Consider the following 161,498-nt stretch of genomic DNA (forward strand, 5'->3'; position numbering starts at 1 on the left):
GCATTTATTCTGGGGCTTTATATGAATCTGTATGAACACCAGAGTACACTGAACCCGAATATGCCGCTTCGTGATCTTTTTTATATTGCAAAACAGATGGAAAAACTGGTCGTTGACGACACGTTATACTCTTCGAGAATAGTCAAAATACCGACACCGAAGTTTATCGTATTCTATAATGGTGTGGATGCGTGTGAGGAACGCCGGATATTAAAGTTATCGGATGCGTTTCAAAAGAAAGAAGAGGAAGTGGATCTGGAATTAAAGGTACTGGTATTAAACATCAATGCCGGCATGAACAGACAGATCATGGAAAGCTGCCGGACATTGAAAGAGTATAGCATTTATGTAGAACGTGTCAGAAAATATCGTGCAGTCATGCCGATCGAGCAGGCGGTAGAAAAAGCAGTCACAGAATGTATTCGTGAAAATATATTAGCAGACTTTCTAAAAAAGCAAAGAGCAGAGGTGATAGCAATGTCTATACTGGAATATAATGAAGAAGAAGAGATCAAAAAGATCCGGGCAAGCGAGAGGCGCGGAGGCTATGATGATGGCTGGAATGCAGGAAGGATCGAAGGAGAAGCAGCAGGAAAGATAGCAGGCAAAAAAGAAATATTACTGGAGATTTTAGAAGAAAAAGGAGAGATAACAGGATTGTTGAAAAAGAAGATTCACGATCAAAATGATATGACAACTCTAAAAAGTTGGATTCAAAAGGCATGTATGACTGATTCGATTGAAGAATTTGAAAATGATATCGGAAGCATGTGATAGTGAAAAATACTATCACATGATTGTTGTTTTGTGTATTTATTAAGAACGCATTTATAAAAAAATATAATGTTTTTATAAGTTTTTGGGAGGTCATATTCTTATGGAAATGACCTCCTGCTTTTTGTGTAATAAAAAAAGCATAGTGTATCAAGGTGCTGTATAAAGTTCCATCTGGGTATATACTTACTTGCAGGGAAAAATGGATATTTACTCTATATTGTCAATTGGATAGGATGTATGGTGATTATATGCAACATATAACAGAGCGTTTTATGCAAAAATTTATATCTTTTCTTTTTTTGAGACCAATGCAAATGGACGTCGGACAAACAGATTGTTTCTATATATTAAAATGAATTTATAAAATTATAATCATAAGTAAATATTGTTTTGCTATAGAATGCTTCATAGATTAAATATCATATTTGCTTTGAACTTTATTAAGATATGAATAAATATAAATAGAAACAGTGCTAAGAAAACGTTTCGTTCTAATGATATTTAAAAATTTTATTTTATATGAAAACAGAGATATGCAATGTATTTTATTTTGATGCAAGAGTGCACTCAAAAAAATAAAATGAATAAATATTATTTTGTGATGAATAAAAATAAAAGTTGCCTTGACAATCCAAACGAATGGAATATAATAATGTTGGGGTCAAAAGGCGTTTGTTTTTTGCGGATGCCGTGACTTGTGTTATATAATAGATTTAACATGTTTTTTGATAGAAAAATAGACTGTTAAAATACTTTCAAAAATCATTTCGGACGAACTTTTGAAAGATAAGCAATCGATAAAAAGAAAGGCAGGAACAGTTATGACGAAAGAACAATTTGACGGATATACTTATATAGAAGGCGGTGTTTGTGCAGCAAAAGGATTTCTGGCAAATGGATTGAACTGTGGTATCAACCCTGATAAAAAGAAAAATGATCTTGGTATGATCTATAGTGAAAAGGAATGCACCGCAGCGGCAGTTTATACGCAAAATAAAGTTAAGGGTGCACCGATTCTTGTGACAAAGGAAAATTTAATCAAAAGCGGACAGAAAGCGAAAGCTGTGGTCGTTAATTCAAAGAATGCGAATACATGCAATGCCAATGGTGTGGAAGTGGCAACAAAAGTCTGTGAGTTGACAGCAAAAGAACTTGGTATTAAGACGGAAGAAGTGATTGTTGCATCTACCGGCGTGATCGGTCAGCCGATGTCTGTTGAACCATTTGCAAAAGGAATTCCGGAGATTGTAAAAGGGCTTTCGGCAGAGGGACATGAAGAAGCCGCTAAGGCGATTATGACAACGGATACTGTAAAAAAAGAAGTTGCTGTATCCTTTGAAATTCAGGGAAAGACCTGCCATCTTGGCGGTATGGCGAAAGGTAGTGGAATGATTCATCCGAATATGGCTACTACATTAAACTTTGTAACAACAGATGTTGCGATTTCCGGTGCATTGGTACAGAAAGCTTTGAGTGAGATCGTTAAAGTAACATACAATTGTCTGTCTGTTGATGGTGACACATCGACAAATGATATGGTCAGCGTGATGGCAAATGGTATGGCTGGAAATGAAATGATCGAAACAGAAAATGCAGAGTATGAGATCTTTAAAAAAGCACTTTATATTGTGATGTCAAATATGACAAAAATGCTTGCAGCAGACGGAGAGGGTGCATCCAAACTTTTGGAATGTACCTGTAGCGGAGCAAAAGATCTACAGACAGCGATTACTGTTGCAAAGAATGTCATTGGATCAAGTTTATTAAAATGTGCCATGTTTGGTGAAGATGCAAACTGGGGACGTGTTCTTTGTGCTATCGGTTATGCGGATGCGGAATTTGATATTATGAAAGTAAATGTTGATCTTGTATCAAGTGCCGGAACAATTGCCGTTTGCCGCAATGGTGCAGGTGTGGAATTTTCAGAAGAATTTGCAAGCAAAGTTCTTGCACAAGATGAGATCCATATCCATGTCGATTTACAGGATGGACAAGTAAGCGCCAAAGCATGGGGATGTGATCTGACATACGATTATGTAAAGATCAATGGCGATTATCGTTCATAATTTCATTCTCATACAATTCACATCATAAAATAAACAGACATTTGCAAACTCTTTGTACATTTTCTGATTCTATTCAGTGTTCAAACAGATGCCTGTACAGCGTCATGTTATAAAGTTTGTATCATGTTTCTATTTGTTTTATCTTTGGAGGTACTTTTTTGCCTTATAAGGATATCTAAGATTTTTTACTTTTTTGCGTTTGATTATGGGTGCTCTCATCTGATATAGGGGCAAGACCTGTCTGATGTACATTGCTGTTTGGGAATCTCAAAGACCGTCGCCACTTGCGTTGCAAAAAGAGTGATACGATTTTTGCAACGCTATGTGTGTGCTACGTGGCTTTGCGAAGCGGGAGCGTGTCACAAACAACAATGCTACTCAGGCTGAGTCGCCCCTATAGTTATGACCCGCGCCCAATCAGCAAAAAAGTCTAAAAAATCAGATATCCTTATAAGCCAGCGTGTCTACTCCAAAGATAAAACAAAATAGAAAACATGAATTCAAATATTCTGATATGACGCTGTACATGCATTCTGTTTGCAATATTGTGGTACAATAAGGAAAATGTAAGACAGCTTTTGCAAATGTCTGTTTTTATGAAATGGAAAAAGATTTGTGCAGTGGTAGATATCAGCTGGAGTTGTAATATGCCGGTGTTGTGCTTTTATGAAAGGGAAAGGTGAGGATGGTTATGAGAGCATATGAACGTTTGCTTCAATATGTGGTGATCGATACGCAAAGTGATGAGTATAGTGAGACTGTGCCAACGACAAAGAAGCAATTTGATCTTGCAAATAGGCTTGTGGAAGAAATGAAAGATCTTGGTATAGAAGATGCCTGCGTAGACAGTAGGTGCTACGTATACGGAAGTCTTCCGGCAACAAAGGGCATGGAACATTGTCCTAAAATGGGATGGATCGCTCATATGGATACCGCACCGGACTTCAATGGGCATGGGGTGAAACCATGTGTGATCAAAGAATATGATGGTACGGATGTGAAACTCGGACATAGTGGAAGAGTGCTTTGTACAAAAGAATTTTCTCATTTGAAAAAGTTAAAAGGGCGCACCCTGATCACAACCGATGGAACAACGCTTCTTGGCTCTGATGACAAATCAGGCATTGCGGAAATTCTTACAGCAGTAGAACGTATACAAAAAGAACAGATTCCTCATGGGAAGATAGGTATTGCATTTACTCCTGACGAAGAAGTAGGCGCCGGTGCTGATTATTTTGATGTGAAGAAATTCGATTGTGATTTTGCCTATACATTAGATGGCGGTGAAGAGGGTGAGATAGTGTATGAAAATTTTAATGCGGACTCTGCCGTTTTTGAGGTCAATGGTTTAAATGTACATCCCGGCAGTGCAAAGGATATTATGGTCAATGCACAGCTTGTTGCCATGGAGATCAATGCGATGCTTCCAAAAATGGAAACGCCAAGAAACACACAGGGATATGAAGGCTTTTATCATTTGTGTTCAATGGAAGGGGATGTTGAAAAGGCAACATTGCACTATATTGTCAGGGATCATTCAAGAGAAAAACAGGAACAGAGAAAAGAAGTATTGCGTCAAATAGAACAAAAACTCAATGAAAAGTATGGTGCAGGTACCGTGATTCTGACTTTGCAGGAACAATATCGGAATATGCGTGAAAAGATCGAACCTTGTATGGAAATCGTAGAATGGGCAAGAGAGGCGATACAGGATGCCGGAGTACAGTTTTTGGAATTTCCGGAAAGAGGAGGAACGGATGGAGCAAGATTGAGCTTCATGGGGCTGCCATGCCCTAATCTTGGGACAGGTGGCTATGCTTTTCATGGACCTTACGAGCATGTGACAGCAGAAGGAATGGATTTATGTGTTACCATTTTAATCTGTCTTGTGAAGAAGGTTTCAGAACAGAGAAAAAAGGATCTGTCATGGTAATAGTGGTCAGAAAAATATACAGAATAATGAATACAGCAAATTGTCTTTATCATAATTTAACCATTCTATATAAGCGCAATGCAAAGAACAGTCAGTGCAACATATTATCGGTATTACCTTAGGTTCTGTATAAACGTTATACAATCAAAAAAAGAATTTTATCAAAAAAGCAATTCAAAACAAAAAAGCAATTCAAAACAAAAAAAGCAATTCAAAATAAAAAAGTAATTCAAAACAAAAAAGTAATTCAAAACAAAATAATAATTTAAAAAAGAAGTTATATTCTCAAATATGCTACATGTATTTACATCCTGCAGATTGTTATTAACACACGTCTGCATGGTGCATGCTAAATCATTTTGGAATATAACTTCTTTTTATTATTTCGTAGTTATTAGTGCATAAAGACTGCCATTCTGTATTTTGCTAATTCATAAATCTGTGCTGCATCTCCCGGTGAAAGGTTGATACAGCCATGAGAACCTCTTGTTTTATAAAGAGATGGGTTCCAGCTTGACCATGGCTGCCATGTTGCAGGATGGAATCCGGTGCCGGTCCAGGTGATTCGAACCCAGTTCTTAACAGGAGTTGCATAATCTGCACCGGTTAAAGTATAAGCTCTTTTGTGCTCTTTGATAAAGAACACACCTGTCGGAGTTGCTCTGCCCGGTACAGGGCGGCCGGTAATACAACGGAAAGTAGCTTTTACTTTACCTTTTTTAAGAAAATAAACTTTCTGATCGGCAATCGAGATTTCAATATAATTATCAGGATCCCAGTCTTCGTTAAAGTTTACATAGTCTTTTTTGAAACCGGTATTTGCATAGATGACTTTCTTTTTCAAAGTAATCGCACTCTTGTTGTTCTCACTCTGATCGGCTATGTATGCGTCTGTTGCATCTTGTGAAATCTTCTTTTTCAATGCCTTTTTTGTCTGTGCTAAAGTTTTTTCATAATCAAGCTGCCAGCCGTAATCGCCACCGCCTAATTTGGCTTTTTTGCCATTATGGTCGATAAAGGTTCTTGTCTTTCCGACTGTCTTATATTTCAAACAGAAGGCTTCTACCCAGTCAGCAATCTTCGTATTGTTATATTTGATCTTGCCATCTTTGCAAGTGATCCATTTAGAAATGTCTTCCGGTGTGATCTGTTCTATCGCACCTTCGCCCATATTCCATGTGATATAACGAAGAGCGGCGTTATTGCAAAGAGTTAATTCCTGATTGAGTATATCATCTTTGGATGTATATTTTGGAGCTTTATAGACATCCGGATATTTCTTGCTGTCAGCAATGTTGATCTTTGTATTTGCTTTTTTGCACGCTTCATCAATTGCCTTGATCAGATTAGCTTTAATGATGGTGTTTCCAAGAACTTCTTCTTTACATTCATATCGCGATTTGTCTTTATTATAGACAACTGTTGCAGAAACCGGTTTTTGAACCTTGTATGTTGCACTGCCTTTTACAATTTCTGCTTTTTTAACAATTTTCTTTAATGCAGCATCATCGTAAGAAATATTGTAATCGGTTGTATAAGCATTTTTTTTGGCAAAAAGCTGTATGGCTTCGTGCTGCTTATCAAAAATTTTATCAAAACTGCTTCCGATCTTGAAATGATATCCGATGTCATTTCCATCAATTTGCATTTGTCCTTTGTCGCGTCCGGAAATAGTAAGTGTATAATCCGCATACTTTTTTTCCAGATTCTTCTTAGAGCTTTCTAAAGTTTGCCCTGATACATCAACACCATTGATCGTTGTGTTTTTGTACCAGCGGTCTGCATAATATACCTTGTGATAGATCAATACAATTGCAATGATCAGAATGGCAGCTATTGCTGTAACACTAAGTAATAGAATTGCTCTTTTTTTTGAAAATACAATAGAAGAATTGGTTGTTTCTTGTGTTTTCTTTTCTTCACTCATTTTTCTTATACCTTTCTTTATTATTTAGAAATCATAGATAAAAAGTTAAAAAACCGGATCAAAGGTTTCGGAATACTTTTATTTATGAAAACGATTCAAACCACATAATTTCAATCTTACATATTATAGTATATAATAGCAATAGAAGTGTATCAATTTTTTTAAAAATACAGTATAAATATTAAAAAAATGTATCAAAAGCATTAAATTTATCATAAAACCGGCATTAAATTTATCATAACACCACAGCGTTTTGACAGGATGTATACAGAGTATCAAATAATGTGGACAGAACCGGGACGATTTTTAAAAAATGTGCATATAATATACTTTTTGAGAGCAAAGTTTACGAAAAACAGATGTAAAAAATATGAAATTGTGTTATGATATAGTTAGAAGAAATTAGTGGATATGATTTAAAATATTTATTCTATGGGGAGGTGTCGGTTATGCAGGTAAACAGAATACAGACAAATGCATATCATCGTCTTTCAATGGAAGAGAATCAGAAGAAAGCATCTCAGATAGCGATCATCCAGCAGCAAAAAGGCCAGATCTCAGGATATGGAGCAGGTGCAAGAAATGCACAGGATGGAAAATCTGTATTGAATACAGCAGATGCGGCAATGGGATCAATCAATGATTATCTTTTGGGAATTCGTGATCTTTCTGTTAGGGCATCCAATTCAGCATTGTTGTCGGATGATGAGAAGAAAGCAATACAGCAACAGATTGATCAGTATAAGCAGGGAATTGCAGATATTGCGAACAACACAGAATTTAATACAAAGAAGCTTTTAGATGGAAACAATGATGCTATGCACATTGCAGCCGGTGCAGATGGAAGCGGTATGGATATTAATACCGGCAATGCAACATTAGAAGCACTGGGAATCAAAGACTTTGATACTACCGGAAGATTTTCAATTAAGACAATTGATGATGCATTAAAGAAAATTTCTGAGGATAGAAGTAATATCGGAGCACAGAGCGATGCATTGGATTATACGATCGGATATAACACACAAACGTCCTATAACCTGACAGCAGCTATGTCACGTAAAGAAGATACAGATGTTGAGAAGGTGGTTTCTGACAGAGACAAGCAAAAGATTCTTCAGACATACCGGATTTTTGCACAGCGAAGACAGCAGGAACAGGAACGGCAGAAAGTTGTAATGTTTACACAGTAGTATTTCATGATGAGGCAGAAATACAAAATGTTTTGACAATGCAGCAGTATATGGCATGTGTCAGGACAGGTATGATGTGTCGGAAAGGTGTGGTGAATTATGAACAAAGTAATAACAATAGGAAGACAGTATGGCAGCGGGGGACGTGAGATTGGTCAGAAACTTGCAAAATATTATGATATTCCGTTTTATGATAATGAATTGATTACCCGTGCAGCAAAAGAGAGCGGATTTGCAGAAGAGACATTTGAAAAAGCGGAAGATAAGGCAACGAACAGTTTACTGTATTCTCTTGCTATGGGAATCAATGTATATGGCAATCAGGATTTTGGTTTTTCGGGTCTTTCTTTAGATGACAGGATTTTTCTTGCACAGTCGGATGTGATTCGTAAAGTGGCGGACGAAGGTCCTTGTGTTATTGTAGGCAGATGTGCAGATTATGTGTTAAAAGAACGTGAAAATGTAGTGAATCTTTTTGTTCGCGCATCCATGAGTTATCGTTTACAGCGTGCAATCGTAAATTATCAGGTCGATGAGAAAAAAGCGGCTGACATCATTATGAAAAATGATAAGAGAAGACGAAATTATTATAATTATCATGTAGGTGAGAAGTGGGCTGACCTGAATAATTATGATCTGGTGATTCGTAGTGATATGTGTGGAATCGACAATGCTGTAAAGTGTATTATAACGTATATTGGTGAGTAAACAGAATTCAGTCGTTTTGCATCTGAGGCAGCAGATGCTGACATGGGGTATCTGATCGAAGAATAAAAAGCATATATTTTTTTGGGGGGGAGTAGCAATGGATAAAATAGCAGATAAAATTAAGGAATTGATCTTAAGCAGTGATAATGTTGTACTGGTTAGCGGCAGTGAAGTGATGCGTGAAACCGGATTGAATGGTATTCGTGCCGAGCACATGGTCTATGAGATAGAGGATCAATACGGATATAGCGGCGAAGAAATTATAACCTCCCCGTTTTTTTCACGTCAGGTTGATACATTTTATGACTATTATAAAAATGTAATCCTGAATAAAACGAATGTAGAGCCGACAGCGGTATATAAAGCAGCAGCTAAACTTGAGAAAGCAGGCTGTATCAGCCATATCGTAACTCGCATGATTTATGGCTTGTATCAGAAAGCAGGCTGTAAAAATGTGGTAGAATTGTATGGTTCGGCAGAAGAAAATCGCTGTCCGGTTTGCGGAAAGATATTTGGTTCAGACTACATTAAGAAGGCACAAGGAACACCAAAGTGCGATAAATGCAACATAGTCCTTCGTCCCGGTTTTTCATTTTTTGGAGAAATGATTGATAACGGAAGATTAACAAAAGCTTGTAATGCAGTTGAAAATGCTGATGTTTTGCTGGTTGCCGGTATGGCACTTTCCTCGCATACATGGGCATCAACACTTCGTTATTATGAAGGGGATAAGCTGGTTTTGATCAATAACGAGGAACATCCCGGAGATGAAAAAGCAAATTACCGGATGTATGGTAATTTGTCGGAGATCTTTACATATCTTGCAGATCTGTAAAGGATAAAGATTCTTTATAGGGAGTACAGCTAAAAATTGAAGTAATAAAATGTCGGAAAGAGAATTGTTCGAAATCATTTCCGGCATTTTTTGTGTAAATCATCTTTTTTGATGAAATCAAATTTCAAGGAGGGTGCAAACAGTCTAAAAATGATGAAACAATAGAAACTGTACAAGCTTCTTTCCGATAGGGAGAGAGTGTACAAGCTTCTTTTCGGTAGGGAGAGAGTTGCAAAATAGGGAAAAAAAGTATACAATATATAGCGATTTTTCTAATATACCGGAATGGTAGGAACAAGATAAAACCGGGAGTTGGGAATGCGATACTGCTTGCGAAGCATTGGCATATGCAAGGACCGGATACAGCAACATAAATAAATTTACAGAAATGGAGATTGTGATGAGTAAGATTAGAACCAGATTTGCACCAAGTCCAACAGGTAGAATGCATGTAGGAAATTTAAGAACGGCATTATATGAATATTTGATCGCAAAACATGAGAACGGTACATTTATATTGCGAATTGAGGATACTGACCAGGAACGTTATGTACCGGAGGCACTGGATATTATTTATAACACGATGAAACTTACCGGCTTGAATCATGATGAAGGTCCGGATAAAGATGGCGGTTACGGTCCTTATGTACAGAGTGAACGTATGAAAAGCGGTGTGTATTTAGAATATGCAAAGCAGCTTATTGAAAAAGGAGAAGCATATTATTGTTTCTGTACAAAGGAAAGATTAGAGTCATTACGTGCATCTTCCACTACAGAAAGCGGAAAAGAGATTGCAAAATATGACAAACATTGCTTACATCTTTCGAAAGAAGAGATTGAGAAAAATCTCGCAGACGGAGTGCCATATGTTATCCGTCAGAACAATCCGACAGAAGGTACAACTACATTCCATGATGCGATCTATGGTGACATTACTGTAGATAACGAAGAATTGGATGATATGATCCTGATCAAAGCAGACGGATACCCAACCTATAATTTTGCAAATGTAATCGATGATCATATGATGAAGATCACACATGTTGTTCGCGGTAATGAATATTTATCTTCTGCACCAAAATATAATCGTTTGTATGAAGCATTTGGATGGGACATCCCGGAATATGTACATTGTCCGATCATTACAGACGAGAATCACAAGAAGCTTGCAAAAAGAAGTGGTCATGCATCTGTAGAAGATCTGCTAGAGCAGGGATTTTTGCCGGAAGCGATCGTAAACTTTGTTGCACTCTTAGGATGGAGTCCTACAGATGATCGTGAGATCTTTAGTTTAAAAGAGTTAGAGGAAGTTTTTGATTATCATCATATCAGTAAATCACCGGCTGTTTTTGACATCACAAAAGCAAAATGGATGAATGGCGAATATATCAAAGCAATGGATATGGATCGTTATTTAGAATATGCATTACCGGTGATCAAAGAAGTGATCACAAAAGATTATGATCTGACAAAGATTGCCGAACTGGTTAAGACAAGAATTGAGTTATTCCCCGAGATCAAGGAAAAGATTGATTTCTTTGAAGAACTTCCTGAATATGATACAGCAATGTATACCCATAAGAAGATGAAGACAAACAGTGAGAACTCTTTGGAAGTGTTAAAAGAAATGCTGCCTTTGTTTGAAGCACAGGAAGATTATTCGATTCCGGCTATTGAAGCACTTTGTAAAGATTATATTGCAAAAAAGGAACTCAAAAACGGTCGTGTATTATGGCCGCTTCGTACAGCGGTATCCGGTAAGCAGATGACACCGGGCGGTGCTTATGAAATCATGGAGATTCTCGGAAAAGAAGAATCCATTGCACGTATTAAGAAAGGTATTGAGATGTTAGAGGCCGAAGTGAACGAAGAAGGAAAGTAGAGCCTATGCAAAAGTTAAATGCCGCACAGCAGGAAGCGGTAACACATTTTAATGGTCCGATGCTGGTTCTTGCCGGACCGGGTTCCGGTAAGACCAGAGTGATCACAGAGCGGGTTCGTTATCTCGTAGAAGAGAAAAAAGTGATGCCGGCAGGAATATTGGTAATCACTTTTACGAAAGCGGCAGCGATCGAAATGAAGCAGCGTTATCAAAGACTTTCGAAATCAAGAACAGGTGGTGTGCATTTCGGAACCTTTCATGCGATCTTTTTTATGATCCTCAAACATGCATATCACTATACTGCCGAAAATATCGTGCGGGATGATTTCAGAAGAGATCTTTTACGAAAGCTGGTGCGTGATACCAATCTAGAGATTCAGGACGAAAATGAATTTTTAAATGATCTCGAATCGGAGATCAGTCGTGTCAAAGGAGAAAGAATAGAATTGAAAAACTATTTTTCTCCTTTGTGTTCTAATGAAGTATTTGCAGAGATTTTCACACGTTATCAGAAAGCGTTGGGACAAAAAAGACTGATTGATTTTGATGATATGCTGGTATATTGTTATGAACTTTTAGAACAAAGACCGGATATATGCAAAATGTGGCAGCAGCAGTTTCCGTATATCTTGATCGATGAGTTTCAGGATATTAACCGGGTGCAATATGATGTAATGCGTCTGCTTGCTGCTCCTGTAAATAATCTCTTTGTTGTAGGAGATGATGACCAGTCAATCTATGGATTTCGTGGGTCAAAACCGGACATTATGCAGCAGTTTTTAAAGGATTATCCGGATGCCGGACAATGTCTTTTGAATGTAAACTATCGGAGCAATGCTGCAATTGTAGAGGCTGCCGGAAAAGTGATCGTACATAACAGTAATCGTCTGCCAAAGGAAATACAGGCTGTCGATAAGGAGCCGGCAAAAGATGCTATTGAGTTAAAAGAGTTTGCAAAAATGTCAGATGAAAATGAAACGATTCGGGATAAGATCCTTGCTTATCGAAATGCAGGCATTCCTTACCGTGAAATGGCAGTCCTTTTTCGGACAAATACGCAGGCACGTTCATTAAGTTCCAAATTAATGGAATACAATATCCCATTTACGATGAAAGAACGGCTTCCGAACTTATACGATCACTGGATCGTGCAGGATGTATTAACCTATGTCCGTGTTGCACAGGGAAATAGAGAAAGAGGGCAGGTGCTACGGATCATAAACCGCCCGAAGCGTTATGTTCATCGCAATGCATTTACAGAACCTTATGTGGATTTTGAAGAGTTAAAGCTTTTTTATGAAGATAAAGACTGGATGGTAGACCGGTTAGAGCAGCTTTCTTACGATCTGTCTATGCTAGCGCAGATGCGTCCTTATGCCGCAGTCAACTTTATCCGGAAAGGGATTGGCTATGACGAATATATCAGAGAATATGCCGATTACAGAGGAATCCGTGCAGATGATATGCTAGAGATCCTTGACGAGCTGCAAGAGGAAGCACGCTCGCAGGAATCATTTGAAGACTGGTATACCTATATGCAGGATTATAAAGAAGAATTAAAAGAGCAGACGCAAAAGAGTCTTGAAATGCAACGTGGAAAAGAACAGGAAGATTCCGTGATGCTTATGACAATGCATGGGGCAAAAGGCCTGGAGTTTACCTGCGTCTTTATTCCGGATGCCAATGAAGGTGTTACGCCACACAGCAAATCGGTACTAAATGCCGATATGGAAGAAGAACGCCGGATGTTTTATGTCGCTATGACAAGAGCCAAAAAGCATCTGCACATCTACTACCTCAAAGAACGTTTCCACAAAGAAGTAGACATCTCACGCTTTGTCACCGAGATCGAAACTTCCGAAGACCAAAACGAAACATCACCTTCCCATCCGTCCACAACTTGATAAACGGGGGGATTTAAGCGTGCTTTATTATAAAATTGACTTTTGCATTTCTATTTATTATTGCCTTTTGGGAAGACACGCCGGCTGATTAGGATATCTGATTTTTATGTTTTTTTGCTAATTGGGCGCGGGTTATAACTATAGGGGCGACTCAGTCTGGATAACATTGCTTAGGGGGCACGCTTTCGCTACGCCAAGCCACGTAACGCACACATAACCTATCAAAAAGGGAGCAACGTTTTCGTTGTTCCCTTTTTTGACAGGTAAGTGGCGACGGGCTTGGAAGTACCCCTACAGCAATGTATCTCAGGACTGGCCTTGCCCCTATATCAAATAAGAGCGCCCAAAATCAAAGCAAAAAAACAAAAAATCTTAGATATCCTTATCAGGTGAGACAGTGCCCCAAAAGGCAAAATAAATAGAAATGCGAATTGTAAACTTTGGATAAAGCACGTTAAAAATCCCCTCTATGATGTCACAGAGGGGATGGGAAGTGGTGTTTCGTTTATTTCTTTTGGTGGATCTTTCGAAATTCGGCCGGGCTTTGGTTGACGTATTTTTTGAATTTGGTATGGAAATAGTCCACATTTCGGTAGCCGACTTTTTCGGAAATCTCATATACTTTTAAGTCGGTGTCGGTCAGAAGTTCTTTTGAGCGGCTGATACGAACCTGATCAACAAACATATTAAATCCCATGCCGACTTTCTTATTAAAGATCTTACCAAGGTAGGAACTGTTGTAGCCAAAAAGCGGAGCAATCGTTTCTAACTTGATGTTATCCATATAATTATGCTCAATATAATGGATGATATCGTCCATTACACCATCACTGGATGGATTACCGATCGCACGCATGATCATTTCAAACTGTTCCGTGAAGAAAAGAATGATCTCATAGAGGTAATATTTTTCGCCGATCAGATTAATGATCTCTGCATTTCCCGGAAACGGAATATTTGCATTATGATACAGATGAGAAATCTTTTCTTTGATCGACAAATATAGATCCGTTAAAAAGAGCTTTATGCGTTCGATCGTATTACTGGAATAATATAATTTATGCTCTAATTCATTTAAGGTTTCAGCAACCTGATTTCTTTTCGCAGCCTGAATATAGCCGATCAGCTGCTCACAATAATCCTGTAAAATGTCGTTGTTTAAAGAATACATATCCGACTGCGTCAGATCCGGCAGTTCACTGTAGCCGATCGTATGCTGTTTGTGTTCGCAAAAAAAGCGGCGCTGCAAGAGGCGGAGCGCTTCCTGGTAGGAAATGTGAATATCTTCAATATCCGATACAATACGTCCATATGTAATAAAAAGAGAATCGAGCGGAGAATTGGTTTGTGGTTTCTGCTCACGGTCATAATGCTCTAAAAACTCTTCAAATTTCTTGATCGTAAATGGTCCCTTTAGAATCAGGATCTCATTGTCATCTAAAGTAATATTTTCGTAGGAACTGTTATCAGTGTTGGTAACTTTTAACAGGTCAGAGAAACGATATGTCATTTTTGAAGCATGGTGGCTGTATTTCTCATAGATTACAACCTGGTAGACATCTGCCTGTAAGTTCAGATTTTGAAAATCAACAGTAGATGGGATGTTGTTATTTAAAATGTCCTGCAGGATCATGTTTCGGGCCTTGGAACGATATTCTTCCATCTCTTCTTTCTTCTGGGCTTCGTCTAGAAGCAGTTTTTTGATCTCTTTGACCGTATTAAAAAGTTCGTCTTCATCAATAGGTTTTGTCAGATAATATTCGACACCATAGCGGATCGCAGACTGTGCATATTTAAAATCCGTAAATCCGCTTAAAATAATGACTTTTCCTTTATATCCCTGTTCTCTTGCCTGCTTGACAACATCAAGCCCGGTAAGCTTTGGCATACGGATATCCAGCATAACCATATCAGGGTTATACTTTGTGATAAATTGTAATGCATCCTCACCATTTGCTGCTTCACCGATCACTTCAAATCCTAAAGCACTCCAGTCTATTATACATTTTAATCCCTGACGAATGATCAATTCATCATCGGCAATAAATACGGTGTTCATATAAATCCTCATTTCTTCACACGTTTTTCAGTTCTAAAGCTTAAAATTTATCATAATCTGATTATAACGAAAAATGTCTTGATTCGCAATAAAAGAGATAGAATTTGCTTATGTATGGGAAGACAACGTGTAGGGGGCTTTCATATGGAGATATTAACTTTTATATCAAATCTGATGATTCCTTTAGTGATCATGTACATTGTAGCATATGGTCTTTTGGCTAAAACAGACATTTTCGATGCATTCTTAAAAGGTGCGACCGATGGTCTGAAAATCGTTTTCAGGATTTTACCTACGCTAGTGGGGTTAATGGTTGCAATATGCATTCTTAGTGAGTCCGGCTTTTTTAATGTACTTTCTGTTATTTTAAAGCCGCTTGCCGATCTGACCGGTTTTCCTGTTGCCGTATTGCCGTTATCAATTATTAAAATGATTTCGTCATCGGCTGCTACAGGGCTGGCATTAGATATTTTTAAAAAGTTCGGAGTCGATTCCAGAGAGGGGTATCTGGCAGCATTGCTAATGTGCTGTTCCGAGACGATATTTTATACGATTTCCGTGTATTTCCAGGCAACAAAGGATGAAAATGGAAAGGGTGTTACAAATGGAAGATGGCTGCTGTTTGGTGCTTTGCTCAGTACCTTTGCAGGCATGGCAGCAAGTCTGATCCTTACGAATCTGACACATTAGGCAGACAGTTAGCTGATAATCTGCTATAATAGGAACAAAGAGAGGAGGAAAAATCATGGCAGAATGTGATACCTGTGCGAATTTGGTATATGATGAAGAGTATGAAGAATATGTTTGCGATGTCAATATGGATGAAGATGATCTTGCACGTTTTTTATCGGACAAGCGTGAACATTGTCCATATTATTATAACGGTGATGAGTACCGTGTGGTTCGAAAACAGATGTAGTGTCCTTTTAGAAATAAAAAAGGCAATTTTGCCCTTTGACGACAAAATTCGTCACAAAAACGCATCTTTTTAATTTGGAAGGGATTGAAAATTGTGTCAAAAAGGAATAAGATATTAAAATAAATAGTTAAAAAATGACGAGAAATATGGAGGAGATACCATGAGAAAAAGAATAGGAGCAAAAATATTGAGCGTATTTATGCTTATTTTGGTGATCTGTCTTGCCGGAATCGGAATAGTGTCAGTGCAGGTTAAAAATATGGATAAGATCAATCAGAATATCGGTAATGAATACCTCGACAGCATTCAGGAAGTAAATACGCTTTCCGTTAATGAAGCATATCTGGAAAATGATCTGAAAGATTATATGTTAAAAGAAGATAAAGATTCGATACGGTCAGATATTACAAGTGCACAGGGAAATGTGTTATCTTCTTTGCAAGCATTGGAAGATAATGCAATCAGTGAAAGACAAAAAGAAACGATACAGCGTTTGAAAAAAGCATATGATGCCTATATAAAACAATATAGTGCTGTGTTAGAGCAGATTGCAAGTGGAAAAATCTATGATTTGGATACTGCCGAAGAACAGGTGGCAGATCAGACCTCGGATCTGAAAGTGTATATTCAGTCGGTTACTGTTTTGAACAAGACGAATATGATCCGGGCACAGAAAGAACTATCTATGGCAACGACATTGTGTTACAGGGTTCTTATATTTGCCGGAGTATTTTTGTTGCTTGCGTTTGTGGGCGGAATGCTGGTTACATATTTGACAGTCATAGTTCCTACCAAGAAAGCAACCGCAGAACTGCAAGAGATTGTAGAAGACATGGAACATAAGAACGGAGATCTTACAAAGCGCGTGAAGGAACGGACAAAGGATGAGGTAGGACAGCTTGTAAGAGGCATTAACAAGTTTATTGAAACATTACAATTAACAATTTCTGATATCAAAAGCGAGTCAGGAATTATGATGAGAAATGTAGAAAGTGTCACAGGACAGATTACAAAAGCCGATGAAAATATTACGGATGTATCTGCAACTATGGAAGAATTGGCAGTCAGCATGACGGAAATTTCCGGTGTGGCAGATAATATTAATAATAGTTCAGAAGAAGTTGCCAAAGCAGTTGTTGACATCGCGACACAGGCGACCGAAGGAACTGCCATGGCAAAATCAATAAGAAATACGGCACAGGAGCTCAGTAAAAAAGGTGTTGAGAGCAAAGAAAACACCGGAGCAATGGCAGGTGAAATGCGTCAGATCATGGAAAGTGCTGTGGAAAGAAGCCGAAATGTAGAACAGATCAATCTTTTGACGGCAGATATTCTTGAGATTTCGAGTCAGACAAATCTTTTAGCATTAAATGCTTCGATTGAAGCAGCAAGAGCCGGAGAAGCAGGAAAGGGCTTTGCGGTAGTTGCGGATGAGATCAGAAAGCTTGCTGATTCAAGTCGTGAGACGGCAAATAATATTCAGGATATCAGTGCAGATGTTACGGATTCCGTTAATGCACTGGCTGATAATGCCAATAAGATGATATCATTTATTATGAATGTGGTTATGCCGGATTATGATATACTGGTAGAAACCGGAAAGCAGTATAATGAAGATGCAAATAATTTTGAGTCCATTCTTGCAAAATTCGAAAGTAATGCAAATAAGCTTCATGATACGATGCAAAATGTTAAAGAAATGATTCAAAATATATCAGGAACGATCAATGAATGTTCTGATGGTATTAATGTTGTGGCAGAGAATGCGAGTGATCTGACAAGCGGAATGGCAGAAATTCAGCATGAAGTGACCGATACGGATGCATCAGCGAAAAAGTTAGTGAACAATATTGATAAGTTTAAACGTGTATAAGCAGGAGGAGTATTATGAAGAAGAAAATAGTGCTTGCCGGATGTATAATGGCAATGGCGATGGTATTTACCGGTTGTGGCAAGAAAACAGAATCAACCACATTTATCATGTCTGATGTACAGGAAGGAGATCATCCGACTGCAAAAGCCTGTGATGAATTTGCAAAAAGAGTGTACCGGGAAACAGACGGAAGAGTGAATATTGAAGTATATCATGGTGACACACTTGGTGCAGAGGCAGACCAGATGGAGCAGGTACGCGTGGATGGTATTGATTTTGCAAGATTATCCGGACCTCTTTCAAACTACGTAGAAGATATGAAAGCATTTCAATCGCTCTATTTGTATAACTCCGAGGATGATATGTGGAAAGTGTTGGATGGTTCGGTTGGAAATGACCTATTAAATGCAAAGGGACTGACAGATAATGACATGGTTGGTTTATGCTGGTTTAGCGGTGGCAGCCGAAACTTCTATAATAACAAGAAAGAAGTGAAATCACCAAGCGATCTGGATGGATTGACATTACGTGTAAATACAGATCCGATGATCAAGCTGGTGTCGATGAACGGAGGAACACCGGTAAATATCGCTTATAATGATATTTATAATGCAATTAAAAAAGGCACGATCGACGGTGCAGAGAATAACTGGCCATCTTATATATCAACAGAGCATTATAAGGTTGCAAAATATATCACGGTTGATCAACATACCTGCATCCCGGAAATGATTGTTGCATCTCAGAAGGCATTGGAAAAGATGTCATCACAGGATCAGGAAACAGTAAAGAATGTTGCAAAAGAAATTTCCAAAGAACAAAGACAGGCATTCAAAGATTTTGACAAAAAGGCGATCAAGCAGGCCGAGAAAGCAGGATGTAAGGTGACAGAACTTACGGAATCCGAGTCGGCAGAGTTTAAAAAGCAGGGACAGGAAGTCAACAAAGAAGTGAATGGTCAGTATCAGGATGTGATCGATCGGATCACACAGTAAAAATCAGTTGATCGGGGGGATGCTATTGTAAAAAATAGTATTTCCCTTTTATGGTTTTATAGAAGAGTAAAATGGAATCTTGCAAGTAGGAACTGAAAAAGTGGAAGAAAAAAGCTGCAAAAAATAAAGATTTTTAAAAAAAGGGTTGACAGATAAACTATCGAGTGGTATTATTTATATCGTTCGTTGCATTTATGTAAATGAAATGCGGAAGTGCTGGAATTGGCAGACAGGCTAGACTAAGGATCTAGTGTTGGCAACGACGTGTGGGTTCAAGTCCCATCTTCCGCATTGAGAAAAAGAAAGACTCAAACGAGAAAACGTTTGAGTCTTTTCTTTTTCCGAAGCCGAAGCGTCCCTTGAACCCAGGTTCAAGGTCTCCGCTTCGCTTCGGTCGGTGCAGAGCCGAGATCCTCCGGATCTCGTGCACCCCATCTTCCGCACGTCGGAAGGGAGAATGGAGTGTCTGATTAGAAAGAACTGTTTTCGATATAAAGATGAAAGAATTTTATGAATTCATGGGTTCAAGGTCTGCGCTTCGCTTCGGTCGGTGCAGAGCCGAGATCCCCCGGATCTCGTGCACCCCATCTTCCGCACGTCGGAAGGGAGAATGGAGTGTCTGATTAGAAAGAATTGTTTTCGATATAAAGATGAAAGAATTTTATGAATTCATGGGTTCAAGGTCTGCGCTTCGCTTTGGTCGGTGCAGATCCGGAAAGGAGGGGAATGTCATGGAGAATGAAATGACATCAAAATACAAAATTTTAAATCGAGATGTGATCAAGTATCTTGCCATGTTGACCATGTTACTCAATCACATTTCTACTATTTTTATGCAGCCAGGCGATTTGTTAGCAGAAATCTTTTTGGATCTGGGCTATTTTACGGCAATTACGATGTGCTATTTTCTTGTGGAAGGGTTTGAATATACGCATTCAAAAGAAAAATATGCCATGAGATTGTTCGTTTTTGCTTTGCTTTCCCAAATACCATATTCATTGGCATTTACGCAAAACGGAATTTTAAAATTTGAAAATCTGAATATGCTTTTTACACTTCTGGTATGCTTTGGAATTCTGCTCGTAGTCGAAAGAGTAACGAATAAAGCCTTAAAGATCGTATATGTTCTGGCTTTGGTATTTTTCTCTGTCGTTTGCGACTGGGCGATCTTAGCACCGTTTTTTACATTGCTCTTTATATGGAGTCATCGGGCAAAAAGTCGGGAAAAGTATGCATTTCTTTTTTCTATGCTTTTGTTTGGAGCTTTTAATTTTGTCGGTGGTCTTGGCAGGTTCCCGGTGCAGACCAATATAATATACGCGTTGGGAAGTATGGCAGGCATTGCACTTGCCGGAATCGTTCTTATGTTCTTTTATAATGGAAAACGTATGGAGAGAGCAAAAATATTTTCAAAATGGTTTTTCTATCTGTTCTATCCGGTGCATCTTTTAATACTGGGATTGATCAGGGTTTAATATACTCTTGGGATTTTTTGTTTAGAAGATTCCAAGAGCACATTTTACAGCTAAGGATGACAAAGCTTGCAACGCAGTTGATATGTCTGAAGTTTGCAGTAAATGTTTTTTTGCAAAATGTCTATTTCCATGGTAAAATGTATGTTTCTGTGCAATTATAACAAAAAATAATTTAAAATGCAGAATTTATAGTTGAAAATTACGATACGATGTGCTATAGTATCTTTTGTGATTGAAAGAATCATGGGGATGGTTCTAATATGCTTTTTATCAGAACTGCGATAAAGAAAAAGCACTGTTTTATGGTTAATACCGTGGGATAAGAAAGTTTTCTTTGCGGAGAAGGTAGTGATGATAAAGGTACTCTAAGTACACGAAATGACCGGATCATTGGGTAAGTGAGTGATCTGGTCTTTTTGTTTTTTAAGACGTACTTCACTTTTATGCAGAAATGAATTTTAAAGAGGATGTTTTATTTTCTGACGCAAAATGGATTTTTAAGATATCCTTTTTTTCGTGTAGAAGATGTCCGAAAGATAACGTAAAATTTCAGTTGCGTATCAGGTGCATTATCTCGTATAATAAACATGTATGTGCATTTATCACATTGGCGTTTATTGTTTTCTTATACACTTTGTATGATCAAGGGGAAAACAACAGAGGAATAGAAAATGTGAAGACAGAATGTACAAGCGTGCGTGAAAGAAAAAAGATAGGAGGATTACAATGAGTAATTTAAAATTAAAGACTCTTCATATGGGACCGGCACAGTGTGCTGTAGATTTAGGAGATGGTAGTGAACGTGGCGAATATGTCAATCAGGATTATATTCTTCAGAAATTAGGCAGACCGCATAGAGCGATCAACCTGATGTATTGCTATTATCCAAATGATGATAAATGGCCGGGACGTGCCAGTGTAGTACATGCTGATCCGTCTGTACAGTTTGCATGGGATTTCCCATATGACGATTATTTTACATATAAGGGTGGCTTAAATGGTACATTGGATGATGAACCATTTACATATATGCGTGATGTCCGCAGACATGGTCAGGATGTTCTTCTTACCATGACGATCGATCCAAAGCTTACAGATGATCATATTATTGCGATCGCAAAGGATCTGCGTACTTTTGGTCGTGTACAGCTTCGTATCAATCATGAGGCAACCGGTGACTGGTTCTCATTCAACAAGCGTGCATCGTATGAAGAAGTGGCTGCTTTCTTTACACATTGCTGTGAGATCATTCATAGAGAAGCTCCAAATGTTAAGACGATCATCTGTCTGGATGGCTGCAAGGAGCTTGAAGATGAAAAAATGGAAATGGAAGACATTTTTGCGGAAGCATCCCGTGCGGCGGATATCGTTTCTGTTGACCGTTACATGGCTCTTCATTGGGGATGGCCATATGATGTGGCAGAGGAAGGTGGAGACACTTTTGCACGTCATACGGTAGAAAAGATTTATAAACTTGCTAAGAACAGCTATGAGCGTTATACGGTTGTAAATAATGGCGTGAAAAAGCCTATGGTTCTTTCTGAGTTCAATGCAGACGGTGATGTTACCGGTGCATATGATCAGGCACAGATGTTAAAAGATTTCTGTGAGATGTTAAAAGCAGATAAGGAAAAATGGTTATCCGGATTTACTTTATATCAGATGCGTGACCGTGGACGCCTTGGATTAGAGATTGAAGATCCAAACAATGCAGATGTCGGTATTGAACAGCCAATCTTAGAGACATACCGTGAGATCATTCATGAAGATTTCTTCAGCCCTTCTATGGATGAGGGGGATGAGATTACACTTCCTGCAAAATTACGCTGGGGCGGATCAGAAGATGCAGACGGTGTTGCACTTCCGATTCATTTTGATTCGAATCCGGTATTCTGTGAAGTATACTTTGATGAAGACAATATTGATATGAATTTAATGATGGAGCTGAACGGACATTGGTTCTATAAAGCACCGGGTGTAAAATGTATTGATATGATGAGTGCTTTCTTTAAGAAACCTTTGGATGGTGAAGCTGATATGACTTTGAAGATCTTTGCACCACCGGCTTCCGGCGAAAATGATGCAACTCAGGGTGATGACTGGATGACAAATTACTATACAGAGTTAAAGTCTCTTCCAAAAGTACGTGTTCGTTTTGCACCGATTGTAAAATAATCGTTTTAAAACAAAAGATTTTAGAAATGTTATGACACAGCCACCGGGACATTTTTGTTCCGGTGGCTGTTTTATGAAGATTTCCGATAAAAAAGGAATAGTTGCAACAGGTAAACCTGCTGAATGTTACAGATTTATTTTATAGAATAGCCGTGCCCATTCGGGAATCTTTTCAATAAAAAGGAACAGTTATAGCAAGTAAACTTACTAAACGTGTTCCCTTTTATTGAAAAGGATGCTTCGCATCTGCCCGGCTATTATATAAACTTCGACTGTTAAGAGTCTGCGATTTCCTATGGGCGAATCCTATAAGCTTAGTATAACGTTACAATTTTGGGAGGCGTTATACCGAATTTAGGTGGCATATTGCCGAATTTTGCTTTTTTTATCGACAAATTGACAAAATTGAGTTATTATAAAGTAACTAAAACTTTATCAAATTTCATGGTGTATTAGTAACGACTGATCAAAACCACAAAAAGAGCCGGAAAGGAGTCCGGTATGTGGCAGCATATCCAGGGAAAGGAGTGGTCAGAATGGATACAAGTGTATACAATCATTTATTAGGTACGTTTAATCCGAAATACACAACCAAATATGTCAATGATCCAAAGCAGCTTCGTTCTGTTGTCAAGAAGATCCGCCAGATTACACAGACTTCTCCTGTATATCTGCTCGACTTTTCGAATGACAAACAGTCGTTTGTGCTTGGAATGAAAGAATACTCCATGAAGATCAATGAGTCCTTAATGACCATGGCAGATGATTCGCCGGATTCTGTTTTTGAAAAGAAGAAAGCAAGTTCATCTGATACAAAGCAGGTAAAAGCAACACTTATCAATGACAATGAAGAACAGCTTCCGAGTCCGTTTACGATTCAGGTAAAAAATCTTGCAAATTCACAGATCAATATTGGAAAAGAGTTTTATGAAACCGGAAAAGGCTTAGCAGCTGGCACGTATCAGTTTAAAGTAACTGTCAATGATGCAGGATATGATTTTCAATATAATATCAAAGATGATGCGAATCATCGTGATGTGATCGGTGGTTTATGTAAGTTTATTACAAAAGCAAAGATCGGTATTGATGCACAGCCGGTATCAAGAGAAGCCGGCAAGATTGCGATGCGTCTGGAGTCGACTTCGGTCGGTACACCGGATGGCAATGTGACATTTCGTTTTGAAGATACAGGCACGAACAAGCAATCACATGGCATTGTTGATTATTATGCGATGAATCAGGTGTCTGTTATGCCCAAAAGTGCAGAGTTTACATTAAATGGTGCTAAGAAAACATCCATGTCAAACACATTTACATTAGGAAGAGCGGTAGAAGTGTCCTTGCTCAACCCATCCGATCAGGAAGCAAGAGTGGATTACCATCCGGACAGCGATTTGATCATTGAACGCGTTCAGGATTTTGTGGATGACTATAATACAATCGTAAAGAATAATGTTTCGTTTGAAAAAAAGACAGATACACCGGCAAAACTTTTGCGGGAATTAAAAGGAATCATTGGAAGTTCTAAGAACGAATTAGAAGCAGCCGGTCTGAACTTTAATCAGGATGGTGCAATAGAACTGGATACATCTCTTGCAATGCAGGCGATTGAAGATGGTGATATGCAAAAACTGTTTTCGAAAGAGTCGCCTTTTGTCAATCGACTTTTTACAAAGATGGACAGCGTAAAACTGAATCCGGTTGAATACATTGATAAAAAGATCGTCAGTTATCCGGATTACAGTAAACCGGCAAAAGGATATTCCTATATTACTTCATTATATAGTGGTTTGATCTTTAATTCATATTGCTAGTACAGCAATGATTAATAATTGTTATAATGCCCGTTTTGCATTACCGATCAGTTGGCTACACCATCGAGCTCGCTATGGTCGGACGGATCAGAAGAACTGATACTTACTATCACTTTATGAGGAAGGCAGACAAGTGTCTCGCCTTCTTTTTTTATAGATTTTTGTTTGACACATAGATTGTCGGGACAGTTTGCTTCACGAATCAATGCACTTCCGTTTTTGATCACCAGCAGATTTGTACCATGATTGGCTCCTTTGATCGTATACGTGGTATCTTCCGAAAGCGGAAAAGAAGCCTTTTGCATACCATCTACGGTCACAATGACATAGCTTCCGTCTTTATGATAGATCACACGATATCCGATGAAAAAAAGGAGTGCGGCAACAAGAACACTTCCTATTAAAATAAGATCATTTTTTTTCATCACAGCCTCCATTTTCTAAATGTCGTTCATGAATTCTGCTGGGGAAAGCAAGCTCTCCTGTGTTGCGAATTCAAGATATAATAACTCTAAAATCCAAGCGTTGCACGCTTGCCGCACTTTTGTGCTTGAAGATTCCGGGAATATATAAAGCAGTATTGTTTTTGTGTTTTATCTTATCATATATTGCAAAAAAGAGTAAGATGGTAAAAGTCCTGATTTGGAAAGCAACCTTTAAAACGGAAAATTTCAGCACAAAATCTTTCGGAATTTATCGACTTTTTCTTGACGTGGCAAAGAGTACGTGATATAGTAAATGGGCGATGTAACAGTCTTTTTTTTATGCCCAAAATTCTTTTTGGCGTGAAAAGCTAGATTTTATGCGGTCTGGCACGTTGAGCCGTGAGGCATGTGAAAGCAGAATATTAAATATGGAGGTACGAAGTCGTGAGAGTAAAAATTACTTTAGCTTGTACAGAGTGCAAACAGCGTAACTATGATACGACAAAGGAAAAGAGAGAACATCCTGACAGAATGGAAACAAAGAAGTATTGCAGATTCTGTAGAAGACACACATTACACAAGGAGACAAAATAGTTTCCTGTACTCGGAAAGGAATGTGAATTATGGGAGATTCTGATATCAAGAAAGAAGTAGAAAAACAGAAGGAACCACAAAAGACAGAAAAAACTGCAAAGAAAAAAGCCGGTTTCTTTCGTTCTTTGAAGGCAGAATTCAAAAGAATTATCTGGCCGGATAAGGACACAGTTGTTAAAGAGACAACGGCTGTAGTTGTTGTAACAGTAATTTTAGGCGTTATCATTGCTCTGCTTGATTTTGTTATCAAGACAGGACTTGATAAGATTATTCAGATAGGATAAGGTGATAGACTTATGGCAGATACAGAAGCACATTGGTATGTTGCACATACTTATTCAGGATATGAGAATAAGGTAAAGATGGATATCGAAAAAACAATCGAGAACCGTAATCTTCAGGATCAGATCTTTGAAGTATCCGTTCCTATGTTGAATGTTGTTGAAGAGAAAAAAGACGAGCAGAAGACAGTTCAAAAGAAAATGTTCCCTGCTTATGTTCTTATTAACATGATCATGAATGACGATACCTGGTATGTTGTTCGTAACACAAGAGGTGTTACGGGGTTCGTTGGTCCGGGATCAAAGCCGGTTCCATTGACAGATGCAGAAATGGCAAGCATGGGCTTAAAAGTTGATGCTCCGAATGTACCATTTACGATCGGAGATTCCGTTTTGGTAAAATCCGGTGTTTGGGAAGGTACGACAGGTATTGTGCGTAAGATTGACCACGAAGAGAGAATGGTTACGATCAGTATTGATATCTTCGGTCGTGAGACACCTACTGAGCTTAGTTTCAACGATGTTGAAGCAGTATAACAAAGCACAGAACATTGCATTGTGCAAAGTCATGTGTAGCAGCATCTTTTTTTAGATGTGTTGTGGTTAGAAAAGTTTTTATTCTAAGAAAAAGGTATTCGTCAGAGATACGAACAGACGAAATACGAAAAATCATGCATATTGCGTGAATTTTATAGGAGGTAAAGTTAAAATGGCTAAAAAAGTCGAAGGATATATTAAATTACAGATTCCTGCTGCAAAGGCAACACCGGCACCACCTGTTGGTCCTGCTCTTGGTCAGCACGGAGTAAACATTGTACAGTTCACAAAGGAGTTTAATGCTAAGACAGCAGGACAGGAAGGTATGTTAATTCCTGTAGTTATCACTGTATACCAGGATAAGAGCTTTAGCTTTATTACAAAGACTCCTCCGGCAGCTGTATTGATTAAGAAGGCATGCAAGATCGAATCTGGTTCAGGTGTACCAAACAGAACTAAGGTTGCTACAATTACAAAGGCTCAGCTTCAGGAGATCGCTGAGACAAAGATGCCTGACTTAAATGCAGCATCTATTGATGCAGCTATCAGCATGATCGCTGGTACAGCTCGCAGCATGGGTGTTACTGTAGAGGACTAAGAAAGAAAATCGCAGTGAAAACTGCACATCGCATAAGAATAGAAAATCGCAAAAATGAGAATTGTTGTAAACAAGTAACAGGATTTACAACCGTTTGAGATAAAAAAAGAGTGTTATTGTATTGAACGTTGTGGGAGGCGACACATAAGTGTCATCATACCGCCGTTACTACCACTAGGAGGTTATTTAATTATGAAAAGAGGAAAGAAATATACAGAAGCTGCTAAGTTGGTCGACAGAACAAAGCAGTACGAAGTTGAAGAAGCAGTTAGCTTAGTAAAGAAGACAGCTGTTGCTAAATTTGATGAAACAGTAGAAGCTCACCTTAGACTTGGTGTTGATGGACGTCATGCAGATCAGCAGATCCGTGGTGCCGTTGTATTACCACATGGTACAGGTAAAAAGGTTAGAGTTCTTGTATTTGCTAAGGGCGACAAGGTTGATGAAGCATTAGCTGCAGGTGCAGATTATGCCGGTGGTGAAGAGTTAATTCCAAAGATCCAGAATGATGGATGGTTTGAATTCGACGTTGTAGTAGCTACTCCTGATATGATGGGTGTTGTAGGTCGTCTCGGTCGTGTACTCGGACCAAAGGGCTTAATGCCAAACCCTAAAGCCGGAACAGTAACAATGGATGTTACGAAAGCTGTAAACGATATCAAGGCTGGTAAGATTGAATACAGACTTGACAAAGCTAATATCGTTCATGTTCCTGTTGGAAAAGCTTCTTTCACAGAAGAGCAGTTAGCTGAAAATATTGACGCTTTAATGCAGGCAATCACAAAGGCTAAACCAGCCGCTGCAAAAGGTCAGTACTACAAGAGTGTTTCCATTTCATCTACAATGGGACCTGGTGTGAAATTAAACACAGCTAAGTATGCATAATTGTCATTAATGTAATATTGATTTCTATAAAAAAGAACCATCATTTGGCGGGGAAGACAGCCTTATGGTGGTTCTTTTGGTACTTTGTGCCTTTTGTTAGATGCTTTGAATGTTTTTTAACTTCTTCCTTTTGGCATGAAGCTTGACACAAATGCCCTTTCGTGATAAGGTTAAAAACATAAAAAGCAGGTCAATGTCGACAGCAGTCGGTAGTGATCTGCTTTTTTATAGAGCATAAAAGCTGCTCGTATAGCAGTGGTACACCAACAAGAATTGCTTTAGCAATTCTTGTAAAGTTTAATGTGTCATTAAACTTTTGACAAAGTGCTGGCTTTGCACTTTTTAAGAAAAAGGAAACTGCTCGTACAGTAGTGGTACACCAACAAGAATTGCTTTAGCAATTCTTGGAGTGCAAAGCGCTGGCTTTGCACTTTTTATGAAAAAGGAAACTGCTCGTACAGTAGTGGTACACCAACAAGAATTGCTTTAGCAATTCTTGGAGTGCAAAGCGCTGGCTTTGCACTTTTTATAACAAAAAGGAGGTACATAATATCATGCAGAATTTTAATTATTCAATTCCGACAAAGGTGGCATTTGGTGAAGGCACTTTGGAAAATCTTCCGAAGTTTGTAAAGGAGTATGGCAAGAAAGTACTGATCGTATATGGTGGCGGCAGCATTAAGCGAACCGGCTTATATGATAAAGTCGTTGCCTTGCTTAAAGAAAATGATATTGCATATGAGGAATTATCAGGCGTAGAGCCAAATCCACGTGTTACAACAGTAGAAAAAGGTGTTGCGATCTGCCGTGAAAAGGGTATTGATGTTGTACTTCCGATCGGTGGAGGCAGCACGATCGACTGTGCGAAAGGAATTGCGGCAGCTTATTATTATGATGGACCGGCATGGGACATTGTACTTAATAACAGTCTCGTGACAAATGCACTGCCGATCATTACGATCTTAACGTTAGCAGCAACCGGTTCGGAGATGGATTATTTTGCGGTTATTTCGAATGAAGAAGAGAAAGAGAAGTTAGATATTAACAGTGATTTGATCTATCCGAAATATTCGATTCTGGATCCGACATTGACCTATTCGGTACCGGCATATCAGACAGCTTCAGGAACAGCCGATATGATGTCGCATATTTTTGAAGTATATTTCAATGGTGTGAAGGATACATTTTTTCAGGATCGCATTATGGAAGCACTTTTAAAGACCTGTATCAAATATGGCCCAATCGCAGTGAAAGAACCTGACAATTATGATGCACGCGCAAATCTGATGTGGACCTCAAGCTGGGCGATCAACGGCTTTATTGCCTGTGGTAAGTCAGGAGCATGGCCATGTCATGCGATCGAGCATCAGCTTAGTGCATATTATGATGTAACACACGGTCATGGATTGGCGATCATCACTCCTTATGTCATGAAATATACATTAAATGATAAGACGGTTGATATGTATGTGACTTATGGAATCAATGTCTTTGGAATTGATCCGTCATTAGATCGTTATGAAATCGCTAATCAGGCGATAGAAAAGACAACACAGGTATTTCGTGATATGGGCTTAAAGCTTACGCTTCGCGATATCGGCATTACAGATAAGACATATTTTGAAGAAATGGCAGTAAAGGCTGCCAGAGGATGCGAAGGCAGCTTTGTGGAACTGACAAAAGATGACATTGTTGAAATCTTTAATCAGGCATTCTAGTATCCCGTTTAAATTGTTTTGTAATTATGCTGAAATCTATAAGATACAGATAGTCAGAAATTAAAAATATAGTGTTTGTAAATATTGTCACAAAATAATCTTAAAATCATAAAATAATATGACAATTTGGCGAAAGTGAGGAAAATGTTCAAAAAATTGTTGACACAAAAAATGAGAGGTGCTAAGATAGGCGTATCAAAAATCTGTGACACAAGTTGCAGATTACATATCGAAGCAAAAGGTCAATGAAGACAAGATGGATTCATTGACCTTTTTTGTTATGGAATAGGAAATTGCTCGTACAGTAGCGGTACACCAGCAAGAATTGCTTTAGCAATTCTTGGAGTGCAAAGCGCTGGCTTTGCACTTTTTTATTTGGAAAAGAAGGTCAAAGGAGACAAAAATGCAGGAGCTCTGAGAACCCTTCTTTTTTTATGAAATCAGCAAAATGCCTGCACAGCAGCAGGGGTTATTTGTATGACAGCTTTTTGCTATCGATATGGAAATAGTTATTCATGTTTTACATCAAAGGAGGGACAGCATATGAGAATGAAAAAATTATTAGCATTAGCAATGTCTGCAGTTATGGTTTTGGGAAGTCTGACAGGTTGTGGTTCATCAAAGAGCAGCAGTAGTGGAAAAGCAGACAGTATTAACATTTTAGTCTGGGAAGGTACCTGGTCAGAAGATGCATTTAAGGACTTTACGAAAAAGACTGGCATTAAGGTAAATGTAAGTTACATTGATAACACAGATACGATCATTTCAAAGTTAGTCGAAGGAAATGCCAATTATGATGTGATCGATCTGGAATCAGCATATGTTAAGACTTTTGTAGACAATGATCTGTTAGCTAAGTTGGATAATAAATCGTTGACAAATAAGAAAAATATTGCGGATGGTATTCCGGCAGCAACCGGTGATGAGAAGATGGAATATACTTGTCCTGATATGGCACCGGGTTACACAGGCATTGTATATAATAAGGAAACCTGTCCGATCAAAATTACAAAGTTCTCTGATCTTGCTGATCCAAAGCTGAAAGGTCAGGTTGCAATGGTCAACTCAACGATTTCACTTTACGGAGCAGCTTTAGAAGCACTGGGTTATAAAGCTTCATCTAAGAAAGAAAGTGAGGTCAAGGAAGCAAATGAATTGTTAAAGAGGATCAAGACGAATGTAAAAGCCTTCGTCGGTGAGAGTGCAGTATCACAGCTTGAAAACGGAGAGTGCAGTGTAGCTCTTTGCTGGGATTATATAACGCTCTGTAATGATAGTAAAGATAATTGGGATAAATTTGCTGTTGCAGATATTGATTCTGATTATGAGATGTTCTGTCAGTATTGGTCAGTACCGGCTTCTTCTGAAAAGAAATCTGCAGCCGAGAAATTTATCAATTATATGCTGGAACCGGATGCATTGGCAAAATGTTATAAGGAAAACGGTGGAGCTCCTCTGTTAAAAGCGGATGTGATCAAGTCATATCTGCCGGATGGATATTATGATAACCCGGCTATTGCGGAGTATGAAAAGCTTGAAAAGAAGAGTTGGTGTGTGGCAGTTGATGATGACCTGATCAGTTTGATGGATACCTATTATACAGAATTAATGGGCGAAGATTAAAAAGCTGCAAAGTCTGCAGGCACTGTAGGTAATGAGAAAAGTATAAAAGCAATACAACATGCCAAGCAAGTGCCGGTAGTAAAAGTATAAAGCAACATACAAAATATTAAGCTTGAGCCTGCAGTAAATAGTAATAAATACATTAAATCATAAAAGATATAGAAGGAATGGAGGAATATTATTATGAAAAAGATAGAGGTAGTAACAAGACCGGAGAAATTAGTCGGTTTAAAAGAAGTATTAGCAAGTCATAATTGTCAGGGTATGACAGTCACATCCGTTATGGGATGTGGCCGTCAGAAAGGTTATCTTCCGGAAATGAATTTTACAGGAGAAGACATTAATCTGCTTCCTAAGATCATGGTGTTTGTTGTGGTAGAAGATGAACAGACAGAAGAAATCTTAGCAGACATTTCAACAGCAGTTGGTACAGGAAAGAATGGTGATGGTAAAGTATTCGTTACGGATATTATTGATGCTATGCGTATCCGTACCAATGAACGTGGCTCTGATGCCATCAACTAGGAAGTTAGGAGATAATGCATATGAGTAAAACAATAGTATCATTAATGAATGTAGAAAAATGGTATGGAGATAACCATGTTGTAAAAAATATGAATGTCAATATTGCTGAAGGTGAATTTCTTACATTGCTTGGTCCATCCGGCTGTGGTAAGACAACAACACTTCGAATGATCTCAGGATTTGAACTTCCAACGATGGGAATGATCAAAGTACAGGGTGAAAGTGTAGAAAAGAAAGAACCATACCAGCGTGATGTTAATACGGTCTTTCAGAATTATGCTCTTTTTCCTAATATGAATGTCTTTGACAATGTAGCATATGGCTTAAAAGTTAAGAAAGTGCCAAAAGACGAAATCAAAGAAAGAGTATTACATATGCTGAAGTTAGTTCAGCTTGAAGGCTTTGAAAAAAGACGGATCACACAGATGTCCGGTGGTCAGAAACAGCGAGTTGCTATTGCCAGAGCATTGATCAACCGTCCTAAAGTGCTTTTGCTTGATGAACCTCTTGGAGCATTGGATCTAAAGCTTCGTAAGCAGATGCAGATTGAATTAAAACGATTACAAAAGAAGCTTGGCATTACTTTTGTATACGTCACACATGATCAGGAAGAAGCGTTGACCATGAGTGACCGTATTGCAATCATTAATCAGGGTGTTTTAGAGCAGATTGATACACCGATCAACATTTATCAGCATCCAAAGACAAAGTTTGTAGCAGGATTTATCGGAGAATCAAATATTTTAGATGCGATCGTTCTGGAAGATCATGATCATAAAGCAGTGATCGGTATGGAAGTTGGCCGTGGTACGGTAGAAGATCCCGATGACAGTCTGGCGGTCAATGATCCGGTATCTGTATCAGTCCGTCCGGAGAATATGCTTTTTTCGGAGACACCGATAGAAGGTTTTAACTTGAAAGGTGTAGTAAAAGAGCATATCTATGTTGGTAATATCATCAAAATGATGATCACTTTGAACGATGGAACGGAGATCAAAGTGAATCGTTTTCGTTCAGAAGATCTTGCGGATATCGGTAAAATGGTTTATCTATACTGGGAGCTTGATAAGGGTGTTGTGATCAAAGAGAAACATCTGGTCAATACAGATGCTGTCCGGGATATTGAAGGAGGGGTTGCCGATGACGAAGACGAATGAAGAGCAGCTGCTTGCAAAGCCTAACAAAAGAAAACGCAAGGATAAAAAATCCTTTAAAACCAGGCTTGCATCCATTATTATGTGTGGACCGATCTCAGTCTGGTCAGTACTTTTTATTATTCTTCCGATTATTCTTCTGGCATTTATGAGCTTTATGACAAAAGGACCGTTAGGAAGAGTCGTTTATAAGTTTACATTTGAAAATTATGCAGAAATGTTTAAACCGGTCTATTTTACAGTTATTAAGCAGTCTCTTATTATTGCACTATGGACAACGTTATTGACTGTTCTGCTTGGATATCCGCTTGCAGCATTTATTGCAAATGTAAAGAAGAAAACCTCAGGAATCTTAACAGTTCTTATGATGCTTCCTTTGTGGGTAAGCGGATTAGTCATTCTTTACAGTTTTGTCATTATGTTGAACAAGACCGGCGTGATCAATCAGTTTCTGCTTAATCTGCATTTGATTAAAAAGCCATTGAATCTTCTATATAATAACTTTGCGGTTATTGTAGGTATGATCTATATGTTTTTGCCGTTTGCAGTCCTGCCGATGTTTTCATCGATTGAGAAGTTGGATAAAGGATTGATCGAAGCATCGAAGGATCTTGGTGCAGGTCCGGTGAAAACTTTTATGAAAGTAACATTGCCATTAACCTCGCCCGGAATTTTTGCAGCCGTCATACTTACTTTCATTCCGTGTATTGGTTATTACATGGTAACGGATATGTTAGGCGGCGGTACGAATATGATGGTAGGTAATCTGATCTATCGTCAGTTTACAATCTCACGTAACTGGCCATTTGGTGCAGCGCTTGCCATGGTTCTGGCAATTGTGATCTTTCTGATGTTATTTATTTATACGAAACTTGGTGGCGATCTTGATGATTTGGGGGCATAGCTTATGGATAAAAGAAAATTAAAGAAAAAAACATTGTCCGTTATCTCAAAGTTATATGTAATCCTGATTTTTTTGTTCTTCTATGCACCGGTTGTTGTAATGGTAGTCTTTTCCTTTAATGACAGCCGTGCAAATGTGGTATGGCAAGGATTTACAACAAAATGGTACACAAAGCTGTTTCAGGACACGGAACTTTGGATGGTATTTGGTAAGACATTATTTATAGCTGTTGTTACAACGCTTCTGGGTGTCGTTGTCGGAACGATGGGAGCAGTCGGATTTATGAATGCGAAATTCAAAGGAAAAAAGCTGATCACAAATTCTATTTATTTTCCGATTGTTATTCCGGAGATCGTACTTGCGATCGCAACACTTTTGGTCTTTACACAGGGAGGAATCGACCTGAGTATGGGAACAATCATCATAGGTAATACAACGCTGGTCTTGCCTTATGTCTATATTACGATCAAAGCAAGACTGGTAGGAATGGACCCTTCCATCGAAGAAGCTTCTTTGGATCTCGGTGCCAATCGATTTTATACGTTCATGCATGTAACACTTCCGGCAATTGTTCCGGGTGTTATGTCCGGTGCATTTATGGCATTTTCACTGGCACTTGATGATCTGATCATTACAAGTTTTCTTGCAAATGCAGAGACAGCAACATTGCCAATGAAAGTATATTCGATGATCAAGAAAGGTGTATCGCCGGAGATCAATGCATTAACAACGATTATCTTTGGTGTCAGCATGGTTGCTATGCTTGCTTATCTGATCAAAGAACTGGTCAATATGATAACAATACGCCGAAAAAAAGCCCGTTCCATTTAAGGTTTAAGCAGCATTTCCGCCCGAGCTGTCGTTACGACCGGCTACATTCGCAATACGGGCAATTATGTGAAATAAATAAAAGTTATACTCATATGCAAAATATAAATATAATTGACAAAAAGCAAAGACGCAAGTTGGTAAGATCTGACTTGCGTCTTTATTGATACAGCTTTATGTTTTTGGAAAGGAGATATGATAAAGATGACAGATTCAAAAGTAGAATTTTTATATTTAAATGAAGAAGATATGTTAAAAGCCGGAGTTTTAGATGCCGGACGCTGTGTGGATACTATGGCAGAAGTTGTCAGTCTGCTGAGTAAAGGTGACTGTCTGATGGGAGGGCGCGGCCATAATGATCATGGCATTCAGTTGATCTTTCCAAAGAAATCCAAAATTGAAAACTTTCCTCTGGATGATTCAAGAGACCGCCGTTTTATGTCAATGCCTGCATATCTGGGTGGTAGATTTCATATGGCAGGTGAGAAATGGTATGGATCCAATGGACGTAATGCACAAAAAGGGCTTCCAAGATCTATTTTGATGGTAACGTTAAATGACATTGAAACAGGTCAGCCGCTTGCTTATATGTCAGCCAATCTGTTAAGTGCCATGCGGACCGGTGCGATGCCGGGATTGACTGCACAATATCTGGCAAAGAAAGACACGAAGGTAGTTTCTCTGTTAGGTCCGGGTGCTGTCAACAAGACCTGCTTTATGGCATATATGGCAAAGTTTCCTGAGATTGAAACGGTTAAGATCAAAGGCAGTTCGCCAACATCAAAAACCGCTCATGTGATGAAAGAATTTATTGAGAAGGAATATCCTTCTGTCAAAAATGTTGTTGTCTGTGCGGATTTGGAAGAAGCAATCAGGGATGCAGATATCATTAGCGAAGCTGTTTCTGTTCCACATGGGAAATGGCCTAAGATCAAGCCGGAATGGATCAAAGCGGGTTGTGTTGTTATTTCATCCGGCACAATGGATATAACAGATTTTGACTTTATGCGAGAAAAAATGACAAAAGTAGTTGATAATATTCATATGTATGAAGAATATATTCAGGTATATGAGGAACGTGACAAGGATGGCAGCCGTAAGCCATCAGGTACCCCCGGAATGTATTTTGTCAACATGATCGATGATGGTCTGATCGACCGCAAAGAAGTCTACCACCTCGGTGACATCGTGCGCGGCATTGCACCGGCGAGAGTCAGTGATGATCAGATTTTCTTAGTCAGTCTGGGCGGTATGCCAATCCTTGATGTGGGATGGGGATACGAATGCTACAAAAAGGCACAGGAACTCAACATCGGAACCAAACTCAAAGTCTGGGATACTCCATATCTGATCTGACCATATCCTTTCGACAGTATATTATTGTGTTTTATAAGGCGTCATGTTCATTTTGTAAATTTCGTATTTCTATTTTATTATTGCCTTTTGGGTTGACACGCCAGCTTGTTAGGATATCTGATTTTTTAGGCTTTTTTGCTGATTGGGCGTGGGTCATGACTATAGGGGCGACTCAGCCTGAGTAGCATTGTTGTTTGGGACACGCTCCCGCTTCGCAAAGCCACGTAGCGCACACATAGCACTTCAAAAAGCTGATCATCTTTTTGAAGCGCAAGTGGCGACGGCCTTTGAGATTCCCAAACAGCAATGTACATCAGACAGGTCTTGCCCCTATATTAGATGAGAGCGCCCATAATCATAGCAAAAAAGCCAAAAATCTTAGATATCCTTACAAGGTGAGACAGTGCCCCAAAAGGCAAAATAAATAGAAATACGAATATAGAGACCTTGAACATGACGCATCAATAAAAGAAAATACAGAGCTGGCGAAAGGAGAATGGATAGGGGATCGGATGTGGTGTAAGTGCAGGAAGGAGGGCGTATGCAGGTAGAGAGAATGTTGACGGTTAAGTATGCGGCTTTGCAAGGGGCGTATTGGTTTTTGGCAGCAGTAGGTCTGGCTTTTGTGACACCTCTTTTGGAGGGAAAAGGATATTCCGGTTTAGAGATCGGTTGTCTGAATGCCGTGAAGTATTTGTCTGTAATTGTTTTTCAAGTATGGCTGGCTGCTTTTTCGGATAAGCATGCTAAGACGATCCCATTGCAAAGGATCATGTTATTATTAGGCGGATTAGGGATTTTTGCGGCAGGACTGTTGTGGTGGATCGGAAGAAATTTCTGGGTAGCGGTTGTGATCTTTATTTTGTATGGTATGGCAGTCAATTGTCTTTCTGCGATCGTTGACTCTCTTTCAGTGCAATATATGAATCATGGGCGATGTATGAATTATACGGTATCAAGAGCGGTCGGTTCTGCGAGTTGGGCAGTTGCCTGTGTGCTGCTTGGTGTTTTTTCGGATTATTTTGGTGTCAATCAGATTTTACTGGTACAGATTGCAGCAACCGTTTTTTTTATGGTTATTGTATTATTGATGGATCCGGTTGATTTTTCGTGCGATACAAAGACGGATGGCAATGCACAGAATGCAAACAGATCTAACAGAGAAAATGATACGGTGCATAGTTCTCTTTATATTTTGAGAAATTTTCCAAAGTATGTTCTTTTTTTGCTTGGCTGTATGTTTGTCTTTATGGGATATAATCTGAATGCAACCTATATGATTGATATTATTCATCATGCCGGTGGAAATCATACGGCATTTGGAATTGGCGAATTTGTGCTTGCAGCATCAGAAGTTCCGTTTGCATTGGTCTTTGTTTATGTAAGAAGAAAGATATCGGTAGATAAGATGATGGTAGTCTGTGCACTCTTTTGTACATTGCGTGCAGCAGCGACAACCTTTGCACCCGGTGTTGCCCTGATCATTTTGTCACAGGGGTTTGAAATACTCGGACTCAGTATTTTTTATGCGGCAAGTGTTTATTTTGTAATGGAAAATCTGCCGGATTCCGATGTGATCAAAGGCGTATCTTTTATCAATGTAGCATCTGTCGGCGTCGGTCAGATGATAGGATCGGTTCTTTGCGGAATCATTAAATCAACATTTGGCTTATGGAATCTGCTTTATATCAGTATTGCGGTATCGTTTGTCGGTGTGCTGATCATGATAGGGATGGTGAAAGCACCAATCCATAGAAAACAGAATGAAATTTGTATGAATGATTCCTATACGGTTTTACAGGAAAAATAAAATGATAAAAAGTGTTGGATATTGTTCTTGAAGATAAAATAAAAAAAGAATAGGCATAGGAACACCAAATCGTTATAATTGAATCATTGTAACACAATTGAACGAATGAAAGGAGTATTCTTATGCCTGCTATTGATTATTTCTCGAAACTGCTTCAGTTGTAGATGCAATTTTAAGCTCTGATATTGATAGAAGTAGGAGAAACAATTTCAGGATCAGCTAACAGACTTGTAAAAGCCTGTGTATTATTTTGAATGGAAGAAGCAGAAGAATTCTTCTCCATGGATGTATTCTTTGAGTTGACAAGGGCTTTTGCGGAGCGTTGAATACGTGCGGCATAATCCATAACTGATTTTGTGATCGTATTATCACCGGATAAAACTTTACCAACCTTTGCCGGACTGCATGATACTAACTTTGTCTTATCGACTTCTAATTTACCGGAAGATTTGATGGAAATTCCGATATCTTCTAAATCACTTGAGTTATCCTTGATCACTTTTTTTAATCGTTTCCAATACTTTGACATGGTAGGATCTTTATCAGCATTCTCTGACAGATTATTGTATGTATCTACGAATGCTTTTACGTTATTATAGATCGATACACCATTGTCGCTGTTGTATTCCATGTCTTTTAATGTCTTTGCAACTTTCTTGATCGCAGCTGAATCAGCAGATGCAAGCTCCGAAGATTTCATATTTACTCTATTATAAGATTTGCGTGCTAATCTGTTTGAAGAATAATAATTACGCAATAAATAATCATAATTTGTAATCGTACTCATAAGCAACCTCGTTTCTTATTTTACTGTATTTTCACTGTATTAATTATATCTTTCCGTGTATCATGAAGCACACATTTCCTGTCTGTTTGCTGATACATACTCCATTTTCCATTATCCTACTAAAGTTATCGGCAAAAAATGATCAAATCTTAACAATCCTCCATTGCCAAATCTTTATTGCATGGTTTATAATTCACCTAATCAGAGTCGATAAAAGCATTTTTCTGCTCCTGAGACATATCTGATATTCACAAAGTTTTGTCTTCAAGCATCCTATACAAAATATTCTAATTCCTATTTCTGTTTCTTTTGCATTTTGAAGCACTGTATCGCCACATAAGAATATCGAAGATTTTTGTGCTTTTTGCTCTGACTATGGGCGCTCTCATCTGATATAGGGGCAGGACCTGTCTGATGTACATTGTTGTTTGGGAATCTCTAAGCCCGTCGCCACTTGCGTTGCAAAAAGAGTAATACGCTTTTTGCAACGCTATGTGTGCGCTACGTGGCTTTGCGAAGCGGAAGCGTGTCCCAAACAACAATGCTACTCAGGCTGAGTCGCCCCTATAGTTATGACCCGCGCCCAATCAGCAAAAAGCATACAAAAATCAGATATTCTAATGTGCCGTCGTGTCTTTTCAAAATGCAAAAAAGAAACAGAAACAGGAAATCATACTTTTTGGAATAGGATGCTTGAGAAGACAAAACTTTGTGAACAGTCACTTATAGTCAGAAGCAGAAAAATGCTTTTGAGAGGATAGGAGGGGAAAAGATTGCAATATACGGTAATGATCGTAGAAGATGATGAGGTGATCGCAGAGATGGTCAAGGGCAGCCTGGAACGATGGAACTATGAAGTGGCGATTGCATCGGATCTAAAAAATGTCGCCAGTCAGGTAGAGAGGCAAAAGCCGGATCTGATCTTATTAGACATCAATCTACCATTTTATAATGGATTTTACTGGTGTAAAGAAATCAGGACATTTTCCAAAGTGCCGATCATTTTTTTGTCATCTGCAGATGATAATATGAACATTGTCATGGCGATGGATATGGGTGGAGATGATTTTATTGCCAAGCCTTTTGACAGCAGCGTATTGACAGCAAAAGTCAATGCAATGATGCGGCGAAGTTATGCGTACAGGGGCAGTGTGGAAATATTACGTGCCGGAGAAGTGAGTCTGAATCTGGCAGATGCAGCATTGCATTATCAGGAACAGCAGCTTGAGCTGACGAAGAACGAATTTAAGATTATGAAAATGCTTATGGAGAATGCAGGCAGTCTGGTCAGTCGTGACCGTTTGATCGCAAGGCTGTGGGATGATGGCGATTTTATTGATGATAATACGCTGACAGTCAATGTGACACGGATCCGTAAGAAACTAAAAAGCATGGGTGTAGAAGATTTTATCCAGACGAAAAAAGGAATCGGCTATAAAGTAAAAGAGTGTTAAAAAGCAAAATGAAAGAAGTTATAGATTAAAAAGAATATAAAAAGCGAATTCCCCAAAGTTATGTAGAATAAAAGTATTCAAAGGCTTAAAGAGAGCATTTCAAAAAAGCCATGCAGAATAAAAGTATTCAAAGGCTTAAAGAGTGAATTCCGGAAAACTATGTAGAATCAAAACTTTCACAGGCTTAAAGGATGAAATCAAAGAAGCTATGGATTTGAAAGAATATAAAAAGCGAATTCTTCAAAGTCATATGAAATCAAAATTTTCGAAAACTGAAAGAGCAGGAACAAAGAAAGCTTTTCTAAGGATAATAAAAAAGGAGAACGAAAAGAATGAAACAATGTTTTTTAGGATATATGCATGATCATTTGTGGAGAAACCTTACATTGGTATTTGGTTTGTGCCTGATGGGACTGATCATGGTATTGTATCAGATTCCGAAGCAGACGATCCTGTATTGTCTGGAATTTGCACTTGCGATCATATTTTGTTCTATGCTTGTAGAATACTATAGATATTATAAAAGTTTTTGTGCACGCAGGAATCTGCTACAATCGATACCATATAATACGGATGAGGAACTGCCACGGTCGATCAATTATATGGAAGAAGAGTATCGCGAGATCATACGTCAGCTTTTTAAGGAAAAGAAAGAAGATCTGGATCGGAAAGAAGCCTCATATCAGGAGCTGAAAGATTATATTATGATGTGGGCACATCAGATCAAAACACCGATCACAGGACTAAAACTTTTGCTTGATCAGGAAGAGAAGCGGGTTGAGCATGAAGAAGATGTAAAGAAACTTCGTCAAATGAAAGAAGAACTTTTTTCGATTGAAGATTATGTCGGAATGAATCTTGAATATATCCGGCTTGACAGTCTGAATGCCGATCTGTCGGTAGAAGAGTGTCACCTGGAGACTTTAGTGAAAAAAGAAGTTATGCACTTTTCACAGATGTTTATTGCACGACAATTGTCAATTCAGATGGAAAATCTGGATCATATTGTGATTTCAGATTCCAAATGGCTTGCCTTTGTGTTAGATCAGATCTTATCGAATGCATTAAAATATACCAAAAAAGGCGGCATTTGCATTTCGGCAAAGGAGCAGGATAAAAATGTGTACCTTATGATACAGGATACCGGAATCGGTATTGCAAAAGAAGATCTGCCGCGTATTTTTGAAAAAGCATTTACCGGTTTTAATGGTCATGTGGATCACAAAGCGACCGGAATCGGTTTATATCTGTCAAAGCAGATCCTTGACCGGTTAGGACATAGGATCAAAATTACATCACAGGTTGGAAAAGGAACCTGTGTTACATTGTGCTTCCTTACAAAAATGTAAGAAATCAAAAAGAAATGTAAGCCGGAACAAAGGCAAAGCATTTCTTTTTTTGTTATGATACATACAGCTTGAACGATAAGAATTTTTAATATGACCGGAATATCAAAGGAAGGTTGTTAAAATGCCTCAAACAGTCCTTTGTGATTCCGTTATCGGGAAAAATAGAAAGAAAAGAGGACAATTATGGCTTTTTTAGAAGTAAAAAATGTAAAGAAAGTATATACAACAAGATTTGGCACTAATAAAGTGGAAGCACTAAAGAATGTGAATTTTACAGCAGAAAAGGGGGAATACCTTGCAATTATGGGTGAGAGCGGAAGCGGTAAGACAACGCTTCTGAATGTTCTTGCATCGATTGATAAAGCGAGCAGCGGAAAGATCATCCTGAATGGAAAAGAGATGGATACGATCAAAGATAAAGAACTTGCACAATTCCGCAGGGAACATCTTGGATTCGTCTTTCAGGATTTTAATCTGTTAGACAGCTTTACACTTGGTGAAAATATCTGTCTGCCACTTGTGCTTGCAGGGAAAAAGTATCCGCAGATCGAACCACAGCTTCAGGAAGTGGCACGCAAAGTCAATATCACAGAGCTGTTAGGAAAGTATCCGTATGAAGTGTCAGGGGGACAAAAGCAGCGTGCGGCAGTATGCAGGGCAATCATTACCAGGCCGGAGCTGATCCTTGCCGACGAGCCGACAGGAGCCTTGGACTCAAGATCTTCAAATGAGCTTTTGGATGCATTTGAAAACATTCATCAAAGTGGGCAGACGATCGTGATGGTCACACATTCTACAGCGGCAGCAGCAAGAGCGGGCAGGGTTCTTTTCATCAAAGATGGTGAGATCTATCATCAGATTTATCGCGGAGATATGACAAATGACATGATGTATAAAAAGATTTCCGATACATTGACACTTTTGCTTGAACAGAATGGGAGGGAGATCTAAATGAAAAATGGATTATACCGTAAACTTGCATGGAATAATATCCGCAAAAATCAAAGTACATTTTTGCCGTTTGGAATTGTCGCTTCCTGTGTGGTCGCAGTATTTTATATGATCTTTTCCATATCGGCACAATCGGATGCTGTCTATCAGGGACAGCAGTCCATGGAAATGATATTGAAGTTTGGTACGATCGTGGTAGGAATTGTAGCAGCCGTGATCTTGTTATATACGAACCGTTTTGTAATGAAGCAGAGAACAAAAGAATTTGGATTGTATAATATTCTTGGATTGGAAAAAAAGCATATTGCAAAAGTAATCTTCTGGGAGACTGCGATCGTCGGGCTTGGCAGCATTTTGATCGGTCTTTTGGCTGGAATGCTTTTTTCGAAATTACTCTTTTTGATCTTTATTAATATGCTTGGGTTGAAATCGAAAATTCCCTTTCGGATCTCCTATCAGGTATTGGCAGTCAGCATTGGTATATTTGCACTTATTTTTGCAATAAATATGTTTTTTAACGATCTTCGCATTGCTCGGTTAAAACCGGTAGAAATGCTTCGGGAGTCAGCCGCAGGAGAGAAAGAACCAAAAGCAAAATGGGTGATTGCATTGCTTGGCGTAGTGATGGTCGCAGCAGGATATTATATTTCGGTGACTACCGAGAATCCGATGAAAGCTCTGAATTTGTTTTTTGTTGCCGTGCTTTTGGTCATTCTCGGAACCTATTGTCTTTTTATGGCAGGCAGTATCGCATTTTTAAAGCTGTTAAAAAAGAATAAGAAGTTTTATTATCATAAGACACATTTTGTAAATGTTTCGGGAATGCTTTTTCGAATGAAGCAAAATGCAATGGGACTTGCAAGTATTTGCATTTTATCAACAATCGTTATTGTAACTTTGTCAACAACGATATCTCTTTTTGTCGGAATTGATGATGAAAGAAGAGTGCGCTATCCGAAAGATGTGGATATCAGAGTCGTTGCCGATGAAAAAGTCAAAGATGAAAAAATGGTACAGCAGTTAGAACAAAGAGGAGAACGGGCGAGAGAGGCAGCACTTCGTTTAGCGGCGAAGCAGAAAGTAAAGATAAAAGCGGAAGAAGTGTATACCGTTTATGAGGCATCGCTTTTTTGGAAAAACAATCGTTTTTATATGGATCAAAGTTATGATTTGGATACATTAGTCAATGTATCGGTTATGACAGTCAGGGATTATAATGCCGTTACGAAGACGAAATATAAAGCGACAAAAGGAAAATATATCGTTCTGACTAATAAAGATACCATATTGTATGGTGATGATCTGCAGATCGGAGAACAGACTTTTGCCTGTAAGCAAAAAGGATTGATATATCTTAAGCGTTTTGCGGATAATTACAGCCAGCAATTATTTATTCTTGTTCCCGATACAAAGGATATGCTGACGTTACAGCATGCCTTTGAAGGTTTAGCCAAGCCTTTGATGTATTCCGGTATGAAACGGAAAGTTACCTTTGATCTGTCAGGAAGTAAAAAAGCCAAAACAGTCTATGGAAGTAAGATAGGCGACTGGATGGAGACAGAAAAAGTAGAAGGGATTTCTTTGATCGAAGACTATTATACAACATTACAGACAGCACTAAACTTGTATGCAAGTGTATTTTTTATCGGTATCTTTATCGGCATTATCTTTTTGGGTGCAACTGTCCTGATCATTTATTATAAGCAGGTCAGCGAAGGTTATGAAGATCGTAAGAATTTTCGGATCATGGCAAAGATCGGCTTATCAAATCAGGAGATCAATCAAATGATACGAAGCCAGATCCGTCTGGTGTTCCTGCTTCCATTACTCGTTGCGGGAATGCATATCTGTTTTGCATATCCTATCATCCGGAAGATCATGGCAATGATGAACCTGACGAACGAAAAACTTTTCGTAATGGCAACTGTCGGTACGTGCTTTGTCTTTGCCGGTGTGTATCTGATCGTATACAAACTGACATCGCGTGTATATTACCGTCTGGTTGGAACACGTTAACATTTATTTTGGAAAACCTGCTTGCAAAGAAAACAGTAACATTATATAGTAAGAAAAGATGGCAGATCAAAATGATCATTCATTACGATCATTAGAAAAAAGGATGGAACATAAGGATCAAAAAATATTAGAAATGCAAGTAAGGAGTTTGTGATGAGGATAAATGGAAAGAAAGTAATAGCACTTGCGATTACCATAGTTATGCTTTGTTTGCAACCGGCACAGAGTTTGTCAGGTACGCATGTAGAAGCAGAGTCGCGACAGCAATATGTGGCACGCCTGAAACAATTTGACAGTGTGAAAGCATTGGAAAAAGCAGGCTATGAACCGGTTTGCGATCAGGATGGGAACACTGCTGATCTGAATCAGGGAACAGGAAAGAAAGCGGTATATTTAGGCTATGTCAAGACAAAGAATCCCGAAGAAGCGATTACAGACATCGCGGTGCTGGATATGAAAGGCGATTATATCTTTAATGACTATAAAGAGATCTTAAAGACACAAAAGACAGAGATACGTGCACAACTAAATGATTTTAAAACGGCTGTCAGCGAGTTTCGAAACAATTATAACCGCAAGACAAAAATGGCAGAATATGCCTATAGCCTTCTTGATTATTATGTGGATGGAAAAGAAGGTGATGTTTATGCAGGACAGGGAGAATATAAGGATAGTGGAAGAAAAATGTCGGATCTTTTTACAGACGAAACCCTTTCAGATAAAAAGCTGGAAAAGATCCTGTTACAGTCTAATGATACGATGCTTCGTAATATTGATACCTATCTTGCACTGGCTACGGTATCAGATTCGGGAGAACGTCTTTTGAAAAAGGCTTCTAAGATCAAGAAGAAAAATATTGCATATAAGAAAGTTAAAAAGAAAGCACAGGTGTTAGTCGAGTATATTCCAAAATTGCAGGAAGAACTTGCTGCTTATACGGATGATCCACTCGAAAATGTGATGGATCAGAATGAATTGCAAAACAAGTTAAATGATTATGACCAGGATGAACAGCCCGGATATTTAGCTTCTATGACATTGTATCTGTTATTGAATCAATATTCCTACGGCAGTTCTACCTTAGCACAGCTTGTGCTTGAAGAAGAACCGACCTGGCGTGATATGGCTGCGCTGGCTTCCTGTATGACAGATGCGCAGGTTACCTTGGCAGAATATATCGGACTTGGTCAGATGTTAATGCTTTCGGCAGTTAACTGTAAGCAATGGCAGAAAGCAACAAGGGACACTTCATATGTAGATCATATGAACAGAGCCAAAGAACAGGTTTGTCTGCGGTTGGAAAAAGAAAAAAATCTTACGGCAGGCAGAGCAAAAAAAGCAGTAAGCAGTCTTTCGGTCTATGAAGGAGCAGAACGTGCCATTTATGAAGACGGAGTCGGATTGACGAATGCAGCATTACGAAAAAATGTTTCGACAGATGATTCGGTGGCTGCCTGGGAAAATATCAGTAATGTAACAGAAGGAACGCTTCTGGCGACTGCAGGCACGGTTTTGCTGGTAGGAATTACAACATCGGCTGTTTTGCAAAATGTAGGCGTAGGCTATCCGGCTGAACTATATCGGACTTTAGTAAATAAGGTGATCGAATGGAATCAGGGAAGTTTGCAGTCATCTTATAAGAAAATGCTTGCAATGACCCCTGTACTATCCGTGGAGGAATCATCTGCTTTTCTGGATGTATTATCCACTTATATCGGATTACAAAAATACAAAAAATATCATGCAAAACTAAGTAAGATCCCGATGGTGATCATGGATTACACACAGGGAAAAAGCGGAAGAAATAAAACATTTTCAAAATATACGGCTGTAACTACCGATAAGAGTGAAAAGAAAGCCGCAGATATGAATGCACAAAAAGGGTTGCAATGGAATGCGATCTATACGACAAAAGATGCAAAAGCAGGTAATCCGATCTTAGCAGACAGTGATACTGCTCAAAATCTCATTGTGATCCATGGAACCGGCAAAGCCGAAAAGCCTTATGAGAATGTACATGCATTTGGTGAGGAAGAAGCATTTGATATGAATAAGCATGCATATAAAAACGGGACCGGTGGAAATTATATGCATATCACAAGAGCATCCCAGTCTGCGGAAATGCTGCTGAGTAATAAAGGAAATGCCACACAGAGCAGTTCGAAAGAAAACCTGATGAGTGGAAAAACACCGGCATTTATCATAGCAGGTATTGTTATAGTGGGTGCGGTTATAATGACTTTTGTCTTGACAACGGGACAGAAAAAAGACAGGAAAGAAGATGCAGACGAACAGGATAGGGATTAAAAGCAAAAGTGATTTGCAAACAAAATACGGATAAAAACAATTTGCAAGCCCGTTATCATGATCAATGAAATGAATATAAGAAGTGCATAAAAATGGAATGGAGAAAAAGATATGAACAGAGCTTTGATTATAGTAGACATGCAAGTGGATTTTGTTACCGGATCATTAGGCACAAAAGAAGCTGAAAGAATCGTTCCTGCAGTTGTAAAAAAGATTGAAACAGAAAAAGAAAACGGAGCACAGATCATTTTTACAAAAGATACACATGAAACGAATTATCTGCAAACACAGGAAGGACGAAAACTTCCGGTGAAACATTGTATCCGGCAGACAGAAGGATGGCAGATCATACCGGAACTGAAAGCCTATACAAGTGATGCAAAGATCATCGAAAAACCGACTTTCGGTTCTGTAGAACTTGCAAAGGAGCTGGTGAATGCAGATCAGATAACATTGATCGGCTTATGTACGGATATTTGTGTCATATCCAATGCATTGCTGTTAAAGGCGTATTATCCTGAAAAAATGATTCAGGTGGATGTTTCCTGCTGTGCGGGTGTAACACCGCAGTCTCACGAAAATGCAGTTTCGGCAATGAAAATGTGTCAGATCGATATCATTGGAGAACAGAACAAAAAGGGTGAAGTGTGATAGCGTGTATACTTTATTTTCGAAAGCGAAAATGTGATTTTCTTTTTTAGAAATTATTTATAAAAATGAGAACTTTATTTAATAAAATATGGTAAATGCTTATAAAAAAAGTATTCCTTTACGGACATTTTCGTGTTATAATTCAGTTGTTATCAAGTTACGAAGGTAACAAGATATACCCCTCAAACCCCTCTCCTCTTCAAAGTGGTCACACGATGAAGAGGATATTTTTATATTTGGAGGACGAAAGGGATAAAATTTTCGACTTTTGAAAAAACAAAAATCATACAAAAAAGGTGGAGTGCAAAGCGCTGGCTTTGCACTTTTTCATGGAATAAGAAATTGCTCGTACAGTGGTGGTACACCAACAAGAATTGCTTTAGCAATTCTTGGAGTGCAAAGCGCTGGCTTTGCACTTTTTCATGGAATAAGAAATTGCTCGTACAGTGGTGGTACACCAACAAGAATTGCTTTAGCAATTCTTGGAGTGCAAAGCGCTGGCTTTGCACTTTTTCATGGAATAAGAAATTGCTCGTACAGTGGTGGTACACCAACAAGAATTGCTTTAGCAATTCTTGGAGTGCAAAGCGCTGGCTTTGCACTTTTTAATTTAAAAATTCATGACATTAATAAGGAAAAAGAACGTTTCTATGGTTAGCAAGAGCTATCGACAGGGAACGTTCTTTTTAGTTGACTTTTTTAATACAAATGATACAATAAAACAAGGAATATGAAGTATATTATTGGTGAAAATGTGTAAAAAGCCTAAATAATGTACCTCGGTTCTACATATAAGTTTATGTAGTGTCATAAACTAAAAAAATAAAGAAAGGGGAACCGGAATGAGTGAAGCAACGTTTCGCGGGGGAGTCCATCCCTACGAAGGAAAAGAATTGTCAAGCGACTTACCTATTAAGACGGTGATGCCTACAGGAGAAATGGTATTTCCTATGGGACAGCACATTGGTGCACCTGCTACACCGATCGTAGCAAAGGGTGACAAGGTATTAGTTGGACAAAAAATTGGCGAAGCCAGTGGTTTTATTTCTGCAAATATTTGCAGCTCGGTTTCTGGAACAGTTAAGGCGGTAGAGCCTAGAATGCTTTTGAATGGATCAAAAGCAACATGTGTAGTAGTTGAAAATGATGGACAGTACACAGGAATTGAAGGTCTTGGAGAAGATCGTGATTACACGAAACTTTCTAATGATGAGATCCGTGATATTGTCAAAGAAGCCGGAGTCGTTGGAATGGGAGGTGCTGGTTTTCCTACTAATGTAAAGTTAGCACCAAAGGAGCCGGATAAGATTGATTATATCTTAGTCAACGGTGCGGAATGCGAACCATACCTGACATCCGATTATCGTCAGATGTTAGAATGTCCGGAAGAAATTGTAGGCGGCTTAAAAGTTATCTTAAAACTTTTTGATAAAGCAAAAGGTTTGATCTGTATTGAAGATAATAAGCCGGAAGCAATTGCCAAGATGGAAAAGATGGTTCAGAACGAGAACAGAATTGAAGTGAAAGTATTAAAGACAAAATATCCACAGGGTGGTGAGCGTACATTGATTTCTGCTGCAACAGGCAGAAAGATCTATTCTGCTAAACTGCCTGCAGATGCAGGGTGTATTGTAGATAATATTTCCACGGTAATTGCAATCTATCGTGCCGTATGCAAGTGTACACCATTGATCACGAGAGTCATGACTCTAACCGGAGATGCATTTGAAAAACCGGTTAATGTCAATGTTCGTATCGGATGTTGTCATGCAGATCTGGTAGCAGAAGGAGGCGGTTTTAAGCAGGAACCTGCCAAGATCATTTCAGGCGGTCCTATGATGGGATTTGCAATGTTTGATCTGAATGTACCTGTTACAAAGACATCATCTTCTATCCTTGCCATGACAACAGATGAAGTAGCTTTAAATGAGCCTACACCATGTATCCGCTGTGGCCGTTGTGTATCAGCCTGTCCGGGCAACCTTGTACCACAGAAGATGGCACAGGCAGTTTCACATAATGACTATGATACGTTTGTATCTTTAAACGGTATGGAATGCTATGAATGCGGAAGCTGTACGTATGCCTGTCCTGCTAAACGCCCGCTTACACAGCTCTTTAAGCAGGCACGTCAGCATGTGGCAGCACAGAGAAGAAAGAAATAGGAGGTGTAATGTAACGTGAGTAATTTATTGAATATATCATCATCTCCACATGTTCGTGATAAATCTTCTACTAAGAGCATTATGTGGGATGTATTTTTAGCACTTATGCCTGCAGCTATTTTCGGTATTTACAATTTCAGTGTCAAGCCACGTGATATCAATGCGATCCTTTTGATCGTAGTCTGTATTGCAACCTGTGTACTTACTGAATATATTTGGCAAAAGGCAATGAAACTGCCTTTAACAGTCAGTGACGGCAGTGCAGCCGTTACGGGACTTTTACTGGCATTAAACCTTTCATCGACATTTCCGATCTGGATGGCGATCATCGGTAGTGTATTTGCGATCATTATCGTAAAACAGTTATTTGGCGGTCTGGGACAGAACTTTATGAACCCGGCACTTGGTGCAAGATGCTTCTTAATGGTATCTTTTGCGGGACAGATGACTTCTTTTACATATGATGGCGTAACAGGCGCTACTCCTCTTGCACAGATCAAGATGGGAACCGGTACTCCTAAACTTTTGGATATGTTCCTTGGAACAACAGGCGGTACGATCGGTGAAACTTCTGTAGTGGCACTTTTGATCGGTGCTGCTTATCTGGTAGCACGTAAGGTGATTTCTTTAAGAATCCCTGTAACATATATCGTTACATTTGCAATCTTTGCAATCCTCTTTGGTCAGCATGATATTATGTATCTGGCAAAAGAGCTTTGCGGTGGTGGTCTGATCCTTGGTGCTTTCTTTATGGCAACGGATTATGTAACGAGCCCGATCACACCAAAGGGACAGATTGTTTTTGGTATCATCCTCGGTGTTCTGACCGGAGTATTCCGTATCTTTGGCGCATCAGCAGAAGGTGTATCTTATGCGATCATCATCAGCAACCTTCTTGTACCATTGATTGAAAGAGTAACAATCCCTGTTCCATTTGGAAAGGAGGGTATCAAAGATGGCAAATAATGAAAAATCACAGAATACATTGGTTCATGATACGATTTGTCTTTTCCTGATCACTCTGATTGCCGGTATTTTGCTTGGTGGTGTTTATATGATCACAAAGAAACCGATCGACAAGCAGAATGAAAAGACAAAGCAGGAAGCATATGCTGCAGTTTACAGTGGCGCAGAGTTTGCTTCTGATAAGGATCTTGATACAAAAGTTGCGGATTTTCAGAAGGATCTGACAGCCGGTAAGATCAAGACAAAAGCCGGTGAAGTTCTTTCCGATGTGATCATTTCAGAAGTGATGAAGGCAACTGTTGATGGCAAAGATGCCGGCTATGTTATCACATGTAGTGGTAAAGGTTATGGTGGAAACGTACAGTTGGCACTTGGTATTGATGATAAAGGTACTGTCAAAGGTATTAAAGTAACCGACTGTAGTAACGAGACTCCGGGTCTTGGACAGAATAGTGCCAATGAATCCTGGAATCAGCAGTATGTCGGTGCTAACAGTTCACAGGACATCAATGTAGTTAAAGATGGAAGTGGAAAGATCAAAGATGGTACTGTCAATGCGATCACAAGTGCAACGATCACAAGTAAAGCAGTAACCAGAGCTGTAGATGGTGCTTTGTTATTCGTTTCATCATTAGCAGAATAGGAGGGATTATAAAATGAATTCATGTACAGAACGTTTGAAAAACGGTATCATTACTGAAAATCCCACCTTCGTAATGATGCTTGGTATGTGTCCTACACTGGCTGTTACAACATCAGCGATCAACGGTCTTGGTATGGGACTTACTACAACAGCAGTATTGATCTTATCAAATGCATTTATCTCTTTACTTCGTAAAGTGATTCCTGATAAGGTTCGTATTCCTGCATTTATCGTAATCGTAGCATCTTTTGTTACGATCATTCAATTATTGTTAAAAGCATATCTTCCATTCCTTGACAGTGCGCTTGGTGTGTATATTCCGCTGATCGTAGTAAACTGTATTATCTTAGGTAGAGCAGAAGCATATGCCTCAAAGAATCCGGTATTACCATCTATCTTTGATGGACTTGGTATGGGACTTGGATTTACCTTCGGTCTTACCTGTATTGGTATCTGCCGTGAAGTGCTTGGTTCCGGTGCAATTTTTGGAAAGGAATTCATTCCTTCTGACTATCACATTACATTCTTTGTATTAGCACCAGGTGCATTCTTAGTGCTTTCATTCCTGACAGCAATTCAGAATAAGCTTAAGATGCCTTCTGCTACAAATGTAGAAACAGCAGGTACAGAGATAGCCTGCGGAGGTAACTGTGCAGGATGTACAGGAGCAAGCTGTGTAGCAAACAAAGGTCTTGTGGAAGCAGAACGTGCAGCAGCAAAGGCTGCAAAGGCACAGGCTGCCAAGGAAGCCGCTGAAAAAGCAAAAGCTGCAAAGGCTGCAAAAGCCGCAGCCGAAAAGAAGGAGGATTGATTTAAGTGGGAAATATATTTGTTATCATCATTTCATCGATGCTTGTCAGCAACGTTGTACTTAGTCAGTTCCTCGGTATCTGTCCTTTCCTTGGTGTATCAAAACAGGTTAGTACAGCAGTCGGAATGGGTGCTGCCGTAACATTCGTTATCACCATTGCAAGTGCAATTACCTGGCCGATCTATTATTTCTTATTAGAGCCAAGGGGACTTGATTATTTACAGACGATTGTATTTATCCTTGTAATCGCTGCATTAGTACAGTTTGTAGAAATGGTATTAAAGAAATTTATGCCATCTTTACATGCATCACTTGGTGTTTATCTTCCATTGATCACAACAAACTGTGCCGTACTTGGTGTAGCGTTGAACAATATCACAAACGGATACAATTTCATTGAAAGTGTTGTCTGTGGTCTTTTTACAGCACTTGGATTTTTACTTTCTATCACGATCCTTGCCGGAATTCGTGAAAGAATCGAATACAATGATGTTCCTCATTCTTTCAAAGGAACACCGATTGTATTAGTTACAGCTTGTCTGATGGCAATCGCATTTTGTGGATTTGCGGGATTAGTCTAGGAAGGAGGCAGAAGAAATGAACGGAGTTATTTTAGCAGCATGTGTTATTGGTGTACTTGGACTTCTCATTGCCCTTCTTCTTGGTTTTGCAGCAATTAAGCTTGCAGTACCTGTAGATGAAAAGGAGATTGCTGTTCGAGAATATTTACCCGGTAATAACTGTGGTGGTTGTGGTTATGCCGGATGTGATGCTTTGGCAAAAGCAATCGCAGCAGGAGAAGCACCTGTTAATGCATGTCCTGTAGGTGGAGCAGCAGTTGCAGAGAAGATCGGAGCTGTCATGGGAGTAGAAGGCGGTGACGCAGTTAAGATGGTAGCCTTTGTAAAATGTGCCGGTACTTGTGAAAAAGCAGGTATCAAAGCAAACTACTATGGCGTATCTGATTGTAAGAGTGCAGCAGCCATTCCCGGACGTGGTGATAAAGCCTGTGCATATGGATGCCTTGGTTTTGGTTCTTGTGTAGCAGCCTGTCAGTTTGATGCACTTCATATCAAAGAGGGTGTTGCATTTGTCGATAAAGAGAAATGTGTTGCATGTGGCAAATGTATCCAGGAATGTCCAAACGGTTTGATCGAATTAGTGCCATATGATGCAAAATATGCGGTATCATGTTCTAACAAGGACAAAGGTCCTAAAGTTATGGCAGTATGTGATACAGGATGTATCGGTTGCGGTATCTGTGCAAAACAATGTGAGTTTGAAGCAATCACTGTAGAAAACAATATCGCACATATTGATCAAAGCAAGTGTACGGGATGTGGTAAGTGTGCGGCAAAATGTCCTAAGAAAGTAATTATGGCACACTAATTAACAGCATTATAAAATAAAAATAAAAAGCAGAATGTTTCGCAGTCAGCGTGCATTCTGCTTTTTTATGGAATAAGAAATTGCTCGTACAGTAGTGGTACACCAACAAGAATTGCATTAGCAATTCTTGTAAAGTTTAATGGTACATTAAACTTTTGACAAAGCGCTGGCTTTGCACTTTTTTCGTGAAAACCATTAAGAAAAAGTTGCACTTATCAAAGTGTTAAGCTATAATGAAGGATATAATATTTTTATAAAGAGAGTATGAAGAGGATGGGGAAGCGTTTTTTTCGAAACTTTTTTCGAAAAAAACGAAAACGAAGGAGAAGAGGTTAGTATGAATCATTTTAAGCAGAGATCTGTACAGTCAGAAGAAAGTTTTTTTAGTAATAACGAAAAAGAAGTTACGCAAATGATCTGCCGTATTATGTCATATGCATTTTGCATTTATCCGGTCATGCTTTTACTGAACGTGATCAATCTTTTTAAATTTTCCAATCGTGTAATCTTTTTGATCTTTGTGGTGGGAATTTTTTGTACGCTATCACCACTTTTACTTTCCAGGTTTGTGAAGAATCAGACATTTATGAAGTATTATACTTTATTATGTATTATTACAGTTGTAAGTGTACTTGGCACAGAATATTATGTCGGGATTTACATTACATATATTATTGCTCCGATTGCGAGTTGTTTGTATTTTGATAAAAAATTTACAGCGAGGATTTTATCTATTTCTTATGTTGCTTTTCTGATCTCATATTTTTTCAGGTCTTTTCAGATCAGAGATCATCTGTATCCTACAGAAACGATATGGCCAACCTATATTCCGCTGGCTGCGGGTTTTACGATTGAGTTCTTTGTCAGTCTTTTGTTTTTATATCGTCTGGCTGACAGAATCCATAATTATCTTGTTGATCAAAACCGTCTGATCAATGATATGGCAAGAAGTGAAATGAAAACGCAACTGGCAATAGAAGCGACAAAAGATATTCTTTTTGAATATGATGTGACAAAAGATACTTATAGCAGTAATGGCACGATTTGTGACTGGACGCGTAAAGATGTTTATCTGGAACATTTTAAGGAATATGTCCGTGCAAAGAATTGGCGGACCGAAGACTTTCCGGATACATTAATGGAATTTGTGCATATGCCGGTAGAAAATGGTGACCGTTTTCAAAAGGAAATTGATATCAGTTTTATGGAAAATGGACGGGAGTATATTTCATGGGCTTTTTTTGAGGTTTTGATTATCCGCGATGAGACCGGAAAATCCGACACGATCGTCGGAAAGCTTCGCGATATTACGGAGCAGAAGATAGAGGAATTGCAAGCAGAGGAAGCAAAAAAATATGATGCATTATCCGGTATGTATAATTATTCCAGCCTTCGTAAGGTCGTGCAGGGCATGGAAGTAATGTACAAAAATAAAACGCATCAGATCATGATCGTACATATTCGAAATTATGATAACATTGCAGAATGTTATGGAGAGGTATATCGTGATTTTGTGTTGATCAATGTAGCTGATGCGATCAAAGAAACGGCTGAAGGAAAAGAAGCATATACCTGCCGGTTATCAAAGGATGCTTTTGCAATCTATATTCCGGATTGTGATCTGGTGGATGCAAGATCCATGCGTCAGGAACTCAATGACCGTTTGAAAGAAATTTATGTTGGCGAAAAAGAAGAAAATCAATTGGTCTATGATTTTGGATATTATCTTGGCAGCGAAGAAATGGATGAAATGTTCAAATATGCAGCACAGTACGTTTCACAGGATAAAGAAACAGAAAGTTCTTTTTTAAATGAGTTAGAGGATTCTTTACAATCCGAAAATATATTTGTTGTGCAAGATGTAAAATATAATGAAGTATCTGAAGCACACAAAGCAGAGACGGCGGAGAATTTTATAAACAATCTCTCCTTACAGATTGCATGTGTAAAAGACAGAAGAAGTGCGATTCAGATGACACTGGCTCATGTAGGAAGGTTTTTTGGTTTATCCGGTGTACGCATTTATGAAATGGAAAAAAGCCAGAAACCGATTCTTCCGGCATTTGAATGGATGACAGATAAAAAAGTTGAGAAAGCATATAAAGAAAGTATGTTAAGTTATCAGGTGCGTTCATTTTTTGCTGAAAATTTTGAGAAGAGCCGTATTGTGGATAATACAAGTGGAGCGTTTCAGGATTTCTTCCGTCAGTTTGGAAAAACACCATTGTTGTTAGAACAATATTCGAGTCTGATCTGTCCTGTGTTGGATGAAGGACAATGTTGTGCGATCATTATTTATGATGTTGCGAAAGATGCCGGTGAATGGGATGATACTTTCAAAGAGTATATGATAGATGTCAGCAAATTGATCGGTAATAATCTGCTTGTATATTGGACAGAAATGGAAAATTGCTCCAGGGATGCTGCTTTGGCGGATATTTCGCATGAGATCCGCACATCAATGAATACGATCGTCGGTATGACCGAAACGGCAAGAGCAGAATACGAGAATAAGGATCAATGGATGCAATGTTTAAAATCAATTGATAAATCCGTAGATCATCTGGTAGAAGTTTTAAAAAAATTATCTGATCAGACAGAATAAAAGCGATATACAAAAAATATGCCCCCTCTTTAGCGGATGATATGAGGTACGTTAAAGAGGGGGATATAAAGCTTAGAAGAAACGTTATTTTTTTGCATTTTGTCTGGCAACTTCATTGATCAGATCTTTTGATACTGTATCGGTTTTAGCGTTTTGTCTGGCAACCGCGTTGATCAGATCTTTTGATACTGTATTAGCCTTTGCATTTTGTTTTCCGTGATTAGGGACATTATTTTGAGAAGAACAATGTGCAGGATCGTCGTTTTGCGTTCGATTCCTTGCAGCAGAGTTCTTCTTTTTTTGTTTTCGTGCAGCTTCTTTTTCTTTCTTTTTGTCACGGCGTTTTTTCTGGTATGTGGCAAGGTATGGTTCCAGATAAACCATAATTTTATCATATAGAGGTGCCAGGAAAGAACCGACCGCTTGTATGATTTTTTGAAAACGCTGTTTTAGTGTTTGCGGAGTAACGCGAATCTGCTCTGTTCCGGCAAAATGATCCAGGCTTCCGTAAATCCGGGAATTTGATTTTGACAAATGGATCGTAAGCAGACTTTCCGCTTTGGGTACACGAAAATGCAACATACGGTACAAGATCAGAATTGCAAGCAGTATGCTGATGAAAATCTGAGGAAATACTTTGAAGTAAATACGATCCAGAGCGGGCGATTTACCCAGATATTCATGTACTGTATCCGTGAAATCGTTTAATGCTGCAACAACATAACGTCCTTTTTTGATTTGACGATCTATAGAAGAAGCAATCCTATCACATCTTTTTTGTGTCATTTTCTTTTGGATCGAACCATAGCTTCGGAGTGCAACAACCGAATGGTCCTTTTTTGTACCGACCAAAAGAAAGATCAGGTTTTTTGGAGCATTCTTGTCATTACCGATTTTATCCATATATTTGATATAATCATCCTGATCACCCAGCTTTTTTGTAATTGTAATATAGACAGAAGTATTATAGTGGTCATAGATCGTATCACATTGTTCTATGATCTGATCGGACTCATCAGTCGATAAAGCGTGGGCAGTATCTGCAATCACGGTTTTTGCGGCTGCATTGTGTGGAATGAGTATTGCAAAAAGAAAAAAACTGATCCCGAACAAAAAGGAAGATATCATTTTTTTTGTCATAATACAGGTCCTCCTAACAAAGCAGTAAATATGCGAAGAAAAATAAACAGAAAGGTTGCAATGAGTCCAAAGCCGACTGCCAGTTTTGGTAGCGAGAGCGGCGGATTGCCTGCAACTTTTCCGGTCTGCCCGTTCATCAAAAAGGTATATTCGCTGTCGCGATAGTCATAGCGGACGGTCCAGACAGGTAAAAGGGTATATTGTGCAGAAAGAAGAGAAGTATTTCCCTCTTTTTCTTTTATAGAAATCTCCTGATAAGAAGCCGCACTTTCCTTTAAGAAGATATCAGTTAAATGATCAGCCTGCTTTTTCGCATCAGAAAGGCTTTCATCCTGCGTCGAATTATATTGTTCTGCATAATGCAGGTTGAGATCCTGTAATGAAAATTTCTTTAAAGCAGTATAATCATATGGCATAAGTTTTTCTAACATTTTCTTAGAAAACATACCGGATGCAGCTTGCGGAATGTGCTTTAAAGTCAGATCAGCCTGACGATAGAGCTCATAGCGGCTTGTTTCGGTGATCTTTTCTTTGCCTTCTTTCCATTTTTTGATATTTGCTGTATGTAAAAATGCTTCCTGCTGTTCTTCCATATCATATAACCAAAAAGGCAGATAAAGACCGACTAATTTTGCTTTTTGCTTTTGTTTACCGTATTCTTTTGGTGCAAAGATCATATTTCGTCTCCATTTACGGTAGCTTTTTTTGGCTTCTTTATAAGAAATGGAAAAAGGAATGATCCTGGTGGGAGCAAAATCACCTGACATACGTTCACCGGGATGCATCGGCTGTCCGCAGAAATAACATTTTTCAAGAGAAGTATGGTTGTCGGTGACAAGGACAGCATGACAGTTATTACAGACATATTGTCTTGCCTGCTCATCATCATAAGTATCTTTTTCTATATGCGTAGAAAAAGAAGAAAATTCCGAAAGATATCCGGTGATCTCTTCTGTGATGTTGCAGTTTCTACATCGTAAAATGGCATTTTTTTTGTCAAATTCCATCGGTTCGTGGCATTGGGAACATGAATATTGAAAGTGCATGATCAACCTCGTTTCTGTAATTATTATGGATATATAATAACATACCATGAATTCGCAACGAAAGAAAGCTTGTTTTCTATCTTACATATCTGATAAGGGGAAGGGGCTGTGCCTTCCTCACAACAAAAATATCGAATGCGTCATATTGTTATTTATGATTTGTGTTTCTATTTCTTTTATTTTTTGGAGCACTGTTTCACCTGATAAGAATTTTTAAGATTTTTTTCTTTTTTGCCCTGATTATGGGCGCTCTCATCTGATATAGGGGCAAGGCCGGTTCTGATGTACATTGCTGTTTGGGAATCTCTAAGCCCGTCGCCACTTGGCTGCTGTTTTTTAGCAGACTATGTGTGCGCTACGTGGCTTTGCGAAGCGGAAGCGTGTCCCAAGCAGCAATGCTACTCAGACTGAGTCGCCCCTATAGTTATGACCCGCGCCCAATCAGCAAAAAAGATTAAAAAATCAAAAATTCTAATCAGCTGTCGTGTCTATCCCAAAAATAAAAAGAAATAGAAACACAATTGAATCTCTTAATATATGACGCATTCTATTTTTGTTGTGAGGAAGAGCATTATAGTTATAGAGGTGTTTTGCAAATGCCTGAATTGGCTTGAAGAGGGGGAGCTTAAAAAAGATTGCACAGAGCGGTTATGTTCGATATAATAAAGAGATGAGATTTAGGATGGTCAGACAGTAGGTTGCTGTATGATCATCAGGCCGAATAGTGAAAAAGGAAGGAAAATTAATATATGTGGATTGCAAAAGATTGGAAAGATTACGAAGTGATAGATACTTCCGGTGGAGAAAAGTTAGAACGCTGGGGAGAGTATACGCTGGTGCGCCCGGATCCGCAGGTAATCTGGAACACACCCAAGAAGCATAAAGGCTGGAAGAAAATGAACGGACATTATCACCGCAGCAACCGTGGCGGTGGAGAATGGGAATTCTTTGATCTGCCGGATACCTGGCAGATCCATTACAAGAATCTGACGTTCCGTTTACAGCCATTTAAGTTCAAACATACCGGACTTTTCCCGGAACAGGCAGTCAACTGGGAATGGTTTGGCAAAAAGATTGAGAAAGCACAAAGACCGGTCAAAGTATTGAATCTTTTTGCATATACCGGTGGTGCTACCTTAGCGGCAGCGGCAGCAGGAGCGAGCGTAACGCATGTGGATGCATCCAAAGGAATGGTGACATGGGCAAAAGAAAACGCTCACGCATCCGGTTTACAGGATGCACCGATCCGCTGGCTTGTAGATGATTGCGTTAAGTTCGTAGAGCGTGAGATCCGTCGCGGTAACAAATATGATGGGATTATCATGGATCCTCCGTCGTATGGACGCGGACCCAAAGGAGAGATCTGGAAGATCGAAGAAAAGATCTTTCCGTTTATTCAATTATGTATGCAGATCTTATCAGATGATCCATTGTTCTTCCTGATCAACTCGTATACGACCGGATTACAGCCGGCAGTATTATCTTATATGATGAATACAGAGATCGTACCCAAATTTGGTGGTCATGTAGAAGCCGAGGAGATCGGACTTCCGGTATCGGGAAATGGTCTGGTGCTTCCATGCGGAGCATCTGGCAGATGGGAAAAATAGAACAATGCCAATACAGTAGCGGTATACCGGTAAGAATTTCTTTGAAATTCCAGAGGCAAAACACATGTTTTGCCTTTATTGACGGAAAATTTGAATAATGCTATACTTTTAAGGTTAGGCAGAGCAGCAAAGACATGTGATTTTAAAAGGTAAAAAGTCAAAGCCTGTTTTACTGTTCTGATAGGAGGAAGTAAAAGTATGAAACGAGGATTAAAATTAAAAGGAATGTTGCGCCTATATCTGAAATGGCCGCTTTTTCTGAGTATTCTGTTTATTATCATGGATATTCAGCTTTTTGTGATAAATCGGCGTATCGGTGTGATCGGTGCAGTATATTGTGTCATATTTATATTGATCACGCTCATACTTAATTTTTTCGGTAAAAAAGGAATCCGACGTGATCTGGTACAATTCGCAGAGAATTATGGAAAGATGCAAATGAACATGATCAAGGAAATGGATATTCCTTATGCCGTATTGAGCGAAGAAGGTCAGCTTCTGTGGGGAAATGATAAATTCTTGCAGGTGATCGTGAATAAAAAAGCAGCACGACGCAGTATTACGAATATTTTTCCGGAGATCACACAAAACATATTGCCAAAGCTTCCGGAACCAAAAGAAGCACATGTACAGGCGGGAGAACGCTATTACCGCTGTGTGATGAATCTCATCGTAGACAGTGGAAGCAGTGTAGGCGGTGAAGAAGAGCTGGCATTTGATCAGATGTTAGATACCAAACGCATTATTGCAATGTGTCTGTATGAAGAGACAGAAGTGATCAACTTAGAGAAAGTGCGTGAAGCGGAAAATCTCGTTGTCGGCCTTTTGTACATTGATAATTATGATGAATTGATCGACAGTATCGATGAAGTCCGTCAGGCATTGACAATGGCATTGATTGATCGAAAAGTCAACAAATATATGCAGTCAATAGATGCGATTTCAAAAAAACTTGAAAAAGACAAGTTTTTCTTTGCATTTAAGCAGAAGTATCTTGATGGGTTGATGAGCAGCCGTTTCTCTATTCTCGAAGAGATCCGTAATATCAATCTCGGAAATGACCAGAGTGCGACGATCAGTATCGGTATCGGTGTTGGTAAAGGAACTTACATGGAACGTTACGAATGGGCACGTGGTGCGATGGATCTTGCGCTTGGACGAGGTGGGGATCAGGCAGTTGTAAAGAATGGTGAGAAAGAACAGTTCTTTGGTGGAAAGCGTGTTCAGATCGAAAGAAATACACGAGTAAAAGCACGAGTAAAAGCACATGTATTAAAGGAACTGATCGAAGGCAAAGAACGTGTTGTTGTCATGGGTCATTCGATCGGAGATGTGGATTCTTTTGGTGCGTGTGTCGGTATTTACCGTATTGCAAAGACGTTGAACCGTAAAGCACATATTGTTGTGGATGAAGTCAATTCATCGGTCAAGCCGATCATGGAGCGTTTCTACAGTAAAGATTATGAATCTGATCTGCTGATCGATGGGGAAGAAGCAAAAGAGTTAGTCGATGAATCGACGCTTCTTGTTATCGTGGATGTCAACAAGGGCAGTTATACAGAGTGTCCTGACCTGATCGATATGGCACAGTCTGTCGTTGTGATCGACCATCACCGTCAGGCAGGAGATGCGATCACAAAAGCTTTGCTTTTTTATATTGAACCGTATGCATCATCGGCTTGTGAAATGGTTGCCGAGATTTCGCAATATATCGGAAACGGACTTCGTCTTCGCCCGGCAGAAGCAGAAGCAATGTATGCAGGGATCATGATCGATACGAATTATTTTACGGATAAAGCAGGTGTGCGAACTTTTGAAGCTATGGCATATCTGAGAAGAAGCGGCGCGGACGTTGTTCGTGTCAGAAAGCTTTTCCGTGAAGATATCAATGAATATAAGATCAAGGCAGCCGCAATTCAGGATACCGAGTTATATCTGGGTGAGTATGCGATTGCTGAAAGTCTGGCTGAAGGAGTGGAAAGCCCGACGGTACTTGGTGCAAAGATTGCAAATTCACTTCTGGATATTAATGGTGTAAAAGCTTCCTTTGTTTTAACCAAATACAATGGCAAGATTTATATCAGCGCACGTTCGATTGATGAATTGAATGTACAGGTTATGATGGAACGTCTTGGCGGCGGTGGTCATATCAATATGGCAGGTGCCCAGTTAAAAGATATGAGCATGGAAGAAGCAAAAGCCATTATCCGTGAAACCATCGACAACATGATCACAGAAGGCGAAGCATAATGAGCATGGAAGCGGAAGGATAACCGTTATTTTGAGAAACAATAGATATAGGATCATAGATAAGATGCTCATAACAGAGCAGAATGGAGGATTTTATGGATGTTATTTTATTAGAAGATGTAAAGTCACTTGGTAAAAAAGGTGAGATTGTAAGTGTGAACGACGGATATGCACGTAATTGTATTTTGAAAAAAAAGCTTGGTGTGGAAGCTACGGCAAAGAATAAAAATGAATTGAAGCTGCAACAGAAACATGAAGAAAAAGTTGCTTTAGAGAAGTTAGAAGATGCGAAAGCATTTGCGGAAGAATTAAAAGAAAAATCCATTACCGTATCGATCAAAACCGGTTCCGGCGGAAGAAGCTTTGGCTCTGTGTCAACGAAAGAGCTTGCAGCCGCAGCAAAAGCACAACTGGGTTATGATCTGGATAAAAAGAAAATGGTACTGGATGTGCCGATCAAAAGTCCGGGTATTTTTACCATGCCGATCAAACTGCATCCGCAGGTAACCGGAGAGTTAAAAGTAATCGTAAAAGAAGCGTAGTTTTAAAGGATAGAAAAGAATGGACGAAGCATTAATAAAAAAGATTCCGCCGCATAGTGTAGAAGCAGAACGTGCTGTCATTGGTTCTATGATGATGGATAAGGATGCAATTTTAGTAAGTTCCGAAATCCTTAGTGCCGAGGACTTTTATCAGGGACAGTACGGAGAGCTTTTTACGGCTTTGGTGGAGCTATATCGAAGTGGAGTTGCTACCGATCTGGTCACGTTACAGAACAAATTGCGTGAAATGGATACGGTACCGGAGTTATCAAGTACAGAGTTTCTTGCAAACCTGACATTAAGCGTACCGACTTCTGCAAATATTAAGCATTATGCGGATATTGTGCATGAAAAGGCTGTGCTTCGACGGTTGATCCAGACAACAGAAAAAGTTTCCAATACCTGCTATCTGGATAATGAACCATTAGAGGATATTCTTGACAGAACAGAAAAAGAAGTTTTTGATGTTTTGCAACAAAGAAGTGCAAGTGAATTTGAACCGATCAGTCAGGTCGTTTTAAAAACATTGGATGAAATCTCGCAGGCAGCAAAGCAGGATGGTCATATCACAGGACTGGAAACCGGATTTTATGAATTGGATTATAAGACAGCAGGTTTACAAAAGTCAGATCTGATCCTGATCGCAGCACGTCCGGCAATGGGTAAGACCGCATTTGTATTAAACTTAGTCGAATACATTTCAATGCACAGTAACAGTACGATTGCAATGTTTAGTCTCGAAATGAGCAAACAGCAGCTTGTCAAACGTATTTTGTCCATGAATTCGCGTGTCGATTCACAAAAGATCCGTACCGGTGATCTCGAAGATGAAGACTGGTCAAGACTTGTAGAAAGTGTACGTCGTGTCGGTAACACAAATCTGGTCATTGACGATACTTCGGGAATTACGGCATCAGAGCTTCGTTCGAAATGCCGTAAGCTAAAGCTGACACAGGGACTGGATCTGGTCATCATTGACTATTTGCAATTAATGACAGGTTCGGGCAAACGAAAAGGTGACAGCAGACAGCAGGAAATTTCAGATATCTCACGTTCGTTAAAGGTTATGGCAAGAGAGTTAAATGTACCGGTCATTGCATTATCGCAGTTATCGCGAGCCGTAGAACAAAGACCGGATAAAAGACCAATGCTTTCCGATCTGCGTGAATCGGGTGCGATCGAGCAGGATGCCGATATGGTTATGTTTTTGTATCGTGATGATTATTACAATCCTGATTCACAGGAACCGGGTGTGGCAGAAGTGATCATTGCAAAGCAGAGAAGTGGTCCGACCGGCAAGATTAAGTTAGCATGGCTGTCAAACTTAACAAAGTTTGGAAACTTAGAACAGGAAAGACAATAAAATTTCTAAAAACTAACGATAATACCTTGATTTGCAAAAGGTTTTTGATTAAAATAAGTAGGGAAATTTTGTTTACAATTATAAAAATATATATGCATGCCATTGTTTATGGCAGAATGGAGGAATTATGGCTAGTCAGGTAAGATTTGATTATTCATTGGCAAGCAATGTGATCTCAGAAGACGAAATCAAGTCAATGGAAAAGATCACAAATGATGCAAAAGATGTATTATTAAGTAAAAGCGGAGCCGGAAGTGATTTCCTTGGATGGATCGACCTTCCTGTAGATTATGACAAAGATGAGTTTGCTCGTATTCAGAAAGCAGCTCAGAAGATCCAGTCTGATTCAGAGGTACTGTTAGTGATTGGTATCGGTGGTTCATACTTAGGTGCAAGAGCAGCGATCGAATTTTTAAGACATGGATTTTATAACAGTGTATCAAAAGAGATCCGCAAAACTCCAGAGATCTACTATTGTGGAAACAGCCTGAGCGGAACATACTTAAAGCAGTTGATCGAAGTAGTCGGAGACAGAGATTTCTCGGTTAATATTATCAGTAAATCAGGTACTACAACAGAGCCTGCTGTTGCTTTCCGTATCTTTAAAGAGATGTTAGAGAACAAATATGGCAAAGAAGAAGCAGCAAAGAGAATCTATGCAACTACAGATAAAGCCAAGGGAGCATTAAAGAACCTTGCTACAGAAGAAGGTTATGAGACTTTCGTTGTGCCGGATGATGTCGGAGGACGTTTCTCTGTACTGACAGCAGTAGGTCTCCTTCCAATCGCTGTAAGTGGTGCTGATATCACAAAGCTGATGGAAGGTGCCGCAGACATGAGACAGACATGCCTGAACAAAGACTTTGCAGAAAATGATTCATTAAAATATGCAGCAATCCGTAACATTCTTCTTCGTAAAGGTAAGAGTGTAGAGATCTTATGTAACTATGAGCCATCTCTTCATTATGTATCAGAATGGTGGAAGCAGCTCTTTGGTGAGAGCGAAGGTAAAGATCAGAAAGGTCTTTTCCCTGCATCTGTTGATCTGACAACAGATTTACATTCTATGGGACAGTTCATTCAGGACGGAAGCCGTATCATGTTTGAGACTGTTATGGAATTAGAAAATCCTTCACTGGATGTAACGATCAATGAAGAACCGGTTGACTTAGACGGACTGAACTATCTTTCAGGTAAGACACTTGACTTTATCAACAAGAGTGCCATGAAAGGTACACAGCTTGCTCATACAGACGGTAATGTACCAAACTTATCTGTAAAGCTTCCTAAGCAGGATGAGTTCTCACTTGGCCAGTTATTCTACTTCTTTGAGTTTGCCTGCGGTGTCAGCGGTTATATTCTTGGAGTAAATCCATTCAACCAGCCTGGTGTTGAAAGCTACAAAGCAAATATGTTTGCACTTCTTGGAAAGCCGGGTTATGAGGCACAGAGAGAAGAATTAATGAAGAGACTGTAGAATATAAAAATAAAGTGTTTCTATAAGAAATATGGGAATACAGCGTTTGTCTGTATTCCCTCTTTTCAGTCAAATGGGGAAATTTTATAGAAGTAATGGATAGACAGGGAGGAATTACAATGTATAAAAAAGCTGTTACATTCAGTTATGATGATGGCATTGAACAGGACAGACGTCTGGTCGATATTTTCAACAGCTATGGTATGAAATGCACTTTCAACTTAAATACAGGCATTCAAAGCGAAGAGAGTCGCTTTGAGATTGATGGTGTTAAGATTCATCGCATGAATCAGGAAGATATAGGTGATCTTTATAAGGGACATGAGATTGCAGTACATGGTTTAACACATACCGGTCCGACAGGACTTTTGCTTGAAGAGTTGGAGCAGGAATTTTATCAGGATGCAAAGAACATTGAACGTATCTATGGTAAATATCCGGTAGGAATGGCATACGCATACGGAGATTGTGATGAACGGGTAGCAAAATATCTTCAAAGCATCGGAATCCAATACGGACGAACCGTTGGCTCTACACACGGATTTGATCTGCCAAAAGAACCGATGCTGTTAGAAGCGACTTGCCATCATAATGATGAGCAGCTTTTTGCACTGGCAAAGCAGTTCTTAGACGCAGAACCGGATGATGGAAAGCCGATGCTTTTTTATATCTGGGGACACAGCTATGAGTTTGATGTCAACCGGAACTGGGACCGTATCGAAAGACTGTGTGAGATGCTTGCCGGACACGATGACATCTTCTGTGGCACAAACGCAGAATGTCTTTTAGACAATCCATTCGCATAACCAAAGTCTTGTATTGATCAGGATAATGCGTCAGAACGATTGTTTTGATTTGAATTTTTAGTTTCTGACTTTTGGAATGACACAACGTCTGGTCAGAATATCCGGGATTTTTATTTCTTTTCCTTTTTGAATGACACGACGCTTGGTTAGGATATCTGATTTTTAATGTTTTTTGCTAGGTGGGCGCGGGTCATAACTATAGGGGCGACTCAGCCTGGATAACATTGCTTAGGGGGCACGCTCCCGCTACGCCAAGCCACGTAGTGCACACATAGTCTGCTAAAGAACAGCAGACAAGTGGCGACGGTCTTGGAGTGCCCCTGCAGCAATGTTTCTCAGGACTGGCCTTGCCCCTATATCAGATGAGAGCGCCCACAATAAGAGCAAAAAACAAAAAATCTTAGATATCCTTACCCAAGCGATATAGTGCTCAAAAAGAAAAAGAAATAAATAATCGGATATTCTGGTCAAATGAGACAGCGTTCCAAAAGTCAGAAACTTAAAAATTGGAAACAATACTACGCTTGAACTGACGCAGCATGAGTTATTATGATCTTGGGTTATGCGAATGTGTGAAATATATTTTTTAGAAATGAGGAGAGATATGGCTAGAGAAAAGTTTGGCTCCCGTCTGGGATTCATTTTAGTGTCTGCAGGATGTGCTGTCGGCTTGGGAAACGTATGGAAGTTTCCATACATATGTGGAGAATATGGTGGAGCGGCATTTATTGTGATCTATCTGTTTTTCTTAGTTGCATTAGGACTTCCGATCATGATCAGTGAGTTTGCTGTCGGACGTGCCAGCAGACGTGGTGTTGCGAAAGCATATGATGTCTTAGAACCGGAAGGAATGAAATGGCATCGTTTTAAGTGGTCGGGTATTGCAGGCAGTTATATTCTGATGATGTTTTACACAATGGTAGGCGGCTGGATGATCTACTATGCTTACCGTCTTGCCACAGGAAAGTTAAATGGCTTAAACAGTGATGGTGTCAAGAATGCATTTTCACAAATGCTTGGAAGTGCAGGAACGATGACATTATGGATGCTTATTGCGATTCTTTTTTCCTTTGGTGTTTGCATCTTAGGCTTGCAAAACGGTATTGAGAAGATCACAAAAGTGATGATGGCTGTTCTGATCGTATTGATGGTTGTATTAGCCATTCATTCTGTGTTACTCCCGGATGCATCGGAAGGACTTCGCTTCTATCAGATCCCGAATTTTAAAGATATGGCGAAAAAGGGTATCGGTACCGTTGTCTTTGCCGCTATGACACATGCGTTCTTTACATTAAGTGTTGGTATCGGCGCAATGGAAATATTTGGAAGTTATATGAAGAAGGACAGAAGTCTGACCGGAGAAGCAACGAGTATTATGCTTTTAGATACCTTTGTTGCATTGATGGCAGGAATTATCATTATTCCGGCATGTTTTGCGTATGGAGTGAAACCCGATGCAGGTCCATCGCTTCTGTTTATTACATTGCCAAATCTTTTTAATCATATGCCGGGTGGCAGGATCTGGGGAACGGCATTCTTTATCTTTATGTCATTTGCGGCACTTTCAACGATCATTGCCGTCTTTGAAAATATTTTGTCTTTTTATATGGATATGTTTGGATGGAGCAGAAAGAAAGCGGTTGCAGTCAATGTGATCCTTGTCAGCATGTTGTCCTTGCCTGCAGTGCTTGGTTACAATCTGTTATCGGGCTTCCAGCCAATGGGCAGTGGAAGTACGATCATGGATCTTGAGGATTTCTTAGTTTCTTATAACCTGCTTCCGTTAGGCAGCATGGTCTTTGTCCTTTTCTGTGCACGCAAAAACGGATGGGGATATGAAAACTTCTTAGCAGAGGTCAACGAAGGAGCCGGAAAGAAGTTCCCGAAGTGGCTTGGAAAATATATGAATTATGTACTGCCATTGATCATTGCCGTTGTATATCTGAAAGGATATTATGATACATTTGCCCCAATGGGAGTAAAAACACTTGTATGCTGGATGGCAGTTGCAGTTATTCTGCTTGCAATCATCTTTGTAACGTCTATGAAAAAACCGGTGAAGGCTAAGAATGCATAAGAAGCTTTCTGTCATGAAAATGATTTTTGACAGAGTGATCCTTATTAGCAGTAGTTAAATGATAGAGTAATTTATCAAATCTGTTCTGAAATTTCAGAAAACAAAAAGTACGCACTTTTGCGGAGAATTTCAGAACAGATTTTTTATGGAATAGGAAAATGCTCGTATAGTAGAGGTACATCAACAAGAATTGCTTTAGCAATTCTTGGAGTGCAAAGCGCTGGCTTTGCACTTTTTTAGAATAAAAGAAAAATCATGCGTGGATATAGCAGCATCATATAGAAAAACTGGTGTTTTTACGTTTTTGCAAACAAAAAATACGCATTTTTGCGGAGAAAACAAAAAGTACGCATTTTCGTGGAGAATTTTCCAAATAAAAATGGATATTTCTGTTTGGAAGATCGTATATCATATGACAGGAAAAGAAAGGGGGAAAAACGGTGCGGGAATGGACAAAAGAGACATTTCATAGTGCGTACGAAACCTACAGTACAATGGTTTACCGGCTTTGTATGCTTTACCTGAAAAATGAATCGGATGCAAAGGATGCATTGCAGGATATTTTCTTGAAAATATGGGAAAAGAAGCCGGTTTTTCAAAATGAAATGCATTGCCGGGCATGGCTGATCCAGACGACAAAGCATCACTGCCTGGATCTGTTAAAAAGCAGCTGGTTTAAGAAAAGAGTGGCATATGAACCGGATGACAGGGGGGGAAAGGAAAAGACGCAGGAGGATCGGCTATTAGAAAAGATACAAATGCTTCCTGCCAAAGACCGGGAGGTTTTATACCTGTATTATTATGAAGAATACAGTATTAAAGAGATCAGTCAGATCATCCGTCGGAAAGAAAGTACCATACAATCCCGTCTGGCAGCTGCAAGAAGGCGTTTAAAAGGAATATTAGACCGTGGAGAGGGGGCAGAACGATGAAGCAGGAGCGAATGAAGGATGCCATGAAGGATACATTTTCCAAGTTGGAATTATCGGAGAACGCGAAAGAAGAAGTATGGGAACAGATAGCAGAAAAGATAGAGCATTCTAATGGAAAAAAGAGTGGACGTATACAGAAAGTGCTGATAAAAACAGCAGCTGTCGTTTTGGCGGTAGTGCTGCTTTTTGCCGGGATCAATAAGCTTAGTGCAGGAAAACTGGCAGAGGCGGTTACAGGATTTTGGCGTGCAGATAAAAACAGCAGTGAAGTGTTACGGGAAACGACAGATTATCATGTGATGCTGGATTCGGTTTATGCACCGGAGCTTTGGGAATGTACGCAAAAGCGGATTGTGTTTGCAGGAACCTTTGGTGTTGTAATTTACGACCGGACGAAAGAACAGGTAACAGGAACGATCAATCTGTCGAAAACAGATAATAATTATTTCAATGCAGATACATTGCAAACAAAATATCTTTTGGAGAAAGACAGCCTTTGGGTCTACCATTGTAAAAATGGCAAGCCGGCCGGCAGATGCTATCAATATGATCTTTCTGCCTGTGGTTCTGCTAAGAACAGACAGATTGTTTCTTTAAAGCCGGTTACCAGTCAGAAAGCGCAAAGTGATCTGGAAACAAAAAGAAAAGAACAGCAAAAAGGAAAATATACAGATACCTGGGATCGGTTTGAGAACCGTGTCGCCGTATTTGATAAGAAATATTTCAGTAAAAAAGCTATCAAACAACAACTGCGGGATGGAACAACAACGGACACCTGTCTGGTACTGGAATGGAATGCAAAGGATGACAGTTACCGGATTTATCTTTATACGCAGGATAGAAAAGAAAAAACATTGAAAAAAGAAAAGTTATCCATTCAGGCTTCCGGTGTCGAAAAAAAGCAGATCAAATATCCGAAATATAGCGTGGCTTCCAAAAAGAAGCTTGAAAATGCAGTGATCAATTGCTTTTACAATGACCCGGTCTTATTTGAGGGCTGTGTGTATCAAGCTTACAAATATGCATCATCGGTAGAAACGGGGAAAGGAGATTTTGCTATTCCGGTTTATAAGATCATCAGCATAAAAAAACACGAAAAGCAGGTGAAGCTCCTAGGAGAATTTACATGGTATTGTTTTGCGGTATCGGATCAGACGGTATATGTTTCTAATAGTGGCGGTGGCGTAGGTGTTATGTATATGACAAAAGAGGAACAAAGGTATCGTGTGACCAAAATGGTACATCCAAGAGATGGAGCATATTTTATAGAAGATCTTTTGAGGCTTTTTGATCGGGATAAAAAAGCAGTAGATCAGTTGTTAGCAATGAATTCACAGGATGTGCTGCAAAAGGAATTAAAAGAATACGTCAGAAAAAATAATCTTGCGATCAATTCATACAAAGCATTTGGATGGGATCCGGTGAAATTACGATAATAGCAAATAATATATAGCACGGATACATCATAGAAGAAATGGCAACGTTTTATGATTTAAAACGCTGCCATTTCTTGTTGTATAAATTGTTTTGTATATTATTTATTCTTTTCCTGATACTCCAAAGCAGCACCGATGAATCCTTTGAATAATGGATGTGGTCTGTTTGGTCTTGACTTAAACTCAGGATGAGCCTGTGTCGCTATAAACCATGGGTGAGAAGGAATCTCACACATTTCTACGATACGTCCGTCAGGAGAAAGACCGGAAAGAAGCATACCATTCTTTTCTAAGTCTTCACGATAGTAGTTATTTACTTCGTAACGATGACGATGTCTCTCACTGATCTGGTCCGTACCATATACTTTATGAGCAAGGCTGTCCTTAGCAAGCACACAAGGATACGCACCAAGACGTAATGTACCACCGATATCTTCTACTCCGTCCTGATCTGCCATTAAGTGGATAACAGGATGTGTTGTCTGAGGATCCAGTTCGATACTGTGTGCATCGTTAAAACCACAGACATGTCTTGCAAATTCTACGATACTAAGCTGCATACCAAGGCAGAGACCGAGGAATGGGATATTATGCTCGCGGGCATATTTGATCGAAGTGATCATACCGTCTGTACCACGGTCACCAAAACCACCCGGTACAATAATACCGCTGACATCACCAAGGATCTCTTCGGCATTCTCTTCATTGATCTCTTCAGAAGGAACCCATTTGATCGTTACATTGCTCTTATGAGCAAGTCCGCCATGTTTTAAGGATTCCACAACACTGATGTAAGCATCGTGTAATGTTGTGTATTTACCAACTAAAGCAACCGTAACATCTTTTTCTAAATGCTTTAATGTGTTGACCATTTCCTGCCATTCTTTCATATCGGGAGCAGGATCATCTAATTGCAAACACTCGCAGGCAACATCGGCAAGATGTTCTTTTTCCATGGCAAGAGGTGCTTCGTATAATGTCTCGACATCAAGATTTTGCATGACACACTTATTAGGAACATTACAGAAGAGAGCAATCTTATCTTTGATACCTTCTTCTAAAGGACGCTCGGTACGGCAGACAATGATATCAGGCTGGATACCCATTCCCTGTAACTCTTTTACACTTGCCTGTGTAGGTTTTGTCTTCATTTCACCGGATGCACCGAGATATGGAATTAAAGTTACATGGATCAAAATGGCATTTTCGCGTCCGACATCATGCTGGAACTGGCGGATAGACTCCAAGAAAGGCTGGCTTTCGATATCACCGACCGTACCACCTACTTCAATAATCGCAATCTGTGTATCTTTACATCCATCATTGCGGTAAAATCTGCTTTTGATCTCATTTGTGATATGTGGAATGACCTGAACCGTACCTCCACCGAAATCACCACGACGTTCTTTCGACAGAACAGACCAATATACTTTACCTGTTGTTACATTAGACTGTTTTGTCAGACTTTCATCAATAAAACGCTCATAATGACCAAGGTCTAAGTCAGTCTCTGCACCATCATCCGTAACGAAAACTTCACCATGCTGTACAGGGTTCATCGTTCCCGGATCGATGTTGATGTATGGATCAAACTTTTGCATCGTTACGCTGTAGCCGCGCATTTTGAGTAATCGTCCGAGGGAGGCTGCTGTAATTCCTTTTCCTAAGCCGGATACAACGCCACCGGTAACAAATACATACTTTACTGCCATTTAATTTATCCTCCTTGTAAATAGAAAAACAACTTATTGTATACATAAAATCAGATCGTTGATCCTGCGTTTCTAATATGATAAACAACAAAATCAACATTATACCATTATAACCTATAATGCCTCTGATGTTCAATCTTTTTTTGTGGCGGAAATGAAGATTTTTTCGCAAAGATAGGAAATAATTTGTGAAAAGTGCGAAAAATATATTTAGACAGGATGCCGGTTATAAAAATCCGGTAAAATCTGAGCATAAATTCACAATACATTAAGGTTTCTTTAAAGTTATGTCGGTTGCTTTTCTACTTCCTTAGATTTATAATGTGATACAGTATTGTAAGATAGAAAAAGTATCAGGGATTTTATTTTTGAAACAATGCTATTGGATCTTCGAAAAACTCTTTTGATACAAAGATCTGAAAAGGAGGACAGCAGTGGATAATAATAATCGCAAAGATGAACAGAATAAAAAAAATAACCGGAATGGGATCATCCTTTGCCTTGTCGTGGCAATAGGTGTTTTCCTTGTATTTTCTTTTATGCAGCGTCAGGTCAAAAGTGCGACGAATAAAGAGATCACATATGATCGCTTCCTTGAAATGCTAGAGGATGGTCAGGTCAAGTCGGTTGTTCTGACTTCGAATGAGATCAAGATCACACCGGTTACGCAGCAGAATACAATTTATAAGATGACTTATTATACCGGATTGATCAATATGGATACCGGGTTGGTCGAACGGCTGCAAAAAGCCGGAGTTACATTTTCAAAAGATACTTCTGACGGTTCGTCGGGAATTGGCTATATGCTGTTGACATCATTACTTCCTTTCTTGCTTTTATGGGGCGGACTTTTCTTTATCTTCCGTACGATGAGCAAAGGCACAGGCGGAATGATGGGGGTTGGAAAAAGTACCGCAAAGATGTATGTACAAAAAGAGACCGGGGTTACGTTCAAAGATGTGGCAGGTCAGGAAGAAGCAATGGATTCGCTCAATGAACTGGTTGATTTTCTGCATAATCCGAAGAAATATACCGATATCGGTGCGAAACTTCCAAAAGGAGCTTTGTTAGTAGGACCTCCCGGAACCGGTAAGACGCTTCTTGCAAAGGCAGTAGCCGGAGAAGCCGGTGTTCCGTTCTTCTCTTTATCGGGATCAGACTTTGTAGAGATGTTTGTCGGTGTAGGTGCTTCGCGTGTGCGTGACCTTTTCAAGCAGGCACAGCAGATGGCACCATGTATCATCTTTATTGATGAGATCGACGCAATCGGTAAGAGTCGTGACAGCCGTTATGGCGGTGGTAATGATGAACGTGAGCAGACATTGAACCAGTTGTTGTCAGAAATGGATGGTTTTGACAGTTCGAAGGGATTAGTCATTCTTGGTGCGACAAACAGACCGGAAGTTCTGGATAAAGCACTTCTGCGTCCGGGACGTTTTGACAGACGTGTAATCGTTGAAAAGCCGGATCTCAAAGGCCGTGTCGATATTTTAAAAGTGCATGCCAAAGATGTTTTGATGGATGAATCGGTTGATTTTGATGCGATCGCATTGGCAACGAGTGGTGCTGTTGGTGCCGATCTTGCCAACATGATCAATGAAGCGGCGATCATGGCAGTACGCAGCGGCAGAAAGGCTGTCAACCAGCGTGATCTCTACGAAGCAGTAGAAGTTGTCATTGCCGGCAAAGAAAAGAAAGACCGCATTCTTGGAAAAGAAGAAAAGAGAATTGTAGCATACCATGAAGTCGGTCATGCACTTGTGACCGCATTACAAAAGAATGCAGAACCGGTACAAAAGATCACGATCGTACCGCGTACCATGGGATCGCTTGGTTATGTAATGCAAGTACCGGAAGAAGAAAAATACCTGATGAGCAAGGAAGAGCTTTTAACACGTATCGTTACCTTGTTTGGTGGACGTGCTACCGAGGAACTTGTTTTTCATTCGGTAACGACCGGAGCTTCTAACGACATTGAGAAAGCAACATCATTGGCACGTTCTATGGTAACACAATATGGTATGTCAGAGAAGTTCGGATTGATCGGACTGGAATCCGTAGAGAATAAATATCTCGATGGCAGAACCGTTATGAACTGTGGTGATGCGACAGAGGCAGAAGTCGATCAGGAAGTCATGAAGATCTTAAAATCATGCTATGAAAAGGCAAAAGAGCTTTTGTCAGGAAATATGGATTGCTTAGACAAGCTTGCTGAATATCTGATCGAGCATGAAACGATCACGGGCAAAGAGTTTATGAAGATCTTTCGTAAAGTCAAAGGAATCGAAGAGCCGGAAGGCGATCGTTATGATATGTTAGTGGTAGATGTTGATGGTACATTAGTAAACTCTAAGAAAGAAATTTCGGAACATACCAAAGCCGTTCTTATGGAGGCACAGCAAAGAGGCAAGACGGTTGCGATCGCAACAGGACGTTCGATTGCCGGAGTACGTCATGTAGCAAAAAATATCGGTCTGCCGGAGTATGGCGGTTATGTGGTCGCAAGCAATGGTACAACTGTTGTGAATTGCCATAACGGAAAATGCATTTATAATCAGGAAATTCCTTCTGATATGTATGAACCGGTATTTGAAGCTGCTAAGATGGCAGATGTAGGCATTCTGGTATTTCATGACGATGCGAAAGAACTGATTTCCGGTAATGGCATCAACGAATATGTCGTTGCAGATGCAAAAGCCTGTGATGTAGCAATTCGTGAAGCAGATCATTTTATCAAGGAATTAACCTTCCCAATCAACAAGTTCCTGTTAGCAGGTGATCCGGACCGTATGAAAGAAGTCGAACGGATCATGAAAGAGAAGTTTGCTGACAGACTAAACATTTTCCGTTCTGATCCATATTATCTCGAAGTTCTTCCAAAATTTGTGGATAAGGGTGTAGCAGTTGAAAAGCTGATGAAGCATCTGGATATCAAGAAAGCAAAGGTAATCTGTGTCGGTGACAGTTATAATGATCTGCCAATGCTTCGTTGTGCAGGACTTGGTGTTGCGATGGGCAATGCGCAAGAAGAAGTGAGGGAAGCTTCTGATTATGTGACTGCAAGTAATGATGAAGATGGTGTAGCTAAACTGGTTGAAAAATTTATGACACCAATTTCAGAAGAGGAGCAGGGAAAGTCAGAGGAGACTGTTGCGGTCGAAAAGACAGATTCTGTCGGAACAGATGATCTTACAGAGATATAATAATGTAATTTGGCGAAAGCAGATCATGTAATAAAAAAGCTGTAAGTAAAGAGACAGAAAGTCGGAAAAGAAAGCGTTACTGTCAGATCTGTAAGAAAAGTCGAAAGTCAAGATTATCATCAGATGATCAAGAGATAGAAAGACTAAAAAATAAGAACAGCTAATTGGCAAAGATTTCATATAAGAAAAATGCCAATTAGCTGTTTTTACTTTTTTATGGAATAGGAAAATGCTCGTATAGTAGTGGTGCATCACCAAGAATTGCTTTAGCAATTCTTGGTGTGCAAAGCGCTGGCTTTGCACTTTTTTATATCATTTCATCTACTAATTTCAGATGATATTTTTGGGCGAGTTCGACACAAAGCTCATAGACATGGTGATTTTGCAAATGTCTCGGTGTGTGTGCATCGACACCGATGATCGCAGAGTTGCCGACCTGTCCGGCAAGAGCGAGAAACTCTGTGCGAGGATAGTGTCGTCCCTGATACTTTCCAAGCATATTGATCTCGATGGGGATATTATGCTCTTTTAGGTAGTGACAAAGGCGCAGCATATGTTTTGCATAAATCTCTAAAGAACCCTGATAATTGATCAGATCGGGATGTGCCAGATAAAGGTAGCGTCCGGAATCCAATCCTTCGATCACGGTATCTACGTATTTTTTAAGAACGGATTCATCCTGTGTTTCTGTTCCGGTATAAGGAAAGAGCTCATGTTCTAAGAAATGCTGTCCGAGTATCATATAATCGATTGGATAATCCTTTAAAAAGGCATCCTGTTTTTCTACCAGAGCAGGCAGATATTCTGCTTCGAACCCGATCAGGATACGGATGTCTTTTTTATATTCTTCACGCAGCATTTCCAAAGAACGGCAGTAATCATCCACCTCATCAGGCAGCATTCGTATTTTTGAAACAAAATCATCGTCATAGATCCAAGGACAATGATCCGAAAAACCCAGTGTTTTAATTCCTGCTTTGATCGCAGCCTCTACATATTCTTTATCTTCTCCGTCGGCATGTTTGCAACGGAAAGTATGTGTATGATAATTCGCTTTCATATCTGGTATCATTGTTTTTCCCTTTCGTCGGTTCTGTTTTTATTCGTATTGATTATACTACGCACTTTGCGATTTGAAAATAGAGTTTTTGATGTCAAGCTTTCTTACATTGCGAATCCATGATATAATGAAACATGCAAAAGAAAAGGGAGCGACTGCGAAGCAGGCATTTCCTTTTCATGCATGTTTCAACGAACAAAGGTTTCTGCGAAGCAGAAAGAAAAGCTCTGCAAGAGCGACTTTGTGAGTCTGACCGGTGCAAAAGAAAAGGGAGCGACTGCGAAGCAGGCATTTCCTTTTCATGCATGTTTCAACGAACAAAGGTTTCTGCGAAGCAGAAAGAAAAGCTCTGCAAGAGCGACTTTGTGAGTCTGACCGGTGCAAAAGAAAAAACAAGTAAAGGATGAGAGAGGAAAAAATATGAGTCAGGAAAAGAAAAAAACTTCAGAAGCAAAAGTAGAGAATATCTACCGGTTAGATGGAAGGGTTCCGCTTTCAAAAGCCATTCCGTTTGGATTACAACATGTGCTTGCGATGTTTGTAGCAAATTTAGCACCTGTTTTGATCGTATGCAGTGCCGCATTGGTAAGAGGAACAGGAAAGAACCTGTCGGGTGCAGAAATCACAAGCCTGTTACAATGTGCGATGTTTGTAGCGGGAATCGGAACGTGTTTGCAATTATATCCTATCTGGAAGATTGGTTCGGGACTTCCGATCGTGATGGGAGTAAGCTTTACTTTTTTAGGTAGTCTTTTATTGATCTGTACGAATCCAAAGCTTGGTTATGAAGGTATGATCGGTGCTGTCATTCTGGGAGGTATTTTTGAAGGCCTTGTAGGACTGAGTGCTAAATATTGGAGAAAATTTCTGACTCCGGTTGTGTCAGCCTGTGTTGTCATTGCAATCGGTCTTTCCCTTTTGTCAGTTGGTATGAATTCATGGGGCGGCGGAAGTGGAGCAAAAGACTTTGGCAGCCTGCATAATCTATTGGTAGGTGCATTTACATTGATCGTATGTCTGGTAGCGCATTACCGCTTAAAAGGTGTGTATAAGAATTTGAATATATTGGTTGGCCTGGTTGCCGGTTATGCATTATCTGCAATCCTTACTTTGACCGGAACTGCCAAAATGATTGATTTTTCCGGGATTTCTAAAACAGTAGAAGAAGTTGGATTTTTTAGCATTCCTAAGCTTGTTTTCCTGACAGAACATAAACCGGTATTTCAAATAGGAGCATTCTTTACAATTGCGATCGTCTTTTTGGTTTCGGCTGCTGAAACAACAGGAGCAACGACAGCGGTTGTAAAAGGCGGTCTGCATCGGGAACTGTCGATTCGTGAATTGCAGGGCTCATTAGCCGTTGATGGCTTTTCCAGTGCACTTTCAGGATGTTTTGGCTGTCTGCCACTGACTTCTTTTAGCCAGAATGTCGGATTGGTTACGATGACAGGTGTTGTCAACCGTTTTACCCTTTTGATGGGAGCATTGATCCTGATCCTTGCTTCGCTGTTTCCGCCGCTTGGAGCATTCTTTCATTCACTTCCACAGGCTGTTTTGGGAGGATGTACGGTTATGATGTTTGGTTCGATCCTGTTTGAAGGAATCAAAATGTTAAAAGAGTGCGAGTTTGATAATCGGACAATGATCATTGTGTCACTTTCCTTTTCGATCGGTGTTGGTCTGACACAGACAGATGGCAACTTCTTCGCAGCATTTCCACAGGCAGTCGGAGATATTTTTAATGGAAACGCAGTAGCAGGTGTTTTTGTGGTATCTTTGCTGCTTAGTTTGTTTTTGCCAAAAAGTAAGAAGAAGCATTCACAAAAATCATAAAAAGAACAATAAATCATAAAAAGAGATTGCAACCTTTTTACGGAACATAGACGGAAGAATTGTTTTGATCCGGTCTGTGTAGAAAAGGTGCAATCTCTTTTTGGATTCATATATAGAGCAATCAGGAAACTTCCATTGTATTTTGCCTGTTCATTGTACTCAGCAGATCAAAAAGTCCGTCAAACAATTTATCACATACGATCGTGTAAGCAGAACCAAAGACATTTAATACGATACGCAGCAGTACAGCAGTTCGCATTCCGAACAGACCGGATGCGATCGAGAGCGCACCAAATGTATTAAAGACGGTCTGCCAGGAATATCCGGCAGAATAACCGACACCGATACCTCCGATCACACCAATGTATGGATAGAGGGAGGTCGGAAGGACATGATATAAAATGATAAAGAAAAGGCATCCTACAATGTTAAATGCCCCTCTTTTTTGCGCTCTTTGTCTGCTGTCCGCTGAAAACGGAAGACAGACGGACATACAGGCAATTCCTGCCCACATTGCTCTTGGCAGTCCGAGTAGTGAGACAATAAAAATAGCACCGGATACGATAAAAGTCAGCTTGATATACCAGCGGTTTCTTGCTGAAAATAATGTGAATTCATGGAAAAGATCAAAAAAAGTACGGTGGTAAGGACGATTTTTTTGGTTCTTGTAAAAAACAGCCATGCAAAGACACATGCCAAATAACAGACTGATCACGCGCATCTGATATGCTTTGCCCGTTACGTCATATCCTAACAGCAAAAGGTAGCCGAGTACAAATGTTGAATGGTTATACATAATTACATTATGACAGCCAAGCAGCATTAATAAGAAAATGCAGGAAAGATTGATCAATAAGGCCGGCAATGGAGATACCACATTGCTGAAGCGCGGACCAATGATCAGGATCATAAAAATCCCGGCAATGCATAGCAATCCATGTGTGGTACGGATGCCAAAGTCTGCCTGGCGGAGCACGAGAAGTGCCAAAAGAACAACGACACCGGCAACACTGTTTTGTGAACCAAAGACAGCACTAAAGGCGGTTACCGTAAAAAAGCAAAAAGCCATCACAAGATAGACTTTAAAGTTGTAGATTAAAATGTGCCGGCGACGTTCTTTCGGATCGGTTGTTGTTTTGATAAGATTTTTTGATCCGGTAGAGCTTAATTGTAATTCCTGATAAAATGTCATAATATTTCTCCGTTTCTTATATGTGTATTCTCGGTATCGTTTCAAATCAAATCTTTCCAGATGGGTTTTCATATACAGCTTCTATCTCGAAATTTTTTCTCAGAAGGTACTAAGAGTAGATTCATGTAAAATTTCATTTGCCTGTTCAATCGTGGAAAAAAGAGTTTCAAGATCTTCTTTTCCCATTTCTTTTTGTAAACGATAAATCGGTTCCATGTAATATTGGTATGCGTTATCAATTTCTTTTTTTCCTTTTTGTGTGACAACGATCGAATAGCTTCGCTTGTCTGTCGTACTTTTCTTTTTTAAGATCATACCTTTCTGTGTCAGTCCGTCGATCAGACGGCTGATCATTGTTTTGCTGATCCCCATCGTTGAAGTCAGCATTCCGGGTGTGACAGCTTCTTTTGATAAAGCGACATGGTACATCAGGTCTATTTCCTGTGCCGAAAGAGCCTCGCCTTTTGGTGTCTTTCGAATGGCAAGATTGCAAAAAAGACGTAATGTTCCATGCATTTGTACAATTTGTTTCCAGTTGTTATCTTTCATTTTGTTCCTGCTTTCCTGTTATATATACTCCCAGCTATCTTATTAAAACGAATTCTTTCGGCTGCATTTCCGATATAGTAACTCTAAAATCCAAGCGTTGCACGCTTGCCGCACTTTCGTGCTTGAAGATTTTATCGTTCATGAATTCTGCACAAGAAAACAAGCTCTCTTGCGTTGCGAATTCATGATATAGTAACTCTAAAATCCAAGCGTTGCACGCTTGCCGCACTTTCGTGCTTGAAGATTTTATCGTTCATGAATTCTGCACAAGAAAACAAGTTCTCTTGCGTTGCGAATTCATGATATAGTAACTCTAAAATCCAAGCGTTGCACGCTTGCCGCACTTTCGTGCTTGAAGATTTTATCGTTCATGAATTCTGCACAAGAAAGCAAGCTCTCTTGTGTTGCGAATTCATGATATAGTAACTCTAAAATCCAAGCGTTGCACGCTTGCCGCACTTTCGTGCTTGAAGATTTTATCGTTCATGAATTCTGCACAAGAAAACAAGTTCTCTTGCGTTGCGAATTCATGATATAGTAACTCTAAAATCCAAGCGTTGCACGCTTGCCGCACTTTCGTGCTTGAAGATTTTATCGTTCATGAATTCTGCACAAGAAAGCAAGCTCTCTTGTGTTGCGAATTCATGATATAGTAACTCTAAAATCCAAGCGTTGCACGCTTGCCGCACTTTCGTGCTTGAAGATTTTATCGTTCATGAATTCTGCACAAGAAAACAAGTTCTCTTGCGTTGCGAATTCATGATATAGTAACTCTAAAATCCAAGCGTTGCACGCTTGCCGCACTTTGTGCTTGAAGATTTTATCGTTCATGAATTCTGCACAAGAAAGCAAGCTCTCTTGTGTTGCGAATTCATGATATACTGCTTCTGTTTTTCGTCATATATATCGGTATTTAGTTTACAATGTGAACTAAATACAAAGAGCACTATAATCTTTTTTGAAAGAAAAGTCAAGAGCAGAAGTATTCCTTATATTAAGGGAGCAGAAGCAATTCTTATACATAGGGGCAGGATGTGGAAAACACGACAAAACCCCTCAACAGAGGGGCTTTGTCACTTTCTATAAAGAAAATTAAGATGTTCTTGTGGGATTTTTTATAATTCACAAAAGAGTATGGGATCATTTCTTTTTGTATGATCACTAAAAGCGATCATAGCATTCAGATCGTACCTGTGATTACTAATGTGCTGACACCCGGATTTACGAGCCATGCACCGGTGACAGGATCCTGTGTATAGCTTGCAGCAGGAACTGTAATTTCACCTGCAAGAGTAGCAAAAAGTCCGGTTGTTTCATCATAAGTGTAGTTAGTTGTTTCTTTCCATGCGGTATCATTAAATGTGACAGAAATGTTAGAAAGGACAGGATCAAACGTATCTGTGATCACGGCGTTTGATCCTGCAAGGGCGGGTGCACTTCCAGAATTCTGAATCAGGAAAGTGTAAGTGAGCTGACCGTTTTCAGCCACAGGAACCGGGCTGACAGATTTTGTGATATTTAACAAAGGTGAGCTGTCAGCAAGGACCGATTCGTTGACCGTGATCGGTGTAATACCGCCACCGCTGATAACAGCAGTATTGTTGATCGAAGATTCCGGAGCTAAAGGTGCAAACTGATTGGTAGTTACTTCATATACGATCGTAACATTTCCGTTGGCAGGAATGGAAATTCCGGTGATCGTAAGAGGTGGTCCGGCTGTAACGGTTGGTGCCGGCTGAAGAGTGCCATTGATATAATAGTGGATCGTATCAGCAACATAGGTTAATGGTGTCAGGGTAGTTGTATTAAATTCATACGTTCCAAGATCATCTTTGATCGTCAGATCCGTAAATGCTGTATTACCGGCATTTACGAGAGTGATCAGATAAGTGATCGTATCATTCTGGCCATACGTTGGCTGCATGGCAGTTTTTTTCGCAGAAAGAACTTCTAAAATCTCACCAACGGCGATATTGGAATTAGTAACTGCATTGCCATAGCGAAGCTGTGCCTGATTGGTAAATCGTGCCATTTGTGTTCTCTTTGTCAAATAGGTATATAATTACTATATGTCTTAAAAGAACATGGGTAACCCGAAAAGAATTTTTATTCAGACAGATGCAAAGAAAATAACAGAAATCCTGCTTCGACAAGATGGAAAAAAGGCAAAAAATTGCTTTGACAAGTTTGAAAAAAGTAAAACAACTGCTTTAACAGGATGGAAAAAGGCAAAACAACTGCTTTGACAAGTTTGATAATGACGACAGAAAAGATCGAAAAACAAAATCGGAAATTAAAATGTGAAAATACATTTTAATCATGAGGAATATCATGAAATCTGCCGGATAATTCCTCGGTTTTGACAATATTGATAAAGGCATGTGGATCGATGGAGCGGATCAATGGTATCAATTCTCTTTTGGCTTCGGAGTTGATCACGGAGTAGATTAATGTTTTTTCTTTCTCTTCATAGCATCCGATTCCCTGAAAAAGCGTAGCATCATGGTTTGTCAGCTCACGGATCGCTTTATAAATTTCATCCGAATGATCCGAAATGATAAAGAGCGTTTCTTTTTTATAATGTTTATATAATGCCTGGATCACCTGTGTGCTACAAAACTGGTAAATGATCGAATACAGTGCGATCGACCAGCCAAATAATGCTCCGGCAACTGTCAGGACAAGAATATTTCCAAGGAAAATATAGTTCCATGCATCAATGCCTTTTTCCTGAGACAGCCAGATGCTGATAAAATCAGTACCACCGGTTGTTGTACCTACGTTCAGACACAGGCTGACTGCAAATCCGTTGATGATTCCGCCAAATACGCTGACTAAGAGTGCATCCTGTGTGAAAATATAGGCAGGCAGCAGATCGACAAAGATACTTGATAAAAAGATGACAATGATTGAATACAAAGTAAAACGTTTCCCGATAAAACGAAAAGCAATATAGGCAGGAAACAGATTCAGAACTATATTAAAAAAAGTATATGGAATGCTGATATGAAAAAAGTGGATCCCGATCTGTTGCAATAAAAGGGATACACCGGAAAAACCACCGGGCAGCAGATTGGCAGTTTTTGCAAAACAGCGCAGATTCCATGCATATAGGATGGATGCAAAAAGGATTACAAATATACGAAACACCTGATAGAATGCAGGGTGTTTGTTTTCAACAGTCTGGAACATAAAATCCCTCCTCTTTTATCATTTTGATATATCATAGCATATTTATCTTTTTGATATATCATAGCATAGGATGGCAAGCTCGACCAACATAAAATATAAAAAATAATTGTCAAATAAAGAAAGAAGAAAACTATGAAAGATCAGAGTATACAAATGCAGGAATAATATGGAAATGTGTTCAAATATCTTCTTTCAAATTGCAAAAATATCTTTTTTAAAATTGCACAAAAATTTTCTGAAAAATGCGGGATTTCGGGTAATTTACTTAAAATTTACATTTGCTATTGACAAATAATCTGTTTGAAACTACCATACAGGGTACAGCAGTTTTTAGATTACTTTTATAGGAGAGAATAATTTGGGTGGGGACTATTTCCTGTATTTGTATTTAGGATTGCTGACATTGCAAACTCAATAAAAGGAGGAATTCTCATGAGATTATGGAAAAAAGCATTAAGTGTGCTGCTTGTATCTGCAACAGCAATTTCAATGTGTGCCTGCGGCGGTGTAAAGAAAGGTTCAGGATCATCTGATACATTTAAGATTGGTGGTATCGGACCAACAACCGGTGATGCAGCAATTTACGGAAAGGCCGTTAAGAATGGTATTCAGCTTGCTGTTGATGAGATCAACAAAGACGGCGGTATCAATGGTAAGAAGATCGAATATAAATTTGAAGATGACCAGAACGATACAGAGAAATCTGTTAATGCTTACAACAGCTTAAAAGATTGGGGTATGCAGATGTTAGTCGGTACGGTTACATCAAACCCTTGTACAGCAGTCGTAGAGGAATCTCATAATGATAATATGTTTCAGTTGACACCTTCTGCTACAGCAGTAGAATCTATTCAGTATGACAACGCATTTCGTATGTGTTTCTCTGATCCTAATCAGGGTAGTGCTTCAGCAGATTATATTGCCGATCATAAGATTGCTACAAAAGTAGCTGTAATTTACAATAGTTCGGATCCTTATTCATCAGGTATCTATCAGAAATTCGCAGAAGAAGCAAAAGCTAAGAAGCTTGACGTTGTAGCTGCGGAAGCATTTACAGCAGACAGCAAGACAGACTTTTCGGTACAGATCCAGAAAGCACAGAATGCAGGTGCTGAGATGGTATTCCTTCCAATCTACTATCAGGAAGCTTCTTTAATCCTTGCACAGGCTAAAAAAGCCGGATTTACACCAAAATATTTTGGCTGTGATGGTATGGATGGTATCCTTGCATTAAAGGGATTTGACAAAGAACTTGCAGAAGGACTTATGTTCTTAACACCATTTACTGCAGATGCACAGGATGATAAGACACAGACATTTGTAAAAGCTTATAAAGCAGCATTTAAAGATACTCCGATCCAGTTTGCCGCAGATGCTTACGATTGTGTATATAGCATTAAGGCAGCCGCTGAAAAGGCAAAGATCACACCGGATCAGAGCGTATCTGATATCAGTGATGCATTAAAGAAATCTATGACAGAAATTAAGATGGATTGTCTGACAGGTACAAACATTACATGGAAGTCAGACGGAGAACCTTCTAAGGAGCCAACCGTCGTAACCGTTCAGAATGGTGCGTATAGTATCGCTCAGTAATGAATTTCTGTTCAACGCGATAAGAAGATGAAGAAAAGTCTGTACGAACGCTGACAGTTCGTACGGACTTTTTTTATGGAATAGGAAAATGCTCGTACAGTAGTGGTGCATCAACAAGAATTGCATTAGCAATTCTTGCAAAGTTTAATGTACCACTAAACTTTTGACAAAGCGCCGGCTTTGCACTTTTTTATGGAATAGGAAAATGCTCGTACAGTAGCGGTACATCAACAAGAATTGCATTAGCAATTCTTGCAGTGCAAAGCGCTGGCTTTGCACTTTTTATGGAATAGGAAAATGCTCGTACAGTAGCGGTATACCAACAAGTAAGGAACAAGTATCGTACTTACTCTTTTAGTTGTTTTTCTCTTCAAAAAATGCTAAAATAGTAAAGATTTAGTTGTATACAAAAATACAAAAAATAGAGGAGGAAGATTATGAGCTTTATATCATATCTGATTAATGGATTAGGTCTGGGAAGCGTATATGCTATTATTGCTCTGGGATATACCATGGTTTATGGTATTGCAAAGATGTTAAATTTTGCACATGGTGATGTTATCATGATTGGTGCATATGTTGCATTGCTTAGCATGACACATGCCGGTATGCCGGTGCTTCCGGCCGTTCTGATCTCAGTTGTGGCATGTACTGTTTTAGGATTGCTGATCGAAAGAGTGGCTTACAAACCGCTTCGAAATGCATCCTCATCATTAGCTGTTTTGATCACAGCAATTGGTGTCAGTTACCTGCTTCAGAACATAGCACTTTTGATGTTTGGTGCAAATGCACAGACATTTCCATCTGTAGTCAAATGGAAAGGACTTTCTTTGGCCGGTGGCAAATTAACGATCTCAGGTGAGACATTAGTCACGATCATTGTCTGCATCATTATCATGATTGCATTGATACTTTTTGTGCAAAAGACAAAACCGGGTCAGGCAATGCGTGCGGTATCTGAAGATCGTGGTGCAGCACTTTTAATGGGTATCAACGTCAATGGTACAATCGCACTTACTTTCGCGATCGGTTCGGGACTTGCAGCAATCGCAGGCGTCCTTCTTTGTTCGGCATATCCAAGTCTGACGCCGTATACAGGAGCTATGCCGGGTATCAAGGCATTCGTTGCAGCGGTATTTGGTGGAATCGGTTCGATACCGGGTGCTTTTATCGGTGGTATTTTACTTGGTATCATTGAAATCTTTGGTAAAGCATATATTTCATCACAGATGGCAGATGCGATCGTGTTTGCTGTGCTGATCGTTGTGCTGTTAGTCAAACCAACCGGTTTGTTAGGCAAAAAAATACAAGAGAAAGTGTAGGTGGCTGTTATGTTAAAAAAATTATCCAAACAGAAAATAAGCGATATCATCACCTATGGCATTGTATTAGTTGCTTTTATCGTGATGCAGATCTTAATTAATGCAGGACAGATTTCTTCTTTGTTTGAAGGATTGATGGTTCCGCTTTGTACTTATATCATTTTGGCGATCTCTTTAAACCTTGTGGTTGGTGTACTGGGAGAATTAAGTCTTGGTCACGCCGGCTTTATGTGTGTCGGTGCTTTTACGAGTGCATTCTTTTCAAAATGTATGCAGGATACGATCACAAATTCAATCGTGCGTTTTCTGATCGCACTTCTGATCGGTATTGTTGTAGCTGCTATTTTCGGACTACTGATCGGTATTCCGGTATTACGTCTGAATGGTGATTATTTAGCTATCGTTACACTGGCTTTTGGTGAGATCATCAAAAACATTGTTAATGTACTTTTCATCGGAAAAGATTCCAAAGGTTTTCATTTTTCAACCAAAGATGTGATGGCATTGAATATGGAACCGGATGGCAAGGTTATCGTCAATGGACCACAGGGAATTACCGGAGCACCGAAAGATGCTACATTCTTTATAGGATTTATTCTTGTTCTGATCACATTGTTTATCATTCTGAATCTGATCCATTCCAGAGACGGTCGTGCGATCATGGCGATCCGTGATAACAGAATTGCGGCAGAATCCATTGGTATCAATATTACAAAATATAAATTAATGACATTTACGATCTCTGCTGCAATGGCAGGAGCGGCCGGTGTGTTATATGGTCATAATCTTTCCAATCTGACTGCAAACACCAATAACTTTGGTTATAACATGTCGATCAACATCCTGGTATTCGTTGTACTTGGTGGCATCGGAAATATTCGCGGTTCGATCATTTCAGCCGTTGTATTGACGCTTCTTCCAGAACTTCTCCGTGGACTGTCAGATTATCGTATGTTGATCTATGCGATCGTTCTGATCGTAATGATGCTCTTTAACTGGGCACCAAAAGCAATTGAATGGCGTGAAAAGTATCTTTCATTCAAAAAGAATAAAAAGGAGGCTGTAAAATAATGGAAAATGTATTGGATGTTAAAAATCTCGGAATTTCCTTTGGTGGTCTCCGCGCAGTAAATGACTTTTCGGTTTCGATCAAAAAGGAGCAGCTTTATGGTCTGATCGGGCCAAATGGTGCCGGTAAAACAACGATCTTCAACCTTTTAACAGGTGTTTATAAGCCGGATAGCGGTAAGATCATCTTAGATGGAACGGATGTAACCGGAAAATCCACGATCGATATCAATAAGGCAGGAATTGCAAGAACCTTTCAGAATATCCGACTGTTTTCACAGCTTTCGGTGCTTGATAATGTAAAAGTCGGATTGCACAATAACCATAGCTATTCTACGGTGGAAAGCATTTTCCGCCTGCCACGTTTCCATAAAGTAGAAAAGGAAATGAATGAGATCGCAATGGAACTGTTAGAAGTTTTTGGATTAAAAGAAGATGCAAATGTACAGGCACAGAATCTTCCTTACGGACAGCAGAGAAAGTTAGAGATTGCAAGAGCACTTGCTACAAAGCCAAAGCTTCTTTTGCTCGATGAGCCTGCAGCCGGTATGAATCCGAATGAGACAGAAGAATTGATGGAAATGATCCGTTTTGTCAGAGACCATTTCCATATGACGATCCTTTTGATCGAACATGATATGAAGTTAGTTAGTGGAATCTGCGAACAGTTGACTGTATTAAACTTTGGTGAAGTGTTAGCACAGGGAGATACTTCAACCGTATTAAATGATCCACAGGTTATCAAGGCATATCTTGGAGAATAGGAGGAAATCGTTATGGCAATGCTTGAGGTAAAAGATTTAGAAGTATATTATGGAATGATCCAGGCGATCAAAGGAATTTCTTTTGAAGTCAATCAGGGAGAAGTCATTGCGTTGATCGGTGCAAACGGTGCCGGAAAGACAACAACGCTTCATACGATTACAGGACTTCTTTCTCCGAAGAAAGGAAGTGTTCTTTTTGAAGGACAGGACATTACAAAAGTGCCTGCACATAAGATCGTATCCATGGGAATGGCTCATGTGCCGGAAGGACGTAGAGTATTCTCACAGCTTAGCGTATATGAGAACTTAAAACTGGGTGCCTATACAAGAAAAGACAGGAGTAATATTGACAAGGAATTGCAAAGCATTTATGAGCGTTTTCCACGTCTGGCAGAAAGAAAGAACCAGTTAGCCGGTACATTAAGTGGCGGTGAACAGCAGATGCTGGCGATGGGACGTGCTTTGATGTCAAAGCCGTCAATCGTTTTAATGGACGAACCATCCATGGGATTGTCACCGATCCTTGTCAATGAGATTTTTGATATTATCGAGTCGATCAGCAAGAGTGGAACGACTGTTCTTTTGGTAGAACAGAATGCGAAAAAAGCTCTTTCGATCGCTGACAGGGCCTATGTATTAGAGACAGGTAAAGTCGTTTTGGAGGGAAATGCAAAAGATCTTCTTGAAAACGATTCTATTAAGAAAGCATATCTTGGAGAGTAAGAAATAGTAGAATGATTCTATTACATTATTAAAAGTTAAATTTGGACTTTATAGATACTGTTTTCATTATCCGGATCGAAAAGATCAGAATTGGATTTTATAGCTGTTTCTTTCATTAGAAAATAGCAGTATAATGGAGAGTATAAAAGATCATTTCATAGGAAATGGGGGGATACACATGGAAAATGTAGTAATCACAATATCACGTCAATATGGAAGTGGCGGAAAGACGATCGCGGCAATGCTTGCACAAAAGCTTGGTGTAAATTGCTATAGTCGTGAGATTCTGAAAATGGCATCTGAGGATAGTGGCATCAATGAGCAGCTTTTTGGTATGTCTGATGAAAAGATTCGTCATGCCAGATGGCTTCGGACACTGAATCGTCCTTATGAGGGAGAACTTTTGCCACCCGAAGATAAGGAATTTGTATCGGACGATAACCTTTTTAATTATCAGGCAAAAGTGATCAAAGAGTTAGCACAGAAAGAATCCTGCGTGATCGTAGGAAGATGTGCAAGCTATATTTTAAAAGATTATCCGAATGTACTTAGTGTGTTTGTGCATGCAGATGAAGAATTCTGCCTGAAATGTGCAATGGAACGTAACAGTATGAGTGAAAAAGAAATGTTACGTTATATCGAACGCACCGATAAGTATCGTTCTGATTATTATTTCTATCATACCGGGAAAAAATGGGCAGATGCGAGAAATTATGATCTTTGTCTGAATAGCGGAAAACTTGGCTTTGAGAAATGTGTAGAAGAGATCGAAGCATATGCAAAAATTCGTTTTGACAGATAAAAAGAGGGCAGTCTGAGGGTAAGTTTCAGACTGCCTTTGTTTTTCTAAGAAACAGGGGTACGAAAGAGGTTCAAATGAGGAGCAAATAAAATGGTGAGGTAAAGGAGGAGACTATGTATCAGGCAAAAGAAGAAAGATATGACCAAATGATTTATACGAGATGTGGAAAAAGTGGATTAAAGCTTCCGAAAGTTTCTTTGGGCTTTTGGCAGAATTTTGGTGCGCAAGGGCAGTTTTCAAACATGGAACAGATTGTTCATACTGCTTTTGATCTTGGTATCACGCACTTTGATCTTGCAAACAATTACGGGCATCCATACAATGGAAGTGCCGAAGAAAATTTTGGAAAGATCCTTGCAAACGGGATGAAACAATACCGTGATGAAATGTGCATTTCGACAAAAGCAGGATATGAAATGTGGGCAGGACCATATGGTGACAGAAATGGTTCCCGTAAATATCTGATTGCATCTTTAGACCAAAGCTTGCAAAGAATGGGATTGGAGTATGTTGATATCTTTTATCATCATGTCTATGATCCCGATACACCGCTTGAAGAAACAGCAATGGCACTGGATCAGATTGTGCGTCAGGGAAAAGCCCTGTATGTTGGTATTTCTAATTATAATAAAGAACAGACTGCCGAAATGCAAAAGTTTTTAGCGGAACAAAAGACACCATTTATCATTAACCAGCCGTCCTATTCGATTCTGAATCGCTGGATCGAGGAAGATGGTCTGGATCAGTATGCCAAAGAAAATGGATTGGGGCTTGCTGTATTTTCACCGCTTTCTCAGGGCTTTCTGACAGACCGCTATCTGCATGGTATTCCGAAAGATTCCAGAATCGGAAAGGGAAATACCTGGCTTGGCGATCAGTTGGATGAAAAGATGCTTGCAAAAATCAATGCATTAAATGATATAGCTGCAAAGCGTGGTCAAAAGCTGTCGCAGATGGCACTCGCATGGTGTCTGCATAATGAAGCGGTCACTACTGTTTTAGTTGGTGCGAGCAGTCCAAAGCAGCTTGCAGATAATGTCGAATGCATCCGAAACTTAGACTTTACAAAGGAAGAATGCGATGCGATAGATGCGATCGTACAGGAATAAAAAATGTCTTGACAAATTCTGCACAAAATGATATATAAATAATATATAGTATGTTACTTGATTCGAAACGAATACGAGGCATTAACTATGCAATAAAAATTACAGTATTTTTATGCGTGTTAGTGCCTCGTTTTTTTGTATATTTTTTTAGAGAAAAGAGGAAGATATAAGAGATAGTAAAATCGCACAATACTCTCTTTTTGACACACTGCTTCAAAAGGAAAGAGCAGACAGCTACAAAAAATAGCAACAAACGGCACGATCCACATAAAAATACCAAAAAGAAAGGATGGTTCATTATGAAGGACAAGATTTTTGAAGTATTGCAAAGAGTCGGTAGAAGCTTCATGCTGCCAATTGCCATTTTGCCGGTGGCAGGACTGCTTTTGGGACTCGGTAGTTCGTTTACGAATGAAACAACAATTGCCACGTATCATTTAGGAGGTATTCTCGGAGAGGGAACGATCCTGCACGCACTTTTGGTTATCATGAATAAGGTAGGCAGTGCTATTTTTGATAACCTTCCATTGCTATTTGCCGTTGGTGTTGCGATCGGTATGGCAAAGAAAGAAAAAGAAGTTTCGGCATTATCAGCCGTGATTGCATATTTCGTTATGAATATCTCAATCAGCGGTATGTTAGAGATTAACGGTAAAATTACAGCAGATGGCAAGATCGCATCCGATGTATTGACCGGAACAATTGCTTCTGTCTGCGGTATCAATACCCTGCAAATGGGTGTCTTTGGCGGTATTATCGTTGGACTTGGTGTTGCTGCTTTGCACAACCGGTTCCATAAGATTCAGTTGCCGAATGCCCTTTCCTTCTTTGCAGGATCACGTTTTGTACCGATCATCTCAACAGTCGTTTATATGTTTGTCGGTATTTTGCTGTACTTTGTATGGCCGGTTGTACAGAATGGAATCTATGCACTTGGCGGTCTTGTAACAGGAAGCGGTTATGGCGGAACATTACTCTTTGGTATTATTAAGAGAGCATTGATCCCATTCGGATTGCATCATGTATTCTATATGCCATTCTGGCAGACAGCTGTCGGCGGTACGATGGAAGTTGCCGGAAATGTCGTACAGGGTGGTCAGAACATCTTTTTTGCACAGCTTGCAGATGCATCCCATGTTACACATTTTAGTGCAGATGCAACGAGATATTTCTCAGGTGAGTTTATCTTTATGATCTTTGGTCTTCCGGGTGCAGCTTTGGCAATGTATCGTACAGCAAAACCGGAAAAGAAAAAACAGGTTGGAGGTCTTTTATTCTCAGCAGCACTTACTTCTATGCTGACAGGTATTACAGAACCGATTGAGTTTTCTTTCCTGTTTGTAGCACCAATCTTATTTGCGGTTCAGGTAGCACTTGCCGGTGCAGCATATATGATCGCACACATGTTAAATATCGCAGTTGGTCTGACATTCTCAGGCGGCTTGCTTGACCTGTTCCTGTTTGGTATCTTACAGGGCAATGAAAAGACAAGCTGGCTTTTGATCATTCCGGTAGGTATTATTTATTTCTTCTTATATTATTTTATCTTCTCATTCCTGATCAAGAAGATGAACTTAAAGACACCTGGACGTGAAGACGATGATCAGGAAGTAAAATTATATACAAAAGCCGATGTTAATGCAAAGAGAGAAAATACATCAAAGAATGGAGAAGCTGTACAGGACGAATTGAGTGAATTGATCACAAGAGGTCTTGGCGGCAAGAAAAATATTGATGGCGTTGACTGTTGTGCGACAAGACTTCGCTGTACAGTAATTAAACCGGATCTGGTAGATGATGCATTGTTACGTTCAACAGGTGCATCAGGTGTAATTCATAAAGGAAGCGGTATTCAGATCGTTTATGGTCCGCATGTCACAGTGATCAAATCAAATCTTGAGGATTATCTTGAAACTGCACCCGATGTAGAATATACTAAAGATAACATTGACAGCATGGAAGAGACAAAAGAAGTACAGGAAGAGCATAGAGAAGAAAAAGTTACAAAGACGATCACGGTATCCAGCCCGATCACAGGAATAGCAGCCGATCTGGCAACCGCACCGGATGAAGCATTTGCCGGAAGAATGATGGGAGATGGAGCCGTTGTTACACCACAGGATGCATTGATCACGGCACCGGAAGACGGAGAAGTTGTCTTTGTCTTTGATACAAAGCATGCAATCGGTTTCCTGACAGACAGCGGACTTAGTATGCTGCTTCATATCGGTATTGATACTGTAAAGCTAGAAGGAAAAGGCTTTGAAGTCCTTGTGGAAAACGGACAGAAAGTAAAGAAAGGCGATCCGATGATGAGACTGGATCTGTCTTATCTGAGTGAAAATGCACCATCGCTTGCGTCACCTGTACTTTGTACGGAACTGGAAGATAACCAGAAGATCCGTCTGTTAAAAGAGGGAGAGATCAAAGCCGGAGAACCTCTCTTTGCAGTCGACTTCTATGAATAAGATCAGATGACCAAAAAGCATCTGATCAGGATCAGAAAGAGTGTGGAGAAAAGGTATGTACAGAGTAGTAAAAGCATTAAACCATAATGCTGTATTAGCAGCAGATGTTACAGATCAAAAAGAATATCTTTTGATGGGAAAAGGAATCGGATTTGGAAAGAAAGTCAGTGAGCAGTTTGAAGCAGATGAAAGCTGTAGGGTTTATTCACTGACAGACCGGAAAGAACGAAACGATGCACAGAATCTTGCAAAGTCGATCAATCCGGAGTTCCTGGAGATTGCGAATATGGTTCTGGATGAAGCAGAAAAGGTATTTGGTCATATCGACCGTAATATTTTATTCCCGCTAGCAGATCATATTTCTTATGCGGTAGAGCGGATCCAGAGAAATGAAACGATCAGTAATCCGTTGACAGAAGATATCCGGGTCCTTTTCCATATGGAATATAAAGTAGCAAGCTGTGTCATACCTCTTCTCGAATCACACTTTGGAATCTCAATCAGTGAGGATGAAGTGGGATACATCACGTTACATGTACATTCAGCGATCGATGATGAAAAAGTATCGGATGCAATGCAAACAGCGCGTGCTGTCAGAGAATGTATCCGTATTGTAGAAGAATCCATGGGCAAAAAGATCGATGTTATGACATTGTCATATAACCGGTTGATGAATCATGTACGTTATATGATCGTGCGGGCATTAGAAGGAGAAAAGTTAAAACTCAGCCTGAACGATTATATGCAGGTGAAATACCCGGAAGAGTTTGCCTTGGCGGCAAAAATCTGTGATGAGATCGGGCAGATGATCAAATCCCCGTTAAAAGATGTAGAGATAGGCTATCTGGCAATGCATATCTGCCGTGTGACAAGTGGCGAGCTTGACGGCGAGAGCGAGTAAAGCGATAGAGCAGCAAAGTCATAAAAGGAGAAAGCAGCTACAGAATGCATAGCAAAAAAAGAGTAGTCAAGAATGCAAAAAAATAAAAATGCAATAAAAAACAAAGTGTAGCAAAAGACAAAGTACAGCAAAAGACAAAAATACAACGAACAATAAAAAAGTAACAAAAGACAAAGTGCAGCAAAAGAAAAAATGCAACGAAAAATAAAAAAGAAAACCCAAAACAAAAATAAGATCAATGAAAAATGGAGGATGATGATTATGAAGACATTTGACTATGTAATTACAGACGAAGTAGGACTTCACGCAAGACCTGCAGGAATGCTCGTAGTGGAAGCGAAAAAATATGCGTCTGACATTATGATCAACAAAGCAGGTAAAAAAGCTGATGCAAAAAAAATAATGATGTTAATGACACTTGGTGTTAAGTGCAACGAAGAAGTAACAGTAGAAATATCAGGTGAAGATGAAGAGAAGGCAGCAGTTGAGATGGAAAAATTTTTCAAAGAGAATTTATAAAAGACAAGTTAAAAATATAACGTGCCATGATCATGTTGAAAGCAGAAATGATTTATTGCCGGGTATTTTACAAAAAGCTATTAGATAAAGCATAGCATATGGATGATAAAGCACAGCATGAGATATTAACATAGCATTGAAAGGTTATTATGTACGCTCAGCATCTTTCTTAAACAAATCCTTTCCGCTGGATTTTGATATACTGCTTCTATTTTTCGTCGTACAACCATGTACGCATTGCAAAAATGTCATTGTATATCAAAAAGCCATCTCGAAATTTTTTGCATAGAAGATACTGAGAGTACATAATGCAGAAAAGGAGGCTGCGATGAAAGTATACGAAGGAAAGTCAATCTTTAAGGGAATTGCGATCGGTAAGATTTTTTTCTATCAAAAAGGGACACAACAGGTAAAACGGGTTAAGATCAATGATGTGGAAGCAGAAAAGAAACGTTATGAAGCTGCGAATGCAAAAGCGATCGAGCAGTTAGAAGCTTTGCATGCAAAAGCAGTCAAGGAAGTCGGAGAAGCCAATGCTGCTGTATTTGAAGTGCATATGATGATGTTAGAAGACGATGATTATGTTTCCTCTATCCGCAACATGATCGAAACACAGCAGGTCAATGCAGAGTTTGCAATCGCATCTACCGGTGATAACTTTTCTGAAATGTTTTCACAAATGGATGATGAATATTTCAAGGCAAGAGCAGCAGATGTTAAAGATATTTCAGATCGTTTGATCGCTGTATTAAGCCAGAGAGAATCCGTTGGTGATATGGGAGAAGAGCCGGTGATCGTAGTAGCCGATGATCTTGCTCCGAGTGAGACCGTACAGATGGACAAAGAAAAGCTTTTAGCATTTGTGACACGCTATGGATCAGCAAATTCCCATACGGCAATTCTTGCAAGAACCATGAATATTCCGGCATTGATCGGCGTAGAGATCGAAGAAGAATGGAATGGTCATATGGCGATCGTCGATGGAAAAAATGCAAAATTATATATTGATCCTGATGAAGAAACATTAGAAAAGCTTCGCACAGAGCAGCAAAAAGATATCGAAGCCAGAGAACTTCTTTCGTTACTCAAAGGCAAAGAAGATGTTACAGCAGATGGCAAACATATTAAGCTGTATGCAAATATTGCCGGAGTTGCCGATGTAGCCAATGTTTTGGCAAATGATGCAGCAGGAATCGGTTTGTTCCGTAGTGAGTTTTTATATCTTGAGGCACAGGATTATCCGGATGAAGAAACACAGTTCTTAGCATATAAGCGTGTTGCTGAAAACATGGCAGGCAGAAAGGTTGTTGTCCGTACTCTTGATATCGGTGCAGACAAGCAGGTTGATTATTTCAATCTGGATAAAGAAGAAAATCCGGCAATGGGATATCGTGCGATCCGTATCTGCCTTGACCGTCCTAAGATCTTTAAGACACAGCTTCGTGCCTTGATCCGAGCAAGTGCATATGGTGAGATCGCCATTATGTACCCGATGATCATTTCAGTGGAAGAAGTGCGCAAGATCAAAGAAATCGTAGAAGAAGTCAAAACAGAACTTACGAAACAGGGAATTGCATATGGCAGCTTTGAACAGGGCATCATGATCGAGACTCCTGCAGCTGTAGTGATGAGTGATGAATTGGCAAAAGAAGTAGATTTCTTTAGCATTGGCACAAATGATCTGACACAGTACACGCTTGCAATGGATCGTCAGAATATGAAACTTGACAGTATGTATGATCCGCATCATCCGGCTATTCTTCGTATGATCCAAAAAACAATTGAAAACGGACATAAGGAAGGCTGCTGGGTTGGTATTTGCGGAGAACTTGGTGCAGATACGACATTAACAGAAACTTTCTTGAAGATGGGAGTAGATGAGTTGTCGGTATCGCCATCTTTTGTCCTTCCGATTCGTAAGATCATTCGTGAAACTTCCGTACAGGAATAGTATGACAGCGTTGACAGATCGGGACAATAGCAGTATAATAAAGCCTATTAAAACAGTAGGAAAAGAGCGGGTACAGAATGCAGAAAGCATTTTGCATTCGCTTTTTGCTTGTGTGATAAAAAATCAACGGATGTCAGAGGAAAGGTTAGGAAATAAGATATGTTGACACAATTTTCCAGAACGGAATTATTACTTGGCAAAGAAGCAATGGAACAGTTAAGTAAGGCCAGGGTAGCTGTCTTTGGTGTAGGCGGTGTAGGCGGTTATGCCTGTGAAGCACTGGTACGAAGCGGAATCGGTGCATTTGACCTGATCGATGATGATAAAGTCTGCCTGACGAACTTAAACCGTCAGATCATTGCGACAAGAAAGACAGTTGGCAAATACAAAACAGATGTGATGAAAGAACGTATGCTTGAGATCAACCCGGATGTGGATGTTGCGATACACAAATGTTTTTTCCTGCCGGAGAATGCTGATGAATTCCCTTTTGAAGAATATGATTATATTATTGATGCGGTCGATACGGTTACTGCTAAGATCGAACTGGTTATGAAAGCACAGGAGAAGAATGTTCCGATCATCAGCAGCATGGGAGCCGGCAACAAACTGGATGCAAGTATGTTTCAGGTAGCAGATATCTATAAGACGAAAGTCTGCCCGCTTGCAAAAGTCATGCGAAGAGAATTAAAGAAACGTGGTGTGAAGAAGTTAAAAGTTGTATATTCGGAAGAGAAGCCGACCAGACCGATCGAAGATATGGCAATCAGCTGCCGTACAAATTGCATCTGCCCCCCGGGAGCTAAGCATAAATGTACAGAACGTCGTGATATTCCGGGCAGCGTTGCCTTTGTTCCATCGGTGGCGGGGCTGATCATTGCAGGAGAAGTGATCAAAGATCTGAGCCGTCACTAAAATGAGGTTTGCACATAAATGATAAAAAATATCAATAAACGATAGATTCTTGAAAAAAGATAGTGCAGAAGTATATAATATGAAAAATGCAAGAAAACAAAATGATTTATTCCTGCATATATTCAAGATATACACAAATTTTTTACAAAAATGTACTCTCGGTATCTTCTTAAAACGAATCTTTTCGACTGGATTTACGATATACTGCTTCCATTTTCTCGTCGTACACACCGTGTACGCACTGCAAAAATGTCATTGTATATCAAAAATCCATCTCGAAAATTTTCGTTTAGAAGATGCCGAGAGTACATAAAATACTTAGGAGGTAAGAATTATGGTAAACTTTTTGAAAGATTTTGATTGGAAAAAGACAGGTATTTTTGCAGCGGGTGTGGCTTTTGGAACAGCCGGCATTAAAGTGTTATCAAGCAAAGATGCAAAGAAATTCTACACAAATTGTACTGCGGCAGCGTTAAGAGCAAAAGAGTGTGTGATGAAAACAGTTTCTACTGTTCAGGAGAATGCGGAAGATATCTTAGCAGATGCAAAGGATATAAATGAAGAACGCGTTGCACAGGCAGAGGCAGCAGAATTTGAAGATGCCCAGACAACAGAAACAGAAGAATAAAACATTAAAAATCGCAGGTGAACATTTATGAAATTTACAATAAAACATGAATCGTCTCATCGTATGCGCATTCATATGCATGCATATCGTATGACATATGAACAGGCAGATACTTTATTGTATTATCTGCATCAGGCAAAAGAAATCTCTTATGTCAAAGTATATGAGAGAACAGGAGATGTTTCGATCGAGTATATCGGTGATCGTCAAAATGTGATCGATCTGTTACAGCAGTTTCACTATGATGAAGTGGACGTTCCGACCGGTCTGATCGAAAATTCAGGAAGAGAATTAAATGCCAGATACCAGGAAAAATTAATTGGAAAAGTTGCATTCCGCTACTTAGGAAAATGGCTTCTGCCTTATCCGATCCGAGCCTGCTTTATTACTGCAAATGCAATCAAATATATCAAGAACGGAGTACAGACTTTATGGCAGCGTAAGATAGAAGTTCCGGTACTGGATGCGACGGCAATCGGTGTTTCCGTTTTGCGAAATGATCTGGATACGGCAGGTTCGATCATGTTTCTTCTTGGTATCGGTGAATTGCTAGAGGAATGGACACATAAAAAGTCAGTAGATGATCTTGCACAGAGCATGTCATTAAATATCAGTCATGTATGGATCATGCAGGATGGAAAAGAGAGACTTATCTGCACTTCTGATGTAAAGCAGGGTGATCAGGTTGTGGTACATATGGGCAATGTAATCCCATTTGATGGTCTGGTATGTGCCGGTGAAGCTATGGTCAATCAGGCATCGCTGACCGGAGAAGCTATTGCGGTCAGAAGAGTGGCAGGGGCTTCGGTTTATGCCGGTACAATTGTTGAAGAAGGCGAATTGACTATTTGTGTCAAGGAAATAGGTGGTTCAAGCCGATTTGAGAAGATTGTTACAATGATCGAAGATTCTCAAAAGCTTCAGTCACAGCTTGAAAGTAAAGCAGAACATCTGGCGGATCGTCTTGTACCATATAGCCTTGGTGGAACAGTACTGACATATCTTCTGACCGGAAATGTAACAAAAGCGCTTTCTATCTTGATGGTTGATTTTTCATGTGCATTAAAGCTTGCTATGCCAATTTCCGTTCTGTCAGCGATTCGTGAATCCTGCCTATATGGAATTACCGTAAAGGGTGGAAAATATCTGGAAGCAGTAGCGGATGCAGACACGATCGTATTTGATAAAACAGGAACATTGACAAAAGCACAGCCGAAAGTGGTGGATGTCGTATCCTTTGATGGCAGAGAACCTGATGAGCTTTTAAGGATTGCTGCCTGCTTAGAGGAACATTTTCCGCATTCCATGGCAAAAGCTGTCGTGAAATCAGCGATCGAAAAAAATCTGCAACATGACGAGATGCATACAAAAGTAGAATATCTGGTAGCACATGGAATTTCTACTACGATCAATGATGTGCGTGTTATCATAGGTAGTTATCATTTCATCTTTGAAGACGAGAAATGTATCATTCCGGAGGGCAAAGAGGCATTGTTTGAAAGTCTTCCACCGGAATATTCACAGTTGTATCTTGCAATTGATGGAAAACTTGCAGCCGTTATTTGTATTGAAGATCCTGTCAGACAGGAGGCACAGGCTGTTGTGAATTCCCTGCGTAAAGCCGGACTCTCAAAGATTGTTATGATGACGGGTGACAGTGAGAGAACTGCTTCTGCTATTGCAAAGAAAGTTGGCGTAGATGAATATTATTCAGAAGTCCTGCCGGAAGATAAAGCTTCCTTTGTAGAAGCAGAAAAAGCAAAAGGCAGAAAAGTCATTATGATCGGTGACGGTATTAATGATTCGCCGGCACTTTCCGCCGCAGATGCGGGCATTGCAATCAGTGATGGTGCAGAGATTGCCAGAGAGATTGCAGATATTACGATCGGTGCAGATAACCTGTATCAGATTGTTACTTTAAAAATGTTAAGTGATAATCTGATGAAGAGAATCCGCAAGAATTATCGCTCTATCGTAGGCTTTAATACGATGCTGATCTTACTTGGTGTCAGCGGAGTGATCCAGCCGACAACATCTGCAGTGTTACATAACTCTTCTACTTTGCTGATCGGTTTGAAGAGCATGCAGAATCTTTTGGATTGATCAGTAGAACAGAATGATAAGAAAACAAAGTTTCTTTTTTGTATTCTTGTACTGAAATATCAGATGTGTTAAAATAAGGTTAGCTTTGGCTAACCTTATTTTGTATTACCGAACGAATAGTCAGAAAATTGTTCGTTTGAATAGAAGGATTTGTAAAAAAGAGTTAGGTATTGACTAACTCTTTTTTATGGAATAGGAAACTGCTCGTACAGTGGTGGTACACCAACAAGAATTGCGATAGCAATTCTTGCAAAGTTTAATGTTCCATTAAACTTTTGACAAAGCGCTGGCTTTGCACTTTTTTATGTTTAGAAGAAACGGAAGAAAATCAGAAAAGGCGGAAGAAAAATGGAGAGTTGCAAATATTGTTCAACAGATGAAAACAGCATTGATTATCATGAAATCATAGAGTGCATCACTTGTGCATTGGATGCAAAAGATCCCTATACAGCAGGACATTCCCAGCGTGTGAGCGACATGACGCTGCGGGTATGTCAGATCATGGGATTTAAAGATCATGATATAGAAAGGATCCATATTGCAGCTCATTTGCATGATATAGGAAAAATTGGCGTGCCGGATTCTGTTTTAAATAAAGTGGAGCCTTTGACCGATGAAGAATGGCAGTTGATCCGTCGGCATCCTCAGATCGGGGCGGAAATTCTTAGTAAATCGACGCATCTGAGCGAATTAAAAGATATTGTGCTTTGTCATCATGAACGCTATGATGGCAAAGGATATCCTAATGGAAGAAAAGGCTGTGATATTCCGATCGGAGCGAGAATTATTGCAATCTGTGATTCAATCGATGCGATCACATCGAATCGTTGTTATCGCAGAGCACATGACTTTGCATATTGTTATCAGGAGATTCGGAAAAATCTTGGAACCATGTATGATCCGATCGTAGGTCAATATGTATTGGATCATTGGAAGTGGGTAACGAAGGGGCAAAAAGAATAAAAACGGAAAAAGCGATTGACTGATTGACAATTTTTTCAGCTAATGGTACCATCAGACGTAATAGCAATTTGAGTTAATATCAGAATCAATTGAAAAAGAAATGGAGAAAAGAATGAACGATAAAAATCAGAAATTATTATTTAGTGATAGTGACGAAGAAACAGTTGTAATTACATTAACAGATGAAGATGGTCAGGATATTGATGCGGAGATCATGGCTGCACTTGAGATTGAAGAATTCGGTAAAGAGTACGTAGCTGTTATGCCGCAGCAGGCTACGGAAGATCTTGAGGAAGGTGAAGCTCTGATCTTAGAGTATTCAGAAGATGCCGATGGAAATCCACAGTTTGCCCCGGTGGAGGATGAGGACGAATTTGAAGTGGTAGCGCAGGCTTTCAACCAGCTTTTTGAAGATCCGGATGAATTTTTAGAGGATGATGAAGATGAGGAAGATGGCTCAGATGGTTTTTTGAGTGATATCGGAGATATTCTTCCTGGAATTTCTATTAAGAAAGATTAATAAGAAGAAAAATATTTGTGCATGGAATGAGATTGCTCAAAAGAAGAGTGGTTTATTCCGATACCCCGCTAAATGCAGGGATATGAAAAAGCAAAGCAAGAAAAGATAACGAAAAAGAAAAGTCCATTTATTATTATGAATCCATAATCGGGGTACATAAGAATGAATGGGCTTTTTGATTTGCACTTTTTTAAGGATTTTGCCGCATAAAATTACGACGATATTCCATCGGTGTATAACCTGTAAATTTTTTGAACTGCTTGCCCAGATGACTTTGTGAAGAAAAACCAAGATATGCTGCAATCTCGCTGTAAGTATAATCAGAATATACCAAGAGATTTTTGGCACGGTTGATCTTTTCACGTAGAATATATTGTAATGGGCTGATTCCTTCGTGTTCTTTAAAAAGCTGTGAAAGATAGTTTGGGCTGCAGCCGGTTTCATAAGCAAGGTCATCCATTGTAATCTTGTCATGCAAATGTGAAAAAATATAATCTTTGCATTTTATAATATGTGGATTTTTCCGGTGTGCTAATGTTCCTTTTTGGGCTTTTTTGATCTCGTTTACCATCTGGGCGTATTGTATCTCGATTTCACGTAACATTTTTTCAAGCTGCACAAGGTTGTTCTCAGCTTCGATTCTCTGGATCGCATTGTCAGACAAAGAAAATGATAGTTCCGGGGACATTCCGCCGCGAATTGCAGAACGAGATGCAAGTGTGATCACGACTATGCATAAATTTTTAAAATTACGCAGACTGTCATGTGACAATACACCAGGGCTGCCGGAATAATCCTCAGCAATACTTCGTTTTAGCTGTTCAATATCGCCATCTTCGATACTTTTCTGCTCACGACATTCCTGGTCGTATGGGTTATGTTTTTGTTCTGACTCCTGGCGTTCAAAAAGATAATCGGAAAAATCCTGCTGCAACTGATCTGAAGAAAAACTTTTAACAAAGTTACAGCTGATAAATTCGTCTTCCGAAAGTGACTCCTTTGCCAATACATTATAAAAGAACAAAATGACTTCACAAAAATGGTGATAGGAAAACACAGAAAGATGATTCTTTAATTGTGAATCAATTATCACATGCTCTAACTGGTGGAGCGGATAGAGTGGAGAAGAAAATGAGACCGGACCGACTAAAAAGCAGTCGCTGTCAACGAAGAATTGTACATAAGCAATCGTATCATTGATTCCTTTGATGATCGGAAGGTCTGTATTTTCCCGATGCAATAAAAAATCATATACATCAGGCTGTTTAATCAGAGTATCTTCTAAGCCTCCAACATCGCAGACGGCACATTGTATCTGTCCGTCCGGTGAGCAGATGCGTACAAACGTATGCAAAGTATGGGAAATATATCTTATCAATACAGGAAGATTCATTTTAAAATTTCTCCTAAAAAGATTTTGAAATTTTGAGCTACAACAGGAAAATATATCATGACAGAGTTTTGGGAAAGCTACATTTCAAAACTTCCCATGCGGCATCTCTGTTTTTTATCTTCGTTCAGAAGATGCCGAGAGTACATTATGAACGTGTTTATATATTCATTATACACAAAAAAGAAATGCAAACAAGGAAATAAAAGGAAAAGAAAAAAATAAAAGTTAAAGTAGAAACATAATAAAAAGCATAGAAATGTGATATAGAAAAAGAATGAATTTGATTATGATTACATCATACAAATTGCAAGAGCGAAAACACAAGATGATGCAGGTGCACATGTATCATGCTTCTGACGCAAAACACTAAAAACGATCATAGAAAGAAAAGAGGATGATTTTATGAAAGTCAAAGGCGTAAACCTAGGCAACTGGCTGGTATTGGAAAAATGGATGAATCCGGCTTTGTTTGCAGGAACAACAGCAGAAGATGAATACTGGCTTCCAAGACAGTTATCAAAAGAAGCGTACACAGAGCGTATCCGTATTCATCGAAGCGAATATATCACAGAGAGAGATTTTGTAACGATTAAATCATGGGGATTAGATACCGTTCGTATTCCTGTTCCATATTTCATTTTTGGTGACAGAGAACCATTTATCGGTTGTATCGAAGAACTCGATAAGGCATTTAACTGGGCTGAAAAATACGGTTTACAGATCCTTATTGATCTGCATACAGCACCGGAAGGACAGAATGGTTCCGACAATGGTGGTATCTGTGGTGTATGTAAATGGGCACAGAACCCAAAGGAAGTCGAATTTGTTCATACCGTTTTAGAAAGACTTGCACAGCGTTATGGCAAAAGAAAAGGACTTTGGGGAATTGAAGTATTAAATGAACCGGCACTTCCAAAGGCGTGGGAGATGATGGATATGCAAAAGAGATATCCACCGGTTGACAAAGAGATGGCAAAGGGCAGCGGTCCTGTACCATATGATTTTATCCGTCAATTCTATAAAGACGCTTATGACCGTCTGCGTGTATATCTTCCGGAAGAGAAATACATTGTTTTCCATGATGGTTTCGAGTTGACAATCTGGAAAGACTTTATGCAGGAAGACAAATACAAAAGTATCGTATTAGATACACACCAGTATCTGATGCTTGCCGAAATGAACGGATGCGAGCAGACGATCGAAGGATATACAAAATATGTTCAGGAACATTTCGCAAAAGAGATCGAAGAAATGCAGCAGTATTTCCCTGTGATCTGCGGTGAGTGGTGTCTGTTTAACTCTTTGGCTTGTGGCTGGGACACAAAAGGCGGTCAGACAGTATTAAACGGTCTGGATGGTGCTTCTGTAGAAAGCTACACACCGGAAGAGAAAAAGAAGATTTATAATGCAGTAGCAAAAGTACAGACAGAAGCATGGAACAAAGGATCAGGATATTTTTACTGGAGTTACAAGCTTTTAACAGATACAGTCAATACAGAAGGCTGGGTTGGCTGGGATAGCTGGGATCTCGGCAGATGTATTGATTTTGGCTGGTTTGATAAAAGGGATCTGTAATTTTGTTGAAAAACAGTAGAAAAAGCATATAATGAACTTAAAATTGAACGAAAGCACACATAAGGAGGTACTTATGAAAGAGACAAATATGAATCCGAATGCAAAACTCAGCTTTTTAGAGCGTTTTGCATATGGTATGGGAGATTACGCAGGAAACTTAGTTTACTCTGCAATCAGCGCATTTTTATTAGTATATTATACAAATGTAGTGGGAGCAAGTGCAGCAGCAGCGGCTTCTATCATTGCTATTTCAAAATTCTTTGATGGTGTTTCTGACCTGATCATGGGTTATATCGTAGACCACACACATAGCAAATGGGGAAAAGCAAGACCATGGATCGCAAGACTTTGTATTCCGTTGGCAGTATGTACGGTTCTGATGTTTACCGTTCCTTCTTCTTTTGCCGGATCGGTACAGATCGCTTATATGTTCTTAACATATAACTTAGTATCAACAGTATTCTACACAGGTATCAACGTACCTTATGCTGCAATGCACGGTTTGATGACAACAAACCAGTATGAAAGAGGTCTTCTTGGAAACTTCAGAAACCTTCTTGCTACAGCAGGTACTATGACGATCAATACCGTTGTTTTAAAAATGACAACAGCATTTGGTGGTGGAGATCCATACACACAGAAAGGCTGGACAGCCACAATTTCTATCTTAATGATAGTATTTGTAATTATCAATTTCTTTAACTTTGCTGTTTGTAAAGAACGTGTTGTAGAAAATGCAGGATCTGATGATAAGAAAGAAAATGTATCTTTTGTCAAAGGTCTTACAGGACTGTTAAAAAATAAATACTGGATGCTTCTTGTAGTATGTATCCTTGCAATGTACTTTATGATGTCGACGTTCTTTGGTTCAGCAGTTTATTTTACACAGTATAACATGAATGATGCAGGGAAATATGCAACCGTATCAAACCTTCTGTCTATGACACAGATCATAGGACTGTTCCTGACACCATTTATCATGAAGTTTGTATCTAAGAAAAACTTATTCATGATCGGTGCCGGTATTTCCGTAGTAGGTTTTGCAATTACAGGTCTTACAACAAATTATACGATCATTTGTGCAATGTCTGTTGTCAAAGGTCTTGGATTTGCCTGTGCAGGCGCTACCATGTTTGGCCTTTTACAGGATGCGATCACATATGGCGAGTGGTACAACGGATATGGTACAGCCGGAATGGGTAATGCAGCTTCTTCTTTCTGTATGAAAGTCGGTTCAGGCATTGGTACAGCAGCACTTGGATGGATCCTTGCAGCAGGTGGATTTGATGCAAAAGCAGCAGTACAGTCATCATCGTCTTTAGCAGCGATCAACGCATCATTTGCATGGATTCCTGCTATTGCAATGGCAATCGCATTTGTAGCACTTCTGTTCTTTGATCTTGACAAGCACTATGACAAAGCTGTTGAAGATCTTGAGAACGGAAAACACAGATTAGGATAAAATAAGTAAGATATATCTTGTGACAGAAATCTTAATAAGAATAAGAGAAGGATATTGTGTAAAAACAGTATCCTTCCTTGTACTTATAGAAAGAATTTAAAAGAGGCAGAGAAATTACTCAGAAAGGCGGACTATTATAATGAAAGAAATTCTATTTGGTGCTGCATATTATTTAGAATATATGCCATACGACCGTTTGAAAGAAGATTTAGACATGATGCAGCAGGCAGGAATGAATACAATTCGTATTGCGGAATCTACATGGAGTACATTAGAACCAACAGACGGAGAGTTTGATTTTTCTTATATTGATCGTGTGTTAGAGGAAGCACAAAAGAGAAAGATGAATGTGATCATCGGAACACCAACTTATGCGATTCCATCATGGCTCGAAAAGAAATGTCCTGAAGTGATGGTATATAACAAAGAAGGACGAGCCAGATACGGACACCGTCAGATCATGGATATCATGCATCCTGTTTTTCGAAAATATGCTGAAAGAGTAATCTGTAAACTGGCAGAGCATACGGCAGCACATTCGTCTGTGATCGGTTTTCAGATAGATAACGAAACAAAGCACTATGGTACAGCTTCCAGAGAAGTACAGGAACTTTTCAAAGAACATTTAAAAGAAAAATATCATACAACAGAAGCTTTGAATAAAGCTTTTTATCTGGCATATTGGAGCAACTCGATCCATGACTGGGATGATCTGCCGGATATGTTAGGCTGTATTAATGGTGGACTGGCAACCGAGTTTGCGGCATTTCAAAGAAGCCTTGCCGCACAATATCTGCAATGGCAGTCGGATCTGGTTTCAAAATATAAGAAAAAAGAGCAGTTTATTACACATAATTTTGACTTTGAGTGGAAGAAGTTTGGGGCAGACATCGCACAGGACGGTTATTCTTATGGAGTACAGCCGGATATCAATCACTATGAAGCATCCAAAGCCGTTACGATAGCAGGAACGGATATTTATCATCCGACACAGGATGAACTGACAGGAGCAGAGATTGCTTTTGGCGGTGATTCGATCCGCAGTTTAAAATATGATAATTATTTTGTTTTAGAGTGTCAGGCACAAGCTTTTAAATATTGGACACCATATCCGGGACAGCTCAGATTACATGGATACAGTCATTTAGCAAGCGGTGCGCAGAGTATTTTATATTGGAACTGGCATTCAATCCATAACGGATATGAAACTTATTGGAAGGGTATTTTAAGTCATGATCTTGCAACAAATCCGACTTACGAAGAAGCAGGAGTGATGGGACGTGAATTTGAAAGACTTGGACAAGATACGCTTTGCATTAAAAAAGAAAATAAGGTTGCCCTGATCGTTGATAACAGATCTCTTGACGCATTTAAGTGGTTCCCGATTGATAAAGATCTAAGTTACAATGACGTTGTCCGTTGGATGTATGATAGTCTGTATGAGATGAATATGGAATGTGATATTTTAGATATCCATGCTTTGAATGAGAGAAATATTGTAAAGTACAGTATGCTTGTAACTCCGGTTTTATATAGTATTGCAGAAGAAAAGATTGCTCTGATCCGTGAGTTTGTCAAAGCAGGCGGTGTATTGGTAAGTTCTTTTAAGTCATTTGTTGCCAATGAAGAACTTAGTGTATATCCGGATGCACAGCCACATGGTATGACAGAATGTTTCGGTATGCATTATAATCAGTTTACAGAACCGGGCAAGACAAAATTTGCCGGAGAACCATTGTCTTATTTTGCAGAATTACTTCAGGTAACGACAGCGGGTTCTTATGAAAACTACGATCATAAATATTGGGGCAGATATGCTGGCCTTACCGAAAATGCATATGGCAAAGGCTGCGCATTTTATATTGGTTGTTTTACATCTAAAGAGATATTAAAAAAGATTTACCGCAAAGCATATGCCAAAGCAAAAGAGACCGTCCCAGCATTTGAATGGCCTGTGATCATTCGCAGCGGCATCAATGCAAAGAACGATACGATTCATTATTTATTGCATTATAGTGAAGAAGAATGTGAGATTACTTCTCCATATGATCATACAGTAGATCTGCTGAGTGGCAAAGAGTATCAAAAAGGCGATACGATTCATCTGACTGACTGGGATGTCTGCGTTTTAAAAGAGCAATAATAGAACGAATCATTTGTTTTTGAAGTAGTTCTATCCGGTTGCAATGTAATGTTTTGAAAGAAGACAATTATATTGCAATCGGATATTGTTATTTTTGATTTTTTAATAAGACAATAATTTTGTCATAATGGCAGATGTTGTGTTATCATAATATTTATATGAATTTTTGATATTTTGATTATGACAGACAGAAAAGAGGATGATTATGGGATATACAACAAAAAATGAAGTAATGAATTTTCGCTTTGCCGATGCAGAAATTTTTGAGATCAAAGGCATTCGGGACAAGATTACTTTTGAACTCGGTTATGTAACGATCTTAGGACAAAACAGTTGTAATCGTGATATTCGCGAAATGGGAACCAATGCATTGACACTAGACCTGATGGGCGTAGAGGAAACAACTTTAGTCAAAGAAGGATTTAAAGTATTTGATGCAGATGGCAATCCGAAAAGCTCCTGTGAAGATGAAGTAATCCCGCAGGAACGATATAAAGAAATCTATAAGGAACTCGAAAACAGCCGTATCTATGATCTGACTGTTGAGAATGGCAATTATATTTTTTATATTGATACCGAAGAAAGAACCTACACGTATACGATCAAAGCTAAAGATGACAGAGAAACATGGGAGCGTTTTATGAACAAGGAAAGTGTGTAGAAGTCTGGGTAGAATATAGTAATTCATAAACGACAAAATCATTAAGCACGAAGTGCGACAAACATGAAATGCATGGATTTATTATATATGAATTATGTATTTTCCAACCAGAATTGTTCTAATGTTTCTTTCATCGAATCGATTGTGACAACATGATGCGGAAACCATTCGCGTGGGAAAAGCTGTTGGTAAGAGTTTTGTAAAAAGCGCTCGTCTAACAGAAGGATCGCACCGATATCGTCTGTGGTCCGGATGACACGACCGGCAGCCTGTAAGACTTTATTCATACCGGGATATTGATAGGCATAGGAAAAACCTGTGCCTTTTTCTTTGTCAAAGTATTCGCGGAAAAGTTCGTTTTCCGTACATACCATAGGCAGACCTGTCCCTACAACGACAGCACCGATCAGACGACTGCTTTTCAGGTCGATCCCCTCTCCGAAGACACCACCCATAACACAAAGTCCAACTGTTGTCTGTGCCGGGTTTTCCTGAAAATGTTCTAAGAAGCTTTCACGTTCCTGTTCTTTCATTGACATTTTCTGTGAAAAAAGCTGTATCGGTGTTTCAAAAGGTGCAAGTTCTAATTCCTGTTCCACTTCCTGCATCATTCGGTAAGATGGGAAAAAGACCAGATAATTTCCCTTTTTTGCACTGATAAAGTTACGGACATACGTTGCAATCTTTTGATACATTGCGAGTGTACGCAGATTGTACTTGGTCGAGACGTCTTTTCCTATCATTAGCAATCTTTTGTCAGGTGAGAAAGGAGATGGTGCATAAATCGCATAATCATCTTCTCGTCCGGCTAACTGTTCGCGATAGTAGTGGATCGGTAGAAACGTAGCAGAAAAAAAGACACTGCAACGACCTTTCTTTAAATAGAGATCCAAATTCGCAGATGGATCCATACATTGTAAATGTAAAACGAAGTGTCCATCGGAAGTATAATCGCCATAAATGATATAATGTTCATCCACCAGTTCGTATATATTTTGAAAAGAACGTATTTCAAAATAGAAATTTAATAGCTGCTCTTTATCGGAAGGCGGTAAAGGTGTAGTGGGAAAGGAAGGGTGTGGATGTTCCTGTTCCTGAAAAAATTCCTCCATAATAGTAGAAAGCCGCATGAGTTTTAGAACGAGGCTTTCTGTTTCTAAGAAATCAAATTTTTCTAACTCGTCGCAGCTTCTTTTTAATTCTAAAAGAGCACGGTTGCATCCGTCTAATGCATTGGCAACCCGTCTGGAGCGGACTTTGACCAATTTTTTCATGGCAAGAAAGTCCTCTTTGGTCAGACTTGCAGAATACATATCACGTGCACGGCTGACCAGATTATGTGCCTCATCGATCAAAAAGACAAAGTTATTTTCTTTATCAACAGAGAAAAATCTTTTCAGAGAGGCCGTCGGATCAAAAGCATAATTATAATCGCCAATGATAAAATCACACCATGTTGCAGTATCAAGTGCCATTTCAAAAGGGCAGACCATATGTTTTTTCGCATATTCAAGAATGGTCTCTCTTGTCATGATCGTTTCATGTGTCAATAAGTCAAAGACAGCGTCATTGACACGGTCAAAATGCCCTTTTGCATAATCGCATTGAGCCGGATTACAGGCAGGCTTTTCTAAGAAACAGATCTTTTCTTTGGCGGTTAAGGTGACCGATTTTAACGGAACTTTTTTCTCCTGTAGTAAAAAGAGAGTATCTTCGGCAACGGTTCTTGTGATCGTTTTTGCTGTCAGATAAAAGATCTTTTCACTGACATTTTCTCCTAGAGATTTGACAGCCGGAAAGATGGTTGAAATAGTTTTTCCTACTCCGGTAGGTGCCTCGATATATAATCTTTTCTTTCGCAATATACTCTGGTAAACACCTTTTACTAAAGTGTTTTGCCCGTCACGGTAAGAAAAAGGAAATTCTAAGGATTTGATATTATTATTACGTTCTTCCTGCCATCTGATCTGCCAGGAAGCCCATTTTGCATAAGATGCTAGCAGCGTATCGTACCAGTTTTGTAACTCAGCGAAAGATATAAATTCATGAAAATAACGGACTTCTTCTGTCGGAATATGACAGTAGGTAATGCGGATGCCAATGCCATCTAATGTATTTTGTAAAGCATAGATCAGTCCATAACAGAGTGCCTGGGCGCGATGAACCGGAATCGCTTCGGAAAGAGTATGGATATCACGATAAATGCCTTTGATCTCATCGATATTCCAGCCAAGTTCATCGGAATAAATGCCATCGGCACGACCTTCAACCGTGATCTGGAATGTCAGGCCATCATAAGTGACTTCGGATGTATGAGATAATGCTACTTCAGCATGATAACCGGCACCGGCTTTTCTTTGTAATTTTTTGTGGATACGTGTTCCTTCCTGCATCGCATTTGCATCTTTCAGACCGGTAGACGATACAGAAAGATCACCGGAACGCATAATAAATTCCACAAGATTTCGAACAGAAATCTTTATCTCATACATGGAATGATCCTCCTGGTTATAAAAGATCACGTAATGTATTGCGATCCCATAACACAACGCCGATCTTATCGGCAAGCTTTATGGCAGCAGGTGTAAAAGCCTGATTCGTCAATACAACAGCGACATGACATTCATAATAATCACGTCCTGCATAGACTTCCTGTACTGCTTCAAGACCTACTTTATCGTGATAACATTTGCACTGTACTGCATAAGTCATTCCTTCCTTTGATGCAAGAATATCTACGCCAAAGTCACCGGAAGCTTTTGTGTTCTCAACGGAATCAAATCCGTTTGCAAGCAGGATCTCACAGGCAAGCTCTTCGAAAGCAAGCCCATCCAGATCATCCAGCTCGCCCACCTTCAGATATCCTTTTTGAAATCCGCCATGATACATACGTGTCAGATAGATTTTATAGCAAAAGTATAAGGTAAGCAATATCCAAATACCAAAAACAGCAGCAACAAACGGATAATCATGGTGATGGCTGTATTGTAAAATGCCAACTGCCAATAGCAATGCTATGAGGATCAGGCTTCCGTAAAAACATCTGCGAAAAAGCATATGACGTTTTCTTTTCCTTGTAAATTCGTAAACATAATCGTTCATAATAAACCTCGTTTCTGTTTCTCGTCTTTCATCAGTCATGCCTTGTATAAACGCGCTTTTAGAGGAAAGATGAAAACTAAGGTAATTATAACAGAACATATGTTCTTTGTAAAGCTTAAAATAAAAAAATTATACCATTTATGTTATATCTGAATGGAGAAAAAAGAGCGGTGTGATCATTTATGCCGGAGTGATATACACCGGTTGTGCTTTGTATGGAATGGGATATATAATAAAAGAGAAAAAAGTTTTATTGTTTAGGAAGGATTTGCAAATGACAGAATTAAAAGAAGATGAAAAAGAATGTTTAAAAATGCTTTTTAGCAGCTTACAGGACAGTTTGATACAATCCTGTATTCAAAATTATTTTGGAAGGGCATGGGTAGATCAGAAAAGAAATCCGACATCGGGTAAGATTGTTGTATCCGACTTTGCGTTCCTGGCAGGACAGCCTGATATAGAAATATTACATTGCGGCATGGATGGCACGAAACAGCATCCGCAGACATTAGTAGCGGACCGCACCGAATGGTTTGCATGGATCGAAAAAGAATTTGCAGGAAAATACAAACGCATCGAACGATATGCATTAAAGAAAGAAGGAGACATTTTTGATCGTGACAGGCTAGAGCAATATGTTACAAAAATTGCAAAGAATTACGAGATCCGCTTGATCGAAAAAGAAGATGTTGCTGCTTTGATGCAGGAAGAATGGTCACATGATTTTTGCTGTAACTATAAAGATGCAAATGATTTTATGCAAAGAGGAATCGGTGTCGTGATCTGTGATGAAGATGAGATTGTTGCAGGTGCTTCGAGTTATACAAGCTACCGGGAAGGTATTGAAATTGAGATCATCACAAGGCAGGACTATAGAAAGAAAGGGCTTGCCCATGCATCGGGAGCGAAACTGATCTTAGAATGTTTGCAAAGAGGACTGTATCCAAACTGGGATGCCCGTAACATGACATCGGTTCGGGTTGCAAAGGACCTTGGGTATACCTATCTTGCACCATATACTGTTTACGAAGTATGGGAATAAAAGAAGATACAAAGAAAAGGGAAATATAATTTGAGTTAAAAAGAGATAAAAGACCGTAAAGACATTTCGGTAAACAGATAGCACAAAAAAGACAATGCATGAATAAATGGTCTGCACCACTTAATGCATTGTCTTTTTTTGTGGAATAAGAAACTGCTTGTACAGTAGCAGTTATTATCCTATGATTCTGAACTGAATGTGATCAGCTTTTGGAACTGAGGTACGATCTGTGCAACAACGATTGCTTTTAAAGCATCCAAAGGAATAAAAGGTAAAAATCCCATCATAAATGCCTGCTTGATCGAAATATGCGTAACTGCCATCAGCCATGCAGCTCCGATAATGTCAATTACAACGGCTCCGGCAAGCGATAAGATCGTATAAAACAGACGGTTGTATTTCTTACCGCGAAGCAATGGAAGAAGTACAGCAACGATGATAAAAGAAAAGCTGTATCCGCCCCATCCGCTTAAAAGATAACCGATACCGGCATTGCCTCCGATAAAGACCGGAACACCGATCGCACCAAGAACAAGCCATAAAAGAGTAATGACTAATGAATCCTGCCATGGGAAGACAAGCGCGATCAAAAGTACGATAAAATTCAAAAATGTAATATGCGCACCGGTTGGAAGCGGAATACTAATGTAAGCAGATACACATAATACTGCTGCAAAAAGCGCCTTGATCACAAGAGCCTTTGATGTAAAACTTTTTTCGGAAACCATATTTTTTTCCATAATAATCCTCCATTTGTGGACGTTTTATGACAAGCACATAAAACGCCAGTTGCTATTGTATAAAAAACTCAAACCCCGTTTTGAAATGTAGATTGCAACCTCACATTTCAGAACAAAAGTGAGTATACAAGAAGATAGATTGGTTGTCAACCATAAAATAATCAGGTTGACAATAAGCAACAGCCTCTCTATAATAATTAAAGAAAGAACAGCATTGAAAAGAAAATGAAAAAAAGCAATGTAAACAGAATATTACACCGAAAAGAATGCCAAAGATAAAAGTATTGCAACCAAAAGAACATGAAAAGATGCAACGAAAGCATTGTCATCCAAAAACATGAAAAGTTATAATGAAAGCATTGCAATCTAAAAAGCATGAAAAAGGTGTGGCAAAAGCATTACAACAAAAATATAAAAATAGCAATAAAAAAAGAAAGAGGATAAAAGAAAAATGACAGTACAGGAATTAAAAGAAAAAGTTTTTGCAGGGGAAGATATCACAAAAGAAGAAGCCCTTTTTTTGCTGAACGCAGATTTAGAAGAGATCAGCAAAGCCGCAGATGAGATCCGCAAGAAATATTGTGGTAACGGATTTGATATTTGTAGCATTATCAACGGAAAAAGCGGTCATTGTTCAGAAGATTGTAAGTTCTGTGCACAGGCAGGCTGTTACCAGACAGGGCAGGAATGTTATCCATTGGTATCTACCGATACGATCATGGAAGGTGCAAAAAAGAATGCAAAAGAGGGCGCACTTCGTTTTGCAGTCGTTACTTCAGGTAAACGTCTCAGTGAAGAAGAGATTGACCGTGTCTGTCAAAGTCTGAGCGAAGTACACAAAGAAGTGCCGATCGAGCTTTGTGCATCCTTTGGATTGTTAGAAGAAAAAGATTTTATTAAGTTAAAAGAAGCAGGAGTGACCAGAGTACATAATAACTTAGAAAGTTCAAGAAGTTATTTTGAAAAAATGTGCAGCACGCATACTTATGATGAGAAGATCAAAACGATCAAAGCGGCACAAAAAGTCGGACTTTCCGTTTGCAGCGGTGGTTTGATGGGAATCGGAGAAAGCGATGAAGACCGTGTGGATATGGCAATGACATTACGTGAATTGGGAATCACTTCTGTGCCGGTTAATATGTTAAGTCCGATCAAAGGTACTCCGCTTGGCGAGCAGAAATGTCTGACAGAGGATGATATGCGTCGTATCGTTGCGGTATATCGTTTTATCCTGCCTAAAGCTTCTATCCGTCTGGCAGGTGGACGAGGATTGATGGAACATTATGGAATGACTTGTTTTACAGCGGGATCCAATGCAACGATCACAGGTACACTATTGACCACAGCAGGAGTCACAAGCAAAGAAGATATGGAGACCATAAAAAGTTTAGGATATGAACCAAGATTGTGGAATGATTAGGAAAGAAGAATATTGGAATATGCTTCGGAGCTTTTCTAAGCTAAAAGGATATGAAGGCTGGCTGCTTGCACAGATGAACTGGCATGTAACCGCTCTTTCCGGCAAAGAAGCAAAACAGCAGCCAAACATAGTTCGGGCAGAAAAGAAATATCAAACAGAGGAACAAGAGATGGAAACGACCGAAAAACCGGCACAGATCAACTGGCAGATACAGGAGAAGAAGAAAAAAGCATTTGCAACGATTACTCTGTCGGGAACAGATGACGGTTATCGACATGAAATTACGGTTCTTTTGGTCAAACCTAAGGAAAATTTTTCTAACCATGTTACAAGACAGCCAAAAGCGTGTGGGTCTGACCAGCCGGACAAACGAAAACAACCGGCGTATGCAGAGACGGAACATAGAAAAAGTCTGTCACAACAAGATATAGCCACGGTTTATAAAGTGGATGAAAAAAAGCAGACAATTTCTTTTACAAACAGTCAGATCAAAGACTATTTAGAACAGACCAAAGACTATAATCCGATTCACGAAGGAGAAAATGCAATTGTTCCGGGATTTTTGATCTTACAAAAGCTTCTTTTTGAGTTGCACGTTACAGATCTGCTAAAAGAGAACAAGATTGCAAGAGTATTAATGGATCATTCCTGTCAGGATAAAGAAAAAGAGCCAGAAGAAGGAAACAGAGAGCAGTGCAACGAAGAGCAGCAAATTTCCGGCGAAAAGAAGGGGTTTGCGATCGAAATGACATGGAAAGGTATATTATCTTGTAAAGAAAAGTGCACGATTTACCGGTCAGATGCGTTTGCTCTGTGTGGTAAAGCAGACCGGCGGATCCTTTGGATATGCAAAGTAAAATGATTCTAAAAATAATCAGATGATAATACAGAAAAAGGAAGACAGATTGTGGAAAAAGCATATATTTTAGGTGGGATTAGAAGTGATATAGGAATTGAAAATGGGAAATACTGTAATATTCCGGCAGAAAAACTCGGTGCGGCTGTATTTAAGCAATTATTAGAAAAGTACAGCATCGAACCGGAAAAGATCGATCTTGTCATAGCCGGAAATGCAGTAGGAGCAGGCGGAAACCTGACAAGATTAATGCTTTTAGAGTCAGAGATCGGAAAAGACATACCGGCAGTGACAGTAGATGTGCAGTGTGGTTCCGGTTTAGAAAGCATAGCACTTGCAGCTGCAAAGATCCGGAGCGGACAGGCAGACGTAGTGATCGCTGGAGGATTTGAAAGCAGTTCTACCGCACCAAGACGAAGTTATCATCCCAACCATCCTGATTATGAAAAATATGGTGGGAAAGACAACTGGTATCGTGTTGCAAAATTTGTACCCGAATACCATCATGAACAGGTGATGTTAGAAGGTGCAGAACATACAGCGGTCACAGAGAAGGTCACAAGAGAAGAAATGGATGCATGGGCATTGCTAAGCCACAAAAGAGCAGTCAAAGCCAGAGAAGATCACGTATTAGAAGATTGCATTGTATCTGTTACAGGTGATCTCCCTAAAGATGAAGGAATCCGTGACAGAATGAGTGAACGTCTGTTAAAAAGGCTGCCACCGGTGTTAAAGGAAGGCAGTTTGATCACGGCAGGCAACGCCTGTCTGACACATGATGGAGCGGCTTTTGTGATTTTGTGTTCTGAAAAATTTCATCAGATATATCAGGCACGGACAGGAAAGCAGGCACAAGCATTTTTTGTACAGGTTGCAGAAAGTGCGGGAGATCCGATGAAAAGCCCATTGACGGCGATCACAGCGATCGAAAGATTACTTGCAAAAGCAGATATCTGTCCGGAACAGATTGCCGCATGGGAATGTAACGAAGCTTTTTCCGTAATCGATGTTTTATTTGAAAGACATTTTCCAAAGCAGGTTAAAGATTATAATATTTTTGGCGGTGCATTGGCATACGGACATCCCTATGGAGCGTCAGGCGGTATGATCTTACTTCATTTATTAAAGGCATTGCAAAACAGAAATGGCAAATATGGCATTTGCAGCATTGCGGCAGCAGGCGGAGTCGGCACAGCGTTATTAGTACAGCGTATGAACGATGCCCGGTAAGATAAGAATGAAAAACAAAAAGAAATTGCAAAAGCAGAAAAGTTTCCAGGTAACGACAAAAAACGAAAAAGTGACAAAAATAAAAACAGAAAAGCAAAAAAATTCTAAAATTGCGAAAGAACAACAGAAAGATGCAAAAGGAACAAAGGAACAGAAAAAAGAAAAGAGAACAAACCATGCAATACTATAAGATGATATGTGAACAACCGGAAGAAAAAGAGGCACTTGTACTCAATGACAAAAGTTATACATATGAAGATTTACAACTGCTTGCATCCAAAAGAGCAAAAGTTCTGTTATCAAAGGAAACTTCTAAGATCCATATTATCAGGAAAGAGCATATTTTAGAGCAGTTAATTGATTTTCTGGCTTGTAATGCTGTCGGCATCATTCCTTTGATCATGCCAAATGATTGTAAGATCACAAAAGAAGAGGTGTGGCAGCTTGCACAAAACGAGCTGGAAAAAATAGATAAAAAAACAGACACTACAAAAGTCTGCATGGCGGTTATGACTTCGGGAACAACTGGAATTCCGAAGATCTATTTTCGTACCTACGAAAGCTGGGCAGGCTTTTTTGGTGTGCAAAATGATATCTTTCAAGTGACAAAAGACAGCCGGCTTTTTACGCAGGGAAGTCTTGCTTTTACCGGCAACTTAAACTTATATCTTGCACAATTCTATGCAGGCGGTACCGTGATCGCACTGGAAGCATTCTGGCCTAAAAGCTGGCAGCAGGCTATTGAGAAATACCATGCCAATGCGATCTATCTGATCCCGTCGAAATTAATGCTGTTGCCTAAAGTCCAAAAAGAACCGTACAAAGAGATACGAATGATCTTATCCGGCTCGCAAAGTTTAGGCATAGAAGATGCAAAAGCATTAAAAATGATCTATCCGAATACCGAGATCATTTTGTATTACGGTGCAAGCGAATTAAATTATATTACTTATGTGACCGGACAGCAGATGAATGAGAAAAGAAATCTGATCGGTAAAGCCTTTCCGGGTGTTACGGTAGAATTGAAAAAAGATGAATTTTATATTGATACGGCTTATCACGTAGAGGGGATTACCACACCATATACACTGCATGATACCGGATATTGCGACACAGAAGGAAACTTTTATTTTACAGGCAGAAAAGACGATATTTTAAATATCCGAGGACGCAAGATCTCAGCACTCAAAGTAGAAAATGCATTTTTACAGATTGATGAAGTCAAAGAAGCTGCGGTTAAAGTCAGGACACATCATTCGGAAACAATTCTGGAAGTGTATGTCGAAGCAAAGGAAGATTTCCTTGAACGATATCGTCAAAAATGGCATAATGAATTGAAAAAAGTGCTTGCATCTTATGAAATTCCACGCTGTATTTATGTCAGAAAGCAGCTTCCTAAAAACGACAGCGGAAAGATCATAAAAGACAAACTGCATCCTGACTAAAATCAAGAAGAAAAAATAATGACACTACATTTAATGGTTGCCCAAAATAACAGTAAAGCACAAAACTTAAAGGCATTACAGTAAGTAAAAAAGCATCGCAGCAAGCCTTAAAAACGTATTACAGCAATCCCAAAAAGGGATAGGACAAATCTTGCAATGTACCACAGGAAGCCTAAAAGGAGTATAATGAATGCATGACATTCACCCTGACAATAAGAATCAGAAAAGAGGAACAAAGATGAAATTAACAGATAAGATTTATAAAAAGAAAAACACACAGGAGATCGAAAATTTCACGGATTTAGTCAAAGCCAGATATTCAGCCCGTTCGATGAGTGAAAGAAAAGTAGAAAAAGAAAAGCTTGACCAGATCCTTGAAGTTGCACGACTCAGTCCGACCGCATGCAACTTACAAAGACAGCGTTTGAAAGTCGTAACATCGAAAGAAGGCATTCAAAAGCTCAGGGATTGTACACCATGTCATTTCAAAGCGTCCACGATCATTATACTTTCGATCGAAGAAGATACAAAAGATTCTGCGATGAAAGGCGATGACTGGTACAAATTCGGCTTGATCGATATCGGTATCGTGGCAGAACACATGGCACTCAAAGCGACAGAATTAGGCATTGGTTCTACGATCGTAGGAATGATGGATGCCGACAAGGTACGTGAGATGTTTGCAATCCCTGTCACTGAACATCCGGTGTTATTATTGCCACTTGGCTATCCCGATGAAAAAGGAAAGCCATGCATCCTGCACGCAAGCCGCCTTCCGATTGATGATACCGTGACATGGGCATAACGGATTCCATAACAGATACAAAAAGCATCGCTGATCCGTACCATACTTGCAATCTTAGGATTTTAATGGTATCTTAAAAAGTAAAGTAAAAATGACACAACATCTGAATGCTGCATTGATAAGAAGATGATGTGCTGATAAGACAAAAAGTGGAGGAAGATTTATTATGGAAAAGACAATGGACAAGATCGTAGCTCTTGCAAAAGCGAGAGGTTTTGTATACCCTGGCTCAGAAATCTACGGAGGGCTGGCAAACTCATGGGATTACGGAAATCTTGGCGTAGAATTAAAGAACAACATTAAGCAGGCATGGTGGCAGAAATTTGTTCGTGAAAATCCATACAACGTAGGTATTGATAGTGCGATTCTTATGAACCCGCAGACATGGGTAGCATCAGGACATCTTGGCAGCTTTTCCGATCCTTTGATGGATTGTAAAGATTGTCATGAACGTTTCCGCGCAGATAAAGTGATCGAGGATTACATGGAAGAACATGACATCAAGATCGAAGGCAGCGTAGATGCATGGTCAAAAGAAGAAATGAAGAAATACATCGATGAGCATGATATTGTGTGCCCAAGCTGTGGTAAGAAGAATTTTACCGATATCCGTGAGTTCAACCTGATGTTTAAGACATTCCAGGGTGTTACGGAAGATGCAAAGAGTACGGTATATCTTCGTCCAGAGACAGCACAGGGTATTTTCGTAAACTTCAAAAATGTAGCACGTACATCACGCAAGAAGATCCCGTTTGGTATTGGTCAGATCGGTAAATCATTCCGTAATGAGATCACACCGGGTAACTTCATTTTCCGAATCCGTGAATTCGAGCAGATGGAACTGGAATTCTTCTGTGAACCGGATACAGATTTAGAGTGGTTTGACTACTGGAAGAACTATTGTATCAATTGGTTACAGTCCCTTGGCATTAAGCCGGAAGATATGCGTGTCCGTGATCATGAAAAAGAAGAGCTTTCTTTCTATAGTAAAGCAACATCAGATATTGAATTCCTGTTCCCATTCGGATGGGGCGAACTTTGGGGAATCGCAGATCGTACAGACTATGATCTGACACAGCACCAGAACGTATCAAAAGCAGATCTGACATACTTTGATGATACAAAGAATGAAAAATACATTCCATATGTTATTGAACCATCACTTGGTGCAGACCGTGTTACACTTGCATTCCTTTGCCAGGCATATGATGAAGAAGAGATCGGAGAAGGAGATGTCAGAACCGTTATGCATTTTCATCCTGCGATCGCACCGGTTAAGATTGCGGTGCTTCCGTTATCAAAGAAGTTATCAGAACAGGCTACAGAGATTTATACAAACCTTTGCAAGAAATATAATTGTGAATTTGATGAGCGTGGTAATATCGGTAAGAGATACCGCCGTCAGGATGAGATCGGTACACCATACTGCATCACATACGACTTTGATTCCGTAGAAGATGGTGCTGTAACTGTCCGCGACCGTGACAGTATGGAGCAGGAGCGTATTAAGATTGAAGATCTTGACAAATACTTTGAAGACAAATTCACATTTTAAAGATTATAAGAGACATCATTTGAGGTTAAGGCGATAAATATCAGATATGCAGGTCTTTTGACACCTTTAACCATAAGGATAGAAAGAATGTATATAGGCAGGATTTACGCTTGTATGCATTCTTTTTCGTTTTTTATAAATTTGTACAAGGCATGCTTACACAGAAGTATTTTTTGCTTTATGGACAATGATATGACAGCAGTAATATGATCTGTTGAAATAGGGCTACCGCAATCCCACTGGCTTTAGACAATGGGTAGTTCACATATAAAATAAAGATGTTTTATCAAAAAGATAGGAGGATATGATTATGAAAAAAAAGAAGTGGAACCGTTTTCTTTCTGTTGTAGTAACAGCAGCGATGCTTGTTGCACCGTTGCAGGGATTGTCCTTTGTAGATGATCTGTTTACAACAGCAGGTGTGACAACAAAAGCATCTGCCCAGGATATAGCGCAGACAGATACATCCCAGAAAATAGGAACCTATCCGTATTTTGCTAATGAACCGGCAGATTGCGATGCCTCAGCGAAACTTGGTTCAGAACAGAATCCATTAGAGATTGCAAATGCAGTTCAGTTATACAATTTGTATTATGTGGGAAAGAACGCAGTCACCAATGAAAACAATGTGGCTGACAGTGACAGCGGAAGCAGTTATATGGATTGTTATTTTAAAGTAACGGGAAATATTGATCTGTCAGAGTTAAAAGAATATGGTATTACAGAATGGAGTGGCATCGGTGCAGGAGCGTATAATGGTTTTTGCGGAAAATTTGACGGTGGAAGCGAACAGGGATATATCATTTCTAATATGACGATCGACACGGAAACAAGTTTGGTAGATAAAGGTCTGTTTAGCAAAGTAGGAACAGGCGGTGAGATTAAAAATGTCAGCCTGAAAAACCCAAAGATTACAGGTAAGTTGAGTGTATGGAGTGAAGGCTGTGGTTTTCTTGCCGGAAAAGTAACGTCTTATGGAACAGATGAAACTGCTTTGATTGAGAATTGTCATATTTTGGATGGAAGTCTGCAAGTATCATCTGACTTATTTAAACCGGACACAACAGACTGTTTTTATAATGTGGAAGGCGGTAAGGTCAGAGATTATGAAGTAGTATCAGGTGCTTTTGGCGGAATTGTTGGAGAAGCAGGAGGAAATGTAACAATCCGCAATTGTACGAATGAAAGTGGCAATATCAATTGTGAAGGACTTAAAGATGTTGGCGGTATTGTCGGTGTGATGTTTGATGGTGGTGAGATTATCTCTTGCACAAATAATGCACTTGTTAGCGGAACGATCAATGTTGGCGGAATAGCAGGACTGACAGATGGTGTGACAATCAGAGGATGTAAGAATACATCAGCTGTCAGTGGACTGGAATGGTCAGAGGAAATCTGGGATAAGATTGAGACAGCACATAAGCAAGGAACCACCTGGTTTGACGGTACGTCTGCTTATGATGCGTATGCACCGGCTGTCTGTATCGGCGGCATTGCCGGAAAGAGTACAGCCGGTATTATCGCATCAGAGAATGAAGGGGACATTACAGGAATAGAAATCTGTGGCGGTATTGCCGGCGGAACGATTGGCAATGTCTCTTATTGTATGAATTATGGAGATGTTTCTTATAATGGGAACGCAGATAATAGCTATAAAAATATGTCGGCAACGGCAGCTGCATCGGATGTGATCCCATTAAAGTCAAACGGTGTGTCATTTGGTGGAATCGTTGGATCATTTGGATTTTTTGAATACCAGAGTGGAATAGAAGCATTACAGGTAAGCTATAGCGGTAATGCCGGGAAAGTAACTGCACTTGGCAACACAGCGGGTATTGTCGGTAATCGTAATTATGATATATCGGGGGATCGGGAATACGATAGTAGTGTAGAAGCAGTGACTCCGGTAATAGACTGTTATAATGCTGCAGAAATTACAAGTGATTCAGGAATTTTAGAGGGAAAAACACAATTGATCGGTGCAGATCAGACAGTAGAACGCTCATATTATTTGGCAGACGATGCGGAGGATACTACAGAGGGGCGCACGAAAGCGCAATACAAGAGCGGTCAGGTGGCGTGGGAATTGTCCCATCAGCAGGGCGAAAATATATCATGGGTACAAAAAATCGGTAAGCAGGATTATCCGGATGCGGTACGAAGCGGAAACAACAGTCTGACAGACACGGTATGCCGTATTCGCTTTATTCCGTATTTACAAGAATCAGATGAGGAGTACAGTAAAGATCCGGTTTATGCAAATTTACATAGTACATTAGAAATGCCAAAGCAATCAACGGAAACAGAAATCTACACATATTATTCCGGTGTACAAAAGGAGGATGGTACATGGGAGGCTGGTGCTCCGGTCACATCTGTTACAATAGAAGAAGATTGCGTTATATTGGTAAAAAAAGAAAAAAGAGTTGTTACAGATAATCCGACAGCAGAACCGGTACAGACATCGGAACCTGCTCCTGTCAAAACAGCAGAACCGGTACCGCCACATCCGACAGCGGCAGTAGCAACGCTTCGTCCGACAGTTACCACAGCACCGGCACAGACACCGGACGTTTCTAATGTTAATAATACTACAGACAATACACAGAACAATTCGCAGAATACGAATACAACACTTACAAAGGGTGCTACGATCAAACAAAACAATATGAATTTTACAGTCAACGATCAGAATAGTGTAACATTCAAAGGAATGAATACTAAGAAAGCAAATGTTACGATCCCTGACACGATCATATCGCAGGGAAAGAAACTGAAAGTTACAACGATCGCGGAAGGTGCATTTGAGAAGAATACTTCGATCAAAAATGTTACATTAGGTAAAAATGTAAAACAGATCGGAAAGAAAGCTTTCAGAAACTGTAAAAAGCTTAAGAAAGTCAACTATTCGTCAAATTTACAGCAGCTTGGAGCACAAAGCTTTGAAAATTGTACCGATTTACAGCAGGTATCTCTTCCTGATTCTGTAAAGACAATCGGAAAGAAAGCCTTTAAGAACTGTAAGAAACTCAAAAAGTTTACAGTCGGAAAGAAGAAAAAGGCTGCGAAAAAAGCAGGAGGAATGCTTGTACCGTCTGATGCATTGACAACTACATCTGTAGAAAAAATGGCTGATGTGCAGGAGACATTAGAAGCTGCAAAAACTGGAAATCTCATCATAACAGAGGAAGAAGTTTCTTCTTATGCAGCATTGAATATGAAGATTGCGATCGGTAATAATGCATTGGAAAACTGCTCTAACTTAAAATCCGTTATCGTAAACTGTGCGGTCAGTGTGATCGGTAACTCAGCATTTAAGAACTGTACCAAACTTTCAGCAATTATCGTACGTTCTTTGATCTTAAAATCAGTTGGCAAGAAGGCACTGACCGGAGTAAGTAAGTGTAAGATTTCGGTGCCGACAAAGAAATTCAAACCATACCGCAAGCTTTTTAAGAACAAAGGACAGGGTAAAAAAGTCTTTGTTGCGGCAACGTAATAAAAGCTGAAAAAATATTTTTCTAAAAAACTGCAAAGAACAGGCTTGTAAAGAATGTATCTGTACTAGTTTTTTGACATGATTTAACAGATTGTTGTTTTTATAAAGCAGAAAGAAAAGTTTTGAAAGTGTAATGCTGTGAACAGAAATATAAATGTGCACAAAAATCCATTGTTTTCAATGGATTTTTGTGTTATTATGCATAAAACCATATTGGATAGGAGGAATAACGTATGAGAAAAAACAGTACAAAGAAATTCTTTGCAGCATTGTTATCGGCGGCAATGATCCTGACTTCAACAGGCGTGTCAATGATCGATGGTGCAAAGGCCGATGCAGCAGGAAAAGCAGTCTTAAAACAGGCTAAGAAAACGGTAAGCATCCGGCAGGGAAAGAAAACAACACTCAAGATCACAAAGAAGAACATTAAAAAAGTAAAGAAGATCATATGGACTTCTAAGAACAAAAAGATCGCAACCGTCAGCAAAAAAGGTGTAGTCAAAGCGGTCAAAGCAGGAAAGACTACAATTACGGCAAAAGTAAATTACAAAGCAAAAGGTGCAAAGAAGTTTGCAAACAAGAAGTTAAAATTTACTGTAAAAGTTACGGCAAAGAAAGCCGCAGCGACAAAAGAACCCGCAGTAAGTAAAACACCTGCAGCTACAGCAAGTCCGGCGCCGGCAGCAACGGCAGCACCGAGTCAGACACCGGCACAGCCGACTTCAAAGAACGGCATTGCCATGTATGATTCCGGTAAGATGGATGCAAATCTTACGGCAACAGAGTTGATGAAGAAGATGGGACAGGGCTGGAATCTGGGAAATACATTAGAAGCCTGTGGAAGTGCAAAAGAGACACAGGGTTTTACACCGGAAGATTTTGAAACATTCTGGCAGAAAGTACCTACTACACAGACAACGATGGATGGAATCCACAGCTATGGTATCAATTCGGTGCGTATTCCGGTAGCATGGTCAAACATGATGTCAGACGATGGGAAATACACGATCAATGATGCATATTTTAACCGTGTAGAAACCGTTATGAACTATGCATTCAAAAACGACATGTATGTCATTCTTAACATCCACTACGATAGTGACTGGTGGGGACAGTTCGGCGACAAAGATGAGGCAGTCAGACAGCAGGCATGGGATCGTTTTGAAGCATTCTGGACACAGATCGCAAACCGTTATGCAGAATATTCAGAACATCTTGTATTTGAATCTGCAAACGAGGAACTGGGAGACCGTTTAAATGATGACTGGAAGAAGCAGCAGACAGGAAGTCTTGGAACCGGCGTTCTGACAGAAGACGAATGCTATGAAGTGACAAACAAGATCAATCAGAAATTTGTTGACATTGTACGAGCTACAGGCGGAAACAATGTTAAGAGACAGCTTTTGATCGCAGGATATAACACAGATATTGATAAGACAGTAGACAGCCGTTTTAAAATGCCTACAGACATTGATGGAAATGGTAAAGATAAGTTAAGCGTATCGATTCATTATTATTCACCAAGTACATATTGTATCGCAGAAGATCCTAAGAACAGCTGGGGTTATGATGCAGACTGGGGAACGGATGAGCAGGTTGCTGCATTACATACAGACTTTGACAAAATGTCAGTCTTTACAAAAGAAGGATATGGCGTGATCATTGGTGAATATGGTGTATGCAGTTCAGCCAAGGAAGGTGTTACAAACTTCTTCAAGGAAGTAGCAACTTATGGAAAACAGCTTGGATTTACTCCTGTTCTCTGGGATACCGGTGTTTGGTATAACAGAAAGAGTGGATTATTCAAATTCAAAGATGTTGCTAAAGTATACAATGATGTGACCGGCGCAAATGGTGAGATCAAAGATAACATGAAAGAAACCGGACCGGTTAGTGCAAAAGTCATTGAAGATGAATCAACATTGACAAAAGTTGCTTCATGGGAAGGTACATGGACCAGAACAGACGGTAAGAAGGGCGCATTTGAGACAACAGCTACAGAAGGTGACATTACAGTAGAGACCAACTCTGCATATTGGCAGATGTTCTTGACATATGACTGGTCAAAACTTACCAATCCGGTGATCCGGTTTACTTTTGGCACTGATAAAACGAGTCAGAAGGCAGATACATTACAGATTGGTTATACGACAAAAGTAGATGGTGGGGCTGATCTTACAAACTTTACCGGTGTGATCGGTAAATGTATCGCATTGTATCCAAGTGATCTGGAAGAAAATCCATATTTGGAGATCAGTACAACAGCTCCGTTAGCCTCTATTACAAAAGTGGAGATCTTTGATGCAAAGTAGATTAATACAAATGGAAATTAGAGGATGTAATAAAAAAGTGAAATAAAATACGATGGATTTCTTATTGCTGATTATAAGAAATAGAAACATAGTAATAGTATTTTGTTGAAATGGAACCTGTTGTTTTAGGTTTTTTATACAAGAAAAATGAAAACAGAACGAAAAAGCATGAATTTGTTGAAAATGTATGAAACGGATTCATGCTTTTTTATTCTATATCAGAATAGATTGTCAAATTGCACAGAAAAAGCCGAAAAAGAGCAATTGAATTGTTGACTTTTGATGGAAAGAACGCTATACTATAGCTTAGGCATGGGAAAAAGGTGCTCATGCTTCTCTGTTATAGAGAATGAACAATTATAATACACAAGGAGGCAAAACATGAGAAAAAATTTAACTAAGGCAATTTCAACTACTCTTGCGGCAGCTATGGTAGTAACTGCCGGTGGATTTGCCGGAGTGGCAAACACAAACGGAAGTACAGCAAAGGCAGCAGATACTACCGCTTCTGCAACAGCAACTGCAACACCTGCTGCAACACCTGCAGCATCGTATATGGCTTATACAGCATTTAGTATGGCAGGTCCATGGATCTATCGTTCAGAATGGACAAATGATAAGTCAGGATTAACAGTAAAGGAATTTTACGATTCAGAGAAATCAAAATGGGGTAGATCAGCATTTGATTACACTAAGAATTATCTTGCAAATAACCTGACTAAGGCACAAGAGACAATGGGTCTTCGTGGTCAGGCAAGAGGTGATGCACGTGTTCATTCAGAAGCTACGATTAAGGATGCTGCTATGACAACTAACGGTGAGTGGACAGCAGAAATAACAAACTTAGATACAACACAGTATAAAGTTGTAGGCGATTCATACTATGATGTGCTTCATATTTCTACGGATATTCCATTGACCATGAAAAACGTAAAATGTACAAATGTAAAAGTTTCTGTCGATGACAAGCAGATTTTAGAATTAAAAGAAGCTTTCCCAAATACACAGGCGTCAGATAAACAGGGTAGTGGTAATAAGGGATATTATGACTTTATGATCATTGATAACTACGCAGACAGTCATGGTGTAGAAGGTAAAGCTCTTCGCCCAATTGATAAGACCACAGGCAAGTTAAATACCGAAATCAACGCTATGCCTGCAAAGAGCTTGAAGATTACATTTACAATCAGCGGCGTAGACTTTGTAACTGCTAAAAAGGAGGTTGTAGTTGACAACGGTCCTACTGTTGGTTCTACTTTTGTGGATAATGGTGTGAAGTATGTTGTTACAAAGAGAACAAAGACAAATAACAGTAAAGGTACAGTCGCTGTAGCAGGACTTGCTACAAAGAAAGCAGACTTTACGACCGCTGCTACTGCAAAGACAACAGAAGGAACAACTGTTTTGAATTATGATGTAACAGGTATCGCTGATAACGCATTTGCAAAGGATACAACGATCAAGACTGTTACACTTGGTGATACAATTAAAACAGTTGGTGAAGCAGCATTTAAAGGTTGTACAAAACTTACAAAAGTTACATACAATAAGAACATCACAAAGATTGCTGATGATACATTTAACGGATGCAAGAGCATAAAGAGCTTTAAGCTTTCAAGCGGCATTAAGAGTATTGGCGAAGCAGCATTTAAGAATTGTACGGCATTAAAGAGCTTCAAACTTACTAAGAATGTAAAATCTGTTGGAGCATCTGCATTCAGCGGTTGCAAGAAACTTTCTAAGTTCACATACAACAGCACAGTAAAGAGTGTAGCTGGTTCTACATTTAAGGATTGTACTTCACTTAAGTCAATCAAACTCGGTAAGAAAGTTAAGAAGATTGGTGGATCTGCATTCGCAGGTTGCAAGAAACTTAGCAAGATTACAGTAAGCCAGAAAGTAAAAGTTTCTAAGAAAGCATTCAAGGGATGCAAGAAGACAATTAAAGTTTCTGGTAAGAAAGCATATGTAAAATATACTAAGAAGCAGATCAAGAAAGCCGGATACAAGAAAGTAAAATAATTTCTATCTGTTAAGATGTGATATATGTCATATGAAAGTTGAAAAATGCTATAGATAGAATATATGAGCTTATAATAGGATGCTTTCAAAAAAATCGTATGAGATTATATGAGTGAAAACACAGACTCTGTTGGCTGAAATTTGTCGGCAGAGTTTGTTGCTTAAGAATGAAACAGAAAGAATGAGGATAAAATATGAGAAAATGGAGTAAAGCGATTGCTTTTATGATGACAGCGGCTTTGGCGGTTGGGTCGCTTAGTGTCGGACCGGTCGTACAAAAAGCTGATGCAGCAGACCGAATCGGAACCTATATGAGTTGGGATGATGATCAGACTACAAAAGATATAAAGATTCCGGTAAATCCACAGACGTTCCGTGATCTGTCAGGTACAGAGATTATTGAAGAGATGGGAATTGGCTGGATCTTAGGAAATACATTTGATTCCCATACAAACCAGACTCCGGGTGAAACAGCGTGGGGAGCACCGGTTACTACAAAGAAGATGATTAAAGCCGTGCATGATTTAGGCTTTAATACTATCCGTATTCCGGTTACCTGGGGAACGATGGTTAAGGATGATGGATCAATTGATGCAGCGTGGATCAGCCGTGTAGAGGATGTGATCAATTATTGCATGGATGAAGATATGTATGTGATTTTGAATGCACATCATGATGGTGCAGATAATGTTGGTACAGACAAAGAGGGCAAATCAGTTCATGGATGGATTGATATTAGCGGAACAGATGAAGAGTTTGCTGCTGTAGAAGCAAAGTATCAGAAGATGTGGGCAAGCATTGCAAACTATTTTAAGAATTATGATGAGCACCTGATCTTTGAGTCTATGAATGAGGTGTACTCCGGATCGGGAGATACAAATCTGCAGAAGGACATGGAACGCATTAACAAATTAAACAAGACATTTGGTGCGGCTGTACGTAGCACAGGATCAAATAATGCCAAGAGATGGCTTTTATTGGCATCACGCAATACCAATATTAAGTCATTGTATAAAAATGCTGACAAATTTGAAATTCCGAATGATGGCACGGATCGTTATATGGTATCTGTTCATGATTATGACGATTTTAAGATCGGTGGTTATACGGATTCGATGAATGAAAGCAAGTCAGATTCATATGCAAATCAATTTAAAAAATTAAAAGCTGCATTTGTAGATAAGGGGATTCCTGTGGTTGTCGGAGAGTGTGGATTCCGTGGAGGATCTGACAGAACATATAAGTTTGAAGGCGTTAGCTATATGCTGAAAAAATACGGTTTGGCAGGATGTATATGGGATAATCATGGAACTCAGGGAACTACGGATAATTATGAAATATTCGACAGAGAACAATGTGCACCGTATAATAAAAACTATACAGATGGTGTCATGAGAGGTTTCTATACGGATAGCGATGATTCGCAGTTGAACGAAAAAACGACGGTAAGTGCAATGACATCTTTAGATCTTGATAAAGATAGTGTGTCTATAGCAGTAGGATCCGTGGAGAAGGTTACAGCAACAACTGCTCCGGCAGACAACAATGATGTTGTTCTTTGGAAATCAGATAACAGCCGTGTTGCTTCTGTATCAAATGGTAGAATTCATGCAAGAAGAATCGGTACGGCAACGATCACAGCATATGCACAGAGTGGTGCGGTAGAAAAGAAAATTACCGTTACGGTTACAAAGAAAACATTAGAAAAAGAAACAACAGATATTCAGACAGATTATGATGCATTTAAATTTGAAAAATTTGAGTATGAAACAAATGATCAGGGACTTTTGGTATCTCCTGTTGCTTATCTGAATGCATCAGCAGTACCGGCAAGCAATGGTGCCGTTACATTTGAATCATCAGATGAAAATGTTGTTTCTGTATCATCCACAGGCAAACTTCTTGGCTATGGTTATGGTAAAGCGGTAATCACTTTGACGGCAACAGATGGATTTACAAAAGAGATCCCTGTATCGATCATTGATCCGAATGCAACACCGGAACCAAGTGCAACATCGACAACAACACCGATTGTTCAGCCAAGTGTTCAGCCGGGTAGCATTCCAAGCAACCAGCCAACAGCCGGTACAAGTGCAGAACCAACAGTAAACCTTAAAGATGAGGTAAAGAAGACAACTAAGAATGCATGCGTTAAAGTGAAGGCAAAGAAGGCTAAGGTTACTGTAAAGAAGGGTAAGAAAAACACCTTAAAGTTTACGGTTATTGCAAAGAACAAAAAAGCAAAGACAACAGACAAGATGAAAGTTTCTGTAAAGAATAAGAAGATTGTATCTGTGACAAAGAAAACATTGAAAAAAGGCAATGCAAGTGTTACGATAAAAGCAAAGAAAAAAGGAAGCACAAAAGTTACGGTTAAAGTAGGCAAAAAATCAGCCAAAGTAACTGTAAAAGTAAAATAGGGTTACAGTGCGTTGCTATGGCATAAAGTCATAGCAACGTGGTTGTACATAAATATCGGCAGCAAATCTGCCGGATAGAGGAAGAAAGGAGAAAATAATGAGAAAACATTTTAAATGTATTTCAAGTATCGCATTATCACTTGCATTAGTGACAACGTCGGTATTTGCGGGCGCAAATTTAGGCACAAAAAATGTTGCTAAAGCGTCATCATTATCTACTATGACATCAGCAGATGTTGAGACACCGGATAATCCACAGAGATTTACGGATTTAAACAGCGACCAGATGATCAAAGCAATGGGTACAGGCTGGAACCTTGGTAACACATTTGATGGTCATACAGGTATGATGCCATCAGAGACATCATGGCAGACTGTAGCTACAACAAAGAAACTGATCAAGGAGGTACATGATAAGGGATTTAACACAATCCGTATTCCATGTACATGGGGAAAAAAGATTACCGAAAAAGACGGCAAATATGTGATCAATGAAACATGGTTAAGCCGTATTCAGGATGTTGTTGATTATGCTGTAGAGCAGAACATGTATGTGATCATCAATGTTCATCATGATGGTGCAAACTCAGATGGATGGCTTAAATTAAAGTCGACCGGTGATGAGTTACAAAAAGTATATGATGAGTATGAGTCAGTATGGACAACTCTTGCAACAAGATTTAAGAATTACAATGAACATCTGATCTTTGAAGCATTAAATGAGCCTCAGAGCGGAAGCTGGAATAGCAGCGAAGCTAATGAAGCATTCGGTGAAAATCTTAACAAAGCAAATCAGATTTTCGTCGACACAGTTCGTAAGAGCGGTGGAAACAATGCGAACAGATGGTTAATGGTAACACCATGGGGAACAAATATCGGTAAATTACTCTCATCTAATTCCGGTTTTGTTATGCCGACAGATAAAAGAAGTGAAAGCCGTTTAATGATTTCCGTACATAACTATGCACCTACAAATAAGTGTCTGGACGGATCTCCGAGAGAAGAGAACGATATTACATTATCGGATGTTACAAACAGTTATAAATCGTCATTTGAATCATTGAATGAAAAATTCATTTCTAAGGGCATTCCTGTTGTTCTTGGCGAATATGGTGCTGTAGATAAAGATAATAATGGTAATCGTGCTCTTTATACAGAAGCATTGAACTACCTTGCAAAACAGAACAAAGTAGTTCCTGTATACTGGGATGATGGTGGAATTGATAACAATGCCTTTGCACTCTTTGACAGAACAGAATGTGCACGACGTACAGGATATGAAGAGATTTCGAAAGCATTGACGCGTGGTTTCTTTACAACAACTGATTATAAGAGTATTCCTGATCGCACAACAGCAGAAACTCCTGCAATTACAAAGATCACAAGCTTTGACCTGAGTGATTCGGAAGTATCTATGGAATGCAATACAACAAAGACAATCACAACAAAGAATGTTACACCTGAGGCAAATGATGATGTAATCCTTTGGAAGTCTGATGATGCATTAGTTGCATCTGTATACAATGGCGTGATCACAGCACGTGGAATCGGCACGACAACGATCACAGCATATTCGCAGGAAGACGAAAGTGTCTTAAAGACTGTGAAAGTAACCGTAACAAAAGAATCCGCAGCAGATGGCAAACAGCCAACATTAATGTACAAGAGTTCTGATGAATCCGTAGCTACGGTATCTACTACCGGTAAAGTGGTTGGTATCAGCCTTGGTACAGCAGTGATCACGGTAACAGCAAGCACAGGTGAAGAAAAAGAAATCCCTGTTAAGATTGCAGAAGCAAAATGGGATGCCACAAAGCTGAGAGCAAAATTATATGTATACTATCAGGATTCTAAGTTCTATGAAAATGTAGGATCTACAGATGAAGTGACGATCACAGGTGATGGTACTTACAATCTGAAATTTGACTGTGATACTGATCTTCCTGCATCAGCAGCAGAAGCCGGTGTATCTACATTAAGAGACTTTGGTTCCATCTATATCAAAGATGCCGATGTGGATGATGGTCTGATCAATAAATCAGTGATCAAAAAAGGTAAGATCCACTATAACAGTATCAAAGTAAATGGTAAGGAACTTACTATTAAAGATCCTAACAATTCAAAGAGTCTGATTAAGTCTAATAGAGTATTAGATACAGGTAATCCTTTGAATGCATGGGATGGTAGTGTTGTTGATACAACAGATGGTCTTGTATCAGTAGATACAAAGAATTATCGTATCAACTTCCCTGGTATTGAGGACCCAAAGACAATTGAAGTAAACTTTACATTGTCAGATCTTATCAACTATGATAAAAAACCATTTGGTACTCCGTTAGAGTCAACCGGAGAAGACACGGTTGTATTACCAACTGTTACAAAGAAGTGTGAGGCAATTAAGACAAGCGTAGAAGCTGTAGAGATTGATCAGGAAGGACATTGTTTCCTGAATGGACACTATCAGAAAGCATCAACACAGACAACAGTAGCACCTTCAACACAGCCGACAGTGGCACCTTCACAGACACCGGCTGCTTCGGTACAGCCTTCACAGAAACCAGCTGCTTCAGTACAGCCTTCGCAGAAGCCGGTTGTAAAGAAGACTACAAAGAATGCTTGCACAAAGGTGAAAGCGAAAAAGACTAAAGTTACTATAAAGAAGGGTAAGAAAGCTACACTTAAGTTCACAGTAACAGCTAAGAATAAGAAAGCTAAGACAACAGATAAGATGAAAGTTTCTGTAAAGAATAAGAAGATTGTCACAGTATCTAAGAAGAAACTTTCTAAGGGTTCTGCTACAGTCACCGTAAAAGGTAAAAAGAAAGGCAGTACAAAAGTAACAGTTAAGATTGGCAAGAAGTCAGCAAAAGTTACAGTCAAAGTAAAATAATCGGATTATTGCCAATTAATAAGATGATTTTTAGAAAAGGGCATTGCAATTTGTTGCAATGCCCTTTTGGTACTCTTATGATCAGGTTCTATAGTAAGAAGGAAGCCAAAAGCCGGTGATATGATTTTTACTGCCGGAGTAAAGGAAAGAATATGTCATTGTTTTGACACAAAGTTGTTAAAGGATTAGTAGATTTGCATGGAAAAAAAGGAAAACGCAGAGAAAAATGTCGAAAAAACAAATGAAATCCTAAACGAAATATAAAAAGAAAAAGTTGTAGTGTGAAAATTGCACAAAAAATACACATGCTAATTGTGCAATATGTCTGTTCCATGAAAACGTAAAATTTGCTATACTAATGTACAAGGATATGATAGCAACGAGGGAAGCGGACGTCCTGAATTGTATCATCATAATCTAAAATACCCCGAAGTGGGACAAATAATAAGGAGGAAAGATTTGTTATGAGATTAACAAAAGGAATGAAAAAGGCACTTTCTATGTTTCTTACAGGTGCTTTAGTAGTTACAGGTGCTTCTATCCCGGCTACACAGACAAAAGCTGCTTCAGCTGAGAAGTTAACATGGGAAGGAACAATTAAGGCTGTTGGTATTAAAGCAGAGTCTGATTGGGAAGCTACAACAACTTCAGAGAACTTCACAAAAAGCGAGATTTGTGGTGAAGGTAATTTTAGTACTTGGGCTGGCGGCGGAGTAGGTTCATGGTGTGGAGCTAACTTAACAGCTACTGTGGATCTTTCAGCATTTGAGAAACCGGTTCTTAGAGTGACATGTGCAAACACTACAGATGCAGCTATTGATAACGGTCTTGAGGTGTGCTTTAAGCAGGATTCAAAAGGTAATTGGGTTGATTCTGAAAAGATTAAAGTTGCTACAGGTGCTGCAGTAACAATTGAAAAGGATATCCCTGTCACAGAAGAAGATGCAGATGCTCAGTTTGTAGCTGTGTCACCAGCTGCGAAGAAAAACGTAATTGTTAATAAGGTAGAAGTATTTGATGCTGCTTATACTGATGGTGGAGAAGCACCGGCAGGTAAAAGCTTCCATGCTACATTACAGTATCTTGACCCATCATGGGCTACACAGGAAGATACTGTGGAAGTAACAAAAGATGGTGACTATACTCTGACTACTTGGGCTGGCGAAAATGCTGAGTCTACAATCAACATGGGTTGGATTGAAACAGATCTGAAAAATGGTGATGTAAGTGAAGACTTCAAGATGACTATTAAGTCTATCCAGTTAGGTACTAAGTTATATACATTCTCTAAAGCAGATGAAAGATACCTTGGTTTCAAGGATCAGGATGCTGTAAAAGATGGTGAGATGGGTACATACAGACTTAACATCAAGAATGATTACAATTCACTCTTTGATTTTGCTGATCATCAGACAAAGGTTAAAGGTACAAAAGCTAACATGTTCTTAGGCAAAGATCTTATTACAGATGAAGAATATGATGCTGGTATGAACGCTGTAAACAAAGGTGATGTTGTTCAGGTTAAATTTACAGTAGAAGGTTTTGAATCAGAAAAAGCTGCTAAGACATATACTCAGATTGCCGATAAGGATGCAGAAGTTGAAGATACAGTGAACGCTGGCGAGTATGGTAATGTAGAATATACTGTTTCAACAGTTGAAAACATTGCTAATCCTGATGCATCAGTAGCACCTTCACAGACACCGGCTACATCAGTAGCACCTTCACAGACACCGGCTGCTTCAGTACAGCCTTCACAGAAACCGGTTGCTTCAGTACAGCCTTCACAGAAACCAGCTGCTTCAGTACAGCCTTCACAGAAACCGGTTGTAAAGAAGACTACAAAGAATGCTTGTACAAAGGTGAAAGCGAAAAAGGCTAAAGTTACTGTAAAGAAGGGTAAGAAAGCTACACTTAAGTTCACAGTAACAGCTAAGAACAAGAAAGCTAAGACAACAGATAAGATGACAGTTTCTGTAAAGAACAAGAAGATTGTCACAGTATCTAAGAAGAAACTTTCTAAGGGTTCTGCTACAGTTACCGTAAAAGGTAAGAAGAAAGGTAGCACAAAAGTAACTGTTAAGATTGGTAAGAAGTCCGCTAAAGTAACTGTTAAGGTTAAATAATTAAATTACTGGTCTTATAAGATAATTTTTGGATGAGGACATTGCAGCTTGCTGCAATGTCCTTTTCTGTGTGCTTCTGTAGATGGTCAAAATGTGGTTCTTTGTTTCTGTTTTTGCGGCTCTTTGTCAACGGTTGGGGGAACTGAAATTATAATCGGAGGAATATCATAAAAAGATGTTTCTCCGATTTTTTGATGTCTAGAGAATACTATTTTTTGTTAAAATGTTTTTATATTGGACAATATTTACAAAAATTTGTAGGAAAATTCCAATAAATATACCACAAAAAAGATATAAAGTATTGTAAAATAGTAAAAATACACAAAAACACGTTGCAAGTATTTGAAAAAATGCTATAATATAAACAATATTGCATACAAAATGTATGCAATTATTACAAACGGAAGGAGGCTGCAGTGTAAAAAAATCGGCAGTTATTAAGACTGTCCAACAAAAAAATGGAGGAACGAGTATGAGATTAAAGAAATTAATTTCGTGTGTATTGTCAGCAGCGATGTTACTTACGATGACATCAATGCCTGTAAAAGCTGCGGATACAGCAGATACAGAAGCTGCTCATCAGTTAGAGACACCGACATACATTACGAACATAACAGGACCGGAGTTGGTCAAAGCAGGAATGGACGAGACAAAACTGCAGGCATTGATCGACAATGGCGGCGGAAAAGTAACAGCATATGTACATATGGGAAAAGCAGATGCTTACTCATGGATGTCAGCAAGAAGTGGATCTGTCAATGCATTTAGTGCAGATCATCTGACAAGTGACAGCTATATCGGTTCTGAATCCGGTGTTACGGTTGATGAAGCAAATAAGCAGGGTATAGGTGCATCGAACAAATATCTGCGTGCGGCAAAATGTACAAAACAAAGCAGCGGTAATTATATCCAGATCAATCAGGATGAAGAGCCGATTGGATCTGCAGCAACAGGAAACTATGAATTCCCGGCTTGCGGTATTACAACCTCTAAGATTCAGAAAGTAGTAAACTTCTCACTTTCTATTGCAATCAATACAACCAACACAGAAGCAACTCCTCTTGGATTTATCTTTAGTGATGGTACAAGCGTAACATTGAATACAGATGGTACGATCGCGGGCGTAAATGACTTTACGAAACCTGTTTGTGAAAGTGCTGCATTAGAGTCCGGTGCTGTCTCACCTGCACGTACACCGATGATTCAGATGACTGCAGCAGATGCACGTAAAAACTTAAAGAAATCAATTGATTATCTGAAGGCAATGGACACAAGCAGATATCAGGATTCTTCTGTAAGCGATCTGCAAAAAGCACTTACTACTGCCCAGGCTGCATATGATGTGACAGATAGCAAGAACTCTGTATACATCGCAGCAAGAAATGCACTGGAAAAGGTACATTGTAATATGCTTTTTAAGGATAGTACAGAAGCTGCTAATCCAAAAGAGTTCCGTGTACTTTCAAAAGATGAAGTTATTGACGAGATGGGTGTCGGTACAAACCTTGGTAACACTCTGGATGGTCATTCCGGATTTACTCCTAGTGAGACTTCTTGGCAGGGACAGGTTACTACTAAGAAATATATGAAAGCTCTTCATGATGCCGGATATAATACGGTTCGTATTCCGGTCACCTGGGGTAACATGATCAATGATGACGGTTCGATCAAAGAAGTCTGGATGAGCCGTGTTCAGGAAATCGTTGATTATTGTATTTCACAGGATATGTATGTCATCTTGAATGTTCATCATGATGATGTAGCAAAAGATGGTGGATGGCTTAATGTCGGATCTGATGATATCGATCCTATCGAGTACAAATACGAATTAGTATGGAAGACCATTGCAAATCGCTTTAAAAATTATGACGAGCATCTGATTTTTGAGTCAATGAACGAAGTATCTTGTATGGATTATGATGAAAGCATGAAGAATTCAGCAGATGCTACAAACTTTGACAGACCGATCATTATGAACTTCAACCAGTTATTTGTGAACGCAGTTCGTTCTACAGGATCAAATAACACAAAACGTTGGCTGACAGCTGTAGATCATTATGCATCTACTGGTACAGCAAGTGACTTCAAAATGCCAATAGATTACTATAACAAGGATAACCCAAGATTAATGTTTGCTGCACATAGATATTCTAAGTCTACAAATACATCATGGACGTATGCTGAAGCTACAGAGATGGTTTCACAGTTACAGAGTATGTACAAGAAGTTTGGCTCACATTATCCAATGTATCTTGGTGAATACGGTACGAGAAACCAGAAATTAAGTGGTTCTAAGACGGGATACAATGATGTAGAAAGAGCATGGTATTCTGAAATCATCAACAGAGCATGTCAGGTAAATGGCATTGTGCCTTGTGTGTGGGATCAGGGATATGGTAAAGATGATAATCCTTTGACTAAGACAGGTCTCTTCTCATTCTGGAATCGTGATGAGGCAAAGCCGATCTATAAGACAATTACAGATGGTATGGCAAGAGGTACTTTGTTAAAGGCAACTACAAAGAATAAATCAGGTGATTATTCTGATATTGAGAAAGATCCTACGATTACAGAGATTACAGATCTTACACCAAGTAAGACAGAAGTTTCTCTTACTATGGGTGAAAGAGAGACAGTAACAGCAACAGCAGCACCGGATTCTACAAATGATGTCGTTGTATGGAGCACAGATGATGACAGCATTGCGACTGTATTCAAAGGTGTAATTCATGCTAAGAATGTTGGTACAACAACAGTTCATGTATCATCATTAAGTGGATCTAAGACAGCAGATATTACGGTTAAGGTTTCAAGACCGGCTAAGAGCGAGACATCTGCCACAGAGATTAAGACAGATAAGGAATCTTACACGGTTAAGACAGGACAGAGCGAAAGCATTACTACAACAGTAGCTCCTGCAAATACAACAGATACACTTTCTTTCAAATCATCTGATGAAAGTGTTGCTACAGTAAGCGAATATGGTGTGATCACAGCAGTTGCAGTCGGTAAGACATATATTACCATTACTGCTGCAAGTGGCCTTACAAAGACGGTTCCTGTAGAAGTAAAAGAATTAGTAGATCCAACGAAAGCAAATATGGCTATCAATGTTTACTATAACAGTGCGGGAACAGATGGAAAATACAATACGATTGAGTATGGTGCTCCTGTAGAAGTAAGTGGCGACGGACAGTATACAGCTACATTTGATCTGTCTAAGGATCTTACAGCAGCAGGAAAGAAAGCCGGTATCACAACGATCAATAGTGTAACAGCTATTTATTTACAGGATTATGATGTTACAGTCGGAAATCTTGCCAGATCTAACATTAAGAAAGGTAAGATCAAATGGGATAAGATCACTGTAAATGATACAGAGATGACAATCACAAAGAATGGTAGTGATTCTACCGGAAAATCTATGATGAATGGTACAAAGATTGATACAGGTACACCGATCAATGGCTGGGATGGATCTGATATTGATGGTATTACTGTAGATTCTAAGACACATGCAGCAAGTTTTTCGACAATCAAAGATCCTACAAAGATCACAATTACATTTACTTTAGCAAATGTAGTCTTTAGAACAATTAAGTCTGCCAAGGTAGATGCTACAGATATCACAAGTAAAGAAGATGAAGTATTCAAGATGAATGCTGTTGGAGATCAGAAAGATCTTGCGGTCAATGTAGCACCGGCAGATGCAACTTCTAAAGTTACATTTGTATCAAGTGATGAGTCAGTGGTAAGTGTAGATAATACTGCAATAGCTCCTACAGCCGGTATTGCTACAGCTAAGCTTACAGCAGTAAGTGCAGGAAAAGCAACGGTAACGGCGTATACAAGTAATGGATTAAGTAAGAAGTTTACTGTTTACGTTGCAAAGGACATTGAGCAGGAACCAACAGTAACACCTTCTGCTAAACCAACAGTTTCGCCAAGTGCAACACCAAGTGCAGCACCTTCTACGGCACCAAGTAATCAGCCTAACCAGACGGGTACCACACCAACTATTCGTCCTTCACATACACCGATTGTAAGACCTACAGCAAAGCCTGTTGTAGCGAAGAAGAATGTATGCAAAAAGGTAAAAGCTAAGAAAACAAAAGTTACTGTAAAGAAAGGTAAGAAAGCAACTCTCAATTTTGCTGTAACAGCCGCAAAGAAAAATGCTAAGACAACAGATAAGATGACAGTTTCTGTAAAGAACAAGAAGATTGTTTCTGTTACAAAGAAGAGTCTTGCTAAGAAAAAAGCTACTGTTACGATCAAGGCAAAGAAGAAGGGCAGCACAAAAGTAACTGTTAAAGTTGGTAAGAAATCAGCCAAAGTTACTGTAAAAGTAAAATAAGATAAACTGTGACTGGAAAAGTCGTATTTGAAAAAGTTACGATTAGAAAAGTCATACTTAGAAACAATATGATCGGAAAAGCGGTGCTTAAAAAGCTTCGGTTTTATCACCGGGTTACCGTATGATCTGATCAGAACAAAAAACACCGACAGGAATGTAACTTGCCGGTGTTTTTGTTTTCTGCAAATGCTTGATAGAATTAATGCCATGTTTTGTTTTCAGTAAATGTTTTATAAACTTAATGTCATGCTTTGTTTTTTGCAAATGTCTTACAGAATTAATATCATGCTTTGTATAAAATATATGTTATATACATCTGATTTATTGCTTTTTTGTATAGGTTTGATTTTTAGGATTATATATCCAACTGCTTTTACTTTACTGTTTTTTCTTGATTGTTTTCTTTTCTTTAACTGTACATATAAGTGTCTTTTTTCGATTACCGGCCTTGATCTGTATTTTTGTTTTGCCAATTTGTTTGCTATGGATAGAAAAAGTAATCTTTTTTGCACTAACTTTACAATTCTTGATCGTTGCAACAGATCGCTTCGAAGAAGTGACGTGAATCAGATCGGTTGTTTTTTTCTTATTGTTTTCATTTTTTATTGGAATGGATATTCTTTTGTTTTTTCTCTTTTTTAATGTCAATTGCTTTTTAGAATAAGAAATTTTTTTTACTCTATTTTCTACTATTACGAGCAAAGTTTTCTTATGAGAACCAAGCGTTAATGTAATGGTAGCAGAGCTTCCTTTGGCAGCTGAAGTCGGGATTGTGATTTTTAATTTCTGCCGCTGTAAGGAGGCAATAGCAGTTTTCTTGTTAGAAGAGCGGACATTAGGAGTAGCAGAAGCATTATATGTTAAGTAATATGTGTTGCCGGGTTTGGCAAGAAGCTTACTTTTGGTCAAAGATAAAATATCGGCTATTTTGATTTCATTAGGATTTGGTGTCTCGAAATCAGTTGGTTCCGGTGTGCTGATCGCACTGTTTGTTGCAGGAATTGCATTTATAAAATCCGGTGTGGCGGTATTGTTTGCTGCATTAGACGTAGTTGGCGTAATGGATGTATTTGCAGCTGTAAAAGCTTTTGTTGCAATTGATACATTTACAACAGAAGCAGACATTGCTTTTGAAGTATTTGAGATACTTCCTGTACATAATAAAGATATAGTAAGTATACCGGCTGCAACCGGGTAATGTATAAAGTTCTTTTTCATAATGTTTGTAGTCATCCTGCTATTAGAAAAAGCAAGATGGTAACTCCTTCCTATATAATTAATTCAAAATTCAAAAGTTTGTATTGTTAAAAATCTAATATCAAATGTTGTACTACCTTTTCAAAATCGAAAAAAAGATCAATATATTTATTTACAATGGTATTACAATGTTCTTTTACAATTTCGCAGTCATAATCATGGGTTAGTTCATTTCTAACTTTAAGCATTTTCATCCATGCATCATCGGAAATCAGATCTGCTTTGTAAGCTTCTCTTAAAACTTCTCTTGGAGAGCCTGCCACAAAGCCGGTAATCTGATAATATTGTATTAAAATGTCTTTCATTACTTTCCATGCCAGATCAAAGGTTATGCTGAATTTTGCACCCGTTCCACTAAGTATAAAAGAATCAGAAAGATCTCGCTGCTTTGCTTCAGCTAAGGCATTAAGAGAATTACAAAAAGATTGATAACGTTTCTTAAATTTTTCGTCCATATTGTTTGATATCCTCCAATAATAATTGATTTTTACAATGATCGATATCGAGCAGATCGACACTGTAAAGTGTAGGCAGATTTTCTACTTTTTCTACAAGAGTGTTAAAATCTTTTACACCGGATATTGCGATATCAATATCGCTTCGTTCTCTTGCACATCCTTTGGCTCTTGAGCCGTATAAGATTATTTCCGTTGCACCAAATTGTTTGCTTAATTTGGCAACTTCTGCGATTACTTCTTCAACTTTCAAATTATCACCTTCTTCTATCATCAATCTTTTAATCCGTATCCTATCCTATACTATCATTACATTGAAAAAATAGCAAAAAAATGTTAAAAGTGTGTCAAAAATTCCCATAATATAGAAAAGTTATGTTATAATGAAACATGCAAAAGAAAAGGGAGCGACTGCGAAGCAGGCATTTCCTTTTCATGCATGTTTCAACGAGCAAATATTTCTGCAAAGCAGAAAGGGGAGCACTGAAAGAGCGGATTTGCGAGTCTGTCTAGTGCAAAAGAAAAGGGAGCGACTGGGAAGCAGGCATTTCCTTTTCATGCATGTTTCAACGAGCAAATGTTTCTGCGAAGCAGAAAGGGGAGCTCAGAAAGAGCGGATTTGCGAGTCTGTCTAAGGCAAAAGAAAAGGGAGCGACTGCGAAGCAGGCATTTCCTTTTCGTGCATGTTTCAACGAGCAAATGTTTCTGCGAAGCAGAAAGGGGAGCTCAGAAAGAGCGGATTTGCGAGTCTAAAGTAGAATTCAAGAGATAATCTTTCGAAAGGAAAGGGGACTTTTTATGAGAAAAAATCTTATGAAAATATTTTGTACAGTCGTTGTATCGTCGTTTGTCGTGACAGGTGCTTTTGGAAGCAGCTCATGGAATATGAAGAAGGCATTGGCTGAGGATTCTTCGGACGCAGATGATACTGATGCAGAAGAAGAGGACGACGATGAGGATGATGAAGAGGATGTCGAAGTAGATATTTCAAAGTGTAAAGTGACTTTTGATGAAGATACACATCCTTATACCGGTAAAGCAGTTAAACCGGAGTTTACGGTTTCTTATGTGGATGAAGATGGAGATGATGTAGACCTTGAGGAGGGTGAGGATTATTCTGTCACATATTCTAATAACCGTAAGGTTTCTAAAAATGCAAAGATTAAGATCAAAGGAATAACGGATAATTGCACAGGAACGCTGGTTAAGACATTTACCATTTCAAAAGCAAAACAGAAGATTACAGCCAAAAACGTATCGGTATCATTAAGCAAAAAGAGTGTTAATCTTAAAGCGAAATGTTCTACGGGAACATTAAAGTATAAAAGCAGTAATACCGGTGTGGCAGTAGTAGACAGCAATGGAAAACTGAATTTGAAAAAGAAAGGTAAAACAATTATTACGATCAAAGCTAAAGCAAGCAGAAACTATAAAGTAGCAAAGAAGAAAATTACGGTTACAGTAAAATAATCCAGCTTAAAAAATAAAACAAAGAGGACAACGTGTTAATAAACATTGTCCTCTTTATTTTATGAAATAGGTAATTGTTTATATAGTAGTGGTGCATATAGCAAAGCACTGGCTTTGTATTTTTTATGGAAATAGTTACCTATAAATTATTTCGATTCGATTGGTTCATAGCCATCCGGAATTGTGATGTTTAAAGCTTTTGCATTTTCTGCATTATACATTTTTGTAAGCTTTTTAGCAAACTGTACTTCCATGTCGCCGGCTTTCTTTTTGTTCTTTAAAATATCGTAAGCCATTTCACCGGTCTGACAGCCAAGGTTATAGTAATCAATAGAAAGCGTTGCAACACCGGCTGCACAGATTCCCTTTTCGCCTGCGATCATTGGAATACCTGCCGGGATAGCGACATTTTTGATTGTGTTGACACTGGAAGCCATTGTATTATCAGTAGGAACGTAAAGAACATCGCATTCGTCGCAGGCTGTTGTTGTAACAGACTGGATTTCGTTGGAATCAGCTGCAGTATATTCTTTATATGCAATACCATCTTTCTTTAACGCCTCTTGCATTAATTTAGACTGATAAGCTGAATTAGGTTCTGAAGAACAGTAGAGAATACCGACTTTCTTTGCATTTGGAATGATTTCTTTTAATATTGCTTCCTGCTGGTCGATCGGAGCGAGGTCGGAAGTTCCTGATACATTCGTGCCGGTCTTGCCTTTCCAGTCTTTGATGTTTAATGCAGTAGCATAATCTGATACAGAAGTGCCGAGAATTGGAATATCAGCAGTTGCCTGAGTAGCTGCCTGAAGAGCTCCTGTGGCATTTGCAAGGATCAGATCTACATTGCTCGTTACGAAACCATTACAGATTGTAGAGCAGTTTGTAGATTCACCCTGAGCATTTTGCTCATCAAATTCTACATTATCCTTACCAAGTTTCTTTGTCAGTGTATCTTTAAATCCCTTTGTAGCCGCGTCTAATGCTTCATGCTCCATAAGCTGACAGATACCAATGGTATACTTCTTAGAAGAAGAACCATTTGAACCACAGCCCGTCAGGGAAGCAACTAAAGCGGTTGCTGTCAGAATAGATACGATTTTCTTTGAAATTTTCATAAATCCTCCTTATGTTTGCGTTTCAATGTGTCATTCCTATTATAGTGGTGGAAAAAAGAGGTGTCAAGAAAAACGGAATGCGGGGGATATTTGTAAAACGGAATGCGGTGGGATATTTGAAAGGAATATTGTCAGAGATACAAAAATAATGTTGCTGGAGGTAAAAAGGAAATATTGTTAGGCATACAAAGGTTATGTTGCCGGGAATATAAACACAATGTGAGAGAATAACATTGTTTAAATCTGAGTGTATCTGATCACGCTGAAAAAATGAATATTTTTATGAAAATCCGACTATTTTTGGGGAATTGACGGAAGTAAAAAAATAAATTAAGATAGCACGTAGTACATAGATTTTAAATGTATCTTATATTTCGAAATCAGTATGTCAGAGGTAGGAAAAAAATTGGAGTAAAACTATAGGGAAGAAAAGGAAGAGAATATGTATAAAGATTATAAAAATACACCTTTATGGAATAGTGGGCTTTCGGAAGAAGAAAGATTACAATATCTGTTGCAGGAATTGACATTAGACGAAAAATTTGCCTGTCTCGGTACAGGAAATCCGGCGATTGAAAGACTTGGGATTCCTGCTTTCGGTGTGGGCGGAGAAGGTGCGCATGGAGTACAGGCTCGTCATGACCAAAGTTATGATAAAGGAGAGCCGGTTGCAACGACGATCTTTCCAAATCCGATCGGTATGAGTGCTTCATGGGATCGTGAGTTGATCAAAGAAGCCGGTACCGTTGTGGGAACAGAAGCCAGAGCATTATATGAAGAAGGACTTCATGGAAGTCTGAGTCTGTGGGCACCGACAGTAGATATGGAACGCGATCCACGATGGGGAAGGACAGAAGAAGGTTATGGGGAAGATCCGTATCTGACAGCAGAAATGGCAGGTGCTTATGTGGAAGGTATGCAAGGAGATCATCCGCATTATTTACGCTGTGGTGCTACATTGAAACATTATTATGCGAATAATGTAGAGCAGGGAAGAACCTATATTTCAAGTTCTGTAGATCTGAGAAATAAATATGAATATTATTTAGAACCGTTTCGCAAAGTGATCACAGAACATCATGTCGAAGGAATGATGACAGCATACAATGAGATCAATGGAATACCATGTATGTTGTTGGATAATGATATTAAGCTGGCAAAGAGCTGGGGACTTGGCCATGTGGTCAGCGATGGCGGTGATGTCAACCAGACAGTACATTTTCATAAATATTTTAAACGTCATTCGGAAACAGTAGCGGCAGGCTTAAAAGCCGGAATGGACTGTTTTACGGATGATATTGAAATGGTAGAAGCTGCGGCAAGAGAAGCTTATGAACACCATATGATACAGATGGAAGATATCGATAAAGCTCTTTACCGGCATTTTCGAGTTATGCTTCGACTGGGCTTTTTTGACCGTGGGGGACGCAATCCGTATGAGCAGATTACAATGGAAGAAGTTGGTACAGCTCAAAGTCAGAAGGTTGCACGCGATATCACGGCAGAATCCGTTGTGATGGTCAAAAATGACGGGATTTTACCATTAGGAGCACAAAAAGCAGCAGAAGATCATTGCAATCTGTTATCGCAGGATAGTGGCGATAACGTGTCTTCATCTCTCCAAAGCTATGATGTATCACAGAGATTGCACACGGAAAGAGAAAATGTAAAATCCAAGCTTGCTGTGATCGGACCGTTAAGTGATGTATGGTATAAGGATTGGTATTCCGGTGTGCCGCCATATTTCGTAACACCTCTGGACGGTGTGAAAAATGCATTGCAACCGGAATCACTGAACAGCCGGATTTCTGGAAAACAAAGTGTAACGGAGGGAAAACGGAACAGCCAGACAAGTGAATTACAAGGTGCAGCAGATGAAAGCCTGAATAGTCGGCTACAAGAATTACAAGGTGTAACAGATGAAAGCCTGAATAGTCGGCTACAAGAATTACAAGGTGTAGCAGATGAAAGCTTGAATAGCCGGCTGCAAGAATCACAAGGTGCAGCAGATGGAAGCTTGAATAGCCGGATCTATGAATTACATAGTGCAGTCAGTGGAAATGCTACAGTCAGAATCAAGGTTTCTACCGGTGTAGAAGAAAATGTATATCTGGGATTGCAGCCGGATGGAAAAAGCATTGGACTTGTTTCGAAAGAAGCTGCAGAATCGTTTATCCTGACAGACTGGGGTGATGGCAAAGTAACTTTGCGTGCAAAGAGTAATGGACTTTTGTTGACAACGCAGGATGATGAGTCGATCGGTGAAAAGGGCGATATTCTGGCAGCCCAAGAAGAAGCATTCGGATGGTTTGTCAAAGAAATTTTTTATATAGAGAAAAAACAGGATTCGTATGCAAATACTTTTGCAGCTTCCATACAAAAATCGGATGCATTTGCTGAGAATGAAAATGTAGAACGGCCGGATTCATTTGCTGAGAATGAAAATGCAAAACAGCCGGACACATTTGCTGAGGATGAAAATGTAGAACAGCCGGATACATTTGCGGAGAATGAAAATGAAAAACAGCCGGATGTGTTTGCTGAATATGAAAATGCAAAACAGCCAGTTGCATTTACATTAAAAACATGGGATCAGCAGGGAATTTCCGTTGATGAAAAAGGTGCATTGCGAAAGGATAGAAATGCAATCGGTCTGTCTGTTAAAATAGAAGTTGTAGAGGATGGGATTGCGCAGGCTGCTATAGCTGCGAAAGAAGCAGACACGGTATTGCTTTTCCTTGGCGCAAATCCAATGATCACTTGCAAAGAAGAGATTGACAGAACCCATATTATGCTGCCGGATACACAGCAAAAGCTTTTAGAAGAAGTTTGCAAAGTCAACAGTAATGTGATTCTGGTATTGGTCAGCAGCGTACCATATGATCTTCGTATGGCACAGAATTGTGAAAATGTAAGAGCGATTCTGCTCTGTGCGGAAGGATCAATGGAACTTGGCAATGCTGTTATGGACGTGATCACCGGAAAGAAAAGCGTTGCAGGACGTTTGCCAATGACATGGTACGGCTCTTTAGAAAGATTCCCGGATATCAACGATTACGATATCATTCAAAAAGGAAGAACGTATCAATATTATGAGGGAGAGGCATTATATCCGTTTGGCTATGGCTTAACATATAGTGAGATGGAATATAGCGGACTGACAGTACAGTTAAAAGATTATACGAAACTTTTGGTTCAGGCAGAAGTTTCTAATATAGGGAAATATTGCTCGGATGAAGTGGTACAGCTTTATATCCGAAAGAAAGATTCCGCTGTAAAAAGACCATTTTGCCAATTAAAAGGCTTTGAACGGTTAAAGGATTTAAAACCGGGTGAGAAGCGTAATGTTTCGTTTACTGTACCATTGGAAGAATTAAAATATTACGATGTGATCGCAAAAGAAAAGTTACTTGAACCCGGTGAATATGAGATCATGCTGGGACGTTCCAGCAAAGATATCCGCCAGTCGCAAAGTATAGTGTTAAATGGAACGAAAAGGCCTTGTCGCGATGGCTTTGCAACGAATGAATCAGAATGTTTTGACAGGGCACTTCATTATGTATTATGTTCCGGTCACCTCGGATATACATCGGTTTGTACAAAGAATGAGTCAGATACGATTATTCTGGATTATGAAAAAGTATATCTTTCTCATAAAGCAAAAGGGATTGTTTTGGATTTTTGGAAAGAACATACCTGTGACGTTGAAATCTTTATTGATGGAAAAAAAGTTGGGAAAACACATATTTCTGCACCCGAAAAGGAAGAAGAAAAACAGTTAGAAGCCGGAGAAGCAAATGGCGATGGTGCATTTGATTTTCACCAGAACTGGATCACACAAAGGCGCGAAATTGGTTTTTGTGAAATAGAGATTCCTTTGTGTGATGTCCCGGTTGATAAAGAATTTACATTGACTGTTTCGTGGAAAGGCAGAGGAAAAACTTGCACTTGGCGATTTGTCAACGATTAGATTAGTAGCTTCGGATCTTTCCGTTTTTACCAAATGAAACTTTACCAAGCGATTTGCTGTAGCGGTTGACGCGCTGAATGATCTTTGTTGCTTTTTTGCCTGTAGCCGGTGTTGGCTGGTAGTTATTGATTCCGCTTGATGAAGAAACACTGCAAGGGATGATCTTAATGCGATTGGTTTTCTTTAATTTGTCATTTTGGAAAACAAATGTCTGCTGATAGATCATGGTATCTTTGTCCGGTGGGTTGGTATTGCCGCCAAAACAGAAGTTTGCAAGACTGTATACGATATAAGCACTCTTGTATTTTTCGATTCCCTGCAGAACGTGCGGGTGATGACCGAGTACCAAATTAGCACCATGATCGATCGCATAATGCGCTAACGTTTTCTGGTCTGCATTTGGCGTATACGTTCTTTCGATTCCACAATGCATGCTGACAATGATCAGGTCAGCTTTTTGCTTTTTCAATTTGTGGAGACCGCTTTTGATATAATTTTTGCTTGATGAAACACCGTCCAGCCCATTAACGGCGACCATGCCGATCTTTTTGCCTTTTGTTTTATAAATGGTTGTTTTACCATAAGAAGCAAAAGGCATTTTTTGTTTTCGAAATGTTTTGATCGTGTCCCGGTAACTGCCCACGCCATAGTCCCGGCAATGGTTGTTGGCAAAAGATACGGATTCTACAGATCCCTTTTGTAAAATTTTCAAATAGGAAGCATTTCCTTTGAACGCAAATGTTTTCGGAGCACGGGTAGTCCGGTTTGTCAATGTGCCTTCAAAATTAACAAGTGTCATGTCATCTCTTTTAAAAATAGGCTTTACTTTCTTTAAAAAGTATGACGGATTTTTCTTCTCACGGTATTTCGCATAGAAATTGACACTTGCCGGAGATTTGATATCAGAGCCTAACGTGCAATCACCGGCAGCACTGATCGTAATTTTGGTAAGTGAAGATTTTGAGGATGCTTGGCTGCTTTTTTTCGTAGTCTGGGTTGTTTTAGCTGATGCAGAACTGCCTTTTTTTACAGCCGGAGTTGTTTTAGCTGACGCAGAACTGCCTTTATGTGTGGTCTGAGCTGTTTTGGCTGATGTAGAACTGCCTTTGCGTATGGTTTGAGTCGTTTTGGTTGATGCAGAACTGTTTTTTTGAGTGGCAGTTGGTGTTGCATGAACTGCACAAATTGGTGCTACGATAATACTTCCTGCAATAAGAAAGGATGTCAACCGCGTTAAAACTGTTTTTTTGTTTTGGGTAATTTTTTTTCTCATAACTTCCTCCTGAGTAGTAATATGTACTCTCGATATTTTCTCAAAATAAATCCTTTCGGATGGATTTCAGATATGGTAACTCTAAAATCCATTTCGAAATTTTTCAATCAGAAGATTTTGAGAGTACATTGATTTTTGCCTGAAAATTGATCTGGCTCTGCAAGAGCAAATCCGCTCTTGCAGAGCTTTCTTTTCTGCTGCGCAGAAATATTTGCTCGTTGAAACATGCAAGAAAAGGAAATGCCTGCTGCGCAGTCGCTCCCTTTTTTGAAATGGAACAGACTCGCAAATCCACTCTTGCAGAGCTTTCTTTTCTGCTACGCAGAAATATTTGCTCGTTGAAACATGCAAGAAAAGGAAATGCCTGCTACGCAGCCGCTCCCTTTTTTGAAATGGAACAGACTCGCAAATCCGCTCTTGCAGAGCTTTCTTTTCTGCTGCGCAGAAATATTTGCTCGTTGAAACATGCAAGAAAAGGAAATGTCTGCTGCGCAGCCGCTCCCTTTTCTTTTGCACTAGACAAACTCGCAAATCCGCTCTTGCAGAGCTTTTTTTTCTGCTGCGCAGAAATATTTGCTCGTTGAAACATGCAAGAAAAGGAAATGCCTGCTGCGCAGCTGCGCCTTTTTTTGAAATGGAACAGACTCGCAAATCCGCTCTTGCAGAGCTTACTTTTCTGCTGCGCAGAAATATTTGCTCGTTGAAACATGCAAGAAAAGGAAATGTCTGCTGCGCAGCCGCTCCCTTTTTTGAAATGGAACAGACTCGCAAATCCGCTCTTGCAGAGCTTACTTTTCTGCTGCGCAGAAATATTTGCTCGTTGAAACATGCAAGAAAAGGAAATGTCTGCTGCGCAGCCGCTCCCTTTTTTGAAATGGAACAGACTCGCAAATCCGCTCTTGCAGAGCTTACTTTTCTGCTGCGCAGAAATATTTGCTCGTTGAAACATGCAAGAAAAGGAAATGTCTGCTGCGCAGCCGCTCCCTTTTCTTTTGCATGTTTCATTATAACATAACAAATATAGTAATTATACGATAATTTTATAGCGATTGAAATGAGAGAAGGTTGATTTGGATCGCTTTGATTTTGTTTTCTGTGAAAATGCCATGAAATAATTGAAAAAATACGAAAAAACACTTTTCACATGAATAGATTGTATGTTATACTAATTCATAGCGACATGGTAGAGGGGCGTATTGCGTCCATAATCAATCTGCTAAAGTCAAAGGTACGATTCGTGCAATTTCCTGCTTGCGGGGAACTACACTGGTGTCGTCAATTTATTACATTTCTAGGAGGTAAATTATCAATGGCAAACAAATGGGTATATTTGTTCAGTGAAGGTAATGCTAACATGCGTGAACTTCTTGGTGGTAAAGGTGCAAACCTTGCTGAGATGACTTCTTTAGGTCTTCCTGTACCACAGGGATTCACAATTACAACAGAAGCTTGTACACAGTATTATGAGGATGGAAGACAGATCAACGATGAAATCCAGGCTCAGATTACTGAATACATCGGAAAGATGGAAGAGATTACAGGTAAGAAGTTTGGTGACAAAGAAAATCCACTTCTTGTATCTGTTCGTTCAGGTGCTCGTGCTTCTATGCCAGGTATGATGGATACTATCCTTAACCTTGGTCTTAATGAGACAGTAGTAGAGACAATCGCTGCTAAGTCTGGTAACCCACGTTGGGCTTGGGACTGCTACAGAAGATTCATCCAGATGTACTCTGATGTAGTTATGGAAGTTGGTAAGAAATATTTCGAAGAGCTTATCGACAAGATGAAAGCTGACAGAGGCGTATCTCAGGACGTTGATCTTACTGCTGATGATCTTAAAGAATTAGCCGGTCAGTTCAAAGCTGAGTACAAAGAGAAATTAGGTGAGGATTTCCCAGATGATCCTAAGGAGCAGTTAATGGGAGCTATCAAAGCTGTATTCCGTTCTTGGGACAACCCTCGTGCAAATGTATATCGTCGTGACAACGACATCCCTTACTCATGGGGTACTGCTGTAAACGTACAGTCTATGGCATTTGGTAACATGGGTGATAACTGTGGTACCGGTGTTGCATTTACTCGTGACCCTGCTACAGGTGAGAAGAAGCTTATGGGTGAGTTCTTAAAGAACGCTCAGGGTGAAGACGTAGTTGCCGGTGTTCGTACTCCGATGCCAATCGCACAGATGGAGCAGGAATTCCCAGAGGCATTTGCTGAATTCAAGAAAGTTTGTGAAACATTAGAGAAACATTACAGAGATATGCAGGATATGGAATTTACTGTAGAAGACAGAAAGCTCTATATGCTTCAGACTCGTAATGGTAAGAGAACAGCTCAGGCTGCTCTTAAGATCGCTTGTGACCTTGTTGATGAAGGTGCAAGAACAGAAGAAGAAGCTGTTGCAATGATCGATCCTCGTAACTTAGATACACTTCTTCATCCACAGTTTGATGCGGCTGCATTAAAGGCTGCTACTCCTGTAGCTAAGGCACTTGGTGCTTCTCCTGGAGCTGCTTGTGGTAAAGTGGTATTTACAGCAGAAGACGCTGTAGAATGGGCTGCTCGTGGCGAGAAGGTTGTACTTGTTCGTCTTGAGACATCTCCTGAAGACATTACAGGTATGAAGTCTGCACAGGGTATCTTAACAGTTCGTGGTGGTATGACATCACACGCTGCCGTAGTTGCTCGTGGTATGGGTACATGCTGTGTATCTGGTTGTGGCGACATCGTAATGGACGAAGAAAACAAGAAATTTGAATTAGCTGGTAAGACATATACAGAAGGTTCTGAAATCTCTATTGATGGTACAACAGGTAACATCTATGATGGAATCATCCCTACTGTAGATGCTACAATCGCCGGTGAGTTCGGCCGCATCATGGCTTGGGCTGACAAATACAGAAAACTTAAAGTTCGTACAAATGCAGATACTCCTGCAGATGCTAAGAAAGCTCGCGAGCTTGGTGCTGAAGGTATCGGTCTTTGCCGTACAGAGCATATGTTCTTCGAGGAAGACAGAATTGCTGCTTTCCGTGAGATGATCTGCTCAGATACAGTAGAAGAAAGAGAAGAAGCTCTTGCTAAGATCCTTCCATATCAGCAGGGAGACTTCGAAGCTCTTTATGAAGCTCTTGAAGGTAACCCGGTTACAATCCGTTTCTTAGACCCACCTCTTCATGAATTCGTTCCTACAGAGGAAGCTGATATCGAGAAGTTAGCTAAGGCTAAGAATAAGAGCGTTGAAGAAATCAAAGCTATCATTGATTCACTTCATGAGTTCAACCCTATGATGGGACATCGTGGATGCCGTCTTGCAGTCACATATCCTGAAATTGCTAAGATGCAGACAAGCGCTGTTATCCGTGCAGCAATCAATGTTAAGAAGAAACATCCTGATTGGACAGTTGAGCCTGAGATCATGATTCCACTTGTTGGAGATATCAAAGAGCTTAAGGTAGTTAAGAAAGTTGTTGTTGAGACAGCAGATGCTGAAATCGCAGCAGCAGGCGTTGAAATGAAGTACGAAGTTGGTACAATGATCGAGATCCCAAGAGCTGCTCTTACAGCTGATCAGATCGCTACAGAGGCTGAGTTCTTCTGCTTCGGTACAAACGACTTAACACAGATGACATTTGGTTTCTCTCGTGATGATGCAGGTAAGTTCTTAGATGCTTACTATGATGCTAAGATCTTCGAAAGTGACCCATTTGCTAAGCTTGACCAGACTGGTGTTGGCCAGCTCATGGAAATGGCTGTAGAAAAAGGTAAGAAAGTTCGTCCATCACTTCACTGCGGTATCTGTGGTGAGCACGGTGGAGATCCTTCATCAGTTGAGTTCTGCCACAAGATCGGTTTGGATTATGTATCTTGCTCTCCATTCCGTGTGCCAATCGCACGTCTTGCAGCAGCACAGGCAGCTATCGCTGACAAGTAGGGCATTGTCTGATGTAATATAGTTTTAATATTGCAATAATAGATTCCCATTCCGGACTAAGAATTAGTCTGGAATGGGAATTTTGCTTTATAGGAAAAAACTTAATCTGAAAACAAGGAGGGAAAAATAATGTGTATGTTTTGCAAATGTGACACTGTGACACCAAGCTTGACTACGCATGTTGTTAATTACAATGGTGCGATTATTGTAATTAAAAATGTACCTTGTGAAGAATGTGAGCAATGCGGAGAAAAGTTTTATACAGATGATGTTGCAGAAAATTTAGAAAAGATGGTGAATACTGCAAAACAGATGATGCAGGAAATTGCTGTTTTGGATTATTCAAAAGTTGCTTAAATAAAGAAATAGTCAAGCTCGTCAATGCACTGAGAATAGTGTATTGGCGGGCTTTTTGTTACTGCATTTACTCATGGATATGTTTTCTGACATTTTCATGAGATCATGTAACGCAGCGGACAACATGAAACTTATTGATAACAATAGTTGAATTAGAAAAAATATTTACATCAGAGAAAAGACAAAATTATTTTGTTATAAGGCAGAGGGGGGATATCATGGAAGATGAAGGAATTAGAGACTGGGAGTATATGACGAAAAGTAAAAGTTGTAGAAGGAGGAAATTGAAATAGATGAGAAAAAAAACAAAGCATAAAAAAATATCTTGTAGAGATAAAGTAATTAGAAGTATAGAAAATATTAAAAAAATGTATAAGGAAATTGTAAATAGCAAGAGAGGTTGCATAACAATAAAAGTAATAAAAAATGGTTATAAACTCATAACAGTTATTACAACTTTATTTGCGTTTATTTGTATTCCGATTTTTGGATATGGTTTGGTTGCTAGAAAAAACATTTCGGATAATGATTTGCTTATGCAACAAGTAAAAGAAGAAGCTGGAGATGGGGTAATTACATCTCTTGATGTTACAGATATTCATGGATTTGGATATAATTCAATTATTGCTTCGATTGCGAATGAAGAGATTTATAACAATAAAGTAAATAATAAATTCATAATTATGGATTATATTAATGATAGTTTTTTAAGAACAATGTATGATTTATTCGGCTTGAAATGTGCATACAAAACAACATTATCGTATACTATATATGATAATGCAAATAAAGAATTGTATCCTAAAGTAGTTAATGTCATTAATATAGGTGGGGATACATGTAAAGAGATTATTGTTAAATATGGAATACATATGCAAGAAACATCGGCAACAAATGTTAATCTTTTTGCTGTTTTTCAATATTCATATGAAAAGGAAAAATATGAATTAAAAGGAACTTATCCACGTATTAAAAAATATGATTTAGATACTGAGTATAGTGAAGAAAACTATCATAAAATAACAACAGTTTCAGAAGACATAGCAACGGATTTTCACATTTGTTATGCTGAAAATCCACCGCGTGTTGTTTCTTGTCATGATCAAGATAATAATAATTTTAATTTAACGTCATATATAGATAGTACAGAAATGCAATTTTGGGTACATGGAAAAAAACATTATGATAATATGCTTGTATTAGTGGATATTGATAGAGATAAAGAGAATGCCTTGATAAATTGTTATATTCCTTTACTAAATCAAGATGAACTTGAATGGAGAGTTATGTATTCTGAATATATGAATACATCTAAGGATGAATGTGAAGATGAAGTAATAAAGAAATTGGAAACGGATTTGAGCGAATCTTTTGAAATAATTCCGGAATGGAGGGACAGTAACTATGAAAGAAAAAATACTTCGCATGATAAAATATGCATATACTAATGTGCCATTATATGAAAAAAAGAATATTGATATTACTTCGATAAAAGATATTAAAGATGTACCAGTAATCAGAAAAGAAGAGATTATGGTTGATTGGGAAGAAGGGATTAGTAGTAATTATTTAATGAAATATTTGCAAGGGAAATTGATGTCTTCATGGACTTCTGGTTCTACAGGAAAGTGTTTACGTGTTTTGTGGACAAAAGAGCAGTACAATCAGTCATTATTACCCTTGTGGATATTACGGCACCGGTTTTATGATATAAAGCCAACCGATAAGTTTTGTTATTTTTATAATACACCAAATGTAGAGCATAGGAAGAAAGGGAACGTATTCTATGAAATAATTGAGAATTCTATGGGATTTTATAAAAACAATCTTTCAGAGGAAGTGATTTGCAACATCATAGATATGATAAAGGAATATAGTCCTAGATGGTTAATGTTACAGCCAAGTACTGCCGTACTTATTGGACGAACCATGGAAAAGTTGGAGATTTCGTTGTCTTCAGTGGAATATATAGAACTTTCAGGAGAAATGCTTTTTGAAGAAACTAGAAATTATTTGAAGAAGATTTTTGGATGTACTATTGCCAATCAATATGGTTGCAATGAATTGAATTCTATAGCGTATGAGTGTCCTGAGGGAAATTTGCATTGCTTAGAATCGAATGTTTACGTTGAGGTAGTAAAAAAAGAAAAACGAATAGAAAATAAAGAAGAGGGAGAATTATGTCTTACTACGTTAAATAATGAAACTATGCCCCTTGTGCGATATGCGATTGGTGATAGTGGATTGTTAAGATATCACCATTCTTGTAACTGTGGACTAAAAAGTCCGATATTAGAATTGACATCAGGAAGAATTAGTACATACATTCAACATGAGGATGGGACACTATTAAGTCCATATATTTTTATCCATGCGGTACACTCTATTATAGAAATGTTAGGAGATGTTATAATTCAATTTCGAGTCATTCAAAAAGAATATCAGAAATTTGAGGTGATTTTCGTTATATTGGATGAAGTATATGAAAATTTGGAAGAAATATCAGCTCACATCGAGGAGATATTTTTGAATAGTATAGATGAAAAAAGATTAAAAAATAGCAAATATATTTTTTTATATACTAATCATGTGTTTGCTGACGATAAAACTGGAAAGTGTACATATTTTGAAATGATGGTGTAGTGAATATAATAAAATATAGTCGTCTTCGAGAGTGTTTTCAGTTTTGTATATACTCAAAAAATGACATAAATGGAATATATTACTTTTTGCAAGAAGATAATATGTGGCGAATGTCAGAAATATTACAGAAGATGCTATAAAAAACTATATTCAGGAGCAGTTGGACGAATCACGCAGAGAAGATGATGATGGAACCGCTTTTTAGTGTTGCTAGCAAAAACTTGCAATACAAGTTTTTTAGGCGAGTTGTAACATGCCCCTTTTGGAGAGGCAAAAAACCACCGCTTGAAGTGTGGTGGTTGATGTTGTAGCTGTGACGGATATTGTAATCTAAGAATTCATGGAATGAGACTCTTGTTGATATGCTTTCAGTATTTCTCACATTATTGCTTTCTTGGATGTGTTGTTTTTTGTGTCATTATAAAAATCTCCAATCTGAGCAATGTAATATATGCATTGCTCAGATTGGAGATTTACACAAAATTTGGGATACTCCCGAGAAATTCATACTATTTCTTTATAAACGAGAGTGTGATACTTTTTCTGTAAAATAATGATTAGAAGGTTCTTCTATGATAAAATTAATATCATTAGGAGGGCCTTTTATTATGGCAAGACAAAAGAAACCTGTACATCGAGTACAAATGACAGAGGGAAAGAGAAACATTATTCATCAGCTTCTTGAAGAGTATGATATCCAGTCTGCAGAAGACATCCAGGATGCTCTAAAAGACCTTTTAGGTGGCACGATAAAGGAAATGATGGAGGCTGAAATGGATGACCATCTCGGTTACGAAAAATCAGAGCGGTCAGACAATGACGATTACCGGAATGGTTATAAGACTAAGCAGGTCAACAGCCGATATGGTTCCATGAAGATCGAGGTGCCGCAGGATCGTAAATCGACTTTTGAACCACAGGTGGTAAAGAAGCGTCAGAAGGATATTTCTGATATTGACCAAAAGATCATCTCAATGTATGCAAAAGGCATGACTACACGCCAGATCTCAGAAACCATTGAGGATATCTATGGATTTGAGACATCAGAAAGTTTTATTTCAGATGTGACAGATAAGATCCTTCCGCAGATTGAGGACTGGCAGAACCGGCCACTGGATGAGGTGTATCCAATCCTGTATATTGATGCGATACATTATTCTGTGCGGGATAACGGCGTGATCCGTAAACTTGCTGCATATGTCATTCTTGGGATTAATACCGAAGGAAAAAAGGAAGTCCTGACGATCAATATTGGAGATAACGAAAGCGCGAAATATTGGCTTTCTGTCATGAATGAACTGAAAAATCGAGGGGTAAAAGATGTTTTGATCATATGCGCCGATGGACTGACCGGCATCAAGGAAGCAATCGCTACAGCTTTCCCTAAAACAGAGTATCAGCGCTGTATCGTGCATCAGGTAAGAAACACCCTGAAATATGTTCCAGATAAAGATAGAAAATCTTTTGCAACGGATCTAAAAACCATCTATCAGGCTGCCGATGAGAAGAAAGCACTGGCTGCATTAGATCATGTAACAGAAAAATGGACGCCGAAATATCCGAATTCTATGAAACGCTGGAAAGAAAACTGGGATGCCATATCCCCGATTTTCAAGTTCTCAACAACCGTCAGAAAGGTCATTTATACGACCAACGCGATTGAATCCCTGAATTCCACCTACCGCAAACTGAACCGTCAGAGAAGCGTATTTCCGAGCGATACAGCCCTGCTGAAAGCCCTGTATCTGGCTACGTTTGAAGCAACGAAAAAGTGGACAACAAGAATCCGGAATTGGGGGCAGGTCTACGGCGAATTGAGTATTATGTATGAAGGACGATTACCGGAATAGTACATTTGCTGAAATAGTACATTACATTGTAAACCAAGACAGGCGGAAACTCCGCCTGCTCTTGACATGTCATTTTTCAACTGTTATATATAACTAAAGGGCAAAAAGCTCTGACAAAGAATTTTTTGCCTTTCATTATCATAGAAGAATCTTATTTACAGACTTTTTCTCATAGTCTCTTATAAACTAAAAATTAACGTATTCTTTTATATCATCAGGTATCAAAGTGACACTTTTTTCTTTATAAATGACACCCTCATTACAATTTTCTAGAGCCAATGTATCAATTAACCAGTCTTCTTCTGAGTGACCCTTTAATTGGCATACATAGACTTTATCATTTGTTTGATCATTATAATAACCAAGGCAGTTTCCAATTAATTTTGTTCCAGTAAAAATTCCACAGGCGATGTATTCTTTGTTATTCCAAATTATAGTTGCATCATCAGCATAATCATATTCAAAGACAATAGGATTATCTGGAAGTTTTCGCTGAGAACCACAACTCGTTAAACATAAAATTATGGAAAGAAACAAAGCTCCTCTTATTGAAATGATTTTATTTTTTATCAAAGTTCAACCCTCCTTCCTACTACACATAAACTTTCGGATTCTTCAGCCCTTATTTTCTAAGGCGTTCAAATTCTATTTTTTCGAAAGTATCCCATTATTTTGCTGTTTCAGAGCCTATGCCACCATTAAAATGTATTTTATAGTTATGTTTTGAGCGTATTATTGTGCGCATTGGATGTATTAACTGCACTAATACATGTATATTATTACTTTCATTAGTTTTTGTCAACATATATTAAAATTTGAGTTTCCCCTTTTTTTTCAGAAGCTAAATCACATCCAAATTAAAAAAGCAAAAACACTGCACTAATGTTATAATTAAATCACGACAAAATAAATAAAACAAAGGAGTGTTTTTGCATGATTAATTGTAACAGATTGGGATATGAAATTAAACGGGATTTATCAAATTTCTCAGAAAAAATTTCGAACGGATTGAAACGACCACAAAGCAAATTTCTTTTACAAATGATTTATGGTATTTTAGCTGGAAATAAAGTTCATCTGAGTGAGATTGCTCGTTCTTTAAATGAGACGATTTTATTAAAGAAAACAATTGAAAGACTTTCAAGAAATTTTTTTGCCTTTAACCAAAAGGAAACGGTTATGGAAAACTATATTTCAGAGGTTAAAAAACAGATAAACGAAGAACAGGCGGTTATTGTCATTGATAATTCTGATATCACCAAACCATGCAGTCCGAAAATGGAAGCGATTTCTGATGTCCATGACGGAAGTACAGGAGAAATCAGAAAGGGATATTTTACTGTGGAGGCTGCTGTTCTTTCACAGAATAAAAAAATGCCTCTTCCCGTCTACGAAAAAGTCTTTTCGGCGGCTGAAAACGGTTTTATCAGTGCGACACATGAGAATCTCCAATGTTTGAAGTCGTTGTCTGCACATTTCTCAAAGAATTGTGTTCGTACACTTGACAGAGGATTTGACGCAAATGATTACTACAGATACTTCTTGCAGAATGATGAAAAATTTGTAATTCGTTCAAAAAAGAATCGTAATGTTATTTATAACGGAAAAACATAAAACATTATGGATGTTGCAGGTAAATATAAAGGGAATTATCGAATGGATTTTAAGGATAAACATGGCAAAAAGATAGAATGTAAAATTAGTTATATTCCTGTACGGTTATGTGAATTTCCAAACAAGGCTCTGGTTCTTGTGGCAGTATATGGTTTTGGTATGTAGCCAATGTTAATGCTTACAAATTTAGATGTATCTGAAAAGAAAAAATTATGTATGATTGCAACAAAAGTATATCTGATGCGATGGGGGATTGAGGAATATTTCAAGTTCAAAAAACAACAATTCAAATTGGAAGATTTACGGGTAATGTCTTTGTAATTAATCCGTAATTTAAATCTGTTTGCAACACTCGCCACTGGCTATATTGGTATGATGAGTTGTGAAAAAGAAGATACTATTTTTATGCTGGAATTAAAGGAATGTTCTAAGCGTATTTTTGATGTACCCCAATTTATTTTTTATGGATTAGGTTATGCCATTGAGCGTGTCCTTGCCAGAACACACTCAGGCATAAAAGGTTTCCTTTTGAAAAAAGAACAATCACAACAACTGACACTGGCTGAATGCTTTGCTGTATTGGGTTTCAAGTGATAGCGGTTTGAAAAATGGGGAAACTCAAAATATTAAAAAATGCTTAAGGTGCTTAAAGCAAGAGAACGATTGTGCCGAAAAAGATGTACTTTAGACTGTTGTGAAAAAATTGAAATAGAAAGATAATAAAGAAAAAATGGGGGATAATCCCTCTAGCGTAGGGGAGTTGTCACCCACCTCCCAAGCTGATATGATAAGTATCAGAAGGACAGGTGATTGCTATGAGTTATAACAAATATCCAAAGGAAATGAAGGAAGCCATAATA

Annotated in this window: 120 protein-coding genes and 1 tRNA gene; 98 read left to right on the forward strand and 23 right to left on the reverse strand. The window is 39.1% G+C overall.

From position 1 onward, the window contains the following. From H8700_RS02380 to pepT, 3 genes are all read left to right on the forward strand, one after another. Nucleotides 1-774 (forward strand): hypothetical protein (locus tag H8700_RS02380; protein ID WP_249302788.1); only part of this gene is annotated, 774 nt, incomplete at its 5' end. An 824-nt stretch (nt 775-1,598) separates the two neighbouring features. Then, the gene (argJ, locus tag H8700_RS02385) at nt 1,599-2,843 is read left to right on the forward strand and encodes a bifunctional glutamate N-acetyltransferase/amino-acid acetyltransferase ArgJ (protein ID WP_249302790.1); all 1,245 of its coding nucleotides are present in this window, start codon (nt 1,599-1,601) and stop codon (nt 2,841-2,843) included. A 691-nt stretch (nt 2,844-3,534) separates the two neighbouring features. Further along, a complete protein-coding gene (gene pepT / locus H8700_RS02390; RefSeq protein ID WP_249302792.1) occupies nt 3,535-4,776 on the forward strand; it encodes a peptidase T in 1,242 nt (413 codons plus the stop codon). Nucleotides 4,777-5,170: 394 nt separating this feature from the next. Here pepT and H8700_RS02395 read toward each other — a convergent pair whose 3' ends face one another. Further along, on the reverse strand, nt 5,171-6,703 hold the full coding sequence (locus H8700_RS02395) for a L,D-transpeptidase (protein WP_249302794.1): 1,533 nt from the start codon (nt 6,701-6,703) through the stop codon (nt 5,171-5,173). Nucleotides 6,704-7,152: 449 nt separating this feature from the next. Here H8700_RS02395 and H8700_RS02400 point away from each other — a divergent pair, with 449 nt between their 5' ends. From H8700_RS02400 to H8700_RS02420, 5 genes are all read left to right on the forward strand, one after another. Then, nucleotides 7,153-7,896, forward strand: coding sequence for a flagellin (locus tag H8700_RS02400; RefSeq protein WP_249302797.1), 744 nt, complete (start codon nt 7,153-7,155; stop codon nt 7,894-7,896). A 99-nt stretch (nt 7,897-7,995) separates the two neighbouring features. Further along, nucleotides 7,996-8,604, forward strand: coding sequence for a cytidylate kinase-like family protein (locus H8700_RS02405; protein ID WP_249302800.1), 609 nt, complete (start codon nt 7,996-7,998; stop codon nt 8,602-8,604). Nucleotides 8,605-8,701: 97 nt separating this feature from the next. Next, nucleotides 8,702-9,439 (forward strand): SIR2 family NAD-dependent protein deacylase, encoded by a 738-nt coding sequence (locus tag H8700_RS02410; RefSeq protein ID WP_249302802.1) that lies wholly within the window; start codon nt 8,702-8,704, stop codon nt 9,437-9,439. Between the two features lie 400 nt (nt 9,440-9,839). Further along, nucleotides 9,840-11,321, forward strand: a complete 1,482-nt coding sequence (gene gltX / locus H8700_RS02415; protein WP_249302804.1) for a glutamate--tRNA ligase — start codon at nt 9,840-9,842, stop codon at nt 11,319-11,321. A gap of 5 nt (nt 11,322-11,326) precedes the next feature. Beyond that, on the forward strand, nt 11,327-13,225 hold the full coding sequence (locus tag H8700_RS02420; RefSeq protein WP_249302805.1) for an ATP-dependent helicase: 1,899 nt from the start codon (nt 11,327-11,329) through the stop codon (nt 13,223-13,225). Between the two features lie 505 nt (nt 13,226-13,730). Here the strand turns inward: H8700_RS02420 and H8700_RS02425 are convergent. Continuing rightward, a complete protein-coding gene (locus tag H8700_RS02425; RefSeq protein WP_249302807.1) occupies nt 13,731-15,284 on the reverse strand; it encodes a response regulator in 1,554 nt (517 codons plus the stop codon). Between the two features lie 144 nt (nt 15,285-15,428). On the opposite strand from H8700_RS02425, the gene H8700_RS02430 reads away from it, so the two are divergent. The 8 genes from H8700_RS02430 to fliD (H8700_RS02465) all read left to right on the forward strand — a co-directional run bounded on the left by H8700_RS02430 (nt 15,429) and on the right by fliD (H8700_RS02465) (nt 24,535). Continuing rightward, nucleotides 15,429-15,974 (forward strand): nucleoside recognition domain-containing protein, encoded by a 546-nt coding sequence (locus H8700_RS02430; protein ID WP_249302809.1) that lies wholly within the window; start codon nt 15,429-15,431, stop codon nt 15,972-15,974. A 55-nt stretch (nt 15,975-16,029) separates the two neighbouring features. Then, entirely contained in the window at nt 16,030-16,203 is a 174-nt protein-coding gene (locus tag H8700_RS02435; protein ID WP_022140694.1) for a DUF6472 family protein, read from the forward strand. A gap of 160 nt (nt 16,204-16,363) precedes the next feature. Beyond that, on the forward strand, nt 16,364-18,076 hold the full coding sequence (locus tag H8700_RS02440; RefSeq protein WP_249302811.1) for a methyl-accepting chemotaxis protein: 1,713 nt from the start codon (nt 16,364-16,366) through the stop codon (nt 18,074-18,076). A gap of 14 nt (nt 18,077-18,090) precedes the next feature. Next, nucleotides 18,091-19,071, forward strand: coding sequence for a TRAP transporter substrate-binding protein DctP (gene dctP, locus H8700_RS02445; protein WP_249302813.1), 981 nt, complete (start codon nt 18,091-18,093; stop codon nt 19,069-19,071). 207 nt (nt 19,072-19,278) lie between these two features. Beyond that, nucleotides 19,279-19,362 (forward strand) — tRNA-Leu (locus tag H8700_RS02450). A gap of 440 nt (nt 19,363-19,802) precedes the next feature. Next, nucleotides 19,803-20,546 (forward strand): TraX family protein, encoded by a 744-nt coding sequence (locus tag H8700_RS02455; RefSeq protein ID WP_249302815.1) that lies wholly within the window; start codon nt 19,803-19,805, stop codon nt 20,544-20,546. 726 nt (nt 20,547-21,272) lie between these two features. Beyond that, nucleotides 21,273-22,721, forward strand: coding sequence for a glycoside hydrolase family 26 protein (locus tag H8700_RS02460; RefSeq protein ID WP_022142129.1), 1,449 nt, complete (start codon nt 21,273-21,275; stop codon nt 22,719-22,721). 536 nt (nt 22,722-23,257) lie between these two features. Continuing rightward, nucleotides 23,258-24,535 carry a flagellar filament capping protein FliD gene (fliD, locus tag H8700_RS02465; RefSeq protein ID WP_249302817.1) on the forward strand — a complete coding sequence of 426 codons (1,278 nt, stop codon included), beginning with the start codon at nt 23,258-23,260 and terminating at the stop codon, nt 24,533-24,535. Between the two features lie 47 nt (nt 24,536-24,582). On the opposite strand, the gene H8700_RS02470 is transcribed toward fliD (H8700_RS02465), so the two are convergent. Beyond that, nucleotides 24,583-24,960, reverse strand: coding sequence for a NusG domain II-containing protein (locus H8700_RS02470; protein ID WP_249302819.1), 378 nt, complete (start codon nt 24,958-24,960; stop codon nt 24,583-24,585). A 444-nt stretch (nt 24,961-25,404) separates the two neighbouring features. Here H8700_RS02470 and rpmG point away from each other — a divergent pair, with 444 nt between their 5' ends. The 13 genes from rpmG to H8700_RS02535 all read left to right on the forward strand — a co-directional run bounded on the left by rpmG (nt 25,405) and on the right by H8700_RS02535 (nt 37,773). Beyond that, nucleotides 25,405-25,554 carry a 50S ribosomal protein L33 gene (rpmG, locus tag H8700_RS02475; RefSeq protein WP_249302822.1) on the forward strand — a complete coding sequence of 50 codons (150 nt, stop codon included), beginning with the start codon at nt 25,405-25,407 and terminating at the stop codon, nt 25,552-25,554. A 29-nt stretch (nt 25,555-25,583) separates the two neighbouring features. Next, entirely contained in the window at nt 25,584-25,838 is a 255-nt protein-coding gene (gene secE, locus H8700_RS02480) for a preprotein translocase subunit SecE (RefSeq protein ID WP_022142132.1), read from the forward strand. Nucleotides 25,839-25,850: 12 nt separating this feature from the next. After that, complete coding sequence (gene nusG / locus H8700_RS02485; RefSeq protein WP_022142133.1) at nt 25,851-26,372, forward strand: transcription termination/antitermination protein NusG; 522 nt, start codon at nt 25,851-25,853, stop codon at nt 26,370-26,372. 172 nt (nt 26,373-26,544) lie between these two features. Further along, nucleotides 26,545-26,970: a 50S ribosomal protein L11 gene (rplK, locus tag H8700_RS02490; protein ID WP_249302824.1), complete on the forward strand. Its 426-nt coding sequence runs from the start codon at nt 26,545-26,547 to the stop codon at nt 26,968-26,970. 192 nt (nt 26,971-27,162) lie between these two features. Continuing rightward, nucleotides 27,163-27,855, forward strand: a complete 693-nt coding sequence (gene rplA, locus H8700_RS02495; RefSeq protein ID WP_022142135.1) for a 50S ribosomal protein L1 — start codon at nt 27,163-27,165, stop codon at nt 27,853-27,855. Nucleotides 27,856-28,409: 554 nt separating this feature from the next. Beyond that, nucleotides 28,410-29,573 (forward strand): iron-containing alcohol dehydrogenase, encoded by a 1,164-nt coding sequence (locus tag H8700_RS02500; RefSeq protein ID WP_022142138.1) that lies wholly within the window; start codon nt 28,410-28,412, stop codon nt 29,571-29,573. A gap of 543 nt (nt 29,574-30,116) precedes the next feature. Continuing rightward, nucleotides 30,117-31,196, forward strand: coding sequence for an ABC transporter substrate-binding protein (locus H8700_RS02505; protein WP_249302826.1), 1,080 nt, complete (start codon nt 30,117-30,119; stop codon nt 31,194-31,196). A gap of 183 nt (nt 31,197-31,379) precedes the next feature. Beyond that, nucleotides 31,380-31,721: a P-II family nitrogen regulator gene (locus H8700_RS02510; RefSeq protein ID WP_022142140.1), complete on the forward strand. Its 342-nt coding sequence runs from the start codon at nt 31,380-31,382 to the stop codon at nt 31,719-31,721. Nucleotides 31,722-31,741: 20 nt separating this feature from the next. After that, nucleotides 31,742-32,878, forward strand: coding sequence for an ABC transporter ATP-binding protein (locus tag H8700_RS02515; RefSeq protein WP_022142141.1), 1,137 nt, complete (start codon nt 31,742-31,744; stop codon nt 32,876-32,878). After that, the gene (locus tag H8700_RS02520) at nt 32,862-33,779 is read left to right on the forward strand and encodes an ABC transporter permease (protein WP_249302828.1); all 918 of its coding nucleotides are present in this window, start codon (nt 32,862-32,864) and stop codon (nt 33,777-33,779) included. The genes H8700_RS02515 and H8700_RS02520 overlap by 17 nt, the downstream gene beginning before the upstream one ends. A gap of 3 nt (nt 33,780-33,782) precedes the next feature. After that, nucleotides 33,783-34,610: an ABC transporter permease gene (locus tag H8700_RS02525; RefSeq protein ID WP_022142143.1), complete on the forward strand. Its 828-nt coding sequence runs from the start codon at nt 33,783-33,785 to the stop codon at nt 34,608-34,610. 201 nt (nt 34,611-34,811) lie between these two features. Next, on the forward strand, nt 34,812-35,963 hold the full coding sequence (locus H8700_RS02530) for a tyramine oxidase subunit B (protein ID WP_249302830.1): 1,152 nt from the start codon (nt 34,812-34,814) through the stop codon (nt 35,961-35,963). Nucleotides 35,964-36,504: 541 nt separating this feature from the next. Further along, the gene (locus tag H8700_RS02535; RefSeq protein WP_249302832.1) at nt 36,505-37,773 is read left to right on the forward strand and encodes an MFS transporter; all 1,269 of its coding nucleotides are present in this window, start codon (nt 36,505-36,507) and stop codon (nt 37,771-37,773) included. 172 nt (nt 37,774-37,945) lie between these two features. Here the strand turns inward: H8700_RS02535 and fliD (H8700_RS02540) are convergent, their stop codons facing one another. After that, complete coding sequence (gene fliD / locus H8700_RS02540; RefSeq protein ID WP_249302834.1) at nt 37,946-38,560, reverse strand: flagellar filament capping protein FliD; 615 nt, start codon at nt 38,558-38,560, stop codon at nt 37,946-37,948. Nucleotides 38,561-39,348: 788 nt separating this feature from the next. On the opposite strand from fliD (H8700_RS02540), the gene H8700_RS02545 reads away from it, so the two are divergent. From H8700_RS02545 to H8700_RS02610, 14 genes are all read left to right on the forward strand, one after another. Beyond that, nucleotides 39,349-40,014, forward strand: a complete 666-nt coding sequence (locus H8700_RS02545) for a response regulator transcription factor (RefSeq protein ID WP_249302996.1) — start codon at nt 39,349-39,351, stop codon at nt 40,012-40,014. Nucleotides 40,015-40,346: 332 nt separating this feature from the next. Continuing rightward, the gene (locus H8700_RS02550; RefSeq protein ID WP_249302836.1) at nt 40,347-41,363 is read left to right on the forward strand and encodes a sensor histidine kinase; all 1,017 of its coding nucleotides are present in this window, start codon (nt 40,347-40,349) and stop codon (nt 41,361-41,363) included. Between the two features lie 183 nt (nt 41,364-41,546). Further along, a complete protein-coding gene (locus H8700_RS02555; protein ID WP_022142149.1) occupies nt 41,547-42,314 on the forward strand; it encodes an ABC transporter ATP-binding protein in 768 nt (255 codons plus the stop codon). After that, nucleotides 42,315-44,330, forward strand: a complete 2,016-nt coding sequence (locus tag H8700_RS02560) for an ABC transporter permease (RefSeq protein ID WP_249302839.1) — start codon at nt 42,315-42,317, stop codon at nt 44,328-44,330. 153 nt (nt 44,331-44,483) lie between these two features. After that, complete coding sequence (locus H8700_RS02565) at nt 44,484-46,637, forward strand: hypothetical protein (protein WP_249302841.1); 2,154 nt, start codon at nt 44,484-44,486, stop codon at nt 46,635-46,637. Between the two features lie 111 nt (nt 46,638-46,748). Beyond that, nucleotides 46,749-47,288, forward strand: coding sequence for a cysteine hydrolase family protein (locus tag H8700_RS02570; RefSeq protein WP_249302843.1), 540 nt, complete (start codon nt 46,749-46,751; stop codon nt 47,286-47,288). A gap of 268 nt (nt 47,289-47,556) precedes the next feature. Next, a complete protein-coding gene (locus H8700_RS02575; RefSeq protein WP_249302845.1) occupies nt 47,557-47,946 on the forward strand; it encodes a hypothetical protein in 390 nt (129 codons plus the stop codon). A gap of 184 nt (nt 47,947-48,130) precedes the next feature. After that, a complete protein-coding gene (gene rsxC, locus H8700_RS02580) occupies nt 48,131-49,453 on the forward strand; it encodes an electron transport complex subunit RsxC (RefSeq protein ID WP_249302847.1) in 1,323 nt (440 codons plus the stop codon). A gap of 15 nt (nt 49,454-49,468) precedes the next feature. Then, nucleotides 49,469-50,419 (forward strand): RnfABCDGE type electron transport complex subunit D, encoded by a 951-nt coding sequence (locus H8700_RS02585; protein WP_022142154.1) that lies wholly within the window; start codon nt 49,469-49,471, stop codon nt 50,417-50,419. Next, nucleotides 50,409-51,062, forward strand: coding sequence for an RnfABCDGE type electron transport complex subunit G (locus tag H8700_RS02590; protein ID WP_022142155.1), 654 nt, complete (start codon nt 50,409-50,411; stop codon nt 51,060-51,062). Before H8700_RS02585 ends, H8700_RS02590 begins: the two co-directional genes overlap by 11 nt. 13 nt (nt 51,063-51,075) lie before the next feature. Next, the gene (locus tag H8700_RS02595; RefSeq protein WP_022142156.1) at nt 51,076-51,873 is read left to right on the forward strand and encodes an RnfABCDGE type electron transport complex subunit E; all 798 of its coding nucleotides are present in this window, start codon (nt 51,076-51,078) and stop codon (nt 51,871-51,873) included. 5 nt (nt 51,874-51,878) lie between these two features. Next, the gene (locus H8700_RS02600) at nt 51,879-52,454 is read left to right on the forward strand and encodes an electron transport complex protein RnfA (RefSeq protein ID WP_022142157.1); all 576 of its coding nucleotides are present in this window, start codon (nt 51,879-51,881) and stop codon (nt 52,452-52,454) included. A 16-nt stretch (nt 52,455-52,470) separates the two neighbouring features. Further along, entirely contained in the window at nt 52,471-53,262 is a 792-nt protein-coding gene (locus H8700_RS02605) for an RnfABCDGE type electron transport complex subunit B (RefSeq protein ID WP_022142158.1), read from the forward strand. 337 nt (nt 53,263-53,599) lie between these two features. After that, nucleotides 53,600-55,867, forward strand: a complete 2,268-nt coding sequence (locus H8700_RS02610) for a diguanylate cyclase domain-containing protein (protein WP_249302853.1) — start codon at nt 53,600-53,602, stop codon at nt 55,865-55,867. A gap of 84 nt (nt 55,868-55,951) precedes the next feature. Here the strand turns inward: H8700_RS02610 and H8700_RS02615 are convergent, their stop codons facing one another. Together H8700_RS02615 and H8700_RS02620 are read right to left on the reverse strand one after the other, a co-directional pair. After that, complete coding sequence (locus H8700_RS02615) at nt 55,952-57,007, reverse strand: TPM domain-containing protein (RefSeq protein ID WP_249302856.1); 1,056 nt, start codon at nt 57,005-57,007, stop codon at nt 55,952-55,954. Next, nucleotides 57,004-58,053: a hypothetical protein gene (locus tag H8700_RS02620; protein WP_249302858.1), complete on the reverse strand. Its 1,050-nt coding sequence runs from the start codon at nt 58,051-58,053 to the stop codon at nt 57,004-57,006. The genes H8700_RS02615 and H8700_RS02620 overlap by 4 nt, the downstream gene beginning before the upstream one ends. Before the next feature lie 749 nt (nt 58,054-58,802). Between H8700_RS02620 and H8700_RS02625 the strand changes: the two genes are divergently transcribed. The 9 genes from H8700_RS02625 to H8700_RS02665 all read left to right on the forward strand — a co-directional run bounded on the left by H8700_RS02625 (nt 58,803) and on the right by H8700_RS02665 (nt 70,546). Beyond that, nucleotides 58,803-59,663, forward strand: coding sequence for a class I SAM-dependent methyltransferase (locus tag H8700_RS02625; protein WP_249302864.1), 861 nt, complete (start codon nt 58,803-58,805; stop codon nt 59,661-59,663). Between the two features lie 198 nt (nt 59,664-59,861). Then, nucleotides 59,862-61,913, forward strand: coding sequence for a DHH family phosphoesterase (locus H8700_RS02630; protein WP_249302866.1), 2,052 nt, complete (start codon nt 59,862-59,864; stop codon nt 61,911-61,913). Nucleotides 61,914-62,008: 95 nt separating this feature from the next. After that, the gene (gene rplI, locus H8700_RS02635; protein WP_022140714.1) at nt 62,009-62,455 is read left to right on the forward strand and encodes a 50S ribosomal protein L9; all 447 of its coding nucleotides are present in this window, start codon (nt 62,009-62,011) and stop codon (nt 62,453-62,455) included. Between the two features lie 19 nt (nt 62,456-62,474). Beyond that, nucleotides 62,475-63,818 carry a replicative DNA helicase gene (gene dnaB, locus H8700_RS02640; RefSeq protein WP_022140715.1) on the forward strand — a complete coding sequence of 448 codons (1,344 nt, stop codon included), beginning with the start codon at nt 62,475-62,477 and terminating at the stop codon, nt 63,816-63,818. A 127-nt stretch (nt 63,819-63,945) separates the two neighbouring features. Then, nucleotides 63,946-65,295, forward strand: a complete 1,350-nt coding sequence (locus tag H8700_RS02645; RefSeq protein WP_249302868.1) for a glucose-6-phosphate isomerase — start codon at nt 63,946-63,948, stop codon at nt 65,293-65,295. 119 nt (nt 65,296-65,414) lie between these two features. Next, nucleotides 65,415-66,101 (forward strand): polysaccharide deacetylase family protein, encoded by a 687-nt coding sequence (locus H8700_RS02650; protein WP_249302869.1) that lies wholly within the window; start codon nt 65,415-65,417, stop codon nt 66,099-66,101. Nucleotides 66,102-66,705: 604 nt separating this feature from the next. Then, nucleotides 66,706-68,178 (forward strand): sodium-dependent transporter, encoded by a 1,473-nt coding sequence (locus H8700_RS02655; protein WP_249302870.1) that lies wholly within the window; start codon nt 66,706-66,708, stop codon nt 68,176-68,178. 440 nt (nt 68,179-68,618) lie between these two features. Continuing rightward, entirely contained in the window at nt 68,619-69,110 is a 492-nt protein-coding gene (locus H8700_RS02660; protein WP_249302871.1) for an RNA polymerase sigma factor, read from the forward strand. Beyond that, nucleotides 69,107-70,546 carry a hypothetical protein gene (locus H8700_RS02665; RefSeq protein ID WP_249302873.1) on the forward strand — a complete coding sequence of 480 codons (1,440 nt, stop codon included), beginning with the start codon at nt 69,107-69,109 and terminating at the stop codon, nt 70,544-70,546. Before H8700_RS02660 ends, H8700_RS02665 begins: the two co-directional genes overlap by 4 nt. Nucleotides 70,547-70,644: 98 nt before the next feature. Here H8700_RS02665 and pyrG read toward each other — a convergent pair whose 3' ends face one another. Next, nucleotides 70,645-72,258, reverse strand: a complete 1,614-nt coding sequence (pyrG, locus tag H8700_RS02670) for a CTP synthase (RefSeq protein WP_249302875.1) — start codon at nt 72,256-72,258, stop codon at nt 70,645-70,647. A gap of 434 nt (nt 72,259-72,692) precedes the next feature. Between pyrG and ftsH the strand changes: the two genes are divergently transcribed. Next, nucleotides 72,693-75,461 (forward strand): ATP-dependent zinc metalloprotease FtsH, encoded by a 2,769-nt coding sequence (ftsH, locus tag H8700_RS02675; protein WP_249302877.1) that lies wholly within the window; start codon nt 72,693-72,695, stop codon nt 75,459-75,461. Between the two features lie 307 nt (nt 75,462-75,768). Here the strand turns inward: ftsH and H8700_RS02680 are convergent, their stop codons facing one another. Continuing rightward, on the reverse strand, nt 75,769-76,533 hold the full coding sequence (locus H8700_RS02680; RefSeq protein WP_022140723.1) for a histidinol-phosphatase: 765 nt from the start codon (nt 76,531-76,533) through the stop codon (nt 75,769-75,771). A 408-nt stretch (nt 76,534-76,941) separates the two neighbouring features. On the opposite strand from H8700_RS02680, the gene H8700_RS02685 reads away from it, so the two are divergent. Then, the gene (locus H8700_RS02685) at nt 76,942-78,354 is read left to right on the forward strand and encodes a uracil-xanthine permease family protein (protein ID WP_249302879.1); all 1,413 of its coding nucleotides are present in this window, start codon (nt 76,942-76,944) and stop codon (nt 78,352-78,354) included. 121 nt (nt 78,355-78,475) lie between these two features. Here the strand turns inward: H8700_RS02685 and H8700_RS02690 are convergent, their stop codons facing one another. The 4 genes from H8700_RS02690 to H8700_RS02705 form a co-directional block, all read right to left on the reverse strand. Further along, nucleotides 78,476-79,546, reverse strand: a complete 1,071-nt coding sequence (locus H8700_RS02690; protein ID WP_249302881.1) for an FUSC family protein — start codon at nt 79,544-79,546, stop codon at nt 78,476-78,478. A 99-nt stretch (nt 79,547-79,645) separates the two neighbouring features. Continuing rightward, entirely contained in the window at nt 79,646-80,095 is a 450-nt protein-coding gene (locus tag H8700_RS02695) for a MarR family winged helix-turn-helix transcriptional regulator (protein ID WP_249302889.1), read from the reverse strand. Nucleotides 80,096-81,275: 1,180 nt separating this feature from the next. Continuing rightward, a complete protein-coding gene (locus tag H8700_RS02700; protein WP_249302891.1) occupies nt 81,276-82,127 on the reverse strand; it encodes a hypothetical protein in 852 nt (283 codons plus the stop codon). Nucleotides 82,128-82,408: 281 nt separating this feature from the next. Continuing rightward, nucleotides 82,409-83,287 carry a YitT family protein gene (locus H8700_RS02705; protein ID WP_249302892.1) on the reverse strand — a complete coding sequence of 293 codons (879 nt, stop codon included), beginning with the start codon at nt 83,285-83,287 and terminating at the stop codon, nt 82,409-82,411. Nucleotides 83,288-83,719: 432 nt separating this feature from the next. On the opposite strand from H8700_RS02705, the gene H8700_RS02710 reads away from it, so the two are divergent. The 16 genes from H8700_RS02710 (at nt 83,720) to H8700_RS02785 (ending at nt 101,639) form a co-directional block, all read left to right on the forward strand. Further along, a complete protein-coding gene (locus H8700_RS02710; protein ID WP_249302893.1) occupies nt 83,720-84,883 on the forward strand; it encodes an ABC transporter substrate-binding protein in 1,164 nt (387 codons plus the stop codon). A gap of 437 nt (nt 84,884-85,320) precedes the next feature. Beyond that, nucleotides 85,321-86,205 (forward strand): branched-chain amino acid ABC transporter permease, encoded by an 885-nt coding sequence (locus H8700_RS02715; RefSeq protein WP_022141805.1) that lies wholly within the window; start codon nt 85,321-85,323, stop codon nt 86,203-86,205. Nucleotides 86,206-86,214: 9 nt separating this feature from the next. Beyond that, nucleotides 86,215-87,276, forward strand: coding sequence for a branched-chain amino acid ABC transporter permease (locus H8700_RS02720; protein WP_249302895.1), 1,062 nt, complete (start codon nt 86,215-86,217; stop codon nt 87,274-87,276). Next, nucleotides 87,276-88,037: an ABC transporter ATP-binding protein gene (locus H8700_RS02725; RefSeq protein ID WP_022141803.1), complete on the forward strand. Its 762-nt coding sequence runs from the start codon at nt 87,276-87,278 to the stop codon at nt 88,035-88,037. The genes H8700_RS02720 and H8700_RS02725 overlap by 1 nt, the downstream gene beginning before the upstream one ends. Before the next feature lie 12 nt (nt 88,038-88,049). Beyond that, a complete protein-coding gene (locus tag H8700_RS02730; protein ID WP_249302897.1) occupies nt 88,050-88,760 on the forward strand; it encodes an ABC transporter ATP-binding protein in 711 nt (236 codons plus the stop codon). A 178-nt stretch (nt 88,761-88,938) separates the two neighbouring features. After that, the gene (locus H8700_RS02735; protein ID WP_249302899.1) at nt 88,939-89,562 is read left to right on the forward strand and encodes a cytidylate kinase-like family protein; all 624 of its coding nucleotides are present in this window, start codon (nt 88,939-88,941) and stop codon (nt 89,560-89,562) included. 113 nt (nt 89,563-89,675) lie between these two features. After that, nucleotides 89,676-90,671 (forward strand): aldo/keto reductase, encoded by a 996-nt coding sequence (locus H8700_RS02740; RefSeq protein WP_249302901.1) that lies wholly within the window; start codon nt 89,676-89,678, stop codon nt 90,669-90,671. Nucleotides 90,672-90,970: 299 nt separating this feature from the next. Continuing rightward, nucleotides 90,971-93,139, forward strand: coding sequence for a PTS sugar transporter subunit IIABC (locus H8700_RS02745; RefSeq protein WP_249302903.1), 2,169 nt, complete (start codon nt 90,971-90,973; stop codon nt 93,137-93,139). 55 nt (nt 93,140-93,194) lie between these two features. After that, nucleotides 93,195-94,040, forward strand: a complete 846-nt coding sequence (locus tag H8700_RS02750; protein ID WP_249302905.1) for a PRD domain-containing protein — start codon at nt 93,195-93,197, stop codon at nt 94,038-94,040. A gap of 261 nt (nt 94,041-94,301) precedes the next feature. Next, nucleotides 94,302-94,559 (forward strand): HPr family phosphocarrier protein, encoded by a 258-nt coding sequence (locus tag H8700_RS02755; protein WP_249302907.1) that lies wholly within the window; start codon nt 94,302-94,304, stop codon nt 94,557-94,559. Between the two features lie 328 nt (nt 94,560-94,887). Continuing rightward, a complete protein-coding gene (ptsP, locus tag H8700_RS02760; RefSeq protein ID WP_249302909.1) occupies nt 94,888-96,510 on the forward strand; it encodes a phosphoenolpyruvate--protein phosphotransferase in 1,623 nt (540 codons plus the stop codon). 159 nt (nt 96,511-96,669) lie between these two features. Beyond that, nucleotides 96,670-97,425, forward strand: a complete 756-nt coding sequence (locus H8700_RS02765; protein WP_022141793.1) for a tRNA threonylcarbamoyladenosine dehydratase — start codon at nt 96,670-96,672, stop codon at nt 97,423-97,425. A 334-nt stretch (nt 97,426-97,759) separates the two neighbouring features. Beyond that, complete coding sequence (locus H8700_RS02770) at nt 97,760-98,053, forward strand: DUF6110 family protein (protein WP_249302911.1); 294 nt, start codon at nt 97,760-97,762, stop codon at nt 98,051-98,053. A 27-nt stretch (nt 98,054-98,080) separates the two neighbouring features. Next, complete coding sequence (locus H8700_RS02775; RefSeq protein WP_249302913.1) at nt 98,081-100,156, forward strand: heavy metal translocating P-type ATPase; 2,076 nt, start codon at nt 98,081-98,083, stop codon at nt 100,154-100,156. A 348-nt stretch (nt 100,157-100,504) separates the two neighbouring features. After that, on the forward strand, nt 100,505-101,119 hold the full coding sequence (locus H8700_RS02780) for an HD-GYP domain-containing protein (RefSeq protein ID WP_249302916.1): 615 nt from the start codon (nt 100,505-100,507) through the stop codon (nt 101,117-101,119). A gap of 112 nt (nt 101,120-101,231) precedes the next feature. Then, complete coding sequence (locus tag H8700_RS02785; RefSeq protein ID WP_249302918.1) at nt 101,232-101,639, forward strand: DUF1292 domain-containing protein; 408 nt, start codon at nt 101,232-101,234, stop codon at nt 101,637-101,639. Between the two features lie 190 nt (nt 101,640-101,829). Here H8700_RS02785 and H8700_RS02790 read toward each other — a convergent pair whose 3' ends face one another. Further along, the gene (locus tag H8700_RS02790) at nt 101,830-103,032 is read right to left on the reverse strand and encodes an AraC family transcriptional regulator (protein ID WP_249302920.1); all 1,203 of its coding nucleotides are present in this window, start codon (nt 103,030-103,032) and stop codon (nt 101,830-101,832) included. A gap of 402 nt (nt 103,033-103,434) precedes the next feature. Between H8700_RS02790 and H8700_RS02795 the strand changes: the two genes are divergently transcribed. The 4 genes from H8700_RS02795 to H8700_RS02810 all read left to right on the forward strand — a co-directional run bounded on the left by H8700_RS02795 (nt 103,435) and on the right by H8700_RS02810 (nt 108,873). Further along, complete coding sequence (locus H8700_RS02795) at nt 103,435-104,607, forward strand: glycoside hydrolase family 5 protein (RefSeq protein WP_249302922.1); 1,173 nt, start codon at nt 103,435-103,437, stop codon at nt 104,605-104,607. 73 nt (nt 104,608-104,680) lie between these two features. Continuing rightward, nucleotides 104,681-106,069 carry an MFS transporter gene (locus tag H8700_RS02800; protein ID WP_249302923.1) on the forward strand — a complete coding sequence of 463 codons (1,389 nt, stop codon included), beginning with the start codon at nt 104,681-104,683 and terminating at the stop codon, nt 106,067-106,069. A 139-nt stretch (nt 106,070-106,208) separates the two neighbouring features. Beyond that, on the forward strand, nt 106,209-108,212 hold the full coding sequence (locus H8700_RS02805; protein ID WP_249302925.1) for a beta-galactosidase: 2,004 nt from the start codon (nt 106,209-106,211) through the stop codon (nt 108,210-108,212). Between the two features lie 205 nt (nt 108,213-108,417). Beyond that, the gene (locus H8700_RS02810; protein WP_249302927.1) at nt 108,418-108,873 is read left to right on the forward strand and encodes a subtilin biosynthesis sensor protein SpaK; all 456 of its coding nucleotides are present in this window, start codon (nt 108,418-108,420) and stop codon (nt 108,871-108,873) included. 92 nt (nt 108,874-108,965) lie between these two features. On the opposite strand, the gene H8700_RS02815 is transcribed toward H8700_RS02810, so the two are convergent. Next, nucleotides 108,966-111,365 carry an ATP-dependent DNA helicase gene (locus H8700_RS02815; RefSeq protein WP_249302928.1) on the reverse strand — a complete coding sequence of 800 codons (2,400 nt, stop codon included), beginning with the start codon at nt 111,363-111,365 and terminating at the stop codon, nt 108,966-108,968. Between the two features lie 16 nt (nt 111,366-111,381). Beyond that, nucleotides 111,382-111,975, reverse strand: a complete 594-nt coding sequence (locus H8700_RS02820; RefSeq protein WP_249302930.1) for a restriction endonuclease — start codon at nt 111,973-111,975, stop codon at nt 111,382-111,384. A gap of 274 nt (nt 111,976-112,249) precedes the next feature. On the opposite strand from H8700_RS02820, the gene H8700_RS02825 reads away from it, so the two are divergent. Further along, on the forward strand, nt 112,250-113,017 hold the full coding sequence (locus H8700_RS02825; protein ID WP_249302932.1) for a GNAT family N-acetyltransferase: 768 nt from the start codon (nt 112,250-112,252) through the stop codon (nt 113,015-113,017). A gap of 179 nt (nt 113,018-113,196) precedes the next feature. Here H8700_RS02825 and H8700_RS02830 read toward each other — a convergent pair whose 3' ends face one another. Then, nucleotides 113,197-113,757, reverse strand: coding sequence for a biotin transporter BioY (locus tag H8700_RS02830; RefSeq protein ID WP_249302934.1), 561 nt, complete (start codon nt 113,755-113,757; stop codon nt 113,197-113,199). Nucleotides 113,758-114,208: 451 nt separating this feature from the next. Between H8700_RS02830 and bioB the strand changes: the two genes are divergently transcribed. The 13 genes from bioB (at nt 114,209) to H8700_RS02895 (ending at nt 140,694) form a co-directional block, all read left to right on the forward strand. Further along, nucleotides 114,209-115,177 (forward strand): biotin synthase BioB, encoded by a 969-nt coding sequence (gene bioB / locus H8700_RS02835; RefSeq protein ID WP_022141779.1) that lies wholly within the window; start codon nt 114,209-114,211, stop codon nt 115,175-115,177. Next, nucleotides 115,170-116,039, forward strand: a complete 870-nt coding sequence (locus H8700_RS02840) for a hypothetical protein (protein ID WP_249302936.1) — start codon at nt 115,170-115,172, stop codon at nt 116,037-116,039. Before bioB ends, H8700_RS02840 begins: the two co-directional genes overlap by 8 nt. 45 nt (nt 116,040-116,084) lie before the next feature. After that, nucleotides 116,085-117,263, forward strand: a complete 1,179-nt coding sequence (locus H8700_RS02845) for a thiolase family protein (RefSeq protein ID WP_249302938.1) — start codon at nt 116,085-116,087, stop codon at nt 117,261-117,263. 176 nt (nt 117,264-117,439) lie between these two features. Beyond that, nucleotides 117,440-118,708, forward strand: a complete 1,269-nt coding sequence (locus tag H8700_RS02850; RefSeq protein ID WP_022141776.1) for an AMP-binding protein — start codon at nt 117,440-117,442, stop codon at nt 118,706-118,708. A gap of 238 nt (nt 118,709-118,946) precedes the next feature. Beyond that, nucleotides 118,947-119,513 carry a nitroreductase family protein gene (locus H8700_RS02855; protein WP_249302940.1) on the forward strand — a complete coding sequence of 189 codons (567 nt, stop codon included), beginning with the start codon at nt 118,947-118,949 and terminating at the stop codon, nt 119,511-119,513. Between the two features lie 166 nt (nt 119,514-119,679). After that, the gene (locus H8700_RS02860) at nt 119,680-121,068 is read left to right on the forward strand and encodes a glycine--tRNA ligase (protein ID WP_022141774.1); all 1,389 of its coding nucleotides are present in this window, start codon (nt 119,680-119,682) and stop codon (nt 121,066-121,068) included. A 310-nt stretch (nt 121,069-121,378) separates the two neighbouring features. Continuing rightward, nucleotides 121,379-124,567 carry a leucine-rich repeat domain-containing protein gene (locus tag H8700_RS02865; protein WP_249302941.1) on the forward strand — a complete coding sequence of 1,063 codons (3,189 nt, stop codon included), beginning with the start codon at nt 121,379-121,381 and terminating at the stop codon, nt 124,565-124,567. A 233-nt stretch (nt 124,568-124,800) separates the two neighbouring features. Next, nucleotides 124,801-126,879, forward strand: coding sequence for a cellulase family glycosylhydrolase (locus H8700_RS02870; protein ID WP_249302942.1), 2,079 nt, complete (start codon nt 124,801-124,803; stop codon nt 126,877-126,879). A 381-nt stretch (nt 126,880-127,260) separates the two neighbouring features. Beyond that, the gene (locus H8700_RS02875) at nt 127,261-128,901 is read left to right on the forward strand and encodes a leucine-rich repeat domain-containing protein (protein ID WP_249302944.1); all 1,641 of its coding nucleotides are present in this window, start codon (nt 127,261-127,263) and stop codon (nt 128,899-128,901) included. A gap of 194 nt (nt 128,902-129,095) precedes the next feature. Further along, a complete protein-coding gene (locus tag H8700_RS02880; RefSeq protein WP_249302947.1) occupies nt 129,096-131,321 on the forward strand; it encodes a cellulase family glycosylhydrolase in 2,226 nt (741 codons plus the stop codon). Between the two features lie 97 nt (nt 131,322-131,418). Continuing rightward, nucleotides 131,419-134,211, forward strand: coding sequence for a cellulase family glycosylhydrolase (locus tag H8700_RS02885; RefSeq protein WP_249302948.1), 2,793 nt, complete (start codon nt 131,419-131,421; stop codon nt 134,209-134,211). A 464-nt stretch (nt 134,212-134,675) separates the two neighbouring features. Beyond that, nucleotides 134,676-136,337, forward strand: coding sequence for a hypothetical protein (locus H8700_RS02890; protein ID WP_249302949.1), 1,662 nt, complete (start codon nt 134,676-134,678; stop codon nt 136,335-136,337). A gap of 472 nt (nt 136,338-136,809) precedes the next feature. Continuing rightward, on the forward strand, nt 136,810-140,694 hold the full coding sequence (locus H8700_RS02895) for a cellulase family glycosylhydrolase (protein WP_249302950.1): 3,885 nt from the start codon (nt 136,810-136,812) through the stop codon (nt 140,692-140,694). 378 nt (nt 140,695-141,072) lie between these two features. Here H8700_RS02895 and H8700_RS02900 read toward each other — a convergent pair whose 3' ends face one another. From H8700_RS02900 to H8700_RS02910, 3 genes are all read right to left on the reverse strand, one after another. Next, nucleotides 141,073-141,912, reverse strand: coding sequence for a hypothetical protein (locus tag H8700_RS02900; protein ID WP_249302956.1), 840 nt, complete (start codon nt 141,910-141,912; stop codon nt 141,073-141,075). Nucleotides 141,913-141,998: 86 nt separating this feature from the next. Next, on the reverse strand, nt 141,999-142,406 hold the full coding sequence (locus H8700_RS02905) for an HI0074 family nucleotidyltransferase substrate-binding subunit (RefSeq protein ID WP_249302958.1): 408 nt from the start codon (nt 142,404-142,406) through the stop codon (nt 141,999-142,001). Then, nucleotides 142,390-142,659, reverse strand: coding sequence for a nucleotidyltransferase family protein (locus tag H8700_RS02910; protein WP_249302960.1), 270 nt, complete (start codon nt 142,657-142,659; stop codon nt 142,390-142,392). The genes H8700_RS02905 and H8700_RS02910 overlap by 17 nt, the downstream gene beginning before the upstream one ends. A gap of 545 nt (nt 142,660-143,204) precedes the next feature. Between H8700_RS02910 and H8700_RS02915 the strand changes: the two genes are divergently transcribed. Further along, a complete protein-coding gene (locus tag H8700_RS02915; RefSeq protein ID WP_249302962.1) occupies nt 143,205-143,876 on the forward strand; it encodes an immunoglobulin-like domain-containing protein in 672 nt (223 codons plus the stop codon). Between the two features lie 146 nt (nt 143,877-144,022). On the opposite strand, the gene H8700_RS02920 is transcribed toward H8700_RS02915, so the two are convergent. Then, nucleotides 144,023-144,994: an ABC transporter substrate-binding protein gene (locus H8700_RS02920; RefSeq protein ID WP_249302964.1), complete on the reverse strand. Its 972-nt coding sequence runs from the start codon at nt 144,992-144,994 to the stop codon at nt 144,023-144,025. 442 nt (nt 144,995-145,436) lie between these two features. On the opposite strand from H8700_RS02920, the gene H8700_RS02925 reads away from it, so the two are divergent. Further along, on the forward strand, nt 145,437-148,964 hold the full coding sequence (locus H8700_RS02925) for a glycoside hydrolase family 3 C-terminal domain-containing protein (RefSeq protein WP_249302966.1): 3,528 nt from the start codon (nt 145,437-145,439) through the stop codon (nt 148,962-148,964). A 1-nt stretch (nt 148,965) separates the two neighbouring features. Here H8700_RS02925 and H8700_RS02930 read toward each other — a convergent pair whose 3' ends face one another. Beyond that, the gene (locus tag H8700_RS02930; protein WP_249302968.1) at nt 148,966-150,237 is read right to left on the reverse strand and encodes a CapA family protein; all 1,272 of its coding nucleotides are present in this window, start codon (nt 150,235-150,237) and stop codon (nt 148,966-148,968) included. Nucleotides 150,238-150,318: 81 nt separating this feature from the next. Continuing rightward, the gene (locus H8700_RS02935) at nt 150,319-151,374 is read right to left on the reverse strand and encodes a hypothetical protein (protein WP_249302970.1); all 1,056 of its coding nucleotides are present in this window, start codon (nt 151,372-151,374) and stop codon (nt 150,319-150,321) included. Between the two features lie 172 nt (nt 151,375-151,546). Here H8700_RS02935 and ppdK point away from each other — a divergent pair, with 172 nt between their 5' ends. The 5 genes from ppdK to H8700_RS02960 all read left to right on the forward strand — a co-directional run bounded on the left by ppdK (nt 151,547) and on the right by H8700_RS02960 (nt 159,024). Next, a complete protein-coding gene (ppdK, locus tag H8700_RS02940; protein WP_249302973.1) occupies nt 151,547-154,174 on the forward strand; it encodes a pyruvate, phosphate dikinase in 2,628 nt (875 codons plus the stop codon). Nucleotides 154,175-154,303: 129 nt separating this feature from the next. After that, complete coding sequence (locus tag H8700_RS02945) at nt 154,304-154,531, forward strand: type II toxin-antitoxin system MqsA family antitoxin (RefSeq protein WP_249302980.1); 228 nt, start codon at nt 154,304-154,306, stop codon at nt 154,529-154,531. Between the two features lie 293 nt (nt 154,532-154,824). Continuing rightward, nucleotides 154,825-155,979, forward strand: coding sequence for a hypothetical protein (locus H8700_RS02950; RefSeq protein WP_249302983.1), 1,155 nt, complete (start codon nt 154,825-154,827; stop codon nt 155,977-155,979). Next, entirely contained in the window at nt 155,936-157,174 is a 1,239-nt protein-coding gene (locus tag H8700_RS02955) for a phenylacetate--CoA ligase family protein (RefSeq protein ID WP_249302986.1), read from the forward strand. Before H8700_RS02950 ends, H8700_RS02955 begins: the two co-directional genes overlap by 44 nt. Nucleotides 157,175-157,782: 608 nt before the next feature. Further along, on the forward strand, nt 157,783-159,024 hold the full coding sequence (locus tag H8700_RS02960; protein ID WP_249298673.1) for an IS256 family transposase: 1,242 nt from the start codon (nt 157,783-157,785) through the stop codon (nt 159,022-159,024). A gap of 186 nt (nt 159,025-159,210) precedes the next feature. Here the strand turns inward: H8700_RS02960 and H8700_RS02965 are convergent, their stop codons facing one another. Then, nucleotides 159,211-159,597, reverse strand: coding sequence for a hypothetical protein (locus H8700_RS02965; protein WP_249302988.1), 387 nt, complete (start codon nt 159,595-159,597; stop codon nt 159,211-159,213). A 360-nt stretch (nt 159,598-159,957) separates the two neighbouring features. Here H8700_RS02965 and H8700_RS02970 point away from each other — a divergent pair, with 360 nt between their 5' ends. From H8700_RS02970 to H8700_RS02975, 3 genes are all read left to right on the forward strand, one after another. Then, nucleotides 159,958-160,638, forward strand: a complete 681-nt coding sequence (locus H8700_RS02970; RefSeq protein ID WP_249302990.1) for a hypothetical protein — start codon at nt 159,958-159,960, stop codon at nt 160,636-160,638. 42 nt (nt 160,639-160,680) lie between these two features. Continuing rightward, entirely contained in the window at nt 160,681-160,803 is a 123-nt protein-coding gene (locus tag H8700_RS12160) for a hypothetical protein (protein ID WP_283242177.1), read from the forward strand. A gap of 207 nt (nt 160,804-161,010) precedes the next feature. Beyond that, the gene (locus H8700_RS02975) at nt 161,011-161,232 is read left to right on the forward strand and encodes a hypothetical protein (protein ID WP_249302992.1); all 222 of its coding nucleotides are present in this window, start codon (nt 161,011-161,013) and stop codon (nt 161,230-161,232) included. Nucleotides 161,233-161,498: the final 266 nt, after the last annotated feature.

Origin of the sequence: Jutongia hominis, assembly GCF_014384965.1 — a bacterium.
GTDB lineage: Bacteria > Bacillota > Clostridia > Lachnospirales > Lachnospiraceae > Butyribacter > Butyribacter hominis.

Bases quoted from the DNA above. Each gene is read 5' to 3' on its own strand.
- argJ (WP_249302790.1), top strand. From the start codon at position 1,599: ATGACGAAAGAACAATTTGACGGATATACTTATATAGAAGGCGGTGTT.
- pepT (WP_249302792.1), top strand. From the start codon at position 3,535: ATGAGAGCATATGAACGTTTGCTTCAATATGTGGTGATCGATACGCAA.
- H8700_RS02395 (WP_249302794.1), bottom strand. From the start codon at position 6,703: ATGAGTGAAGAAAAGAAAACACAAGAAACAACCAATTCTTCTATTGTA.
- H8700_RS02400 (WP_249302797.1), top strand. From the start codon at position 7,153: ATGCAGGTAAACAGAATACAGACAAATGCATATCATCGTCTTTCAATG.
- H8700_RS02405 (WP_249302800.1), top strand. From the start codon at position 7,996: ATGAACAAAGTAATAACAATAGGAAGACAGTATGGCAGCGGGGGACGT.
- H8700_RS02410 (WP_249302802.1), top strand. From the start codon at position 8,702: ATGGATAAAATAGCAGATAAAATTAAGGAATTGATCTTAAGCAGTGAT.
- gltX (WP_249302804.1), top strand. From the start codon at position 9,840: ATGAGTAAGATTAGAACCAGATTTGCACCAAGTCCAACAGGTAGAATG.
- H8700_RS02420 (WP_249302805.1), top strand. From the start codon at position 11,327: ATGCAAAAGTTAAATGCCGCACAGCAGGAAGCGGTAACACATTTTAAT.
- H8700_RS02425 (WP_249302807.1), bottom strand. From the start codon at position 15,284: ATGAACACCGTATTTATTGCCGATGATGAATTGATCATTCGTCAGGGA.
- H8700_RS02430 (WP_249302809.1), top strand. From the start codon at position 15,429: ATGGAGATATTAACTTTTATATCAAATCTGATGATTCCTTTAGTGATC.
- H8700_RS02435 (WP_022140694.1), top strand. From the start codon at position 16,030: ATGGCAGAATGTGATACCTGTGCGAATTTGGTATATGATGAAGAGTAT.
- H8700_RS02440 (WP_249302811.1), top strand. From the start codon at position 16,364: ATGAGAAAAAGAATAGGAGCAAAAATATTGAGCGTATTTATGCTTATT.
- dctP (WP_249302813.1), top strand. From the start codon at position 18,091: ATGAAGAAGAAAATAGTGCTTGCCGGATGTATAATGGCAATGGCGATG.
- H8700_RS02455 (WP_249302815.1), top strand. From the start codon at position 19,803: ATGGAGAATGAAATGACATCAAAATACAAAATTTTAAATCGAGATGTG.
- H8700_RS02460 (WP_022142129.1), top strand. From the start codon at position 21,273: ATGAGTAATTTAAAATTAAAGACTCTTCATATGGGACCGGCACAGTGT.
- fliD (WP_249302817.1), top strand. From the start codon at position 23,258: ATGGATACAAGTGTATACAATCATTTATTAGGTACGTTTAATCCGAAA.
- H8700_RS02470 (WP_249302819.1), bottom strand. From the start codon at position 24,960: ATGAAAAAAAATGATCTTATTTTAATAGGAAGTGTTCTTGTTGCCGCA.
- secE (WP_022142132.1), top strand. From the start codon at position 25,584: ATGGGAGATTCTGATATCAAGAAAGAAGTAGAAAAACAGAAGGAACCA.
- nusG (WP_022142133.1), top strand. From the start codon at position 25,851: ATGGCAGATACAGAAGCACATTGGTATGTTGCACATACTTATTCAGGA.
- rplK (WP_249302824.1), top strand. From the start codon at position 26,545: ATGGCTAAAAAAGTCGAAGGATATATTAAATTACAGATTCCTGCTGCA.
- rplA (WP_022142135.1), top strand. From the start codon at position 27,163: ATGAAAAGAGGAAAGAAATATACAGAAGCTGCTAAGTTGGTCGACAGA.
- H8700_RS02500 (WP_022142138.1), top strand. From the start codon at position 28,410: ATGCAGAATTTTAATTATTCAATTCCGACAAAGGTGGCATTTGGTGAA.
- H8700_RS02505 (WP_249302826.1), top strand. From the start codon at position 30,117: ATGAGAATGAAAAAATTATTAGCATTAGCAATGTCTGCAGTTATGGTT.
- H8700_RS02510 (WP_022142140.1), top strand. From the start codon at position 31,380: ATGAAAAAGATAGAGGTAGTAACAAGACCGGAGAAATTAGTCGGTTTA.
- H8700_RS02515 (WP_022142141.1), top strand. From the start codon at position 31,742: ATGAGTAAAACAATAGTATCATTAATGAATGTAGAAAAATGGTATGGA.
- H8700_RS02520 (WP_249302828.1), top strand. From the start codon at position 32,862: ATGACGAAGACGAATGAAGAGCAGCTGCTTGCAAAGCCTAACAAAAGA.
- H8700_RS02525 (WP_022142143.1), top strand. From the start codon at position 33,783: ATGGATAAAAGAAAATTAAAGAAAAAAACATTGTCCGTTATCTCAAAG.
- H8700_RS02530 (WP_249302830.1), top strand. From the start codon at position 34,812: ATGACAGATTCAAAAGTAGAATTTTTATATTTAAATGAAGAAGATATG.
- H8700_RS02535 (WP_249302832.1), top strand. From the start codon at position 36,505: ATGCAGGTAGAGAGAATGTTGACGGTTAAGTATGCGGCTTTGCAAGGG.
- fliD (WP_249302834.1), bottom strand. From the start codon at position 38,560: ATGAGTACGATTACAAATTATGATTATTTATTGCGTAATTATTATTCT.
- H8700_RS02545 (WP_249302996.1), top strand. From the start codon at position 39,349: ATGATCGTAGAAGATGATGAGGTGATCGCAGAGATGGTCAAGGGCAGC.
- H8700_RS02550 (WP_249302836.1), top strand. From the start codon at position 40,347: ATGAAACAATGTTTTTTAGGATATATGCATGATCATTTGTGGAGAAAC.
- H8700_RS02555 (WP_022142149.1), top strand. From the start codon at position 41,547: ATGGCTTTTTTAGAAGTAAAAAATGTAAAGAAAGTATATACAACAAGA.
- H8700_RS02560 (WP_249302839.1), top strand. From the start codon at position 42,315: ATGAAAAATGGATTATACCGTAAACTTGCATGGAATAATATCCGCAAA.
- H8700_RS02565 (WP_249302841.1), top strand. From the start codon at position 44,484: ATGAGGATAAATGGAAAGAAAGTAATAGCACTTGCGATTACCATAGTT.
- H8700_RS02570 (WP_249302843.1), top strand. From the start codon at position 46,749: ATGAACAGAGCTTTGATTATAGTAGACATGCAAGTGGATTTTGTTACC.
- rsxC (WP_249302847.1), top strand. From the start codon at position 48,131: ATGAGTGAAGCAACGTTTCGCGGGGGAGTCCATCCCTACGAAGGAAAA.
- H8700_RS02590 (WP_022142155.1), top strand. From the start codon at position 50,409: ATGGCAAATAATGAAAAATCACAGAATACATTGGTTCATGATACGATT.
- H8700_RS02595 (WP_022142156.1), top strand. From the start codon at position 51,076: ATGAATTCATGTACAGAACGTTTGAAAAACGGTATCATTACTGAAAAT.
- H8700_RS02605 (WP_022142158.1), top strand. From the start codon at position 52,471: ATGAACGGAGTTATTTTAGCAGCATGTGTTATTGGTGTACTTGGACTT.
- H8700_RS02610 (WP_249302853.1), top strand. From the start codon at position 53,600: ATGAATCATTTTAAGCAGAGATCTGTACAGTCAGAAGAAAGTTTTTTT.
- H8700_RS02615 (WP_249302856.1), bottom strand. From the start codon at position 57,007: ATGACAAAAAAAATGATATCTTCCTTTTTGTTCGGGATCAGTTTTTTT.
- H8700_RS02620 (WP_249302858.1), bottom strand. From the start codon at position 58,053: ATGCACTTTCAATATTCATGTTCCCAATGCCACGAACCGATGGAATTT.
- H8700_RS02625 (WP_249302864.1), top strand. From the start codon at position 58,803: ATGTGGATTGCAAAAGATTGGAAAGATTACGAAGTGATAGATACTTCC.
- H8700_RS02630 (WP_249302866.1), top strand. From the start codon at position 59,862: ATGAAACGAGGATTAAAATTAAAAGGAATGTTGCGCCTATATCTGAAA.
- rplI (WP_022140714.1), top strand. From the start codon at position 62,009: ATGGATGTTATTTTATTAGAAGATGTAAAGTCACTTGGTAAAAAAGGT.
- dnaB (WP_022140715.1), top strand. From the start codon at position 62,475: ATGGACGAAGCATTAATAAAAAAGATTCCGCCGCATAGTGTAGAAGCA.
- H8700_RS02645 (WP_249302868.1), top strand. From the start codon at position 63,946: ATGGCTAGTCAGGTAAGATTTGATTATTCATTGGCAAGCAATGTGATC.
- H8700_RS02650 (WP_249302869.1), top strand. From the start codon at position 65,415: ATGTATAAAAAAGCTGTTACATTCAGTTATGATGATGGCATTGAACAG.
- H8700_RS02655 (WP_249302870.1), top strand. From the start codon at position 66,706: ATGGCTAGAGAAAAGTTTGGCTCCCGTCTGGGATTCATTTTAGTGTCT.
- H8700_RS02665 (WP_249302873.1), top strand. From the start codon at position 69,107: ATGAAGCAGGAGCGAATGAAGGATGCCATGAAGGATACATTTTCCAAG.
- pyrG (WP_249302875.1), bottom strand. From the start codon at position 72,258: ATGGCAGTAAAGTATGTATTTGTTACCGGTGGCGTTGTATCCGGCTTA.
- H8700_RS02680 (WP_022140723.1), bottom strand. From the start codon at position 76,533: ATGATACCAGATATGAAAGCGAATTATCATACACATACTTTCCGTTGC.
- H8700_RS02685 (WP_249302879.1), top strand. From the start codon at position 76,942: ATGAGTCAGGAAAAGAAAAAAACTTCAGAAGCAAAAGTAGAGAATATC.
- H8700_RS02690 (WP_249302881.1), bottom strand. From the start codon at position 79,546: ATGACATTTTATCAGGAATTACAATTAAGCTCTACCGGATCAAAAAAT.
- H8700_RS02695 (WP_249302889.1), bottom strand. From the start codon at position 80,095: ATGAAAGATAACAACTGGAAACAAATTGTACAAATGCATGGAACATTA.
- H8700_RS02700 (WP_249302891.1), bottom strand. From the start codon at position 82,127: ATGGCACGATTTACCAATCAGGCACAGCTTCGCTATGGCAATGCAGTT.
- H8700_RS02705 (WP_249302892.1), bottom strand. From the start codon at position 83,287: ATGTTCCAGACTGTTGAAAACAAACACCCTGCATTCTATCAGGTGTTT.
- H8700_RS02710 (WP_249302893.1), top strand. From the start codon at position 83,720: ATGAGATTATGGAAAAAAGCATTAAGTGTGCTGCTTGTATCTGCAACA.
- H8700_RS02715 (WP_022141805.1), top strand. From the start codon at position 85,321: ATGAGCTTTATATCATATCTGATTAATGGATTAGGTCTGGGAAGCGTA.
- H8700_RS02720 (WP_249302895.1), top strand. From the start codon at position 86,215: ATGTTAAAAAAATTATCCAAACAGAAAATAAGCGATATCATCACCTAT.
- H8700_RS02725 (WP_022141803.1), top strand. From the start codon at position 87,276: ATGGAAAATGTATTGGATGTTAAAAATCTCGGAATTTCCTTTGGTGGT.
- H8700_RS02730 (WP_249302897.1), top strand. From the start codon at position 88,050: ATGGCAATGCTTGAGGTAAAAGATTTAGAAGTATATTATGGAATGATC.
- H8700_RS02735 (WP_249302899.1), top strand. From the start codon at position 88,939: ATGGAAAATGTAGTAATCACAATATCACGTCAATATGGAAGTGGCGGA.
- H8700_RS02740 (WP_249302901.1), top strand. From the start codon at position 89,676: ATGTATCAGGCAAAAGAAGAAAGATATGACCAAATGATTTATACGAGA.
- H8700_RS02745 (WP_249302903.1), top strand. From the start codon at position 90,971: ATGAAGGACAAGATTTTTGAAGTATTGCAAAGAGTCGGTAGAAGCTTC.
- H8700_RS02750 (WP_249302905.1), top strand. From the start codon at position 93,195: ATGTACAGAGTAGTAAAAGCATTAAACCATAATGCTGTATTAGCAGCA.
- H8700_RS02755 (WP_249302907.1), top strand. From the start codon at position 94,302: ATGAAGACATTTGACTATGTAATTACAGACGAAGTAGGACTTCACGCA.
- ptsP (WP_249302909.1), top strand. From the start codon at position 94,888: ATGAAAGTATACGAAGGAAAGTCAATCTTTAAGGGAATTGCGATCGGT.
- H8700_RS02765 (WP_022141793.1), top strand. From the start codon at position 96,670: ATGTTGACACAATTTTCCAGAACGGAATTATTACTTGGCAAAGAAGCA.
- H8700_RS02770 (WP_249302911.1), top strand. From the start codon at position 97,760: ATGGTAAACTTTTTGAAAGATTTTGATTGGAAAAAGACAGGTATTTTT.
- H8700_RS02775 (WP_249302913.1), top strand. From the start codon at position 98,081: ATGAAATTTACAATAAAACATGAATCGTCTCATCGTATGCGCATTCAT.
- H8700_RS02780 (WP_249302916.1), top strand. From the start codon at position 100,505: ATGGAGAGTTGCAAATATTGTTCAACAGATGAAAACAGCATTGATTAT.
- H8700_RS02785 (WP_249302918.1), top strand. From the start codon at position 101,232: ATGAACGATAAAAATCAGAAATTATTATTTAGTGATAGTGACGAAGAA.
- H8700_RS02790 (WP_249302920.1), bottom strand. From the start codon at position 103,032: ATGAATCTTCCTGTATTGATAAGATATATTTCCCATACTTTGCATACG.
- H8700_RS02795 (WP_249302922.1), top strand. From the start codon at position 103,435: ATGAAAGTCAAAGGCGTAAACCTAGGCAACTGGCTGGTATTGGAAAAA.
- H8700_RS02800 (WP_249302923.1), top strand. From the start codon at position 104,681: ATGAAAGAGACAAATATGAATCCGAATGCAAAACTCAGCTTTTTAGAG.
- H8700_RS02805 (WP_249302925.1), top strand. From the start codon at position 106,209: ATGAAAGAAATTCTATTTGGTGCTGCATATTATTTAGAATATATGCCA.
- H8700_RS02810 (WP_249302927.1), top strand. From the start codon at position 108,418: ATGGGATATACAACAAAAAATGAAGTAATGAATTTTCGCTTTGCCGAT.
- H8700_RS02815 (WP_249302928.1), bottom strand. From the start codon at position 111,365: ATGTATGAGATAAAGATTTCTGTTCGAAATCTTGTGGAATTTATTATG.
- H8700_RS02820 (WP_249302930.1), bottom strand. From the start codon at position 111,975: ATGAACGATTATGTTTACGAATTTACAAGGAAAAGAAAACGTCATATG.
- H8700_RS02825 (WP_249302932.1), top strand. From the start codon at position 112,250: ATGACAGAATTAAAAGAAGATGAAAAAGAATGTTTAAAAATGCTTTTT.
- H8700_RS02830 (WP_249302934.1), bottom strand. From the start codon at position 113,757: ATGGAAAAAAATATGGTTTCCGAAAAAAGTTTTACATCAAAGGCTCTT.
- bioB (WP_022141779.1), top strand. From the start codon at position 114,209: ATGACAGTACAGGAATTAAAAGAAAAAGTTTTTGCAGGGGAAGATATC.
- H8700_RS02840 (WP_249302936.1), top strand. From the start codon at position 115,170: ATGATTAGGAAAGAAGAATATTGGAATATGCTTCGGAGCTTTTCTAAG.
- H8700_RS02850 (WP_022141776.1), top strand. From the start codon at position 117,440: ATGCAATACTATAAGATGATATGTGAACAACCGGAAGAAAAAGAGGCA.
- H8700_RS02855 (WP_249302940.1), top strand. From the start codon at position 118,947: ATGAAATTAACAGATAAGATTTATAAAAAGAAAAACACACAGGAGATC.
- H8700_RS02860 (WP_022141774.1), top strand. From the start codon at position 119,680: ATGGAAAAGACAATGGACAAGATCGTAGCTCTTGCAAAAGCGAGAGGT.
- H8700_RS02865 (WP_249302941.1), top strand. From the start codon at position 121,379: ATGAAAAAAAAGAAGTGGAACCGTTTTCTTTCTGTTGTAGTAACAGCA.
- H8700_RS02870 (WP_249302942.1), top strand. From the start codon at position 124,801: ATGAGAAAAAACAGTACAAAGAAATTCTTTGCAGCATTGTTATCGGCG.
- H8700_RS02875 (WP_249302944.1), top strand. From the start codon at position 127,261: ATGAGAAAAAATTTAACTAAGGCAATTTCAACTACTCTTGCGGCAGCT.
- H8700_RS02880 (WP_249302947.1), top strand. From the start codon at position 129,096: ATGAGAAAATGGAGTAAAGCGATTGCTTTTATGATGACAGCGGCTTTG.
- H8700_RS02885 (WP_249302948.1), top strand. From the start codon at position 131,419: ATGAGAAAACATTTTAAATGTATTTCAAGTATCGCATTATCACTTGCA.
- H8700_RS02890 (WP_249302949.1), top strand. From the start codon at position 134,676: ATGAGATTAACAAAAGGAATGAAAAAGGCACTTTCTATGTTTCTTACA.
- H8700_RS02895 (WP_249302950.1), top strand. From the start codon at position 136,810: ATGAGATTAAAGAAATTAATTTCGTGTGTATTGTCAGCAGCGATGTTA.
- H8700_RS02900 (WP_249302956.1), bottom strand. From the start codon at position 141,912: ATGAAAAAGAACTTTATACATTACCCGGTTGCAGCCGGTATACTTACT.
- H8700_RS02905 (WP_249302958.1), bottom strand. From the start codon at position 142,406: ATGGACGAAAAATTTAAGAAACGTTATCAATCTTTTTGTAATTCTCTT.
- H8700_RS02915 (WP_249302962.1), top strand. From the start codon at position 143,205: ATGAGAAAAAATCTTATGAAAATATTTTGTACAGTCGTTGTATCGTCG.
- H8700_RS02920 (WP_249302964.1), bottom strand. From the start codon at position 144,994: ATGAAAATTTCAAAGAAAATCGTATCTATTCTGACAGCAACCGCTTTA.
- H8700_RS02925 (WP_249302966.1), top strand. From the start codon at position 145,437: ATGTATAAAGATTATAAAAATACACCTTTATGGAATAGTGGGCTTTCG.
- H8700_RS02930 (WP_249302968.1), bottom strand. From the start codon at position 150,237: ATGAGAAAAAAAATTACCCAAAACAAAAAAACAGTTTTAACGCGGTTG.
- ppdK (WP_249302973.1), top strand. From the start codon at position 151,547: ATGGCAAACAAATGGGTATATTTGTTCAGTGAAGGTAATGCTAACATG.
- H8700_RS02945 (WP_249302980.1), top strand. From the start codon at position 154,304: ATGTGTATGTTTTGCAAATGTGACACTGTGACACCAAGCTTGACTACG.
- H8700_RS02950 (WP_249302983.1), top strand. From the start codon at position 154,825: ATGAGAAAAAAAACAAAGCATAAAAAAATATCTTGTAGAGATAAAGTA.
- H8700_RS02955 (WP_249302986.1), top strand. From the start codon at position 155,936: ATGAAAGAAAAAATACTTCGCATGATAAAATATGCATATACTAATGTG.
- H8700_RS02960 (WP_249298673.1), top strand. From the start codon at position 157,783: ATGGCAAGACAAAAGAAACCTGTACATCGAGTACAAATGACAGAGGGA.
- H8700_RS02970 (WP_249302990.1), top strand. From the start codon at position 159,958: ATGATTAATTGTAACAGATTGGGATATGAAATTAAACGGGATTTATCA.
- H8700_RS12160 (WP_283242177.1), top strand. From the start codon at position 160,681: ATGGATTTTAAGGATAAACATGGCAAAAAGATAGAATGTAAAATTAGT.
- H8700_RS02975 (WP_249302992.1), top strand. From the start codon at position 161,011: ATGATGAGTTGTGAAAAAGAAGATACTATTTTTATGCTGGAATTAAAG.